The sequence below is a fragment of the Dyadobacter sp. Leaf189 genome (assembly GCF_001424405.1).
In the GTDB taxonomy this organism is placed as follows: domain Bacteria; phylum Bacteroidota; class Bacteroidia; order Cytophagales; family Spirosomataceae; genus Dyadobacter.
Map to the genome: position 1 here is coordinate 1,847,985 of NZ_LMPS01000001.1, position 230,686 is coordinate 2,078,670.

At 48.3% G+C, this 230,686-nt stretch carries 194 protein-coding genes, 1 tRNA gene and 1 pseudogene (2 of these 196 only partly in view); 104 read left to right on the forward strand and 92 right to left on the reverse strand.

The annotated features are described in order from the left end of the window. The 5 genes from ASG33_RS07750 to ASG33_RS07770 form a co-directional block, all read left to right on the forward strand. A protein-coding gene (locus ASG33_RS07750; protein ID WP_056282146.1) for a TonB-dependent receptor crosses the window boundary here: on the forward strand, positions 1–1,910 show its 3' portion. It extends 1,243 nt beyond the left edge of the window; 1,910 of the gene's 3,153 nt are visible here — the last part of the coding sequence; its start codon lies off the left edge, out of view; its stop codon occupies positions 1,908–1,910. An 11-nt stretch (positions 1,911–1,921) separates the two neighbouring features. Beyond that, positions 1,922–3,877, forward strand: a complete 1,956-nt coding sequence (locus ASG33_RS07755) for a RagB/SusD family nutrient uptake outer membrane protein (protein WP_056282149.1) — start codon at positions 1,922–1,924, stop codon at positions 3,875–3,877. Between the two features lie 231 nt (positions 3,878–4,108). Then, positions 4,109–6,052 (forward strand): sialate O-acetylesterase, encoded by a 1,944-nt coding sequence (locus ASG33_RS07760; protein WP_056282152.1) that lies wholly within the window; start codon positions 4,109–4,111, stop codon positions 6,050–6,052. A 9-nt stretch (positions 6,053–6,061) separates the two neighbouring features. Then, complete coding sequence (locus ASG33_RS07765) at positions 6,062–8,194, forward strand: alpha-glucuronidase family glycosyl hydrolase (RefSeq protein WP_082489110.1); 2,133 nt, start codon at positions 6,062–6,064, stop codon at positions 8,192–8,194. 39 nt (positions 8,195–8,233) lie between these two features. After that, positions 8,234–9,850: a sodium:solute symporter family transporter gene (locus ASG33_RS07770; protein ID WP_056282155.1), complete on the forward strand. Its 1,617-nt coding sequence runs from the start codon at positions 8,234–8,236 to the stop codon at positions 9,848–9,850. Positions 9,851–9,921: 71 nt separating this feature from the next. On the opposite strand, the gene ASG33_RS07775 is transcribed toward ASG33_RS07770, so the two are convergent. The 6 genes from ASG33_RS07775 to ASG33_RS07800 all read right to left on the reverse strand — a co-directional run bounded on the left by ASG33_RS07775 (position 9,922) and on the right by ASG33_RS07800 (position 16,172). Then, complete coding sequence (locus ASG33_RS07775; protein WP_056282158.1) at positions 9,922–10,560, reverse strand: hypothetical protein; 639 nt, start codon at positions 10,558–10,560, stop codon at positions 9,922–9,924. A gap of 57 nt (positions 10,561–10,617) precedes the next feature. After that, complete coding sequence (locus tag ASG33_RS07780; RefSeq protein WP_056282160.1) at positions 10,618–12,954, reverse strand: TonB-dependent receptor domain-containing protein; 2,337 nt, start codon at positions 12,952–12,954, stop codon at positions 10,618–10,620. After that, on the reverse strand, positions 12,951–13,889 hold the full coding sequence (locus ASG33_RS07785) for a DUF4249 domain-containing protein (RefSeq protein ID WP_162242731.1): 939 nt from the start codon (positions 13,887–13,889) through the stop codon (positions 12,951–12,953). Before ASG33_RS07785 ends, ASG33_RS07780 begins: the two co-directional genes overlap by 4 nt. 123 nt (positions 13,890–14,012) lie before the next feature. Then, on the reverse strand, positions 14,013–14,951 hold the full coding sequence (locus ASG33_RS07790) for a hypothetical protein (protein ID WP_056282165.1): 939 nt from the start codon (positions 14,949–14,951) through the stop codon (positions 14,013–14,015). 348 nt (positions 14,952–15,299) lie between these two features. After that, on the reverse strand, positions 15,300–15,827 hold the full coding sequence (locus tag ASG33_RS07795) for a hypothetical protein (RefSeq protein WP_056282169.1): 528 nt from the start codon (positions 15,825–15,827) through the stop codon (positions 15,300–15,302). Between the two features lie 42 nt (positions 15,828–15,869). Then, positions 15,870–16,172 carry an LPXTG cell wall anchor domain-containing protein gene (locus ASG33_RS07800; protein ID WP_056282171.1) on the reverse strand — a complete coding sequence of 101 codons (303 nt, stop codon included), beginning with the start codon at positions 16,170–16,172 and terminating at the stop codon, positions 15,870–15,872. Positions 16,173–16,256: 84 nt separating this feature from the next. Between ASG33_RS07800 and ASG33_RS07805 the strand changes: the two genes are divergently transcribed. Next, positions 16,257–16,934, forward strand: coding sequence for a DUF421 domain-containing protein (locus tag ASG33_RS07805; RefSeq protein ID WP_056282174.1), 678 nt, complete (start codon positions 16,257–16,259; stop codon positions 16,932–16,934). Positions 16,935–16,985: 51 nt separating this feature from the next. Here the strand turns inward: ASG33_RS07805 and ASG33_RS07810 are convergent, their stop codons facing one another. The 7 genes from ASG33_RS07810 to ASG33_RS07840 all read right to left on the reverse strand — a co-directional run bounded on the left by ASG33_RS07810 (position 16,986) and on the right by ASG33_RS07840 (position 22,658). Next, the gene (locus tag ASG33_RS07810) at positions 16,986–17,822 is read right to left on the reverse strand and encodes a phytoene/squalene synthase family protein (RefSeq protein WP_056282176.1); all 837 of its coding nucleotides are present in this window, start codon (positions 17,820–17,822) and stop codon (positions 16,986–16,988) included. Between the two features lie 34 nt (positions 17,823–17,856). Further along, entirely contained in the window at positions 17,857–18,570 is a 714-nt protein-coding gene (locus tag ASG33_RS07815) for a hypothetical protein (RefSeq protein WP_229238591.1), read from the reverse strand. Between the two features lie 18 nt (positions 18,571–18,588). Next, positions 18,589–19,353, reverse strand: a complete 765-nt coding sequence (locus tag ASG33_RS07820) for a LytTR family DNA-binding domain-containing protein (RefSeq protein ID WP_056282179.1) — start codon at positions 19,351–19,353, stop codon at positions 18,589–18,591. A 45-nt stretch (positions 19,354–19,398) separates the two neighbouring features. After that, positions 19,399–20,442 (reverse strand): sensor histidine kinase, encoded by a 1,044-nt coding sequence (locus ASG33_RS07825; protein WP_056282181.1) that lies wholly within the window; start codon positions 20,440–20,442, stop codon positions 19,399–19,401. A gap of 81 nt (positions 20,443–20,523) precedes the next feature. Then, positions 20,524–21,474 carry a fasciclin domain-containing protein gene (locus tag ASG33_RS07830; protein WP_056282185.1) on the reverse strand — a complete coding sequence of 317 codons (951 nt, stop codon included), beginning with the start codon at positions 21,472–21,474 and terminating at the stop codon, positions 20,524–20,526. Positions 21,475–21,688: 214 nt separating this feature from the next. Then, a complete protein-coding gene (locus ASG33_RS07835; protein ID WP_056282188.1) occupies positions 21,689–22,213 on the reverse strand; it encodes a hypothetical protein in 525 nt (174 codons plus the stop codon). 91 nt (positions 22,214–22,304) lie between these two features. Next, positions 22,305–22,658 (reverse strand): cupin domain-containing protein, encoded by a 354-nt coding sequence (locus ASG33_RS07840; RefSeq protein WP_157474602.1) that lies wholly within the window; start codon positions 22,656–22,658, stop codon positions 22,305–22,307. Between the two features lie 146 nt (positions 22,659–22,804). Here ASG33_RS07840 and ASG33_RS07845 point away from each other — a divergent pair, with 146 nt between their 5' ends. The 3 genes from ASG33_RS07845 to ASG33_RS07855 all read left to right on the forward strand — a co-directional run bounded on the left by ASG33_RS07845 (position 22,805) and on the right by ASG33_RS07855 (position 27,978). Then, positions 22,805–24,133: a S41 family peptidase gene (locus tag ASG33_RS07845; protein ID WP_056282191.1), complete on the forward strand. Its 1,329-nt coding sequence runs from the start codon at positions 22,805–22,807 to the stop codon at positions 24,131–24,133. Positions 24,134–24,192: 59 nt separating this feature from the next. Beyond that, positions 24,193–26,211: a M13 family metallopeptidase gene (locus ASG33_RS07850; protein WP_056282193.1), complete on the forward strand. Its 2,019-nt coding sequence runs from the start codon at positions 24,193–24,195 to the stop codon at positions 26,209–26,211. Between the two features lie 63 nt (positions 26,212–26,274). Next, entirely contained in the window at positions 26,275–27,978 is a 1,704-nt protein-coding gene (locus tag ASG33_RS07855) for a GH39 family glycosyl hydrolase (protein WP_082489111.1), read from the forward strand. A gap of 1 nt (position 27,979) precedes the next feature. Here ASG33_RS07855 and ASG33_RS07860 read toward each other — a convergent pair whose 3' ends face one another. From ASG33_RS07860 to ASG33_RS07875, 4 genes are all read right to left on the reverse strand, one after another. Beyond that, the gene (locus tag ASG33_RS07860) at positions 27,980–28,684 is read right to left on the reverse strand and encodes a porin family protein (RefSeq protein WP_157474604.1); all 705 of its coding nucleotides are present in this window, start codon (positions 28,682–28,684) and stop codon (positions 27,980–27,982) included. Positions 28,685–28,874: 190 nt separating this feature from the next. Continuing rightward, complete coding sequence (locus ASG33_RS07865) at positions 28,875–31,322, reverse strand: ABC transporter permease (protein WP_056282200.1); 2,448 nt, start codon at positions 31,320–31,322, stop codon at positions 28,875–28,877. A gap of 199 nt (positions 31,323–31,521) precedes the next feature. Then, complete coding sequence (locus ASG33_RS07870; protein WP_157474606.1) at positions 31,522–31,977, reverse strand: hypothetical protein; 456 nt, start codon at positions 31,975–31,977, stop codon at positions 31,522–31,524. Between the two features lie 117 nt (positions 31,978–32,094). Next, positions 32,095–32,658 carry a 2'-5' RNA ligase family protein gene (locus ASG33_RS07875; RefSeq protein ID WP_056282206.1) on the reverse strand — a complete coding sequence of 188 codons (564 nt, stop codon included), beginning with the start codon at positions 32,656–32,658 and terminating at the stop codon, positions 32,095–32,097. A gap of 33 nt (positions 32,659–32,691) precedes the next feature. On the opposite strand from ASG33_RS07875, the gene ASG33_RS07880 reads away from it, so the two are divergent. Together ASG33_RS07880 and ASG33_RS07885 are read left to right on the forward strand one after the other, a co-directional pair. Further along, positions 32,692–33,144, forward strand: a complete 453-nt coding sequence (locus ASG33_RS07880) for a ribonuclease inhibitor (RefSeq protein WP_229238592.1) — start codon at positions 32,692–32,694, stop codon at positions 33,142–33,144. Between the two features lie 290 nt (positions 33,145–33,434). Next, entirely contained in the window at positions 33,435–34,682 is a 1,248-nt protein-coding gene (locus ASG33_RS07885) for a hypothetical protein (RefSeq protein WP_056282209.1), read from the forward strand. Between the two features lie 21 nt (positions 34,683–34,703). Here the strand turns inward: ASG33_RS07885 and ASG33_RS07890 are convergent, their stop codons facing one another. The 4 genes from ASG33_RS07890 to ASG33_RS07905 form a co-directional block, all read right to left on the reverse strand. Then, a complete protein-coding gene (locus tag ASG33_RS07890) occupies positions 34,704–35,360 on the reverse strand; it encodes an ATP-binding cassette domain-containing protein (RefSeq protein ID WP_229238593.1) in 657 nt (218 codons plus the stop codon). Further along, positions 35,357–35,677 (reverse strand): hypothetical protein, encoded by a 321-nt coding sequence (locus ASG33_RS07895; RefSeq protein ID WP_157474608.1) that lies wholly within the window; start codon positions 35,675–35,677, stop codon positions 35,357–35,359. The genes ASG33_RS07890 and ASG33_RS07895 overlap by 4 nt, the downstream gene beginning before the upstream one ends. Before the next feature lie 92 nt (positions 35,678–35,769). Further along, positions 35,770–37,554, reverse strand: a complete 1,785-nt coding sequence (locus ASG33_RS07900; protein ID WP_056282217.1) for a serine hydrolase — start codon at positions 37,552–37,554, stop codon at positions 35,770–35,772. Between the two features lie 49 nt (positions 37,555–37,603). Further along, positions 37,604–40,018 (reverse strand): ABC transporter permease, encoded by a 2,415-nt coding sequence (locus tag ASG33_RS07905; protein ID WP_056282219.1) that lies wholly within the window; start codon positions 40,016–40,018, stop codon positions 37,604–37,606. Between the two features lie 276 nt (positions 40,019–40,294). Here ASG33_RS07905 and ASG33_RS07910 point away from each other — a divergent pair, with 276 nt between their 5' ends. Continuing rightward, complete coding sequence (locus tag ASG33_RS07910) at positions 40,295–40,549, forward strand: hypothetical protein (protein WP_056282221.1); 255 nt, start codon at positions 40,295–40,297, stop codon at positions 40,547–40,549. A gap of 38 nt (positions 40,550–40,587) precedes the next feature. Here ASG33_RS07910 and ASG33_RS07915 read toward each other — a convergent pair whose 3' ends face one another. After that, entirely contained in the window at positions 40,588–41,478 is an 891-nt protein-coding gene (locus ASG33_RS07915) for a dienelactone hydrolase family protein (protein WP_056282225.1), read from the reverse strand. A 165-nt stretch (positions 41,479–41,643) separates the two neighbouring features. On the opposite strand from ASG33_RS07915, the gene ASG33_RS07920 reads away from it, so the two are divergent. From ASG33_RS07920 to ASG33_RS07930, 3 genes are all read left to right on the forward strand, one after another. Then, positions 41,644–41,907 (forward strand): hypothetical protein, encoded by a 264-nt coding sequence (locus tag ASG33_RS07920; RefSeq protein ID WP_056282228.1) that lies wholly within the window; start codon positions 41,644–41,646, stop codon positions 41,905–41,907. Positions 41,908–42,022: 115 nt separating this feature from the next. Further along, positions 42,023–43,543 carry an FAD/NAD(P)-binding protein gene (locus ASG33_RS07925; protein WP_056282231.1) on the forward strand — a complete coding sequence of 507 codons (1,521 nt, stop codon included), beginning with the start codon at positions 42,023–42,025 and terminating at the stop codon, positions 43,541–43,543. Next, positions 43,527–44,441 carry an AEC family transporter gene (locus tag ASG33_RS07930; RefSeq protein ID WP_056282234.1) on the forward strand — a complete coding sequence of 305 codons (915 nt, stop codon included), beginning with the start codon at positions 43,527–43,529 and terminating at the stop codon, positions 44,439–44,441. Before ASG33_RS07925 ends, ASG33_RS07930 begins: the two co-directional genes overlap by 17 nt. Here the strand turns inward: ASG33_RS07930 and ASG33_RS07935 are convergent. Both ASG33_RS07935 and ASG33_RS07940 read right to left on the reverse strand, forming a co-directional pair. Next, positions 44,415–44,912 carry a hypothetical protein gene (locus ASG33_RS07935; RefSeq protein WP_056283471.1) on the reverse strand — a complete coding sequence of 166 codons (498 nt, stop codon included), beginning with the start codon at positions 44,910–44,912 and terminating at the stop codon, positions 44,415–44,417. The genes ASG33_RS07930 and ASG33_RS07935 overlap by 27 nt on opposite strands. A gap of 63 nt (positions 44,913–44,975) precedes the next feature. After that, positions 44,976–45,542, reverse strand: coding sequence for a Crp/Fnr family transcriptional regulator (locus ASG33_RS07940; protein WP_056282236.1), 567 nt, complete (start codon positions 45,540–45,542; stop codon positions 44,976–44,978). A gap of 349 nt (positions 45,543–45,891) precedes the next feature. On the opposite strand from ASG33_RS07940, the gene ASG33_RS07945 reads away from it, so the two are divergent. The 36 genes from ASG33_RS07945 to ASG33_RS08130 all read left to right on the forward strand — a co-directional run bounded on the left by ASG33_RS07945 (position 45,892) and on the right by ASG33_RS08130 (position 79,127). Then, the gene (locus ASG33_RS07945) at positions 45,892–46,122 is read left to right on the forward strand and encodes a hypothetical protein (RefSeq protein ID WP_056282239.1); all 231 of its coding nucleotides are present in this window, start codon (positions 45,892–45,894) and stop codon (positions 46,120–46,122) included. A 101-nt stretch (positions 46,123–46,223) separates the two neighbouring features. Next, positions 46,224–46,622 carry a hypothetical protein gene (locus ASG33_RS07950; RefSeq protein ID WP_056282241.1) on the forward strand — a complete coding sequence of 133 codons (399 nt, stop codon included), beginning with the start codon at positions 46,224–46,226 and terminating at the stop codon, positions 46,620–46,622. A 25-nt stretch (positions 46,623–46,647) separates the two neighbouring features. Then, positions 46,648–47,502 (forward strand): phosphoadenosine phosphosulfate reductase family protein, encoded by an 855-nt coding sequence (locus ASG33_RS07955; protein WP_056282244.1) that lies wholly within the window; start codon positions 46,648–46,650, stop codon positions 47,500–47,502. A gap of 112 nt (positions 47,503–47,614) precedes the next feature. After that, a complete protein-coding gene (locus ASG33_RS07960; protein ID WP_056282247.1) occupies positions 47,615–47,794 on the forward strand; it encodes a hypothetical protein in 180 nt (59 codons plus the stop codon). Between the two features lie 144 nt (positions 47,795–47,938). Next, complete coding sequence (locus tag ASG33_RS07965; RefSeq protein WP_056282249.1) at positions 47,939–48,541, forward strand: hypothetical protein; 603 nt, start codon at positions 47,939–47,941, stop codon at positions 48,539–48,541. 32 nt (positions 48,542–48,573) lie between these two features. Next, positions 48,574–48,876: a hypothetical protein gene (locus ASG33_RS07970; protein WP_056282251.1), complete on the forward strand. Its 303-nt coding sequence runs from the start codon at positions 48,574–48,576 to the stop codon at positions 48,874–48,876. Then, complete coding sequence (locus ASG33_RS26245) at positions 48,854–49,129, forward strand: HNH endonuclease signature motif containing protein (RefSeq protein ID WP_056282254.1); 276 nt, start codon at positions 48,854–48,856, stop codon at positions 49,127–49,129. The genes ASG33_RS07970 and ASG33_RS26245 overlap by 23 nt, the downstream gene beginning before the upstream one ends. Positions 49,130–49,146: 17 nt before the next feature. Beyond that, positions 49,147–49,335, forward strand: coding sequence for a hypothetical protein (locus ASG33_RS07980; RefSeq protein WP_056282257.1), 189 nt, complete (start codon positions 49,147–49,149; stop codon positions 49,333–49,335). Between the two features lie 9 nt (positions 49,336–49,344). After that, positions 49,345–49,701, forward strand: a complete 357-nt coding sequence (locus ASG33_RS26250) for a DUF3307 domain-containing protein (RefSeq protein WP_056282260.1) — start codon at positions 49,345–49,347, stop codon at positions 49,699–49,701. A gap of 645 nt (positions 49,702–50,346) precedes the next feature. After that, positions 50,347–50,832 carry a phage terminase small subunit P27 family gene (locus ASG33_RS07995; protein ID WP_056282267.1) on the forward strand — a complete coding sequence of 162 codons (486 nt, stop codon included), beginning with the start codon at positions 50,347–50,349 and terminating at the stop codon, positions 50,830–50,832. Further along, the gene (locus ASG33_RS08000; RefSeq protein ID WP_056282271.1) at positions 50,825–52,561 is read left to right on the forward strand and encodes a terminase large subunit; all 1,737 of its coding nucleotides are present in this window, start codon (positions 50,825–50,827) and stop codon (positions 52,559–52,561) included. Before ASG33_RS07995 ends, ASG33_RS08000 begins: the two co-directional genes overlap by 8 nt. 389 nt (positions 52,562–52,950) lie before the next feature. Next, positions 52,951–54,144, forward strand: coding sequence for a phage portal protein (locus ASG33_RS08005; RefSeq protein ID WP_255356481.1), 1,194 nt, complete (start codon positions 52,951–52,953; stop codon positions 54,142–54,144). Continuing rightward, positions 54,086–54,688, forward strand: coding sequence for an HK97 family phage prohead protease (locus ASG33_RS08010; RefSeq protein ID WP_082489114.1), 603 nt, complete (start codon positions 54,086–54,088; stop codon positions 54,686–54,688). Before ASG33_RS08005 ends, ASG33_RS08010 begins: the two co-directional genes overlap by 59 nt. Before the next feature lie 32 nt (positions 54,689–54,720). Continuing rightward, positions 54,721–56,037 carry a phage major capsid protein gene (locus tag ASG33_RS08015; RefSeq protein WP_056282282.1) on the forward strand — a complete coding sequence of 439 codons (1,317 nt, stop codon included), beginning with the start codon at positions 54,721–54,723 and terminating at the stop codon, positions 56,035–56,037. A gap of 4 nt (positions 56,038–56,041) precedes the next feature. Beyond that, entirely contained in the window at positions 56,042–56,449 is a 408-nt protein-coding gene (locus ASG33_RS08020) for a hypothetical protein (RefSeq protein ID WP_056282287.1), read from the forward strand. After that, the gene (locus ASG33_RS08025; protein ID WP_082489115.1) at positions 56,446–56,991 is read left to right on the forward strand and encodes a hypothetical protein; all 546 of its coding nucleotides are present in this window, start codon (positions 56,446–56,448) and stop codon (positions 56,989–56,991) included. The genes ASG33_RS08020 and ASG33_RS08025 overlap by 4 nt, the downstream gene beginning before the upstream one ends. After that, complete coding sequence (locus tag ASG33_RS08030) at positions 56,975–57,331, forward strand: head-tail adaptor protein (protein WP_056282294.1); 357 nt, start codon at positions 56,975–56,977, stop codon at positions 57,329–57,331. The genes ASG33_RS08025 and ASG33_RS08030 overlap by 17 nt, the downstream gene beginning before the upstream one ends. Next, positions 57,328–57,819, forward strand: coding sequence for a hypothetical protein (locus ASG33_RS08035; RefSeq protein WP_056282297.1), 492 nt, complete (start codon positions 57,328–57,330; stop codon positions 57,817–57,819). Before ASG33_RS08030 ends, ASG33_RS08035 begins: the two co-directional genes overlap by 4 nt. 44 nt (positions 57,820–57,863) lie before the next feature. Next, positions 57,864–58,205: a hypothetical protein gene (locus ASG33_RS08040; protein WP_162242732.1), complete on the forward strand. Its 342-nt coding sequence runs from the start codon at positions 57,864–57,866 to the stop codon at positions 58,203–58,205. Between the two features lie 29 nt (positions 58,206–58,234). Then, complete coding sequence (locus tag ASG33_RS08045) at positions 58,235–58,684, forward strand: hypothetical protein (RefSeq protein WP_056282303.1); 450 nt, start codon at positions 58,235–58,237, stop codon at positions 58,682–58,684. A gap of 58 nt (positions 58,685–58,742) precedes the next feature. Then, a complete protein-coding gene (locus ASG33_RS08050; RefSeq protein WP_056282306.1) occupies positions 58,743–59,129 on the forward strand; it encodes a hypothetical protein in 387 nt (128 codons plus the stop codon). Positions 59,130–59,164: 35 nt separating this feature from the next. Further along, the gene (locus ASG33_RS08055; RefSeq protein ID WP_157474612.1) at positions 59,165–59,455 is read left to right on the forward strand and encodes a hypothetical protein; all 291 of its coding nucleotides are present in this window, start codon (positions 59,165–59,167) and stop codon (positions 59,453–59,455) included. Beyond that, positions 59,455–61,833, forward strand: a complete 2,379-nt coding sequence (locus tag ASG33_RS08060; protein WP_056282312.1) for a tape measure protein — start codon at positions 59,455–59,457, stop codon at positions 61,831–61,833. Before ASG33_RS08055 ends, ASG33_RS08060 begins: the two co-directional genes overlap by 1 nt. Further along, entirely contained in the window at positions 61,833–67,511 is a 5,679-nt protein-coding gene (locus ASG33_RS08065) for a hypothetical protein (protein WP_056282316.1), read from the forward strand. The genes ASG33_RS08060 and ASG33_RS08065 overlap by 1 nt, the downstream gene beginning before the upstream one ends. Positions 67,512–67,542: 31 nt before the next feature. After that, positions 67,543–67,956, forward strand: coding sequence for a hypothetical protein (locus ASG33_RS08070; protein WP_056282320.1), 414 nt, complete (start codon positions 67,543–67,545; stop codon positions 67,954–67,956). A gap of 22 nt (positions 67,957–67,978) precedes the next feature. After that, a complete protein-coding gene (locus ASG33_RS08075) occupies positions 67,979–71,323 on the forward strand; it encodes an SGNH/GDSL hydrolase family protein (RefSeq protein ID WP_056282323.1) in 3,345 nt (1,114 codons plus the stop codon). Positions 71,324–71,340: 17 nt separating this feature from the next. Then, entirely contained in the window at positions 71,341–71,601 is a 261-nt protein-coding gene (locus ASG33_RS08080; protein ID WP_056282326.1) for a hypothetical protein, read from the forward strand. Between the two features lie 32 nt (positions 71,602–71,633). After that, the gene (locus ASG33_RS08085; RefSeq protein WP_056282329.1) at positions 71,634–73,511 is read left to right on the forward strand and encodes a hypothetical protein; all 1,878 of its coding nucleotides are present in this window, start codon (positions 71,634–71,636) and stop codon (positions 73,509–73,511) included. Between the two features lie 106 nt (positions 73,512–73,617). Beyond that, complete coding sequence (locus tag ASG33_RS08090; protein WP_056282332.1) at positions 73,618–74,043, forward strand: hypothetical protein; 426 nt, start codon at positions 73,618–73,620, stop codon at positions 74,041–74,043. Further along, positions 74,040–74,495 (forward strand): hypothetical protein, encoded by a 456-nt coding sequence (locus ASG33_RS08095; RefSeq protein ID WP_157474614.1) that lies wholly within the window; start codon positions 74,040–74,042, stop codon positions 74,493–74,495. Before ASG33_RS08090 ends, ASG33_RS08095 begins: the two co-directional genes overlap by 4 nt. Before the next feature lie 10 nt (positions 74,496–74,505). After that, positions 74,506–74,958 (forward strand): DUF5675 family protein, encoded by a 453-nt coding sequence (locus ASG33_RS08100; protein WP_056282339.1) that lies wholly within the window; start codon positions 74,506–74,508, stop codon positions 74,956–74,958. 1 nt (position 74,959) lies between these two features. Further along, complete coding sequence (locus ASG33_RS08105) at positions 74,960–75,985, forward strand: patatin-like phospholipase family protein (RefSeq protein WP_056282343.1); 1,026 nt, start codon at positions 74,960–74,962, stop codon at positions 75,983–75,985. A 1,318-nt stretch (positions 75,986–77,303) separates the two neighbouring features. After that, a complete protein-coding gene (locus ASG33_RS08115) occupies positions 77,304–77,489 on the forward strand; it encodes a hypothetical protein (RefSeq protein WP_056282350.1) in 186 nt (61 codons plus the stop codon). A 1-nt stretch (position 77,490) separates the two neighbouring features. Next, positions 77,491–78,015 carry a hypothetical protein gene (locus tag ASG33_RS08120; RefSeq protein WP_056282353.1) on the forward strand — a complete coding sequence of 175 codons (525 nt, stop codon included), beginning with the start codon at positions 77,491–77,493 and terminating at the stop codon, positions 78,013–78,015. A 29-nt stretch (positions 78,016–78,044) separates the two neighbouring features. Next, on the forward strand, positions 78,045–78,287 hold the full coding sequence (locus ASG33_RS08125) for a hypothetical protein (RefSeq protein ID WP_056282356.1): 243 nt from the start codon (positions 78,045–78,047) through the stop codon (positions 78,285–78,287). Positions 78,288–78,290: 3 nt separating this feature from the next. After that, the gene (locus tag ASG33_RS08130; RefSeq protein WP_056282360.1) at positions 78,291–79,127 is read left to right on the forward strand and encodes an SOS response-associated peptidase; all 837 of its coding nucleotides are present in this window, start codon (positions 78,291–78,293) and stop codon (positions 79,125–79,127) included. Here the strand turns inward: ASG33_RS08130 and ASG33_RS25740 are convergent. The 27 genes from ASG33_RS25740 to ASG33_RS08275 all read right to left on the reverse strand — a co-directional run bounded on the left by ASG33_RS25740 (position 79,124) and on the right by ASG33_RS08275 (position 98,884). Then, the gene (locus ASG33_RS25740) at positions 79,124–79,342 is read right to left on the reverse strand and encodes a hypothetical protein (RefSeq protein WP_157474617.1); all 219 of its coding nucleotides are present in this window, start codon (positions 79,340–79,342) and stop codon (positions 79,124–79,126) included. The genes ASG33_RS08130 and ASG33_RS25740 overlap by 4 nt on opposite strands. Before the next feature lie 234 nt (positions 79,343–79,576). After that, a complete protein-coding gene (locus ASG33_RS25875; protein ID WP_162242733.1) occupies positions 79,577–79,909 on the reverse strand; it encodes a dATP/dGTP pyrophosphohydrolase domain-containing protein in 333 nt (110 codons plus the stop codon). Positions 79,910–80,168: 259 nt separating this feature from the next. Next, positions 80,169–80,663 (reverse strand): DUF1643 domain-containing protein, encoded by a 495-nt coding sequence (locus tag ASG33_RS08145; RefSeq protein WP_056282369.1) that lies wholly within the window; start codon positions 80,661–80,663, stop codon positions 80,169–80,171. Further along, positions 80,660–82,330, reverse strand: coding sequence for a DEAD/DEAH box helicase (locus tag ASG33_RS08150; RefSeq protein WP_082489116.1), 1,671 nt, complete (start codon positions 82,328–82,330; stop codon positions 80,660–80,662). Before ASG33_RS08150 ends, ASG33_RS08145 begins: the two co-directional genes overlap by 4 nt. Next, entirely contained in the window at positions 82,321–82,677 is a 357-nt protein-coding gene (locus tag ASG33_RS08155) for a hypothetical protein (protein WP_056282371.1), read from the reverse strand. Before ASG33_RS08155 ends, ASG33_RS08150 begins: the two co-directional genes overlap by 10 nt. Beyond that, on the reverse strand, positions 82,650–83,204 hold the full coding sequence (locus ASG33_RS08160; protein ID WP_056282375.1) for a 3'-5' exonuclease: 555 nt from the start codon (positions 83,202–83,204) through the stop codon (positions 82,650–82,652). The genes ASG33_RS08155 and ASG33_RS08160 overlap by 28 nt, the downstream gene beginning before the upstream one ends. Further along, a complete protein-coding gene (locus tag ASG33_RS08165; RefSeq protein WP_056282377.1) occupies positions 83,191–83,445 on the reverse strand; it encodes a hypothetical protein in 255 nt (84 codons plus the stop codon). Before ASG33_RS08165 ends, ASG33_RS08160 begins: the two co-directional genes overlap by 14 nt. A gap of 72 nt (positions 83,446–83,517) precedes the next feature. Further along, complete coding sequence (gene dnaN / locus ASG33_RS08170) at positions 83,518–84,711, reverse strand: DNA polymerase III subunit beta (protein ID WP_056282380.1); 1,194 nt, start codon at positions 84,709–84,711, stop codon at positions 83,518–83,520. An 11-nt stretch (positions 84,712–84,722) separates the two neighbouring features. Then, positions 84,723–85,082, reverse strand: a complete 360-nt coding sequence (locus ASG33_RS08175) for a hypothetical protein (RefSeq protein WP_157474619.1) — start codon at positions 85,080–85,082, stop codon at positions 84,723–84,725. Between the two features lie 10 nt (positions 85,083–85,092). After that, positions 85,093–85,593 carry a DUF4494 domain-containing protein gene (locus tag ASG33_RS08180; protein WP_056282389.1) on the reverse strand — a complete coding sequence of 167 codons (501 nt, stop codon included), beginning with the start codon at positions 85,591–85,593 and terminating at the stop codon, positions 85,093–85,095. 1 nt (position 85,594) lies between these two features. Next, positions 85,595–86,077 carry a hypothetical protein gene (locus ASG33_RS08185; protein ID WP_056282394.1) on the reverse strand — a complete coding sequence of 161 codons (483 nt, stop codon included), beginning with the start codon at positions 86,075–86,077 and terminating at the stop codon, positions 85,595–85,597. Between the two features lie 10 nt (positions 86,078–86,087). Next, positions 86,088–88,598 carry a DNA methyltransferase gene (locus tag ASG33_RS08190; RefSeq protein ID WP_056282397.1) on the reverse strand — a complete coding sequence of 837 codons (2,511 nt, stop codon included), beginning with the start codon at positions 88,596–88,598 and terminating at the stop codon, positions 86,088–86,090. Positions 88,599–88,622: 24 nt separating this feature from the next. Beyond that, positions 88,623–89,030 (reverse strand): hypothetical protein, encoded by a 408-nt coding sequence (locus ASG33_RS08195; RefSeq protein WP_157474621.1) that lies wholly within the window; start codon positions 89,028–89,030, stop codon positions 88,623–88,625. A gap of 68 nt (positions 89,031–89,098) precedes the next feature. Then, positions 89,099–89,614 carry a hypothetical protein gene (locus ASG33_RS08200; protein WP_056282402.1) on the reverse strand — a complete coding sequence of 172 codons (516 nt, stop codon included), beginning with the start codon at positions 89,612–89,614 and terminating at the stop codon, positions 89,099–89,101. After that, on the reverse strand, positions 89,611–90,426 hold the full coding sequence (locus ASG33_RS08205; protein WP_056282405.1) for a hypothetical protein: 816 nt from the start codon (positions 90,424–90,426) through the stop codon (positions 89,611–89,613). The genes ASG33_RS08200 and ASG33_RS08205 overlap by 4 nt, the downstream gene beginning before the upstream one ends. Continuing rightward, on the reverse strand, positions 90,410–91,366 hold the full coding sequence (locus ASG33_RS08210) for a DUF4373 domain-containing protein (protein WP_056282408.1): 957 nt from the start codon (positions 91,364–91,366) through the stop codon (positions 90,410–90,412). The genes ASG33_RS08205 and ASG33_RS08210 overlap by 17 nt, the downstream gene beginning before the upstream one ends. Positions 91,367–91,732: 366 nt before the next feature. Continuing rightward, positions 91,733–91,876, reverse strand: a complete 144-nt coding sequence (locus ASG33_RS25745) for a hypothetical protein (RefSeq protein ID WP_157474623.1) — start codon at positions 91,874–91,876, stop codon at positions 91,733–91,735. A 20-nt stretch (positions 91,877–91,896) separates the two neighbouring features. After that, positions 91,897–93,264: a DNA cytosine methyltransferase gene (locus ASG33_RS08220; protein WP_162242734.1), complete on the reverse strand. Its 1,368-nt coding sequence runs from the start codon at positions 93,262–93,264 to the stop codon at positions 91,897–91,899. Further along, the gene (locus ASG33_RS08225; protein ID WP_056282419.1) at positions 93,261–93,572 is read right to left on the reverse strand and encodes a hypothetical protein; all 312 of its coding nucleotides are present in this window, start codon (positions 93,570–93,572) and stop codon (positions 93,261–93,263) included. The genes ASG33_RS08220 and ASG33_RS08225 overlap by 4 nt, the downstream gene beginning before the upstream one ends. After that, on the reverse strand, positions 93,529–94,518 hold the full coding sequence (locus ASG33_RS08230) for an RNA-directed DNA polymerase (protein WP_056282423.1): 990 nt from the start codon (positions 94,516–94,518) through the stop codon (positions 93,529–93,531). Before ASG33_RS08230 ends, ASG33_RS08225 begins: the two co-directional genes overlap by 44 nt. 215 nt (positions 94,519–94,733) lie before the next feature. Next, positions 94,734–95,231 (reverse strand): hypothetical protein, encoded by a 498-nt coding sequence (locus ASG33_RS08235; protein ID WP_157474625.1) that lies wholly within the window; start codon positions 95,229–95,231, stop codon positions 94,734–94,736. 331 nt (positions 95,232–95,562) lie between these two features. Next, a complete protein-coding gene (locus tag ASG33_RS08240; RefSeq protein WP_157474627.1) occupies positions 95,563–96,264 on the reverse strand; it encodes a hypothetical protein in 702 nt (233 codons plus the stop codon). Positions 96,265–96,320: 56 nt separating this feature from the next. Continuing rightward, positions 96,321–96,638 carry a hypothetical protein gene (locus ASG33_RS08245; RefSeq protein WP_056282432.1) on the reverse strand — a complete coding sequence of 106 codons (318 nt, stop codon included), beginning with the start codon at positions 96,636–96,638 and terminating at the stop codon, positions 96,321–96,323. Between the two features lie 233 nt (positions 96,639–96,871). Beyond that, positions 96,872–97,120, reverse strand: a complete 249-nt coding sequence (locus ASG33_RS08255) for a hypothetical protein (RefSeq protein ID WP_056282437.1) — start codon at positions 97,118–97,120, stop codon at positions 96,872–96,874. Positions 97,121–97,367: 247 nt separating this feature from the next. Next, positions 97,368–98,144 carry a phage antirepressor KilAC domain-containing protein gene (locus tag ASG33_RS08265; protein WP_056282443.1) on the reverse strand — a complete coding sequence of 259 codons (777 nt, stop codon included), beginning with the start codon at positions 98,142–98,144 and terminating at the stop codon, positions 97,368–97,370. A gap of 242 nt (positions 98,145–98,386) precedes the next feature. Next, positions 98,387–98,458 (reverse strand) — tRNA-Gln (locus ASG33_RS08270). Between the two features lie 6 nt (positions 98,459–98,464). Continuing rightward, positions 98,465–98,884 carry a hypothetical protein gene (locus ASG33_RS08275; RefSeq protein ID WP_056282444.1) on the reverse strand — a complete coding sequence of 140 codons (420 nt, stop codon included), beginning with the start codon at positions 98,882–98,884 and terminating at the stop codon, positions 98,465–98,467. 132 nt (positions 98,885–99,016) lie between these two features. Between ASG33_RS08275 and ASG33_RS08280 the strand changes: the two genes are divergently transcribed. The 4 genes from ASG33_RS08280 to ASG33_RS08300 all read left to right on the forward strand — a co-directional run bounded on the left by ASG33_RS08280 (position 99,017) and on the right by ASG33_RS08300 (position 101,785). Further along, positions 99,017–99,787, forward strand: a complete 771-nt coding sequence (locus tag ASG33_RS08280; protein ID WP_056282448.1) for a helix-turn-helix domain-containing protein — start codon at positions 99,017–99,019, stop codon at positions 99,785–99,787. Positions 99,788–99,813: 26 nt separating this feature from the next. Next, positions 99,814–100,311 carry a hypothetical protein gene (locus tag ASG33_RS08285; protein WP_056282450.1) on the forward strand — a complete coding sequence of 166 codons (498 nt, stop codon included), beginning with the start codon at positions 99,814–99,816 and terminating at the stop codon, positions 100,309–100,311. 66 nt (positions 100,312–100,377) lie between these two features. After that, positions 100,378–101,238 carry a hypothetical protein gene (locus tag ASG33_RS08290; protein WP_056282452.1) on the forward strand — a complete coding sequence of 287 codons (861 nt, stop codon included), beginning with the start codon at positions 100,378–100,380 and terminating at the stop codon, positions 101,236–101,238. A 325-nt stretch (positions 101,239–101,563) separates the two neighbouring features. Further along, complete coding sequence (locus ASG33_RS08300; protein ID WP_056282458.1) at positions 101,564–101,785, forward strand: hypothetical protein; 222 nt, start codon at positions 101,564–101,566, stop codon at positions 101,783–101,785. 11 nt (positions 101,786–101,796) lie between these two features. On the opposite strand, the gene ASG33_RS08305 is transcribed toward ASG33_RS08300, so the two are convergent. After that, positions 101,797–103,041, reverse strand: coding sequence for a phage integrase SAM-like domain-containing protein (locus tag ASG33_RS08305; RefSeq protein WP_056282459.1), 1,245 nt, complete (start codon positions 103,039–103,041; stop codon positions 101,797–101,799). A 353-nt stretch (positions 103,042–103,394) separates the two neighbouring features. Here ASG33_RS08305 and ASG33_RS08310 point away from each other — a divergent pair, with 353 nt between their 5' ends. The 5 genes from ASG33_RS08310 to ASG33_RS08330 all read left to right on the forward strand — a co-directional run bounded on the left by ASG33_RS08310 (position 103,395) and on the right by ASG33_RS08330 (position 112,389). Beyond that, on the forward strand, positions 103,395–106,526 hold the full coding sequence (locus tag ASG33_RS08310) for a TonB-dependent receptor (RefSeq protein WP_082489118.1): 3,132 nt from the start codon (positions 103,395–103,397) through the stop codon (positions 106,524–106,526). An 11-nt stretch (positions 106,527–106,537) separates the two neighbouring features. Next, the gene (locus ASG33_RS08315) at positions 106,538–108,433 is read left to right on the forward strand and encodes a RagB/SusD family nutrient uptake outer membrane protein (protein WP_056282462.1); all 1,896 of its coding nucleotides are present in this window, start codon (positions 106,538–106,540) and stop codon (positions 108,431–108,433) included. Between the two features lie 128 nt (positions 108,434–108,561). After that, the gene (locus ASG33_RS08320) at positions 108,562–109,242 is read left to right on the forward strand and encodes a DUF3823 domain-containing protein (RefSeq protein WP_056282465.1); all 681 of its coding nucleotides are present in this window, start codon (positions 108,562–108,564) and stop codon (positions 109,240–109,242) included. A 208-nt stretch (positions 109,243–109,450) separates the two neighbouring features. Next, positions 109,451–110,755 (forward strand): glycoside hydrolase family 71/99-like protein, encoded by a 1,305-nt coding sequence (locus ASG33_RS08325; RefSeq protein WP_056282468.1) that lies wholly within the window; start codon positions 109,451–109,453, stop codon positions 110,753–110,755. Between the two features lie 68 nt (positions 110,756–110,823). Then, positions 110,824–112,389, forward strand: a complete 1,566-nt coding sequence (locus ASG33_RS08330; protein WP_056282472.1) for a glycoside hydrolase family 43 protein — start codon at positions 110,824–110,826, stop codon at positions 112,387–112,389. On the opposite strand, the gene ASG33_RS08335 is transcribed toward ASG33_RS08330, so the two are convergent. Then, positions 112,386–114,938, reverse strand: a complete 2,553-nt coding sequence (locus ASG33_RS08335; RefSeq protein ID WP_056283477.1) for a hypothetical protein — start codon at positions 114,936–114,938, stop codon at positions 112,386–112,388. The genes ASG33_RS08330 and ASG33_RS08335 overlap by 4 nt on opposite strands. Positions 114,939–115,140: 202 nt before the next feature. Between ASG33_RS08335 and ASG33_RS08340 the strand changes: the two genes are divergently transcribed. Further along, a complete protein-coding gene (locus ASG33_RS08340; RefSeq protein WP_082489119.1) occupies positions 115,141–117,372 on the forward strand; it encodes a GH92 family glycosyl hydrolase in 2,232 nt (743 codons plus the stop codon). On the opposite strand, the gene ASG33_RS08345 is transcribed toward ASG33_RS08340, so the two are convergent. Next, positions 117,373–120,477, reverse strand: coding sequence for a zinc-dependent metalloprotease (locus ASG33_RS08345; RefSeq protein WP_056282476.1), 3,105 nt, complete (start codon positions 120,475–120,477; stop codon positions 117,373–117,375). An 89-nt stretch (positions 120,478–120,566) separates the two neighbouring features. Beyond that, a complete protein-coding gene (locus ASG33_RS08350; RefSeq protein ID WP_056283482.1) occupies positions 120,567–121,256 on the reverse strand; it encodes an HAD family hydrolase in 690 nt (229 codons plus the stop codon). A gap of 80 nt (positions 121,257–121,336) precedes the next feature. Between ASG33_RS08350 and ASG33_RS08355 the strand changes: the two genes are divergently transcribed. The 3 genes from ASG33_RS08355 to dgoD are packed head-to-tail and all read left to right on the forward strand — an operon-like array spanning position 121,337 to position 124,867. Continuing rightward, positions 121,337–121,900 carry a Crp/Fnr family transcriptional regulator gene (locus ASG33_RS08355; protein ID WP_056282481.1) on the forward strand — a complete coding sequence of 188 codons (564 nt, stop codon included), beginning with the start codon at positions 121,337–121,339 and terminating at the stop codon, positions 121,898–121,900. Between the two features lie 59 nt (positions 121,901–121,959). Further along, positions 121,960–123,663, forward strand: a complete 1,704-nt coding sequence (locus ASG33_RS08360; RefSeq protein ID WP_229238594.1) for a PQQ-dependent sugar dehydrogenase — start codon at positions 121,960–121,962, stop codon at positions 123,661–123,663. A 55-nt stretch (positions 123,664–123,718) separates the two neighbouring features. Beyond that, complete coding sequence (gene dgoD, locus ASG33_RS08365) at positions 123,719–124,867, forward strand: galactonate dehydratase (RefSeq protein WP_056282484.1); 1,149 nt, start codon at positions 123,719–123,721, stop codon at positions 124,865–124,867. Positions 124,868–124,896: 29 nt separating this feature from the next. Here the strand turns inward: dgoD and ASG33_RS08370 are convergent, their stop codons facing one another. Beyond that, positions 124,897–125,352, reverse strand: coding sequence for a YdeI/OmpD-associated family protein (locus ASG33_RS08370; protein WP_200942729.1), 456 nt, complete (start codon positions 125,350–125,352; stop codon positions 124,897–124,899). 182 nt (positions 125,353–125,534) lie between these two features. On the opposite strand from ASG33_RS08370, the gene ASG33_RS08375 reads away from it, so the two are divergent. After that, positions 125,535–125,813 (forward strand): type II toxin-antitoxin system RelE/ParE family toxin, encoded by a 279-nt coding sequence (locus ASG33_RS08375; RefSeq protein WP_056283490.1) that lies wholly within the window; start codon positions 125,535–125,537, stop codon positions 125,811–125,813. A 20-nt stretch (positions 125,814–125,833) separates the two neighbouring features. Continuing rightward, on the forward strand, positions 125,834–126,145 hold the full coding sequence (locus tag ASG33_RS08380; RefSeq protein WP_056282487.1) for a HigA family addiction module antitoxin: 312 nt from the start codon (positions 125,834–125,836) through the stop codon (positions 126,143–126,145). 96 nt (positions 126,146–126,241) lie between these two features. Here the strand turns inward: ASG33_RS08380 and ASG33_RS08385 are convergent, their stop codons facing one another. Continuing rightward, positions 126,242–126,487: a hypothetical protein gene (locus ASG33_RS08385; RefSeq protein WP_056282490.1), complete on the reverse strand. Its 246-nt coding sequence runs from the start codon at positions 126,485–126,487 to the stop codon at positions 126,242–126,244. Between the two features lie 116 nt (positions 126,488–126,603). Between ASG33_RS08385 and ASG33_RS08390 the strand changes: the two genes are divergently transcribed. Then, positions 126,604–126,798, forward strand: coding sequence for a hypothetical protein (locus tag ASG33_RS08390; RefSeq protein WP_157474629.1), 195 nt, complete (start codon positions 126,604–126,606; stop codon positions 126,796–126,798). 13 nt (positions 126,799–126,811) lie between these two features. Here the strand turns inward: ASG33_RS08390 and ASG33_RS08395 are convergent, their stop codons facing one another. Next, a complete protein-coding gene (locus ASG33_RS08395) occupies positions 126,812–128,107 on the reverse strand; it encodes a S9 family peptidase (protein WP_056282497.1) in 1,296 nt (431 codons plus the stop codon). 232 nt (positions 128,108–128,339) lie between these two features. Here ASG33_RS08395 and ASG33_RS08400 point away from each other — a divergent pair, with 232 nt between their 5' ends. The 3 genes from ASG33_RS08400 to ASG33_RS08410 are packed head-to-tail and all read left to right on the forward strand — an operon-like array spanning position 128,340 to position 132,873. Next, a complete protein-coding gene (locus ASG33_RS08400; RefSeq protein ID WP_056283493.1) occupies positions 128,340–130,745 on the forward strand; it encodes a GAF domain-containing protein in 2,406 nt (801 codons plus the stop codon). Positions 130,746–130,787: 42 nt separating this feature from the next. After that, positions 130,788–132,002, forward strand: coding sequence for a Pycsar system effector family protein (locus ASG33_RS08405; protein WP_056282500.1), 1,215 nt, complete (start codon positions 130,788–130,790; stop codon positions 132,000–132,002). A gap of 4 nt (positions 132,003–132,006) precedes the next feature. Continuing rightward, a complete protein-coding gene (locus ASG33_RS08410; protein WP_056282503.1) occupies positions 132,007–132,873 on the forward strand; it encodes an SdiA-regulated domain-containing protein in 867 nt (288 codons plus the stop codon). On the opposite strand, the gene ASG33_RS08415 is transcribed toward ASG33_RS08410, so the two are convergent. From ASG33_RS08415 to ASG33_RS08430, 4 genes are all read right to left on the reverse strand, one after another. Continuing rightward, positions 132,870–134,582, reverse strand: coding sequence for an alpha-amylase family protein (locus ASG33_RS08415; protein ID WP_082489121.1), 1,713 nt, complete (start codon positions 134,580–134,582; stop codon positions 132,870–132,872). The two genes, ASG33_RS08410 and ASG33_RS08415, sit on opposite strands and share 4 nt — an antisense overlap. A gap of 133 nt (positions 134,583–134,715) precedes the next feature. Then, positions 134,716–135,906 carry an efflux RND transporter periplasmic adaptor subunit gene (locus tag ASG33_RS08420; protein WP_229238595.1) on the reverse strand — a complete coding sequence of 397 codons (1,191 nt, stop codon included), beginning with the start codon at positions 135,904–135,906 and terminating at the stop codon, positions 134,716–134,718. A gap of 41 nt (positions 135,907–135,947) precedes the next feature. Beyond that, a complete protein-coding gene (locus tag ASG33_RS08425) occupies positions 135,948–140,324 on the reverse strand; it encodes a CusA/CzcA family heavy metal efflux RND transporter (RefSeq protein WP_056282506.1) in 4,377 nt (1,458 codons plus the stop codon). 81 nt (positions 140,325–140,405) lie between these two features. Further along, on the reverse strand, positions 140,406–140,726 hold the full coding sequence (locus ASG33_RS08430) for a DUF6660 family protein (protein ID WP_056282509.1): 321 nt from the start codon (positions 140,724–140,726) through the stop codon (positions 140,406–140,408). A gap of 158 nt (positions 140,727–140,884) precedes the next feature. On the opposite strand from ASG33_RS08430, the gene ASG33_RS08435 reads away from it, so the two are divergent. Together ASG33_RS08435 and ASG33_RS08440 are read left to right on the forward strand one after the other, a co-directional pair. Then, positions 140,885–142,354 carry a hypothetical protein gene (locus tag ASG33_RS08435; RefSeq protein WP_056282512.1) on the forward strand — a complete coding sequence of 490 codons (1,470 nt, stop codon included), beginning with the start codon at positions 140,885–140,887 and terminating at the stop codon, positions 142,352–142,354. A gap of 64 nt (positions 142,355–142,418) precedes the next feature. Further along, positions 142,419–144,203, forward strand: a complete 1,785-nt coding sequence (locus tag ASG33_RS08440) for a cytochrome-c peroxidase (protein ID WP_056282514.1) — start codon at positions 142,419–142,421, stop codon at positions 144,201–144,203. Here the strand turns inward: ASG33_RS08440 and ASG33_RS08445 are convergent. The 3 genes from ASG33_RS08445 to ASG33_RS08455 form a co-directional block, all read right to left on the reverse strand. Continuing rightward, complete coding sequence (locus tag ASG33_RS08445; RefSeq protein WP_056282519.1) at positions 144,184–145,005, reverse strand: MOSC domain-containing protein; 822 nt, start codon at positions 145,003–145,005, stop codon at positions 144,184–144,186. The genes ASG33_RS08440 and ASG33_RS08445 overlap by 20 nt on opposite strands. After that, positions 145,002–146,726 carry an FAD/NAD(P)-binding protein gene (locus tag ASG33_RS08450; protein ID WP_056282522.1) on the reverse strand — a complete coding sequence of 575 codons (1,725 nt, stop codon included), beginning with the start codon at positions 146,724–146,726 and terminating at the stop codon, positions 145,002–145,004. Before ASG33_RS08450 ends, ASG33_RS08445 begins: the two co-directional genes overlap by 4 nt. 74 nt (positions 146,727–146,800) lie before the next feature. Then, on the reverse strand, positions 146,801–147,655 hold the full coding sequence (locus ASG33_RS08455) for a helix-turn-helix domain-containing protein (protein ID WP_056282524.1): 855 nt from the start codon (positions 147,653–147,655) through the stop codon (positions 146,801–146,803). A 104-nt stretch (positions 147,656–147,759) separates the two neighbouring features. Between ASG33_RS08455 and ASG33_RS08460 the strand changes: the two genes are divergently transcribed. Then, the gene (locus ASG33_RS08460; protein WP_056282528.1) at positions 147,760–148,638 is read left to right on the forward strand and encodes an SDR family oxidoreductase; all 879 of its coding nucleotides are present in this window, start codon (positions 147,760–147,762) and stop codon (positions 148,636–148,638) included. A gap of 91 nt (positions 148,639–148,729) precedes the next feature. Next, positions 148,730–149,599, forward strand: coding sequence for an NmrA family NAD(P)-binding protein (locus tag ASG33_RS08465; RefSeq protein ID WP_056283501.1), 870 nt, complete (start codon positions 148,730–148,732; stop codon positions 149,597–149,599). Here the strand turns inward: ASG33_RS08465 and ASG33_RS08470 are convergent. Next, a complete protein-coding gene (locus ASG33_RS08470; protein ID WP_056282530.1) occupies positions 149,596–150,936 on the reverse strand; it encodes a hypothetical protein in 1,341 nt (446 codons plus the stop codon). The genes ASG33_RS08465 and ASG33_RS08470 overlap by 4 nt on opposite strands. 177 nt (positions 150,937–151,113) lie before the next feature. On the opposite strand from ASG33_RS08470, the gene ASG33_RS08475 reads away from it, so the two are divergent. The 10 genes from ASG33_RS08475 to ASG33_RS08520 all read left to right on the forward strand — a co-directional run bounded on the left by ASG33_RS08475 (position 151,114) and on the right by ASG33_RS08520 (position 167,024). Further along, positions 151,114–154,173 carry a TonB-dependent receptor gene (locus ASG33_RS08475; RefSeq protein ID WP_056282532.1) on the forward strand — a complete coding sequence of 1,020 codons (3,060 nt, stop codon included), beginning with the start codon at positions 151,114–151,116 and terminating at the stop codon, positions 154,171–154,173. 21 nt (positions 154,174–154,194) lie between these two features. Then, positions 154,195–155,871 (forward strand): RagB/SusD family nutrient uptake outer membrane protein, encoded by a 1,677-nt coding sequence (locus ASG33_RS08480; RefSeq protein ID WP_056282535.1) that lies wholly within the window; start codon positions 154,195–154,197, stop codon positions 155,869–155,871. Positions 155,872–155,912: 41 nt separating this feature from the next. Beyond that, entirely contained in the window at positions 155,913–158,390 is a 2,478-nt protein-coding gene (locus tag ASG33_RS08485; RefSeq protein ID WP_056283503.1) for a hypothetical protein, read from the forward strand. A 312-nt stretch (positions 158,391–158,702) separates the two neighbouring features. Continuing rightward, positions 158,703–161,720: a SusC/RagA family TonB-linked outer membrane protein gene (locus tag ASG33_RS08490; protein WP_056282537.1), complete on the forward strand. Its 3,018-nt coding sequence runs from the start codon at positions 158,703–158,705 to the stop codon at positions 161,718–161,720. Between the two features lie 12 nt (positions 161,721–161,732). Then, positions 161,733–163,232: a RagB/SusD family nutrient uptake outer membrane protein gene (locus ASG33_RS08495; RefSeq protein ID WP_056282540.1), complete on the forward strand. Its 1,500-nt coding sequence runs from the start codon at positions 161,733–161,735 to the stop codon at positions 163,230–163,232. Positions 163,233–163,371: 139 nt separating this feature from the next. After that, complete coding sequence (locus tag ASG33_RS08500; RefSeq protein ID WP_056282543.1) at positions 163,372–163,824, forward strand: carboxymuconolactone decarboxylase family protein; 453 nt, start codon at positions 163,372–163,374, stop codon at positions 163,822–163,824. Positions 163,825–163,890: 66 nt separating this feature from the next. Then, positions 163,891–164,232 carry a YciI family protein gene (locus ASG33_RS08505; RefSeq protein WP_056282546.1) on the forward strand — a complete coding sequence of 114 codons (342 nt, stop codon included), beginning with the start codon at positions 163,891–163,893 and terminating at the stop codon, positions 164,230–164,232. Position 164,233: 1 nt separating this feature from the next. After that, positions 164,234–165,454 carry an RNA polymerase sigma factor gene (locus ASG33_RS08510; protein ID WP_056282548.1) on the forward strand — a complete coding sequence of 407 codons (1,221 nt, stop codon included), beginning with the start codon at positions 164,234–164,236 and terminating at the stop codon, positions 165,452–165,454. Between the two features lies 1 nt (position 165,455). Further along, complete coding sequence (locus ASG33_RS08515) at positions 165,456–165,953, forward strand: GNAT family N-acetyltransferase (RefSeq protein WP_056282550.1); 498 nt, start codon at positions 165,456–165,458, stop codon at positions 165,951–165,953. A gap of 399 nt (positions 165,954–166,352) precedes the next feature. After that, complete coding sequence (locus tag ASG33_RS08520) at positions 166,353–167,024, forward strand: DNA-binding response regulator (RefSeq protein ID WP_056282552.1); 672 nt, start codon at positions 166,353–166,355, stop codon at positions 167,022–167,024. 31 nt (positions 167,025–167,055) lie between these two features. On the opposite strand, the gene ASG33_RS08525 is transcribed toward ASG33_RS08520, so the two are convergent. Further along, the gene (locus ASG33_RS08525; protein WP_056283508.1) at positions 167,056–168,330 is read right to left on the reverse strand and encodes a chloride channel protein; all 1,275 of its coding nucleotides are present in this window, start codon (positions 168,328–168,330) and stop codon (positions 167,056–167,058) included. Positions 168,331–168,341: 11 nt separating this feature from the next. Next, positions 168,342–168,923, reverse strand: a complete 582-nt coding sequence (locus ASG33_RS08530; protein WP_310589183.1) for an HPP family protein — start codon at positions 168,921–168,923, stop codon at positions 168,342–168,344. A 209-nt stretch (positions 168,924–169,132) separates the two neighbouring features. Here ASG33_RS08530 and ASG33_RS08535 point away from each other — a divergent pair, with 209 nt between their 5' ends. From ASG33_RS08535 to ASG33_RS08560, 6 genes are read left to right on the forward strand one after another with little or no spacing between them, the layout of a single operon-like run. Next, the gene (locus tag ASG33_RS08535) at positions 169,133–170,827 is read left to right on the forward strand and encodes a hypothetical protein (protein WP_056282559.1); all 1,695 of its coding nucleotides are present in this window, start codon (positions 169,133–169,135) and stop codon (positions 170,825–170,827) included. Then, on the forward strand, positions 170,787–176,663 hold the full coding sequence (locus ASG33_RS08540; protein WP_157474631.1) for a hypothetical protein: 5,877 nt from the start codon (positions 170,787–170,789) through the stop codon (positions 176,661–176,663). The genes ASG33_RS08535 and ASG33_RS08540 overlap by 41 nt, the downstream gene beginning before the upstream one ends. 22 nt (positions 176,664–176,685) lie before the next feature. After that, entirely contained in the window at positions 176,686–177,690 is a 1,005-nt protein-coding gene (locus ASG33_RS08545) for a hypothetical protein (RefSeq protein ID WP_056282564.1), read from the forward strand. Between the two features lie 4 nt (positions 177,691–177,694). Next, the gene (locus ASG33_RS08550) at positions 177,695–179,818 is read left to right on the forward strand and encodes a hypothetical protein (RefSeq protein ID WP_056282567.1); all 2,124 of its coding nucleotides are present in this window, start codon (positions 177,695–177,697) and stop codon (positions 179,816–179,818) included. Beyond that, positions 179,815–181,836, forward strand: coding sequence for a fibronectin type III domain-containing protein (locus ASG33_RS08555; RefSeq protein WP_056282569.1), 2,022 nt, complete (start codon positions 179,815–179,817; stop codon positions 181,834–181,836). Before ASG33_RS08550 ends, ASG33_RS08555 begins: the two co-directional genes overlap by 4 nt. A gap of 10 nt (positions 181,837–181,846) precedes the next feature. Next, positions 181,847–182,287, forward strand: coding sequence for a hypothetical protein (locus ASG33_RS08560; RefSeq protein ID WP_056283510.1), 441 nt, complete (start codon positions 181,847–181,849; stop codon positions 182,285–182,287). Positions 182,288–182,293: 6 nt separating this feature from the next. Here ASG33_RS08560 and ASG33_RS08565 read toward each other — a convergent pair whose 3' ends face one another. From ASG33_RS08565 to ASG33_RS08585, 5 genes are all read right to left on the reverse strand, one after another. Then, positions 182,294–182,689, reverse strand: coding sequence for a hypothetical protein (locus ASG33_RS08565; RefSeq protein ID WP_056282571.1), 396 nt, complete (start codon positions 182,687–182,689; stop codon positions 182,294–182,296). A gap of 1 nt (position 182,690) precedes the next feature. Further along, positions 182,691–182,873: a hypothetical protein gene (locus ASG33_RS08570; RefSeq protein ID WP_056282574.1), complete on the reverse strand. Its 183-nt coding sequence runs from the start codon at positions 182,871–182,873 to the stop codon at positions 182,691–182,693. 108 nt (positions 182,874–182,981) lie between these two features. Continuing rightward, positions 182,982–185,078, reverse strand: coding sequence for a HAMP domain-containing sensor histidine kinase (locus ASG33_RS08575; RefSeq protein WP_056282577.1), 2,097 nt, complete (start codon positions 185,076–185,078; stop codon positions 182,982–182,984). 3 nt (positions 185,079–185,081) lie between these two features. Beyond that, positions 185,082–185,801: a LytTR family DNA-binding domain-containing protein gene (locus ASG33_RS08580; RefSeq protein WP_056282582.1), complete on the reverse strand. Its 720-nt coding sequence runs from the start codon at positions 185,799–185,801 to the stop codon at positions 185,082–185,084. Positions 185,802–185,902: 101 nt separating this feature from the next. Next, the gene (locus ASG33_RS08585; protein WP_056282585.1) at positions 185,903–187,021 is read right to left on the reverse strand and encodes a transglutaminase domain-containing protein; all 1,119 of its coding nucleotides are present in this window, start codon (positions 187,019–187,021) and stop codon (positions 185,903–185,905) included. 165 nt (positions 187,022–187,186) lie between these two features. Between ASG33_RS08585 and ASG33_RS08590 the strand changes: the two genes are divergently transcribed. The 4 genes and pseudogenes from ASG33_RS08590 (at position 187,187) to ASG33_RS08605 (ending at position 194,150) form a co-directional block, all read left to right on the forward strand. Beyond that, positions 187,187–187,828, forward strand: a complete 642-nt coding sequence (locus ASG33_RS08590; RefSeq protein WP_056282588.1) for a (2Fe-2S)-binding protein — start codon at positions 187,187–187,189, stop codon at positions 187,826–187,828. Further along, positions 187,825–188,823 (forward strand): xanthine dehydrogenase family protein subunit M, encoded by a 999-nt coding sequence (locus ASG33_RS08595; protein WP_056282591.1) that lies wholly within the window; start codon positions 187,825–187,827, stop codon positions 188,821–188,823. Before ASG33_RS08590 ends, ASG33_RS08595 begins: the two co-directional genes overlap by 4 nt. 119 nt (positions 188,824–188,942) lie before the next feature. Next, positions 188,943–191,056, forward strand: a pseudogene (locus tag ASG33_RS26255) (molybdopterin cofactor-binding domain-containing protein); the annotation flags it as partial. A 106-nt stretch (positions 191,057–191,162) separates the two neighbouring features. After that, positions 191,163–194,150, forward strand: a complete 2,988-nt coding sequence (locus ASG33_RS08605) for an ATP-binding protein (protein ID WP_056282599.1) — start codon at positions 191,163–191,165, stop codon at positions 194,148–194,150. A 36-nt stretch (positions 194,151–194,186) separates the two neighbouring features. Here the strand turns inward: ASG33_RS08605 and ASG33_RS08610 are convergent, their stop codons facing one another. The 5 genes from ASG33_RS08610 to ASG33_RS08630 all read right to left on the reverse strand — a co-directional run bounded on the left by ASG33_RS08610 (position 194,187) and on the right by ASG33_RS08630 (position 202,677). Further along, on the reverse strand, positions 194,187–195,338 hold the full coding sequence (locus ASG33_RS08610; protein ID WP_056282606.1) for an efflux RND transporter periplasmic adaptor subunit: 1,152 nt from the start codon (positions 195,336–195,338) through the stop codon (positions 194,187–194,189). A 9-nt stretch (positions 195,339–195,347) separates the two neighbouring features. Further along, the gene (locus ASG33_RS08615) at positions 195,348–199,706 is read right to left on the reverse strand and encodes a CusA/CzcA family heavy metal efflux RND transporter (RefSeq protein ID WP_056282611.1); all 4,359 of its coding nucleotides are present in this window, start codon (positions 199,704–199,706) and stop codon (positions 195,348–195,350) included. Between the two features lie 100 nt (positions 199,707–199,806). Beyond that, the gene (locus tag ASG33_RS08620; RefSeq protein ID WP_229238596.1) at positions 199,807–200,160 is read right to left on the reverse strand and encodes a hypothetical protein; all 354 of its coding nucleotides are present in this window, start codon (positions 200,158–200,160) and stop codon (positions 199,807–199,809) included. Positions 200,161–200,260: 100 nt separating this feature from the next. Further along, a complete protein-coding gene (locus tag ASG33_RS08625) occupies positions 200,261–201,685 on the reverse strand; it encodes a TlpA disulfide reductase family protein (RefSeq protein ID WP_056282627.1) in 1,425 nt (474 codons plus the stop codon). A gap of 110 nt (positions 201,686–201,795) precedes the next feature. Beyond that, on the reverse strand, positions 201,796–202,677 hold the full coding sequence (locus ASG33_RS08630) for a response regulator (RefSeq protein WP_157474633.1): 882 nt from the start codon (positions 202,675–202,677) through the stop codon (positions 201,796–201,798). A 222-nt stretch (positions 202,678–202,899) separates the two neighbouring features. Here ASG33_RS08630 and ASG33_RS08635 point away from each other — a divergent pair, with 222 nt between their 5' ends. Next, positions 202,900–203,301, forward strand: a complete 402-nt coding sequence (locus tag ASG33_RS08635; RefSeq protein ID WP_056283513.1) for a VOC family protein — start codon at positions 202,900–202,902, stop codon at positions 203,299–203,301. A gap of 13 nt (positions 203,302–203,314) precedes the next feature. Here ASG33_RS08635 and ASG33_RS08640 read toward each other — a convergent pair whose 3' ends face one another. Next, positions 203,315–203,782: a nuclear transport factor 2 family protein gene (locus ASG33_RS08640; RefSeq protein ID WP_056282633.1), complete on the reverse strand. Its 468-nt coding sequence runs from the start codon at positions 203,780–203,782 to the stop codon at positions 203,315–203,317. A 118-nt stretch (positions 203,783–203,900) separates the two neighbouring features. On the opposite strand from ASG33_RS08640, the gene ASG33_RS08645 reads away from it, so the two are divergent. From ASG33_RS08645 to ASG33_RS08660, 4 genes are all read left to right on the forward strand, one after another. Next, positions 203,901–204,704 carry a hypothetical protein gene (locus ASG33_RS08645; protein WP_157474635.1) on the forward strand — a complete coding sequence of 268 codons (804 nt, stop codon included), beginning with the start codon at positions 203,901–203,903 and terminating at the stop codon, positions 204,702–204,704. Between the two features lie 90 nt (positions 204,705–204,794). Next, complete coding sequence (locus tag ASG33_RS08650; protein ID WP_056282638.1) at positions 204,795–206,318, forward strand: alkaline phosphatase family protein; 1,524 nt, start codon at positions 204,795–204,797, stop codon at positions 206,316–206,318. Positions 206,319–206,342: 24 nt separating this feature from the next. Further along, the gene (locus ASG33_RS08655) at positions 206,343–206,693 is read left to right on the forward strand and encodes an iron chaperone (RefSeq protein ID WP_056282643.1); all 351 of its coding nucleotides are present in this window, start codon (positions 206,343–206,345) and stop codon (positions 206,691–206,693) included. A gap of 99 nt (positions 206,694–206,792) precedes the next feature. Beyond that, positions 206,793–209,684, forward strand: a complete 2,892-nt coding sequence (locus ASG33_RS08660) for a PVC-type heme-binding CxxCH protein (protein ID WP_056282646.1) — start codon at positions 206,793–206,795, stop codon at positions 209,682–209,684. Between the two features lie 80 nt (positions 209,685–209,764). Here ASG33_RS08660 and ASG33_RS08665 read toward each other — a convergent pair whose 3' ends face one another. Further along, entirely contained in the window at positions 209,765–210,961 is a 1,197-nt protein-coding gene (locus ASG33_RS08665) for a DUF748 domain-containing protein (RefSeq protein WP_056282649.1), read from the reverse strand. Positions 210,962–211,095: 134 nt separating this feature from the next. Between ASG33_RS08665 and ASG33_RS08670 the strand changes: the two genes are divergently transcribed. Together ASG33_RS08670 and ASG33_RS08675 are read left to right on the forward strand one after the other, a co-directional pair. Next, positions 211,096–211,467 (forward strand): hypothetical protein, encoded by a 372-nt coding sequence (locus ASG33_RS08670; protein WP_056282653.1) that lies wholly within the window; start codon positions 211,096–211,098, stop codon positions 211,465–211,467. Positions 211,468–211,503: 36 nt separating this feature from the next. Further along, positions 211,504–211,971 carry a GNAT family N-acetyltransferase gene (locus ASG33_RS08675; RefSeq protein ID WP_056282656.1) on the forward strand — a complete coding sequence of 156 codons (468 nt, stop codon included), beginning with the start codon at positions 211,504–211,506 and terminating at the stop codon, positions 211,969–211,971. 65 nt (positions 211,972–212,036) lie between these two features. On the opposite strand, the gene ASG33_RS08680 is transcribed toward ASG33_RS08675, so the two are convergent. Together ASG33_RS08680 and ASG33_RS08685 are read right to left on the reverse strand one after the other, a co-directional pair. Continuing rightward, positions 212,037–212,429, reverse strand: a complete 393-nt coding sequence (locus ASG33_RS08680) for a hypothetical protein (protein WP_056282659.1) — start codon at positions 212,427–212,429, stop codon at positions 212,037–212,039. A gap of 157 nt (positions 212,430–212,586) precedes the next feature. Beyond that, positions 212,587–213,327, reverse strand: a complete 741-nt coding sequence (locus tag ASG33_RS08685; RefSeq protein ID WP_056282662.1) for a 1-acyl-sn-glycerol-3-phosphate acyltransferase — start codon at positions 213,325–213,327, stop codon at positions 212,587–212,589. A 142-nt stretch (positions 213,328–213,469) separates the two neighbouring features. Here ASG33_RS08685 and ASG33_RS08690 point away from each other — a divergent pair, with 142 nt between their 5' ends. Continuing rightward, entirely contained in the window at positions 213,470–214,456 is a 987-nt protein-coding gene (locus ASG33_RS08690) for an acyl-ACP desaturase (RefSeq protein ID WP_056282664.1), read from the forward strand. Positions 214,457–214,506: 50 nt separating this feature from the next. On the opposite strand, the gene ASG33_RS08695 is transcribed toward ASG33_RS08690, so the two are convergent. From ASG33_RS08695 to iolB, 10 genes are all read right to left on the reverse strand, one after another. Beyond that, positions 214,507–216,498: a gliding motility-associated C-terminal domain-containing protein gene (locus tag ASG33_RS08695; protein WP_056282666.1), complete on the reverse strand. Its 1,992-nt coding sequence runs from the start codon at positions 216,496–216,498 to the stop codon at positions 214,507–214,509. A 163-nt stretch (positions 216,499–216,661) separates the two neighbouring features. After that, positions 216,662–218,095, reverse strand: coding sequence for a S41 family peptidase (locus tag ASG33_RS08700; protein WP_229238597.1), 1,434 nt, complete (start codon positions 218,093–218,095; stop codon positions 216,662–216,664). Positions 218,096–218,277: 182 nt separating this feature from the next. Beyond that, positions 218,278–219,180 (reverse strand): myo-inosose-2 dehydratase, encoded by a 903-nt coding sequence (iolE, locus tag ASG33_RS08705; RefSeq protein ID WP_056282672.1) that lies wholly within the window; start codon positions 219,178–219,180, stop codon positions 218,278–218,280. A 153-nt stretch (positions 219,181–219,333) separates the two neighbouring features. Next, positions 219,334–221,199 (reverse strand): 3D-(3,5/4)-trihydroxycyclohexane-1,2-dione acylhydrolase (decyclizing), encoded by a 1,866-nt coding sequence (gene iolD / locus ASG33_RS08710; protein ID WP_056282674.1) that lies wholly within the window; start codon positions 221,197–221,199, stop codon positions 219,334–219,336. Positions 221,200–221,224: 25 nt separating this feature from the next. Continuing rightward, entirely contained in the window at positions 221,225–222,175 is a 951-nt protein-coding gene (locus ASG33_RS08715) for a class II fructose-bisphosphate aldolase (protein WP_056282676.1), read from the reverse strand. Positions 222,176–222,370: 195 nt separating this feature from the next. Beyond that, positions 222,371–223,984, reverse strand: a complete 1,614-nt coding sequence (locus tag ASG33_RS08720) for a sodium:solute symporter family transporter (RefSeq protein ID WP_056282679.1) — start codon at positions 223,982–223,984, stop codon at positions 222,371–222,373. A gap of 147 nt (positions 223,985–224,131) precedes the next feature. Continuing rightward, the gene (iolG, locus tag ASG33_RS08725; protein WP_056282682.1) at positions 224,132–225,169 is read right to left on the reverse strand and encodes an inositol 2-dehydrogenase; all 1,038 of its coding nucleotides are present in this window, start codon (positions 225,167–225,169) and stop codon (positions 224,132–224,134) included. Between the two features lie 66 nt (positions 225,170–225,235). Beyond that, positions 225,236–226,702 carry a CoA-acylating methylmalonate-semialdehyde dehydrogenase gene (locus tag ASG33_RS08730; protein ID WP_056282683.1) on the reverse strand — a complete coding sequence of 489 codons (1,467 nt, stop codon included), beginning with the start codon at positions 226,700–226,702 and terminating at the stop codon, positions 225,236–225,238. A 118-nt stretch (positions 226,703–226,820) separates the two neighbouring features. Beyond that, positions 226,821–227,825 (reverse strand): 5-dehydro-2-deoxygluconokinase, encoded by a 1,005-nt coding sequence (gene iolC / locus ASG33_RS08735; protein ID WP_056282685.1) that lies wholly within the window; start codon positions 227,823–227,825, stop codon positions 226,821–226,823. 143 nt (positions 227,826–227,968) lie between these two features. Next, on the reverse strand, positions 227,969–228,829 hold the full coding sequence (gene iolB, locus ASG33_RS08740) for a 5-deoxy-glucuronate isomerase (protein ID WP_056282689.1): 861 nt from the start codon (positions 228,827–228,829) through the stop codon (positions 227,969–227,971). 125 nt (positions 228,830–228,954) lie between these two features. On the opposite strand from iolB, the gene ASG33_RS08745 reads away from it, so the two are divergent. Both ASG33_RS08745 and ASG33_RS08750 read left to right on the forward strand, forming a co-directional pair. Continuing rightward, positions 228,955–229,986 (forward strand): LacI family DNA-binding transcriptional regulator, encoded by a 1,032-nt coding sequence (locus tag ASG33_RS08745; RefSeq protein ID WP_056282691.1) that lies wholly within the window; start codon positions 228,955–228,957, stop codon positions 229,984–229,986. Between the two features lie 34 nt (positions 229,987–230,020). Further along, positions 230,021–230,686 carry the start of a DUF3857 domain-containing protein gene (locus ASG33_RS08750; RefSeq protein WP_056282694.1) on the forward strand. 2,007 nt of this gene lie beyond the right edge of the window, so only the first 666 of its 2,673 coding nucleotides appear in the window; the start codon lies at positions 230,021–230,023; its stop codon lies beyond the right edge, outside the window.

The window sequence follows — 230,686 nt, forward strand, 5'->3', positions numbered from 1 at the left end:
ACGGCAGCATGAAAACCATTGTGCAGGAGCAAACTTCCGGTCCGCAATGGGTGCCTTCGCGCGAGCGGTTCAACAGCCTGGGCGATGCTTACATTGATCAGACCAAATCGTACGGTTCTTATAATACGGTCTTTGCAGAAGTACGCGTTCCAGGCATTACGGGATTAAAATACCGTGCAAATCTAGGTCTCAACTTCCGCCAAAGCAGCAACGGAAACTATACCGGGCAAGGTGTGTTCGCCGGTAATGTGCAAAATGTGTCAACCGCAGGTATCAGCAATACGCTGACGACCAACTGGGCCATTGAAAACATATTGAGCTACGACAAGAACTTCGGCAAACACATGATCAATGCGGTGGGGCTTTACTCAGCGCAACAAAACACGACCAATAACTCGTCTGTCGGGGCGCGTGATATTCCTTCGGATGCATTCCAGTTCTATAACCTGGGACGCGCGGACGGTATCATTACGGTAAATCCTGCCAATCAGGGTTACAATCAATGGGGGCTTCTCTCGTATATGGGCCGCGTGATGTATTCCTACGACGACCGCTATATGCTCAGCGTCACCTATCGCGGTGACGGATCTTCACGTCTTGCATCTGGCTATCAATGGAATGCCTATCCCGCCGTATCTATAGGCTGGAACATCTCGAAAGAGAATTTCATGAGCTCGGTGACACAGGTTAATCTTCTGAAACTAAGAGCGGGCTACGGACAAACTTCCAACCAGGCGGTGAACCCGTACGAAACGCTCGGCTTGCTGGCCACGCGGCCTTATAACTTTGGCGACGACGTGTATTCAACAGGATTCTACGTGTCCAATGCGCCTAACCCGCGTCTGGGCTGGGAATTTTCGAATACACTGAACTTTGGTGTCGATTTCAAAATGTTCAACAATCGCCTGTCAGGTACGGTTGAGTATTATGAGCAGCAAACCAAGAACGTACTGCTGGGCGTAGGGCTTCCGCCCACCTCAGGGGTAGGGGGCTACACTGCCAATATTGGTCAGACACAGAACAAAGGCATCGAACTGAATCTGAATGGTACGATCCTCGAAAATCTAAATGGCTGGACCTGGGACATCGGTTTCAACATCTACGCAAACCGAAATAAACTGGTATCACTCGCCTCTGGACAGCAGCGCGACGAAGGAAACTGGTGGTTTGTAGGGCATCCGATCAATTCGATTTATGATTACGAAAAAGTAGGACTCTGGCAGGCTGACGACCAGTACCGTGATATTCTGGAACCGGGTGGCAATGCAGGAATGATTAAGGTGAAATACACCGGCGACTATAACAGCGACGGAACACCTACACGACCTATCAATGGCAACGACCGGCAGATCATCAGCATGCAACCAGATTTCCAGGGCGGATTTAACACGCACGTGGCTTACAAAGGATTTGATCTCGGTATCGTAGGTGCATTCAAAAGCGGCGGGTTGCTCAATAGCATGATTTACAGTTCAAATGGATACCTCAATAACCTGAATGCACGGGCCGGCAATAACGTGCGGGTCGATTACTGGACTCCGGAAAATACGGATGCGAAATATCCGGCTCCGGGCGGCATTGGCGGTGACAATCCAAAATATGGAACTACGCTGGGTTATTTCGACGCTTCTTATCTGAAAATCAGGACGATGACGCTGGGATATAACCTTAACGCAAAGCAACTTGAACGGCTGGGTATAACCAGGCTGCGCGTTTACTTTACCGCTCAAAATCCTTTCGTCATGTTCTCGCCTTATAACAGGGAGTCGGGTATGGACCCCGAAACGAACTCTTTCGGAAACGAAAATGCGGCGGTTCCACTGTCGGGTGCACTCAGACGTATACTTACGATCGGTACCAATACACCCTCTACCCGCAACTATCTGGTGGGCGTTAATCTGACATTTTAAACAGTTTGAACATGAAACTCATTCAATCTACAAGTCTGCGCGGCCTCATGCTGCTGGTGCTGTTCTCGGTGGGGTGTACCGATATCCTGGAAGAAAAGCCAAGGGCGATCTATACGCCTGAATATTTCAAAACAGAAAAGGGCGTTTACGGTGGTTTGACCGGAATGTACGCGCACCTCAGATGGATTTTCGGAAACGCTTACTATTACAATTCCTGCGTAACCGGAACCGATGAAGCGACCTGGGGCGCGAGTGGCGGCGGAAGTAATTTCCAGATCCACGACCTTTCGGGCGGCGGATTGATTATGGCCAACAACAGCGACGCGAGCAATGTGTGGTTCAATGCATTCCCCAATATCAACACAGCGAATGGCGTAATCGAAAATGCAACAGCCGTGGGCATTTCGCCGGCGCTCATCGCGGAGGCGCGTTTTTTCCGTGCATTCGATTACTTCTTGCTGGTACAGGCTTTCGGCGGCGTGCCGCTGGATCTCGGCTCGGGAGAACTGGCATTCAACATTTCGACACTCAGAACTTCGACCCGCAATACCGTACCGGAAGTTTACACAAAAGCTATCTTTCCGGATTTGGTGGCAGCAGTGAATGATCTGCCTGAAACCGGACGTGTAAAAGGCGGAGTGACCAAGACTTTGGCCCGTTTGTATCTTTCAAAAGCCTATCTGACCTACGGCTGGTGGCTGGAGAATCCGAAAAACATCCCAACCTATCCCGAAACGTCACGTACCGATCCGGATGGACACAATGCACAATGGTATTTCCAGAAGGCTTACGACATTGCGACAGAAGCGATTGCCAATCCGGGTCCTTTCAAATTGCAGGATACCTACTATGATGTGAATTTGGGTTCAAATGACCGCAACAGCGAATTGTTGCTTTACGCAGATCATACCGAAACGAGCGAGCTGTATAACGGATCTAGCCTGACCTATGCAGGCGGCGGCGATGCGGATAACTTTGCGGTATGGATGCTGACATGGAACTACACCGCCATTACCAGCTCGAAAACCAACTGGACAGCCCCGCAGACCGTCAATTCCGTGCAGCGCGAAGCCGACCAGTCACTGGGTCGCCCGTGGGTGAGAATGGCGCCGCCGCATGAAGTATTCAAAAATACATTTGCCGACAAAACCAACGATTCGCGCTACGACGGCACATTCACCACCGCCTATCGCGGCAACTGGCCAAAGGCAGGCGTAACCAATGAGTTTTTGTACAATGCAAACAATTTGCAGGTACACCCGGGCGAAGCGATCCTGACATTCCTGAACGAAGATCCGGCGCAGACGATTGACTACTCCAACACCGTTTACAAGAGCGGAATGGGGCTTGGCGTGCTGCCTGGCAGAGCCGATTACGTAATGGCTCCAAGCGCAATCAGCAGATTGGTATATCCCGGCTTGTGGAAAATGGGCACGTACCGTACCGACAATGGAACTGGCCTCGGTCAGCCGAATGCAGCCAACACGCGTCCGTTTAATATTGCCAAGTTCTCGGAGCTGTATTTCATTGCTGCCGAAGCAGCTGTCAAAGGTGCTGCTCCACAGGCAGGAAAAACCGCCCGCGACCTGATCAATGTGATCCGCGCCCGCGCAGGCAAATGGCGCTGGAACAACCAGGGTAACGTGGCGAAAGTCGCAGATAACAGCGCTGCCATGGTCGCCGCTACCCCTGCCACGATCACGATCAACTACCTCCTGGCAGAACGTTCCCGTGAATATTACGGTGAAGGTTACCGCTGGTACGACCTCGTGCGCACCCAAACCTGGAAAGAACTCGCCGCCAGCTATACCATCTGCGGGCCCGGTGTAGGCGATCACACGCCGGTGACGTACAAAAGGACGATAGAGAATTATCACTATCTGAGACCAATCCCACAGGGGCAGCTGGATAACCTGGATATCAGTGCAGCGGAAAAGGCGGCTTATCAGAACCCGGGGTATATGTAATTAGAAAAGGTGGATCAGCCACCTTTGTCATGCTGAGCGCAAAGCCTGTCCAAGCGCAAGGTCTGTGTTACCTTTGTCACCCTGAGCGCACCGGGCCGCCGGGCGGTCGAAGGGCACCTCCGGAGGCGTGCTTCGACTGCGCTCAGCATGACAAAAAAGGCATAACAAAAATGGACTAGTATTAACAATCCAACCCTAACTACTTTTAAAAGAAAAAGTTGCCCCTAATAAATGAACATCTTTCGAATTGCCATCCTTATTTTTCTGCCTCATTTGCTGCAAGCCCAAGTCCGCCTGCCCCACCTGGTCTCGGACAATATGGTTCTGCAACGCGATGAGCCGATAACAATATGGGGATGGGCGGCGCCGAAGGAGAAGGTGACTGTGACTTTGAAGAATAAAACGTATCGTGCCATTGCCAATGCAGACAGCAGCTGGAAAATGCAGCTGCCCGCGCAGCCTGCCGGGACAGGGTTTGATATGGTGGTTAAAGGTAAAAATCAGATTCGCATTCGAAATATTGCATTTGGTGACGTGTGGCTGTGCAGCGGCCAGAGCAATATGGTGATCAACATGGAGCGCGTCAAGGAGCGGTTTCCCGAGGACATTGCTTCTGCCAATTATCCCGACATCCGTAACTTTTTTATCCCTACTAAAACAGACCTGAATGGTCCGAAGCAGGATTTGCCGACATCTCAATGGAAAGCAGCCACCGCGGCCGACATTCTCAGTTTTGGTGCGGTTTCCTATTTTTTCGCGCGGGATTTGTACGAGCAATATCATGTCCCGATCGGCATTATCAACAGCTCGGTAGGAGGGACACCGATCGAAGCCTGGATCAGCGAGCAGGGTTATCAAAATTTTGGTGACATTCAAAAGGTAATCAGCCAGAATAAGGATACGAGCTATGTGAATGCGCATACATTCAGACCACCGACTTCGAAATCTCCCAAACCGGAAAACAAGGATGCCGGACTGGCGGAACACTGGGAGCGGGAGGATTACAGACCAAAAGGCTGGCGGAATTTTAACATTCCCGGGTATTGGGAAGATCAGGGATTGAGGGAGTTGGACGGCGTGGTTTGGTTCAGAAGGGAATTTGAGGTGCCTGCCAGCTGGGCCGCAAAGCCGGTGAAGCTTTTTATGGGGCGCATTGTGGATGCAGATGAAATGTATGTGAATGGTAAAAGAATCGGCGGGACGACTTATCAGTATCCGCCGCGCAGATACCAGATTCCGGAAGGACTTTTGAAAGCAGGTAAAAACACTTTCGTGATCCGGGTTACTAATCAGGCAGGCAAAGGCGGTTTTGTGCCTGACAAACCTTATTTCATGGCATTGGGCGAAGAGCAGATTGATCTCAAAGGAACCTGGCAGTACAAGGTTGGCAGGGTGGATGAGCCAATGAAAATCTCGGAAGGAAACAAACCGCTGGTGGCTCAAAACCAACCCACTGCCTTGTATAATGCTATGATTGCGCCTGCATTGCCGATGAAATTGAAAGGGTTTGTGTGGTATCAGGGAGAATCGAATGTGGGCAATGCAAAGGATTATTACCGTTTAATGCCTGCATTGATCAACAATTGGCGCGGACTTTGGAAAAATGTAAACCTGCCGTTTCTGGTGGTGCAGCTGCCCAATTTTCAGGATATTAGCTACCGACCTGTCGAAAGTGACCTGGCCGTGCTCCGGGAAGCACAAAACAAGGCGCTCACAGTAAAAAACACGGCTGTGACTGTCACATTGGACCTCGGCGAGTGGAACGACATTCACCCGCTCAATAAAAAAGACATTGGAAAAAGACTGGCGCTTTCGGCCAGAAATCTGGCGTACAATGAAAAAAATGTAGTGTACAGCGGCCCGCGTTTTACCTCGCAAAGCATTAATGGCGACAAAATCATACTCATATTCAGTGACGTAGCGGACGGAATTAAGTCGGCGGATGAAGAGGATTTGCGCTGGTTTGCGATCGCGGGCGAGGACAAACATTTCGTGTGGGCAAAAGCCAGGATTATAGGTAAAGACCAGATTGAGCTGTCCAGCGAGGCGGTGAAAAATCCGAAATATGTACGCTATGCCTGGCAGGATAATCCGGAGGGGATCAATTTTTACAATTCCGCCGGTCTGCCTGCCTCACCTTTCCGGACGGACGGAGAAATTTTGAATGATAATTAATCTTGAATGATGTTTAGAATATTACTGTCAATCCTTTTCAGCTTCCTGCTCACCTGCGCAGCGACACTCGCGAGCAGCCCCATCGCGTCGGATGGTGACGATGGTTACCGGCTGTGGCTTAAATACGAACCGGTGACGAGCAGCGCCGCAAAAGCGGAGTATCTGAAATATGCTTCATTCATAGCGAACGCTGAAAAAGGTGAAATCACAGGCAGTGCATTGAAAGAGCTGCAAAAAGGCTTGAAGCAGCTTATTGGTAAGAATGTTCCGGCAGTTACTATGGCTGGGAGCCGAACCGGCGGGATAGTATTTTCGCTGAAACCTGCCACTGGCGATGGTACTACACAGGAGGGTTATCAGATTCAGTTGGCTTCCGGAAATATTGTGATCAGCGCGCAGTCGGAGCGCGGCATTTTGTACGGCACTTTTGCGCTGCTCCGGCATTTGCAAATGCAGCAGCCGATGAAAAATCTCAGCGTTTCCAGCGCACCTAAAATCCGCTATCGGATGCTCAACCATTGGGATAATACTGACGGAACGATCGAGCGCGGTTATGCAGGCGGTTCGCTTTGGAAATGGTATGAACTACCCGAGCGCGTGGATCCCCGCTATGAGGATTATGCCCGCGCCAATGCTTCGCTGGGAATTAATGGCACTGTCCTGAACAATGTGAATGCCAGCGCACGGTTTATGTCGCAGGAATACATCGGCAAGGTCGCGGCGATTGCTAATGTGCTGCGGAAATATGGAATTAAGACGTATTTGTCAGTTTATTTTGCTGCGCCCAAAACGCTCGGCGGACTGACTACCTCTGATCCGCTGGACCCGAAAGTGCGTGCCTGGTGGGCGGATAAGGTTGCGGAGATTTATAAAACAATTCCTGATTTCGGCGGATTTTTGGTCAAAGCGAATTCTGAGGGAGAGCCGGGACCGCAGGATTACGGGCGTACGCATGCAGATGGTGCCAATATGCTGGCCGAAGCTTTTAAACCGTACGAGGGCATTGTGGTATGGCGTGCATTTGTATATAAAGCCGATCCGAATGCCGATCGTTTCAAAGCTGCTTATGAAGAATTTGTGCCGCTCGACGGCCAGTTTGATCCCAAAGTGATTGTACAGGTAAAGAATGGTCCGATTGATTTCCAGCCGCGCGAGCCATTTTCGCCTTTGTTCGGCAATATGCCCAAAACGCCGCTGGGAATGGAATTTCAGATTACGCAGGAATACCTCGGTTTTGCCACGCATGCGGTGTACGAGGCACCGATTTTCAAAGAATGTCTGGATGCGGATACCTGGGTCAATGGGCAGGGATCGACGGTTGCGAAGGTCATCGACGGGAGTTTGCACAATTATGAACGCACCTTAATGGCTGGCGTAGCTAATACCGGCAGCGATAGAAACTGGACCGGTCACCCGCTGGCGCAGGCCAACTGGTATGCATTCGGCCGCCTCGCTTGGAATCACCAGCTTAGTTCTGAACAGATTGCCTCTGAATGGACGCAGCTCACATTAACGCGCAATCCGAAATCAAGCGAACACATTACCAAAATGATGCTTCGTTCCCGCGAAATTTATGTTGATTATAACACGCCCCTCGGCTTGTCGCGCCCCTGGATGGGCGTGCATTTTGCCCCCGAACCCTGGCAGAGCCGTGGCGCCCGCCCGGACTGGACTGCCACTTACTACCACCGCGCCGACTCTGCCGGGTTAGGCTTCGACCGCACAGCATCCGGGAGCAATGCATTAGCCCAATACAGGCCGCAGGTGCAGGCACAATGGCAGAATCCCGACCAAACTCCGCTGCCTTATCTGCTTTGGTTTCACCACGTAAGCTGGAACAAAAAGCTTAGCAGCGGCCGCACGCTCTGGGACGAGCTCTGTCATCGTTTGTACTCAGGTGCAGACTCGGTATCGTGGATGCAGCAGCAATGGGACCTGGCGAAAAAAGACCTTAATCCAATGGTGTACGCCGACGTAGCCGGGCGGTTGCAAGTGCAGCGCCGGGAGGCGATCTGGTGGCGCGATGCGTGGCTTTTGTATCTCCAAACCTTCTCCCGGCAGCCCGTTCCCAAAGGTCTGACGCCGCCTGGGCGGACTTTGGAAGAGGTGAAGAAATCGGTGAGTATCTACCTGATGCGGTAGGAGTGTAATCCCCTTTTTATTTTTACAAACAACTTATCGATGAAACAGTTACAGTCGCTGGATTACATTATTTTCTTTATCTATTTCATCATTGTGGCCGTGTACGGTTACTGGATTTACAACCGGAAGAAAAGCGCAGCCGCCTCTACCAAAGACTTTTTCCTGGCCGAAGGGTCGCTGACGTGGTGGGCTATCGGGGCGTCGCTGATCGCATCCAATATCTCTGCCGAGCAGTTTATCGGAATGTCGGGAAATGGATTTTCGATGGGCCTTGCGATTTCCAGTTATGAATGGATGGCGGCGGCGACGCTGGTGATCGTCGCTCTGTTTTTCATGCCGATCTATTTGAAAAACAACATTTTCACGATGCCACAATTCCTCAGTCAGCGGTACAATCCCACGGTGAGTCTGATCATGGCGATTTTTTGGCTGGGATTATATATACTGGTCAATCTGACGTCGATCCTGTATCTCGGCGCGCTCGCGGTATCGGGTATCTCAGGGCTTGATTTCGATCTGTGTATGTGGGGGCTGGCCATTTTCTCCATTGTTATCACGGTCGGAGGCATGAAGGTAATCGGTTTTACAGACGTGATTCAAGTCTTTTTCCTGATCATCGGCGGACTTGCCACGAGCTACATTGCCATTAACCTGGTCTCTGACAATTTCGATACAACCGGTCTGATGAATGGACTGAAAATGATGCGCGAGAATCATGGCGACCACTTTAAAATGATCCTCGGCAAAGACAACCCGCATTACATGGAGCTGCCCGGACTCACGGTTTTGCTCGGCGGGATGTGGATCGTGAACCTGAATTATTGGGGCTGCAACCAGTATATTACCCAGCGCGCACTCGGCGCAGACTTGAAAACCGCCCGGAACGGACTGCTTTTTGCGGCTTTTCTCAAACTGCTGATGCCGGTGATCGTAGTGCTGCCGGGAATCGCTGCCTACACATTGTATAACCAGGGACTTTTCCAGCAGGAAATGACCGAAAATGGCGTGATCGTTGCCGATAAAGCTTATCCGGTGCTACTGAATCTGTTACCCGCGGGGCTGAAAGGACTTTCCTTCGCCGCATTAACCGCCGCGATCGTGGCTTCTTTGGCAGGAAAAGCGAACAGTATTTCGACCATTTTTACGCTGGATATTTTCAAAATATACATTGGGAAAAACAAGTCGGAAGCGCAGCTCGTCGGCATTGGCCGGATCGTGATCGTAGTTTCGATGATCCTCGCGATTGTGGTTTCGCCTTATATGGGGATTGATAAAGCGGGAGGTTTTCAGTTTATACAGCAAATGACAGGCTTGCTTTCACCGGGTATTTTCGCCTCGTTTATCATGGGCTTTTTCTGGAAACGCAGCAACTCAGCGGGTGCCTTGTTCGCAATCGTAGGAGGTTTCCTGATTGCGCTGGGTATGCACAACAACTGGCTTCCGTTTGTGGACTGGACGCAAGTGCCGTTCCTGGACAGAATGGGTTGGGTTTTCGTGATCTGCGTGGTCGGAATGTTTATCCTGAGCTATGTTTTGCCTGACGAGAAAAAGGGATTGGAAGTGGATGCTTCCATGTTCAGGGCGCATAAAGGCTTTGTACTAGGCGCCGCGGTGATTCTGGTGCTGCTGGTTTTGTTGTATAGCTATTTCTGGTAGAAGTTGTTGCACGAAGTTAAGGTTTTGTGAAAGAGTAGTGACTGCATTCAGGGACGAGACGGGCGGAAAACTCAATGAAGAGAAACAGATACGCCCAGCCTGTATGTAAGACCCTCATTCGCGTCAATAATTTGGGATTTGTTGTCGAAACGGGTATTGTAAAGGGCCTCTAAGCCAATACGTCTGCTAAGCCGTAAGTTCAGCCCAAACGCACCTGATAACGTTGGGTTCTGGGAACTGACAGTGTTATGAACACCATCAGTGAACTCTTTGCCCCATTGGAGATTATAACCGGAAGCAAGCTGCACAAATGGCTTTAACCTGAACCTCGCAATATAATAGCGCAAATAGATTTCCGGTAAAGCAGAATGTAATTGATATTCGGGGATCACAATAGTAACCGACTTTCCGGACTTAACCTTCTGGTAACGTTTTCCCATCGAAAATTGTAACCCGACAACAAGGCGATCGGCTATCAGATATCCTATTTGAGGCGTAATTGACCAGGTTCTGGTTAAAGACTGAAAATCGTTAGCCGCCGAAGCCGAGCCATTTAACGTTGCAATGAAGCTGCCCTTTTCCAACATCTCAGAGGACTCGTCTGAAACTTCGGTAGGTTCGGTGTTTACTGAATTTCCTTGTGCATATGTACGGTTAATCGGTGCAAGGAACAAAAAGCAAATAATGAGGGTGTAGTGTAGTTGTTTCATTGAATGTTGATTTAGATAAATAGCGGGCAAGTCCGTTCATTTTGTAATACAATACAGCTAAAATTTCAGTGTGTAACCTATATAAGGCAGGATTGGCAAAAAAGAAACCTGCTTAATGGAAATTGCAGTCGGCTTGAAATCACTATTACTACGCTGAACTTTCAAATCAAGGTATAAAGGATTGTTTCTGTTGTAGACATTGTAAACCCCAATGCTCAGCTCGGCATTTCGTTTTCGGGAAGTGATTAAGGATTTGACAGCGCCAATATCCAATCTATGAAAGCTAGGCATTCGTCCGTTATTCCGATTGTCGTATATGAACTTGGGATCGGAATTATTTTCAGTAAGTGTCGCGGCGACGGGTAGTGTGACTGCGTGCCCTGTTTGATATACAAATGTGCTGTTGAGCTTCCATTTTTTGCCAATCCCATATCCTGCTGTAATGGACAGATTGTGTCTTCTGTCGTATTTCATCGGAAACCAGGTGTTGTCGTTTATTCCTGTAAATCTTCTTTCAGATTTAGACAGGGTGTACGATAGCGATCCCGTTAATTTACCAGTGTTTCGGGCTGCCATAAATTCCACCCCCTTCCCCCTTCCGATCCCGTTTTTGACAACAATTGCATCCCAGGAATCGGCCAGCAAGCCGGTAAAATTGGTTCCGTCAGGATAGTCAATCAGGTTTTTCATTCTTTTGGTGTATGCTTCGACCGATAATTCCCAGCCTGAGTTGAAGGTTTTGTATAACCCTAATGACAATTGATTTGCCCTTGAAGGCGCCACCTTATCCGTAGAAGGAACCCAGGCATCATAGCCAAATCCAAAGCCGTTGTTGGTTAATTGATGAAGGTATTGGTTCATCACTGAGTAGCCGGCTTTCATTGTCCAGTTGTTCAAAACGGACCAGCTTAGCCCAAGTCGTGGTTCCGGATTGTGGAATGTGCGGCCGCTCACTTTGTAAATACTATAACGTAAACCGGTATTGAACCGGATCCCCGGTGTTACAGCAATATCCCCGTCAACATACAAGTCTGTCTGATATGCCGGAATTCGTCCTTCTCTGGTATTATCGAACAAACCATTATAATTACTCTTTGTAACAAAAGGGCTAAATGAGTGCCTTGTTGCATCGATGCCGAATTTAACGGCTAATTGATTTGCAGGAAAATAGTCAAATTGTATTTTGCCGCCCCAATCGCTTACGCCGGCATTGGTGTTCCGGTAAAAATTCACAGGTTGCTCATCTATATTCTTATCCTCGAAATTATTCGTGAATTCACTGACATATTTTGAATAGAGTAAGGCAAATCTGGCGAAGAGTTTTTGAGAAACAACTTTGCTGTATCTGAGTGTCGCTGTGGTGTTGCCCCAATTATTCCCCACAGCTGTTTCTGTCTCTTTGTCATTACCGCTGGCACTCCATTCGGTGTACTTAAACCGGTCAAAGCCATTGTAAACACTTACATATATCTGATCCGTTTTATTGATCTGATAGTTGAATTTTGCATTCAGGTCATAAAAACGATAAACACGATCCTCTCCTGTCCCGGAGCTGGGTTTCTTTCGTAAACTGAGCAAGGAAGTAAGACCTAATGTGGAGACCCGTCCGGATATGATAAACGAAGCTTTATTTTTAATGATTGGCCCCTCCACTGTAAGTTTCTGGTTGAGCAGGCCTATTCCCAGCTCTCCACCAAATTTTTTATTATTCCCGTCTTTCATCGTAAGGTCGATTACGGACGCAAGCCTGCCACCGTACCGTGCGGGGAATGCCCCTTTGTAGAGATCCACGGATTTCAAAGAAGCTAGATTGAAAACTGAAAAAAAACCACCCAAATGCATGACGTTGTAAACAGGTACTTCATCCAACAAAATCAGGTTTTGATCTGGCGTCCCACCACGAATATACAGACCTGCACTTCCCTCAGTACCCGTGGAAACGCCGGGTGTGTAGCTCAACGCTTTTAAAACATCAACTTCACCGAGTAATGCAGGCAGTGCTCTGATTTTATCCATAGGAATTGACAATTTCCCGATAGGAGCACTGGGAATATTATTTTCCCTGATACTTATTTCGTTGAGAAGAGTACCCTGAGTCAATTTTATTTCAACAGGGAAACTAATCCTGGAAATGTTTTTAATATATACCGGCAGATAACCAACATAGCTTACTTTAAGATGGTGATCCGACGAGGGAATTTCAAAGCTGAAAAAGCCATATGAATTGGTTTGCACGCCCATCCCTGAAATGCTATCGCTTACAGAAGCGCCAATTAGCAGTTCGCCACTGGCAGCATCACGAACCGTCCCGCTTACGGTGAATTTCTGAGAAAAAGCGTCGTGCTTAATTAAAATAAACGACAGGATGAATAGAAATACAAATGGCTTGGTCATGGTAATTCTATGGTCTTTTCGTTCGACGCAAAAATAAGTCCATAGCCATTTTTGACATTGGTCAATGCCTTCTGCGGGGGAAGTACCAGATGATCAACACCCTCTGGTTGCTTGTTTTCTATTTTCGCATATTCAAAGAAATCTCGTGAAACAACCCCGACACGTACTATTACTTTCAAGGCGCGGATGGTAGCGTTCAGATCAGTTCCGTTTTCCACATAAAATTTGACCGGAACGGCAGGGGCAGGTAAGCACTGATTGGACATCAGGAAAACACGGCTTTGAGGATAAACAATAGCCTTTAAATTGTCATTGTATTTAGGCTTCTCTACTTCTATGCCCCAGGTATGGCAATCTTCTTCATTGGCGGGTATATTATCTGCCGAAGCATAGGGATAGCTGGAAAGTGTGTCGTTTTCATAGTAATTAGTTAGTTTGATACTGAAGTACTTGTCGAGCAAGGCATCTTCTTTTGTAAAATATAAGCTTATCAGATCTTGGGGGGTTTGATGATTAATTTGCGGAACAACATTTTTTGTTCGTATTGCAGTCATCCCCGATAACTCGACCGGGACGGTCACAACAGCCGATTCAGCCGTAGGTAACGAAGGAGCTGAAACTTGTACAAAATAGCTGGCACCCGCCTGAATCAAGCTGTCGGATGTATAAAACCCAGGCTCTTTCCCGGTATGCGAAAGAGTCAGGTACGTTTTTCCATTTTTATATAATACGACGGTGGCATTATTCACTGTGACATCTTTTGGAATATCTCCGACCGGGTTGAATGTTTTTGTGACTTGTAATTTGAATGTAGCATTTGCCTGAAGTTTGCCCCACAAAACGAGTTTGTCGCCGGAGTATGGCACATTCATATTAAGGTCTTGTTCTCTGCAGCCTACAAAGAGTATCAGTGTGAGAAAAAGGAAGCGTTTCATATTCATAGTAAGATCAATATGCTCAAAACCAAACCATATACATAAAGCATGTATATGGTTTGGTTTTTAATACTCGGATTTACATACTGTATAGCCTGGGTATGTAAATCAACTGAACTATACTTACTCGGGATAGAAATTGACATTATATAATTTGGAAGACGTCACTTGGCAATACATGTTGGCTCGTGTACCGACAAGCCAGGACAGACCGGCAGGTCCGTAGACTTCGCTAACGAACAGACTAATTTCTTCCACATTGTTTTCGCTTACTGATCCGGAAAAAGGAAATCTGGAAATAAAGCCTGCCTCGTTTTTCTCATAAGTACCTGAGGTCGTAAAACTAAGATGATTTGCTGCTGTACCACTCCATCCAATTACGTTTTTCTTTTTGTAGCTTACTTTAACAACGAGCGAGCTGTAGAATGGAGCTACGTGACGCTTGAATTCACCAATAATCCGACGATTTCCGTCAGTATTTTGATAATCCTGTACACGGGCATTTTCTAGTTGTTCATTGATAATTTTAGTATACTTTACCCCTGGCATGTTATGATTTGCCAGGAATTCTTTTAATACACCGCTATCCCGGCCAACTTTGATTGCACTTGCCTTATCGATTCCAAGGTGATAAGCTGTGTCAGAGATCATTATGTATCCTTTATCATTCAAAACTGCTGCTAACCTTGGATCATCAACTATCTTCTCCAATATCTGGTTTTCTCCGCTTCCTCTGAATACCAGAAGGTCAGAAAGTTCACCAAACTCCCCAGTTTCAGCGATTTTGTCATATTGTGCTGTGGTGATGACACTTTGCCTTTTCAATAATGATGTGAAACCAGGTTTGGTATACCAGTTAGTCATATCCTTTTGATCGGCAATGTCTTTAACTACATTACTTAGATGAGCTCTGGAAGAGAATTTCAGTACTCCGTCGACAAGTTCGACATCACTGACTGAGGACGTCTGCCCGGCGTCAGTAGACGGATTGATCCTGCCTTCTTTGCTGTCACAGGACAGGAAAAAAACACCTCCGCATAATAATAGCAACAATTTCTTCATACTTTTACTACGGTTTAAATTGTGAAAAATGGTTTGAACTGCGTTTCAACTCACCCTCCGACCGCAAAATCTGGGGTGAGTTTTTTTATTAAAACTGGTGGGAAAAGCTCGAGACGTAAAGCCGAACGATTGGCAACAAACACTTATATTAATAGGAACGAGTAAATGTAATCGTGGCGACTGGTTCATATTTAGTTATACTTACCTGGGACAGTTGTCACCATTACGACAGGTCAAGTTTACTTTAACTGCTCTGAATGAAATAAAAAATTCGTCAAGTGCAATTAGTTCTTCGACGAACCATGGCAAATCATAGACAAGTGCCTCAGCTCATTCCGCAGGGCATCATCAAATACGCTCCACTTGACCCAGCAATTTCTGTATTCTGAGGCGGTTGTATTGCTGTAAGAGAATGGGATACACATTGTAGATGATGTTCCAAAAAGTAATGAGCAATGCCATTTGGAGTTTTCCTGCCGGTATGGCGCTGACCGCGCTGAGGGTGAAGAAGACGAAACAACTATAATGGTATCTTTCCTGGATGGCGATTTTGCCCAGGTACGAACGGGCGCTCTGCCGGCTGCTGATTACCTTGTGTTTTTTGCCCAGCTTTTGCTGTATCCGGTTAACAAGCATCCCGTCCTGAACCAGCCAGCGCATTGCTCTGATGCCCGCCAGTTCATAAGTGCGGGTTTTTGTACTCAGGTTTAAGTTCGATATCCATTTTGCAGGAATATTGAATGAGAATACGCTGATAACCAAGATAATATACAGCATCCAAAGAGATTGTTTCTCCGAAAAGAATTCACCCCAATACCACCCGACTAAGCTGAATGAGACAATCGTCCAGAATACATTGATCAGTTGATTGAGCATCGAATAGTAAAGGGTAAATCGTTTCCTCAAACACCGTAAAAGCTACTTCATATTCCGGCTCTGCGCTACCAGGTAAGAGACCACAACAACCATATTGACCGAAATAAAACAGGCGACGATGATGATAATGGTTTCGTCCGGAAGATTAGCAAGAACGTAGCCAAATACGACAAAGCAGATTCCGATCAGAACCAGATAGCTGCCACCCAGCCGGGCCGCTTTATCCTTATCTATAAGGCGCGCTCCTTTGGGCACATTATTTAAAAGATTTACCCGCTTGAAGCGCCATATATAGCCTCCAAATCCAATAATTATCAGGCCGATTAAGGTTAAAGTCCAGTCCATTGCGCCATTATTTACTGATAATCAACATGATTGGTATGATTCTTTGCTATCCCCCAAATCTACGAAACTTTAACGCTCTGAAATTTGGACTGGCAAGCATTGTTTATCAACGATCTGGATTGGGAATTTGCAATCGAAATTGTAATCCGGACCCTCATCATGTTTGCCGCGATTTTGATCTTTCTCCGGACCTCAGGAAAGAAAGGGGTCAAGCAGCTTTCTATATTCGAGGTCGCCATTATCATAGGTTTAGGTTCGGCAGCAGGTGATCCCATGTTGAACAAACAAAATGCCATTATTCCCGCGCTGATTGTTTTCATCACCATACTGGCGTTCTACCGACTGATTACCTGGTTTGCCATGAAGAACGAGAAATTTGAGAAAGTACTGGAAGGTACCCCCGTTTACCTCATTGAAGATGGCATTTTCAATTTAGAATCGGGGGATGAAACCTACGCTAAAGACGAGTTTTTTTCCGAGATGCGCCAGCAAAGCATTGAACATTTAGGACAGGTCCGTACGGCGATCTTGGAACCCAATGGAAATATCAGTTTCCTGTTTTATGAAGATGAGGAAGTGAAGCCCGGACTGCCTGTTATGCCGAAGCTTTATAGTCAGAAAACCAAGAATGTAACACAGGAGGGCAGGTACGCCTGCTATGTTTGCGGCAACATTGAGCACATTGACAATGGACATAAAAAGTGTAAAAGGTGCGGAACGGACGACTGGGTGAAGGCCATTCACACCAAACGCCTCTCCTGATCTCATCAATTGACCTGCGCCGCTTCTTACAAGCGGGAATCCGCTCTCAGCTCACATGATATTGAACTGATGCCTGATCAGTGAGTGCATCATCAGCCAGACCTTTTCGTGATTGGGAATCCTGATCCTGGCATCCATTACTTTCTCGGCCGGTGTCTCTCTGATCCGCATGAAAAGCTTCTGGTAGTAATAGTAGGCGAGGTATACGCCGCGTCTGGACGAGCCGGGCAGTTTTTTGATACCTATCAGAGCCTGCTCAAAATCATCCTGGATCTGACGCTGAATGAGTTCTTTGTTTTCGGTTGAAAAGCGGGTAAAGTTGACATCGGGAAAATAACTCCGGCCCAGGTCTTCGTAATCTGCTTTGAGATCACGTAGAAAATTAACTTTCTGAAATGCAGCCCCGAGCTTCATCGCATAATAACGCAGGTCGTTGTACTGGGCGGTGTTTCCTTCGGTGAATACGCGCAGGCACATTAAGCCCACCACCTCCGCCGAGCCGAGCACATAATCCTGGAAGCTGTCCTGGTTATACTGCTTTTGGCCCAGGTCCATTTCCATGCTTTTCAGGAACGTATCGATCAGCGACCATTCAATGGCATATTGATTCACAACATGCTGAAAGCTGTTCAGGATCGGATTGATGCTGATACCCGTCGTAATCGCATCCTCAGTATCCTGTCTGATTTTGGCCATTAATGCGTGCTTGTCGTATCCGTGAAAGCTGTCCACGATCTCGTCGGCCAAGCGGACAAAACCGTAGATACTGTAAATCGGATCGTGGAATTTGGGTTGCAGAAAGTGGATCCCCAGTGAGAAAGAAGTGCTGTACAGCTGCGTGGTTTTTTTGCTGCAAGAGACCGACAGTTGGTCATATAAGGCCTTCATGACAAATCAGTTTTAAATAGCCTGTAATATTTGGTCAAAAAGAAAAACCTGCCCGTAAGGTAAGCCGGTTAAAATCTTCCAGCTTTTCTACCCCGGTCTGGGTAACGGACGATCGCTGAAAACGGTACCCAGCGCCAATCACGAAGCCGGTATTCCCATTGAAAAGCAGCTTCAATCCCAGGCCCGCCGAAAGAGTGGCGCCTCCGCCGAAACGCACACTGTCCACATCGTTGGAAGTTGCATTGAAACCATATCCGCCTTCGAGAAAGTAAAAGGGGATCTTGGATCCTTTGCTGGTCATATCGCCGCGTAAGCTGAGCACCACGGGAACGAAAGTCTGCACTGCATACAAGTCTGCGCCTACGCCCAAACCTGTGTAAATCCATTGATTGAATTTATAACCATTCGTAGTCTGGAAAGAGAATGCGGATGTGGTTACACCATTGGAAGCCCGGTTGCTCATCGCGAGGGGGCCGAGTTCTGTGTAATGCACAAATCCTTTTTTCTTATATAGTATGTTCGGGTTAATGCTTTTCTCGGTCATAAGCGTATCTACTTCTTCCTTCTGAAAAAGCCACACGCTCTTGTCGTAGGTTTCCAGCCGGTAAGCAGGCTCTGCTTCGAGCAACGTGCCGCGGATCACAGAACCGTTTTTCAGGTGTACGCTTACTTGTTTTGATTTTTGTGCAAATGCCTGCGGGGAACCGGTCGCAAGGAGGATAAAGGATAGGAAAATAATAAATCTCATAAAGTGAAGGATCGTTTTCTAATTGTCAAGCCAGTTTTTGAAATCCTGACTTCTGTATTTGCTTATAAAAATCTCCTGTTCGAAAGGAGGCTTTAAAAACACCTGCAAACGGTAGCTGAGCAGGGTTTTTACTTTTTGAATGGAGTCGATCCGGGCGATCACTTTACGGTTCATCCTGAAAAACTGCGCCGGGTCCAGCACTTCTTCAAGGCTTTCCAGCTTGCTATCCATCAGGTATTTCCTGCCGTCCGTGCTTACCATAAAAACTACTTTGTCGTCAGCATAGAAATAAGCGACTTCATCTACATTCTTGAAATGAATGGTATCCGCATACCTGACCAGAAAACGGGTTTTGTATTTTTTGGTCAGCTGCTGTATGGTCGACCGCAGCTTGTCAATGTCCGAAACCGTAATGTTCCTGTGCTGGCGGTTCAGGCTGTGGTATTTGTCCAGTGCCCGATTTAAATCCGTTTGGTCCAGCGGTTTGAGCAGGTAGTCAATGCTGTTGATTTTAAATGCCTGCAAGGTATACTGGTCGTAAGCAGTTGTGAAAATGACCGGGCTCTGCACGGTAACATGCTCAAAAAGGTCAAAGCACAGTCCGTCGGCCAGGTGGATATCGAGCAGCAGCAGGTCGGGTTCCGGGTTTTGGGTAAACCAGCTGGTTGCTTCTTCCACCGAATCGAGGATATCCAGCACCTGGATTTCCGGATCATATTCGGTCAAAAGCTGGGAAGCTCTTTTCGCCGAAAGCGCCTCGTCTTCTAAAATAAGTACATTCATAATTGGTGGGTAAGGGTCGTCGGTCTGCGTATTGCGCTATCTTGTTTATGAATTTTGTGAGTCTGGTTTAAGGTGTATCAATGGGATTGTTACACTGAATGAATGCGCGTCCGTTTCCACGCTGATTCCCTGATGTCCCAGAAAATCGTATCGCCTCGCAATGTTGGTCAGACCGAGGTGGGTAGACTGGTCTTCGCTTACCTTCTTCTTTTGCAGATTATTCCTGACCGTAATAGAATCATTATCCAGGCACAGAATCTCAATGTGCAGCGGCTTGCTTTTGGAAACAATGTTGTGCTTTACTGCATTTTCTACAAGCATTTGCAATGACACCGGGAGAATGTAGGCCGAAAGGCAACCTTCGGAAATGTTGATATCAATGCTTAAACCGGAATCGAAACGCGTTTTGAGCAGATACAGATAGGAATTGATAAAGCCGATCTCGTCGCGCAAATGCGTCAGCTCGCTTTCATCACTTTTCAGAATGTATCGGTAAACGTTGGAAAACTGCTTAACAAATTCAATCGAAGCATTGGTATCCTGCCCGATCAGCGCCGTGAGTACACTCAGGTTATTGAATAAAAAATGTGGGTTGACCTGATTTCTTAAAGATTGAAGCTGGGCCTGGCTACTGATCCGCTTGTAGGTTTCCAGCTGCTGGTGACTGGATTCCAGCTGCTGCATATAGAGAAAAATGACGTGTATCGTGTTCAGGAACAAATTGATCCGGAAACAGAACATCAGCAGCAGCTTCATCGGCAGCACCCATTCCTGCCAGTTTGGTGACAAAGCATAATAGGCGGTAGGAATACCGGTTACCAATGCCGCAACTGCTGTGATAACCAGACTTCCCGCAAAGTTATACACAATCCGCACCCAGAACGGTTTGATCTCCTGCCTGGAAACCCAATTGTCCCACAGCCGGTTACCCTCCCAAATGGCGGCAGTAACAACCAGAAATAGCAGGAAAATCACCCATTTGTCAGCCCCGACATGGTAATAATCAAAAGTTTCGATCAGCAGCGTATTCAGAAACGAATACCCGCCAAGCAGAAACATGAAAACGTACCGGTACCTGAGCTGGAACATAATCCTGGGGATGATCAATAAAAAACGAAGATTGGCAAGTTAGCGGAGTACGCCAGTTTGCCAATCTTTCGTAAGACTTTATTAAGGCATTAACACCTTGTCAATTACATGTATCACGCCGTTTGTCGCGAGAATATTGGCAGCCGTGATGTTGGATGCGCCACTTGTTTTTCCTACCACTTTTGCTCCGCCTGAGAGGTCAAAGGTTAGCGTACCGGTTGTATTTGCCGTTTGTACCGGCGCTGTTACGTTAGGCAGGTCGGTAGAAAACACGCGGTTTGGAATCACGTGGTAAAGCAGTACGCTGGTCAGCAGCGCGCGGTTGGCAGGTGCCAGCAGGGTTGCTTTCGGAGCGGTTTTGTACAGCTCACGGAAAGCCGCGTTGGTAGGTGCAAACACAGTTAACCCGCTCGCAGCCGACGAAAGTGCCGTCGCAACCGCCGGGTCGGCTGCCAGTACCAATGAAACCAGCTCAGTGAAATTCGTATCTGCCTGAGCGATTTCCACCAAGGATCTGGTAGGAGGCACGATCACATTGTCGATCACGTGGATCACCCCGTTTGAAGCGGGCACGTCGGTAGCAATGACCTTGATGTTACCATTGATAAAAACACCGTCTGCATTCTTGGACAGATAGATGTCATTGTTTGTATTGACCGTTTCCACAGTGCCGCTTTTCACATCAGCAGCCTTCACTGATCCGTTGATCACATGGGAAGTGAGGATAGGAGTGAGGGCGTCTTTGGTCAATGTGGTAAGGCTGCTGATACCGGCTTTTGTAAATGCATTGTTATTGGGCGCAAATACCGTGAACGGACCTGCTCCCTGCAGGGTGCTCACCAGTTCCGCTTTTGTAAGTGCGGCTACAAGCGTTGAAAACTGAGGGTCGGCCGAGGCCACTGCGGGAATATTCCCTGTCGCCGGGTTCACTGGCTGATCATCGTCGTCGTCATTGCAGGACGCGAGCGAAAAAGCCATTAAAGCCGCCACCATACACGTTTTCAGGGTTTGGTTTCTAAGCATTGTTTTCATGTTTTTAAATGTTGAAAGTTGTGAAAGATGAATAAACATTCACCTAAGCAACCTGAGAACAAACTGAATCTGTTCCGTCCCAGGAGCCAACAGTCAACCTCAGAGCGTGAAGTGGTAAATAATGGAAGTGAATGGGAGATTTTTCTTCCTCAAAACCACAAAAAAAACCCCGGTCGTTTCGGGCCGGGGTTTGAGTACTTGCTTTGCTTTCTGACTAGTTCTGATCGGAAGTGCCTTTTTTGTCTTTGCGCTTCTTTTTAGAACGGTCATCGGACATGTCCGACTTGCCCGTTGTTCCGTTACCAGAGCTTTCGTTCAGGTTACTTTTTGTTGAATCCATTTCGCTGGTCGTAGTTGAGCTGCCGTTGAACGGACTTCCGTTTCGCTGTCCTGTAGGATTGATCGCGTTGTTGGTTGTGCTGTTATTCCGCGTTGCCGGATTCGAGTTATCCTGCATGTTGCTGTTGTTCTGCGTTGCGGGAATGCTACTCTCATTCGTATTACGCTGTCCGGTAGGATTGATCGCGTTGTTCGTCGTGCTGTTGTTCTGCGTTCCGAAAGCGGATGATCCCTGCTGGGTAGTAGTGTTCGTGCCTTGCTGGGTTGTAGTGCTGGTTCCCTGCTGGGTTGTTGTGCTTGTTCCCTGTTTTGGGGTAGTTTGGTTGGTCGTGCTTTGAGCGTAAAGCGTTCCGCCTGCTAACAGCATAAGAGCGGCGATCCCGGTTGTTAATTTTTTCATGATAATAACTTATTGTTGATGAATACGGGATGCTTATCAATTTCCGTTCCAGCAACCAAGCCGCATTGAAATAGAGCTTGCTTTTCAAATCTCACTTTTGATCTGATGAAACTATCACCGTTTCCATATCGCGGTGCTCCACGGTAATATTCACGGAGCGTTCGCCTTTTGGGCGGGTGCGATGGATCGTGTTCCTGGGAATTGTCAGCAGCTGGCCTGGTAGTAATTCAATCGTTTCCGCTTCGAGATCGACCAGCAAAATACCTTCGATGGTCATGAAAGTCTCGTCAGAATTTGGGTGGTAATGCCAGTCATAAGTCCCGGTCATCACGCTAAGCCTTACCACGTGGTCATTTACTTCGGACACCGTGAAATTGGCGTAGCTTTCTTCCACCGAACCGGCCAGGATTCCGAGGTTAATTTTTGCGATGGCAGGTACTTTCATTACTTCTGGTCAGATCAAATGTGAGCTAAAAACGGTACTGCCATATTCGCAATTCCTGGCTAATAATGCAATCTTTTTGCTTTCGGGCAGAAGTAAAGCGGCGGTCGGGGTAACTTATGATCTGGAATTAAAATATTAAACAAATCGTGTTCTTCAGGTTTACCGGCAAGTCAAGCTTGCTCTTTTGTCTTTTTTCAGTTCTTCTTTACGGCTGCGGATCCGAATTACAGGATAGTTTATATCAAAAGCTCTGGACTGGAACCGTGAGTGCGCCCGGCCAAAGCATTACACTGCATTTCGCATTTGAAAAACCATTGATCGGAAGTTTGAAATGTCACATTTCCATTCCCGGGCAGCAGATGTTTGAACTACCCGCATCGGATTGCCAGGTTAATGGTGACAGCCTGTTTCTGGAATTTTCCGAAGGAATGAATGCAAAGTTTCGGGGCAAAATAGGCGCGGGGCAAATCTCCGGCAAATGGATGCAGGCCAACCACACTTTCCCGCTCTCATTGGCCAAATCAGACAGGAACTTATACCAGCTTTATGCAGCCAATGCACTTGATATCGCCGAAAAGAACGCGCTCAACAGCAGAAATATAGATTGGAAAATGCTCAGGGACAGTGTTTCAATAATTGCCGGCAACGCGACGAACATCGAAGAATTGATTCCTGCATTACAGACAGTCCTCCGCAGCTTGCAGGATAAACACGGATTTGTGTATTTCAACAACAAAAGCGCAGGTTATAAAAATGATGATCCTGATCGTGTAAGTCCCGCATTGAGAAAGGCGGCTTACGGGAATGACAAGGATATTGTCTCCATTGCGGTCAACGATTCCATTGCCTACCTGCGGATTCCGACAAGCCCGGATTTCCAGTCGGGAAAAGAGGAAGCATACAATCAACAGATCCAGAAACAGGTGTGCGACCTTCTCGACAAAAACATCAGGCACTGGATCATTGATCTGAGGCTGAATTACGGTGGCAGTATGTTTGCCATGCTGGGCGGATTGAACAAGCTGCTGGGCGATGGTACTATCGGCTCTTTTGTAAACCGGGACGGTAAAGATCCGCGAAACTGGATTATGAAAGGGGGCAATTTCTATGATCAGCAGGAACAGCGAACATCCTCGGGCATGCGCTGCAAGTCGCAGACCAGACCCGGGAAAATCGCAGTGCTCACGGGACCAATCACCGCCAGCAGCGGAGAAGCAGTCGCAGTTGCATTCAGAAGCCTGGATAACAGCAGGATTTTCGGAGAACCAACGAAAGGTTTTACAACAGCGTTAAGCGGATTTAACATCGGAAAGGAGCTTATGTTCTTCATCTCAACAGGCTACTATTCGGATGCAAAAGGTCACGTGTACAAACAAGGCGTTGTGCCCGACACGCAAATCGAAGGCGGTGACAATTTCACAGAGATCCTGAAAGATGAAAAGGTAAAGGCTGCTGTCGGCTGGATAGGGAGGTAAGAACCAGTTATTACCGCGGGAACGATGGGTAAAAGAAGTTTTTTACTACTTTCCAGATTATGAAACAGATATACCTGCTCGCGTTTATCCTCCTGGCCGCCGGCGCCTGCCGCCAGAAGTCCGAATCCGGCGAAAGCCGTGTTGTGATCTCCGGAATTGATTCTACCAAGAAGCCGGGAGATGATTTCTTTATCTACGCGAACGGTATCTGGTACGATACGATCCGCATTCCCGACAGCCAGACCGGCGTAGGTTCTTATTCATTTCTCAACTATCCCCAGCGCACGCGCCTGCAGGGTATCCTGGACAGTATTTCGGCAGCTAGTAATGTAGCAGGCAGTGTGGAGCAGAAAGTAGGCGACTTTTATGCCTCGGGCATGGATACCGCAACAATCAACAAGCGTGGGCACCAGCCTCTCCAACCGCTTCTTTCCCGCATTGATGCGATCAGTGATGTACCGTCGCTTTTGAAGCTGGTCGCTGAGGAGCAAAAGGCCGGGAATGGTTCGATAGTTGGATTTTACGTGGGGCCTGATGATAAACAGAGTACCGTTAACATTGCACAGTTTTACCAGACGGGCATTGGTTTGCCGGAACGCGATTATTATTTCAAAAGCGATTCAACTACAACCGGGATCCAGAAAGCATATCTGGCATATCTGACGCGGCTTTTTGAACTGTCGGGCACAGCAGCCGAAGTTGCGCGGAAGAATGCGGCGCTTACCTATGAGATTGAAAAGCAATTCGCTTCTGCGCACAGGACCAACGTTGCGCTCAGGGATGTGAAGGCCAACTATAATAAGCTCGCAGTAGCTGCGCTTTCAAAGAAACATCCGAACCTGAACTGGGCGGGATTATTAAATGTGCTGGGTGCCAAAGTCGATTCCGTCAACGTAGGGCAGCCGGGTTATTATGACAAGCTGAATACTATGTTGAAGTCGGTGCCACTGGCCGACTGGAAGATTTACCTGAAAGCGCATGCATTGAGTAATTATGCCGATTTCCTGAGCCAGCCTTTTGTCGATGCATCTTTTGATTATACCAAAATCCTGACCGGACAGGCGGTCAAGCAAACGCGGGCGGAGGAAATGACGCAGGCGATCGATCAGTCGCTCGGTGATGCACTGGCGCAGTTATATGTCAAAAAGTATTTCCCCGAATCCGCCAAGAAGCGGATGGCAGTATTGGTTGAAAATCTCAAAAAGGCATTTGAAGCCCGCATTGACCGGCTTGACTGGATGAGCGATTCCACCAAGGCAAAAGCGAAAGACAAGCTGCACGCATTCTCGCAAAAAATCGGGTACCCGGATAAATGGAGAGATTACACGCAGGTAACCGTGAAGCGCGGGACATATTTTGAAAACCGCCTTTCGGCTGACAAAAACGAGTATCTGTATAACCTGAACAAGCTCGGCAAGCCTGTGGACCGCACCGAGTGGCACACCACGCCGCCGACTGTAACTGCCTACAACAATCCGCCCCTGAATGAGATCGTGTTCCCGGCAGGTATTTTACAGCCGCCTTATTTTGACGTCAATGCAGACGACGCGCTGAACTACGGCGGGATCGGCATGGTGATCGGTCACGAGATCACGCATTCGTTCGACGACCAGGGTGCGCAGTACGACAAAGCCGGTAATGTTACTGACTGGTGGACCAAAGCCGATTACGCCAAGTTCAAAGCCAGAACGCAGCAGGTAATTGATCAGTACAATGCATTCACGGTGCTGGACTCCATGCACATCAAAGGCGCATTGACAGTTGGTGAAAACACAGCTGATATTGCAGGCGTTGCGATTGCCTACGATGCATTCAAGCTGACCGAGCAGGGAAAGGATACCACCAGGCTGGACGGTTTTACACCCGATCAACGATTCTTTATCTCCATTGCGCGCATCTGGCGCGTGAAAACCCGGGATGCATATATGTCGATGTACGTCAACACCAATCCGCATTCGCCGGCCAAATGGCGGGTGAACGGACCTTTGATGAACTTTACGCCATTTTATAAAGCCTTCAATTTGCAGCCAGGTGACAAGATGTACAAACCAGAAAAAGACCGGATCACAGTCTGGTAGAAGGTACTGTATCTACGTCGCTGCACTCCATTGATGAAAAACTTAGCTGCTAAACCGTTTCAAATGCTTTCAGGTAAAATATTCAGGATTGCGCTGTTTAATGCGGCATTATGGTCAGCGTTCGCCCTTCCTGCATTTAGTCAGGAAACGCCAAATCCAGTCAGGATAGAAGTTGATCTGTCCAGGGTTAAAGCACCTATGCAGCCTATCTGGGCGTTTTTCGGCTACGATGAGCCGAACTATACCTATATGAAGGATGGTAAAAAGCTGCTGACTGAAATTTCACAATTGAGCAAAGTGCCGGTGTATGTCCGCGCCCACAGCTTGCTGGTAACCGGCGACGGTGGGGCAGGACTCAAATGGGGCTCCACAAATGCTTACACGGAAGATGCGCAGGGTAACCCGGTTTACGACTGGAAAATTGTTGACAAGATCTTTGATACCTACATTGAAAGGGGCATGAAGCCCATCGCGCAAATCGGGTTTATGCCGCAGGCGCTTTCCACGAAACCCGAGCCCTACCGCCACCACTGGAAGCCGGGAGACGATTATAACGACATTTACCTGGGCTGGGCCTATCCGCCGAAAGATTATAAAAAATGGGCGGAGCTGGTGTACCAATGGGTGAAACACTCGGTCGCACGATATGGGCAAAAGAAGGTGGAAAGCTGGTACTGGGAGCTTTGGAACGAGCCGAATATCAGCTACTGGAAAGGTACCGTTGATGAATACATCAAATTATACGATTACACGGCAGATGCTGTAAAGCGCGCATTGCCCACTGCGAAAATCGGTGGCCCGGAGGTAACCGGACCAGGTTGGGACAAATCAGAGAAGTTTATGCGGACTTTCCTCGACCACGTGACCAAGGGCAAGAACTATGCAACAGGCAAAACGGGCACACCGATCGACTTCATTACCTATCACGCAAAAGGTGCGCCGAAAATCGTGGACGGACATGTACAGATGAACATGGGTACGCAGCTGCGCGACCTGGATAAGGGTTTTGAAATAGTAGCCTCTTACCCCACCTTGAAAAAGCTTCCCATTATCATCGGTGAGTCAGATCCCGAAGGTTGCGCGGCCTGCTCGGAAGATGTAAGTCCGCAAAATGCTTACCGGAATGGTACCATGTATTCGAGCTACACGGCGGCTTCATTTGCGAGAAAATATGAACTGGCAGAGGCAAGAGGAGTGAACCTGCTGGGCGCGGTAAGCTGGTCTTTCGAGTTTGAAGACCAGGCCTGGTTCCGCGGCTTTCGTGACCTGGCTACCAACGGGGTAGACAAGCCCGTGCTCAATGTATTCCGTATGTTTGGTTTGATGGAAGGAAACCGTGTCGAAGTAAAACAGAACCTCGCCTATAATTTTCTGAAAGTAAGGGACGAGAGTGTCCGCGGTGAGGCTGATATCAATGGTATCGCCTCCAAGGCATCGAATGCAGCCGCTGTTATGGTTTGGAATTACCATGATGATAATGTGCCGGCGGCGGATGCGAATATCCAGGTGGCTGTAAGCGGCCTGCCAGCGCGGGAGGTGCTGATGTACCATTACCGGATTGATAAGGAGAACAGCAATTCGTATGAAGCATGGAAAGCAATGGGATCGCCGAAGCAGCCCACAGCCGAGCAGATCAGGTTACTTGAAAAAGCCGGCCAGCTTTCCCTGCTTACTTCTCCGGAATGGATCAGGCCGAAAGCTGGCCAGGCTATGATAGAAATGCAGCTGCCACGCCAGGGCGTTTCGCTGCTGCATTTCAAATGGTAAATTATTTGCCTACCTGGAAGAGCACACCAATGTGAGCTGACGCGCCGCGGTTATAGAGTTTGGCATCGTCACCGTCTACAGAAGTGGCCAGGTTGCGCAACCCGAGGTGGTAGCGTCCTTCTGCGAAGATTCGAAGTGCCCCCATAGGGTAGGAGAGTCCGGCGCCGCCGACCATTCCAAAGTCGAACTTGCGGCTGTCTTCTCCGAAGCTGTATGTTTCATCCTGGCTCTCGCTGGCTACCAGTTCACCGTCAACATAAGCTTTTGACGTGGATTTTGCCTTTAAATTACCCGCCAGCAAACGTACTTCGGGTCCAATGGAAAAAAGACCTTCCAATTTTCCCAGCTTGGGCCTGTATTGAAAAAGAACAGGTAATTCAATGTAGTTGACTGACAAAGTTCCTTTTACATCAATCTTGAGTTGCTGGCCGTTAATCAGATCCTCGGATTTCATCCTGACCCGCGTGCCGCGTTGTGAAAACCCCGGTTCAAGCTGAATGCTGGTCGAAGGGCCAATCGGGAAGTTGAACAGCACCGCGAAATTCAGTCCTGGTTTAGGTTTGAACGGATAGTTCTCATCATCCTGCACGACAAAATTGGCAAAGTTAGCGCCGGCCCGTAGCCCGACACTCATTTGCGCCCAGGACGCAGACCCGGCGAAAGAACAAAGTACTAATAGCAGGAAAGGACATAGGGATTTTTTCATTTTCACTAGTCATTTAGATTGTTGAGAGAAGTACTTGAAATAATCTTTTAAAGAAAGTAAAGTATGTTAAGATATCTTGTAGAAGATTATTAAATAATATTCGTAAAAGCAGGAGGCTCCGCAGGAGCCGGTAAGAATCTGGTAAGAGACATTTGGCTATAAACAGGAAGCTCCTCTGGAGCTTACGCTACTACTCATTGCGGAGTGTCTGCACAGGGTTCATTAATGCGGCTTTCAGGCTCTGGAAACCTACTGTGAGTACGGCAATGAGAATAACCAGCCCGCCTGCCCCGGCAAACATCCACCACGCTATATCGGTCTGATACGCGAAATCCTGCAGCCATTTTTTCATCAGGTAACCTGCAACGGGACAGGCAATCACGATCGAAATAATGACCAGTCGCAGAAAGTCTTTGGAGACCAGCGCCAGGATCCCGGCAATGCTGGCGCCAAGTACTTTTCTTACACCAATTTCCTTTGTACGCTGCTCCGTCATATAGCTGGCAAGACCAAACAAGCCCAGGCAAGCAATGAAAATAGCCAGCATGGAGGCCAATGCAAATACCTGGCTGTACTGCTTTTCTGTCTGGTACTGCTCATTGTATTTCTGGTCAACAAAATAGTATTCGAACGGATTACCTGGAAATGCAGCTTTGTAGAGGCTTTCCAGTTCTTTAAGCTGCTTTTTCATGTTGGCAGTTGAGACCTGCAATACAAGTCTGCCGCCTGATTTACGGGGCATGAAAATGATCGGGCCAATTGCATTTTGCAGTCCCTGGTGATTGTAATCCTTCACGACGCCCACGATCTCGAAAGGTTGTCCCCAGCTTACAATTCCTCCCACCGCCTTCTGCGGAGACGCAAACCCGAGCTGCCGTGCTGCTGCTTCATTGACCATGAGTTTGCCGCTCTTTTCCCAGGCCAGTTCCGCCTCACGCGAAGTAAAATTGCGACCGGCTACAACGGGTATCTGAAAAACAGTCAGGTAGTGATCATCGATAATGCCCATTGAGTAGCTTTTCTTGGAGTCATCCCATTTGTCGCCCTGCCGGGTAATACCCGATGCATTGAAAGAATAGTAGCTTCCCGGAACAATGCCGGTGTGGCTGTAATTTTTGACGTAAGGCAATGCGGCGATCTGGTCATCGAGCAGTGCAGAGCTGGTGCCAATGCTTTTGTCGTCGCCGATCTGCGGTCCGTTGATCACCAGTCGCTGCTCGGGCCTGAAACCCAGGTCTTTGTTTTGCATGTACTGCAGCTGGTTGTACAAAACGAGCGTTGCGATGATCAGAATAACGGAAACGCTGAACTGGGCAACTACGAGCACTTTCCGGAGCCAGTTGTCTTTACCTGCATTCAATTTCAAACCCGCTGCGCCTTTCAGTATCTGGACGGGCTGCAGGGAAGTCACCGAAAAGGCCACATAGCTTCCCGAAAGAAACGCGCCCGAAACCAGCAGCAAAGCTGCAAGTAGCCAGGAAGGATCGTTGAGCAAGGCAGTCAGCGAAAAATCCTTTTGCGTAAATTCATTAAAATGCGGCTGGACAAAGAATACGAGCAATATGCCGAGGGCAAAACCGAGCAGGTTAAGCAGAAAGGATTCGCCTAAAAACTGATTGATCAGCTGGAACCTGCCAGCGCCGACTACTTTCCTGACACCAACTTCTTTCGCGCGTTTCAGGGATGCAGCCGTGGAAAGGTTAATGTAATTGAACCAGGCAATGACAAGGATCAGAACGGCGATGCCGCTGAGCAGGTACACAAAAGAGAGGCTCCCACTGGTAGGGTAAGCATCGTCCATGGAGGAGCCGAGATGGATATCAGCAAGCGGTTGCAGAACAAATTTGCTTTTATCCTCGGGATTCAGCTTTTGCTTGAATGCATTTACTTTCTTCTCAAATGCGGCCGGATCAGCTTTTTCATGGAGTTGGAAAAAGTTGGTCACAAAGGATCCGTCAAATCTGTCCAGCCGCGCCCATTCATTTCCATTCAGGTTAGCCGGGTTGGCAAGTGTTTGCAGGGAAAGTACGGCATCGAACCGGATATCTGAATTTTCGGGCATATCCTCGTACACTGCAGTTACCGTATACAAGGTTCTTCCGAACTGGTTATTCATGATCAATGTCTTTCCGACAACCTTTTCAGTGCCAAAATACTTCCTGGCGCGCGAAGCAGCCAATGCAACCGTGTTCGTTTCAGAAAGGGCAGACTGCGCATTTCCTTGAAGTAATGGAAATGTAAAAAGGGTAAAAAAGCTAGCGTCGGCATAAGCGAGCGCATCTTCGCGGAAGCTCTGTATATTTCCTTTCGTGCCCTGGCCTTCGATGGAGATTACGCCGTTTGCCGAACCTTCCGCGACCCTGCAATAGGTTTTTACCTCGCTGAACTCCTTTCTGATCAAAGGCGCGATCGCCGGCTTCATTTGCACAAAAACGTCGCCTGTTGGCTGACTGTCAAGCATCCGGTAGATCGAAGGCAGATTTTTGTGGAACTGGTTGACGCTTTTCTCAAAAGCCACATATTCGAATATGAGGACGAAAGCGGCGATGCCCAGACCAAGTCCGGCTACATTGATGATGGAGAACAGCCTGTTCTTGCGCAGACTGCGAATCGCGATTTTGAGGTAGGACTGGAACATGAGTTTGGAACGACAGCTAGGTTTTTGATTGAATCAGCGAAGATTATGCCACTGTTCAAAACCTGTCTGAATCGTTCCAATCGGCTGTTTGTCAATAAGTGCTGTACGATTCCGAACAATTTAATATCGGGTCTGTTCGGTGCTTTCGAAGCATGCAGTAAATATCAAAGAACCTGCCATAAACTGTTTTCAGGATTAATTACTTGCAGTCTGTTTTTTCCAGCTTCACACCCGCATAACGGACATTGGCTTTGTCGGCAAAAACGAATTTTCCATCCTTGAAAATCCTGTCGCCGATTCCTTCTACCAGCAAAGTGTCGTTTCTCAGAAAGGTAACTTCATTGACGAATTCGGAATCGGCAGACATGAAAGTGTAAGTTCCCCAGAGCGTATCGCCGGCCATTTTGCCGAGGAATAGTCCATTGTTCTGGTCCTTTTCATAAAGCTTGTAGCCCAGACTGCCCTTTATACTATCCCCATACATCAATGCATTAAACAGTACGGTATCCTTTTGCACGAATGAGGAATAGCACAGATTGAATGTACTGTCCGATTCAGATTTTTTGGTGTTAAGCGCCGAGTTCTCAGTTGGTCCGGAATTGCAGGCAGTCAGGAACATAGCGCCCAGGAAAAGCAGTGTAATGCAGTTTTTCATTTTGAAGATTTCAGTTTTAAATCGTACGAAGTTCACCTTAAATGCCCGCAAAGCTATCTTTTCCCGGAGCGCCAAAATGTGACGGTAGTAGGCTCAGATTATGAGAATGGTCATGATTTACAACTCAGTCTGCTCAGTAGCCGGGATACTTCCCTGAAAAGGGATGGTGGTCAGAAACTCCCAAGGTCCGCCTTTGTAGCGCCACAAACGGATTCCGCTGACTGCGAAACTGAATGGTTCGAAGCTGCCCGACAGCTCGGCCAGCAGTTTTTTGGCAGCGGCCGGCTCCACCTTGTTTTGAACGGTAATATGAAAATTCCTCTTTTGCCGGTCCTGGTTGGTCAGGTATTGCGACCAGTGTTTTTGCAGCGTCTGATGCAATGCAGGCAGCTCCGGTGCCCCGATCTTGAAAGCGGTACCAAAGCCAAGTGAAACAACCTGCAAGGCAGTAACCGTAAAAGGCGGCTGATCCTGCGCGAGCTTAATAATATCTTCCATAATCCACGGCTCGTCCGGTAATGCGTGAAAAAGGGTCAGATGGGCATTAAGGTAGTTACGCTCAGGCGGGAAATGCATTTGACGGAGCCGATCAAAATAATCCTGGGCAGCAGGCGTGATCAGCAGCGTGGCCACCAGCGGGTCCCGTGCAGGTTCGTCCTGCGAAAAGTGCGTTTGTTCCATCTGATCTTGTTGGTTGACTTACCAGACCATGCAATGATCGTACCTTTGCCGTATTTCGCAACCGTTACCAACTCCCGCACAGCATTGAGCAACAGCAAGCAGATCGTGATCGACGGCAACGCAATCCACGATATACCATCCTTTTATGAAGAGATCAACCGCGTATTTATGAAGGATGAAAACTGGATTTTGGGCGCAAGTCTCGACGCATTCAGTGACTTGCTGTTCGGAGCATTTGGTGAAATAAAAGGAGACGAACCTGTCGAGCTAATCTGGATCAATCAGCGCAGGAGCCGCGAAAAATTAGGTTTTGAAACAACCCTTGCCTACTACACCGAAAAGCTTGCCCCCGATTCTCCATTTAACAAAACCCTTTTTGCAGAAAAAAGAAGGGCACTGGAATGCGGAGAAGGACAAACGTATTTTGAAATCATCCTGGAAATCATTGCTGAACATCCCAATATCACATTAAAAGAAGCATTGTAGTCGCTCTGGCCTGTGCGTTGAAACTACAATTCAGCTTCATTTTGCGCGGGTCGGGCCAGGTAAATATGCATTTCACAAAGTCCCGGGTTGAACGTCGCAGTACCCGCCAGATACCTTTGTTCCGAATCAGCGCCAGCCTCTCACCATCCAGGATAATTTTGTGTCGGGACGATACAACGATCCCGCACTTTCCAGGCCTCTTTAAGCAAGATAAGCAACCCTTTCATAGACCGGAATTGCCGGTAGATCACTGTGGTTCATTCCTTTCATCCTGTTTAAGCCTGCCTGTTATGAGACTTTTCTTCCTTGCTTTTTTGATACTGGCGTCTGCTGCCGGATTCGCTCAGGATACCACCAGCGTTTCCTTTGCCGAGGAGCAGGATACATTGGTCCGGCAGCGGTTTGTCGATCGGTACGAAAACGTTTTCATGACCAAAGTTCCATCGCGTCACATGTTCAAGGTCGGACTGACGTTCCTGCCAAACTATTTGATAAGTGTTGAAAACAGCAGCAATGATGGAACGCAGCTGGATCTCGGATATGAATACAAGGTGCTGCCTTCATGGTCGGTAGGCGCAGACGCCGGTGTGAGCGGGAACTGGGGCTCGAATGTGGGATTTGGAGGGATGTTATCAGCCAAAGTGTATACCCGCTGGTACTATGACATGCGCCGCAGGATCAGGGAAGGAACAAGTGTCAACAATTTCACTGGTAACTTCCTCGCATTGGTCGGCGAGAGGCACTGGGGCAAAGGTGCTGCAAACAACCAGCTTCAAAGACTGGGCATAGAGTTCGGCCTGCAGCGACGGTTTTTCAATCTCGGTCGGATCGAACTGGGTGTCGGTTTGTACTATCAGGATTTTAAACAGAGAGAATCTCCGTTTTTGCTTGCTTATCACCTGAACAAATCGTCGCAATTTGCAATTACCTCGCGCACCAGCATGGGGATCGGGTTCGGGGATTGGAAACGACAAAAGAACCTGCCGATCTGTGAGGTTTTGTTTTGTGAAGATGATGTGCAGCAACAATGGAAATTGTTGTGGCCCAAACTGTACCTTTCTCCCAATTTCGTAAATGGGACAGTCGGCGCGGGTTACGAAAGAAAGATTGCCAAAAGTCCTTTTTCGCTAAATACCCAGGTTACTGCATTTTATATGCGCATTGCTTCAAAGGGATTGTCTTATCCATTAAATCGTGTTTCAGTCAGCAACGATTTTCAGGTCCATTCTTCCATTCAAATGCGGTATTATTTACACCAGCGTCAAAACATCAGGCTTGGGAAGGGCGGCAACAACTTATCCGGACCTTACATAGGTCCGTACGCCGACCATTTATTTTATCACAGCGAGACCATATTTGGCGTTGGTAAAAGTAAAAAGCACGTGGGTTTGGGAGTGGGATTTGGCCAGCAGCAAACCATCTTCAACAAAGCTTATGTTGATCTTTCGGTCGGCGTCAGCCACAATCTTTTGAAAACAGATGCAGATTCGAAGCGTTTCCTGGGCGCAGTTAAGCTTGGCTTCGGGTTGATTTTGTAAAATGTGAAGGGGAGAAGCTGTCTAATAAATATATCCGAAATCGCGCAGCTGCTGCAAGGGTTCCTGCAAGAGAATAGTCCGTCCGCCGTTGTTGAGCAGATATACCTGGTCCGACAATGCCAGTACATCCCGGTAATAATGATCTGAGATAAGAATGCCTTTGGTGGCTTTCAACGCCAAAAGCCACGCCTTGATCCGCTCGACATGCAGCGGCATCAGATTCGAAAACGGTTCATCCAGCATGATAAACTCAGCCGGACAAGAGATAACCATGATGGTCTCGATCAAACGCTGCTCGCCTCCTGATAGCTGATTCAGCCGCTGCGGCAACATTCTTTGCAGCTCAGGGAAGTACGCACCCGCTTCCGAAACGGGGACTTCGTAAAGCCGCAATGCTTCCGAAACTTTGAGGTACCCGGGGACAAACTGCCGCTGAGGCAGGTACGCAGCCGCATTGGGTTGCTGGTAAAGTTTGCTGACGTATTTCTTGTTAATCCTTACAGAGCAGTTTTGAGCTGCCCTGGTTCCGTAAATCACTTCCAGCAAACTCGATTTCCCGCTTCCATTCCGCCCCAGCAGGCCCACAATATTTCCCTTCTCTATTTTCAGGTAAATGTTCTGAAGAATTTTCCTGCGGCCATATTCCAGCAGGATACTGTCGGCTTCGAGCATATTCATCCGAAAATGATGGTCGCTAAAATGATCCATAATGCGAATACGACAAGATCGAGCAGGTAGGCCAGCAAAGCCAGCTTTACCTCCGACAGTCCGAAATGGTGGTAAAAAACAAAGCCTTTCCTGTTTGAGGAACGGAACAGGTACCATATCAGCACCTGGCATGCGCTCCGCAACCAGAGGAAAGCAAGGATAAACGTGGGGAACACCTCAGATGTTAAAGATGGAAAACCCGCAATGCCCCACATCAGCAGGGAAGTGGCTGTGGTTACCGGCCAGATACTTCTATGAAAAACAGACACAACTTGAAGCTTTCGCATTCCCTTTTTTTTGGGGAAGATAGCGTGCTTCAATCAGCAGCGGGAAAATTTAACAACTTTTAACCTGGCTGACCAGCTTCTGAAAAGCGCATTTACTTTCGCACAACATCGCAGTCCGTGACCAGTCCCGCTGCGGTTAAATGGACAAGTACAAACTGGTCTGGTTTATCGGCGAGAAGCCGGTAAGTAACAATTTCACTCACATCACTGCCGTGCCGCTGAATGCCGCGACCCTGTACGTTTTCAGAATGTACAAGCTGGATGGATTTCATTCCAAGCAGGTCGCGGGTTCCCTGTGTGAAAGAGCGGCGGGTTCCGTCCGCTATACCCGGCGTTTCTTCCACCATTTTCCCGCCTTTGCCCATTGCATTCAGCGCAACTTCTATCTGCTTCGTGCGGCCCGGAGTCGGGTCGGAGATGGTTTTTGGGTTTGAAAATAGCGGTCCGATCCGCGGGACTTTGCGTTGGTCATTTCCTGTTTTCCACATAAAGTCGGTTACCTTACCATTTGCATCGGGCGTAAAAATGACGATCGCATCACGGTCGGTGGAGGCGAATTGGGTTGGCGAGAGTGGCACAAATTCCTCGTCCGGCAGGTTGTCGGTTAATGAATAAAGGCGGTTGTTTTCAAATTGGAAGGCGATCATTCTGTTGTTATCCAGCTCATACCTTCCTTCAAAAGCCGCGGTTTGCGACGGAGTGACACTGGCTGCAATCCGTTGAATGGGTTTGCTCACCGGAAAGCCTTCCCAATGGTAATGCGCGGCAACTGCATTCAACACCTGGCCCACCATTCTTGAATTATCATTGGCATTAATCATGATCACCACGCCCTGTCCGGTCTCTGCGCCAGCTGTAATCAAAGCGTCAAATCCTTCGTCACGCCCTCCGTGTCCAAAGCGGAGGTTTTTCCCAGTGCCTTCCACAAACACGCCGAGTCCGTCATTGTTTTTCTGGTCGGTGAGCATTTGCTTGATCATGGATTGAGAGAGTACTGAACCGGCTTTTCCCGCAAGACCATTTTGAATACTGATTGCGAAACGAGCCAGGTCCGACGGTGTGGTCCACAATCCTGCGGCTGCCATTTCGGGGTAAATATGCCAGCGGCCTTCTACCATCGCCCTGTCGCTCGTGTGAGCAGTAGCGGTCAGCCTGGCCTTGTCCGCGGGCAGCGGCTGTGCAAAAGTACTTTCGCGCATGTTGATGGGAGCCAGCACCGTTTCCTGCATAAACGCGGGGAAGGATTTACCGGTGACATCGATGATCATTTGCTGCATTACCGTGTACCCGCCACCGGAATAGCGCCATTGGCTGCCGGGAACAAAGTCGACGCGCACAGGGCCGGTGTTAGCCGGTGGGGTCCCATCAAGTATCTGTACAACAGACGGGATAGATCCGGCTGCCGGATACCCCGGAAATCCGCTGACGGTCAATCCGGTAGTGTGGCTGAGTAAGCCGCGTAATGTAACTTTCTTGTCTTCTAAAAATTCATTTTCAGGTACTTTCCAGGTTTTGAGTTTGTTGTTAACATCTTCGTCAAGCGACAGTTTGCCTTTTTCCACCAAAAACAATGCGCCTGCTGCCGAGACGGATTTGCTGATTGAGCCGGCTAGAAACAAAGTCGATTCCGTCACTGGTACCTTGCCCGTTTTATCTGTAAACCCGTAACCTTTGGCCTTCACTATTTTACCATCCTGAATAACAGCCAGCGAGAGCCCCGGTACCTGCCGCTTTTTCATAATTGACTCAATGAAAATGTCCAGGCTGTCTGCCTTGATTTCTGATTTGACCTGATTACTTACACCAATTTCTGACGCTGAATTTGCCACCTGGCTTTGCAAAGTAATGGCCGCCAGCAGGAGGAATGTATATTTCATTCTGGGTAATGGTTTCGTGTAAATGATTAAAGTAAACAGGCGAAATCTCCTAGTCTGCGCGGAGCGCCTTTACCGGGTTCTCTAAAGCAGCTTTCAATGCCTGGAAACTTACGGTCGCAATCGTGAGTAAAAGTGCAGCCAGTCCCGGGCCCGCAAATATCCACCACGACATTTCTGAGCGGTAAGGGTATTTTGATAACATTTGGGCAAGAAAGTAGTAGCTGACAGGCGCGGCAATGCAAATCGCGACCAATGTAAGGTATACAAAATCCCGTGCGATCATGGCCCAGATACCCGCAACGGATGCACCCAGAACCTTCCGGATGCCAATCTCGCCCCGCCTTTGTTCGGCAGTGAAAGCTGCCAGCCCGAACAAGCCCAGACAGGATATACAGATCGCAACAGCAGCAAAAATAAAAGTAAGCTGGCCGATGCGGTTTTCGGCACTGAACTTTGATCCGTATTGCATTTCGGCAAACTGGAAATCGAACACGGCGCCGGGTATGTGCCTGTCAAACAGCGGGCGGATTTTGGTGAGCGCAGTGGCTGTCTCGACATCTTTATTCAGCTTGACAAACAGGTAATTAGGTGCGTAAGTCATGAAGTAAATCGTCCGCTTCACAGGTTCGTAGGGCGACTGCATTACCATATCCTGCACAACGCCCACAATGTGGTATTCAGCGTCTACGAAAGTCCCGTCTTTCCAGCGCACCGTCGTTCCCACAGGGTCAGTAAGTCCCATGTATTTGGCGGCAGACTGGTTGATGATGATCGCAGAAGAATCGGCGATGAAGTCTTTTGAAAAATCCCTTCCCTGCATCACCTTCCAGCCGACAGTCTTCCCATAGCTGTGCGAGGCTGCTATCACTGCAAATTGATCCTCGTCAGTTCCCGCTTTGCCTTTCCAGGAAAACCCGCGGGCATTGGAAAGTACATCCGTAACAGGACCGGAAGATTGCGCCACAGATGATACCACCCCTGATTGCAGCAGATCGTTTTTCAATGCTTCCAGCTGCGCATTGCCGCGCGGTATCTTCACATTCAGCAAACCCTTCTGATCATAGCCGGTATCCCTGTTTTGCCCAAACTGAACCTGGCGGAATACACCTACGGTACCGATAATAAGGGAAACGGAAATGGTAAATTGCAGTACAACCAGCACCTTCCGCGGTACCGAGGCGAACCTGCCGGAATTACCCGCGCCAGATTTCAAGATGTTCACTGGCTTAAAAGACGAGAGATACAAGGCCGGATATCCGCCCGCCGCGAGGCTCACCGGCGCACAGAAGGCAATGGCGATCCAAAGGAAATAGGGATTTTGAAAAGGTCCGTTCTGGCCAAAAAAATCAATGTGCTTGTCCGTAATTGCATTAAACTGAGGCAAAGCGACCTGCACAACGAGCAGAGCGGCCGCAAACGAAAACGCAACCATAAGAGACGATTCACAGATAAACTGAAAAACAAGCTGTGCGCGCATGGAACCGACAGCTTTGCGCACACCAACTTCCCTCGCACGTTGCGCGGACCGGGCTGTGCTCAGGTTCATGAAATTGATGCAGGCCAGCAGGAGAATGAAAATCGCAATTCCGGTGAAGAGTTTGACATAGTAGATCTGTCCGCCTGTATTAACACCATTTTCCCAGTCAGCATACAAATGCCACCTGTCCATCGGATGCAGTGAAATGAGTGAGGCGCCCGACCCGGCTTTATTTTGAAGGTGTTGGGAAGGTATGTTCTTTATCTTTTCCGAGGCGGCTGCTATCGTGGTGCTTTTCCGGGTTTGCACCAGGATTTCGAATGTATTTACCTCCCAATTATCCTTTATTTCATCTACCCACCGCCGGCTTTTAGCCGAGGTGAAGAGCTTCCACGGAGCAATGAACGCCAGGTTATAGTAGTCTGAATTGGACGGAAAATCCTTGTATACACCTGCTACAATCCCTTTCAGCTCGTTGTCAATGGTCAGGATCCGTCCATTCGCCTCCTTCGTGCCGAAAATCGAAGCAGCGGCAGATTCCGAAAGCAGCAGGTTTGTAGGGCCTTCCAATGCGGCATCACTGCCGCTGAGCATTTGCAGCGACAGGATTTTGGCCCCGTCAGGTTCCATGAACCGGCCCTTTTTCCTGAATTTGTGCTCGCCTGACATCAGGTTATAATCTTCCGTATCCCACGAAACAGCAACGTGTTCAAAGTCCCCAGCGAAATCCTCCCTCAATGTAGCAGCGAGCGGAAACGGCATATTGGGCGAGCTGACGATTTCTCCGTTTTGAGTGCGGTGCGCCATTAACCTTGCTACGTGCCGATGGTTTTCAGCGGCTTTATTGAAATTCCACTCGTCCCATACCCATACAAAAATCAGCATGGCCACGCCCATACCTAGCGTGAGGCCCGACAGGTTGATCAGGGTGTAGCCCTTGTTTTTGTAAAAACCTCTGAATGCGATTTTAAAGTAGTTTTTGAGCATGTAGGGAAGTCGGATAGGGTAGCCGGGATCAGGTTTTTTAGGCTCTTTGTGCTATGTCACTACTTGTAAGATAAATATAGTGCCATGTTGATAATTAGCTGGTCAGTCTGTTTTTCCATGCATTCATGTTCGTATTCGGACACTTTTTCCAACGTTTTCGGACAGCATCCCAGCGTTTGCAGAAACAGATTTTTGCAGCGGCACAATGTTTGAGACGCACAGGACTGTACGCAACATCAAAAGGTATTTACCAGTAATCCCTGCAAGACTGCATTTATGAAAAAGAAAGACAGTTTGAAAAAAAGCTATATGAAAATGCTCGAATGGTACCAGTACCGGGCAGAAGAAAATACAGGATCATTGAAAAAGCTGCAAAAGCTGCTGGCCGAACTGGACAGGGAATCGGAAGCGAGTGAAGCTTATGAAAAAGACGTGGACGATCTGGAATCGCTCAAATTCATTTATGAAACCGGTATCCGCAATTTTGAAAGCCAGGTGGAGAAGTACAAAGCAATGATCGCCGAAATGTAAACGGGAGAGCACAATACACTGCATTGTGCTCTCATTTATTATGATTTTAGCTTCGCATTGAAAAAATCGATCGTGCGTTTCCAGGCAAGCTCGGCAGCTGCTTTGTCGTACCGCGGCGTGGTATCGTTGTGAAAACCGTGGTTTACCTCGGGATAGATGTAGGCTTCATATTCCTTGTTGTTGGCGGTTAATGCAGCCTGATAGGCAGGCCAGCCTTCATTCACGCGGGTATCGAGCCCGGCATAGTGGAGTAGCAGCGGCGCTTTAATTTTCGGCACATCTTCCGTCGCAGGCTGACCTCCGTAAAATGGTACAGCAGCTGCCAGTTCAGGCACGCGTACTGCCATCATATTGGCAATGCCGCCGCCGAAACAAAATCCGACCACGCCGATTTTCCCATTGCAGTCAGGATGATTTTTGAGGTAGTCAAATGCACCGATGAAATCCTCCTGCATTTCATTCCTGTCGCGCTTGCTTTGCATGGTGCGGCCTTCGTCGTCATTACCGGGATAGCCGCCAAGCGGGGTAAGTGCGTCGGGAGCGACGGAAAGAAAGCCCGCCAGTGCGGCCCGCCTGCCCACATCCTCGATGTGCGGGTTCAGGCCGCGGTTTTCGTGAACAACAATCACTCCGCCCAGCTTTCCTTTCGCATCAGCCGGTTTGGAAAGCAAAGCTTTGATCTTGCCGCCGCCTTTTGGAGAATCATACGTGATATAGTCGGATTTCAGCCTTGGATCGCCTGCATGTACCTGGATCGCGCCGTGGTAATCGGGCATAAGAAAGCTCATCAACGAAGCTACTGTAATCCCGCCAACCGCGTAAGCAGACAGTTTTTGCATAAAATCCCGCCTTTCCACCCGGTTGTGCGCGTAGTCGTCGTAGAGGTCAAACACTTCCTGTTTGATATCTTCTTTCCTGATTTCTGACATATATCATTTTGGGTTGATGTGATATGTAAATATATAGATTTGACCCGATATCCCTGCTTATGTATGCTTCACCCGAACTTATTACCGGTAACAAAATAATTTCGACCGATTACTAGCGTTTTTGGCACAAAACGGATAATTTATGTGGCAAAAATGCATTCATCCATGAATTCAAATCTAGAAGAGAAACGGAGGGAGTTGTTTGAACTTCATAAAGCGAAACTGGGCACTGACGCCCCGCTGATGAGAAGGCCGGTTGCTGCGCCCGCGGTGGCACAGAAAGTAAGCGCGACTAAAATGAGAGAAGCGGAACCCAGAGCGCCGCTCACCGCCAGAAGCAAGATCACGTATGTTATCATCGGCATTACTGCGCTGATCGTCGTAGCCGAGCTCGTATTCCTCGCTAGTCAGGCAGGTTGGCTCGGATAATCAAAGCTTTTTACGAATACCTGTCTCATTTTACATGGTTGTATAGCACGATTGTTTTAGTACACGCCTGAGCCGGAAAGTTGGTTTCGGTGTGTGTCGAAAGCAAACGTTAAAAATGAGTTCAGTAAATATTACAATCATCGGAGGAGGAGCGTGCGGAATTTCTGCTTTTACTGAGCTTTTTCTCCAACTCAGGATCGCGAACCTTCACCGGAAAGTTGGGATCACAATCATCGAAGAGAATGAGGAAGTTGGGAAGGGGCTGGCTTTTGGCACCAAACAGCCCGGCCACATTCTCAATACCCAGGCGGACCTGATGGGTATCCACCTGACCGAACCTGAACATTTCAGCGAGTGGCTGATCAGGCACCAGGAACGGATCGGGGAGGAGATTGTTGACAACCAAGGGCAGGACGAAGCTTTTACAACCCGCCGCCTCTACGGCGACTACCTGAAAGAGCAGTTTGAGCATTACTTTTCATTAGCCAAAGAAGAAGGAATGCAGGCGGAAGTGGTACATGCAAGTGCCACGAACGTCAAAAAGGAAGAAAATGGCTTTAACGTCTTCCTCTCCAATCAGCAAACACATGCATGCAATTACCTGGTGCTGGCGCCGGGTACCCCCGTGGCTAACAATTATCCGCATCTAGAAGGCAAGAAAAACTATTTCGGATCGCCCTGGCCTTCGTCAGACATTCTCGAAAATGTGCCCAGAGATGCAGATGTAGGCATTTTGGGTTCAAGCCTGAGCGCCATAGATGCACTGATGACGCTAGCCGACAATGAGCACCAGGGTAAAATCACTTTTTACTCGCTCGACGGTTTGCTGCCGCGGGTCCAGGTTGAAAAACCGGAACCTTACCAGCGGAAATACCTCATCATCAAAAATCTCCACCGCATTCAAAGAGAAAAGCTGCGCAACCCGACTGTTGTTGAGGTTTTCAGGCTTTTCATGAAAGAAGCTGAAAGTTATGCGGGTGGAAAAATTGACTGGAAAGCCACCAAACGTGACGGAAAATCTGCCGCTGAACTGTTACGGGAGGATATAGAAACTGCCCGCGCAGGCGGCGACGCATTGATGAACATTCCCTACTCGTTGCGTTACGATAGCTCCGAAATGTGGAAGGCGCTCGACGAAAGCGAGCGGATCAAATTCAAAAAATGGCTCGGCGGTTACTGGGCAACCAACCGGCACGGAATGCCGCTGGTCAATGCGGAGCGGGTTTGTAAATTATTTGATAACCAGCAGCTAAGTGTCGAGTCGGATCTGGAAGAGGTGAAATATATCGATGAAAAAGAAGGTTTCGAATTGCGTTTCGGTGATCAGGTGAACTTTACAAAGTACCTGATCAATGCAACCGGCCCTGCTTCGGCAGTGAAAGCAATGAAATCGGATCTTGTGAAAAATCTGGCAGAAGGAAAGCTCATCGAGCCAGAACCTGTCGGCGGGATCCGGATGGATACCCAAACCATGCAGGTAGTTACTTCCGGCAAGCCTGTCCCTCACTTTTACGTACTCGGCCACCTTTGTAACGGACTTTTACTCGACGTGAATGCGGTATGGTTCAATGTACGTACAATTGGCAGTTTGAGCCAGCACATTCTTAAAACCATTGTCAGTGAAAATCCTGCTTAAACTTTACGGCGAGCTGCTCCCGGTGATGGCATTTATCCCCATCGGATACTGGGTAAAGAAGAAATTCAATGTACAGGCCAAGTACATCAGCGGACCGCTGATCAAAGTACTGCTCCCGCTTGTCGTGTTTTTCAATGTACTGGACGCGGAAGCGCAGAAGCTTTATATTCTGCCGGTGATTACTTTCATCCTCGCATTGTCGATGAACCCGGTGGCGAATTTTGCCCACAAGAAATTCGCAAATGACATGGAGCCGCTGCTGCTGCGCAGCTCTTTTTCATTTTTTAACATCGCCTTTTTCGGCATTCCTACTATAACCGCATTGTTCGGCGAAAAGGATGTGAGCACATTGATCTGCATTTACCTGGGTTCCGCATTGTACGGGGATACCATCGGGTATTTTCAGGTTGCCAAAACCAAACTTTCCCGATCAGAAGCGATCAAAAAAGTACTGCAAATTCCGTTTCTGTACGTTTTTGTAGCAGCGATGATTTGCAAGGTACTGGAAGTGGAAACGCCCGAATTCATGAAAGCGCCCATTAAGGTAATCAGCTTCTGCGTGTCATCTGCAGGTATGCTCATCGTCGGTTTACAGCTCGCTGACGTGGATTTCAAAGAGCTCAAAGGCAAGCTTTACGCCAAACTTTTTGCATTAAGAACAGTCGCGGCCGCTCTGATCGTCGGTGCATTGATCCTGGCAGAATACCTGATCTTGAACCAGCTGGAAGATAAAGATTATAAAATGCTGGCGCTGGTACCGCTGTTTCCGGTGGCCGCCAATGTAACCGTGTTTGCATCCTTCCTGAAAACGGGCGAGTCGCAATCTGTGCTGCTTGTTTTCCTGTCGACAATCCTGTCGCTGGTGCTTGTTTCACTTGCGGTACTGTTCCTCTTCTAGGCGCCGCCGCTGCATGATCGTACGCGGCCGGATCGCAGAAAAGTAAACCCATGCGATAAAGAACAGCTGCAAAGGCATCCTGAACCACAGGTATCCCGGCCCGCTGCCGTCGTAAGTGGCTGTTTGCAGGTTAATGTGGTGCATTGCGCCGTAAATATTGGCCGGAAGTATCATTACAAAAAACACAATCAGCAGCCAGCCGGTTAACCTGGTGAATTTTGGTAAAAGCAGTCCGGCTGCGGCGGCAAGTTCCAGCACGCCCGTGATCCATACGAGCTCCCGCTTGAATGGCAGAAAGTCCGGCAGCATCATTTCCATTCCTTTTGTAAATCCGAAATGTGCGAGCCCGGTCACGATCAGCATCGCCGCCATCCCGATCTGCCCGGCGAGTGAGGGATCATAGTACCCGCGGGTTTTTCTCAAAATCAATAATGAAATTGTAAATACGACGATCAGAACTATCTCAGGCATATCGGTCCACGTTTTGTTTCCGTAAAGTTGCACCGCTGTGAAGTGCGATGAAATGAACCTGGGTTAAGAAATGCGTTTCCTGATGCGGCTGAGCGCCTGCGGGGTGATACCGATGTAGGAAGCCAGGTACTTACCCGGAATTTCCTGAATGAGCTTGGGCTGGTTGTCGAGTAAATGCAGGTACCGCTCTTCCGCAGTTTGTGTCAGGAATGCGAGTTCGCGTTCCGTTTTCTTTAAAAAAAGCTGCTCAGCCGCAAACCGCCCTATCCGGTTACCTGCGCTGGTACGTTCATAAACTTCCTGTAAATCGGGGTGACTAATGCGCCAAAGCACTGTTTTTGTCAACGCCTGTATGTGAAAACCTGCCGGCTTGCGGGTAATAAACGAACTGTACCCGCTCATAAAATCGCCTGCGAACGCGAAGTCAAATGTGAGCTCTTCTTCATTTTTGTCAAGAAAAAACCGCACAATCCCCGACTCGATAAACGAAAGGTAATGCTCCACCTTTCCTGCTTTCAGCACCAACTCCTTTTTTGCAAATTCCTGTCTCACCAATCCCGACGAAAATGCCTCCCATTCCAAGTCGGAGAGCGTTGTAATCTGTTCAAAATAGTTGCGGATCGCCTGCATTGGGGTAGGTAGCTTTTTTAAATGAAAGATAAGCTGCGAAGCGGGTTAATGGCCGTTTTCTTTCAATTTGTCTATTTTTTATACAGATAATTAAAAAATTAATGGCTTTTCGGGGGCTGTTAATGATTTATTAACGCTTTTTCCTGAAAATATTTGTCTATGTATCTGTGATAGTGTGAATTAACTTCATGCTCCAAAATTCGGGGTATGTTGAGGGGATTGCTTTAAAAGTAGTCGATAATCGAAAATAATTCGTGCAAATAATTTTTATTGATACATCCCCTTCCAGTACTTCGTGATTCTTGATTACCTGTATACGGTATTACTTCATCACAAACTTAACATTCAAATGGATCAAAAGACATTAGGAGAATCGCGGGTGCGCACATCCTTCAATCCTACACAAGACGGCACGGTCGATCAGATCAAACAAAAGTCAGCTGAGCTCATCAACATTTGCCAGGATCTCAAAGGAGATGGGCAAGCAACAATTGCCGGCGAGAAAGCGAGACTGATCAGTTTGGCTCAAACAGCCTACGAAGAAGCTGCTATGTGGGCGGTGAAAGCTGCAACATATTAAAGATCCAGCTGCGGGCAATCAATACTTAGTATTGAGCGAGCCGGTCGTTCGAATCGACGCGCAGCGCAAAACCATTCTTTCATCAACAAAGCCAAATCGAAATGGAGCAATCAATTACTGACCGGGTAAAATCGTACGAAGATGCTTGTGCTATCAAAGGTATCGAGCCACTTACGATTGAGGCATTCGGATTTTTGCCGGAAAATCAAAGAGAGTATCAGTTCTGCGTTCATAAGTACGATGTGATCAATGAGGTGCTCAATGAAGGGTGGTCACCTGATTGGATGAACTGGGATGAGAGAAAATATTTCCCCTACTTCTATTGGGATAAAGATAAGGCCGCGGGTGGTTCCGGGTTCTCGTTCGGCGTTTTCAGCTACGACTACTCGGGCGCGACTGTCGGTTCCCGCCTCGTTTTTCGAAACGCCGAACTCGCGCGGTACGCGGCTAAACAGTTTCTTGACATCTGCGAGGTGATTTATTCTCCGAGACAGTCATAGCCCAATACGCCCGACAATCATCTATATGAAATGTGTTGTACAGTTTTCTGGTGGTAAAGATTCGCTTGCAACTCTGCTATGGGCGGTCGAGCATTTCGGCAAGAATGTGATTGCTGTGTTCTGCGACACCAAATGGGAGCATGATCTAACTTATCAGCATGTTAAGGAGGTGATCGAAAAATTGGGAGTCGAGCTTGTCACACTTACGGGAAAGCAGTCGTTTGTGGGTTTAGCTAAGGCGAAGAAAAGATTTCCGTCAACAAAAGCCAGATTTTGTACCGAAGAGTTGAAGGTAAAACCATTCATTGACTGGGTTCTTGACCAAAAGGACAATCTGTTAATATGTCAAGGTATCAGGAAAGATGAAAGCCTCGCACGGTCTAAAATGCAAGACAGTTGTACTTTTTTCAGGTATTATTTTGAACCATACAAAATTGATAAAGCGGGTAGAAAGAGATATCACACTTACCGGAAGAAGGAAGTTGTTGAGTTTTGTTCGAAATGGGCACAAGATATCATTCGACCGATTTTCGAATGGACTGCTAAGCAAGTTTTTGATTATATCAAGAAACAAGGATTCGAGCCTAATCCGTTGTACATGCTTGGGTTTAAACGAGTCGGTTGCTTCCCTTGTATAATGTGTACCCATGGAGAATTGAAAGAAATTGCTCAATCGTTTCCAGAAACATTGCATAAGCTAAAAGATGCGGAGGTTGAGGTAGGTAGATCATTCTTTCCACCGGGCTATATTCCTAAGAGAAGTTGTTCAAATCGACAATTCCCAACTGTTCCAGAGGCTGTGAATTATGTAGACCATGATAGGTCGTTGTCGATTTTTGAGCCTGAGACTTGTAAATCATTTTACTCGCTTTGCGAATAACGAGATTATGGATGGTAAGCCGGGAATCTAAGCTGAATAAAGTAAGCCTGATCCAGCAACGCAAAGGAAGGATCCTGTTGCGAAACCCCGGCACATTTAAATCTACGGTTGTATGTCGAACAAATCCGGATCAGTGAAGAAGGGAGAAATTTTACAGATTCTGGAAAATTATACCGGAAACCATTATGACGACATCAATCTGATCAATGCAGCTATCGAGATCTACGATCTTATTTATACGGCACAACATGAAACGATTCAACAAAGCAGTCATTCCCTTGCCAAGTGCTGAGGATGCTCCGAGCAAAAGCTTTACCCGAATGAGTTGCAAGGCTTGCCAAGCAGCGAAACACGGTGTAAGGTCGAGAGTTTCCATTCCACACACATGCGGAGTTCCATCCGACAAAAAGTAAGTAACCTCTATCAGACGTTGAAAATGAAGCCTGACTTCACGCCTTTTGAATTTGCCGTTTGCCAGCCTCCGAGCTTGGTGAATTCATTCCACGGAGAACTTTGGAAGAGGATTTACTATGTGGGATTTAGCCGGCAGCCAGAATATTATATTTCAAGCTTCGGGCGTCTTGCTTCTAAGTCTGGTATTCTCGCCGGCAGCGTCATCAATGGATACCGCAGCTTGAATGTCCGTATCCCTACCGATGGGAAAGATTATAAGCTGGCCTCCGTGGTATTTTATGTTCATAAGCTAGTAGCCGCGTATTTCGTGCCGAGGCTTGATCCAGATCAGAACTGCGTCATACATCTGGATTTTGACAAGTTCAATAACCTGCACACGAACCTAAATCATGCTACAAGAGTCGAATCAATTGAACACAACCGGTATAACCCGGCATGCATAAAGAGGGTTGGCAGGAGAAGGATTGGGAACTATAAGCTTACTGAGTCGAAGGTCCGGATAATTAAAACACTTCTTAAAAACGACAACATCCGGCTGAACATGATTGCTCGGCAATTTGGAATAACACACACCCAGCTCAACCGGATCCGCTCAGGCGAAAACTGGAAGCATGTAACGATTTAACAATTCTCTTCATCAACAAGCTAAATAGTAAAATGAAAATTGACGTTAATACCACTTATGGCCATCATTCTGTTGATGTTGAGGAGAATTCTCTTTGTCAGGTTGAAAAGCAATCTCGCATGATCCAAGCCAAAGACCAGATGGTTTCTTTGCTTGTTAACTGCCGACAAGGTGAGCGTCTTATTATCACCTTGGAACCACTATCCGAGAGCGATGACGTTTGTGTTTCCTGTTCAATGGTAGTTAAAGATGGACCAGGTAAACAGGTGTTCACAGATCACCCATTTAAGATCGTAGCAGTCGCTGTACATGATGCAACCAAGGTCGAAAGCTGAGGTTCGCAAAATTAGGGATAGTCGGGCTTGGCGTGATCGAGTGCGGCCAGCCCAGCTGGTTAGGTTTCCTTACTGCCAAGAATGCGAAGTAAAAGATATCCTCACTGAGGCTGTTGAGGTTGACCATAAGATTCCGCTCGAAATTGGTGGGGAACCATTCGACGAATCCAACCTGCAAAGTCTATGTAAGCGATGTCATGTGATAAAAAGTGCTGAGGAAGCAAGAGTAAGGTACAAATCTCATCAACGTTAAATCATTAACGTATACTCATGGACGAACTTGTTTTGCAGCTGGTTGAAGAGCTCATAAGGAACCGGAAGGATCGTGGTATTGCACCTGCTCACGCCACGTTTGTTGAACTGGTTACAGAAGTTCGACAATCATTAAATCGCTTGCATATTAAAGGGAAGATAAAGGTCGGCAACACTATCAACGACAAGTACATTGACATCAACTGACAACTCAATATGATTCTCAACGAGTTTATTATCCTGTCTATTTTGGCTGTGCATTACCTAGCTGACTTCGTAATGCAGACTGACATGCAAGCACGGAACAAATCATCAAACAATCGGTATTTAGCTGACCACGTGTTAGTATACTCCTTCGTGTGGTTTGTTTTCACTGTACCTATTTTAGAATGGAGTGCATTTACCTTTTTTGTTGTCACTTTCATTTGCCACTTCTGTACCGATTACGTTACTAGCAGAATGGTAAAGAAGTACTTCGCGACCGGGAATACGCATGGAGGGTTTAATGTAATTGGTTTAGACCAAATACTTCATTACGTGCAGCTTTATATGACTTTCAGGTTCTTACTATAATTAAACATTCAAACCGTAGCGAAAAGTTGAACGGATCATTCGCACTCGACAAGGTACTGTCCATAGCTCCTGGTAAGCTGGCTAAAACAGCTTACGTATCAGTGGATGATGTGGTGCTTGCCTGTAAGGATCCAATGTCCATCGGTGATGTACAGTTGAAATATGAGATCGTAAAGCAGAATGCTCCGAAGCAACTGTTCCCATGTCCGACTGGCCATTACAGAGAAGATGGCAGGTTCGTGATTGTTGACGGCCGTCACACATACCTAGCATTATTAATGAATGGGTTCACCCATATCCTTGTGAGTTGGGAGGAATGAGAGTATCAAAAAGGCCGTTTACAGCCTATAAAGGCACTTTTTTGTCAAAAAGGCCGTGTCTGGCCTCATGAACGCGTAGTAGTAATTCGACATGTCGACCCCCGAGGGGTAGGTCAAAAGTCTAAACCTATTTTTTTGGCAACCGCCCCTGCCGTCAGGCGCACACCGTGTCAAAATTCAAGGGAGGGGGTACCGCGGCGGCTCAAAAAACTGCCACTTCCAAAATTGACCTTAGAATATTCAAAAAAGCAAATTTGACCCCATTGTCAATAAGTCGAAACCGAAAATATGAACTGAAAAAGTATTCAATTTTTATCTAAAAAAAATGTCAGCAGGAAGGCCTACAAAACCAACAGCTTTAAAAAAGTTGGAGGGGACTTATCGTAAGGATCGCGCGATTGGCGCCGAGATGATGCCGAGCAACATTGATCATCCGCCCTCCGCGCCCAGCTTTCTCTCCAAGGAAGCGAAAAAAGAATGGAAGAGCGTCTGCATTGAATTGATCCAGCTGCAAATGCTGCATCGCGTAGATCTAGGACTACTTGCCGCATACTGCTCGGAAATGGCCAACTACATCGAAGCCGTCAAAGCACTCAAAGCTGATGGCCAAGTCAAGACAATCACCCGCGACGACGGTAGCTCTTATTCAATGCCCTCGCCCTGGGTTTCAATAAAAAATTCCTATCTCAAAAATGCGCAGGCGATTGCCGGTCAGTTTGGGTTTACCCCATCTGCCCGAACCAAAATAAATGGGAGCAAGAAAGGTGAAGGTGATCCTTTCGATGATATGATGAACCTCGACAATGAATAAACTTGAAACAGCTCTGCAATATGCTGAGGATGTTCGAGATGGAAAGATTGTAGTAAATAAATATGTCAAGCTTGCTATTGATCGACATTTTCAGGACCTGGCCAACGCCGAAGCGAAGGGTTGGTATTTCTCTGATAAGTCCGCTCAAAAAGCACTAATGTTCTTTGATTTTCTTGTTTTAAGTAAAGGTGTTACCAAAGCAAATGTCCCAAAAGAACAGATAAACCGCGACGGAACGATCCGGTTTCAGTTGGCTGCGTGGCAAGCTTTCATGGTAGCTTCTATTTTCGGATGGAAGAAGACGGTAAATAACAAGAGGCGGTTTACCGAGGCTTACATTGAAATTCCAAAGAAGAACGGTAAGTCGACCCTCGCATCAGGAATTGCTAATTACATGCTGATTGCCGATAAAGAAGCGGGTCCCGAGGTTTACTTTGGAGCTTACACCCGGGATCAGGCTGGAATTTGTTTTGAAGAAGCTACCGCTCAAATCAAGGATAGCCGAGACTTAAAAAAGCGTGTGACGATACTTAAAAATTCGGTCACCGTCTCGTCGACACGCGCAAAAATGGCAGCCGTTTCTCATGACGCGGACAACACCGAGGGTAAAAACGGTCACTGCGTCGTCATCGATGAGTATCACGTACACAAGTCAGACAAAGTAAAGGACTCCCTTGGAACTGGACAGTCTGCTCGCGAGCAGCCCATGATGTTTGTTATTACGACCGCGGGTTATAACAAACAGGGCCCGTGCTACAAGCATAGGGACGTCTGCATTGGAATGCTTGAAGGCAAGTATGACCTAGACAACGTTTTTACGCTCATTTATGGGATTGATGAAGATGATGACTGGAAGGATGAGAGTATGTGGGTTAAGGCAAACCCGACAATGGGCGTTACTACCAAAATCGAGAAGCTCAGAGAAGAATTTGCAATGGCTCTGCGGTCAGGAAGTAAGGAAGTGGATTTTAAAACCAAGCGTTTAAACCTGTGGGTAGACGCAGCGGTCACCTGGATTCCTTCCGAAATCTGGGCCAAGCAAGCGGATCCGGACTTTATTCCGCCGGCTGATTCGATTTGTTACGGAGGCATTGACTTGGGGCGTTCGAATGACATCTCATCTTTTGCTCTGTACTTCCCAGCTTACAAATATTTGAAAGTGTATCATTATGTAGCCTCAGATGCGGCTGAGTATGCAGCACGTGGAGGTATCGATTACAGAGACTGGATTGCGGCCGGACACCTACATGCTACGCCCGGTAAAACAACCAATTACGAATTTATTGAAAACCGGGTATTCGAAGCAGCCTCCCAATGGGATTTGAAATTCATAGGCATTGACCCTTACGGATCTCAAATGTTCAAAGATCATCTGATAAATGAACTCGGCAGTGTATATGCACCTACTAAGAATGACGCAGGGGAAATTAAGTGGGGCTACCACTCGGTGGTGCAAACCTACCGGCAGGGGTTCTTATCACTCGGTCCGCCGACAGCCCTTTTTGAAGAAATGGCAATCAATGAAGTGATTAAACACGACGGAAATCCGGTAACTGCCTGGATGCTTGGAAATGTAGTCCTGGATACGGATGCTGCCGGAAACATCAAGCCAGCAAAAGATAAGTCTAAAGATAAAATAGATGGCATTGTCGCCACAGTAATGGCCTTAGGCGAATTCTCAGAATGGCACAACCTACTAACAACAAATCAAGGAGTAGCAGTATGGTAGAGATATCGACAATGAGTTTGCAATTGACCAAAGAGGCATATCTGTCGCTCGCTGAGCGGTTTTTAAAACAAGGCAAGAGTTTGTACGAAGCCTATCAATCAGTTGAGGATATTACCAGTTCAAAAGGTTATGCATCTCGATATTCAAGCTTCGACTCCTTCAAGAATGCTCATCTGAGAAAAAACAGAAGACGTTGAAAAAAGGGAGCATTGCTACCTTTTTTGACCATATCTATTTCTCAAATTCGTAAAATTTAATTCCACTTGGCAAATTGGTTCACAAATCTATTCAGATTCGGGTCTACTGAATCGAGGTCGGCTTATACCACTTCGACAGATCCGTTTGCCCCGTTGTACGAGCAATTAGGGCTTGACGGGATTACGGCAAATGTGAGTGCCAGAACAGCAATGGGAATATCAACGTTCTTTGGGTGTGTTCGGCTAATATCAAATTTAACTGCTTCCACACCATATGCTGTATACAAGGAGCTTGAAGGTGGCGGATCTAAGCGGGCTAAAACCCATCCCTTAGATTATTTGCTTACGGTGCGGTCAAATGACCAAATGGCGCCGATCATCGCGATGAGAACAATGGTTCTGAACTGTATTGTGCATGGGTTTTCTATTGCACGTATAGACAAGAACGGTAGAAATCAGCCCGTATCTTATTTCCCGTACCCATCTCAGAATGTAGGGATTTTGGAAGACCCTAAATCCGGTCGCGTTTTCTTCCAGGTGGTGGACAATGGTGATCTGAAATATTTTGCTGAGGATGAGGTCATATACCTTAAAGATCTAAGTTTTAACGGGATAAAAGGTGGATCTGTTATAAAGTGGCAGGATGCAACCGTCAAACTGGACCTTCTGACTGGCAGTTTCGTACAACGATACTATGAGAAAGGGACTTTCATAGGGGGTTTCTTAGAGACTCCGATCCCCGCTAATGATGCCGAATCAGCCAAAATAACCAAGGAGCGGGTAGTTGAGTCACTTGAAGGTTCTAAAAATGGCGGTTTTGGATTTGCCGTTTTAGGGCCAGGAATCAAATGGCATCCAGTATCAAGGACACCTGTTGAATCAGAATTGATTAAGATTTTCGATAAATCTGATCGCGACATCGCAAAAGTGTTTGGAGTGCCACTTTCACTGATCGGGGATACTGAAAAAACCACCAGCTGGGGAACCGGAGTCGAGCAAATGTTCATTGGATTGACCCGCTCGGTCATAATTCCGATCGCTACCCAGATTGAGCAAGAGATAAATTACAAATGCTTCCGGAGAGATGAACTTCAAGCTGGTTTCTATACAAAATTTAATTTCAGAGCACTTCTCCGTGGCGATTCCAAAGCCTACGGTGAGTTCGTTGCAAGAATGATTCAGATCGGTGTGTACTCGCCAGATGAAGTAAGAGCACTAGATGAAATGAGTCCAATTCCCGGCGGTTGGGGCGCCAAACACTACATGCAAGGTGCAATGGTTCCCATGGATAAGCTTGGAGAATTCCATATTAATAAAAAACCAGATAATGATACAGGAGAGACGATATCTGCCTCAGACGACGGCGGAAGTTCGAGCGATCACTGACGACAACGGCGTTGATCACATATATGGAAGGGGCATTGTCTTTAACCAGTGGTCAAGGAAACTTGGTTGGTTTAAAGAGCGGATAGATCCTTCTGCACTAGACTATGCTAACATGGAGGAAATGAAATCATTTTTCAACCATGATCCGAACTACACGCTGGCAAGTCTTCGGAATAAAACGGTATCAATCAGCATAACTGAATCATCATGCGACTACGATATCATCGCGCCGGACAATCAAACCATAAAAGATGTGGTTTTGGCTCCGATCAAGCGCGGAGATGTGACTGGTAGCTCTTTCATGTTCGATATCGCCGAGGATGGTGATGAGTGGGAACGCGGACCTGACGGGATTTATCTGAGGACAGTATTTAAAATCGAAGTGGTGTATGAGCAAGGGCCGGTGTCGATGCCAGCATACTTGCAATCCTCAACGAGCACTGTCAGCAGATCACTGGATGAGGTCATCGCAATGACCAGAAAAACTGAATCCAATTACCGCAGACAACGTGCTCTCATGCACGTGATCATGCTTCAAAAATAAAAATCTTCATCAACAAACATAATTAATAACTAATGGGAAAGCTTAAAGACTTGCGCGACAAACGCGCAGTGAAATTTGAAGAAATGCAAACTGCGTCGAAAGTCGGTGAGGCTGAAAAGCGAGATCTGACGGATGATGAGTTCAATGCATTTAAAGCTTTAAAGCAGGAAGTGGTTGATCTTGATGCTCAGATCGCTAGGCAAGAAGAACTTGAAAATCTTCCATTAGCCCGTGCAGTGGATGCAGGGAAAGTAGCTGGCTCAGGCGCTGACAATGCAACTTACTCCGAAGGAGATAAAAAAGATCTTCGTGGTTTCAACCTGATGCGTGCCATTCAACGCAAAGCCCAAAAGCAAACCATCGACGGTATCGAAGGTGAAGTATTGAAACTGGGTGAAGCTAATGCCCGTCTGAATGCGATTGAGCCAAGTGAAGAAGCATTCTATGTTCCTGCTGAGTTCATGCAAAAACGTGGTCAAACTGTCACACTGCAAACCACTAGCCCAGGTGATCAGGGAGGAATCTTGGTTCCAACTGAAATCATGCCATTGCTTGATATGTTGTGGTCGCAAACCTGGCTTAAAGAGTCTGGTGCGAGATTTCTGACTGGCCTTACAGGCAATCCTCGTTTCCCGGTTCAGACTACCAAGCCAACTGTTCAGGAGTTGACCGAGATCGAGGAAATGGGATATACTGAGATCCTTTTCAGTGACTTCGGTATGACTCCAAAGCGTCGCGGCGTAACAATCCCAATCTCTAAGCAGTCAATTTTGCAATCCTCGATTGACATTCAAGAGCTTGTGATGGAAAACATTTCGATGGCTCTGGCTCAGTATATGAACGTTGAGGCGATTGGTATTTTGTTGGGTGCTATTACAGCTCCAAACGGCAACTTGCTTGCTTTGGGCACAAATGGCGCAAAACCCACTTACGAGAATTTGGTTGATTTGGAGGCATTGATTGAAACAAAAGATGCTCTGAGAAATACTCCTAAGTACTTGACCAATGCCAAGATGAAAGCAGTCTTTAAAAAGACGCAGGTTTTCACTGGCACAAGCGGAGAACCTGTCTGGGGAAAAGGGAACATCTTGAACGATTATCCAACAATCGTATCTAACTTGGTTCCCTCCAACTTGACAAAAGGATCCGCAACTGCGATTGCATCAGCAATCATTTTCGGAAACTTCAATGACCTGTATGTCGGTCTTTGGGGTGGTGTTGAATTCATTGTCGATCCTTTCTCTGCCAAGAAAAAGGCTCAGACTGAAATCACTGCCAATACTTTCTATGACATTAAAGTTGCTCGTACTCAATCATTCGCTGGTATTAAAGATGCTCTGGTAGCGTAATCAAATGAAGAAAGTTCAAATCACAAAATTCCATCCGCTTGTGTCTCATGACGTTGACGATATCGTTGAGTTTGAAGACGCATTTGCCCAACAACACATTGAGGCTGGATATGCGGTAGCTGTCAAGGACAGTAAGGCTGCAAAGAAAAATGAAGACGGCAGTCAAGTTGTTAATGCTAACAATGATATTAACGACATTAACGAAGCCGAAGATCATCTTTCTGAAGAGAATCGTGGCCCTATAAAGGGTGCGGAAACACAGGATCATGACGGAAATGTCATCGAGACGAAGATTGTAGATGGAAAACATGTCGAGGCGGAGTCGGATAGTTCCATTCCAACTGTCGGCAGCCTTGCTGGCACAAAGGTGAGTGACAAAAAAGCAGCTGACGCGAAAACTGCAAATAAGTGAACTATCCGTCCATCACTCAAAAGTACACAGCCTTGCCAGTGCCGCTTGAAAAAGCACTGGCTTGGCTGCGTATTCCTGAGTTTTACATGGGCGATAATGACCTTGTTGAGGATTTGATTAAGAGTGCAGCCGACTATATTGAAGAGAGGTGTAACTTATCACTCGGCATATCAACCTACGAATGGGAAGCAGACTGTCTACCTGGCGTTATACCAGACACTTTTTATGTGCAAGAAGTTTTAAGCATAAGCGGGTTAAATTCATCCGGAAGTACTCTGGTCGAAAATACTAATTACCGCTTGGTAAGGACAGGAAAGCGAGGCAGGATGATCAAGTGGGCTGAGGGATACAGAAGTACATACTCTGGTTTCACCGTAACGTTCACAGCTGGCTTTAAAGAGGATGAAATTCCGCCCAGATTACTGATGGCCATGCGAGCTTTGATCTCGGAATGGTATGACAATCGCGGGAATCTCACCCAGGAGAAGAAGACATTTGTTGACAATCTTTTAGCACTCGACACCATTGGCTACGCAGGATAAGAGACGTGCAGGAAAGTATGATCGTCGCATCCAGTTTTTGGAGCCGATCGAAATCGTTGATGATTTTAACGAGCAGGATATCGAGTATGTCGTAAAGTTCGACAATTTCCCTGCATGCAAGGTGGCGAAGACCACCACTGATGGAGAAGACAACATCAGCAATCAGATTCAATCATCCCTGCAGGTGAATTGGATTATCCGGTTTCTACCAGGCTTGAATATTAATACAAAGTGCAGAATTAAAGACTTATATGATGGAAGAGTTTACAAAATAGTGGCACCTCTTGATGAGGTGGGGAGAATGTTTGAGTACTTGATAAAAACAGAATTTGTGGAGTGATACAAATCAATGCAGACGAGCTCTTGAAACTTGCTACCGGTCTTGATCAGTACAAGTCCATTATGCCAAAATCTGTATCAACCCAAGCACTTAGAAATGCAGTTCGTCCGATGTTTCGATCTGCTCAACGTTTAGCCCCATCCGGTAGGGTTGTTTCCAAGAGTGGATGGGGTAAAAATAAAGGGCCTGAATTTGCAAGGGGCGGAGCTACACGTCGCGACATTCGGATAAAGTTGGTGCCAGCAAGAGGTCAAGAAACCGCCAGAGTGATCGTCGGCGTATCAAAGAAATCCGGAAAAGTTGGTTGGCGTACACACTTTATTACTCGTGGATTTACGGATCGCGGCGGAAGGTTCCACCGGCCAGACAACTTTTTACAGAATGCATACGATTACACTATTGAAATCGTGCGGACTAGTTTTCAAAAGGAAGTTTTACTGTCTTTCCGTAAGTGGGCAAGGCGCAATCTGCCAAAGGGGCGATTTTAATGATTACAAAAGCTTTCATACAGAAATTGCTAGCTACTCCAACCGTGAACTCATTAGTCGAGGACAGGGTGCAGCCGAATATAATCAAGGCGGGAACCCATTACCCGGCTGTCTACGTGTTCACTGACCGGATGACAAAACTTGGTTGTTACGGACCCGGCGAAACAAGAATGGGAATTGTTGAAATCGGGGTTTTTGCCGAATCATACGGACAGGCATATAACCTCATGAAAGCGATACGCGAAGCTTTGGATGATTTTTCCGGGATCGTGAATAATGTAGGAATTACGATCATGCGAGGTGAAGAAGTAGCTGATCAGTTCGATGAGAAGTCGGAAACGCACATAAAGGTGATTGAGTACGAAGCGATTGCAGAGCCTAAATAATATTCATCAACAACTAAAAATTCAAAATAATGGCAGAAAGAACCGTTTCGACCGTGAGGGGGATTGAAACAACCCTTGCGGTCGATAAGGAGGATGACGGCACGTTCGTAATCATCAAATGCGCCACGGAGATCAACATGTCAGCCGACAGGGAGATGCTCGATGCTAATTGCTACGGCGGAACCGAGCAGGTCCCCTCCGGCAATGACCCTAAGTATAGTTTCACGATCAGCGGTATTACAAAAGAATATCCATCAGATGAGGACGGAGCAAATGTATCAGGAAATGAAATCGAAGATTGGTTTCTATCCGGGGAGCTGAAAAAGTTTAAACACGCCCGTCCATTTTCCGGTGATCGCGTCAGATCATTCAGCGGTTTTGTAACTGCATTTGGTGAAGCAGGTGTGGTCAATGGGCTGCAAACCTACAATGCAACAGTCACTCCTCAGAAAGTACCTGTTATTACCGCACAGGCTTAACACTTCACCAACAAAATAGCAGCCCTGCAAGTCAGGGCTGCGTTTATCCAAATCGATTATGACTAAGGCCAAAAAGTCACCAGAAATTATTGAGTCAGAAACCACATTTAACCTGACACTTGGAGGGAAGGTTTATACTCTCAGGTTCGGCACTGCTACTTTCATTCGCATCAAAGCTGCGCGTCCAAGCTTGTCAACGGCATTTCACGTATCAGAAGAGATTCCGCCGTACGAAGCAATTCCATTCCTGATTGATTGTGCTATTAAGCCTGAGGATAAGGATTGGTCCTGCTTTGAGCAGTTCGTTGATCTTTACGACGAATGTGAGGATCCTGCCATTTCAAAGGTGATCCCAGGGTATTTAGCTGCTGCTGGCACAGTCGCAAAAAAGTTAGAACCCGCTCTAAGAGCAGTGGAAAAACTTCTCCCCGAAAGCGGAAATTAAAGTTTGACCCAAGAAACTGGTACAGGGATGCCGGGATGATGGGAATCCAGTTGTCTGAGCTAGAAAACATTACCCCTTACCAGTTCAACCTTTTGCGGGAAGGTTATGCGCTTGATCAGGAAAGCCAATGGAGGCGCGCGCGCCATCAAGCTTATTGGACCTACGTGATGGCTGGAAAAACGGTTGAAAATCCGATTTCCATCGAAGAGTTTTTACCGCTGACAGCAGAAGATCTCAAAGCCCCTAAAACAAAGGCTTTCCAGATACCGGAATACACTCCAGAACAGGAGGAAGAAATATTTAAATTGTTTAACCCCGACAAATAATGGCTACGGAAGTAGGCGCTGCAAATATACGAGTTGGAGCCACGATTGCAGGGCTGTTGGACGGCATGCGGCAGGCATCTGCTGCGGTACGATCTGCTGCCTTGGGCATGAATAACCAACTCTCGGACGCATACAAACGGGCTGCTCGGGAGCAATCGGTATTTAGGAGCGGTCTTACAAAACTCGGCGATGATCTCACTGCCATTGGAACCAAGCTGTCACTATTTGGCTCTTTACCTACACTATTTGCTGCTGGTAAGGCCTTCAAAGACTACGCAGAAGTTCAGAAGTTGGAGAAAGGCCTTATACGCTATGGAGAGTCCTTAGAAAAAGTAAGGGAGATTGCCAAACTTCCCAATATTGGAATCTTCGATGGCGCGAAATCGCTGATCAGCTTGAAAGCAATGAAGCTGAATAGCGACCTTGCTACACGCTCAATCAAAGCTTTTGCGAACGCGATTACCGACGCGGGAGGGTCCGCCATAGACTTAGAACCCGCATTGGTCAACCTTCGGCAGTTTGTAGCAACCAAACACATTAATCAGGTTGACTTACGCCAGCTGGCCGGACGTATGCCGCAAACATACGATGCAATGGAGGCGGCTTTCGGCACCCAGGATGTTGAAAAGCTAAACCAGAAGATGAAGGCGATGGGGGTTGAGGCCTTCATTGACAAGTTTGTTTCTGAATTGGAAAAAATCCCGAAGGCTGGCGGGGGCGCATCGACGGCAATGGAGCAGCTGGGGGATAGCTTCACTTTCTTTTCGGCCTCGATTGGAGAGGGTGCAGATAAAGCATTTGATTTGACCGGTAAGATCGCTGCGTTGGGCGGTATCTTGGACAATCTTTCGACCAATTTTCGAAGCCTGACCCCAGAAGCTCAAAAATCCCTTTTCACGATCGGCGCGATTGCTGTCGTTGTTCCAACTTTGGTTACTGCAATAGGCGGTTTGGTGAAATTGATTCCATTGATTGCAACCGGCTTCGGTGCAGTCTCCGGGCCGATTGTTGCAACTATCGCGGTTGTGGGTCTTGCAGCTGCTGCCATTATCAATAACTGGGAGTCGGTGAAGAACTTTCTAACTGACTCTACCTGGTGGACCACTATTGTGGGAATCGCGAAGGGAACACTTGGGTTGGTAATGGAGGCCTTCAAAGTCATACTGAACCTTATTCAAGGCGATTGGTCGAACATGTGGAAGGCGATTGTCAACATCGGCAAGAATGCGGCAAACCTGGTAGTGGATACGCTCGGAGGTATGATCAAGGGTGCAATGGGTCTTGTCGGTACATTCAGCGAAGCCTTAGGATTAGACGCAGTCGGGCGAGATATCAGCAAGTCGGTAAAATGGATCGATGGATTAACCCAGCGGTTCAGGTTTGATGTCCCCGATTCCTTCGCAATTGCGGGCAAAGCCGTTGATTCTGTTTCGAAGGCATTTAACAGCCTGGGAGGTGGAGGCAAAGCTGGAAAACCACCTGTTGCGGAAGCTGTCGAGTATTTTGAAAAAGTTTCAGAGGCGGCCAGGCAGATGAACCTGATCGACCTCTCGATGAAATGGCAGCAGGAGCAGGACGCTTTAAATGCCAAAATCAAGTCATACAAGGAGCTATTTGGTGTTGTAGCTGCACTGAATGTTGAATATGTCAAGGGTACTAACCAGAGTCGTGTCTACCTTGGAGATGACTCAGGCAAATTCAATCAAGATCTTGCAAAAAATAAAGCTAATGACGTTTTTTCAAAACTGGGGCAAGAAATTAAGCCACCGAAAGGACTCTCTAAAACTGTAAAGGAGTACAGTTCGGCTGTGTCAGCTATCGATCAGCTTAACCAAGAGATGGCCGCATCCGTTGATAATATGCGGATGAGTGTATTTGATTCGTTAGGCGAAGGACTAGGAGATTTAATGTCTGGTCAAAAAGACTGGGCTAAAAATCTTGGGAAAAATATCCTTGGGATATTCTCAACAGTTTTGTCTCAGCTCGGAAAAGCAATGATCACCTACGGCGTCACTCTTACTGCGGCAAAGAAGGCAATGACTTCATTGAATGCCTATGTTGCGATCGCGGCGGGTGTTGCGGCAGTTGCAGCTGGCACTCTGTTGAAGAACACGATGAATAAAACACCACGTTTTGCGAAGGGTGGTTTTGCTTATGAAGAAATGACCGCGATTGTTGGAGATAACCCAAACGCGCGATCTGACCCTGAAATGATAGCTCCTTATTCGAAGGTTGATGAGTCAATTAAGCGCAGCGTTAAGCAAAGCGGCGCAGCTGGCAGCAGCATATTTATTCCCGAGTTGAGACTTCGCGGAGAAGATCTCTATGTCGCATTCAAAAGAGTTGAATCACGTAACAAGGCAATTTTCGGCAGGTAATGGGTTTAAAGTACTTTTCACAATACACAGATACTGACGGAAATAATAAAGAGGTGCGGTTTATCAAGCCGGACTATGATGGCCCTGCTATTGAATGGAAGAATAGTTACGGCGCTGTGACATTTGTGTCTGGCTCTTCGGATTCTTTCTTTTCCAACAATTTCATTGTTACTACCCAGGCTGAAATCGGCTTTATATTCGAGCAGCGTTATGATCTCCGGGAATTCGTTTACGATCGGAAAACCTTCATTTGTGAAGTACACGACTTAGACAATAATCGAATAGAGTTTTCGGGCTGGGTCGAGCCTTGGGATGCTGCTCATTCCTACCAGCGACCGCCGTTCCAGGTGAGTTTAACCGCGAGTTGTGGATTGGCTCATATGGCTAAAAAAAGGTATAAAAACCTTGGCACTACTTTCAAGAAGACTGGTTTAGCTCTAATCCAAGATTGCTTACAGATCATTGACTCGGATTTGAACCTGCGACTTTCTACCCATATGGTAGAAAACAGCTTTACGGAAGATTCCAGGCTCGGTCTAAAATCGTTCGAAATCAATACCGCCAGGTTCTATAATGAGAATGGCGAGGCAATGTTTTGTGCGGAGATCGCCAATGATATCCTGCAACACTTCAACGCTGAGCTCATTCAATGGGATAACAGATGGGTGATCAGGGCAATCGTAGACAATTCAACCGGCCTAGCTGGCGACTACATGGATGTGGGAGATGTTGGTTTGCCCCTGGCGTGGCCCACTGCATTTTTTGTAAATGGTACGAAATCGGTCAGCCTTGATGGCGGTGAGATGCGCGTACTTCCTCCTATAACCAAGTACAGGGTCGAGGTCGATCTAGGTACCCAGATGCCATTTTTCGAGAATGGCAACATGATACTCTGGAATGAAAACGGACTTGTAGGCTGGGATTTCACCCACATGGACAAAGGAAATCCTGGTTGGGAGCAATTCGCAATTGTTGGTTCTGAAACATTAAATGCACTTAAGATAAACGGCAAGTCGCCTCCACCTTACAGGAAAAAGAAAAAGAAGAAGTTTGGGCAAATACTACTACCTATCGTCACCGGGATGGTCGGTGCTCTGCTAAAAAGAACTTGGCTCGATGTTGAGCCTTTGCAGTATATAGAATCACCCGCCGGTACAATAGGCAAAGGCGATAAGAGTGTAACCATTTCTTTTGAATACGAGACAGAAGCGTTTTCTTCGGATATTCTTATCTCGATACGCATCCCTCTTACAGTCAATGGTAAGACAAAGCAGTTCTGGGTGGATCCTTCACTGGAACCCGCATTATCGGGCGCAGATAAGTCGATGGCTGGCGCCTCCGAACAATATTGTTTGATTCGCGTACCGCCACTTGATCGAGGGTCGCTAACAAATAAAGGGGATCTCAACGTTTCTGGAAATCCGAATTACCCCGCTGCCAATTTTTCAACGGGTAGCCGTGATCAAAATTGGACTTGGACAGTTACGGGCGTGCCTGCTGGCGAATACCGTCGTATCGGTGGAGTGACCGGGGTGTTAGTTGAGAATGGCGACCTTATTATTGCCAGAGTACCGAATGGTGGAGGAACACAACAGCAAGTCGGCGGGGATTGGGAAGTTGTAAGCATCCGAAACAATACTAAGAGGGGCACCTTTTCGATCGGGGTAGCTCTGAATACTCTGTTCCTTTCTGAACCTTTTCCGGAGGAAATTTACGTCCGCTTCTATAAGATGGCAGATGACGCTGGCAAGCCTGGCGATTGGTATAAAATATTCAATTTGAATGGTGCTCTTGAAGGCTTTATTGCCAACGAGGAGGCAGGAAGGTATGCAACAACCTTGGAACGGGGCAATGTCACCGAGGAAGAAGCCGAAACAATCAACCTGATATCAGGGGATTATAACCCATGGTATGCGGGATCCTGGACAAAACCGAATTCTAACGAGATTACCAAATCTTGGAGAAGGCGGCCGGATCTGAATGAAGGTATGAGTATTTACAGGGCGATGATGAAAGACCGCCTGAATATGACGAGCCGTCCGCTCGACGTATTCGAGGGTAAGATCAAACTGCGCCCTGGCACTTTGAAATTCTCCTACCTTCATTCTTTGATTTTCGAAGACCAGGGCAACAAGAAGTTTCGCATTGTTCGGTATGCCTTCAATGATTACCTGCGTGAAGCTGATATAACCGCTATTGAGGTCAAATATGAGGAAATCCCGGATTCGGAACTAAGACAAGATTCATACATCCCCGGATCAAGGCAGCTGAATACTGTTCCAGGGCAAGGCGATGGAATTTACCCATCTAAGGAAGATAGTACTAATGGCAGGCTAAGTGCAGAAGACTTGCCTCTTACAGAGGACGAGCTTATTGAAAAAATTGAAGCAGGAAGCCGACTGTCGGCACTGTTTGAAGGTGTTCCCCCATTGGTCTTTGTTGCGGGTGAGCTTAGCACTGATTCTGTCGATCTTTCCAAGTACCTATCCGAGGCGGTACTTTACAATAACGAGAACCAGGAAGAAGAAGATCAGTTTGATTTTAATACGCTTGCGTGGGAAACGCTCAAAAAACCCTCATGGGTAACCGCGCAAAGCATCGTTTTCCTCAATGCATCAGTCACGGGCAAGCCGATATATCCGGGAAGTGAATCAATTACTTTCAAAGTTGGGGAGAAGCCTGTTGAACCGACCGAAGAAGAATTAGCAGAACGGGAAGAATTGGAAGAGGAAGCTGCGGAACAGGGTTATACACTGCCTCCGGATCCTCCTGCTTTCTACATTGAGGTGACCATTCCTATAATGGTTTACCCAAAGACGGTAGTTACGTATCAACTGCTTGACACATCAGGTGAAGCTCCGCAACTTGTCGGCCCGCTCCCTGGCGTCTATCCTGTTCCGGGCAAAAGTGAGCTGCGGGTGAAGATCAACGGCCAGCACGACAGGTACCAGATCTCAATCTTTGGAGGTGGAGACACTGGAGACAATCCGGCAATTACTGTTAGCGAGGCAGTATTCCTAACCAATTTGGGGACTTACGACATGTTCGCCGAATCGGGCGGCCGGCTATTGCCCGCAGGGAACTACCGGGCCTTTGTTACTACGTTCATCGGTGAAACAATTGTCGGGAGGAACAACATTGTCTTCACGCTTTACGATGAAGAATTTCTGAACCTGTTGAAGTTCTTCTTCACCAAAGGTGGTGAGCAGCTTGCCCCAATTTCTTATGACGGCACAACCAAGCTGATCAACCCCGGGCCGGCTAACATTCAAACCGTTGTAGATGATACCCAGCACGACAAGGTTGTAATTGTCTTGGACAAAATGCCTGATGAGGCAGAACTAACCAGGGTAGAACACACGCTTAATAACCCAGCAACGGCCGGTAGTTATAATCTGTATCCGAATGACCAGGAATTCACGCCGGGAGCTTACAGGGCCACAGTTTATGTATACCTGAATGGTGCCGAAGTTTTGGTCAGGTATGTACATTTCACTGTAAACAAGAAATCCCCTGTCCCGGTTGGAGGCGAATTGAAGCTTGTTCAAAAAGCTTCTGCGGGAACCAGCAATTACAAAGCGGTCGCAACACTGCCTGAAACCGGCGGATTGTACGATCTCCCTGAGCCAGCATTTAATGTGCTCTCTGACTCGGTTACGCCCGAATTTGACTGGGAGGGACACACCTACGAGCAAAAGCGTGGGGATAAGCTGGTTCTCGTCGACTCTGGATCTACCAACTATCCGGCTCCGATCATTCAATCTGAATACTACATTTTCGGCCCCGCCGGCAGCGTAGCTATTAAAGGCGTGCATGTTACCCCGTCCAGTCAGCGGGTAGTTGTTACCCGGAAACTTGGAGGCGAAGACGGCGAGGTTGTCGCCCTGATGAAGTCGGATTTCTCCTTTGGAATTTTGGAGGATCTGGAAGATGTGGAAACCGGCGAGCCAGGGGGAGGAATGACAGACTACAAAGCGCGTGACGGCGTGGGAGAAGAGGTAATCGACTACGTAAAGTACTTTGATGTGCTTTACGACGGTGAAACAATCGGGCTGAATGCAGACAATGAGCTAGAAGTCATTGAGGACGGTATCCTCTTCAAGCACATACAGCCGATCGGGCCAATGTCTTTGATTGGGAACCTCACAGCCGGCACGATCAATCCATATGCTGTTCTTGTTAAGGACATCTTTGAAGAAGCGGAGATCGGTGATTTAGTTACCCCGATCGCTATTCACAACCACATGGTTGAATATGTAACCGAGCAACTTGAAAACAGCATAACAGGAACGCCGGGTTACTTTCCGATTTATGATACCGCCCATACTTTTGAGGACAGCATTGTTCGGCAGATTGCTGGCAAGATTGGAATAGGTGTAAATCCTTCCGAGGAATTGCATGTTTTGGGTGATATTCTGGCAACTGGACAATTAATGTCGACTATTGCACCAGGCGTCGCTCCGCTGGTTGTCTCGTCCTCGACCTTGGTAACCAATCTGAACTCGGACTTGCTTGATGGTCAGCACGGACCTTATTACCTGGATTGGAATAATTTCACCAATTACAAGTTGGTTGTTGCTGGTGCGGGTTTGATCAATGGCGGTTCTCTCAGTAATAATGTGACCCTGGACATGGGGACGCCATCAACGATATCCAATAATACAACAAACTCCACCTCTGCCGACAGTCATACGCACGCTATTGCAACCGGCAGTTTGGTACAAGGGGCGAATATAGTATTGACCGGCGATCTGGCGGACAGATTGGTCGGGATCGGCAATGTAACCATTGCGGCGACCGCTATCCCGTGGAGCATCGTGTATAATCGTCCAACTACCTTGGAGGGTTATGGGATTATTGATAGTGTGAAGTACACGGATTTCGTAAACGGTCTCAACGAGAAAGAAAATAATTTCTCAAAAGGGGACTTGGTTGCGGGTGTTGGTATCTCCCTTACCGGGTCTTTGATTGACCGGTTGGTTGGTTCATTGGATGCGGTAATCTCACTTTCAACAACCGGCGTTTCAGTTGGGACTTACCGATCAGTGAGCGTTGACGCATATGGCCGCGTTCTTGGCGGATCTAACCCGACCACGATTGCAGGGTATGGATTAACTGACGTATATAGTATTGCGGATATAAACAATATGCTGATTGGATATGTGCCAACCACTCGCATAATTACCATTAATGGCGTATCTTTGGATCTATCTCAGAACAGGACATTTACAATTTCATCAGGGGTTTCCGGGACAACTGGATACATCCCTGTTTTTACGAGCTCAAACAGCATCGGGAACAGTCCTATTAGGGATACCGGATCAGAAATAAATATTGCGGATTCAAGATCATTTGGAGTAGAGGGACCGGCAGCGATGCGTGATTATCTGCACGTTTGGGGTTATGCGTCTTTCGGGACAGCAAGTAACCATGGTTCACTGGTAATACACAATACGGCGAGTGCGACCGCCGCGCCCAGCGCAGCATTAGAGATCAGAAGTACGGTTAAAGGTTTTCTTCTCCCGAGAATGACCTATGCACAACGGCATGCCATTGCCTCTCCGGAGGTTGGTCTTATGGTTTTTCAAACAAATGGAAGCGCAAGCACCGCAGTAGGCTCATACCAATATTTTCCTACTGGATGGTACCCTGTTTCATACGGAGGAACCCCGGATTAAGATTCATCAACAATAAAAATCAAATCGAAGAATGAAAACAAGTATTAAGCGCATCCAGGAGTTCTACAATGCTTCTTCACAGTACCTGAAAGAACACAAGGAGGATACCAAGTTTAAATATGCACTTGAAAAAGTACTCAGCCGCATATCTCCCTGCTTTCAGGAATATCAGGATTTGAAAGAGGATATCGAGTTGGAGCATGCCAATGTGGATGCCAACGGCTCTGTGCTTTTCACCCACAATTCAAAAGGTCAAAGGGAGTACCAGTTTAAGAAAGAGGACATCAAAAAGGTTAGAGCGGAGCTGAAAGCTCTATTTACCGAAGAGCGGTTCGAGATTAAAGGTCATATCTGCAATGAAGTACCCAGCAATGTAGATGAGAGCTTTCTGCCGATTTTCCAGGGTTTTGTGATTACGGGTAAAGGGGAACAAATAACTGCATAATAAAACCAATTTCATCAACAACATGAAGCGCTTAATATTTCTGATTGCCTGGCTTTATGCCTACATGGCAGCTGCCCAGACCAGCAACCTGCCGTCCAGTATGGGCACGTTCACCGTGTTCAAGGAAGCGCCGTTACCTGTTACGATTATCATGCCAGAAGGGTATGACATTCAATCACCTATCGTTGAAATCTGGAACAACAACAAAAAGCTGTCGGATTCTACTCAGGTTCTCGTGTCTGGTGACACCCTAAAGTTCACACTGGCAAAGCAACAGCTCGCACCATTAAGCAGGAATCCTTATTTCTTTATAAAGTTGAAAGGGGATTATGTTTTGGGGGCGTTACTAAACCCAACAATAGGGATAGGAGTTCCCACCAATGTAACCAAGTCTGTTTCGCTTCCCTCAACGGGCACTGTCCGTGTTAGTGTGGTAGGAGATGCCGCAGCAGCTATGCAAGCCGCTAGTCAGGTTAAAACTGAGCTTCTTTCACTCCAACAGTTAGTTTCCCAAGGATTCAGGGTAAAGGGAAATTGGGACGTACCGGCAAACAACCCAAACTTATCATCTATATCCAAGGTCTCAGGAGATGCATACGTTGTATCTGTCCCGGGCTCAACGTCAATAACTGGCACATCAGTTTCGGCATCCAAAGGGGATGTATTCAACTGGAACGGAACACAGTGGATTTACCGGGCGAGCGCATTAGTGCCGGCAGAGGGAACTGTCTCTTATGACAAGACCGATATGTTCACATCAGGGCGTAACCTGTTTAATATAAATGATCCTTCCAATATTATTGGTAGCTATATCCACGATGTTACCGGATCTCAAATATCGAGTGCGAACCACAACACGACACACTTTATTCCGATGTCTGCAGGGCAAACGTTTATCGTGTCCTCAACAATCACCGGTAATATTCGAATCCTTTATTACAACTCTTCGAATGCCTTTTTGAGCGGGTATGTTGGCCCAGCAGTTGCGAGGGTAGCTCCGGCTAATACCGCCTTTATCAGGGTTTCAGTTAATACTTCTGATACGCCATGGGCTAAGCTGCAAGTAGAATTTGGAGCGACCAAAAATGATTGGAGAAAATTTCAAAAAATCCTCGCTACAAGTAAGGATATCCCAATTGTTGCAAGCGAGGCCTTGGTAGCAGAGAAAGCTGGCGAGGCAAGTACGCTTGCCCCTGCGGCTCGTTTGTCCGCTGATCAAATCAACTATACGAAGTCGAAGAACCTTTTCAACATTTCCGACGCAGGTAATTTAATTGGTAGTTATATCAATAATGCAACAGGTGGGGTTGTCGCGAGCGTCAACCATAACACCACGCACGCTATCCCCATAACTGCCGGACAAAGCTTTGTTGTCTCATCCACAACGATGGGGAATGTCAGGATTATCTACTACAATGCCTCCAATGCTTTTCTGAGTGGATATATAGGCACTTCAATGCCGCAGATTGCTCCCGCAAATACAGCGTACCTGAAAGTGTCAATTAATATTACCGATGCGTCCTGGGAGAAGCTCCAGGTGGAATTGGGTTCAGCGAAAACGGACTATGAGCCACACGGCTGGTACGTTACACCCATATCCGGTTCGCCAGTTATTTCAAAATCCATCGACCCCAAGTCTGTCTTAACGTCTGGAAACTTGTCATACTCTCGGTCAAAGAACCTGTTCAATCCCTCGGATCCAGATGTTGCATTGCTGTTCTACGTAAACTCTTTGACAGGGAATTTAGTATCAAGCCCGCTTTATAATACAACAGGATTCATCCCTGTGAAGCCGAGTACCGCCTATACCATGACCTACAAAAATCAAATTGCATGGTATACTGCATCGAAAGTTTATATTTCGGGAAGCACGAATGCCGACCAGAATAAAACACAGACTTCTCCGGCGAATGCGGCCTACATAAGAACAATGGTATCTTTGGCAGAATGGGATCGGTACCAATTTGAGGAGGGTACAGCTTCTACTGAGTATAACCCATACGGCTTCATACTCGATAAGATAGAGGGGCTTCCTGTTTGGTCAAAAAGAAAGGTTCCTGATCCGGTTGTCGTTGTAGAAGGCCCTACATACACCGCGCCAGTCCTGGCTCCGAAATATTACTTACCACGCCAGAAGGAATTATCTATTTACACAGAGAATATTCATAAGAATTATACGGTAGACGGAGTTGGGAAAACGGATATTAACCTACCGAGCATTACAAGCTTAACTCAGATCAACCGCCGAGGACGTGGGATGAAATTCAAGCAGACATCAAGCTCTGCTTCTCTGTCATCGATTGCGGGCGCTGCCACCGTTTACAATGATGATTATGTTCAGGTTAACAGTGTAAGCTTTACTGTTCAACCGGTTGATCAAAACCTCAACACAAGCAAGAAAGTAATCAATTTCGGGGATAGCTACACGCTCCGGTCAACGTTTGCAGATCAGATCGTAGCGAGCCCTGCTGGGTCTGGATTAACGTTCATCGGTATGAGGAACGCAACTGCAAGTACTCCGTCGCGCAAGTCGGAAGGAAGAGGTGGATGGACAATGAGTAGCTACCATACACTGAAAACAGACATTTTTGCACCATTCATGCAACCACAAGCGCCCTATAAGTACTATGGGAATACAGACTATTGGATAAATGCAGTTACCAACCCTAACATATCCGGTCTTACAAATTATGACTGGGGAAATGTTGATCCTGCTATTAGGGCGCTCTACAACGGAACCACGGGCCTACTTATCTCTCCCGCGACGAATGATGTGATGTATATAAATGCGGAGTCAGTTTTTAAGAGATGGGATGGATCTGCGTGGGTAACCGTCACCGGACTTACGTTCACGTTCAACTTCGCCAAGTACAGAACCTTGTATTCTTTGGATATGCCTGACATTGTTCATATCCTAATGGGTACGAACGATTTTACCAACGCTACTCCGGCAAATTTTGATGGACTTTGGAGCACTTACAAATCCCAAATGGATGCCACGATTGCCTCTATTAAGGCCGATAACCCATCAGTAAAAATAATCATCGGCGTTCCTGTGAGTTCCGGAAAGCAAGGGGGTATCGGCACCTACGAAACAGAGCGAAAGAAAAGAGGGTACTGGCTTTTGGCAAAGTCCATTATATCGACATACTCGAACCGGGAGGCAGAGGGGCTGATCATTGCAGATTATCACTCAACTGTGGATCGAGAATATGGATATGACGCAACAGATGTTGTCCCCTTTGATGGTTATACTGGAAGCGCAAGAGAAAGATTCATGGAAGATTTCGTGCATTTGGGAGCGGATGGGTTCATTAGTCAAATGGGGACTATTTATTACGGGGCCATTCAGAAGGCAAGAGAGTAAGACAAAACAACTACGATATGATAAACCAACTCAAAATCAACCACATCGGTATCAGCGTCCACGTGAACTATGCCGATATTAGCGGCGCAGAGCCAACAACTCACAATTTTAATGATTCTGTTTCTCTGAACTTCCAGGATGAAGCGGATCTCGACCGGGCTTTGAAGGAAAAGCCACACTTTGCGGCGGTCCTGCCGAAGCTGATCAAAAGGTTGATCAACTCGCACGACCCGGAGAATAAGGACGCTAAGAAGTTATTAAAAGACCTGGGGATTTAACCCCAAAGCGCGATTCATCAACAAACAAATTCATGAAAAAACTACTTTCGTTATGGCTATTTGCCATACTGCCGCTATGCGCGCTGTCGCAGAAAATCCAAGTTTCCGGAACAGTTGATCTTTCAAATTATTACACGAAGGCTCAGACCGACAGCATAATCAGTAAGCTGGCCATGAAGCCAACCGATCCGGCAGGACCCGTAACGAATCCGCCTGTTGGGCTTCCCGTTTGCAAGCGAGGGCCGCGTCCTGATCGGGTTTTTAACATCACCTCGACGCATGCAGATGTGCTATGGGATGGTGACGAAGTCTTTGGGTGGGATTATTCAATCTACCGTGGCACCGAGCGCGTCGCGTTTGGATCAGTCAAGCCAGTCAGCAATACTGAGCAAATTACTTATGCTGGTTTGCGTCCTGGTACTTATACCCTGAGCCTTTCAGGAAATACCTGCCGTAGCGACGTGTATAGTATTCCGTTTGACGTGCCTGACGTGAATTCGGGTACAGGGGGAGGGGTTAGTCCGCCTCCTGTTGGTATCACAGGTAAGAAGCATATCTACATGGGGCTTACCGGCTATGGTTGGAATGAAAACGATCCGGACGGGCTTTCTCCTGAATGGAAGGAATCAATTGAAAGCTTCCTGAACCTTGAATACAACGGAACCAGGTTTAAGGGCATCGATGGCATCAGGGTTAACATCAAGTGGTTTGAGTATGAGCCAACAAAGGGGAAATTCAATGACGGGATACTAAAAAGGATCGCTAACTATTGCAATGCAAGGGGCTTGATATTAAACGTGGCTTTTCTTCCTTACAGGAGGGAATTCGAGATTGTCAATGGGAAGAAGGTGTATGACACTATGATCCCGGATGATCACAAGGCAACATTGGCAAGCGGAAAAAGATGGTATGCAGAAGGATCTATTCAGGAGCTAACGACCTACCTAACGTACTGCCCATCAATGCACAGTAAAGTGGCTCAGTTTGAGTTTAAGAGAGCAGCTAAGCACATGGCACAGTTCTTGAAAGCTAATTGCAATGCTGATTATATGGCGACTGTTACTGCCCTCACGGAAGAGTTCCAGTTGGTGCACGACGAAAGTCCGACTATAACTACTGGATATAGCAACGCGGATTTAGAGGCCTGGCGAAGTTATAGCGGAGGCCAGCCGCCCGTTTATCAACCTCTTGTTTGGGGGGAACCCGATGAAAGGGGTAACCGTAAAGTAATATCAACCGACATATGGGAATTCGCAGATATACTTAAATCTCCTGTTGGTAAGCTGTGGGGTGATTTTCAAACCCAGGGACTGCGAGATTTTCACACAGCGTTTGTCCAGGGGGTCAGAGAGGGTGGTATGAGGTCATCAACAATGTACGCCGGCGTCGGGGCGCCGTCAGGGGTATTCAATTTTAGCACAAAGCTGGACAAGATTTTCTCGGCAGGCAGTGCGGATCAGCCTGATATCATTTACAGCAGCGAGGGAGATGCCGGATCTCAGGACTCTAAACTCATGGCGACCGATTTAAATATCGGAACTTTCTCTGGATCGGACACGGCAATTGAATTTGATCCCGATGATATTTCCGCTAGCCAACAGAGAAACCCGCCTCTTGAAACAGATTTGAATGGCAACATACTATATACTTTTGGGCGATCTTTCTTTATACGGGGTGGCGACATTATACACTTTGCAATGAAGTACTACCCTCCGAAAATACACCAATTGTCCGAGGCTTTGTTTAAGCTTAGAACAGAGTTCTTGGATAGTAATTCCGGTATGACTGGAATTGAGCAGGGTAGTCCCGTCGTGCATACGGTGACTGAGTACGGCATGCAGGAGTTCCGCTGGAAATGGTCTAATAGCGGAGGAGGATTAACTAAGCAGGTGAAAATAATCCTGAAATGAATTCAAAAACACAGTTGAGGATTGAGCAGGCTTTAACTGTGATCGGGCTTGCTGCGGAATGCTGGCAGCTTTACGTGCTCTGGAAAATGTAACCCACTCGGCAAAGATGGAGAATAAGGAGGACAAGTTGGTTGACTTGGCTGATAAGAAGCCCGGTCTTGCACTGGTGTACGGAATGGCAGTAGTAATAGTCGTGTTGGCGGGCGTAATCCCTATTCTTTATTACACCCTGCGGGGCGCTGAAAAGGAAGCACGGCAGGAGCTGGCACAGGTCAAAAAAGACTGCCAGGATCGCGAGGATAAGATAACAGCAGAGGCGAAGACGGACGCCTATAAGCTCTATGAAAAGCTGATTGATCAGTACGAAAAAAAGAGCCAGAAGGACGATGAAGCAATCCTCGGATTTAGTAAAAAATTCGATGCTATCGACAAAAAGGCTAGTGTGGTAAACAGTAAACTCTCAACCGTTGAAAAGAAATTTGATAGTGTGTCAGGAACAAACCAAAAGATCCAAGAGGTCATACAACGATGAAAACACGTATCATGAGCACAATGCTGTCGCTGACGTTGATCGTAATAATAATGAGCGCGAAGCAATCGGCATCACAGCAAAAAAATGCCGATGCCAAGGCGGACACTGTCCCATCGCAAAAGGTCGATCAAACACCGGAGCCAGTACCAACGTCCATACTTGAAGACAAGAAGCCCACTTCTAATGATAGTTTGATCGAGGCGACAAATGCCAAGGCTGGAAAAGTTGAGCAGAAGTTCGACAAGCTCGCTGAAAAAGGTGATCGTATCGAAGGTAAGATCGAAATTTTGAAGATGCGCCAAAATTGGATTCTTCGGAAACTTACTCCCGTTGAAATCGATGTAAGCTTCCTCTTGCCTGCACCTGTGAAGCCGATCCAAGTAAATACAGATTCCTTACAAATAAAGCCTATTAAGGTAGAAAAACGCAGCTGGTGGAAACGCCGGTTTTAGATAACGGTAAATGGAAATTGTAATCATTCGTAAGTGGAAGGGTGTAAACTCTACCCTGTCCATGCTGTTCATTGATGGAAAGTTTCTCGGCTACTTGGTTGAGGATACCGATAGGGGACTCAGCCAAAGCATGCCATTAAGTGAAATTTTGTCGGTAAAGGTTAAAACCCGCACAGCAATACCAGTAGGAAGGTACAAGGTTGCGGTAACCCATTCAACCAGGTTTAAGAAGCTACTCCCGCTGCTTTTGCATGTGCCAGGGTTCTCCGGCATCCGGATACACACTGGTAATACGCACATGAACACGGAAGGGTGTTTGCTACCTGGCAAGCAGTATTTGTTTTCAGCCGGTGACTATCGTGTCACGCAGAGCCGGGATTTATTCAACTCATTCTTTCCACAGATACAGGCTGCGCTACGTGCCAAGTCTGAGGTGTGGTGTACAATCAAAACTGAATATTGAAATGTTTACAGACTTATTAAACCCTGAGGACGACCGGGAGACGGTTGTAGTGCTTAGTGGAGGAGGAGCGCGCGGAATTTGGCAGTGGACCGTGCTGATGGAGCTGGCTAAACGCTTCAAAATCTCTATGGTTTGCGGAACGAGTGCGGGAACCCTGAACGCTTATGCATTTTCAAAAGGTCTTTTCGATTACACCTCACACCTTTATGCGGAGGTTTACAGCCAGAATGCAGTACAGATCACGAAGCCAGGTCTCGCAAAGCTGGAAAATGGCAGGCTCAGGCCAGATGTGGATACGATCAAGAAGGTGTTATTAAAAGGTATTAATGTATTTGACTTGCCGAAGCTTCTTTTTAAAAGTGGGCAAAAAAAGGTGCTTGATCAACTGCTTCAAAACTTCCTTGGCGCGCCGGCACTGATGGACAATGCACCCTTATTTGAGACTGTCGGAAAGCTGCAAAAGCTCAACCCCGGCTTTGATATTCCATGCTTGATTAATGTCGTGGATATGAAAACCGGACAGCCGCTATCTGTTGATGTTGCTGAGTTTGCCGGTGATTTGGAAAAAGAACGCCGCTATGTTGTTGCGTCGACTACAATCCCGATTCTTTGGCCTTTGGTGCTTGGACATCTTGGAGACGGCGGCATGAGAGAAGGAACGCCCGTAAATGCGATTTGGACAAGGCTTGACCCAAATAAGAAGTACCGGATCATTGCGGTAATGTGCAGCAAGGAAACCATGCAGGACTCGGCCGACCTGAGTAATCCTTTGAAGATAGGAGGTCAGGCATTCTCAATTATGATGAATGAGGCTGTATTAAATGATTTGGCTCGCCTTGAAGACAGGAACGAAGAGGCAAGAAAATACGGGGAGGCTCCCGGCCGGCGCCTGGTGCCGCTGGAAAAGATTATCTATTCAGGATACCGTGATCCGCTTGATTTCAGTCACGAAAGCTATGTAGAGCAAATAGGGGATGGCTTCAAGGACGTCGGTAAGTTTTTCAATGACTTTAACAAGGCTGCATGATAAAGTTCGATTTGGTGAGTTGCATAAAAAAGGGGCTTTTGGCCCCTGATTTATTAAATCTGCATATCTCTTAACGTCGGATAAGTAAATCTAAACATTTTAACCATCATACGCTCTTTACTCGGTACATCCTCACATCTGCGATTAATTAAAGAGTACGAGGATGCTGCTTCATATTCGAAGTGCTCAAAAGTAACCCGTCCGATTAATTTCGAGGCTATATATCTGTAAATTTTGAATCTTTGCGTGGGGACTTTATTTTCTATTGTTTTTGACCTTTTGTCATAGGACGGAGCTCCCAGGAAAACAAAAGACGCATCTGGAAATAATGCCAGTATTTCTTCGACGGCAGATAGGCATGTTGCCATAATATTGCCTAAATCTCCCTTATTCGTTGTTATGGAATACTTATAATCGTGGCTACTGTGTTTTTGACAATAAAATTTTATCGCAAATGTTTCCAATTCGTAGTGCTCGACACGCATTATATATTTGTATCCAGTAACTGGCGAGAAGAATTTGTAAATAAAAGTAGAGAGATGCCCACCGCACTCATTTCGGCAAACATCTCTCTGTATAAACTTGATCTTATATCCCGGAAAATCAAAATTCAAGGGATACGATGATTAGTGCGATTGTTAGAATTCCTTCTTAGGTCATCATCAGATAGCCTTTTTCCAACAAGTATCTCACTTGTAGGTCTAGCTAGCGTGAAGGATGAAACAGGCGCCCATTTCATTCTGTCGCCTTTTGTTGTACTCCTACTTTTCATAACAGGCTGATTCATGATAGTATTGGTCTGAGGTAATTGCCTCTAATTTAACGCAAATTTTTACAATAAAATTTACAATGTTTTAAATAAACAACTGGCTACCAGTCTGTTAACTAACGGTTCGTTTGAGCTATAAAGATGTTAACCTCCTGAATATCTGACAAGTATCCGCGTAAACGTATAATGGTCAAAAGTTTTAAGTATTTGTAAAAAATATTGACTATTTGTAAAATCTCTATACGCTTCGATCAAATGCTATTCCCTTTCCTGTTAGCGATGGGAACGCCTTTACGCACCGAAACACAGCTAAAAATTGTACTTTTCCGTTGTAGGTACACTCGCTATGGCAATGTATTACATACATTGCCATAGCGAGTGTACCTGATATAAAAAATCTAATATTTCTTCTTAAATCGTCTCAGCTGTGAGTAGGCTATACGTACTGAATAAAAAATAAATCTTCCATTCTCCTTGCGCAAAGTAAGCAGAGACCATATTTTTGATATAAATAAGATCATTTTACAGATACTTAAAATATCATTAACAATGGAAACTCATGAGATACAGCGGTTCTTTCTCGCAGGAGCGATCGACTATCTGAACCAATTAAGTCCCAATACAAAGAAGTACGGACCTAGCTACCTAAACGGATTAAATGGAGCAACCTATGTTGTAACGTTTAAGTACACTACTAAGTGGGAGATCAACTCGTGTGTTAAATGGATGAGGTAAGATGGCACATTGGGAAGACCGCGACAGGCCTTATCTGGCCATTACAAATGTGATTTACCTGGAAGCCGGTACAATAGTCGAATGCTTGAACTTCCCTGATCGCTTTCTTGACACCAAAAATCCCTATTCTAAACGGATGATTTTACAACAAGTTACGGTTGGAGAGGTTTACAGGAAGGTTGATCAATCTGATATTATGCGTAAGCATATGGCGAATAGCATTGAGCAGAGTTTTAAAGCTTTGAATCTGTCGCTGGACAAAGGCATTATGCAGCGGTTCATTAACCATCAAATTCCACAGGCAGAATTTCAGGAAGAAACATTCGTTGTCCCGCCTGGCCTTTACATTGTTGCAGATATTGTTCCATTAAGGCGAGGGCAAGAAAATGTGCTGCACACCTACAAGCCTGGACCTGACCGGCCTAAACTGATACTTCGATTTCGATCCGGGGTATATCATCCAACCAACATCAACCAAGTAACGATTGTTAGAAATCCAGGCGAATTCGGGAAGAGTAGCGAGTAATTTTCTACTTTAGGTATAAAAATTTCTAAATGCTGTTTATTCCAGATGACTTTGAACTTGACTTTGAAGGCATGATCCTTCAAATAAAAGTACATACGATCAGTAACCGGAAAGTTTTTGAAATTAAGTTTCCGGATGGACGTAAAAACCTGATGATTTCACGCTCGAAAGTGATCGATGGTCGCAAAGTTTGGATGTCAATACCCGAAGGAAGGCAACCGGAAGCGCTACCCATCGGAGCTAAAATCGTTGAGTACTTCAAAAAGCAATGAGCTATGTGCTATTACAATGGACAAAAAGTAACCAGAGCTGAGTACATCACCTTAATGGAGCTGGAAAAGTCAATCAAAAATTATGAATTTCTAAACAGGCCTGTGATTTCCGCCTTTGAATACGGCGGTGTTGCGGTGTTGAAGCCGAACGATGTAAGAAACAACTTCGATATAGTACAGATGGAGTGGGGCTTTATTCCTTCCTATTTGAAGACTCGCGCCGACGTTAAAAAGATGCGAAGTGGATACAAGGATGCATCAGGTAAGTTTCACCCGCCGTTGACTACACAGAATGCAAAAGGTGAAGAGCTCCTTTTGCCAGGTAAAATGTACCGGAAAGCAGCATTGAAAAACAGGTGCCTGATTCTTTCATCGGGATTCTTCGAATGGCGGCACGTTCATCCCATCAACAAGAAAACAGGAGAGCCGAAAAAGACTGCTGATAAATACCCGCATTACATAGGGGTAAAAGAGCAGCCTTACTTTTACATTGCCGGCATTTGGCAGCCGTGGACAGACCAAGAGACTGGCGAGACAGTAGACACATTGAGCCTGGTTACAACAGCGGCAAATCCGCTTATGGCGAAGATCCATAATTCGAAAGAGCGCATGCCGGACATTCTTACTGACGAGCTCGCCTGGGAGTGGATGATGGATGATCTAACCGAAGATCGGATTACAGAGATTGCAACTTATCAGTTTCCAGCCGAGCAGATGGAAGCATGTACCGTGGAGAAGGAGTTTTTGAAATCTGCTGATCCAACAGTTCCGTTCATTTATGATGACCTGGTTGCGCTGGATATGCCGACCTCGCCAGCACAGACTTCGCTATTTGGCTAATCATCTGAATCTTCGCCTTTTTCAAGCTTTTCAAACTCGCCAACGGGATAGAAGAAGTTGTCATTTTCTAGCGAGGAAATGCCGACTATCTTCCCGTCGGCGAGTTTCACTTTTATCAGAGATCCTTCCATTTCTCGGGTGGTATGCACGCGGACAGCCTGAAAGCATTTCACGATAAACAGCCCTACGAAGTCGGAGCTGTCTGAGTTAGGCATGGAGCAGAATAGTTGGGGTCCTCCAAAGATCAAGTATTCGTCACCAACTTTTACCTCCATTGACGCGGATAGCGCTGGCGTTCCTAGTGCCGCTGTTAATAGCGAATCATCTAAAAGGTGGATTTCAAAATCAATTATTTCCCCTATCTGGGTAAGTGCATTGCTTTCCATTATCGTAGTTGAGTTTTATTCAAAATCACAACCACAAAATAATCTTGCCTACTGAACAATCATTTAATCCTTAACGTGCGAATAACTATCATCCGGATTCTTGCGCCACTTTCGAAGCTTATTTTTGTCCAGTTTTATTTCAAATGCGGATAAGATCTCTGCTACTGTAATACCATCTCTTCCGGCACTGTCTAAAAGGCACATCATTGCGTCCGCGTATTCTTCGGGATCTTTAATTCCACCCTCGATATTCTTCTCGATCTCGGCAATCTCTGATTCCAGCTTGCGAAGGCTGCTAATGGGTGTTGCGTCCGCAAAAGTCTTCAAGCTCCACGCCAACCGCTCCGTTTCCATATCGGCAAGGTGTTTGGTTCCGATGCGTGTTGATTGCTTCATTCGCTGATTTTTCAATCGTGTCACTACGCCTTTTAGGCTCCGAATTACATTGTCACGAGATTCTAATGTTTTTTGCTGATCCCGATTTGCCTTTTTGTAGTAATCGAGATCCCGTTGCATCTGGACATAGTTTGAGGACATGGACTCAACTGCATCAGCAATTCTGACCAAAGCGGAAGCCGAAACTTTTTGATCAGTAAGCTCGTATGGTTCCGGTTGAACTACTCCTATTGATAAGTTCTTGAATGGTTTGCTCATGTTAAAATGGAATTGGTTTTAAGTTTGCTTTCAAGTAGAGCGGATGCCCTGGATTTCCAGACTTGGTTAATTTTAGATAATGCCATTTGGCGACGTGTTGCCACCTTCCCGGATTTACCACGGGATTGCCGTGCGCTAACAGATGAAAGTCACACAAAGCAATCATCTCGTTAATTGCTAGGCAATTTTCATGTGGTATAAGCTCTTCAATGTTGATTCCCTTTAAAATATCTGGATTGGTTTCTCGATATGGAAAAAGGTTGCCAACATAAAATCCCCCGAATCCCCAACGCTTGGAAAAATCTGTAACCCTATTAATTGTAGGATCGTCGGATACTGAGTCAGCTTTCGAAGGGTTATGCATTATCCACAAAATCAGTGGTTTTCTTTTGTCCCATATCCTCCAAAGCTTATAGCGATACTGACCACATTCAGAGATTTCAGCACCAGCTTCTACAATTGATGTGTCTTCAAAAATCGATAGTTGGCCTGTCATGTATTTTCCTTGATACGGAGATAGTGCTGAGCAAGAACTTTCATCCGGCTATCATCAGAGAACTGCTCACCTGGGATGCTTAAAGGGTCAACAATTCCGTTGCTCTGGGAAGCCTTCAAGCCGAGTAGGTTTATGATGACGGGATCTGATCCGGAATCACTTACCAAGAAGTGAGCTGTGACCTGGGTAGCTTGACCATCGCGATCTATACGGCCAATAACCTGATCATGAACCTTTGGTGACCAATCCAGTTCCCCAAAGACAATGTTATTACAAACATGTTGAAGGCCGTCTAAACCTGCTCCTGATCTCAGGGATATGATAAACAGCTTTGTTTCGCCTTTCATAAAGGCCTGTTTTGCTCTTTCCTTTTGTGCACCAGACTCGCTGCCCGTATACATTACGGGATTATATTCTTTAAGTTCTTCGAGCCATATCTCATACACATCTCGATGCCATCCAGCCAATACAACAGGCTCGTCGTTTTCAAGAAGGATTTTGACATACTCAGCAACATACCGTGCTTTGGATACACCCGTATTATGCCTTGCTAACATATCCAACTCCCGGGCAGCTTCTCCTCTCTCCGTGAAAGATGCATTTAATACCCGCATGGCCAGACTTTTGGCGATTGTCTCAAAATGCTTCACCTTTTCGTGATCATAATCGACAGTATGGATGATTTTGTTGACACTTGGAAGCTCTCTTCCCACATCAGACCTAGTCCTTCTCAGAAACAAGAAACGGTCGCGGAGATAACTTCCCAATGCTTTTGGATCCTTAACCTTATAATGCATCCCATGGGACACGCACCACTCTCTAAGAAAGTCGTCCCTGCTGCCCAGTGCGTCTGGATGGATGAGGTTGATCACGTTGTAAATCTCATCTCCAAAATTATAAATCGGCGTCGCCGATAATCCAAGTGAAAACTCGACTGAATGAGAAAGTGCCTTGCCAGCCTTGTATTTCTCGCTTGCATCCCTTCTGAACTCCTGACATTCATCGAATATTGCAGACTTGAACACCCCTCCTGAGAAGGTATTAACCCAGCCTACCAAGCAAGAGTACTTTAAAATATAAACGTCTGATTCCGGCAATGAATAGGGCTTTGTACCCTTAATGATATGTGCTTTGAGATTGGTGAATTTTTCTATCCCTTCTTTCCTCCATTGTTCGGTCATATGAGTTTGGACGACGACAACGGCCGGCAGTGTTTCGGGGTTCAGAAAGGACAGAATTCCTGAAAGTGTTTTACCCAGCCCCAAATCATCACCAATTAGCAGCCTTTTTACTTTCAGGTAAGTTTCGCTGGCCCGCACCTGATAGTCCCTTGCCTGGAATCCACCATTCAACAGCACCACGGGCGGTGTATATTCCGGCATATGGATCCGCTCGACATCATTGATGTCCTGAATATGCTTTTCCTTACCTTTTTGAATCCGTTCCAAAGTAGTGTCTGAGACAAAAAGCGGGTAGCGCTGCATGAACCAGTCGAGGTCAGCACATATCTCCGGAGAATTTTTGAAGTGAAACGGTACTGATGCTGAAATAGGGATTTTTGGGAAAAGCTGTTTAAGTTTAATGCACACATGCGGTTCCGCTTTGGTAATGGAGAACCTCTTTTCGCCATAGTCGTAAAAGATCTCTCCGTAAGTTTTTAAAGCCATGCTCTTCCTAAATTAATGACGCAAGTCGGTTTATTGTTGATTTGATGAGGTAGTGTAATTGCTTTGTTGGTGACGAGTATAAAGGTTTGGACCGCATCGTGCTCGCAGTAGCGACAGCACTGGCGATAAATGCTCTTGGCGGCTCCGGAAATCTTCACCTCTATTCCGACTTCGTTGATCATAAAGTCAATGATGTCGCCCTCGATTAACTCGACCTCGCGAGTGTGTTCGATGCCTTTCCTTGCTAGCAGATCCGAAATCTGAGCTTGAAGGATTTTTTCGTTTTGCAAGTCAAACCTGGCTGAACCGAGTATTGAGCCTATGAGCTGCATTTGATTGATCTCCATATCGCCGAGCAGTATTGAATTTGATAATGGCAATCATCAAGTGCGTTGTGCCTTGTGCCGGAGAATGACACCTGAGCTTTAATGGCGGGATTGATACTTACGAGCGTTCTTACGTCACGTTCATCCCTATAAGTCCACGGCGCCGTAAGTCCGGTTGCTTCGTAAGCGTCCAGAAGAATGCCAAGATCAAACCTTGCTGAATTGCCCCAAACTATCTGATCCTTCCCGCAAGAAGATATGAAGTCAGACAATTGCAAAAGGCTTTCGTAAAGACTTTGGCCATCAGGTTTAGCAATGGCCATACGTGCTTCTTCGTTTTGCTGCAACCACCAGATTACTGTATCGGCATCCAATTCTAATCCAGCCCGTAAACTGGAATCCAGTGAAACATTAGTGTGAAAAGCTCGGCGTGTCATACCATTTTTTACATTAAATTCCACCGCTGCGATGGCGATGATTGCAGATCGGGATCCTGTGCCCATCGTTTCAATGTCGACCATGATATGTCCAAATTCAAACACCTGCATCAGCTTTGTACTTTATAGCTTGAATTGTTGACCCTGGGTATCGCTGCTGCATTTGCTCCAATGTCAGCTTAGAGTATATCTGGAAGGACACATGGCCGGACCCGCTCACCCCAAATTTGTTCTTGCCGGCATACGATCGGTTGATAGGTCCTGAATAAACCTCATTTGAATTAACAAGATTTTGTTTCTGTTTTCCTCTTTTTGGAGCAGCTTCTTTACTTTTAACTGTACCTCTCTTCATTGTTGTTGATGAATTTTGATTGTAACGTAGATGGGTATACTGCGGGCCTAAGTTCATGCCCGCAGTAATAACTTATATCATGACTGGCATTATCAGCAATTCGACTTCCGGCTCATCTTCCGGGTAGATCAGGATTGCCCGGTTATTTTCTCCAAGCTTCATCGTGATATCGCCGCTGACATGTTTGGCTAAAATCTTAGTCAGATAAACGGGATTGATGCCGATCTTAATGGGCGGGCCTGACAGGGAGCTTATTGCTACTGATTCTGATGCATCGTTATTGAAGTTTGAATCATAGATCTCAATCTCAATCGACTCATCAGTGATGTTCAGCGATGTTTTTGCATTCTCGTTGGCAAGAATATTTATCCTGTTCATTGATGCTTTTAACGGCGCCAGTGGAATAATGCATTCTGATATGTGAGATTTAGGGATCGCCAAGTTGTAATCGGGGAATCTCTCATCAATCAGCAGTGTAAATACCTTGGTAGTTTCGTTGGAAAACTGCACACCATTATTAGTTATCCGGAGCTCGATTGTTTCACCTGTAAGTTCGCTGATAATCTCAGCAGGCTTGGTCGGGATGGTGAATGATATCTCTGCCTCGATTTCTTCTTCCAAATCAGCGACATACTTTGTCAGAATGTGCCGGTTCGTTGAAACCACTTCAAGAGAGCTGCCGAGGGCTTTAAAGAAAATCCCTTGGATTGAAGGCCTGTCTTTATCTTCGCTGACCGACTGTTTGCAGAAGAAAATACCTTTACTGACGGCCTCGGTCTTGAAGGTTGTAACGGGAGAGATTGAGCAATCTGGCACATTTACGAAGTCTTTTGCTGCGAAGGTTTCGAACCTGTAAGTATTGCCTGCGTACCCGATCTCAATCGCGTCGGCTGTGGTTGGATTTCCGACTGAGTCTGTTGTTTGAAATGTTAAATGGGTAATCTCAACCGGCACGTCGGGGATTGATTTAAGAAGCTTCATTCCCAAGTCCGCCGGGAATAAAAAACGTGCGCTTACAAAAAGTTCATTGTGCTCAATCTCAGTGACGATCGTCTGGTTGAGGTTTGTACCGGTAAATTTGAGCTTGCCATCTTCAAGCTGGACCAAAATGTTTGCGATCGCTGGAACAATTGAATTTGGATTGATCGCCCGGTATGCAGTCTCGCAAGCTCTGAGAAATCTTTTTGAGTTTACTGTGATTTTGGAGGTCACACTGCCTCCTTTGAACTTTTTGCTTTTAGGAATTTCTTCTAGTATTTCTGACATGTTGATGAATTTTAGTCTTTTAGAATTTCATTCAGTAGGATTTCTGCGGCTAGTTCCAGCTGTTCAATACACTCTCCAAAATCGCTTTCGGTTTCTTCGGTATATTCAGTTGGAATTTCAAGTGCTTGTATGATTTCATTTGCCTGTCTAATTGAAGCAAACGGCTGAAAGTTGTGATCTGGAATTTTCGTAAGATCCCCGAATCGGTAAACCTCCATTTCCTCATCTTCCAGAAATTCAGTGGCCCTGTCAATCGCCTTACGGCACTCAGTAAGTGGGCCGGTATTCTCTTCATCACAGACTTCCAGAGAATATATCGCTGTTTCTATGAGGTCATAAATTCCCTCTAATTTTTCTCCTGGTAGCGGCATGGGAAGGACGTTAGAGTGACTGATCATGTTTGCGTTCTGCCAGTACATCCGCAAGCGGCCTCATATTGTCAGGAACCTGGTCCGGTTCAGAATTGTAGGGGAACACATCTACAATTGGAGTCAATACTATATCCGTCGTTTCGTATGGGATGAGGAAGTTGCGCATGCTTTCGTTGATCCTGTCGAGAGCCTGCTGAATACCATCGGCATTCACAAGCATATAATTCACAACCTTTTTCTCCTTGCCGCTCTTTTCATCGACCGAGAAGTAAATCACCTTTGCTTTAAACCACTGCTCACCTTCTTCGTAAGTAAAAATATCAGCAAGCCTCATTCTTGTGATGCTCAACACGCTGAAATCGCTCGCGCCTGTCACAATGCTACTGTAAGCTCTTGCTTCCGCCTCCGTGAAAGAAACCGCGTCAAACAGGAACGCTTCGTTGATAGTCCGAAGAGAGCCTGCCTCATCTTCTTTTTGATATCTGATTTTTGATAAATACCAGCTGGCCATATTAGTTTTTGAGGATTATGTTGTAGATGTCTATGAACTGTTTGCCGGCGTAGGTCGCGAGTTCCGACGTCCGAAAAACGAGGCGGGAACCGACAGTCGTGTACGAGCCGTCGTAGATGCAATCGTCGAACGAGAACCCGGAACCACCCGCGGGCTTAAACCAAGGATAGTATTTGGCTTGGGTGCTATCGTTCCAATTCGGCTGCCATCCTTCATTAAGTACTCTTGCGATTGTCACCAGCTTGTGCGATGCAAAGTGGTACTCCCTGTCTTGTTCCGGAAATGGTTTAAAATTGTCAATGGTCATCGGGTTGATCCCCACGATTGCACATGCATCTTCATACGAACCAACTCGGTCAGTGATGTCGCCATCAAAGTTATGATCAGGGAACAAGTCCCTTAAAAATGCTTTCTGTTTGGCCGTGCCATTTTTGAAAGCGACATACGCGTTTTGAACGCTGATTTTCAGTTCTGCTGTTTGCATGATGAAGTGTTTAAAAAAGTGATAAAGTAATTTGTTTTGATTCAAGTGACCGAAGGTGCCTGGTTCCGTCTTGCCAGTATTCCGAGTTCAATTCCGTTGCGAAACCTTTTCGCCCCATTTTGACTGCCTGGTAGGGGACTGACCCGATCCCACCAAAAGGATCCGCTACCAGCTCGCCCGGGTTTGAATATCTCTCGATGAGCCTTTCGATGATATCCAGCTGCAACGGGCAGATATGCTTCACAAGATTCTTCTTTGCCTGTGTGGAGTTTAGTGTATTCATCCGGTTGATGTCGCCCCATACGTCCGGATGTGTCGATTGAGGAGGAACGGCCATGAAAGTAGATGGCAGTTTTTTCAGATCGTCGAGCATTTCATTAAGCTTTATATGTCGATCATAGTTGTATGGTTCGGAAGTATCCCAAGCTTTCCAGGCTTTAAGTACATCTGATAGACCGAGCCGACGTAATGTTTCCGAATCCAAAAGCCTTTCTCCGGCACTCTTCCAATATGCATGTGCATCAGCCTGCCACCTGCCACGTGAATATTCAGTCTTGCTATGCTTTACCGGTACGTCTGCATAGCCATTTGCCGAATCTGATGGAGGTTTTCTGAATACAAGGATGTACTCTGGTAAGCCATTGCCCATTTTACTCATGTCCTTGCAAGCTTCCGACCATCCCAACCGGTATGTTTGTGCATTTTCCTGCACGACGTCGGTAGTCACTGTGATTCTGGTCAGTAGGTGAAAACCATGTTTCCTGAATGAAGCAGACGTATCATCCGAGAATGGATCCTGAGACGTGAAGCCCGTGCCGTTCATATAAGAATACCGAATGCGGTCTTTTACGTGTATAGCTGCAATTCTCCCCGGCTTTAAAGTTCGGTAAAGGTGAGGCACGAGGAAGTCCATCTGTTTGAAGAAATCCTCGTTGGTTTCATTATGTCCGAAACAGTTGAAGTTCTCACTATATTCATAATGATTTCCGAATGGAATAGAGCTAACGATGAGGTCTATACTGCAGTCATCTCTCTTGCTAAAATCTTCAACACAATCATCGTTCACAAAAGTCCAATCTTGTCCAGATAGCTCTTTCCTGCCAGTGAACATCTCACGTTTCAATTCTGAGGAGTACAAATCTGAATTTAGTCCATGTTCTTTGATAATCTCAGTCATTCTTGATTGTAGGTTATTGTGATTGTGCCATTTTTGTTCAAGCGTTTTTAGGATCTGCTCCTCGGCATCAGTGTAGATAATGTGGATTTCAACCTGCTTTGTCTGACCGAACCGATAGATCCTGTGAACCGCTTGTATGAAGTCATTGAACTTGTAGTCAATTCCGACGAAAATTGCTTTGCAGCAGAAATATTGAAGGTTGCAGCCCGACCCGGCGATCTTGGGCTTTGTAGACAGATATTTGAATTCCCCCTTGGAAAATCCGATCAACCTGTTTTCTCGTTGGTCCAAGTCTTGGGACCCATACACTGACTTGCATTCATCAGATCCGAGTGCCTTTGCTATTTCATGTCGCTCAACTTCTTGATGATGCCACAGAATGTAATGGCTATCCGGATCCGAATTGATGATTTCCGTAACCTTGGCAACTCTGTGGGTGACTGAGACGGCTTTTTCTTTTGCTGCCTCAACGAGGCTTTTGGAGGAATCTGCAATGAAAGTGGACTGATTAGTTCGTTTGTCTACATTCAGCCCTCTTTCGAAGTTTACTCGGTGCCGGTGTATCTTGATAGGTGGAAGGTCGTACCCTTCATCTGAATACCCCAAGTCAGAGGGCTTCGTTATAAACACTGCCCAACTTGACATCCAATACCAAAACTCCTTTTCTCTCTTCGGTAATAGCGTGAGGTTGCCGGCAGTTGTGGAGTCCCGCTGGAAGAACCTGGTCAGGGCCTGTCCGCGATCCATAATACCAAGAAACTCCGCATAATTGATAAGCTCTAAATATCTGTTCGGCGAAGGCGTTGCGGTGCAAACAAATCGGTATCTGATCTTCGAAAACAGCTTCATAATTGTGTCTGCTGTTTCTGTGGCCAATCCTCGCAGGACAGATGCCTCGTCAAAAGTCACGGCAATGAACTTTTCTGGGTTGATGTCGCCCATACGAACCCGTTCATAATTGGTGATGTACCACGAATGGCCATCTTCAATCTCGTCTGTGGAGGTGATGTATTTGATCTGATTAATGCCTAGGGATGCTGCATTTTCTTCTATCTCTAATTTTAGTAGATCTTGATTGAATTCATGCTTAACTCCAAGAGGACAAACGATTAACACATTACCACCAACAACCCGAATGATCTGACGTAATATTTCGAGCTGCTGCAACGTCTTTCCAAGTCCAAAACTCTCGAATAGAGCTCGGCGCCCACCTGCAAGTGCCCATATCACGCAGTCTGCTTGGTGAGGTTTTAAAATAGGGTGTAGATCGGCACGACTGACTGTTATCCCTGTTTTTTCGGCAATACGAATCTTTGCTTCAAGAAAGCTCTTGTAGGTTGTCATTTTCAATTTATTGATGAAGTGTATTTAAAACAAAGCCCGCTGATTTGATATCAGCACAATAAATAGTGCATCTCGAACCTCGTCGTTGATTCTTGATTTAATGCCGGTATTCTCTTCAATGAACTTACGGCCAGTAACGGTCCACGATCCGTCTCTTTTCAGCACACCTTTCACGAGCGGCTTAATTTCTTTGACAATAAATCCCTGCTTTTCCAACATTCTCATTAGAAGCTGGCCTGATGCTTGGTTTTGACCAACCTTGCGGGATATTGCTTCTGAGACTCTCCGGCCGGCCGTTTTTCGGTAGTTGGATTTCTTATTTAGCCAACCCGCCTCCAAAAGAATCAGAGCTGAGGAAGGATCGCAGATTTTTAGAATTTCATCTATCAAATCTTCGTTTGCAAATGCTTTCCAAAGAACCCAGCGTTTCATCTCCCGGTCCCAGATCGCTACACCTGACTTGCTGATGTCTGGATCAATTCCGATTACGAATCTATGCATCAAAACTGGGGACTTATCTGGTAAAACATATTGAGAAACCGGCCTTTTGCTTCGTCCTGAGACCAAGATCTGAACTTCAAAAAATGCTGCTTTTCCAGCATCAGATACTCCCACTCCGCGTGTAGCATACTTTCATCAACAATCTTGACGTCGGGATGCAAAGGGTAGTCGAATCCAAACTTCTTAGCAATAACTTTCATCAACCTATCTTCCAGCTGCTTGTAATTCGCAAGCCCCGATTTAACGGGCGATGGTATATCGACCAGATAAGCTTCGCTGGCGTCATGCAAAAGTGCTGCAAGTTGATGTACCTCGCTTACTTCTTCACAGCAGTGCACTGAATGTTGAGCAACTGAATAGAACTTAGGTAAGTGCCCGCCGAACCTGCATTGCATTGACAGAGCATGCGCGATGTCTTCAATTCGGATCATTTCCTCGGTTGGCTCAAAAACATTCATGTAAAGCCTGCTGAATGTCCTGATGCAATTTGGCGTGTATAAACTCTCCGTAATCATTTTCTTCTAGATTTAGCTGTTGCTGGGAACTCAATTACATTGCACATCTCTTTCAGGCGATCTGCTACCCTTTTGCCGTAGACTTCCTGCAAATCCTCCATTACTAAGTTGGTGGTGAAGTGCGTCATGTGATGAGGATGGAACTTGTACCTGTTTAGGATAATCTGCTCCATCACATTCTTTTCATTTCCGTAATGGCGTGCACTGCTTTCCGCTCCAAGATCATCGAAGAACCGTCCGTAAAACTCATGTCCCATTGTTCTGGATACGTCAGGGCTTCTGCTGTTTTCGGAATAATACTGAATGACATTCTCGCCCCCTTGATCGCCAGGTAAAGTGTATTCGCCGGCCACCTCAATGCAATCGTGTCTTGCGTAGCAAAGCTTCGGGTTTTTACTGCAAAGTTCCATCAGCTGTGTTTTGCCACATCCCACGTCTCCGACCAGCATAATGCCTTTGTTTAAAGAAAAACCCGCATTGAAAGCCGAGAACTTTGGACTATTCGTGAAATAATGAGCAAGCGACTTCACGATTACCCGATTATTCTCATCGAGCTGAAACTCTTGGGGCCACCCGCGCTCTTGCGATCTTAAAACGCCAAGTTCTACGATGAACTTCTGGAATTCGGCAGGGGTAAGCTCAGGGAATACCTTCTCTTCCGTCACCGATACAGCATATAGCTGCTTGTATCGGTTAAACCCCTTTTCCTTTTCTGCTTCCAGAATCGCGACACGAATCGCGACCTCGGTTACTGCGGTCTTTTCTTCTTCGGTCAGTGGGATTGGACTTGGCCCGTTAATCTTCCACATCATTAAGAACTGCTCCTCCTCGGTACTCAGAGACCCCTTTGGCCGTAGGACGTAGTTTCTGTGATCCTCCTCTCTGATTTGCTGAATTGAATTCATTTCCTTTCCATGTTGCGAGCCTGCCAGGTATGTCGAAGGCTCCGTTCTTTTTATCTAATTCATTTCGCCATTTCGGCTTTCCGTTCGCCGTTGGGGTTGACCAGTGGACAAGGAATTTCTTGTACATCGACTCAGGGTAGAGAGTGGGATTTTTGTTTCTGTATTCCACTAGCATCTCCCGCAGCACCATGCATCGAGTGATCCCTAGTTCGTCCTTCACAAGGTCAAACTTCTTGACTTGGTCAGGGGGGGGCGGCGCAACCGGGGGGGCTTTTTTTTCTTCCGGTTTTTGAGTGGTAATTACACCACTTCTAAGACTTGAATTTTGAGTGCCGCCGATAGGCGAATCAGCCTCGCGTTTACTCTCATTTACTATACTTTTATTTACTTTACTTTCCTTTACTTTACTTTGTGTACTTAATGCGGAATTTGCGGTAGTTTCTGCTGCAATAACTCGAGTTTTTACTGCAATAACCTCGAATCTTTCATCAATAATCCCGCCTCTTTTCGCTTTCAGGTATCGCTGTTGGATTCCTGATGAGGTAAGTATTTGCACATGCTGCATACAGTAAAAATCAAAAAGATTTATCTCAACACAGGTAGTGATTATCCCTCTTACATCTTCTTCAGTCACGCCGTTTTTAAGGAAGTCTGAGACATCGAAAGCGAGCTCGGAATCGTACTTGATGTAGTAGCCCCGGTCTCCGTAAATCAGGCAAAGCAGATACTCATACACTATAATACCCTTCAGCCCCCAGGTTGCCATCAGCCGTCTTATCTTCCGTTCTCCGTACATGTTGGAATCTTTCGGAAAGTATTCCAATCCTGGCTTATAAGGTCTTGCCATTATTTGAGTTGGGTTACTTAAACTCTCTTTATTCTGAGGCCTCGTTTAATTGCCTCTGCTAGGCTCATCTCGTCGTGAATGACCTTGTGACATTTTCGACAGACTGCCATCCATGTCGCTATTTCCAGCAAATAGAATCCTCTTCCGCGGCGATGGTGAACATCCGTACTCTTCCCTGTGCATCCTGGCAGTTTTGCCTGACAAAATTTATTTTCTCCCAAGAAAACAGGGGTCAGTGAATAGTAGACCTTCAAACGAGCGGCCTGTTTGTCGCTTACCTTTTTAATCGGCTTGATCTTATTGGCCAAATATTGATGGAAGAGGCAGTACAACTTGGAGAACACCGGGTTTCGACATCCTGGATGTTTACACAGTTTTGCCATCCTTTTGAACTATGTTTCCGTTGGCATCAATTTCAATCGCCTTTTTCAGTTCCTGCGCGATTTTGATTGCAAACCAGAACATACCAACTGCAATGGTGGTCAACAGACCGTAGAGTGCATTTTCCATAATATTGATTGATGAAGTGTTTACTGAAAATGTTTTCTGAGAAGATCCAAGAAGGCTATTTCGGCAGTTTGCTCGACCACTGAATTGCCAATGGCACGGTGAAGATCTTCGACAAATCCGTACCCATCAACTGTATACTCCACGCTGGATTCAATCGCTTTTTTGATGTTACGGTCAGTTTCTGTCCATACTTCCTTTCCCACAACTTTTTCAAAATGCGACCGGCTTTGACGCCACAGCTTTCGTATAGTATTTGGCAGGCGATTTGTCGATCCAAACGTCCTTGGGGGTTCCCAGTCGAACTGGTATTCTCCTTGGCCTGCCGGAAATCTGTCATGGTGCCGCGAACTACCGAATCCCTGAGATTTGAGAAGCTGCTCCGTCCGGGTCTGATCTCCATCATTTCCCTGAGAATTGCCTTGTCTGTTTTCGGTGCTATCTGATCCATTGTTGTCGGTGTCGGCCAATGTTGAACTGATCCGCTCAATTTCAAGGCTTTTGACCCGTTCGCTTGGTTCTGATAGTCGCCTCTGGACGTTGTTGGTGTCGGCCAGTTCATTACCTGATCCTCGATCCGGCTTGCCGAGACTTCGCGGAGGCTGCCGGTCATCCCATTCGTGCTCACTCGCGGAGTTCCCCAGTTTTGATGAACAACTTGGTTCGTTAATCGATCCATCCTTGATTTTCCGTCCTTCCGAGTCAATGAATCTTTCGAGACTGCCCCTTTCCATAGGTTCGTATCCGGTGTTGACCAATTCTTTGCCTGTTCTGAAAGCTTTTCTGAAAAGTCCTCCCTCGTTGTCCCACCATGATCTGTCGCCATAGGTGTCCTCCAATATTGCAAGGATAAAGAGCCGCTTTCTTTCTTGTGGTGCGCCCACTTCCTCCGCAGTATAGATTCCGCACTCAACTTTGTAACCAAGATCTCGTAAGCCTTTGTAAACCTGATCATATCCCATGCTGAGGTGTCCTGAGACGTTTTCGAAGAAGCAGAAAACAGGTCGAGTTGATCGGATAATCTGGTATATATACGGCCAAAGGTGTCTTGGGTCTTCGGTTCCCTTACGGTTACCGGCCAGTGAAAACGGTTGACATGGATATCCTCCAATGATTCCGTGAATTCTGTTTCGAAATGGGTTCGAGTTGAAGGTTTTAAGGTTCGTCCAGACAGGTGCCGGAGCCACCATACCCGCTTCCATTGCTGACAAAAGGTTTTCCACGATAAAGGCTTCGATTTCCACATAAGCGACGGTTCGGAGCCTTGGAAATATTCTTTCAAGTCCTCGTTCGATTCCGCGTATCCCCGGGCAAATTGAGAGGATAGCGGGTGATTGATGGGTAAAATCCACATTGGTAGCTTTTGTTGATGAAGTGTAATGTTGTTTCAAGTGAATTCGAATCGTCGGTTCTCTTTTACTATGGTAGTTGCGAATGGGAAATCATCCTTGGAAACTCGCTGGATTTCGTCTTGAAGGACTTTTGATCCCGAGAAGAGAACATGCTTGTTATCACCTATCGTTATCTGCATGTACAGGCATTTTGCATTGCCTTTCTCCGGGTACTTTGAATTTTCGATCCGGTAATCGTGAACCGTTATCTCGCGATTCAATATCCGATCCATGCTGATCTTGTCACCTTCAAAGCCTTTACTTTCAGGTTGTATTCCTAACTCTTTGAACTTTTTGATTGCTTTCATGGGAGAGTACTTTAATTAGGTTGAGGCAGTTAGCGTGCTTCGCCCATCCGGTGTAAGCGGCAATAGATTCTTTCCCTTTTCCTTTGGCCACTGCCCGGGCAAAGCTCTGCTTGATAGATTTCCTTAATAGCGTATGGGTGTGGTACATCTTGTAGCCGACAAAGTCGATGCCCCGATCGGATACAGGAAACACCTGGTAATTGTCCTTTACCTTCAATTTTAACTTTGAGGCGAGATAATCTTTAATGCTTGCCAGGATCTCGTGCAGGTACGGCTTGCTTCCGGATAGTATTACAAGATCATCGCAGTAGCGGAAATAATACTTTACACGGAGATGTTCTTTCAACCAGTGGTCAAAGTATGTAAGGTAAAGGTTGGCCATGTACTGGCTGAGGTAGTTTCCGATGGGTAGGCCGGCGGCACTGTCAATAATCGAATCCAACAGCCACAGTAAGTCAACATCTTTGATCTTCTTACGGATGATCACTTTCATGATGCTGTGATCAATGCTAGGATAGAATTTGCTTATGTCAAGTTTCAGGCAATACATGGTTTCAGGCGCGTTCTTCAAAGCCTTTTGAACATTCTTTGCGGCTTTGTGCACACCGCGACCTTTAATGCAGCTGTAAGTATCGGCCGTGAATAACGACATCCAGATAGGCTCCAAAATGTTCATAACCGCATGATGAACAATCCGATCAGGATAGTACGGTAGCCGGTATATCTCGCGCTGTTTAGGCTCAAATATAATGAAGGTCTTATACTCGGATGTTTCAAACGATTTGTTGATCAGCATTTCGTGAAGGGCAAGGATGTTCTCTTCCCTGTTTTGGTCATGCTGTTTTATCCCGATCTGTTTCGATTTTCCTCTTCTGGCTTTTTGATCAGCAAGGTTGAGGTTTTCAATACTGCAAATACTTCGGTATAAGTTGTTAATCCGTCTCATCAGGCCTATGTTTTGAAGTTCATTTTTTCCACACGGGTGGATACCGATGCACTTAAATTATAGAAGTCGTTTTTTGGCGTGTTGCCATGGTTTGCGCTGCCAAAGTCTTATCTGGCATATGTGGGAACCGACATTCGTGTTCGAGTTGTCGTAGTTGTAATCGTTGAACGAGAACCTGGAACTACCTGCGGTCAAGCAGCGCACAACCAGTTTCTTTATTCAATCACCATCCACTCCCGGTAAATTTCGAGGAACTGCGTTCCTGCGTACCGCGCGAGTTCGTCGGTTCGAAAAACGAGGCGGGAACCGACAGTCGCGAACGAGCTGACGCAGTAGGAATCGTAGAACGAGAACCCGGAACCACCCGCGGATTTTGATCTCATATCAAACCAGGGATAGTACTTATACTGATTATTATTGTCCCAATCAGGCTCCCAACCCTCATTCAATGCCTTTGCAATGACACACAATCGGTGGAAAGCATAGGTTGGCGCTCTGAACTCTCTTGGGACTACTGTAAATTCGCTCAGCTGGGCGGGTTTAATTTGTAATAATCTGCATGCATCTTCGTAGGACTTCACACGATCTTTTATATCGATGTTGAAAGTCTCTTCTCCAAGCAGCCCCACTAAGAGCGCTTTGCCAGTCTCGTCGGCGGCTTCAAAGGCACGCTGGGCATTTTCCTTTTTGATCGGAATAATCTCGTCTTTCATTGTTATTTTGATTTGGTGATGAATACACATATCGCCCGCAAAACGGGTCTGGAATAATGTCCAGATGCATGTTTCCTAAACCCTTAACCTTTGGTCTTTACAGGAAAACCCTGCTTTATGTTTGAATCAGATCAAATGCCAAAGACATTTGAGGAACCTCGACACTTCGTTGATGTTACCCGCGAAAACGACTATTGTCGACACGAATGCTATTACGAGTAACAATGCTATAAATTGAATAGCCCACCATAGGTAAACTATTGCTATCCATTCATTTTCTCGACCTTTCACGATTTCTGATGAGGTAGTTATGATAATGAAGTTTGACACGCTAAAATGGGAGGTCGTCGTCGTCATTCGAGGGGTCAAGCTGCAACTGGCTTTCAGGTATTGAGACAGTGGAACTGGTCGTTGCAGTAGTTGATTCCGCCCTAGCAGATGATTTAATAAGTCCATATTCTTTAAGTTCTGCGAACAAGTCATTTGCCACCTGGTCTTCTGATGGGGTCAATCCTCCGCCGAAATTGAAGGTGGGGAAAGTGTTTATTGATTCACCGAATGCCTTTTCGGCATAGCCGGTTACCGAAATCCACTCGCTTTGCTGTTTCTTCTGGCTTTTCCCTACCACTTCTCCCCAAGACAGCAAACCATTACCTTTGATCCTTATACACACCAGTTCCAGGTTGTCTGACATGGCGTAAAAAAGCTTTGTGAAATGCCCGCCATTTGCTTTGACCTCATCTTTAATATCTTTCCATAGGCCCTTTGCAATTGTCGTGTTGTCCGACCAGCGAACGTTCAATTCTTCCTTTGAGGAAAAGCGGATTTCGTTTGAAAAAACCTGCATTTGCGTATTCTTATCAAATCCGCGAACACAAATCCGTTCTCGTATGATGTAGAACTTCCAAGGTAGATTCTCAGAGTATCGCTGCTCTGCGGTGGCATCGTAGAAACAAAATGACTTATCCTCGGATCGCCAATCATAATAGCGCTGCACAGGATTAACAGGAAGGTACTCTTCGTGTCTTGACATAAAATAATGAATGTAAATGTTAAAAATATCGAAAACGGTTTTCTATATACGTAATATCAATATCCAAGTTCGGTCTTTCTCTTGGCAATCAATCTACTAAGGTCCACAGGGCTGAGGAAGGTATATTTCTGCTTGCTAATCCAGTCTATTTCCGAAAGCAGGTACTTATTCGTTGGGCACTTGGCGTTCTTGTGCTCAGTAAGCAGTCCTTCTTTTTTCCAGGCCAGTATGGTAGGTGCCGATGCGTTGAGGATGCGCTGCACCTCGGCGCTGTTGATGTAGACTTCCGGAAGCGGATCCGGATCTTTTGGTGTCTCTTCAATTCGAGAGAGCCTTTTTTGAAAATCAATCAAGATGCTGTTTGTCTCACGCATGTGAAATTCAATTTTATCTAATGGACCCATTTTGTTGATGAAGTGTAGGTTTTACTTTTTGCCAAGTACATGGTATAGCTTCGCTTTTATGCCAGGGGAAAGTATTGCTATTGTGAGCGAAATCGTGATAGCAAAGCTTACGTTTGAGTTCTCCAAGCAAAAATTGGAGAATGACATTATGTACTGGTCAAATGATCCGAAGTACAATATAGCGTAGGTCGTGAGCTTTGTCATTAGTTGATCTGACGAGCCGTTTTCCTCATTAACTTTTCCTCCTCATCTTTCATCCTTCTGATGGTTCGGTAGACTGTTTCAAAAGAATCAATGGGTTCTCCACATATCAATTCGCTATTGATACGGATATGCTCGACCGCCGCTCTGGACTTTACTCCGGATGCCTTCAAACTTTTGTAGGTGTCATAGACCTTGCGGTACTTTTCTTGCTTTCGCTGCTGAAATGGAGATATTACTACTGCTTCCATTAGGTTTAAAGTTGTTGATGAGGTGATTATGATATTCTCTTGACGAGGTCGTATTTGCTTCGGTGCCGTTTCAGGAACCAGCCGTTTTTGGTGTAGAATTCCCCTTGATCATCTTCAAAATCATAGAGGGATCCTGCCGGTAGTTGTCGGATGATTGTTCTGGTGCCAGGCTTATTGGATTTCTGGCAAACGCCTTGATTGCGGACCAAATAAGTACATCCAACTTCCAGTGTAATTTCTGGTAAACTCATGCTTGGGCCTGTTGATTTGGATGAGAGACGTTGAATCCACTCAGATGGGGATTTAGCAGCTGATGGATGAATGCCTTTCCTGATTCAGTCCAAACCAAATAAGTTTTGGTCTTGGTTTGCCCCGTTTCATTGTCAATGAAGTGCCTTGTGCGGTATGCCGCGTAACCTTTGGAGGCGTAACGCTGGTATAAGGCGTACGATCCATCAACACGATACTGTATTTTCTTATCGACAAGAATTTGGTTCAAGCGGATTGCTGACAATCCCAAACTTTTTGCAACCAAAGTTGTAGTTTGATCAGATACTGAGTTTAGGACATTGTCCATGTACTCGGCTTTTGGTTTCAGCTCGGCGTTTTCTTTCAACAAACGCTCTTCTGAGTCCACTTTCTCGGCTAGCATCCGGAGTGCCTCTGAAAATGTTTTTGGCAATTGGTGGGCTGGCGGTGTTGCAATTGTTTTTAGCATCCGCTCGCAGGCAATAAAATACTGACGTGCCTGCTTTCCTCTTTCGTTCCCCTCGACCATGGCCAGTTCTTTTGCCATGTCCAAGGTTAATGCAAAATCAATTACCTCCTGTGATCCTCCGGAGGTTTCGCATTTCTGCGACACCTTTACAAAATCGTGATGCTCTGTAAATCCGTACTTTTTCACTCGTCGTTCTATCCATCTGCCGAGATCTGTCTTAACTTCGAGAAAGCCGTGAAGCTCCCTAGCGGATACCACATCACGTCCGCCTTTACTTTTTTGGATTTGGATAAGTTCTTGCATCATTCTGAAAATTAAATGTGATCTCAGACGGGTTGATTGTTGATGAAGTGTAGATCCGGTGTTGCGGCACACCGGAAAGCCTCTCACGTCGGTTTGGCTTTCGCCTCATCCCAATGCCTTTTACATTTCAAAAGGCGTAAGCAGGTTTAGTTGCCGTCTTCCTACGTAGCGGGGGCTCTTTTTGCTTTTCAGCTACCGGGCATGTTATCCGCTATTTAAACACGAAGCCACCGTGTTGCTCATCGATAAGAAGGTTGGGTTCGAACCAACAGCCTTCTGAACCAAAGTCAGACGCTCTACCATTGAGCTACTCCTCAACAGTGTTATTCTCCGAAGACCATCCACTCCCGGTAAATTTCGAGGAACTGCGTTCCCGCGTACCGCGCGAGTTCGGCGGTACGAAAGACGAGGCGGGAACCGACACCCGTGTACGAGGCGTCGCAGTAGAAATCGTCGAACGAGAACCCGGAACCACCCGCGGCCTTATCAAAGTATGGGTAGTATTTCCTCTCATTCCAGTTAGACCAATCTGGTTTCCACCCTTCGTTGAGAGCCTCTGCAATAATGGCCAGTTTCGCAACGGCATTAATACCTCTCTGGCGGTTCGTTGTAGCTACGGAATATGGCAGTTCTTCGGCTGGATTTAATCCCAGTGCGACACATGCTTCCTCGAATGATTGTACTTTGGTAGATGTTTTCATAAAACTTTTGATGTATCCGTAAAACCATTTAATCAGTTCCATTTGGAAGCTTGGCTGCTTAAATCATATCTTTGTTTTAATGATCTATGCAAATATACTTCTATATGGAAGTACAATGCAAGACTATATGGAAGTATTTCGCTTAAAAATAGTAATTTAGAAAGATTATAAATAATGCAAACAATAGGCGAGAGACTTGAGTATGCTATTAAGCACCAGCATTCAACTAATTATGCGGTATCAAAGCACACTGGAATATCCCAGTCAACCATTGGGCGGATAATCAAAAATGAAGGCAAGACGTACAATAGAAGTACAATTGCTACTATATGCAAGTATTTGCAAATTTCCGAAACTTGGCTTCACTCTGGTGAAGGTGACATGATATTGCCGAGAATTGAAGCTGAAGAAGTAGATATTCCAGATGGTTCAGAAGAAGTTATACGCACTAAAACCGGAAACGAATTTATAGCTACCGAAAAGGGTAGTTCATATATGCTTGTGCCTTTGGTTGGCTACTATGCTTATGCAGGATATCTCTCTGGATGGAGCGATCCTGATTTCATAGAAGACCTTCCTAAACATATGATCAGTGTGGATGTTTACCATAAAGGTACTTACCGTGCCTTTGTTGTTCGTGGTGACAGCATGAATAGCGGCAGGCCAGATGCTCTGCTAGATGGGGATATTGTAACTGGCAGAGTGATTGACCGCCCGCTTTGGAATAGTAAATTTCATCTCAAACAGTACAACAAATTTATAATTGTTCATAAAGATGGCATTTTGGTCAAAAACATAAAGGATCATGATGTTGATAACGGGGTGATCACGGTTGAGTCCATTAATCCAGACAAGCGACTTTACCCGGATCTGACCATCCACCTTGATGAAGTGTACGAGCTGATGAATGTTGTTGATTTGAATCGAAAGACGAAGTTTTTATAATTACATCGCAAACAAACCCTCTACCGATGAAAAAAAATATACTGTTGTGTTTAATGATCCTATTTCAATCTTGCGCACCGACACTCTTGGTGGATAAGGCAGACCTCGCTAAGATCCCGAAAGGATCTACGAAGGTTGTTGCATATAGCCCGTATTCAGCCGATGAAGCCTTCGGGATCGTGTCGAAAAACCTGGCTCAGTACGGCTGTCCTGTAAAATCGAACAAAGAATCCATGCAAGTGATCTGCGACGGCAAATCAGTCGAGGGAGGGACGGTAATCAAAGCTATGGCCTATATTGAACCTGATGGCGATAGTAGCAAGGTGACTTTTTCTGGTGAATGGGGCTTGGACGCACAAGGGCAGGTGATGATGTCAGCCTTCACTGGGGTCAACGGAGTATCAGGATCTAGTAAGATACAGTGGGATGGAATTGCGGGAACAAAACCTTGCATTGCCTACCAAAACTTGATATTGATGGCTAGAACTATTCCCAACAGCCGGGTTAAATACAGTAAAAATTAGGTTCCAAGTAGCCGGAAAATTTCCAGTTAGTTATCATCAATAAACGGATCCCCTACACTAGAATAGATGAATACAGCCAGAGATATCTCAGATCGACTTCTCCGATTATACCCGGTTGCAGTAGTTAAAGAACATTTTAATAAAGCACACCAAGGCCAGGACCACCTCTTGCGAGAAATCGTTGCCGAGAACGCCACATCAGTTATTGATGCCTTTGCACTTGACCAGACAGATAGGACGAAAGAGCATGTTTATATCTATGAGTGCCGGGGAGTTCCTCGCTTTGATTTATCTGAACTCGGGAAAGAAGCGCCAGACAGGACGTCGGAAGTTGCCGGTTTTACGGTGAACAAATATTTATTAGAGGTGGATTCGGAAATATTGGTGAAAGAGAAAAAGGAGTTTGTTACGCTGACAAACAAGTGGCCAGTTTCAATTTACTTCAAAAGGGGGATAGTTATCCTCCGCATTACTATTCTTGACCGTTACATAAAGTATTTTGGTAACGCAAATGTTGTAAATTTAGGACAAGGGTTTTCTGAATCCAGCATCCGCGATGTCGTGGTAAAATCCTTGTTCTCCAACAATTCGAACCCAGTACCTCTTGATATAACCAAGGGCGTGAAAGAGTTGCTTAAAAAGGACCTTATTGATGCTACTAATATAAAATTCAAAAAAGATAAATCCACTTCGACGGAAGCCTTAGACGAGGAGCATACATTGAAAGTGGCAATGCCGGACGTGTATGATGATATGATGGGACGACCGATAGAGAAAACTGTATTTAAGTTTCTCGGGAATCAGGACGATCAGTACCCTAATCACTTTCGTGTTGAACCACAAAAGGGAGAAATTTCGTTTAGCCTTTATGCCACTGATACTGACGCGCACACTGCCGCGATAAAGCTGATACTCGAAAATAATTAATGATGGAAAGCTTCTTGGCTAGGAAGGCCGAATTATTAGAACTTACAGATCCCGACAGAATTTATGTCGAGAACATACGATCTATATTCAACCTGCCGACTAAAATAGCCAAGCTTCTCTGTGAATTGGCTGTTAAAAGTGGCCAATTCGAAAAGCGATATGGTGTAAAGTGTCCTAATTGCAGCAGATTGATAAAGGTCTATAATACCCTTGATGAGATTCCTCAAAATATAAAGTGTTTGTCCTGTGAAGTGCTTGAAGTGGACAGATTTGAATTCAACAGGGCTGAGTTCGATGTGGTGACCTTTTATAGATTGAGACGCTAATGGCCATCACAAAAGATCATCTTAAAATCGTCGAGGTTATTACTCGTGAGGTTGTGAAGGTAGCGCTCGTCTCAGTGGCGGTCTACGCATTTCTGAAACTGTTCGACGAATTTATCAAAGCTACCGGAGATACAAAGCTGATTTATATGGCCGCGGATGGGTTGTTCGGTATAGTTATTCTACGAGTATACTTTCACTACTTCCCGACAACAAAAAGGTAGATGATGTCAATTCATAGCGATTCAGCCGGCTTCTTGAAGAACGCGTGATTCACTAAATCCAGGGCACTTTCTTCGGCGTCGATGTCTTCGTAAATGCTAAATGATGAATCGGAAGTGTGCCCACTAATAAGTTTGATCTTCTCTTTTGGAATTCCAGCCTTCTTCATTGTCCTAATTCCTGAGCGCCTTGCGGAATGCGTGGAAATAGCCTGCCATTTTTCAACGACCTCATCGACTCTTTCTCCTCCTCGCGTATAGGATACTACAACAGGAGTTGTTATCTGGGCAAGCTTCGCAATCTCTTTGATGATCCTGTTGATTGTGTTGTAACCATACATCCTGGGTAACTGTCCGTTTCGCTTTTCTAATATATCTGACACGACCCAGTGAACAGGGGCACTTACGTGCTTCCCGGTCTTTTTCGTTTTCCTAGAAACAACTCCATCGGAGAATGATTCGGGCACCAGTTTTGAGAAATCAGAATAACGCATTGCAGTAAAAGACCCGATGAGGAAAAGATCTCGCACTTCGGCATATGAAGGAAGTTGGCCAGTTAGATCCAATTCGTGAATCCGGATCAGCTCCTCGTAGGAGAATGAAAACTTCTTCACACGCTCACTCTTCGCGCTGAACTCTCGATCCCTGAACATAGAGAACTTGTTTATTCCAGCTTTTCTAGCTTTGTTGAGGATGATGCATAACGCCCGGAAACAAGTAGAAATGGAGTTCTGAGCATAGTCCTTGCTTTCAAGGAATACATTGAAGTTATCCCGGAATGCCAAATCCATATCTTTGAAGTCAAGCTTAACCTTGTTCTTCAAGCTGTATTCAAGCAAGTTGGTGTAGGCCATCTTAACGATACGCCGCTCGGAAGAATTTGCAGCTGCGAGATCCTCAGTGAGCTTTTTCGCGAAGTCTAGGAGTGTTGTCGATGATTGCGCCTTTTTTCGGCCCATATCCTCATCCATTCGACTCCGTAGTGTATTATCATCAATTTCAATCCCTTCTGTCAGCAGCTGCCGGTAGATCGACTTTATAGTTTTGTCCAGTTTCTCTAAAAACGCATTGCGGGTTACGCAATCAGGGATGCTGCGTTTCTCTCTTATCATTTGCTTGTCACCATTCCAATCAGCAGGTAATACTTTGTCTCCCGTCGAATATTTAAGAGGCTTGGAATTTCCATATGCAAAAAACATATTGATGGGTGTCTCCTTAGTACTCTTGGGATCTTTCAGGTAGAAATTAACGGTGGCCATTATGCAATTATTTACTCTTGGTTTTAAATGCGGGGTAAGGTTCGGGGGAAAGCTTACGTACGAATATATATAAAACCATTTTTATTTTAAAGATGGCGATTTGCGCCAAAGGACTCCGTTTGGCCTATTATTAAAGTATTTTTCTTATAAATAAAATGAAATTAACTATTTCATTAATGATTTATTAACCATTTCTTAATAGCACCCGCCTTTCTTTGGACCCAAGGTCAGGCCGACCAATCACCCTTATATTTTAACAATGAAAAGAACCCGGAGACGCACTTTCCCAGGCGGTACAACTGTGCGCAAACCTGTTGATCAGTCAAAAATGAAACTGGAACTAAACGGATAATATGGAAAATCAACTTTTATTAAAACGGGGAATTTTACAGAATTTCCAGAGAATACGCCGGTACTTATGCATTTGTCTGCTCCTCGCACTGCCGGTTCTTGCGGCAGCACAAAGCAGCGAAGTACAGATAGCAGGAGATGTACGCGACGAGAAAAATATGGGAATACCCGGCGCGAGCATTGTTTTGCAGGGTACAACCAAGGGTACTACCACCGATGCAGACGGAAAATTCTCATTTTCGGTGCCCAGGTCAGGTTCAGTCCTGATCGTAAGCTTTCTGGGCTATAAGCGCCAGGAAATTACGGTGGGCAGTCAAACCAGCTTTACCATTAAAATGGAACTCAGCACCGACGAGCTGAACGAAGTGGTCGTGGTCGGTTACGGTACCCAGCGCAAGCAGACATTAACCGGCGCCATTTCCAATATCGTCACCGAGCAGATCAAAACCACCACACATACCAGCCTTGCGCAGAGTTTGCAAGGTAAAGTAGCCGGTGTGCAGATCCGCCAGAACTCGGGCGAGCCGGGCTCATTCAGTACCAATATCAATATCCGTGGCTTTGGCGAGCCGCTGTATGTGGTGGACGGCGTTGCGCGCGACGGCGGGTATGAATTCCAGAAGATCAATCCCGACGACATTGAAAGCATTTCGGTGCTTAAAGATGCTTCTGCGGCTATTTTCGGTATCCGTGCAGGAAATGGGGTTGTGATTGTGACGACTAAAAAAGGCAAGCAGGGCAAGCCGCAGTTCAGCTACAATGCAGTGTACGGAAGGCAAAGCCCAACTGACGTTCCAACAATGACAAACGCGCTGCAATGGGCTGAAATGCGGAATGATGCGGCGAAGAACCTGGGCGAAAATCCGGTGTACTCTCCCGAAGAGATCGAGAAGTTCAGGACAGGCGCGCCGGGTTACGAGAGCACCGACTGGTACAAGGAAGTGCTCAACAAATCGGCCGGCCAGCAGCAGCATTTTATCTCGGCTTCGGGCGGCGAAGGTGCGGCGACCTACTTTGCGAGTTTCGGCTTTCAGAATGAAAACGGCCTGCTGAAAAGCAAGGATATGGGTTATAAAAAGTACACTTTCCGCACCAATGTGGGCATTGATCTGACCAAAAACCTGAAAGCGGATATTATCCTGTCGGGCTTGTTTGATAAACGTGACCAGCCGGGGGATAATTTTTTCAACATTTACAAAGGTACCCGCATTGCCCTCGCAACCGAAAAGCCTTACGCCAATAATAACCCGAGATACCCTTCCCTTTTGAGTGGCGGCTACAACCCGGTCGCACTGGCAAATGGCGATCTTACCGGATATAGCGAGGATGTGAACAAGTTCTTCCAGTCCACATTTGCATTGACTTACACGGTACCATTTGTGCCGGGTTTGCGGGTAAAAGGTTTGGTGGCTTACGATAGCAATAATTACCGGAACAAATCGGTTTCGAAAAGCTATAATCTGTACACCTACGACGCTACGCTGGACAAATACATTCCCCACGCGCAGCGGAACCCGTCGCGGATCGGCAACAATTTCTCTGATAACAACCGCGTCACTTTCCAGGGGCAGCTGTTTTACAATACGGTGATTGCCAAAAATCACAATCTCGGTGCCACGCTCGTGTACGAACAGCAGGAATCGAAAAACCGCTGGGCGGGGCTTGGTCGAGAATACGCATTCTACACTAACGACCAGATTGACCAGGCGGGGCTTAATAACCAGACTACCAGCGGCTCAGAAAGCGAATACGCAAGCCAGTCGTACGTAGGCCGGTTGAATTACGATTTCAAGGAAAAATACCTGCTTGAAGTAGCTGCCCGCTACGACGGTTCTTACCGCTACCACCCCGACCGCCGCTGGGGATTGTTCCCGGTGGTATCTGCGGGCTGGCGCGTGACGGAAGAGGAGTTCATGAAAAAGATCCCATTCATTTCCATGCTGAAACTGAGAGGATCGTACGGTTTGGTGGGTGCTGATGCCGGCGCGCCATTCCAGTATGTACCCGGATTTTCGCTTACAGGCGGAGGAGGTTATGAATTTACCAATGGAAATTATACCACCGGCGCAGCTTCACCGGCGATCGTGAATGAAAAGCTGACCTGGTTCAAATCCAATATCCAGGATGTAGGTATCGATGTAGGTTTGTGGGACAACAAAATCGATTTCACATTTGATGTTTACCAGAGAGACCGCAAAGGCTTGCTGGCCAGGCGCAATGTTTCACTTCCCAATACATTCGGGGGTACTTTGCCGGAAGAAAACCTGAACAGCGACCGGGTGCGCGGGATTGAATTTTCAGCCAGCTACAATGGACAGATCCGCGATTTTAAATATGGCATTTCGGGCAACTTCAACTACGCCCGCACCATGAACCGCTATGTGGAAAGGGGCGATTTTCTGAGCAGTATGGACCGGTGGCGCAACGGCGCTGCCAACCGCTGGAATGACGTGGTTTGGGCGTATCAGCTCGAAGGTCAGTTCCAGAATGCCGACGAGGTCATTTATGCGCCTATCCAGAACGGTGACTTAGGCAATACCCGCGAGTTGCCTGGTGATTTCAGATACAAAGACGTGGACGGAAATGGCGTGATCGACGGAAATGATGCAATGCCGCTTTTCTTCGGTGGCGATCCTAAAATGTACTATGGTGTGACCTTAACCGCAGGCTGGAAAGGCTTTGATTTCACTGCATTGTTCCAGGGGTCGGGTAAATATAGTGTGCGTTTCCGGGAAGTGTATGCAGAGGTATTCGCATTCCGCGGCAACACACCCGAGTACTTCTACGACCGCTGGCATTTGTCGGAAGACAACCAATGGATCCCCGGCACCTGGCCTGCTTCCCGCTTCAATTACAATGTAGGCGCAATGTACGCGGAGAGCTCGGCATGGCGGAAAGATGCTTCCTACCTGCGGTTCAAAAGTGCGCAGCTGGGATACACTTTCAATCTCGGCTGGCTGAAAAAGATCGGGATCCAGGATGTGCGGATTTATGGAAATGCGCACAACATCTTCACCTGGGCTGATCCGTTCGTGAAGCCTTTTGACCCTGAAAAAATCGAAGGGTTGTTTGGCGCGGGACTTACTTACCCGGTGACACGCAGCTACAACTTTGGTATTAATGTTAAATTCTAACAGCGCTAACAATGAAAATGATTAAAAATATAGGGCTTCTGCTGGTCGTCTTTTTCGCATTAAGCTGCGGGAATGTGCTCGACAAGCAGCCGCTCGACAAGTTGCAGGGAGAAAACCTTTTCTCCAATCCTGAGGGTGTGAAGCTGTATATGGCCAACCTATACTATCAGTTGCCGATCGAGGATTTTACATTCTTCCGCCAGGGTTTCAACTGGAACACAGGCGATCCCAACAACGGCGGATTTGCGCCGGCGATGGTGACCGACGAAGCAGTACATACCGAGTTTGGTGACTTTATCGGAAATGATGATTTTCAATGGTGGGACCAGGGTTACAAGCTGATCCGGGACACCAACATCCTCATTGACATTATCCCGACGCTGGATATTACCGATGACGAAAGAAAGGCGCTGATCGGAGAAAGTTCGTTTATCCGTGCTTACGCTTATTTTGGTTTGGTAAAAAGATACGGCGGGGTTCCATTGATCACAGCTGTTCAAAAATATGAGGGCGATGTGGAAGCTTTGAAAGTACCGCGCAGCACAGAAAAGGAAACCTGGGATTTTGTGATGAAAGAATGCGACCTGGCCATTGCTAACCTGGCAGAATCGTGGCCGGGCGGCGAGCGGAGAGCAACCAAGTGGGTGGCTTACGCATTGAAATCACGGGCTGCATTGCACGCTGCATCTTTGGCAAAATACGGGGACAGGTCTCCATTGTCGGGTACTGCGGTGGACCAGAAGCTGGTGGGTCTTGACAAATCTGCGGCGGCTGAATTCTACAAAGCGGCTGCTGATGCTGCTGAGGCGATCATGAATTCGGGTAAATTCTCTTTGTTCCGGGCTAATCCGGCTACTCCCGAAGACGCGGCTAACAACTACCGGTTGCTTTTTGAAGATCCTAACAACGCGCCTGAGGAAGTCATTTTTATCAAAGGTTATGCAAGACCTGGTTCAGGCACGGGCCATAACTACGGGATCTGGTACCAGCCCAATCAAACCGCAAATGGCTGGCCGCACCCGGGCCGTATGAACCCGACCCTGGAACTGATGGACATTTATGAAAGCTACGACAAGCCGGGCGTAAGTGCACCGATCATGACCTCCGAAGCAGGCAACGATCTGACCGACTACAATGGATTCAATGCAGCCAAACAGTACAAGCGTTTTGAGGGGCCGAATGATATTTTCAAAGGGAAAGATGCGCGCATGTGGGCGACGATGATTTTGCCGGGTACCAACTGGAAAGGTCAGAAAATCGTTATCCAGGCAGGTTTTATCAAGCCTGATGGTAGTCCGCAGATCATGGGAGGAGAGCCTTATACAGTCAATGGAAAAACCTATTACACCTACGGAGCCGCCGACCGCACGCAATATTCGGGTTTTGATACCTGGGGTGGCAACAACACGCGTACCGGGGTAAGCTTCAAGAAGTTTTTGAATGAAGGCGTGAATGTGCCCCCTGGCTGGAACCAGAGCACTACTGATTTCGCCGATTTCAGGTATGCCGAAATCCTCCTGAACTACGCAGAGGCAATAGTGGAAAGTGGTACAGGCGATAAAGTGAAAGGTGCCAAAGCCCTCAACGATATCCGCCACCGCGCAGGCCACAAAACGGATATTCCGCTTACGATCGAGAATGTCATCCGGGAGAGAAGGGTAGAGCTGGCGTTTGAAAACAAACGTTTCTGGGATTTGATCAGAAGAAGGGAGTACCACACGACATTCAACAATACGATGCGTCACTCCATCCTGCCCGTACTCGACCTGCGTGCTACGCCTGCAAAATACATTTTCATCCGCACCAACGTAGCCAGAAGCAACCCATCAACCTTCGACTACAAGCAGTACTACCGCTACATTCCTGGGATCGGAGCAAATGGACTGGTGCAGAATCCGCAGTATTGAGTTAGCTGTTAGCCTTTAGCTATTAGCTCTTGGCTTTTAGTAATCCAAATTATTATAGATACTGTTTTTTAATAACCCTATGAGCCAACAGCTAATAGCTAACAGCCAATGGCCAAAAGCAAAAACAAATGAAAAATCTAGCATTTTATTTCATCTCCCTGCTGCTGCTCGCTTCTTGCAGCATCGACAACTATCCTGCGCCGGATGCGCAGTTGTTTGGGACTATTCTGGATATTGACACCAATGAGCCGGTGGAGCAGGATATCATTCGCGGCAGCGCCATTGAGTACATTGAGCACGGATATGCCTCGCAGACGAAGCAATTGATGATATTTAAGAACGATGGTTCGTACCGCAACAATCTGATTTTTTCAAATACCTACACCATTGCGCCGGTGCGCGGCAACTTTGTGCCGCTTACCCCGCAAGAGGTAACTGTGAATGGCGAAACGAAGCTGGATTTCAAGGTACAGCCTTACATTCGGGTGAAGGACGCTAAAATTGAGAAGGTGGGATCCAAAGTAATAGCCAGCTTCAAATTGCAGCAAACCGTGATCAACAATGTGCGCAAGATCGGCTTGTACGCACATCCTGAACCCTCAGTAGGAGAGCCAATGCGCACTGCGCTGGTTGAGCAGGAAATCAACGGAGCAGTAGATGCGAACAAGGTCTACACCCTCGAACTCGATGTCGCCGCCAACAGCAATGTCCTGAAAACAGGCAACCAATACTTCTTCCGCATCGGAGCCATCATAGACGCGCCCGAGTCGAAGTTCAATTACGCCAAGGCCGTGCGGCTGGGGTTGTGAGGCTGGCTTTGTCACCCTGAGTACGCCCCCTTTTTGTGCCTGAGCGGCTCCCGCCTTTGTCACCCTGAGCGGACCGGGCCGCCGGGCGGTCGAAGGGAAGTAGCGCAGTGCCCGCCCTTCGACTCCGCTCAGGGTGACAAAGCAGGAGGTGCTGCTCAGGCAAAATCAAACCAAAAATTCAAAAATTAACAGAATAAACCAGTAACAAATGAGACTATTCCTAATCCCTTTTTTACTCTTAACGCTTGGCTGTGCGGCCAGTAATGATGATGGGCCCGGCACACCGCCGGCTCCCGTTGAAGAAGTCAAATACGACACGACCGGCGTTCTTTTTAAAAGCTACAAAGGACTTGTGATGGCGGGGTATCAGGGCTGGTTTACGGCTGAGGGTGACGGGGCCGGGCGGGGGTGGCACCATTATCAGAAAAACGGCAGGTTTGAGCCGGGATTTGCTTCCATTGATTTCTGGCCGGATGTGACTGACTATTCCAAAACCTATAACACTGCATTCAAATACGCGAACGGGGAAGCTGCAAAAGTGTACAGCCCCTACGATGAAGAAAGTGTCGATTTGCACTTTAAATGGATGAAAGAGCACGATATCGACGGGGTGTACATGCAGCGGTTTGTGAGTGAGGTAAAAGGAGAAAGCGGCAAAAAGCACTTTAACAAAGTCCTCGCCAACGCATTGAAAGCTTCTAAAAAGTACGGCCGCGCGATCAGCATCATGTATGATCTCAGCGGCTCTGTTTCGGCGGATATGGATTTCATAGTGAAGGATTGGGAGGAGCTGCAAAAGCTGTTCAACCTGTTTGACAACAAACAAAATCCGACTTACCTGCGCCACAACGACCGGCCACTCGTCGCAATCTGGGGCGTAGGGTTCAATGATGGCAGGAAATATACCATTGCCGATATTCAGAAGCTTGTTGAAAAAATAAAAGGTCCGACCAGGAAAGCGTCGATCCTGCTGGGAGTACCTTACTTCTGGCGCACGCTGGGAAATGATACCGAGAACTCGCAGCTGCTGCACACGGTCATTAAAAGCGCCGACGTGATCATGCCCTGGGCGGTAGGCAGGTACAATGCGGCTTCCTACACGCAGGTGGCAGGTACGCAGCTGCCGGCGGATATTACCTGGTGCAAAACCAACAACATTGACTACGCGCCGCTTGTTTTTCCGGGGTTCAGCTGGGGTAATCTTAAAAACGATAAATCACTTTACAACCAGATCCCGCGCGCCAAAGGAGCGTTTTTATGGCAGCAGATCGCCGGTGCAAAAATGTCCGGTGCGGAGGCTTTGTATGTCGCCATGTTCGACGAGGTAGACGAGGGTACCGCCATTTTCAAAACCAAAAAAGAAGGCGAAACCCCGCTGAATGCAGACGGTAAATTTGTGGGCATAGAAGCCGATCTGGCGACGGATTACTACCTCTGGCTCACCGGTCAGGGAGCCAAATGGTTTCATGGCGCAGGCGGATACAATGCCAGCAAGCCCGAACGCAAACCCTAGCAAGCGCATTTTCACTTCTGAATTCTGGATAAAATTCTTTTTCTTAGGTCAACCATTCTAATGAAAAGATGAGATTTCAGCTGCTTGCATTTGCATTGATCCTGTTTTTAAACCATCATATAACAGCCCAGAAAGCGCCGCCTAGCCGGGTGATTACTTACCGTAACCCCGTGATCGCCGGCGACTTTGCTGATCCTTCGGTGATCAGGGTGGGGGATACCTATTATGCAGCCGGTACCTCATCCGAATGGGGGCCGGCTTATCCTGTTTACAGTTCCAAAAACCTGGTCGACTGGGAGTATGTGGGGCCTGTTTTTGATGAACTTCCTGCATGGACAATGGGCAGCTACTGGGCGCCCGAGCTCTTTTTCCGGAACGGGACCTTCTACGTTTACTATACAGCCCGGCGCAAGTCCGATCAGAAATCTTTCATCGGCGTAGCGACTACAAAGGATTTGAAGAAAGGTTTTAAAGACCACGGCTTGCTGCTTGAATGGACCAACGAGGCAATCGACGCATTTATCGTGGAAGACAAAGGCCAGCTTTATCTGACCTGGAAAGCCTACGGGCTCGACAAGGACAGGGGCATTGAGATCCTCGGTGCCGAACTTTCGGCGGACGGATTGAAGGTGACCGGTAAGGAATTCAGCCTGATCAAAGCCGATCCTACTGGCTGGGAAAGCGGCGGAGCCGAGGGTCAGGCGATTTTTAAACGAGGCAATTACTGGTATATGCTCTACTCGGGCAATGCATGCTGCGGCGAGAAATGCGACTATCAGGTCGGTTTTGCGCGGGCTGAAAACCTCAAAGGGCCCTGGGTGAAATACCCCGGAAATCCTGCCCTTTTTGGTGATGAAACCTGGAAATGTCCCGGTCACGGAACGGTGGTGGTCACGCCCGATAACCGCTACTTTTACCTGCACCACGCCTACAATGGCGTCGACTTTACTTTCGCGGGCCGGCAGGGTGTGTTAAGCGAACTGGTGTTTGACGAGGCTTCCAAATGGCCGGCTTTCCGGTATGGAAAAACAACGCCCGCTCAGGCAGAAGCGCCTTCCTCGGCCACTGTGATCCTCAATCCGAGCTTCTCGCTGGACTATGAACGCGATACTTTGCAGGCGCCGTGGGCGTATGATGTGCATTTCCCAAAACCAGCCTACGCCGTGGAGCGCGGCGCATTGCGCATTGATAATACCAACAAAGGAGCAGCAGGCAACTTCCTCGGAATGGTCCTGAAAAAAGGCAGCTATACCTTTTCGGCGGAGGTAGGGCTCAATGAACTGATGCAGCACATCGTGTTGTACGGCGATGCTGAGAATGCGATCGGGCTGGGCGCACGGGACGAGATGCTGGAAGTGTGGCAGATCCGTGACGGCAAGCGCCAGGTGATCAAGTCGCAGGCTATTCCCGAGCGGTTCAAGTACATCGACCTGAAACTCAACAGCCGGTTCGGAAGGTTTTATGAGTTCAGCTGGGAGATCAAGGGCCAGAAAATCGACTCACTGACCAGTACCGTTACCATGGAAGCACCCTGGCTGCCGCGCTGGGACCGCGCGCCGCGTGTGGGGGTAAGTGTGTCGGGTACAAGTCCGGGAAAAAGCGAGATCAAGGCGATCCGGATGAAATACGATTAAGAATGCAATACTTCGGGCATATCCTTGCTGAACTCCTCGCCGTAAATCCTGCTGTACTCGCGGGCGAAGTTTTCGAGGGTGGTCTTGGCTAGTGAATGTTTGCCCAAATGCGCCAGCGCCTTGCATTTCAGGATCATAGCCTCTTCATTCACGGGATCGAAATAGAAAATGTAGTTGGCGAGCCGGATCAGGAATTCCGGATCGTCGGCCATGTTGACAGACCCGGCATACCGCAGGTAAGCATCGACGATTTCGTTCGATACCTCCGATTTGAAGCTGTCCAGCCACTCATATTCCAGGTTGGAAAGGAAGCTTCCGCGCTTCGTAATGTTTGCCAGCCGGGTAATTTCGTGTTTGTTCAAAATGCGCTTTCCCGATACCAGGGCAAGGTATTCGGCGTAATCTACGCGTGTGATATCGTAATCTACATTCAGCCGCCAGTAGCCCGTTTCTTTCGAGATCACGGCACTTTTCAGCTTTTCCAGTACTGCTTTCAGCTTGGCGATATTCACAGACCGGTTGTTCCGCGCGCTGTCCGCTGACTTATCAAACCATAACAATTCCTTCAATTTCTCTGAACTGATCCCTTCCCGGCGTGTAGAGTAAAGCAGGAGAACCAGAAACAGCTCTTTCAGCAAAGGCGTAAAAAGCTTGGTGATTTCCCTACCGTCTTCATCAAAAAGTTGCAGGTTACCAAACAGGAAAATGCTGTTTTGAAGCGGAATGGGGCTGAATTCCTGAGTAGGCGCGACTTCAATCTCAGGAACAGAATCAACAGTAACAGCATGATCGGCATTCGCCGGGATAGCCGGCTGTATACGCTTTTTGTTTTTGAAATAAATGAATGCAAGAACCAGAGCAATAGCGCCGGCTAGCAGGGCGAGCAGACCAGCGCCGGAAAAACCCGGCGACTTTTCGCCAGCCTCCTGGATTGTAGGACCGCTGCCTGGCAATGGCGGCGAGTAAAGCGAGTAAATGGAAGCCACAGTCTGGTTCCGGTCGTTTTTGTGAAGCGTAACTGCTACAAAACGGCAGGTATGTTTATCATAAAAAAGATCTGCATAAGAACCTGTGTCCAGAAACTGAAACGGGATTTTGGAACCCACAGCTTCGTAATCCGGCGTTTTGAGCGAGCCCCGGATCAGCTGCATTTCGGTCTGAAATTTGTCTTTCGGGAAGATCAATGCATAGTAACTATCCTCTTTTTCATTGATCACCATAGAATTGGCAAACACAAAATCCTCGCCCGGCGTGGGGAGCTGGTAAATCTGCCTGAACGATTGATCGCGCACATTGAAATAGAGCAAATCATACCAGTTACGCGGATTGAGTACCTGCTTGCCGGTAGTGCTGCCGTAGCCGCCGATCAGGTAAGCTCCGCCTTCCGTACGCCCCAAAGCAGCCAGGTACCTTGGATTAAATACGGTATCTCTCTTCGTGAGATCGGCCCAGCTGCTGCTTTTCAGATCATACTTCTGAATGTTGGCTTTGTATTCAAGATGCCCGTAGCCGCCCAGCATATAAATGGACGAATCCAGCGGGTTGAAAAACTTGTTGGCGTGAAGAAAATGCGTTTTCTGTGACGAATCAGCCACATTCCGGTTCCAGGTACCTGTTTTAAGGTCAAATGCAGTGACCTGTTTTTCATTGATAAACAGGTTGAAAATCTGGTTTTTCGATTTATCAAAAAGTACCTGGTTATCCATAAAAAACGACTGTGCTGGATAGGAGCGGTAGCTAACCGCATCTGTGGCCACCCGGTAGCTGACGAGCGTATCTTCACCCACCACAAACACCGTCCCCGATTCCTGGTCGCAGGTAACCCTGGCGGGACCCTGCAATGTGAAAGTGCGCAGCGGCTGCCAGTCGTAATGCATTTTCTTGATCCACAACGGGTTGGTAGCCAGTCCGTCCTTGTGGCTGACTATTTCACCCGCCTTGCTTTCCTTCATTTCGTCCAGCGGCCAGTGGTATTTGAGCGCTCCATTGTCGGTCAGCTGCACGTTCCGGATTTTCATCGGGGGCACGTCCGTCGTGTTGAAATTCTTGTACCGCGTGGCGCCGAAAAGTATTTTGAAGCAGGAGGTAGGATTGACAGTCAAAGCGTGCCTGAAAGTCCTCGTTCCGGAGATCAGCCTGATTTCCTTTTGACTGCTGCTGTAAATCAAACGGATCCGGTTCCATTTTTGAAAAAGGTCCTGCTCGGGAATATCAAATGCGATGGTGGAAAAGCGGTCGCCTGTAACCACTTTGAAATGCTGCGTTACGGCGTCCGAGTTATCGTAAAGAATGTCGATGTTACGGTTGTTATCGTCGATCAGCCTGACAATGTAGCCAAAGTAGTTTTTCTTGTCGGGCAGGAATGAGAGTTCAAATGAAAGCTCGAAATCTCCCTTGAAACAAAAGTTACTTCCGGGACTCAGGTCCAATCCTGTGCGCTTGTCCTGCACGGACTCGAAACTTTCAAATCCAAGCCCGTAAGCCTGCCCTTGTGCGAAGACTGCCGGATTCGAAATGCAGGTAAGCAGCAGAAAAACGCAGAAAAGCATGGTTCTCCTGCGGGTAATCGAGGTGTGCCTGATGAAGTGGAAAAGGGTTTTCAAATAAATCTCAAAAAGCGGGTTATACAGGAGCTGTTAAGCAAATATTAAGCTTTTTTTAAGTGCGATTTACTTAATTCGCTTCTCAAAAACGCCGTTGCGTTCGTTCCGGAGAACGAATTTGCATTATTATTTAAATTTAAATGAATTTATGCTGATTAAACAGTTTGGCCTTCTCGCTTTTGCGCTGTTACCCTTTTTCCCGCTTCAAGCACAGAAGAAAAATCCGGAAGCAGGAGCCGGCAATCTCCAATATATAGATCCCCGGATTGGTAACGTTGGGCAGCTGCTCGAACCTACACGTCCAACTGTTCAGCTGCCAAACCAGATGATCAGAATGGCGCCGATCCGCGCCAATTACCTCGACGATCAGATTTCCAGCTTTCCATTGACCATTGTGTCCCACCGGCTCGGGGAAGCATTTTCGATAAAACCCATTACAGGCGATGTGAATGCGAAAAGCTGGGATAAAAAGCTGGCTTACGACCATGACCTAGAAGCGATCCGGCCCTGGTTTTACTCGACGTATTTTGTAGATGACGAAGTAACAGTTTCCTATGTGCCCGGCAAAAAGACTGGGATTTTCCGCTTTCAATTTCCGGCCAATGCGACTAAGAGCCTGTTACTTGGCTTGTATAACGGAGCCGGAAGCTGGGAGTTTCTGAATGAACGGGAGGTAGTGGCAACCGAACTGTACCACGGGATGAAAATCCATTTATACGGGGTTTTCAATGAAGCCGGCAATGTGGTTACCGGAATGGGAGACAAGCTGGGCGCCGCCCGGAAGGTGGAAGGGAAGGGTGCACGTGCCGCCATTCATTTCCCGAAAAGCGATAAAGAAATAGAACTGAAATATGCGATCTCGTTCGTGTCTGCCGAGCAGGCGAAGAAGAATTTTGAGAATGAGCTGAAAGCCACTGATTTTGAGACCCTCAAAAAGCAGGGAGAGGGTGCCTGGGAGAAGGTGATCGGACAGATACAGGTTCAAGGCGGCACCGAGGCGCAAAAACGCAGCTTTTATACCGCATTATACCGGACTTACGAGCGGATGGTCGACATTTCGGAAGACGGGAAGTATTATAGCGGGTATGACAACAAGGTACATCACGAGAACCGTACTTTTTACGTAGACGACTGGATGTGGGATACTTACCTGGCGCACCATCCGCTCCGCACCATTCTCAACCCTGCCCAGGAAGAGGATATGCTGCAATCTTTTGTGGATATGTACAAGCAAAGCGGCTGGATACCACAGTTCCCGGTTTTGTTCGGCGATAATCCCTGCATGAATGGGTTCCACTCTTCCATAGTGCTGCTCGACGGCTACAAGAAAGGACTGCGCAATTTTGAAATCGAAAAAGCCTACGAGGGAATGGTGAAGAATGCGAACGAGGGTACCATGCTGCCCTGGGTGAATGGGCCGAAATGCGAGCTGGATGACTTTTACCTTAAAAACGGCTACTATCCTGCGCTTGGAAAAGGCGAAAAGGAAACCGTGAAGCTTGTTACCCCATTTGAAAAGCGCCAGTCGGTAGCTGTGACGCTGGGCGGTGCTTACGACGACTGGGCTGTGGCGGAATTTGCCGCTGCATTGGGCAAGACAAAGGATCAGGCGGTTTTCAGCAAACGCGCTTTGAACTACAAAAACCTTTGGCACAAAGAGCAGATGATGTTTATTCCCAAAGACCGCAAAGGCAATTTTATCAAAATCGATCCCAAGTTCGATGGCGGAATGGGCGGCCGGGAATATTACGACGAAAACAACGGGTATACTTATAAATGGCAGGTACAACATGATATCCCGGGATTGATCAGCCTCATGGGCGGCAAGCAAAAGTTTGAAGCCGAGCTGGATCAGCTGTTCCGTGAAGATCTGGGAAGAAGCAAATACGAGTTCTGGGCCAAGTTTCCCGATGCGACGGGCAATGTGGGCCAGTTTTCAATGGGGAATGAACCGAGCTTTCACATCCCTTATTTATACAACAGTACTTCTCCCTGGAAAACCCAGAAACAGATCCGGTTTTTACTCGATGTATGGTTTAAAGACAATATTTTCGGGATACCCGGCGATGAAGACGGCGGCGGTATGACGGCATTTGTGGTATTCTCGTCTATGGGCTTTTACCCGCTCACGCCCGGCAAGCCGGAGTACACGATCGGTAGTCCCCTTTTTGAGAAAACAACCATTGACCTGCAAAACGGAAAGCAGTTCACGGTGCTCGCTAATGGAGCTTCTGTCGTGAACAAGTACATTCAGAGCGCGAGGTTTAATGGAAAACCTTTGAACAAACCTTCGTTTACACATACCGAATTAATGGCCGGCGGTACCCTCGAACTCGAAATGGGACCGAAACCTAACAAACAATGGGGGCTGGGGGATTAATCATCTCCTGAGTTCGACCGGTCGGCTGATCGTTTCCTTTCCATTGTCAATGCGGATGAAATAACGTCCGCCGGGAAGTGACGATAAGTCGACCGTTTCGGAGGTTTTCAGGAGCTGAACCTCTTTATCGACCAGCTTTTTTCCTTCCATTGTAATAACCGAGATCCGTCCGGGTGTCCCGGTTTGTTCGGGGAGCAAGGTGATGTGTACGGTATTTTGTGTTGGGTTTGGATATAAATAGGGGTCCGCAGCGTCAGGAAAAGTCACTGTTACAATCTTGCTTAATGCAAAATCCTGGTCTGTCTCTACGGATTTGAGGCGGTAATAATTCTTCCCGGCCGCCGGGTACAAGTGCCTGAGCTCGTAGTAAGGCTTCTTGGCAGCTTCCATGCGACCTGCCGGCTCAAATTTCTTTCCGTCGGTGCTGTGTTCTACCACATATTCGAGCATATCCACTTCGTCTTCCACCTGCCATTTCAGCTTCACCGCATGTTCCTCCTTGTCAGCTTCAAAGCTTACCAGCGTCACAGGCAACAAGCCGGAAGTAGCAATGCGTACGACACCGAAAATGGAAGTTAACCAGCAGCTTTCGTATTTATCTACATACATGGCGCCGCTTAGATTTTCATAAGGCATTTCCACCTCCATATTTTCCCAGGCGCCATCTTTAAAGCGATAAATGGAAGATTGGGAACCAGTCTCGAGAACGTAGGGTATCCCGTTTGGCGCGAGTGCCAGGGTGTAGGGGGAGTTGATCGGAGAGTTGTTGCGATCATAAACTGTCCAGCTGCTGCCGTTGTAGCTTGCCACTGAGCTGATTCCGGTATTGCTGTCAAGCTGACGTAGCCATATCGTTCCATTTGTCGCCAACTCCAGCTGATATATGAAATTCTGAATGCCAGGTTGGGTATTGTGGCTGATCGTCTCATAATACGAGGGATTTTCCAGATCAGTTACTACAATCCTGTTGCTACCATCATTTAAGTCAGATATGAGTGTCCAGACCTTTGTTCCCGAAACTTTTACCTGAATAATGTATTCGTTTGGGGCGAAGTACCGGTGCTGCATGACATATCCATTCTTTTCCCAGAAAATCTGCTGCGAACTCCACGCAACTTTTCCATCGGGATCGAAGTCCTGCACATTTTCATAAAACTGGACTACGGTAGATTCCCCCGTCAGGTCCTCATTCACTGGACGCGACCACCTTACCGCATTGTAAGTGCCTCTGCTCATAAACTGGACCATCTGGTTTTTATCCGAATGCACCGAACGCGGCAACATACCCGAGCCGATCAGTCCGTCCGTAGTGTTCCGGTTGAAAATCTGGTAGTCGAGGTTGATGGGGTGCATGCGTATGTACCCTGTGCCCGGTATTTCAAACCAGACATACTTGTTGGATACAGCCATATTCTGCGAAAGGGCACCAAACAATTTGGCGTCGGTTGCAGTCAGGAAGGTGATCTTATCCGGCAACTTCGTGCTTCCGGTTGTGAGTGTCATGACGTAGCTTGTAAGTGGTATTTCAGGGTACATGATCCGGTTATCATTCCATTCTTCCACTTTCAGGTATAAGGTTTGATTGGCAGGAAGATCTTTGAAAAAACCGGTTGGTTCCTGCTCTTTCACCGAAATCGGACTACTGAAATCACTGTTATCATCAATCGTAACCCGAACGTGCGAAATCGGGTCCAGCATCGAATAGAAGTAGGGAAACGAAGTCAGGGTCTGCTGACCGTTCCAGCCAGCGGGAAGGATGAAGCCGTTATAGGGACTTACATTCGGAAGAATGAAGGAATGATCTGACCAGCTCCCTTTTTCGCTCCCATTGACCGCTCTTACCCGCCACCGCATGGGCATTCGGTACGGGATTGTAAAGCTGAAATCCGTCGTAGGGATCGTCTGATTTACGATCGCATTATTAAAACCAAGGTCGAGGGCATGCGAAATCTGGATCTCGTAACCGGAAGCGCCTGCTGCTGCATTGAAAATCAGCTGAACTGAGCTGCCGGTTTCCGTTCGCATGTCACTGCCGAGTGGCGCGGTGATGACGGGCGTGCCGATGTTTTTTGGCGTAATGGATAAAATGGAAGTCGCTGACCAATCGGAAGCCCCGAGCGCATTGACAGCTTTTATCCTGAAATAATACCCGGTACCCGCAACAAGCTGGCTCGTTTCAAATCCATTAAATGGAAGTTCGGTGATCGTTTCGCCTGAAAAATCCGGGTTTTGTGAAATGCTGAGTTGGTAGCTGGTAGCAGATAAAATGGGATCAAAAGTGAAGAAATCCTGCTGCCCTGCATTGTAAGCAGGTTGCAGGCTCACCTGCTCAGGGGCAGATCCAATGCTTGTAAAGTGACCTGCCGCGTGCAGCATCATAATTTCACGGGACAAGGGATGAAATGTATTTTCGCGACTGTTGCAGTAGCTCATAATGGAGCTTACCTGCAACATTTCCAGTGACTTATCGTAGCATCCGTACTCTGGCGCGCTGCAATAGTCGATCGGCCCGCCGGGCCAGTTGCAGCTGTGCGTATGTGGAGAACTGAAATTGTGGCCGAGCTCGTGCGCCAGCACCTGCGGCGAGTATAATGGAGATACGCTCTCCACTCCCGACAGGTATGCGATGCCGCCGAAGCCGTTATTTGGCTTGGTATAAAGGTAAATGTGTTTGTCGAAGCCGACTGCAAGTGGCATTTGGTTGATGCGTGTCAGCCAAACGCCGGAATCGTTGATTCCCCTGAACGGATCCGGTTCATCGGGCTTCCAGATCCTGATCACGCTCACTACCAGCCGGGTATTGATTTCGGCTTCATAGATCTTTGAACACCAGGAAACCATTTTCAATACATCGCGGCGGATTGCGGCAGTATCTCCGGCAAACTCAGCGTAAGTATCCGAGTCGATTTCGACAGCCAGCCGGCAAATGTTCATGTTCGCATTCGCGCGCGCGCGCATCAGCCCGGGCGACTGGCGCATCAGGTTCAGCAGGCTGTCTGTTTCCCTCGAAGTTTCTTCTGTGGTACCGCAGGAAACATCCTTAGTTTGCGCCGTAACCACAATGCTGCTTACCAGGAAAAATGTTGTTAGTAGAATTTTTCGCATAGGGATTTGGAAGTTTCCCATATGACCCTGAAAAGAAATCGCCCGCTGCCTGAGCGGCGCGGGCGATCTGAAATTTAGAATGCGCTGGTTTACAAATGGTCCAATATTTCTCCCAATCTTTCCAGCTGCATGAAATTGGCGTGTTCCAATGTGTGTTCGTAGTGCTCGTGGTGCCAGGTTACGTGAAAAGGAATGTGCGCCGCAAAGCCTCCGAGTTCGAGTACGGGCAGTACGTCCGATTTGATTGAATTTCCCAGCATCAGAAAGTTTTCGGGGCGGCAATCCAGGTGCCTGATCAGCTTGCTGTAATCCTGTACCCGCTTGTCGCTCATGATTTCAATGTGGTGAAAATATTCCAGCAGACCCGATTTCTGTAATTTTCGCTCCTGGTCGAGCAGGTCGCCTTTTGTTGCTACGATGAGCCTGTACCTTCCCTTGAGGGTTTCCAGTACATGCTGCACATCTTCCAGCAGCTCCACGGGTTTGTTGAGCATTTCCTGGCCGAGCGCGATAATGTCCCGGATGATCTCCATACTCGCCGTGCCTCCTGAAACATTGTACGCCGTTTCGATCATGCAAAGCATAAAACATTTGATTCCGTAACCATAAAGCGGCAGGTTTTTGACCTGCATTTTATAGAGTTCCTGTGAAATGGAATGCTGCGGAAGAAAGTCTTCCAGCATCGTGCAGAATTGCTGCTCTGTTTCCTGAAAAAACGGCTCATTAACCCACAAAGTATCGTCAGCGTCGAATGCAATGACCTTGATATGATTCTTCATTGTAATGTTTAAATTTAAGCCGCAAAAATCAGCCGCCATCCCGGCAGGGAAAAGGACATTTGTCCCAATTGACTTAAAAAATGCTGCGTACCAATCTCTCGTTTTTATCGTACATCGAATCCCTTTTCGATAACCCGCAGAACAGGCAACATATCGCTTTGGAGGTATTCCCCAGAAAGGCGGCGATACTCAGCAAGGGAAGTGTTACGAAGAAGGTGTTTTTCGTAAAAAGCGGCGTTACCAAGTGCTTTTTAAGCGAGGAAAACGGGAAAGATTACATTGTCGAATTTTTGGGTGAAGGCGAGATCGTCGGGGAGATCGAGGCGATCAAGGATTCGGTTTGCCTGTGCAACATCGAAGCGATCACGGAGGTACATGCCTATGCATTGACTGTGAGCTACTTTAATGCGCTTTTGGAACAAAATCAAAAATTCAACAGGCTATTACTGGAAGAAATGGCCGAGCGGATCATCAACACGAGCAGCCGGTCGTCGGCGCAGCAGCTTTACACCATGGAGCAAGGCTTGAAAAAGCTGCTTGAATTTCAATCCGGGCAAAAAACAGCGCTCTCCAAAGAAGATATGGCGAGTTACCTCGGTATTACGGTCCGGAGCCTCAACCGCGCATTGAAGTCGCTGCAGTAACTTCTGCGCATTTTTATATTATCTTTCAAAATTCCTTTGCCCGATCCCTAAACCTGAATATGTCCCGCAAGTTCCTTTACCTTATAATGGTTATCGTGCTTTTTACGCGATGTACCCGCACGCAGAAATCCGGCGCCAGCCAGCAGACAGCGGTTTCGCAAACCTCCGGCCAGGCCCTTTTTACTTCCAACTGCGCGTCCTGTCACGCGCTCGAAACCGAGGAAATCGGTCCGCGGCTCGGCGGCATTACAAGTCTGTTGCCGGCCGATCAGCTGACGGCGTTTATCAAAAATCCTGCCGCATTCATTGAAAAAGGCGACAAGCGCGCAATCGCCCTGTCGGCGCGCTACAAGATGGTCATGCCGCCATTTGATTTTTTGAAAGATGACGAGATCAAATCGATACTGACCTACCTGGACCAGGAAAGCAAGTCACGCGACCTGAAACCGCTGGTAGTAGATACCGATGAAATAGCTCCCAAACCGGAGCGACTGGCTGCGCCGATTACGAAATCAAGCCTGAAAGTAGAGCTGGAAGATTTTGTCACCATGCCGTTTTCAAGTGAAAAAATGCCGCGTACCCGCATTGCGACGATGCGTACTTCGCCTGCGGGAGACGGAAGTTTGTATGTGAGTGACCAGCGCGGATTCATTTACCGGATCGCCGGTGGTCAGGTAAGCGAATTCATGAACATCCGTCCGCTGGTTGACAACTTCATCAATGAGCCCGGGTTGGGTACTGGTCTGGGCAGCTTTGCATTTCATCCCGACTATCTTAAAAACGGCCTCATTTACATCACCCACACCGAAGCATTTAAAGGTAAAGTTGCCGACAATGCATACAACGATACTATCAAAGTAACGATGCAATGGGTAATTTCGGAATGGAAGGTGGACAACGTGAAAAGCTCCGTTTTCAATGGAAAAAGGAGGGAACTTTTGCGGATCAATGTGCCGGGGGCTGTTCACGGCGTACAGGATATCGGCTTTGTTCCGGGCGTTGCAAAAAGCAACCCGGAGTACGGACTTTTATATATAGGTATCGGCGACGGTTCGTCCACGATCAGCGGTTACCCGCAGCTTTGTCACACGTTGAAATCGCCGCTCGGCACGATTCTCCGCATTGATCCGCTTGGGAACAATAGCAAAAACGGCAGCTACGGAATTCCGAAGGATAACCCGTTTGTACGAGAAAAAGGGGAAGGTATTTACACTGAAATATACGCTTACGGATTCCGGAACCCGCACAGAATGGCTTGGTACGATGGAAAACTGTTTAGTGCGGAGGTGAGCGAGTCTAATTTTGAGGAGATCAATGTGGTGGTACCCGGCGGGGATTACGGCTGGAATGTCCGCGAAGGTAATTTCGGGATTTCGTTTAAAGATCTGAAAAAAGTATATAAAGTAACGGAGCCCGATACGCTGAAATACATTCGTCCATTTGCGTTGTACGATCACTATGATGGCAGCGCGATCAGCGGCGGTTATGTATATGAAGGCAAGCTGAATGCCTTGAAAGGCAAGTACATATTCGGTGATATTGTGAGTGGGAAACTGTTTTTTGTAAATGTGGATAAAAACCTGAGTGATCCTTCCGTGCACGAACTTTCTGTGACTTACAATGGAAAAGAAACCAGCCTGACTGAACTGACAGGCGCCAAACGTGTGGATGTAAGGATTGAATACGACCGTCAGACTGGTGACATGTATATCATGACCAAGCCCGACGGGAAGATCAGGCGGGTGGTGAATGCAACTTTATAAGTACGCAGCAACTGGTGGGCTGCTATACAAATGATGATTTAAAAAGAACATTGTAATGAAAATCAAAAGCTACGAATTGTTCCAGGTACCGCCGAGGTGGTTGTTTTTGAAAGTAGAAACCGACGAAGGTATCATCGGCTGGGGTGAACCCGTGATAGAAGGAAAAGCGGCAACCGTGAAAGCGGCCGTGATTGAGTTGATGGACACATTGATCGGTAAAAATCCGCTTGACATTGAAGGGCACTGGAATACAATGTACCGCGGCGGTTTTTACCGCGGCGGGCCCATTCTGATGAGCGCCATCGCTGGAATTGATCAGGCACTGTGGGATATCAAAGGTAAATTTTACGACGCGCCTGTGTATGAGCTCCTTGGGGGTAAATGCAGGGATAAGATCAAGGTGTATTCCTGGATTGGCGGCGACAGGCCTGCGGAAGTGGCAAGTGCCGCTCAGGCTGCCTTTGATATTGGCTTCAAAGCGATCAAAATGAATGGGACCGATGAAATGCAGTACATCGATTCATACGAAAAAATCGACCTGGTACTTCGGCGTGTGGCTTCCATTCGCGAGGCAGTTGGCTACGGACTGGATATCGGCGTTGATTTCCACGGCAGGCTGCACAAGCCTATGGCGAAGGTACTGGCCAAAGAGCTGGAACAGTTTCGCCCGATGTTTATCGAAGAGCCCGTATTGCCTGAAAACAATGAGGCGCTACGCGAAATTGCGCAGCATACCTGCATTCCGATCGCTACCGGCGAGCGGATGTTCAGCCGCTGGGACTTCAAAAACCTCCTCATGGACGGATATGCGGATATTATCCAGCCCGACCTGTCGCACGCAGGAGGAATAACCGAATGTAAAAAGATATTGTCCATGGCAGAAGCATTCGATGTAGCCGCTGCGCCGCACTGTCCGCTCGGGCCGATTGCACTGGCTGCCTGTTTGCAGGTAGATGCCACCTGCCATAATGCATTTATCCAGGAGCAAAGTTTGGGAATCCATTATAACCAGGGTAACGATTTGATGGATTACCTGGAAGATAAATCAGTATTTACCTACGAAAATGGTTTTGTAAAAATACCTGCCGGACCGGGCCTGGGCATTCAGATCGATGAAGCGCAGGTACGGAAAATGGCCGAAGTGGGACACAACTGGAAAAATCCATTGTGGACGCACGAAGACGGCAGCGCGGCTGAATGGTAAGATTTTTTGAGGAAAGCGTGGTCTCAGGGTCACGCTTTTTTTTCTTGTTCCAGATCAGCAATTGCCTTTTCAATGCGTTTTTTCCGGGTATCCTCCGCCTTTGCCTGCTCGATGGGAATGGTAAAACGCTTTTTGTTGCTGTTGGAAAGCGTTTCAAAAAATTGCTTTGCAGCAGCATTCGCATTCAATGCAGATTGGAAATCCTCGGGCAATGCAACTTCGCGCACTTCTGTGTCGAGCTCCAAAGTGACTTCCACAGTTTCCCCTGCATTCACACCCGACTTTTCACGAACTTCCGCGCTTACAGGCAGCATAAATACCCCGTCCATCACAGCTACTGTGCTCTGGTAGGTGTAACTATTGATCGTAACCTTTACCGGCGGCTTCTTTCCAGCACCCAACTTTTCCACAATTTCAGCAGGCACCTGCACACCGGTAGCCGTTTTCTTAGCAAGAAGCAAAGTTGTTGTAAAAGAGAGCATCATGTATTTTTTTTGGGATCGAATTGCAGAATAAAGTTGGTAGCGTGGTGATCATACTGAGCGATGGCTATAAAAAAGCTGCTTGCTAAACAATACCTGCCATTGAATAAGATATTCGCGATTGATCGTTGCGAGCAACTAACTTTTCTTTTGTGATGTGTGACATTACACGTTACAAATTTGTTATGATTGTATCGATACGGCATAAAGGCTTATTGCTTTACTATGAACAGGGAAATGGGTCGAAGTTGCCAGCGGCCTATCTGGGTAAGATCAACCGGATTTTTGACCAGCTTGAAGCGGTTACATCAGTCGACGATATAAAGCAAATGGGTTCAGGAATCCACAAGTTGACAGGTGATTTATCAGATTTTTGGTCAATAAAGATTTCGCCGAATTTTCGGATTGTCTTTCGTTTTGATAATGGCAATGTGCTGGATGTCGATTATGTGGACTATCATTGAGTCATTTAAAGAAATATGGTATGTTGAAAAGAGGCTTGCCGCCGGTACATCCCGGTGAAATTTTAAGAGAAGAATATATAAAGGAGCGCGGATTGACCGTGACGCAAGTGGCCAAGGGAATTGGTGTTGCGCGGGAAAACTTATCAGCTGTTGTTAATGGCAGGGCCGGTATCAGTCCTGAACTCGCAGTAAAGCTTTCGGAAGCATTTGGAAACAGCACGCAGTTCTGGGTCGACTTACAAAAGAACTACGAAGTGTGGCATGCAGAAAAAAAGGTAAACCGTTCACAGATCGAGCATTTCGCAGGAAAAGATCTGCAAATTGCGCAATAACAGCATCTTGAAGCCGATCTTCTTGTAAATAACCCTTTCGGGCTACCAGTAATCCATTATCTACAAAAAAGGCTGACATCTCTGCCAGCCTGATACTCAATGTTTTTCTCTCGTCGAATCTGCATTCAGATTGGACTGGTTTGCAGGATAGCCTGGTACTTCATCCTGATTGTCTTCTCCCACACCCATTGCTTTGGTGCTTTCGGCATTGCCGCTGTCCGTTTTCATGGTGGTCGCCGAGCTGTCTGACGAGCCGCCGCTATCGTTTGTGGTTCCGCATGAATAGTTGGTAAAACCGATGGCCAGTGTCGCTAAGACGAAGCCAATTTTGAGCTTTTTCATGATCGTTTGGTTGATGAATAAGCCAGCCTTGTAAAAAAATGATACCACTTTCACCTTATTCCACCCCTAGCACGGATTTTGTCTTGCGTATTACTAAAATGTAAATGGTACTTCACATGAAACAATGCGAATTCAAAACGAAAGATGATGAGTCAGTTACCGTGCGGTTCTCCCTGGAAGATGTGACGGACGTTGTTCCGGATTCAGATATGCGGTACACACTGGTAGTCCTTAAAAACGGCGACAAGCATTTTATTTGCGGTACTAAATTGGAAATCCTTGATCAGCTCGGATTGAACAATGTGAATTAAAATTCACTGGCATTTACAGCAAAAATCGCTGCATATAACTGATCATCAGCTTCCAGTCACCCGGCAAGACGGTGTGGCCGCCGTCGTGCATATAGTAACCAAGATCATTCATTAACAGGGAAGTATCTCCTGCTGCGGGCATAGTTGTCGCGGTAGCAGGAGCTGTCTTGTTGAACAATTTGTAAACCGGCGCAGCTGCCTGGGCGGACAGGAATTCACCTTTCGGGTCGGACCAGTAATCCGTGCTGCCTGTTTGTAAAAGCAGTGGACGTGGCGCCATCAATGCCACCAGCGCGTGCGCATCGAAGGGCATTGTGTTCACCTTATCCGCATAGAAGTGGTAGTTGGGGGCAAACTGGTACAGGTAGCGCGAAGGATCTGTGATGTGGCCGATCGTTTCACCATAATTGCGCCGCGCCAATGCCGCTCCGCCTTCTCCCGAAATGCTGGCAATGACCATCTTGAAGCGCGGATCGTGAATACCGGCCCAAAGTACCGTTTTGCCCAGCCGTGAAGCGCCCTGCAATGCAACCCGCTTACTGTCGATTTGTTTGTCGGATTCAAAATAATCCATAGCCCGGCTGAGTCCCCACGACCACGCTGCTATAGCGCCCCATTCGTCAGGAGCTGTTTCGATTTGCCCTGGTTTGAGATACATCTTCCGGATACCGTAGTTGATACCGTCTTTAAAGTCAGGCTCGATGTCGCCGTAGTAAACAGTAGCGAAGCCGATTCCCGCATCCATAAATTGTGCAATATCCATTTTACCAAAAACACTGGGCTTATCAGCCTTCACCCGTTTGCCTTCCTTGTTCCAGATCGTGCCGACCAGCAGACCCGGATCGTCGATAATCTGGTTGTATGCAGCGAAAGAAATGTTCAGCAGCATTGGAACAGGCTTTTTGGCAGCGGAAGGCAGGTAAATGAGCAGGTTCATCTTATGGTCCGAAGTATCTTTGGTAAAGTAAACCGTTACCTGCTTGCGGATCGCCTTTCCGTTGAAAGCGGGCGTACCTTTATCAAAGACGTGAAATTTCAGGGCAGCGGGTTTCTCCGGCATTTTGCCAAACTGTATTTCTTCAACTAGCTTCAACAGTTCCGGCCGCCGTTTTTGCGTCCAGATTTTCGCATTCGTAACAGCTTGTCCGTTGGCGCATTTCAGCAGATCGGGGAGGGTGTATGTGCCTGTTGAGTCTTCACTGTAATTAACGGGAATTCCCGCGACCAGCGTGGGGCGGTTGGCTGCCTGTTGTGCGTGCGACACCGTGCCGGCGATACTGAGGAGAATCAGCAGTAATAGATGTTTCATGTTCAGGAACAAATGGATTCATCCAGGAAAGGCAGCAATGGAAGACACATACTACCAGCACAGTCGCTCATTTTTGTTTTATGAAAAATAGGCGTAATTCATGCTGTCTTCCATCATTATCAGGAATTGAATTTTCACGTTTATTGTTAAACGGTTACCCAAATAGCGCAATAAGGCACAAACTCACCTTCCAGGCCGCAAATGCCAGCTGCGATAGCCACAAAAAATGTCAATGGAACCTATTACAATCGATGTAACAAACGACGTTCAATACGACGTCATTCCGATAGATTCGTCTATTTCATTTGAAAGCTTCATCCGCTTTCTGGAAGAAAAGGCGAATGAAGAACAATCAATCAAACGTACATTTTTCGAAATGGCGCTGGCGCGCCTGAAAGCGAGGCCTGAATTAAGCGGTACCGTGCCGCTGAAAGACATCGGCCGCTATAAAGATGAAATGGCGCTTGTGTGCAGTCTGCTGATGCCCATGTTCGCCGACGAAAAGCAGGTATGCTGGGCAATGAGCGCGCCCATTAATCCTACTGTATTTTATGGCACGTCGGGTTTTTACAACTTGTTGCTCGACAACAAAACGGGCGGTATCCGTTGCGATATCGTCCTCGATGAGGAGGATAGTACTACCAAGAAGAAAGAAATGGTGTACTCCTTTGTGCTGGAAAAATTTTATGGAATACCTCCGTTGCACCGTCACGAACTCATCATTACAGTCCGCGACGATCACTCGGGATTGCAGAAATTTTACAAACTCAATATTGACACCCGTTTTTGCGAGGTGACCCCGAAAGATGCATTGCCGGACCTGGATCCGGAGTGGCTGGCATTGGTGACCCGGGACGGAATGGACATGCCGAAGATCGTGGAGGCATTACCGCTCTCACTTTTCCGGTTTGTAGGTTTTTCCGTGATCACGCTGGAAGATGTAACTGCCGAGAATGCGGTGGAACAAATCAAAAACACCATCCTCGACCGGTCACTTTTTGATCCGAATGCATATTTCAACCGGGTGGCACATTCACTGAAAATGCTGGCCGGCGATCCGCAGTTTAATTTTGGTACAATGCCCATTCTGCGCGTTAATAACCGGCTGATCTTCAATAAAGGGACTGTGCTGTTCAGCAAGCTGATGAATGCCGCTACCGAGAACAATATGGCGGAGCGAATGTACCTGCAAATGGCCGACGAATACCTGCTCGACCCCAAGCCGCTGCTGATCCGCGAACTCACCGCTGAAGATAGTAACAAGAAGGATTTTGCGCGGCTGTTATACGAAGATGGCGTTCGATCATTCGCTTTGATCCCCGTTTTTCATGATAAAAAGGTGGTCGGGCTGCTGGAAGTGTACTCCGGCCGGGCAGATTCGGTTGATGAGCAGGTGCTGCACAAGCTGGATGCCGCGCTGCCGCTGCTCGCGCAGATCTTCAAAAATTACATTGACGAATTCAGGACTGCGATCGATAATGTGATCCGCGACAAGTTCACCTCCCTACAACCTGCCGTGCAGTGGCGTTTCAGGGAGTCGGCCTGGCATTACCTGCGCGACAAATCGCTTGATCCGCAGACTGCCGTGATCGAAAAGATCAACTTCAAGAATGTTTATCCGCTGTACGGCGCCGTGGATATCAGAAATTCCACTATCGAGCGGAACCTTGCATTGAAACAGGATTTAAACCTTCAATTTGACTTATTGATAGGAACCTTTACTACCCTGAAAGAAAAGCTGGGATTTGGTCTGGCGGACGAAATGATCTTCAAATGCAGAAAATGGATCGAGGAGATCAATGACGATTCGACGGACATTGATGAAATGAAAGTGCGCGATTTTCTGGATAGTGAGGCACATCCGTTTTTGCAGCATTTCAGGGAAGAGAGCGTGGAGCGTTCCGGTGCAAGAAACGCGCGTTTTGATAAAGATGAAGTCGTGCTGCGGGACCAGATTGACCGCTATTTCGGTATGATCGATGAAAATACGGGCACTGCCAATACCAACAGGAAAGCGCTGGAAGCTTCCATGCAGCGGGTTAACAGCTCGGTGAACCTTTACCTGGACTTGTTTCGCCAGGAAATCCAGCAGGCTTACCCGACCTATTTTGAAAAGTTCAGGACGGACGGGATTGAGTACGATATCTACATTGGGCAGTCGATTGAACCGGAAAAGAAATTCAGCGACTTGTACCTCAAAAACATCCGTCTCTGGCAGCTCACTTCCATGGCAGCTATCACGCGGATCACCCACGCGCTGGTACCGCAAATGGAGAAGCCGCTCGAAACCACGCAGCTGATCTTTATCCATTCAACCAGTATAGATATCAGCTTCCGTGACGATGAGCGGCGTTTTGATGTGGAAGGCGCCTATAACATCAGGTACCAGGTGATCAAGAAGCGCATTGACAAAGTGCGGATCAAGAACACAGGCGAGCGATTGACGCAGCCCGGGAAAATCGCACTCGTGTACTTTGCAGGAAAGTCGGCGGAAGAATATGTGGGATATATCAGGTATTTGCAGGAAAAGAATACTTTACTTGATGATCTGGAATTCCTGGATCTGGAAGAATTACAGGGCGTTTCAGGCCTGAAAGCATTGCGGGTAGGTGTAAACCTGAATGTAGACTGGGAATAGCATCATATCAAAATACGGACTCTTCAACCGAAGCACATATATATGAATTATCAGCATCAGCTCGACAAGGTAAGGCACAGTGTTCATCATTTTTTCAAAAATAAAAACCTGTCGCAGCTTTGTTACCACAACCTGGTACATACCGAATCGGTGGTGGCCAATGCTGCCCGGATCGGCGGTCACTATGAGCTGAATGAGCGGGATTTGTTTATTGTACAGACAGCGGCCTGGTACCACGACACGGGTTATGTCAATGGAGAAACAGCCGGACACGAGCAACGCGGCGCCGAGCTCGCGGCTGCATTCCTGCGATCGGAAGGGATAGGAGAGGAGATCGTTGAAAAAGTGCAGCAGTGCATTCTGGCTACGATCTGGCCGCAGAACCCGTCGGACTTATTGGAGCAGATCGTATGCGACGCGGACGTGTACCACCTCGGCACGCCCGAGTTTAGCGACTGGAACAAGCTCGTGCGAAAAGAGGCTGAGCAGAAAGTCGGTCATAAAATCGACAAGGCAAAGTGGCGAGAGAGTACGATCAGGCTTTTTGAAAGCCACCGGTTCCAGACAGATTACTGCCGCGACCTGCTGAACAAGCAAAAAGAGAAAAACCTCGCCAAGCTGAAAGAAAAACAGACAGAGGCGGCTGATACCAGTGAGCCGCCTGCAGCATTGAAGGCTGCGGAAGTGCAGCCGAATGTAGCTGAGGATAAGAAAACAAAGTCGGACCGGCCCGATAAAGGCATCGAAACCATGTTCCGGATCAGTTCCAATAACCATCAGCGACTAAGCGATATGGCCGACAACAAGGCGCATATTATGATCACAACCACATCTATCATCATTTCGGTGCTGCTAAGTGTGCTGATCAGGCGGCTGGAAGATAATACTTACCTGATTTTCCCTACTACCTTGCTGCTCGCTGTTTGCCTCGTGACCATGGTCTTTTCCATTCTGTCGACGCGGCCAACTATCCCGCACGGGACGTTTTCGCAGGAGGATATTGACAACAAAAGTGTGAACCTGCTTTTCTTTGGCAACTTTTACAGAATGTCTTACCAGGATTACGCCGGCGGAATGCAGCGACTGATGAACGACCGAGAGTTCCTTTACGGTTCGCTCACAAAGGACGTGTATTCACAAGGGGTTGTTCTGGGTAAAAAGTATCGCTTACTCCGCATCGGGTACAACGTGTTCATGTTCGGCATCATCGTTTCTGTGATTTCTTTTGTAGTGGCTTCCCTGCTTTTTGAACATTAATCCAATGCAGTTGACCGTTTTTAGCTTTTTACCTTCTTTACTAAAACCCGCAATAATCCTGCTATTGCTCGTCAGCTGCAATGCTTCCGAGAAGAAGGAGGTACGCACCGGCGATTACGATCTGGCAAATCCCGACAGGTTCAATATGCCCGAAAGTTTGTTCGAGATTTCAGGGATTGCATTGCGCAACGGGAGCAGCGACACTGTGTATGCCGTGCAGGATGAAGAAGGAAAAGTGTTCCGGCTGGGCTGGGATGTAAGCCGGCAAGTACATACCAAATTTTCCAAAAAGGGGGATTATGAGGATATTTCCATACTCGGCGACACGATTTTTGTACTCAAAAGCAATGGCGTGATCTACAACTTTCCCATTGCTGAATGCACATTTGAAGAAGCTGAAAATGTGCGGGAGCTGAAAGGCGTGCTGCCGAAAGGAGAGTACGAGGGAATGTTCGCCGATGAGGAGTCGGGCAGGCTCTTCGTTCTCTGTAAGAACTGCCCCGGAGACGACTCCAAAACCGCAGTAACAGGTTATACATTAGATACCCGCAAAAATTTTGCGTCCACCACATTTAGTATTAATGTAAATGAAATTGCCGCAATTCACGGAAAAGTAGCGCGCGGATTTCGGCCTTCTGCACTTGCCCGCAATCCTGTGACCGGTGAGTGGTATATCCTCTCGGCGGTCAATAAGCTGCTGGTAACTACCGATGCAAACTGGAAAGTAAAAGACGCATTTCCGCTCGATGGTAACATTTTCATACAGCCCGAAGGAATCGCATTTGACAAGCAGGGCAGCCTTTACATTTCAAATGAAGGCGACGATCTTTTCAGCGGCAACATCCTCAAATTCAAAAGGATCTCCCATTAACGCATTACATCTCCCGCGCGAAACCATTTGTAGCCGTATCCATCCAGAGACACCGTGTATTTATTCCCTGCCGGTTTCTGATCCTCCAAATTGATCAGGTCGAAAAGAGTGTCTTTGTCTTCCAGAGTAATGGTCAGTTTTTGCGGCTTGTCACTGAAATTGTGCAGTATCACCACCGACTTTCCCTCGTATGTGTACCGGATCGCAAATACATGCGGTGATCCGGTTTCAAGCAGCTGGTAGGTACCTAATGCAATTTCCGGGCACGATTTCCGGAGCCTGATGATCTTCGACGTCCAGCTCAAAAGTGAATTGGGATCACGCTGCTGCTGAGCCACGTTGAGCGTTTGGTAACCATATTCTCCCGAACTGATCACCGGCCTGAATGCCGTATCCGCGCTGGTAAACCCGCCGTTTTTCCCGGCAGTCCATTGCATTGGCGTACGTACCGAAATCCGCTCCTTCAATCTCAGGTCATCGCCCATCCCGATTTCATCCCCATACCTGATCACCGGCGTTCCGGGAAGGGAAAAAAGCAGACTATATGCGAGTTCAAGGTGTTTGCGGTTATTGGAAAGCATCGGAGCAAGCCGGCGACGGATCCCGCGGTCGTACAACTGCATGCTCGTGTCGGGGCCCATTTTGGCATAAACTTCCTGCCGCTGCTTGTCGGTTAGTCTGCCCAGGTCTATTTCATCGTGGTTACGCAGGAAATGCGCCCACTGTGAAGCCTGCGGAATTTGCTGGGTCTGGATGATTGCTTTTTTAAACGGATCCAGGTTTCCTGTCGCCAGTGCGTAAAACAAATGCTGATTGGCAAAGAAGTTGAACATCATGTGCATTCCGCTTCCATTCTCTCCGAAGTAATTTTTTGACTCTTCCGGAACTACATTAGCCTCGCCCAGAATGGCCACATCCGCCTTGCGCGTTTGTGCAAACTGACGGATATCAGTCAGGAACTGGAAATCAAGCTCAGGCTTTTCACTTCCCGTTTTCGGAACTTCAAGAATGAACGGTACCGCATCCAGTCTGAACCCGGAAATGCCCTGATTGAGCCAAAACCCGATGATCTTCTGACTTTCCCGGACTACTTTCGGATTGGCAAAATTCAGGTCAGGCTGAAAATCGTAAAAGCGGTGATAGTAGTACTCACCCGAAGCGTCTTTGGTCCAAACGGCCTTTTGCACACCCGGAAACACCATTCCTTTATCGTAATCTTTCGGCAGCTTGTCCGACCAGATGTACCAGTCGCGGTAAGGCGAGTTCTTGCTCTGGCGGGCGGCTTTAAACCACGGGTGCTGCTCGGAAGTATGGTTTATAACCAGATCCATTATCACCCGGATACCCCGTTTCTGGGCCTGGAACATAAATTCAGCAAAATCGCCCGGCGTACCAAGCTTCTCGTCTACTGCATAGAAATCTGCCACGTCGTACCCGTCGTCCTGGCCCGGTGAAGGCTGGAAAGGAGCCAGCCAGATCGCGTCAACGCCCAATGCGGTAAGGTAATCAAGCTTTTGGATCAGCCCGGTGAAATCGCCGCGTCCGTCGCCGTCACTGTCTTTGAAAACACCGACTTCCAGGTTGTATATCACGCTGTTTTTATACCATAGCTGATCTTTGAGATCGACACTTGCCAGTTTTTTTTGCGAGAAGCAGGCCCCGGAAAAGAGCAAAAATGTGAGTTGTAAAAACGCGTATCTCTTTTTCATCAAGCTGATTTTTTGATTGCACCAAGCGGTCCGTTGGATGTGTTTTTGGACTTCGAACGCGTAGGGGCATCAAAAGATATGCCGGGTACTTCCCGGCGCATTTTTGTTGTGTGAATGCAACAGTGCCGGGTACTTAGTGCCCGTGTGTGTCTTCTTCCGAGTTTTTTAGTTTGGATAAAAGTGAATAAGCGCCTTTAATGACGATCTGCGCATCTTTCAGCTTCGCCGCTGCCGGTGACTTGATCTGCGTGTAGCCATTTTCCGAAGTTCCCTTGCTGATTTCTTCCATTACAAAATGGGCTTCCTGCGCTTCTTTCCCGGTTTGCTGCGCTTCATTTTGCTGTATAAAAACGAAAGATTTACCCTCAAAATCGACGATAGCTTCATTGGGTAAAGCACTTACCGGGTTCGCACCAGTTTCTATTATCGCGCTGACGAAATTTTGCGGCAAAAGGCCGGGATCATCTTTCGACAAATGGCAATGCACGCGCACCGTGCGGTCCTCATTGATCTTCTGGTTGATCAGATAAACTTTCGCAAGATGCGATTTGCCGGGATTATTGCTAACCGTAAACCGCACCAGCTGCCCGATTTTCAATTTCGGAATGTCCTGTTCAAAGACCGATAGCTCCACGTGCAAATGGTCGGTATCCACGATCTCAAACATCACGTCAGTCGGGTTCACATACTTGCCGAGATTCACATTAACCGTCGTCACCGAGCCGCTGATTGGCGCATAAATGGCCGCGCTGTTCACAATGGTCCCTTTTTCCAGAACATGCATATTAATACCAGCGGTTTTCAGCCTTTCTTTCAGTCCGGCCAGGCGCGCTTTCTGCGTTTTTACTTCTGCCGCAGCCAGCTGGAAGGTTTTTTGCGCATTTACATTCTCTTTGCTCAGCGCCGCCTGCCGGGTATAGTCCAGCTCCGCATACTCCAGTTTTCCGGCTGTTTCAAGATAATCCTGCTGCATCTGAATAAAATCGGGGTTTTCAATCGTCGCGAGCAGCTGCCCTTTTTTCACATGCATACCTTGCAACAATTCTGTCTTCCGCACAAATCCCCCAAGCGGGGCAGATATACTTACCAGGTTTTGAGGCGGAATGTCGATCAGTCCGTTCGCATTGATCACCTCGCTCAGGTTGCGCGTGCCGAGTGTACCCAGCTCAATGCCGGCCGTCTGGTACTGAGCCTCGGTAAGCTCCACTACATTGCTTTCTTCTTCGTGGTGCTGTTCTTCCGTTTGGTGGGGCTGATCTTCTTCTTTTTTTGTGCAAAAAGTCAGCGTGCAAATCAGCATAATCAGAATGGCTATATTTTTCAATGTTATATTTTTTGGATTAAAAACCGGGATCAAATAAAAGCTCAGGGTTTGTCGAGCAGGAACTCAATCTGTATCGCCGACTGGTTCAGCGAGTCGACCAGGTCGAGGTAAGTTTCCCTGATCCGGAATGCGCGTGCAATCGCCTGCGAAAATTCTACATACCCGATCTCACCTGCTTCGTAAGCTTTTGCTGCATTGCCCCTGATCACCTCCGCGAGAGGTAGTGACGTTTGTTCATACAGGCTGAGGTTGTCAGCATCGGTCCGGTAAGTGAGTACGGCCTGCTGCAGATTGGCTTCCAGCTGCATGCTCGCAAAGCCCAGCCGGGTGGCCGCAATTTGCTGGTTAATCTCGCCAGCCCTGATCCGCGACTTTGCCGCCCCATTGAAAATAGGGATTCCGATACCTGCCTGAAACCCCTGGAATCGTTTTCCGGCACCGTAATAGATTTCTGTTCCATTTACATTCTGGTTCCCGATGAGCGACTGGTTAAAGTACCCGATGCTGAAATCAGGCAGTAGCGCAGTTCTTTGCAAGGCCACAGACTGACGCTCCACTGCCACTTCCTGTTCGAGCAAACGCAGCAGCGGGTTTGTGCTCACAAGTTGTGCGTCAGCTGCAATGGAAGTAAAAGCCGGTCGGCCTACTGAATCTTCTGCAGCTTCTACGGGGGCGGGACTGTTTACGATTAATTGAAGCTGCTTTTGCAGGTTAACCAGCCTGGTTTTATTCTGGGCCAGCCTCGCCTGGATTTCAGCCACTTCACTTTTTGCCACGGCCTCTTCAAGCTGATTTGTCTCACCTGATTTGAAACGGAGTGTGGCAGCCGCTGCAAAACGGCTCGCCCGTTCATATTCATTCAGGAGCAGCTGCTGCCTGCTCTTCGCCGAGCGTTGCAGGTAGTAAATTTGCTTTACACTTTTGACCAGCTCAGCCCTGGTCACTTCCACGCTGGCGCGGGCTGCATTCACCTGTTCCGCAAACAATGCCTTTCGTCTTTTGCTTACGGCCGGATTGGGTAAGCTCTGAGATAAGGTAAAATGATTATCAAACTTCCTGCTGTTGTACTGCCCGCCCATCCAGGATAGCTCCGTCTTCGGAATTTCGGTCGCGGTACCCGACAATTCTTCCTGGTATCCCACCTGAAACTGCCCGGATTTGATCTCCGGATTCCTGGAAACTGCTTCTTCGATCGCCTGCGGCAGGGTCAGCTTTCTGGTGCCCGTATTGTCCTGCGCATTGGTATTGCTGGCTGCAAACACAGGTAACAGCAGAATAATGAGCGGTTTAACAGTAAGCTTATTGCCAAACCGCGATTCAATGATCAGGTAAAGGACCGGCAGCACAAGTAAGGTCAGCAATGTAGCCGAAACGAGCCCGCCGATCACCACTGTGGCAAGCGGACGCTGTACTTCGGCACCTGCGCTGTTTGACAATGCCATCGGAAGAAACCCGAGAGAAGCGACCAGCGCGGTCAGCAGCACCGGCCGCAGACGTGTTTCGGTACCCTGGAAAATGACGGCTTTCAGATCAGAAAGTCCCTGTTTGCGGAGGTAGTTGAACTCCGCGATGAGTACAATCCCATTCAAAACAGCCACACCAAAAAGGGCGATAAACCCTATCCCGGCAGAAATGCTGAAAGGCATACCACGCGCCCAGAGCGCAACTACGCCGCCGATCGCCGACAGCGGAATGGCCGAGAGTATCAGCACACTTTGCCGCACAGACCTGAAACTGAAATACAGCAGCACGAAAATGAGCAGCAGCGCCACAGGTACCGCAATGCCCAGCCTGCGGTTGGCCTCTTTCAGGTTTTGAAACTGTCCGCCATAAGTTGTATAGTAGCCGGCAGGCAGTTTTATTTCCCGGTCAATTTTGGATTGCAATTCGCTGACAACACCCTCCACATCCCGGCCCCTTACGTTGAATGCCACGATAATGCGTCGCCTGGTATCCTCGCGCTGGATCTGGTTAGCGCCGGTTACCATTTCAACGGCAGCCACCTGGCTGAGCGGAATTTGTTCTCCGTGTGGTGTGGTGATAAAAAGGGCTTTTACATCGTCGAGCGTCTGGCGGTTCTTGCTGGCAAGCCGCACTACCAGGTCAAAGCGTTTTTCACCTTCATAAACCAGTCCGGCGCTGCTTCCTGCAAATGCGGTGCTGATCGTGCGGTTGGCGTCTTCAACATTCACTCCGAACTGCGCCATTTTATCCCTGTCAAAGTTCACCACGATCTGCGGCAACCCGCTTACTTCCTCCACATACAAATCCTCGGCACCTTCCACACCGGCCGCCAGCTTGCCGATTTTCCTTGCTTCCCGCGCGAGTACCGCCAGGTCTTCTCCAAAAATCTTGACAGCTACATCCTGTTTCACCCCGGATATAAGTTCATTGAAACGCATCTGGATCGGCTGCTGAAACCCGAATGTGACGCCCGGGATTGTCTCCGTGAGGAGTTCCTGCATTTTGCCCGCGAGCTCCTCCCGACCGGCCGCTTTTGTCCATTCCGATTTTTCTTTCAAAATCACCATCACGTCGCCAGCTTCCACGGGCATAGGATCTGTGGGTATCTCCGAAGAGCCTATTTTGCCGACCACTTCCACCACTTCATCGGGAAAATGCTTTTTAAGCAATCCCGCTGCCTTTTGACTCGCATCCACGGTCTCTGACAGTGAGCTGCCGGTCAGCACACGCATTTCAATGGCAAAATCACCTTCGTCAAGCTGCGGGATAAACTCGCCGCCCATTTTCAGAAAAAGCCAGAGCGCAACACCAAACAGCAGCACGGAGCCTGCTATAATACCCAGCCTGTTTTTCAATGCGAATGCGAGCGCAGGCAGGTACCTGCGGTGAAAAAATGCCGTGATCCGGTCGGAAATGTTAAGGGAATGCCGGTTTTCCTTACTTAGAAAAAGGGCTGAAATCATGGGTACATAGGTGAGTGATAAAATGAATGCGCCCAGAATGGCGAAGCTGACAGTCTGCGCCATTGGCTTGAACATCTTGCCTTCAATGCCGGCCAGTGCGAGGATCGGCAGGTAAACGATGAGGATAATAATTTCTCCGAATGCGGCCGAATTGCGGATCTTGGAGGCTGATGCATATACTTCCGCGTCCATTTCGTCCTGCGTAAGTCTGCCGGTCAGTTTTCTGGCCGCCATGTGGTGGAGGGTCGCTTCCACGATGATCACAGCGCCGTCGACGATCAACCCGAAATCAATTGCCCCGAGGCTCATCAGGTTGCCCGATACACCGAAGATGTTCATCATCGTCACGGCAAAAAGCATTGAAAGCGGGATTACCGAAGCTACTATCAGCCCGGCCCGCAGGTTTCCCAGCAACAGGATCAGGACAAAAATGACGATCAATGCGCCCTCGATCAGGTTACGCGAAACCGTACTGATTGCCTTGTTCACCAGCTTGGTGCGGTCCAGAAAAGGCTCTATTACGACTCCTTCGGGCAGCGATTTGCTGATTTGCGCAATCCTCTCCTTTACATTCCCGATCACTTTGGATGCATTCGCGCCTTTGAGCATCAGTACCAGTCCGCCCACTACTTCGCCCTCGTCATTACGCGTCATTGCACCATAGCGCACTGCCGCGCCGAACTGTACCTTCGCGATGTCCCTCATGCGGAGCGGAAGTCCGTTTTCAAGTTCTTTCACCCGGATCCTTTCAATGTCAGCCAGACTGCCGATGAGCCCTTCGCTGCGGATAAAGTAGGCATTTGGTTTTTTATCAATGTAAGCCCCGCCGGTATTCTGGTTATTCTTTTCCAAGGCGGTAAAAACGTCGACCATGGTCACCTGCGCACTTCTCAGTTTAACCGGATCAATGGCGATTTCATATTGTTTCAAAAAACCGCCGAAGCTGCTCACTTCGGCTACGCCCTCGGTACCGAGCAGCTGCCTGCGCACCAGCCAGTCCTGAATGCTGCGCAGTTCCATGGGCGGGTACTGTTTTTCAAATCCCGGCCTGGTATGCAGCACATACTGGTATATCTCGCCGAGTCCGGTCGTGACAGGCGCGAGTTCGGGCGTGCCGGTACCGGGCGGTATTTGTTCTGCGGCACTTTGCAGCCGCTCCGAAACCTGCTGCCGGGCCCAGTAAACGTCAACCTGGTCTTTGAACACGATCGTAACCACCGACAGTCCGAACCGGGATATCGACCTGATTTCTTCGGTATTCGGAATGGTGGCCATGGCCGTTTCCACCGGGAAAGTAACAAGCCGCTCTACTTCCTGGGCGGCCAGCGACGGACTTGTGGTAATGATCTGAACCTGGTTATTGGTAATGTCAGGTACGGCGTCAATGGGGAGTTGGGTAAGTGAATAAATGCCTCCCGCAACCAGGGCAAGCATAAATATCCCGATCACAAGCTTGTTGTGAATGGAGAAATGGATGATTTTATCCAGCATTTTAAATGGGATTGCGTGTACGGATGCGCTTCTGCCGTCGCGAAAGCTCCGGCATTTGCAAAAAACAACAAACGGTGTACACTAAGCCCTGGGCGGCTGCCAGATGCTGTTCAGGTTTTCACTGTGGCCGGGCGTGGTATAAGTATCAAACCGGTCCTGGAAAATGAGGGAAGAAGATGCTTCGGGTAAGGCTGCGGGCACTTGCTGTAAAGTGATTCCCGCACAGCACGCACAAATGCAAAAGGGTGAGCAAAGGTCCACCGCTGCGTGCGCATCGGCAGGCTGATCGGCGCGGATACTTGCTGCGTATACCTCACTGACCGGTTCCAGTGCTTCATCCTGGCAGGGTATGCAGGAAAGCAGGATCGTGTACAGCGATAATATGTAGTAAAGCAGCTTCATGTGGCGGCAAATATAAGGTGATAAGATGTGCAACAGGGAGTCAGGTTGGGTTTGTTTTTGATGATTTTCAAAGACCCGCAGAATAGGATCACAATTGCTTAACACTGGCTTAACTGCCAGGTATTGTTGGCGGGATAGCTTTGTGAAAACAACTCACCATGACCAGACATCTTACTTTCTCCAAGGCTGCAGGCGCAGCTTCCATCATTCTGGCGTCCATGACGTTTTCAGGATGCGCATTGCAGGACCATACCAACCAGCCCGTCGATCCCGACAAGCTTGTAAACCGCTCGGTAAACCCCGCATTGATCCAGTCGCTGCCCGGATTTGAAGACCTGAAAATCACGACACTGATCAGTTCAGACGACCAGCTTCCCGAATCACCGGATTTTATTTACGGCGCACAGCCGGACGGAGGTGCATTCATGAAAAACCCGAATGGCGAAGGATTTGTGATGATCAACAACCACGAGATCCTGTTTTCTGTATCGCGCGTTTACCTGGATAAAGAACTGAAACCGGTAAAAGGCGAGTATATCGTAGATGCGGAAGGTGGACAATGGAGACTTTGCTCTGCTACCATGGCAACGCCAGAAGAGCACGGTTTCGGGCCGTTATTCCTGACTGCCGGAGAATCCAACTCCGAATCGATGACACACGCGATCGATCCTTTCGCTCCGGCTGACAAGAAAAACAAGACGCGTACTGTGGCTGCATTCGGTAAATGGAATGCAGAAAACGCGGTACCACTTCCGAAAGATGCATTTCCCGGAAAAACGGTGATCATCATCGGTGAAGATGATACAAACGGGCAGCTGGTAGCTTATGTATCCGATGTAGTAGGTGATTTGAACAATGGTAAACTATATGCACTGCGCCGTACCAACCAGGAAAGCGTGGAGACGGATATGGTAAAGGGACAGAGCTACGATGTAGAATTCGTGCCTTTTGACAATGTAAAAACGAGCACAGGTACAGAATTGCAGGCGCAAACCGTGGACAAGAAAATGATCCAGTTTGCCCGGGTTGAGGATATCGACTACGTAAAAGGCGGCAATGGCGCCGGACGCGAGATCTACTTCACCGCTACAGGTGTGAGCCAGCCGGATAAAGTAACGCCGGTAGCAGGCAAGAACATGTGGGGCCGGGTGTACCACCTTGAATTTGAAAAAACCAACCCGCTGAAAGGAAAGCTGAACATCATTATGGACGGTGCCGATAAACCTGGCAGCTTCATCGTGAACCCTGACAATATCTGCGTCACAAAAAACTACGTGTATGTACAGGAAGACGGTGATTCATTCTACCGCGACAATGACCACGATGGTACGATCTGGCAGTATAACATTGCGACCAAGGAGAGCAAGGCAATGCTCCGCATGAACCACCGCCGCAACGATCCGACATTCAATGCGAAATACAACTCCGTGGGTAACAACAGTCTGAGTACCTGGGAATACGGCGCGATGATCGATATTTCAGAAGTAACAGGTATTCCTGAAACTTTCATGATCAACCTGCACCCGCACACGTGGCAGGATGAAAAATACAAAGGCGCTGACGGAAGCGGCATTTCTACCAACAAAGAAGGCGGACAAACCGTGATCGTAAGGGGTATCAGAAAATAATTGATCACAACATCATGCATCGGGAAGGTTCCGCTACGGAGCCTTCCTTTGTACTTATATATGTATGAAAAGATTTTTGGTATTAATGGGCTGCTTGTCGGCCTGGCTGGTGGTCGGCTGTACCGGCGGGCGGGACGCAAGCGAGAAAGTTTACGCGCAGTTTCTGGAAGATCTGAACACGCTCATTGCGAGGAATGAAGACTTCCTCGGTTATGTACGTACCAGCTCCGACAAAACTGAATTGCAGGAGAAGTTTCTCGAACTCAGGCTGCATTACAAGAAAACGGAGGCTTTTGCCGAGTACTTTTTTCCTACCACCGTCAGGCTTGTAAATGGCGCGCCGCTGGATGAGGTGGAGGATGAGGAAAATGCCGTTTTTGAGCCGGGCGGCTTACAAGTGATCGAGGAGCTGATTTATACAGACGAGCCGCTGGATCGTGAAGAGCTGATCCGCCACGTTCGGAAGTTGCAGGTGAACAGCAAGCGGATGAAAATGTTATGGGCTGATATCAGGATCACGGACTCGCATGTGCTGGACGCGATCCGGCTGGAAATGTTCAGGCTGATTTCGCTCGGTATCTCCGGTTTTGACACACCGGCATCGGGCAATGCGATCGCCGAAAGCAGAGTGGTGCTCCTCGCTGCGGAAGACTATCTCGGCTTTTATAAAAATACATTGCCGGAAGTTGACCAGCTGCATGAGCGTATTGAGAATGCTGTCAGGTTTTTAGATCAGAGTGAAAATTTCAACAGTTTTGACCGGGCGGCATTTATCACCGAACACATCAATCCTTTTTGCGAAGCCCTGCATGAAAACCAGGTGCTGGCATCTATTCCGTTCAGTAAAGACCGCAAGTTGCTGCGCAGCGATGCGGCGACCCTTTTTGAGAAAAATGCATTTGATCCAGAAGCAATGGTCTCGGTGAGCCGCTTCAGTGCTACCGCAGACCGTGTCGCACTGGGAAGAAAACTCTTTTTTGACGCACGCATATCGGGCAATGGGAAAACAAACTGCGGCTCCTGCCACAATCCGGCGCTCGCTTATACTGACGGACTGAAAACAAGCAACGGCGCGACCGACAATCCGATCCTGCGCAATGCACCCACAGTAATGTATGCGGCTTTGCAGCAAAATTTGTTCTACGATTTACGTTCACCTTCCCTGGAAGACCAGGCTGCGGACGTGATCCACAATACCGACGAAATGCGCGGGTCTTTGAAGGAATTTACGCGCTTACTCACTGCTGACAAGGAATATCGCACGCTCTTTGAAAGAGCTTATCCCGAGCTTGACAGTATCCGTCCGGTTTTTGTCCAGAATGCGCTTGCCACTTTTGTCCGCTCGCTCAGCCCGTTCAATTCTCCTTTCGACAGGTATATGCGCGGCGAGAAAAAAGCGTTGACTGACAGTCAGGTGGCGGGTTTCAATGTATTTATGGGCAAAGCCAAATGCGGTACCTGCCACTTTGTGCCGCTGTTTAACGGAACCGTGCCTCCGGATTACCAGCGCACGGAATCGGAAGTGCTCGGTGTCACCAGCAATGCGGATTTTGTACACCCGGTGATGGACACGGACAAGGGCAGGGGCAAGTACAACCGTTTTCCGCAGTGGCAGCACGCATTTAAGACAAGTACGCTCAGGAATATTGCGAAAACCGCGCCTTACATGCACAATGGCGCTTATGCGACTTTGCAGCAGGTTATGGAATTTTATAACGAAGGGGGAGGAGCAGGATTGAAAATCAGCGTACCTAACCAGACGCTGGCTGCTGATAAGCTGAATCTGACGCCGAAAGAGATAGCGCAGGTGATTGATTTTCTTGAAAGTCTTACCGATCAGCCTCAATAACCAACACGGAATCTCCTGTGCTGACGGTACCCGTTCCCAGCCCGATCACATTTTGACCAAACCGGATTTTCTTGTCAGACCTGCGGTAGCCGGCCAGCGTTTTAAGCGGTTCGGGACTGCGGTGGCCGGTTTGCTGGTCAACCGTCACTACCACGCACCTTTCGCAGGGAGATACTACTTCGAAATTAATGCCACCGATCGAGATGTTTTTCCATGAATCTTCTTCAAAAGGCAAAGTGCCGGCGACTACAAAATTCGGACGAAAACGGTCCATGGTTACCGGGTGAACGAGCCTGCTGTTCAGATCGGCAAGGGAGGCTTCGGAGATGAGGAGAAATGGGAAATCATCGGCAAAGCTGACCCGCTTTTGTTCACTTCCGAGTCCGGGCGGCGAAAGGCGCGAGGAGGATTCCGGGAGTTTCACAAGCTGTACTTTCCTTTGCAGCTGTGCGGAGAGCCATTTATCGGCCTCGTCAGATACCGTGCAGGCGGTTAACCTGTCTTTCCAGATCTTGATGCTTTTCTCCTGATCAGTAACAGGATCAAATGGTACCTGAATGCAGTTCTGCGGATTGTTTTTATCAAAAATCTCCAAACCTCCGGCATGTACCGCCACACCGATCAGTGCCATTCTGTTGTGCTCGCGCTGGGTCAGGAAAATGCCGTTTTCATCAACAATCAGCCAGTTGCGGTCCCATTGCAGCCCACGCTCTTCCACCTGTGCCGCATTTAGTTTTACCCCGCCAAGCGACTTTACCGGATAAATCCATATTTCAGAAAGAGTGGCAGGGGTATCTGTCATAGGCTTGTCTCGGCGATCTTTTCAGCGATGAATTCAGATGCCTGCTCGCAGAAGTCCAGCCCTGAATAATCGGGATTATGACCGCCGATATAGGGTACCGCCATGATATATACGCGCTCATTGGGCGCACCGTATTCATTGACGATCTGGAAGCAATCATTGATTGCCACGCCGGGTACTTTCAGGAAATAGTCGCCCACTGCATTGCGGACAATCCTTTTATCGCCTTCTTCCAGCATTTTGAACGCAACTTCTTGTGACTGGAACCGCTGATGCGCCTCACTCACCGACTTTTTCATCAGCAAACCTTTAAATGGGAATTCTTCAAATGGAAAGGCTTTCTGTCCGGAACAATCGACGAATGTGCGGAACGTCTTGCGGTACGTTTTTCCATCCTCACCCGTGTATTTGTAAATGATCCCGCCTGATTTCTGCGGTATGGTTTCGCCGTCGTGACCTACTGATATGATATCCAGCTTTCCTGCTTCATGCAATGCAAATAACTCGTCGCAGGAGCTTTGCGGCACAAATGCGATCACTGTGGCAATGAGCGGTTTTAAAACCGTTTCCAGTCGCAACATATCTTCGGCAGAGAAGTATTTCGCAGGGTAGTTGAGCAGGAAGCTCAGTTCGGCCAGCATTTCTTTCCAGTAAATGGACTCGCGCTGTTCAATGGACTTCAGAGCTTCATTATATTCTTCCCTGAAAAGCTCGAATGGCGGTTTCCCTTCGCGCATATCCATGGCCATTTTCACGAATTCCTCCATCGTCAGGTTCTTGATTTTGCGATAGATTTCGGGATGTCCATCGCGGAAACCTTCCTTAAAGTTCTTTTCAAAAACATAATCCAGCGGCAGGAATCCATTATTTTCCTTCCTTTTCTTGATAACCTCTTCCTCGGTGAGCAGGGATTTGCCAGTTACCTGCGGCTCTTCCAGGTGGAACCTGATCGCAGGCAGCAGCCCGTTCCTGGAATGCATCATGATCTTGAAACGTGAACTTTGCTTGTCGCCTTCGTAAACGAGCTTGTTTTGTTCGTCGCAGTAAAAGCGGCCGTTCTGCCTCGCCAGCGTCCTGATCGCGTCTATCGCTGTCAGCGAAGCTCCCTTGATGGCGACGGTGTGGTTCAGTTTCAGTTCCAGTTTTGAAGGAGGATAGGGAGAGTCGAAGTATCCTTCAATCTTCCCTTCGTGCCTGGCCGGCCATTTGTGCCCGGTGCTGATCACCACCGCGTCAAATTCCTTCGGCTCGCTTCCTTGGGTTTCAATGAGGACCGTCTGTTGCGTGGGGTAATCGGTGATATCCGAAACCTGGCTGTTATAATGTACATTGGTCTTTATTCCTTTCTTATCGGCTTCTGCTTTCAGGAGCTGGAACTGGTCAGACAGATACTCGCCAAAAAGCAGTCTAGGCAGAACGTGGTACTTGTTGAATTTAGTAGGATCAATGCTGAACTGAGAGAGCCGGCTTTCGGGAACCGTTTTCATCCATTCCTGGATGGTCGTGACGAGTTCGGGAATTTCGTTACCTGACACGTTTGTGATATGTTCACGATTGGCGCCCTGTTTGCTGTACGGCATGCCGGCGCCGAGGGTTTCTGTTTTTTCAAAAATATCGATATCGTAGCGGGTCTTCGATCTGACCAACTTTTTATACATAAAAAGGCCGCTTGGTCCGCCTCCGATAATCGCAATGCGCCTCCGCGCTTTTCTCAGGGTCATAAAGTTTTTGATAGAGTCAGTTGTGTTCCATTGTATGTATATAAAAATTGATCCAGGAGTAAACTAACCGCGAATCAGCCCTTGCTGACACAGAATTCTTTGCCCAGGAAATCCTGCACAAACTTTCGGGGAGTTGTGGAAAGGTAATGGCGGAAGTCGCGGATCAGGTGGCTTTGATCGTGATAGCCAAACTGGTCGACGACGGAAAGCCAGTCAACCGAGCTCCCGTCCTGCTGAATGAATGCAATAACCTGTTTGAAGCGCAGGAAACGGGCGAGCTCCTTAGTCGAGAACCCCATATATTTTTGGAAACGCATCTGGATCGTACGCGTTGAAAGATCCGCGTCAATGGCAATTGCCTTGGAGGGCTGCGCATTGCCGGATCCCGGTTGCTGCGAATCACCAAGCAACAACTGCGCTTCTGCATCGGGCTCTCGTATGAAGATATTGCCATAGTCGATCAGTACATTCATGCGGCTTTCCAGCGTATGAAGTGGCTTCAATATCTCCCAAAGTTCCCTAAATCCGCCGATACCCAACATTACATCCGGGTTCCTGATCACCTCACTTTCCATGGTATCCACCGGAACCTGGAAGAGCCTGTAAAATCCATTGGGCCTGAATACAACGACCATCAGATCAGCTTTTGGCAGCAGCTCATAGTTCATCATTTTACGCAATGGTCCCGCTACGGCGACCTGTTCGAGCATTTGGCTTTCCGCCGCTTTGTCCCCGAACGAAACCTTGACCGGCTCGCTAAAATTGAAAATCAGCATCATTTCCAGGCTGGGTGACAAATGCTGCGTCATCGTAGCAAAGTCTTCCGGCGTGCGGATACAGTATACGTGCTTGATCACGTCGGACAATTCACCTGCCACTTCAAAATGCCTGCCAATTGGCTGCGGAGGTACATTGCCGGTATCTTTCATGCGTTTTTATAGTTGGCGTGCGTTTCGTTTTCTTACAATTTCCGCAGCAAGCAGGCTCCTAATTTTGGTAAAAAATAAATCAAAACCATAAACTTTTACCACAAATGGAAACTGCAAAATCACCCAAAATCCTGATCACCGGCGCAACCGGAAACATTGGCAAGGAACTTACGCAATACCTGTCCGGCAAAGGCACCCCGTTCCGTGCAATGGTGCGTTCACTGGATAAAGTGAATGCCGAATACCAACTGAATGCAGAATATGTAACAGGCGATTTCAACGACGCGCTGTCGCTTCAAAGTAGCCTCACCGGTATCGAAAAAGCATTTCTCCTCACAAACTCTTCCGAACTCGCAGAAGCCCAGCAGCTGCGTTTTGTAGAGCTGGCAGTGAAAGCGGGTGTAAAACACATTGTCAAACTCTCGCAATGGGCCGCAGACCTGCATTCGCCGGTTAGGTTTTTACGCTACCACGCCGCAGTGGAGCAGGCCATTATTGAATCCGGGGTGAAGTACACATTCCTGCGCCCGAACTTGTTCATGCAGGGACTGCTGGAATTCAGGGATACCATTCGTTATCAGGACCAGTTCTTCGGAGCGATCGGGGAGGCCAAAGTGAGCGTGGTGGATACCAGGGACATTGCCGCTGCTGCGGGTGAAGCCTTGACAAGCGCGGCGCACGAAAACAGGATTTACAACCTGACCGGCCCGGAAGCTTTGTCGCACTACGAAATGGCCGCGCAATTATCGGAAGCTGCCGGAAGAAACATTCGTTTTGTCGACATACCGTCAGAAGCGCTGCGCGATATGTTGCGGCACGTCGGCCTTCCCGATTGGCAGGCAGAAGGATTGATCGAAGATTATGCACATTATAAAAGGGGAGAGGCGGCTTCGATTGAAACCGGCGTGCGGGAAGCAACAGGCCAGGAGCCCCGCAGCTTTAATGCATTCGCGGCAGATTATACGGCTCTTTTTGCAAAATGAAAAAATGGCAATCCCGAAGTGCCAGCGTGCCGGGAATAGTATTTGCTGTTTTGCTGAGAAATCAGGGGTTTTTCACATAACTGAAAACGATATGCATATCATACTGGGAGGTACCGGTCACGTAGGTTCAGCTGTTGCCAATGCATTGCTCAGCAAAGGGGAGCCGGTGACCATTGTAACGCGAAATGCGGAAAATGCATCAGCTTTCACCAACAAAGGAGCGCAGGTAGCAATCGCTGATGTTTTTAATAGTGAAGATTTGAAGCGTGTTTTTGCAAAAGGTAAAACACTTTTCCTGCTCAATCCGCCCGCATTGCCACATACTGATACGGTAGAAGAGGAGAGAAGGAGCTTAACCTCCATTTTTAAAGCGATGGACGGTTCCGGGTTGGCGCGCATTGTGGCGCTGTCAACTTACGGGGCGCAGCCTGGCGAACACATCGGCGACCTGGGTACATTATACGAAATGGAGCAGGCGCTGGGGCGGCAAACCATTCCCTACGCCGTTATCCGCGCAGCCTATTATATGAGCAACTGGGATATGTACATTGACCTGGCTAATCAGACAGGCGAACTCCAGAGTTTATATCCAGCTGATTTCAAGATCCCGATGGTCGCGCCCGAAGATATCGGTGCGCTCGCGGCTGAGCTGCTTACAGGTTTTGACAAGAATGCAGAAATGCATTATGTTGAAGGTCCTGAGAATTACAGTTCTGGCGATGTAGCAGCCGCTTTTTCTCAAAAACTGCAAAAAACAATAACTCCGGTAGAGGTACCTCAACAGGATTGGCGAGGGTTTCTGAATGGCGCAGGTTTCTCGGAACCGGCAGCTGAATCACTTGCAAATATGAGTGCGATTACATTGAGCAGATCGTACGAAGTGACGTTGGAGCCGCACCGTGGCAGGATTACTTTGCACGAATATATCGGTAAACTTATGCCTTCGCAGGTGACTTTTTAAAAGTTGCCTGCGAATTCTTTTCCAGATTTAATGTCTGTCAGCGAAACTGCATTGATGCTGCCAATGCCAGAGAATGAAATGCTGACGCCATAAATGCGGTGCAGCGGGCGCTGGTAACCGCCTTCGTACACAAGTTTATCGTTGATGTACAGCCTGGCGCGCTTATTTTCGATCCGCAGCTGCAACTTCCCGCCTGCACGAAAATCTGCGCCGAGGAAGTCCAGTCCGTTCTGCTTGCCGTCTTTGGTGATCTCCGAAAGTTGCAGTTTGGTCCAATGCAGGCAGCCCGGCTTCATCACATCCACCACGTGCCGCGCAGACTCTCCGAAAATCGTCAGCTGTACCTGTGAGCAACGCACACCTGCGCGATCGGCTGAGGTTTGTATGCTGGTTACAAGATTGAAATTGTCGCCATCGATCTCCGTGGGCTGGCTGTTGATGAAATCGACAAAGAAAGTACGGTTTGTATCTACACCAGCACGCGCCACTTCTCCGGCGCTCACAAAATTCTTCCCGCCTTTAAACAGCCCGGGTATCTCAACAGGATATACGCGCGTGGTATCATGCATCATATCTGCCGTAGCGGTCCACCCATTTGAGTGCAGATACACGACCGAGGAGTCAAGTACCTGTTTGTTGAGTTTGAGAAATGCATAGTACCTGCCCGGACGTTCGTAGTAATGCGTTACAACGCTATCGGCCTGCGACAATGCAGCTTTCCTTCCGTCGCCGAATTCCAGGTAGATCCGGTCGGACGAATCTTCATACTGGCCGGCCCCGGCAATGGAAAATACGGCCGAATGCGGATTGCCTCCCACGGGATTGCGGCAGACCAGGCGGGCTGCCTCCACCGGCGTTCCGTACCGTGCCGCATAATACTCCGCAGCGCTGATCAGCACGATAAGAAAGATCAGGCCAAGCACGATTTTGAGCGCATATCTTCTGGAAACCGGCTTTTTTGCTAATTGTTTTTGCTCCCGGTTTCCATGAACAGGCACTTCGGTCACCATCGCGGCGGGGATCGAAACGGGTTGTGACGAAATTGGTTTTGCCTGCGTAAAACTCTCCCAGTCGCGATAGCCGATGTAGCTGGCCAATGCGTCGCGGGTTGCCTTTTGCGGATAGTAGCGGTCTCCGGTTTTGATTTTGCCGAAAATGCGTTTCAGCGTATTGGGACTGATCTGTACGTGCGTCTTCTTGTAAAGGATACTGCTCAGCCGAATGTAGTCGCTGTTTGTCCATTCCGGAATATCAGGCTTGCCATAGATCTCGCTGATCAGCTGACACCCGTAGTCGAGGTGGTCTAACTGGCTGGTCTGACCTTGTCCATTCTCCATAATGCTTTTACTCTAAACTCCTGATATGTAAAGGTTTGTCTTGTCCATAATTTTGTACACCCAGCTGGTCAAGCGCTTTTTCGGATCACCGTATTATGCAAAATTATATTTGCTAACTCAAATTTCTCATTTCTACCAGGTTCGCGGATCTGGCCTAAACCTAAATATCAGAAAAATATGCGACAAAAAACTCTACTAGGTTTTGTCATGTTGCTCTTTGGAATTTCACCATTAATGGCGCAAACCAGGGAGATAACCGGCAAAGTTACAGACGAGGCTGCAAAGGAGTTACCCGGTGTGAGCATCGTTATTAAAGGAACCCAGCGCGGTACCGCTACCGACGCCAACGGGTTATACAAGCTGACTATTCCTGACCAGGGCCCGGTCACGATCACCTTTTCATTTGTAGGCTACCAAAGCCAGGACGTTTCACCAGCGGGACAATCCGCGCTGGACATTACTATGAAGCCGGAAGATAATGCTTTATCGGAAGTAGTGGTGGTAGGTTACGGTACGCAAAGGAAGAAGGATCTGACCGGCGCCATTTCATCCATCGGTTCCAAAGAGGTAGCCGGCCGGCAGACTATCCAGGTTTCCGAAGCATTGCAGGGAAGCATAGCCGGTGTGTCGGTAACACGCAGCAGCGGTGCGCCGGGTGCAGGTTCCAATATCCTGATCCGGGGTATCACCACTATCGGTACCAATAATCCGCTCGTGATCGTCGACGGTGTTCCGGTGAGCAGCATTGACAATGTAAACCCGGGCGATGTGGAGAATATTACCGTTTTGAAAGACGCGGCTTCTGCGGCTATTTACGGTTCGAGGGGCGCAGCGGGGGTTATTCTGGTGACAACCAAACGCGCTAAAAATGGGCAGGGCAGTCTGGAATACACTTACGAATATGGCGTGCAGCGTGCTACTGCGATGCCCGAATATGTAGGCGTGCAGGATTATATGCGGTATTTCAATGAGCAAACCACCAATGACGGCGCAAGTACAGGGCCGTTTGCACAGGCTTTTATTGATTCATACCTGGAAAATAACCGGGCAAATCCCGACGAGTTCCCGAATACGGACTGGCAGCGTGCATTGATCACCCGTAAGAATGCGCCGCGCCAGCGTCACGATCTTGTGTTTACAATGGGAACCGCCAAGATCAAAACCAAAGCTTCGCTGGGCTATTCCAGCTCGGGCGCCTTCTACGACAACCGTTCTTACGATCGCTATCTGTTCCGGGTCAATAACGACTTGCAGGTCAATGATAAAATTGGTGTAAACCTGGATGTTTTTTACAAAAGGACAAACAACAGGGGTAATGCCAATGAACTGCCCAACAGTGACTTCAATCCGATTTATGAGAGCCGGATCATGCCGCCGATTTACGACGATGTGTATTCGGACGGAAGACTGGCATTCGGAAAAGACGGCAGAAACCCGCTGGCCAAGCTGCGTGACGGCGGATTCACACGTTCGCTTTCCAATCAGATAGGAGGGCGGATCTCATTCAACTACAAGCCGGTTGAAGGGCTGACGGTCACTGCATTGGTAGCGCCCGTTTTTGATCTTGATAAAAACAAATACTTCTCCAAGCAGATCCGTTACACCAATCCCGACGGTACACCGAGTACAATTGTGAACCAGGCGCGCACCGTACTTACCGAAGGCCGCTCGGAGGCGATGAGTATCAACGGACAGCTGCTTGCCAACTACGTGAAGGAGATCAATGGCGCACATACCATCGATATACTGGCAGGTTTTGAAGAAAATTACCGCTCACTGGAAGAGCTCACCGCGTCGAGAAGCGGGTTTGCATTGACCAGTTTTCCTTACCTGAATTCAGGTTCCACGGAGCTGCGCGACAACTCGGGCAGGGCCAATGAATCAGGATTACATTCGTTTTTCGGAAGAGTGCAGTACAATTATAAAAGCAAGTATTTCCTGCAAGGGAACCTGCGTTCCGATCTTTCATCGAGGTTTGCAGCTGCTTACCGTAAAGCGGTTTACCCGTCAGTATCAGCAGGGTGGACAATTTCCGAAGAGAATTTCATGAAGGGCAGCAACTGGCTTTCATTCCTGAAACTGAGAGGCTCCTGGGGAGAAGCGGGCAATGAGCGGCTGCTCGACAAAGACAATAATCCGGCTTACTATCCTTACCTCGCCACTATTGATTTCAGTACCGCACTTTTTTACCAGAATGGCAGCGTAGTGCCGCTGACGGGCGGCGGGCAGCAAGTTTATGCGGTTGAAAATATCTCCTGGGAAACCAGCCGTACCCTTGATTTCGGTCTGGATGCAGCGTTCCTGAACGACAGGCTGACCATTGCCGCAGACTATTACAGGAAAACAACCACCGACATTCTGCTGCCGCTCGATATTCCATTGTACCTCGGTTTCGACAAACCCAACCAGAATGCAGGTACATTAAAGGTACAAGGCTGGGAACTGGAAGCAGCCTGGCGCGACCGCATTGGTAAGATCGGCTATTCGGTAGCAGCTAATTTATCAGATGCGAAATCGACCGTCGGAGACCTGAAAGGCACGGAGTTCCGCGGTGACCAGATTATCCGTAATGGAAGCGAATACAACGAATGGTTTGGGTATTTGTCCAACGGACTTTTCCAGACGCCGGATGAAATTACCGGAGCGCCGGTACTGAATGTAACCACCAAGCCTGGCGACGTCCGGTATGTGGATGTGAACAAGGACGGAAAGATCACCACCGACGACAAAGTGCTCCTCGGCGGCGCATTGCCCCGCTATTTGTATGGAGGTAACCTGCGCGCGGACTATGGCGGATTTGATTTCGGGGTGAGTTTTCAAGGGGTTGCTAAAAAGCTGTCGCGCCTGAACAGTGACGCGGTACAGCCTTTTGCAGAAGCGTTCGGTAATATGCCGACGGAGATGGTGGGCAAGTTCTGGAGTGCAAACAATTCGCCTGAACAGAACCTGCGGGCGACTTACCCGAGACTTTCGCGTACTTCCAATGCGGCCAATTATACCCTTTCGGATTACTGGCTGATCAATGGCGGCTATTTCCGGGTGAAGAACATCACGCTGGGCTACACTTTGCCGCAGGACCTGATCAAAAAAGCGGGTGTGCAGAGCTTGCGGTTGTATATGTCGGCGAATGATGTTTTCTCGCTGAGCAAATTTCCAAAGTACCTCGATCCGGAATCGGCCAGCTACTCTTACCCGATCGTTACCACGCTCATGGCAGGCGCAACCATTCGTTTCTAAACCCAACCCGGCATTTACCTCATGAAAAAAATAGCATTTACTTTTCTCGTGGCGACGGCACTATCGGGCTGTCACACACTCGATCTCAATCCTTTATCGGAAGCTTCAACCGGGACATTTTACGCCAACCAGACGGAGCTTGAACTGGCAGTGAACGACCTGTACCGCACTGCATTCTGGTCGAATGACAATGAGCTTTTCAGCGACAATGAGTGGCACCGCGGTCAGCTGACCAATGCAGTAATCGGCGGCACGATGAATGCCGATGATGCGGCTGTGCAGACATTCTGGCTTAATGCATACAAGGCGATTGCACGCGCCAACTCGTTTATTGCCAACAAGGAACGCGCCGCTGCCAACACCCCGGCTTCCATCCTGGTCCGCCTTGAAGCTGAAATGCGCCTGATCCGCGCTTACCAGTACTCGCGCCTGATCACGCATTTCGGCGATGTGCCTTTGCTCACCGAGCCGCTCCTGCTGGAAGAATCGTATACGGTAGCGCGGACGAACAAAGATGAGATCCTTGCATTTGTTTTCTCCGAGCTTGATTTTGCAGCCGAAAACCTGCCAGTAACCTATGCGACAGCGGAGACAAAAAGGCTGACAAAAGGGGCAGCGCTCGCCATTAAGTCGCGTACTGCCTTGTATTTGGGCAAATGGGCGATTGCACGCGATGCGGCAAAAGCAATTATGGACTTAGGAGCGGGTTACGAGCTGCATCCGAACTACGCGCCGCTTTTTACCCGGGCCGGTGAAACAAGCCGCGAGCTGATCATCAGTATTCCGCGGGATGAAAAACAGCAGGTTTTCAGTCCGGCAATTTACGTCCAGGATAATATTTCAAGAAATGCAGGCGGCTTCGGCGCGCAGCTTCCTACAAGGGATATAGTGGATGCCTATGAATGTATTGACGGCAAACCGATAGACGAATCGCCGCTTTACGACCCGAAAGCCCCGTTTAAAAACCGCGATCCACGCCTCACAGCCACGGTAGTTGAGTTCAATACCCAGTGGCTGGGCTACAATTACACGCCGCACCCGGACTCTTTGCAGGTTTTCAGTTCGAAGGAAAACAGGAAGGTACCTAACAAAGACACACGTGCAGTGGCTGCATTTGCGAGTTTCACCGGGTTTTTATGGAAAAAAGGCATTGACCAAACCTGGCCTGATCGGCTTGTGGAAGACAATGACGCAATCATTATCCGCTATGCGGAAGTACTGCTGACATACGCCGAGGCGAAGATCGAGCTTGGGGAAATTGATGCGACCGTTTTGACGGCAATCAACCAGGTAAGGGCGCGCGCTTACGGGGTGGGCGTGGAAGAAACCAAATCGTATCCTGCTGTGGCAGCTGCCAATGCGAATGTACTGAGGCAGCTGGTACGCCGGGAGCGGCGTGTGGAATTTCCGCGAGAGGGCTTGCGCTACATGGACCTGATCCGCTGGAAGCTCGCCGAAAAAGTACTTACCCGCCCGGTAATCGGTTTGCCTGATCCCGCAGCGCAAAACCGCGCCAAATGGCCATTCCCCGGCGTGACGCCACTTGATGACGATGGTATTGCCGATTATTCAGGATTTGGTACCGACGTAAAAGTGCTCGCGCAGCGGAGTTTTGACAAAAGCCGCCAGTACCTGTGGCCGATCCCGGCTGTGGAACGCAGGGTGAATACCAATATCACGCAGAACCCTGGTTACTAGTTTTCATTTTCCCATTTATAATAAGCTTAATGATTGTTTTAATGAAAAGATATTCACTCCTGACCCTGTTGCTGGGTTGGTTGGTACTCTGCGGGCATGCTGCCAAGGCGCAGCTCAAAGGCAAACCATCGTTTAGCGGGATATACCCGCACCTGGCGATGTACAACAATGAAGGCGAATGTGGCACGGGGGCAGTGGTACCCTGGGCAGGCAAGCTTTGGGTTATCACTTACGGCCCGCATTTGCCTTTTGGCTCTTCTGATAAATTGTACGAGATCAGCGCGGACCTGAAACAAACTGTTTTCCCGGGCAGCATCGGCGGTACTCCTGCCAACCGCATGATCCATCATGAAAGCAAACAGCTTTTCATCGGACCTTATGCGATTGATGAAAAGGCCAATGTGCGTGTGATACCTTACAAGGAGATGCCCGGCAGGCACACAGGCAATGCGAGGCATTTGACCGACCCTAAGAACAAAATCCTGTACGGGACTATGGAAGAAGGGGTTTATGAAGTTGATGTTGCTACGCTGAAACCGACCATGCTTTACGAAGACGGGAATGTAGACCGCGCCAAAGCGGCCGATAAAGCGACCTACCAGTTTAAAGGGTTGCTGCCTGGAACGCATGGAAAGGGTTTTTACTCGGGCCAGGGTGTGGTGGTTTATTCCAATAACGGCGAACCGGGAAAACGTGCCGAGATCGACTTCGATATCGAGTCGGGTGTGCTGGCGGAATGGGATGGGAAAGACTGGAAAGTGGTGCGCCGCAACCAGTTTGTGGAAGTAACAGGCCCCGGAGGAATTTACGGAAACAAAAACGCAGAAACAGACCCGATCTGGGCGACGGGCTGGGACCATAAGTCGGTGTTGCTGGGTGTGCGCGACAATGGGAAATGGAGCTTTTACAGGTTACCGAAAGCAAGTCACGCTTACGATGGCGCCCACGGCTGGAACACCGAGTGGCCGCGTATCCGGGACGTGGGAACGGCCGCAAAGCCCGACTATCTGATGACCATGCACGGTATGTTCTGGCAGTTTCCAGGTGCTTTCACTTCGGGAAATGCTGCCGGAATACGTCCGCGCTCGGCTTATCTGAAAGTGATCGGCGACTATACCCGCTGGAATGATCAGCTTGTATTCGGCTGCGATGATTCGGCACAACGGGAGTTTTTGAACAAAAGAAAAGCGAAAGGCGGCATTGAAGGTCCGGGACAATCCAACTCCAACCTGTGGTTTACCCCGCTTGACCAGCCCGATAAACTCGGCCCGAACACCGCAGAAGGTTCGGTTTGGTTGAAGGAGAATGTCAAAGCAGGGGAAACTTCCGAGCCATTTTTATTTGCAGGCTGGCCTCAAAGGTCTGTTTGGGTGCAAAATAACGGAGACAGTGAAGTGAGCTTTGCCATGGAAGTTGATAAGAACGGAAAAGGAAGCTGGTCTGCATTGAAATCCATTTCGGTACCTGCAAAAGGCGCCAAACGCATTGATTTTACAAATGCTGAAACAGGCGAGTGGATCAGGTTGAAAGCGGCAACTGCCACGAACGTGACGGCGCACTTTTACTACTCGGACACTGACCAGCGTACTGCTACGCACGATGCTATTTTCAATGGTCTGACCCTGGCTTCCAATGCCAAAACCACGGGAGGATTGATCTATGGCCTGGGCGAAAACCGTCGCACAATGGCATTGGCCGCCATGGATTACAGCGGAAGCGCACCGAAAGAGACGGGCTATTATGAGCTGGATGCCGATATGAAACTGATACGAAAAGACGATGCGAAAACGCTGGATTTTGTAAAAACCAAATTTGCGATCCCGCAGAAAGTGGTCACTGTGGATGCAGCTTCGGTGCTGGTCGTGGATGATAAGGGAAGGCGCTGGCGGCTGCCACTGGGGAACGACGCTTTTACCGGCTTAACAAACGACGGCGCATTGCGGATTTGTCGCGAGGTAGCCACCGAGCGCGACCTTTTCAATTGCCACGGGACGTTTTACGAGCTGCCTGCCGAGAATGCAGACGGTTACGCGAAGATCCGCCCAGTTGCTTCGCACAACTTCCGGATCAACGACTACGCTTCGTACCGCGGCTTGCTGGTGATGACCGGCCTTGATGCCGACAAAGCCTCCAAAAACAACCACATCATCGTTTCGAATGACAAAAAAGCGGCTGTGTGGGCAGGTGCGATCGACGACCTTTGGAAGCTGGGCAAACCAACCGGCCACGGCGGTCCGTGGAAAGACACGAAAGTGAAAGCAGGCGAATCTTCCGATCCTTACCTGATCAGTTTTTATGACAAAAAGAAACTGTCGCTCTCACATCATGCAACGGCGGCTGTTACATTTACCCTTGAAGCGGATCCGGTTGGAAACGGTCCCTGGATGGAGTACAAAACCTTCACGGTAAAGCCGGGCGAGACACTCCATTTCGATTTTCCAAAAGAGTTTGCATCCCGCTGGATCCGGTTCCGGACCAACGCCGATTGCCAGGCAACTACATGGCTCGACTATAAGTAGGACAACCTTTATACGGTCTTTATACAAAAAGTGTGCACGTGCACACTTTTTGTATTTACGGCATGTTCAATAGTAATTTAAATGGAAGTTTTTCGCAGAATGTCAAAATAATATTCTCCAAAAACGAGAATACTTAAAATTTAATTACATTTCGCCGGTTACTTAATTATAAATGCAAAATTAAACTGATTGCCTATGGCGCTATAAAAACTACTCAATGGAAGTTCGCCTCACCTGTGCCCGTTCCGGGATAATGCACCTGTTATTTAGCTAAACTCTTAAAATCTTCACACTCACCAACCCATTTCGGTTATGAAAGATCGATACAAAAATTTATTCAGGATTCCTGTCATTGCAGCATTGTCGCTGTACATGGGACAGGAACCTGCCGAAGCTGCCAATCCTGGCCTGCGCATCGGCAAGCTGGCAGCCACAGCATCAAAACGCGCCGAGTATACGGTGACCGGAAAAGTTACTTCTGCCGAAGGCGAGGCACTGCCCGGTGTCAGCATCGTTGAAAAAGGTACTACCAAAGGTACCACCACCGATATCGATGGCGCATTTAGCATTAATCTCACCAATCCTGGAACTACGCTTACATTCAGCTTCATCGGCTATACCACGAGGGAAGTGGTGGTAGAAGGCGCTACAAACCTTGATGTCGTTCTCGAATCAGACGCAAAAGGGCTGGACGAAGTGGTGGTTGTGGGTTATTCAGCCAAAAAAGTAAGGTACCTGTCGAGCTCGGTATCTACCATCAGCAGTCAGAAGCTGCGCGACGTAACTTCCAACGAACTGCCGAACCTGTTGCAGGGAAAGGCGCCGGGTGTGGTCGTTTCCACCAACTCAGGTGACCCGACCAGTCCTGCGAGGGTGGTAATCCGCGGGTCGGGAACAATCTCGGCCAGCAGCTCGCCGCTTTACGTGGTCGACGGGAACATTGACGGTAGCTATAACCCGGTGGACGTGGAGAATGTAACCGTTCTGAAAGACGTGGCGGCTACCGGTTTATACGGTTCACGTGCTGCAAATGGCGTTATTATCGTCAATACGAAAATGGGGAAGGCAGGAAAGACCGAGATCAACTTTAACAATACATTCGGCTGGTCAGAGGCAACAACAGGGAATTTCCGCCTGATGGACGCGCAGGAATTGTACGATTTCCAAAGTACTTTCAACCCGCGTGACCCGTCAGTTCTGAAAAACAACACGAACTGGTGGAATGAAGCATTCCGCACCGCTTTTGTGAACAACCACAATGTCTCGCTGTCGGGAGGTTCGGATAAAACAACTTTCTATGTGTCTGGTAACTACTACAAAGAGCAGGGCACAGTGATTGAAAATGATAAAACGGGCTATAACTTCCGTACAAACCTTCGCTCGCAGCTCACGAACAAGCTGACTGCTGCGGTGCTATTCAATGCACAGTACACCAGGGACAACTATCAGAACAGCAATACCTTGTACGATGCGTACACCAACCTGCCGTTTGACCCGGCGTATGAAAACGGCGCTCCGACAGACGGACGCTCGTATCCGAACTGGCTGGGCCGCGACCGTGAGAACTTCCTGCATTCGATCCAGTACAACTTTGCAAAAGCAAAGAGCCTGAGAACGAGTCTTGATGTTAACCTCGATTACGATCTGACTGACAAAATCACATTGTCCAGCTACAACCGAGCGAACTTCGGAAACGGCTCCGGCGCCACTTATTACGACCGCCGTACCAAGCAGGGAGGCGCCAATGGAGGTGAGCTTTACAACAATAACAACAACAACTACCGCCTGCTGACGTCTAACCGCATTCGTTACTCAGAGGAATTCGGGAAGCACAATCTCACTTTGCTGGGAGTAGCCGAAGCGGAAACTTCTTTTGCAGAATACAATACGGTATCGGGCAAGGGTTTGCCGGCAGGGCAGGATGTACTTTCGGTAGCGACGGACATTCTCGTTTCGCCGACCAGCTACAATGAACAGGTTGCATTCCGCAAGTTCCTGGGTCAGGCCGATTACAACTACGATAATCGCTACTTCCTGGTTGGATCGCTGGTGAATGAGTTTTCTTCTTTGTTTGGTAAAAACAATTCATCTGCCAACTTCTTCCAGCTGGGCGCTTCGTGGGTTTTGAGCAATGAGAATTTCCTCAAAAACAACAAGGTGCTTTCTTTCGCAAAACTTCGTCTGAGCCACGGAACAGTAGGTAATGCAGCTATCCCGAACTTTGCATCTTTGGGACTTTACACCATTTCCCAATCTGCCAGCTATGCCGGTGTGCCAGGCGCACAGCCTTTTCAAAAGGGTAATCCCGACCTGACCTGGGAGAAAATCCGTGCGTCCAACCTCGGTTTTGACATTAGTCTGTTCAACCGCATTGACCTGACGGTTGATCTCTATAACAAAAAATCCGAAGACCTGCTTTACCAAAAGCCACTGACTGCTACGACGGGTTACAGCTATGTTTGGGTCAATGCAGGTTCTGTACGCAACAGGGGAGTTGAATTCAGCCTGACTTCCAATAACCTGAGCGGCAAGGAGCTTACGTGGGAAACGAACTTCAATATGGCATTGAACCGCAACAAGATCCTTGAACTGAGCGGTGGTGCAGCGACTTTCCGTCCGGGTAACCGTTTACCACTGGCAGCAGGCCACGATATGGGAGAGTTTAATCTGCCGGTTTGGGCAGGTGTGAACCCTGAAAACGGCGATCCGCAATGGGAGAAAATTGTAACGGATGCAAATGGTAATGTGACGAAAGAACTTACCAATTCATACAGTTCCGTGCAAACAGCGCAGTCGCGCCAGTTTACAGGTAAGTCTACAAACCCGAAATTTACCGGCGGTTTGACCAACACATTGGGTTACAAAGGATTTACATTCTCTGCATTCTTCAACTTCGTGTATGGTAACTGGGTGTATAATGAAAGCCGCGCCTACTTTGACAACGATGGTTTGTATGAAAGCTACAACCAGATGATTCTGGCGAAAGGCTGGTCACGCTGGGAGAAACCGGGGGATGTTGCCACACACCCGAAACCGATCGTAGGTGGTAACAAGGATTCCAACCAGTCTTCAACACGCTACCTGGAAGACGGAAGCTACATCCGCCTGCGGAACGTTCGTGTAGGTTACAATATCCCTGTTGACGCAATCAAGCGCATCGGATTTGCACGTGCCAACATTTTCGTGAGCGCGGATAACCTTTGGACAGGTACCAAATTCACCGGTCCGGACCCTGAGGCTTCCTTCTCTTTTGAGGATACCCCGGGTAACTCCAGCATTAAATACCCGATCAGCCGCAAGCTGCTCTTCGGTGTCAATTTCACATTGTAAAATTCAGCAGATATGAAATTTATAAAATCAAAACTGGTACTGGCACTCGGATTGGTGTCGATGCTATCCTGCGAACAATATTTTGATCCTACCACCAACATTGATGAAACAACTGCGCTGGCCAACGAGTCGGACGTGCAGACTGTGACGATTGGTACCTATGCATTTTTGAACAAATCAAACTATGTATACAGCGGCCACATTATGATGGAGTACCCGAGCGACGAAATCGCCCAGGGACAGATTTCCGGAAATGATTTTACCCGCGTGTACCGGTATACCCACATCAATACGTCGACGCACGCAACCAACTACTGGAGTCAGTGTTACAAGATCATCGCGGCTACCAACAAGGTAATCGGCTTTGTCTCAAATGACGCTTCTACCGAGCTGAAGCAGCTCAAAGGTGAAAACCTTTACCTGCGTGCGATGGCGCATTTCAATATGGTGCGGATGTTTGGACGACCTTATCCGCAGGAGAGTGGAAATAACCCGGGTATCCCCATTCTGCGCGACGGCCTGAGCGATGAGGAAGCTACCAAACTGCCGAGATCTTCGGTGAAGGAAGTATACGATTTCGTGATCAGCGATTTGCTTGCAGCGGCTGACCTGATGACGGTGAAGAAGTCGAATATTTACGCGTCAAAGGAAGTTGCTTACGCATTGCTGTCGAAGGTGTATCTGTTTAAAGGCGACAATGCAAATGCTTTAAAATACGCGAACCTGGTGATTGACAGCGGCCGGTATTCATTGCTTTCTTCGTCCAATTACCCCAGCTATTTCAAGGTTGTTCCAGAAAATAACACGGAGACGATCTTCGCAGTGCGCCATACCAGCGTTCAGATCGCGGAGATCAGCAGTATGTATATCAGCTCCGACCGGTCGGGCGCTCCGCTTGCGCAGGGTGTGAGCGGCTGGGCAGAGTTGTATGCTTCTCAGAAATACATTGACTTCCTGGCGCAGCATCCCGAGGATCTTAGAAAATCGTTTATCACCCCTTATGTATTGAACGGACAGCTGCAAACCAACAAAAAGCTGACTCCCGCCACGCCGATGTACTACATTAACAAGTACACTTTGCAGGACAATGTGATCAATGCATCGTCGCCGGTATACCTGCGTCTGGCAGATATTTACCTGGTGCGCGCAGAGGCAAATGCGAAGCTGGGTAACACTGCTGCTGCACTAGCCGATGTAAACCTGATCCGTACCCGCGCGGGGCTGTCGGGAACTTCATTGTATACCACTGCGAATGTGGCTTCTGCTGGTAAGACCATCCTGGACGTGGTTTTGGAAGAGCGTTTCCTGGAACTTGCATTTGAAGGTCACCGGATCTACGACCTGTTCCGCAACGGACGCCCGATGATACGTAACTATCCGGGTACCCACTCACAGAACAATACACCTACCACGGATGTAAGGCAGACCATCCAGCCGACAGATCCGAGGGTTGTGTTTTTCATTCCTCAGAACGAAATCGATCAGAACAAAAACCTGATCCAAAACCCATAACCCATTATATTCTGTTTAAGTAGTGTGGACAGCAGGCAGGATTTCTGTCTGCTGTTTTTTTGTGCAAAAATTTTTTTACAGACTTGTCCAATTCTGAAAAGCCGGTTGTCATTGGTTTTTAAACATTCAAACTTTACAAATGGAACCAAGACTTAATTTTCAGGAAAAAGGAAAAAATGCGGCGAAGGTGCTTTTTGGTATGGGCAGCTACTTGCATAAGTCGGCAATAGAATTGCCTTTGCGGGAACTGGTGGTGTTCCGCGTATCGCAGATCAACCAGTGCGCATACTGCCTGGATATGCATTACAAAGATGCGCGGGCCAAAGGCGAGACCGAACAGCGGCTCTACGGACTGAGCGCGTGGCGTGAAGCGCCTTACTATACTGAGCGCGAAAGAGCCGCATTCGCGTGGGCAGAGGCAGTTACCAGATGCGAAGTGCCCGATGCGCTTTATGCAGACGTGAAGCAGCAGTTCTCGGACGAGGAGCTCATCGACCTGACTATGGTGGTGACAAGCATCAACACCTGGAACCGCATTAATATTGCATTTCCGAGCACGCCCGGCAGTTACCAGGTCGGGCAGTTTGGTTGATAAATGCACTTAATTGCAGCTTTTTAAACATTCCAGATCATTCAAAATATTCAAATAGAAACCAAGATGAACGAATTTCTGATCGCAATTCACCGTGACCTGAAAAGCAAGGACGCGAGTCCGTCACCAGAGCAAATGCAAGCCGCTATCAAACCGTTTCAGGATTGGATCGGCAGCATTGCCGCCCAGAATAAGCTGGTAGCTCCTCCAAAGCGCTGGGACCTTGACGGGCGGGTAGTTACCAAAAACAGCACGGTTACAAACGGGCCTTACGCCGAGATCAAAGAATCGATCGGCGGTCTGTTCCTGATCCGTGCAGAGAATTATGAAGAAGCAGTAGAGATAGCCAAAGGCTGCCCGATCCTTGAATGGGGGGCGTCAGTGGAAGTCAGGATGGCGCTGGGGTAATATGCTGCTTCCAAACCTCTTCCGCACAGAGTACCGCAACATTGTTGGGGTACTCTGTTATTTGTTCGGGATTGAGCACGTAGAGATTGCGGAGGATATTGTGAGTGATACTTTTCTGGCGGCTACGGAGCACTGGAGTTTGCACGGCGTGCCCGATAACCCGACAGGCTGGCTTTATACCGTGGCTAAGAACAAGACCAGGAATTATCTCAAACGGAATGCATTGTTTGAGAAAAAGCTGGCACCCGAGATCAGGTATACCTCGGAAATTTCAGAAGAGATCGAGATTGATCTGTCGGGAAAGAACATTTCCGATAGCCAGCTGGCTATGATCTTCGCGGTTTGTAACCCTGCAATTTCCACAGAATCGCAGGTATCGCTGGCGCTGAGCCTGCTGTGCGGTTTTGGTGTACAGGAAATCGCTGACGCTTTTTTAACGAACAAAACAGTAGTTTACAAAAGACTAAACCGCGCTAAAGAGAAGCTGAAAGAAGCCCGGATACGCATTGAGCAGCCTACTCTGTCGGAAATCAACAACCGCCTTGATCCCGTACTCACGACTTTGTATTTGCTTTTTTCGGAGGGTTACTATTCCGAAAGCCAGGACACGGTGCTCAGGAAAGACCTGTGCGCCGAGGCAATGCGGCTGGCCTCTCTGCTGCTTGGCAATGAGGCCACCAACAAGCCGGCTGTTAATGCGCTGCTATCGATGATGTGTTTTCACGCGTCCCGTTTTGATGCCCGTGTCGGAGATAATGGTGAAATGGTGTTGTATGAAGATCAGGACGAGGCGCGCTGGGACCAGGAGCTGATCAGTCTGGGCAAGGATTTCCTGATCAAAGCGTCGACAGGCGAGGAAGTTTCCAGGTACCATCTGGAAGCCGGCATTGCATTCTGGCATACTCAAAAGGAAGATACCAGTGAGAAGTGGGAGCGTATCCTGCAACTTTATAACAACTTGCTGATCCTCGAATATTCGCCCGTTGCAGCATTAAACCGGACATTTGCGGTGTCGAAAGCAAGAGGCAAGGAGCAGGCAATTGCAGAGGCAGAAAAGCTTGGACTCACCGGCAGTCATTTCTACTATTCGTTACTCGGCCACCTATATACTGGCCTGGATAATGAAAAAGCGCTGGCCCATTTTCAAAAAGCACTTGAAATGGCTGTTTCCACGTCGGATCAGCAAGTTATTGAAAAGAATATTGAAAAACTTTTTCTATAAAATGGTACGTCTGGAATCCGAACGTTTGAGTTACGAGAAATTTACACAGGAACATTTTGCCGATTATTTCCGACTGGTTTCGGAGCAGGATGTAATGCAATATATCACGGGTGCCGCGCTCAATGAAGAGCAGGCGAAAGCACGTTTTCAGGTCGCGCTGAATGCGGACCGTGGTCTGCATCACTTTGGTTTCCTGGCTGTTTTCGAGAAGGAAACGGGCACTTTCACCGGTCTGGCCAAAATTGTTCCTTTTGAAACAAACCTTTGCGAAATAGGGTACGCGCTCTTTCCTGCATTCTGGGGAAAAGGGTATGCAACGGAAATTACGCGCACAATGGTCAGCTATGCAAAGCAGCTGGGCAATGTGCCGGAATTGATCGCGCTGGTGAGCCCTGAAAATCACTCTTCCGTGAAGGTACTTACCAAACAGGGTTTCGTATTCTTCCGGGAGATTGTTGATGCCGGCGGTACCCGCCACGATTATATCCTTCGCATTTGAAGTGAACGATAGCAAGGAGAAAAATGCCCCGGAAAGCTGATTTGCTGCTTCCGGGGCATTTTTTGATTTATAGCCAAACCACCTTTTGCTCTGAAAGCTTGGGTGAGTTTTTCAGGTGTTAATGTCCATAGGCTATGATCCTGATAGTCGAAAGTGAGAACACGAAATAAGTTTTCAAAAGCCGGAATTTGCTGAGATGGTAATCCAATCTGAGCTGTTGATCGTAAATGTTTGGATAAGTATGAAAGTAGCAATGTTAAGTTTGCCACCAGGCAGCACAAAAAGCAGGTTTATGCCTTACTTTACACACGCGCAAAACCAATGAAACGCGTATTTTAACGAGCTCCTTTTACAGAACTGTTCACACAGCCCGGCACGGATGTTGCGAAGTGGTTATTTATGATTGACAAAGTGAAGATTTTGATTTTAGAAGATCACCCTGTAACTGCCAGGGGATTGAAGTTTTTTTTAGAAAAGAGCTTAGGTACAGAACAACCCGCCACAGCAGAAATATGGTACCCCGAACAAAAGCCGGCAACGCGGCGAGAGCCTGCGGATGTATTTATCCTTTCTGTCAATCCGCGATCTGCATTTCCGGGTATTTTCGAAAAGTTGCAGCGGGAATATTCGATTGATCCCAAACAACTTGTCATTTTCTGCGACAGTTCCGAGTTTCGCACCGGTCTTGAATACCTGTACAAAGGGGCTGCGGGCTTTGTTTTCAAGGAAACGGACCTGCTGGAACTGGTACGATGCGTAGAAAGTGTTGCGAACGGGCAGCCGTATATCTGCCAGGAAGCAGTGCAGAAGATACTCTGGCACTTCATGCCGGGATCCGAAATAACCCTGAACCTGAAATCGGAAGAATTCCCGCTCACAGCCAAGGAATTCGAGATTGCGCGTGAACTGTCGCGCGGGCTCAGGGTGACCGAAATCGCACGCCGCTTCAACATTACGCCGGGGCGTGTAAGTATCTGTAAATCTTCCATTTTTCGCAAACTCAACATCAAAGACCGCCGTGAATTGTCGGCAAGGCTCTTTGAACTTTCGGCAAACCGCAAGGTTGTGTAGGCTTGGTGCGCTTTACGTATGTGCCTGAAAGTTATTTAATGATTTGCATCCCCGGCTGGTAGGTATAAACAGAATAGGGGATCAAACGCGCGGCTACCCAACGGGCCACAAGGCAGGCGACGACAATCGGAAGAAACAGGACGTAGCTCTCTGAAATGGCGCAGGCGAGGAAAATGGCAGTAAATGGTGCATGAATGCTGCCGCTGAGCACCGCCGCCATTCCTATCACAACAAAATTGACCGGGATCAATCCCAATCCGAAGTAATGGTTCAATGCATTACAGACCAGCAATCCAAGGAATGCACCTATGAACAGGCTTGGGGCAAAAACGCCACCATCGCCGCCTGCACCCAGTGTAACCGAAGTCGCAACCGGTTTGAGGAGCAGCACGATCAGAAGCGGCAGCAGCAAAGCCAGCGAATGCTGAGGGGCCGCTGCAATCGCCTGTTTTATTCCGGAGTAACCTTCTCCGTAAAGACTGGGGAACATGAAAATAAGGGCAGAAATCACCAGCGAACCCAGTACGATCCGAAGTATATCGTGCTCAATGGAAGCAAAAAGCTTTTTGGCCAGAAGCACGCATTTGGTCAGATAAGCTGCGCTGAATCCTGCGAGTACCGCCAGTAACAGCATATAAGGAATCGCTTTCAGCTGCCAGCCAGTGATTTTGAAGTCAAACAGAGGCTTGTAAAACCAAAAATGCGTGAGCAGCCAGGCGGTAAGTATCGCGGTCGCCACACTCAGGTGGTGCAGCTTGCTCCTTCGTTTGGTGAAGACTTCGTATGCAAACAAAAAACCTGCAAATGGTGCATTGAAAAGGGCAGTCAACCCCGCTGCCAAGCCGGCGCAGATCAGGTCTGTCCGGTACTTTTTCAAAAACCTCGCTTTCCTTGAAGAGAGTGCGCCGATGGCTGCTGTGGAAACGACGGTAGAGACTTCAATCCCGGTAGAACCGCCGAAAATGACTGTGAGAAATCCATTGAAATAATGGGAAGGGATCTTGTAAGAAGGCAGCATGTGCGCATCCTTGTTGATCGTGTCCATTACTTCTTTGATCCCCTTATTGGTTTTGTTGCGGAACAAAAACCGTCTCAGTATATAAATTGTCGCCAGACCTGCGAAAGGCAGGATCAGGATCAGCAATTTGTTGTGAACAATGCTTTCGAGGAAAAGCTCTTCGTAATGTTCTGTGATTACTTTCAGCGTGTCGGCTACGAGAGCGGAAAGCAGCCCGGTTACCGCTGCTGCGAGGATTACTGCCGATACGCGGCGGACTTTTTTGTTTTGATATGCACTTAGTTTCATAACAGTGGTGTTCACCGGTACCTCCGTTTCCAGATCTTGTACCAATGTTTGTTTTTGGGATAGTGGCGGTTTGGCGCCATATTATTGACAAAAATCGCCACCAGCAAAAGGATCAGCACACCCGAAAGAACAGGGCTGAGCACATATTTATAGCCCAGTGACGTAATTTTTTCGGAGCCGATGTTGGCGATTAACGCAGTAGCTCCTCCGGGCGGGTGCAGCGTGCGGGTAATTTGCATAAACACAATCGAGACCGACACAGCAAATGCAGATGCAAGCCAGATGTTCCCGGGGATGAGCTTGTGCACGGTAACCCCCACCAATGCGCAGATCAGGTGGCCGCCGATCACATTCCGCGGCTGTGCGAGCGGACTGTTGACAATACCGTAGATCAAAACCGAGGATGCGCCGAAAGATCCGATGAGGAAAACGCTGTCGGAAGCGCTAAACATGTTATTGTTGAAAAAACCGATCAGCGCGATACCGCTGAATGATCCCAGAAATGTCCAGAAATGGTCTTTGAAATCGACCAGCGTCTCCTTGTAAATCACGTAGCGCGCCATGCGCATGTGCTTTCTTAAATGCTTTCTCAATGTTTGTTCCTGATTGAACTACTAAATTATAATGTTAATGTGAACTATACGGTTCCCGGCTGCCAGGAAAATCTCCGCCGGGCTGCGGAGTTTGAGTAAGCGGCTTGCAATTTACGTTCACCGATTATCAGCCTCCATTCATCGATTAGCTGTCATTTCAGGTAAGCAACAGATCTATTTTCGACATACACAAATAATTGCTGTGTGCGATGATGGAAAAACGTTACCTGCTGTTTTTATTGGTACTGTCAATTTCGACAAATGCGCTGGCGCAGACAGAGGCAAAAAAGCCCGGCCTGGTAAAGGTATCCGGCGGTCTGAATGCCTACGCGGGCTTTTACACGCCGAACGGTATCGCGGCCCGCAACCAGGCTACCCCTTTCGGCCTGAGCGGCGCTGTGACAGTTACATTGCCTGGCGGTGTCAGTCTGCCTTTCTCGGCCGTGCTGGGTAACCAGGGTGCAAGCTTCCGGCAACCTTTCAACCAGTTTGGGGTAAGCCCCACTTACAAATGGGCCACGATCCACGCAGGATACCGGAACGTCAGCTTTTCGCCTTTTACATTGGCCGGACATACTTTTCTGGGTGGCGGCGTGGAGCTGAACCCGGGTATGCTGCGGTTTGGGGCTGTTTACGGGCGGTTCAACCGGGCCAGCTCGACGGATATCGCCGATCCTGACGCCATTCCCTCATTCAAGAGAACCGGCTACGCTTTCAAGCTTGGCTATGGGAAACCCAACAATTTTGTAGACCTGGTTGTGCTGCGTGCCCAGGACGACACGACTTCCATTCCTGGCATTCAAACAACACCTGAAAAACAGATCGTCCCTGCGGAGAACCTTGTGGTAGGGGTTACTTCGAGGTTGTTGCTGGTCAAACACATTACCGTTGAGCTGGACGTTGCGGCGAGTTCCTACACACGGGATATGTACGCCACCGAAGTGCAGGCAGAAGGGAAGAACCCGCTCGTCCGCATCTTCGGGAAAATGATCACACCGCGGCTTTCCACCCAGCTCACGCAGGCAGCGCAGGCCGGGCTGGGGTATCAGGATAAATGGGGATCAGTGAAGTTTCAGTACAAGCGCATTGATCCGAATTTCCAAACAATGGGCGCTTACTATTTCCAGAGTGATATCGAAAGCTATACGGTCAACGCGGCGCTCAATTTACTGAAAGGAAAGGCGCGGATCGCGGGCAGCTATGGTACGCAGTTCGATAATCTTGCCAAAAACAAGAATGCAGGTACCGGCAGGTCTGTCGGCTCATTCATGGCGTCCTTTAATCCCGACCCGGTATTTGGACTGGATATATCGCTGTCCAACTACGGGCTAAGTCAGAAAGCGGGATTGAGACCGCTGATCGACACCTTGCGGATAGCGCAGAACAACCTGTCGGCTACACTAAATACACGCTACTCCATTTTCAACAAGGACCTTTCACACGTTTTTACATTTACAGTCGCCCACCAGCAGCTTTCGGACCTGAATGAAGCCACTTCAAACCAGACCGAAAACAATAATCAGAACCTGAACCTCAGCTATTTCTTTCAACAGAATCAAAGTGGCTTTGGTGCAAACCTGATGCTCTCCTACACGCAAACCAGCCTGCCTGCCCTGTTACCCGCAGATGGAAACCAGAAGGTGAAATTCTATGGGCCGACACTAGGTACCAATTATGCTTTTTTGAAAAAGAAGCTGACTACCTCAGCCAATTTCTCTTACCTCATCAACCAGCAGCTTGGGCAAACCGGAAAGGTACTCACAGCCTCGGCGAATGCAGGTTACCAGCTCGCCAGGAAGCAAAGCCTGAGCCTGATGTTCAATTACCTGAACTCCAATACGGGCATTCAAACGGAAAAATTCAATGAATTCAGAGGAAATATCGGATATGGAATTTCATTCTAACACTGGCAGATTTCGTAAAGGCGTTTCGATAATGGCCCTGAGCGTGGCTATGCTGCTGTTTACGTTCGCGGCATCCGCGCAAAATCTGGTTCGTATCACCACCAGCGTACTGCCGCCGTACAGTCCCTACATTCAGGACTACCCCGGAACCGGCAACCGCGTGCAGATCTTCATTTCCAACTTGTCGAGAACTCCGCTCAATGTGCGCCTGCTTGGCAAGCTGGAAGGCGATAACGGGGTAGTGATCCGGACTTCTGCCAACTACCGGCCCGTTCGCCCGTTGCAACTCCTGCCCACAGACGTGAACCGCGCATTGACCCGCGCCGAGCTGGAAGGCTTGTTTGACCTGAACCAGATCGAGGTACAGGGAATGGACAAGAACCTGCTGTACCGCGGACTGCCTCTGCCGGAAGGGAATTACCAGCTTTGTGTGCAGGCCTTTGATAATGCTACCACGCGCCCGTTATCCGCTGAGTTTCCGATGGGATGCAGCGGACTTATCCCGATCCGCGTGATCGAGCCGCCTATCCTCATTGCGCCGATGGCAGATGCGGAGGTAAACAGCAATACCCCGCAAACCCAGCTTTTTACCTGGACACCGCCGGTGGGTATCCTGCCCAATCAGGTGGAATATACCCTGCGGATCATCGAGCTGCCCCAAACCGGCGCAGACCCTAATGTTTTCATTGATGCCGTGGTTTTACCAAAATCGGGTATTGAGGTGAAAAACCTGAAAACAACCACATTCCTGTATGGTCCGCAGCATCCGCCTTTGCAGGTGGGAAAACGGTATGCGTGGCAGGTACAGGCTGTGCCGCTCAATACGCGCTTCAATATCCTGAATGAGGGGAAAAGTCCGGTGCAGGCTTTCACGTACGGTAAACTTCCGATCGGGAGCATACCGGGCATTGAGGTAGCCCAGACTCCTTTTTCGACCATACCCGGGCTGGGCGATGCAATGGACACCACGAGCGGCAAGAAGACGATGTACGCTTACAAAATGCCCGCGAATTGTGCCTGCAAAGTGCCTGTTAATGAAAATGATCAGGTAGATAACAGCCAGGCATTGAAATCCAGGAAGGCGACCATAGCGGGTTTTCAAATGGAGCTGCTGGCCAATGTGAAGGAACAGGACGGCAAGCTGTCGGGGACAGGCATGATACCTGTGCCGATGATCAACAACAGCTACGTCAAGCTGCGTGTCAACCTTTTCGATGTGCAATGCAATGCGGGCGGACAAGTGATCGGCGGGTTCGTGCGGGCTATTTATAAAGATGGAGCGCCCGGCTTTACACCAGATTTCGATAAGCCAGAAATGCCCGCTTTGGAAATGTCGCCCGCTACCATGCAGAACCTCAGTAACTTTTTCGCAACTGCCAAAGATCAGCTGGTATCCTCCCTCAGCAACTCTGCCAAAAGTATAGGCTTTGAACTGCCGCTGGGCATTGATAAAAGCTTCGGGCCGGTCAATACCGTGATCGCCATTACCAATATGACCTTTATGCCGCACCAGGCATTTTTCGATGCGAATACCTGGGTGAAAACGGCCAACGCGATGGTGTCGGGCATTCCGCTGAGCGGCTACAATATGTGCTTTACACCCGAGAAGCCCTGCGGAGAGGGTATCCTCTACCTTGCCGACAAGATGCAGCTTTCTCCATTCCTTGCATTAAAAGGAGCGGAAGGCGCCCCTATGCAGGGCCCGTTTGCCGGACCGGATACCACCGTAGTGACACATGTGGTTTTTGATGAAAACGGGTTTAAACAAATGCGCGTGCACGGTTTGCTGACCCCGCCGGGGCTGGTAGACGCGCAAACAAACGGACAGGCAGAGATTAGCGTCAATGCAGGATTGGTGAATTTCCAGAACTGGACTGCGCAACTTTCCTTTCCTAAATTCTACGTGGCCGGGTTATCGGACTTCAAATTTTCAATGCAGCCGGGCAAACCCGCCATTTACGACCATTCCGAAACAAATACCCCGGCCGTTTTGCCGGAAGGCTACCTGTCGCCCGCCGAGGTAAACATCTGGCAGGGATTGTATTTCCCCGAAATAGATCTTGAACTGCCCCCTTTTGTGAAGCGCGCGGACGGGCAGCAGCTTACGGTCGGCGTAAAGAATATGATCTCCGACAACAACGGGTTTTCAGGTAAAGCTTTTGTCAAAAACATACTGGATCTGGGCGATGGTTCGTTGGCGAGCTGGTATTATTCAATCGATGAATTATCTGTCAGCTTCCTGAAAAGTGCCTTTCAGAGTTCAGCGATGTACGGCAAATTAGTGCTTCCGGTCTTCAATGATTCGTCTGGCGCAGCAACGCAGCTTCCCTACGAATGTACCCTGTCCAAAGATGAACAGGCTGGGGGGATTTCCGTTCAGTTGGTGGCAAAGCCGACAGACCAGATGAATGTGGATATTTGGCGGGCGAAACTAAATTTGTCAACCAGCTCAATCATTGCTACTTACAATGCGAGCCAGGGCGTAGAGGCGCGGGCGCAGCTCAGCGGAAGTATGGACATTGACGCCACCTATTTTACCATTCCCGCTGCCAAGTTTGAAGGAATGGTACTGAGTACCAAAGCGCCTTATTTTGACGTAAAAGATTTCAAGCTGGGCTTTGCTTCCCCTCAGAAAATGGTCGATGATTTTCCATTGACACTGGAATCCGGCGGGATCGTAACCGATCCTTCCGATCCGCTGCGGTTTGGTTTCAAGTTCATGGGAGGTATCGACCTGACAAGCCAGCCCGGCGCACCGCTGACTGCCAGCGCTGCGGCTACGGTTTTCTTCAAAACGGGCCTGGCCGGTGGGCGCCCCAACTGGGCTTTCGATAAAGTGCTGGCAGATTCTGTGGCCATTGATGCCGTACTTGGTCCGGTGGGTGTAAAAGGCAGGCTCGCGTTTTACGAGAATCAGAGTATTTACGGGAACGGACTTGCCGGGGATGTGGAAATGACGGTTACGGGCTTGCTGGGCGGGAAAGTGGCAGCCCGCTTCGGAAAAACGCTCCCGGGTTCAGGCGGGTTCAGGTACTGGTATGTAGGCGGGAAAATCACGATCGGCGGGGCAGGTATCCCGCTTGCGCCGCCACTCCCGCTGTCGCTGCGCAGCTTTGGGGGAGGGTTGTATTCCAATGCAGCCAGGCAGGTCGCCAAAGACGGAACAGTTACCTATGTGCCTGATGATGCAACAGAGTTTGGCTTTGAAGCATTAATGGGCGTCGGCCTGACTGCGCCCGATGTACTTACCATGGAAGGTACAATCGGGTTGGAGATCACCGAAGGCGGCGGAATGGGAAGTCTTTCTTACCACGTTGATGCCTGGCTTTTGGGGCATACCAAAGAGGCTTCTTTCGCGAAAGGTACCGGTGATATGAGCTTCGATTTCCAGAACAAGGTTTTTGATGCGCAACTCAGTCTGGGTGCCAGCTATAACCTGCCCGGCGTAAGCATTTCGGCGGCGGCAGAATCTACCCGCCTGTATGTGGATGGAAATTCGGGCAATTGGTTTGTGACAATGGGCGTTCCGGGCGACAGGGTAGACCTGACGATAGATATCGCAAGTCTTGCCAAGTTTACCTTCGGCTCCTATTTCATGCTGGGTAACTACAATCCGACAGGTACCCAGCTGCCTCCTGCACCTTACGGGTTTCACAACCGGCCCGGTATCCTCTCCGAACTGGGCTACAAAGGAACAGCCAGCCAGGTTTTCAAAACCAATGCACCTATGGTTGCATTCGGCTCGGGATACAGCATGGATGCGGACTTCGGTGTGGGGCCTTTTCACCTGCGCTATGACGGAGCGGTAGGTTATGATCTTGCATTGACCCAAACAAACGAGCAATGCAACGGCGTGACGCCTGGCTTAAACGGCTGGTACGCAATGGGACAGATTTATGCTTACATGCACTTCGCACTCGATCTCGACATTGATACCTGGGTATATGAAGGCACGTTTACGGTTGTGGAGCTGGAAGCGGCGGCATTGCTGCGGGGCGGAATGGTGAACCCGATCTGGCTCAACGGGCACGTGCTGCTGCGTTACCGGGTGCTGGGTGGTTTGGTCAAAGGTAGGGTCAACCTGGATTTCTGGTACAACAAGGGACAACGATGCGAGCCGACTTTTGCACCGCCAAACCCTTTTGCGGGGCAGCCGCTCATCGCGTCGCTAGGGCCGTCGGGAACAGATGAAGAGGTTTCTATCCTCTCGCCATACTATGCCGAGTTTAACTACCCTGTAGAAAGCGACCTGATCATTGATATCGAAATTCCGGAGGGACAGCAAGTGGAGGCGGGAACACAGGGAACGGTAACGAAAGGCACACAAAACCAGTCTATCCTGCACCGTGAGTTCCAGCTGGTGTACCTCAACGGATTCAGCACCAAAGCCACCAAGGTCGACCCGCAATACGCGGCCTGCGTGGCGGACAATTCAGGGCGGCTCAGCTACGGTCGAAATGAGGACGGCGATCCCAACTATAATGCGACTTATTACCGCCATAACGCACTGCTGCCCAATTCGACATACGAAATATCGCTTGACTTGCAGGTACATATCAGGGACAAGGGGAAAATGGTGCCTTATGTATTCAAAAGCCAGCATGTGGAGCAAAAGGAGACAGTCACATTCAAAACAGGGCCTTGCATTTCGGTTTTATCAAAAGGCAGCGGTACCGACGACGCGATCACCACATCTTATCCTTACGAGGGACAGCGCTATTTCATGAAAGGGGAGAATGCGCCCACGTTCATCAAGCTGAAAACCAATATGAGCTGCTGCATGAGCAACCTCAATTCGGACGAAAACTTCGACCTCAAAGCCCGTTTCACACCTCTGGAAGGTACCAGCTTTGCGGATAACAACACAGCAGCAGTACTGCTCACCGACGCTGTTTTCAAAGGGGACAGGGTGGATTACAATTTGCCCGCGGGGATCAAAAACAGGATGCTTTACAGGTTTGAGCTCGTACGGATACCGAAGCCGAATTTTGTAAAAACGCAGTTTGCTGCTGTGCAAAAGGCGAAAGAAACTGCGAAAAAGATCGTGTCTGCCAACATCTACAAAGCAGTGAATTCACAGGTATTCAAGGCGGCTGAACAACAGCTTCTAAAAGCAAATTACAAGGCCGAAATACCGGGCGCAGGTAGTCCGGACGGTTTTGCAGTAAACTCGAAATACGACAATCATTATGATCAGTACACCGAGATATCCGAGGATGCATACGAGGCAATAGCCAACACGTACGGCACTTCTTACAAGATCAATACTGCTACCGAGAAGCTATATAATACAGGAAGTTTCAGCATCAAGGAAGATCCCAATGTGGTGAAAAAGCAAAAGGAGGAGGCTGCATTCGGGAAAAGTCTGGAAATGAAAATGTACAGATACTACTTCAAGACAAGCCAGTTCAACACGCTTGCAGAAAAGCTGGCCGCATCTAGCTTCCCGCAAAGTGAATCGTCGCCCTGGGCCAAAATGGTGGATGCATTGACCACGAAAATGGTCTCGCCGGAAGGATATGACAGCTACGAACTGTCCACGGAATACCTGGGCGGGGACAATGTGCGGCCGCCGCTGCTGCTGCTGAAAGCAGACCCGTCGAGCTTCTGGTTCAAGGATATTGCTGTGCCCGTTGCTGAGCTGATCGGATTGATGCCAGGGTATTTTTATGATGAAGCAGGCAAGTCAAAACCATTCCCGGCAGCAACTGATGCGATCAGTACATTCCAGCGATCCATGGCAAGTTTCAATAACGAGTACGAAGACATTCAGAAGCCCTATAAAAACGAAGATATCATGAAACTGATCCCTTCTGAGAAAAAGAAGAATAAATAGTCGCGCTATAACCAAGCTGATCATGAACATATTGAACATCGTTAGAAAATTTAGCCTCATAATCTGCATACTTTGTTTCCAGCAGGTATTTGCACAGGTAAAGTTTGATACAAAGGCCGCAAATGCACCTGGCAAGCTTGTGGCAAAGCAGGTGAACACAAGTAATGCGGTAAATCTAACAGTGGAAGAAATGACTTCTCTCGCCAATTTACCCACTGATTTTGAACAGTCAAATTCCTTCTCTGTTGCCAACCAGAAGCCCGTTGGTAACGGAAAATCGGTGGCTTTGGACAACCATGCAGAGGAGAAACTGGACATGGAAATTTACGGAAGCGGCTCACCCCGGGAATATGGAGTAACCTATATGTCCCGGCCGGTGCGGATAGCTTACGATAACTACATCGCGCCCTATGTTCCGACCTTCCTGGAACTGAATGATGAGATTTATGAAGGAAAGGCGTTCCGCAACATCATCGCCATGCAGATCGCCAATCAGCTGGTGCTGATATCAGAGAATATGGATGCATTCAAAGCTAAGGGAGCGCGCGACATGCTCAGACTGGAAGTACTGGCCCAGCTTGCCAATGAAACATACCCGCCGGAAAGCGAAACGCAGGACTATTGGGAAGAGCACCTCGCCCAGATTGCAAAGAGGGTTGCGCCTCACCTGGATTTCGGGGATTTTCACAAATCGCTCTCCATGCTGTCCAGCTTTGCTGCCAGATGTAACTGCGCGCTGTCTGTGATCATTGCAAACAGCAAGATCAACACGATAAAAAATGAGAGCAAGCTGACCAGCCTCCTATGGAGTGCCAAAAGCAATTTCCTGTACCAGCCACTTACTGAATACAGGAATCGCGAAGCGGTTTTTCACATCTATGTGATGAAAGTGGCAGGCCTGCAAGCTGCTACCCAAGACAACAGCCTCTACAAATTTTACGACAAAGACAATCAATGCCCGTCGGGCCTTGCATACAGTTTCATTTTTGCCAACAAGCTGCGGTCTGCCTCAGTTTTTAACAAATGAATCAATGGAAAAGCATTATAAAAGTTGTTTTCAGATCCTCGCGCTGAGCCTGCTGCTTACGCTGCTTCATTTAGCAGGTTTTGCCCAAAAGAAAAATACAACCAAAGCTGTAGCGGCCAAACCAGCATCGGCGGACACGACCATGCCGCGACGCTACCGGGTGGGTTTAATGGCGAAAGCTTTCGGCGATTCGGTGGTGATCCGCTGGGCACCTAACCACGCTGCATTGTTCCGCCAGGCATTGAAAAGCGGTTATCTGCTCACAAGACGCAGTTTTAATGAGAATAAGAAGTTGCAGCTTGACTGGCAGGTGACGGTTCAGCCGTGGACTTCGGCGGAGTGGCAGCAGCATGCGGGTAAAAACGATACGCTTGCGGCCGCCTGCTCGCAGCTGGTCAATGGTACCAACACGCCGATTGGCGCAAATGAGGTGATTACACTCGACAAAATCCTGGATCAGCAAAATCAGAATGACTTGCGGATGATGCTCTCGCTGATCCTGGCAGATGTAACTCCACGCAATGCACGCGGAATGGCGTTGGGGTGGGTGGACAAAAAAGTGGTGAAAGGCGCGAGCTACATTTACTATATCGTCCCATTAACCGACCAACGGCTTTATCCCGTAGATCCCGCCGGTACGACGGTAATGAATGAGAGAAGTAACGAGCAGGCGCGCATGCTGCCCGTCAAAACGTCGTCAGGCGAGCATATCGTGCATTTGAAGTGGAACCGGAAAATGGCTGAAAATGCATTCTCGTCCTACTTTGTTGAACGGTCTGACGATGGCGGCAAGAAATTCCGCAGGCTGACCAAACGCCCGTGGATGCAGGCGCCTACCTCTTCGCTGGACGACGCGATACAGTATTCCGATTCGGTTCCGCAGAATTACCGTCCTTACAAATACCGCATTTTGGGGATAACCCCATTTGGAGAGCTGGTACCTTCGGAAATCATCACGGCCTCTTCGCTGGACAGGACACCTCCGCCGACAGTCGCAAAGCTCCATGCGAAACATGTGCAGGGAACTCTGGTCAAGGTAAGCTGGGATTATCCGGAGCAGCCGAAAGACCTGGGCGGGTTTGTGGTTGCCAAGGGAATGAGTATGGACGGGCCATTTACACCACTGACCACCAGGCCGCTGACCAGCAATGCACGCGAATTCCTCGATACAACCGCGCTGCCGCATTTACCAAATTACTACCGGGTTGTGGCGATTGACACAGCTCGCAATGCAGGGGTCGGACTGCCGGTTTACTGCCTGATCAAGGATCTGAAAGGGCCGTCGAAACCACAAGGATTACAGGGATACATTGATACAACAGGCTTTGTACGCATTGTTTGGGATAAAAATCCTGAGCCGGACATTTATGGATACCGGGTAATTGCTGCCAATGCACCCGACCATGTTTTTACGGGAAAAACGAATGGATACCTCGCGTTGCCCGCATTTAACGACACAACTACACTGAATGCGCTCACACCGAAAAAGTACTTCCGCGTGATCGCTTACGACAAAAGCTACAATCCCAGCGAACCTTCTGAAATCCTCGAATTGAAGCGGCCCGACGTGATCAGGCCGGTTGCGCCTGTGCTGCGCAACTATGTGGTCAGCGATACAGCAGTGCTGATTTCCTGGGTGCCCAGCAGCAGCGTAGATGTTTCGGAGCAAATTGTGCTGCGCCGTGGAAAAGCTACCGAGCGATGGACGGAGGTGGCGCGGCTGGATAAAAATGCGGCTTCCTATGCGGATCAGTCAATCAAGGGCCGATCGGATTACGGCTATGCGCTGGTGGCAATTGACGACAGCGGGCTGCGATCTGATATCTCGTTTCCGCTCAATATCAAAACCCCGAAGGTAACGCCGGCTGCGGTGGACGGGCTAAAAGCTTTTGTAAATCCCGATAAGAGTGTCTCGCTCTACTGGACCTATGGCGTGCCGAACTGCCGGTTTGTGATCTACAAGGCAGGTTCAGCGGACGATATTGCGAGCTATGATTCGGTGTATGATACCAGTGAGTACCGCGACAAACGTCCGCAGAAAGGGCGAGCGCAATATATGGTGCGTGTGATTTACCAGGATGGAATGGAGTCCGGATTGTCAAAACCTGTTGAAGTTGAGATCAAATGAAAAAGCTGAGATACTTTCTGTACATCGCGTTGACATTGCCTGGTTTGCTGCTGGACTTCACGGTTTCCAAAGCGCAGGTTCTGTTGCAGGCGCCTACCGAGCTTAAAGCTGAGGGCGTGGCTTACAACAGGGTTAATCTTTCCTGGAAAGATAATTCAGGGGATCAGGAATCAGGTTTCGAGATTTACCGCGATCCGGGTTTAGGTACCAATTTTACATTGCTTGCGACCGTAGACAGGAATGTGACAAGCTATGAAGACAGGTCTGTTTCGCCACTTTCGACCTATAATTATCGTGTACGGGCTATAAGTCGGGGCCAGCAGTCGCGCTACTCCAATGATGCGTCGGCAAGTACGCCGGAAGCGCCGCCCCAATCACCGGGTGATTTAATTGCGCGCGTAAACGGTTTGAATGTAAACCTGACGTGGAATGGAAACAACGGCGGCGGCACCAGGTTTATACTTGAAAGAGCAAATATGACAGAGGGTACTGCATTCAGGCAAATTGCCGTCGTGGAATATAGCCGCTCGCTTGCCTATGAAGACCGCAGCCTGTCGCCTGCCACCACTTACTGCTACCGGGTTATGGCGGTAAACAACAGCGGGACTTCGGGTTATTCCAATACTGCCTGCGCGGATATTGCATCGCTCGTGCCGACTGCCCCGGCCAGGTTAAATGCGGTAGCTGTATCCGAAAGCAGCATTGAACTGACCTGGGCTGATATTTCTGATAATGAAACCGGGTTCGAGTTGCAGCGGTCTGCCGACGGATCTGCATTCAGCAAACTCACGGACATTGGCAGTGGTAAGTCGTCGTATCAGGACAATGGATTGGCAAAACGCACCAGGTATTGGTACCGGATTCGTGCATTCAATGCGAATGGAAGTTCCGGTTTTTCAAACGTGGCGGAAGCTACAACCCTGGACGTTCCGCCTGCAAAACCTGCTGACCTCACCGCCACGACCATTTCGAGTAACCAGATCAACCTTCAATGGAAGGATCAGTCAGATAACGAAACCGGCTTTGAACTGGAACGCTCCGGCAATGGCTCCGATTTTCAGAAGATCGCAGACCTGAATGAAAATGCGACAACTTTTGAAAACAGGGACTTGCAACCTGCTACCAAATACTGGTACCGCGTTCGTTCCAGGAACAACTCGGGCATTTCCGGATTTTCCAATGTAGCCAGCGCAACAACCCCGGACGTAGTGCCCGTGACTCCGGGCCGGTTAAATGCGACGGCGGTAAGCTACCAGCAGATAGATCTGACCTGGGAGGATTTGTCGGGTAATGAAAAGGGCTTTCAGCTCGAATGGTCGGACAATGGAACCAGCTTTACCAAACTCGCCGATCTGGGTGAGAATGTAAAAAATTACCAGCATAAGGGTTTGAAATCCGAGACGCGATACTATTACCGCATTCGTGCAGTGAATGCAGTCGGCGCTTCGGGGTACAGCAATGTGGCGGAGGCTGTAACGGGCAAAGCGCCTATCCCTGACAAACCGGAGAACCTGACTGCGGTACCGCTTGATTTTGATCTGGTGCAGCTGCGGTGGTCGCCACTGTCGGCAAACGCAACTGAGGTAATAATCGAACGTTCACAAAAACCAGGGAGCGAGTTCAGGCAGATTGGCCGGCAGGCTGCTTCCAATATCCAGTTTGCCGACAGGGAAATTCTCGACGTAAAGGATTATTACTACCGCATCAAGGCGATCAATGCGGCTGGTAGCTCGGGTTACAGCAATGTGGCCAAAATATTCGCATCATCTATTATCACCGCAGTGGAACCGTCCAGCGAGGAGCTGATCTATGTTTTTGAAAAAACGCTGTTTGTAAGTTCCGCGAAATCAGCGCATGCTATGGTGACGATTTATGATTTGCAGGGAAAATCAAGGGCCAGGTTTCTTGCTGCTTCCAACTCCCGGACTGATCTGAGCGGGTTTTCCACGGGCGTTTATATCCTGGTGGTTGAGTTAAATGAAAAGAAGACCGTCAGGCAAAAAATTGTAATGCATTAAAATGAAAGTTATGAGAAAATACGCTGCATTGATCGTTTGGGCACTTTTTGTATTGTGCTGGTCTTGTCAACCCAAGAAAGTTGAGCCGGCGAATGTGGGGAAGATATGGAAAGTCCGTACTGTAAAGGAAAATGGAAGGCTGGTTTACACCGAGGGGGCAACAGGTAATGTGAGGCCGAGCTATGCACTTTTCAGGCTTGACCTGACTGCCGCTGATCAGGTGATTTTTACGGATCTGGACGGGAGAAGGCTGACTGGTACCTGGACACTTTCAACAGACAACAGCCGCCTCATTCTGGAAAATCTAACACCTCCACCAAGCGTCACAAGTGGCAATATCGAGTTTTATGTTTCAGCACCGCCAACAGATAATCAGCTGCTTCTAAAACGAACAAACGAAAGCCGCAAGACCGGGAATACCGTCAACGAATACGAATTGGTACCGGAGTAATGTTAATCAGATAATCTTCTTCGTTTTAATCAGCCGCTTATAATCAGGTTTGACTGATTGCAACTTTTCAATATTACTTTCAAAACGCATTTTAGGATACCGTCGCAATTCGTCTTCTATCTCTTTTTTTCTGTCAGTTTCACAGCAACATGATTTTTCATTTTCCAGCATTTTGATCTGATCTGCGAGATTTGACTCGAAGACTTTTTGCTGATTTCTTAGTTTGATGCTGTCCGACTTGTCATTGATGAGCATTGCAGCATAGAATGCAAGAGCAGGCGATACCAACAGACCGAATGACCTGAGTGGAATACCCAGCACAAAAAAATTGATTAATGTTACTAGTGCGGCTGATAATAAAACTTCCAGGTCCGGCTTGCCGCGCGACTTGGCGACTTCCATATCAGGAAACCGTCTCCATTAATTTGCGCAAATCCTCATTGCTGCCCAAATCATTTACTTTAACCCATTTGTCACTGTTTTTCAGCTTGACAAGGTATGAGCCTGATTTGCCAAAGAATTTGTAAAAGATCGTGATCAGTGAAAGGATTGTCGGGATCAACGCTATGATAATTTCGAAAACCATAAACAGTTTAGTTTGGTGTGTTTAAAGATGACTTTCTATCAAGCGGAACGTTGTTCACAAACTTACATATTGCTCTCTGAATTTCGTCAATTTTCAACCAACCGTTTTTCAAACGGTAATAACCGCTCTTGTCAGTTCTCTTTTCGGGTTTTCGAAATGAATTTGTAAGCCGATTTTGGAGGATAGCTCGTCGATCAGGCGGAGGCCCAGCCCGTTTAAACCCTGTCCGTTTTCACTTTGCGAAATGATTGAAAGGTATGCTTCCTGGCTGAATGGAGTTCCGGAATTTTCAATCGACAGGGACTTAGATAATAGATTATCAGTCCATTCAATCCGGATCGTACTGTTTTCATCAGAAGCTTTAATGGCATTTTGCAGCAGGTTACGCAATATCGCCTGCAGGTAATATGGGTCCGTATCAAGTATCGTTTTTTCAGGAACGAGGTTTTGGACCGAGAGTTGCTTTGCTTCAATATTCAGCTGCAAGAGCCGGACACATTGCTGCGTAAGCTGTGCCAGATCAACCGGTTGAGTGTCCGCTCTGAACTGGTTCATCTGCGTTTTTGACCATAACAACAGATCTTCCATGGTTTCCAGCAGCGACCCGGTGGCAGTCTGGATCTTTTCGCTCAGTTCCGCCTTCTGTGTTTCGTTCAGAAGGTTCGGATTAAGCTGCTGCAACTTCAAAAACTGGTAAACCTGACTGATCGGCGATCGCAGATCGTGGCTGATGATGCTGAAAAGCTTGGCTTTTGTCCTGTTGGCTTCTTCCAGGTCTTCAATGAGCTTGTTAAGCTGTTGATTTTTAGTGTCCAGCAACTCCGCATTCTTTTTCTTGTTCCTGTAAATAATGCCAAGTAAAGCCAGCGAAAGCGCCATTAATGCAATTCCGGCTGTCAGCCAGATGCGCTGTTTTCTGGCATCATCTATCTGTATGTTTTTGATCTCTATCTGCTGCTGCTTTTCCTGGTTCTGATACTGCGCCTCGGCATCTGCAATGCTCTTTTTAGCTGATTCAATGTAAAGGGAATCGCGGAGCGGGGCGTATTTTTCGTAGGAAGTGTAAGCCTTTTGCCACTGACCGGTTGCCGCATAGCAACGGGCAAGTGCCTGCAACAATCCTGCATATACGTCGCGGCCGGATTCCTGACAAAGCGGCTCGGAGGCTTCCAGCAATGGAAGTGCTTTGGTATATTCTCTCCTGGCCAGATAGGCGGTGCCCGTGATATAATCAACCTGCGATTTGAGGAACTCAGAAGCCCATTTGGGCGCCAGCTCATTGGCTTCGCGCACATAGCGCATGGCGCTGTCGGGTTGGTTGTTGCCAAGGTAGTAATCTGCGAAAGCAAGGTCGGCTGCAATGACATTACTCCTCCTGGTGGCGACGGTGTTGCCGGCCAGCATGGAGGTAAGGCTGTCAAAATAGATTTGCGCGTTGGCCGGCTGTTTGAGCAGCAGGTACGCGTCAGTCATATCTTTGTAATAATGGTTTCGGTAGTGGTGTGTAACTGTGATGTAATTGCGTGCTTCTTTGGAATACATAACCCCTTTTTCGCCCTGCGACATACCAATGTAAAGTTCTGCCAGGTTCATCAGGTCAATTACTACCGCCTCCCTGTCTTTGATCCGTCCATTGGCGATCAGTTTTTTCTTGATCACAATGGCTTTCAGCAAGTACTTAATCTGCGTTTCGTACGCGCCTTGCATGCTGTAATAGTTGCCAATGGTCGCTGCAAGGCTGGCTTTCACAAGTTCGTCGCTGGTGGAGTCCATGACGGTCAGCATTTCTTTAAAAATCGCGTCGCTTTGTCTTTTCTTGCCTGCGGTATTGGTATAGTTGAAGAGCAGTCTTTCAAGGGAAATATTGATCCTGCGGGCGTGATTGGCCTTTCTGGCATATTCCAGCGATTTTTCGTGGAAGTAAAAACTGGAATCGGAGTTCGACGACTCCCACGCAATGCCCAGATTGAAGTTAAAGAGCGACAAGTAATACCAGTTTTTAGCCGGTACCATTTTCAATGCATAACCGGCAATGACCTTTTCCCGCTCAAACCCTTCTGTCCGGTTCAGCGAGTCGCAGATATCCGCCAGTGCTTCAAGCTTCTGCGTTGTTGTTTTGTACCTGCTCAGGTCGGGGAGGTCCTGCGCCCGGAGCGTGAAAGTGGAGAATACCAGAAAAATAACGGCGCGTAGCAGTATCTTCATAGGTTATAATTTAAGTCTGGCAACTGTCGAACGGTACGTTTTTCCCACCGGGATAATGGCGTCGCTGCACACCAGCTCGGAGTAGCGCAGCTCTTTGATCTGCCCTACGGAAACCGCGTAGCTCCGGTGTACCCGCATAAAACGGTCGGAAGGAAGCTGTTCCATGAAGTAGGAGAGGGACGAAAGCGTCATGTAATTCTTCCTGGACGTCACTATTTTGGTGTAATCCTGCATGGCTTCCAGGTAGATAATATCCTGTTGCGCCAGCCGGATCTGGTTGTAGCCCTCCTTGATCGTAAGCATATCTTTTTCAAACATCACCTCGTAAGCCTGCGACTTCTGCTTCATTTCCCAATATTCCAGCACCTTCCGTGCAGTTGCAGCAAAACGCTCTTCGGTAAGTGGTTTCAGGATATAGTCCAGGGCAGAAAGTTCGAAACCTTCGAGGGCAAACTCAGGGTGGGAGGTAATGAAAACGGCCATTGTGACCTCAGAGCGGATTTTTCGCAGCATATCAATGCCTGAGAATCCCGGCATTTCAATATCCAGGAAAATCAGGTCGGGCTTAATGTACTGCTGCGCCTCATAGCCTTCCAACACATTTGAAAAAGTCCCGCAATTGTCCAAAAACGCGTGGGTACGTGCAAACTCGGTAAGAAAAAGAAGGTCAAGCGGATTGTCATCAATGGCAATAAACTTGATTCGAGGGAGCGAAGGTACCATTAAGATGTTTACATTTTTAACCCAATATATGCAAAAGGATTATCTGCCGGTACCAAAACTTATTTACCTGCATGTTAAAGCTTTGCAGTCTGATGCAGGTTTTACTTCAATTTATAAAAATGCTGCATTCGCATCGGCTTCCACGTCGCCAGGTACTTTTTGATGAAAATGGCTTCTTTGTCGGCGGCTTCCGTGATCTCTGCAACCTGCTTTTTTAATTGCAGCTGATATTGCGCATTCCGGAAGTCACCTGGCGAAACAGCCGACAACGCACGGTTTGCAGAATCGAGATATACCTTCATTTTCCCTGAAAACGATTCCAGCATCTCGTCTGTCCAGCGCGGACTTTTAAACTGATTGTTTTTTGAAAAAATGTATTCGTTATAGGCACTCGTAGCATTGCTGAGCAATTGATGCGTATTGTTCAGTACATGGTAATCGCCTGCATTACTGATGTAACGATCGCCCCCTGCCAGGTACTTTTCTACAACCGAGTTAGGAATGCCCATGGATCTGGTGCGTGCAAGACTTGCCCTGATCCGTCTGAATTCGTCCATTTTAACCGATACATTAATAGAATCCTGGTAACTGAAACTGGTGAGAGCCGCATTTTCAAAGACACCATCCCGGATTTGCGCGTGCGTGAGCGGCGGGTTAAGCAGCTGCCAGATCGGGTCAAATGGAATATGCGTTTCTATAAACCGGAGCGGCGGAACTTTATACCAATCAGGATTGAAGCTTTTCACAAAAACAGACCTTTGAAGGTAACCCGCTGCCCAGGTCGGATCGTAAAAATACCAGGTGCCGCCCGATTTAACCGCATTCCAGACATGTCCAAACGGGTCATCGCCTGCACCCTGCCGGGTATACCCCTCCACCACGTAGCTCTCATACCCGGCCCTTCTCAGCAATGCATTGAACAAGGTGGCATAATGCTCGCAAACTCCTTTCCTGCGATTGATTGCCTCACGAACAATGTTCTGGCTGGTACTACCATAAGCAGTACCGCCGCTCACCAGGAGCAGGCGCGTGGGATCATATTCCAGCGTGCTGGTAACCCATTTGAATATCGAAAAGATGGAGTCTTTCTTGTACTCGATCTTACGCAGGATTGAATCCAGCTCGGCCTGCTGCGCGTGGCCACAGGAGGGAACCAAAAAGAAGGCGATGATCAAGCGTAATTTTCCCGAAAACACCCGCTTGTGAGCAGTACTTTTCATTTGATAACAGCAGCTTAAAGACATTGTAACCCAGATGCAATTTAATGTTTTTTGGCAGTTGAAAAGCTTCATCAGACAGGCTTTACAGAAAGATTAGCCGGCTCCTTGGAGTAACCCGGTAAGTGGCAAGTCTTTCCTTTTTTGGAAGCATGAACCCGGAATCTGATGAATAATGAGAGAATAGTGCGCGGCGAGGAGCTGGAAAATGAAGCTGATTTCAGCGAAGAGCGACGCTTTTTTCTGAAACAATCCGTAGCAATGGCCGGACTCTCTTTCCTGCCTGTGCCTTTTGTGACAGCGGCCGGCGGAGGAGATAGCTCCCCTGGGAATCCCGAACCCGTCAAAGTGACCCTTACCGTGAACGGTACCAGACACCGGCTCGCCATTGATGTGAGAACTACTTTGCTCGACCTGCTGCGCGAGCAGCTTGCCTTGACTGGAACCAAAAAAGGCTGCGACTTCGGGCAATGTGGCGCGTGCACCGTGCATGTGGACGGACAAAGGACACTTGCCTGCCTGTCTTTCGCGATCATGCAACAAAGCAAAAAGGTACATACCATTGAAAGTCTGGCCAAAAACGGCTCGCTCCATCCATTGCAGCAGGCTTTTATCAAGCACGACGGTTTTCAATGCGGCTACTGCACGCCGGGACAGATCATGTCGGGTGTGAGCTGCATTCGTGAAAAAAAGGCCGGGAGTGCAGAAGAAATACAGGAATATATGAGTGGTAATCTGTGCCGCTGCGGGGCATATCCCAACATTGTGAATGCGATTATGGAGGTTAAAAACAGCGGTAGTCAGGTATGAAAGCATTCCAGTACCTGCGCCCTTCGAAAGTTCAGGACGCAATCCGTGCAGTTGGCTCCGATCCGGGTGCGCGGTTTATTGCCGGAGGTACCAATCTGATCGACCTGATGAAAAGGGGCATTGTTTCGCCAGACAAACTGGTGGATATCAATCATCTTCCTCTTAAAAAGATAAGTTACCAATCGGGCAGGCTGAAAATCGGCGCACTCGCGCTGAACAGCGAAGTGGCTGCTCATCCGGCGGTGCTGCAAAAGCAGCCGCTCCTCGCACAGGCGCTTCATTCCGGCGCTTCGGGCCAGCTCCGCAATATGGCGACCATGGGAGGCAATGCGCTGCAGCGAACTCGCTGCCCTTACTTCTACGATACTGCATTTCCCTGCAACAAACGCAAGCCCGGCAGTGGCTGCGCGGCAGTAGAGGGGATCAACAGAATGCATTCGATTTTTGGTGTTGAAAAGGCAAATGCAACCCAGTCGTGCATTGCGGTGCATCCGAGTGATATGAGCGTGGCGCTGGCGGCGCTGGACGCAGAGGTAATTATTCAGGGTCAAGGCGGCGAGCGCAGGATTGCCTTTACCGACCTGCACCGGCTGCCTGGCAACCAGCCCGAGCTCGATACTACTTTGGAAAGAAATGAGCTGATCACAGGCTTTGAGATCCCTGATAACGATTTCGGAATGCACGCGCATTACCTAAAAGTACGGGACCGCGCTTCTTTCGCTTTTGCAATCGTGTCGGTTGCGGCTGCGCTGGACGTGAAAGAAGGCAAGATCAACGCGGCGCGACTGGCGATGGGCGGGGTGGCGCACAAGCCGTGGCGGCTCTTCGAAGCCGAACGACATTTGCTCGGCAAGCCGGTTTCAGAAGCCTTGTTCAGGCAGGCAGCAGCGCTGGGTATGCGGGACGCGGTAAGTTTTGGACAAAATGATTACAAGTTGAGAATGGCCCCTAATGCAGTTGTTCAGGCGCTGCTCCATGCTGCCGCAATCGAATAAAAAGAAAAATCATGACCGATAAAGAGTCGCTGGATAGGGTAGACGGCCCGGAAAAAGTGGCAGGTACAGCTACTTACTCTGCTGAATACCGTTTTAAAAACCTCGCACATGCCGTCCTGGTGACGAGTACCATTGCCAAGGGAGAAATTACCAGCATGGAAACCCGCAAGGCAGAAAGAGCGCCGGGCGTACTTACTGTGCTCACACATCTGAATGCCCCCGAAATTCCGGGTAACCCAAAAGCAGTCCAGCCGGCGGGCCGTGCCGCAGTAGGTACTGCATTCCGCCTTTTTCATGACCGTTACATTTACTTTGATGGCCAGCCTGTCGCATTGGTAGTTGCTGAAACAGCTGAAAAGGCGAAGTACGCGGCTTCATTGATTCAGGTAACCTATCAAACCGAAAAGCACGCCACCGACTTTGAGGCCAATAGCAGGCATGCGGCTTTGCCCGTGAATATCCAACGCAGCCAGAATTCACCTTTTAAAGATTACGAGCGGGGTAATCCCGGCGCGGTTGTCCAGGCAGAAGTAAAAATAGAAGCTACTTACACAATCCCAACACAACACCACCAGCCGCTCGAACCCCACGCTACCATTGCAGTCTGGGAAGGCGACGACAAGCTTACAGTTTATGACAAAAACCAGGTGTCAAATCTGCACAGGGAAACCTCGCGCAGGCATTTAAATTAAAAAGGGAGCATGTAAAAGTGGTTTCAAAATACATTGGAGGCGCTTTTGGTTCCGGTATCCGTGTTTGGCCGCATACAGTAGCGGCTGTCCTGGCGGCGAAGCACTTGAAGCGCCCCGTAAAGCTTGTACTTGGCCGCGAGCAAATGTTCACGTCTGTGGGGTACCGGCCTTATACCGTGCAGAAACTTGCGATAGGCGCCGACAGGAATGGAAAGCTGGTGGCAATGGTGCACGAAGGTACCGGGCAGACTTCGCAGTATGAAGAGCACCTGGAACGTACCATTCTGGCAACCAGGGCGCTGTACGCTTGTCCCAATGTAGTTACGAAATACCGCCTGCTGAACCTGGATGTAAATACGCCTACCTGGATGCGCGGCCCCGGCGATGCTACGGGTATGTTCGCTCTGGAGTCGGCGCTCGATGAGCTGAGTTATGCCGCTGGCATTGACCCGCTTGAACTAAGACTAAGGAACTACGCAGAACTGGATCCTGAACGCAACTTGCCGTGGTCGGCGAAGTCGCTCAGGAAATGCTATGAAACAGCCGCAGATGCATTTGGCTGGAAAAACAGGGCTGCCCAGCCCGGTTCCATGAAGAACAAAGGCATGCTGACAGGCTTCGGAATGGCGTCGAGCCTGTACGGATTTCACCGGCACCCTTCCCAGGCGAAGGCGATTTTGAACCGCGACGGTACGCTGGTTGTACAAAGCGCCACAATGGATATTGGTCCGGGAACAGGTACCGCAATGACGCGCATTGCCGCTGAGCGACTGGGTATCAGCAGCAGCAAGGTCAGGTTTGATCTGGGCAGTTCAGACCTGCCCGATGCGCCGGGGCAGAATGGTTCTTCCACGGTCCCGAGTGTGGGCTCGGCGGTATATGCAGCTTGTGAGTCGCTGAAAACCAAGCTGCTTACGCTTGCCGGGCAAATGCCAGGCTCTCCTTTTCAGCACGTTGGTGCGGAGCAGGTTTTGTTTAAAAACGGGCAAATGCTTTTGGAAAAGGAAGCTGGTACCGCCATTTCTTTCAGTAAAATTCTCGAACATCACAACTTACAGCAGGTTGAGGCGCAGGAAGAGTCGAGGTCGGGTGCGGAGCGGGACAGGTATTCGATGTATTCTTTTGGCTGCCACTTTGTTGAAGTACAGGTAAATCCGTTCACAGGCGAAGTGCGCGTCACGCGTGCAGTTACCTGTGCGGACGTGGGTAAAATTATCAACCATAAAACAGCACGCAGCCAGGCAATCGGCGGACTGGTGGGCGGCATTGGCATGGCGCTCATGGAGGCTTCGGTGATGGACCACCGTTTCGGCAGGTACGTGACCAGCGATTTGGCCACCTACCATATTCCTGTTCATGCCGATATTCCACAAATGGACGTGTTTTTTATAGACGAGGCTGATCAGTATGTAAATGCGATCGGTGCCAAAGGGCTGGGTGAAATTGCGATCGTGGGTGTGGCGGCGGCGGTTGCCAATGCAGTTTTCCATGCGACGGGCAAGCGTATCCGGGAGCTGCCGATCACACCCGACAAGCTGGTTTGATCATGTTCAGAAGACTTTAAAGCGTAAAAACAGGCAACACACAAGCTTGGCACAGATTTTCTTAGCAAATCTTAACAAGTTACAAAACGCACGACTCGCCATAATGAGCCAAACTGTTAACAAAACGCTTGAATTTCTTGTAGGAGGTGGTGAAATGGGGGAGAGGATACGGCAATTTGCCTGGGAGCAGTCACCGCTGGGACTTCCCGAAGCATGGCCGCAAAGCCTGAAAACCTGCATCCGCATTATGCTGAGCTCGAAGCAACCGATCTGGATCGGATGGGGCGAGCACCTGATCAAGTTTTATAATGACGCTTATATCGATATCGTCCGAGGGAAACACCCCGGTGCCTTAGGCCAGCCTGCATCTGTGGTTTGGAAGGATATTTGGCGGGATATCGAGCCTTTGCTCGAAAGGTCCATGCATAAGGACGAAGGTACTTATGTGGAATCACAGCTCCTGATCATGGAGCGAAGCGGTTTTCCCGAGGAAACTTACTACACGTTTTCATATACACCGGTACTGGGCGAAGATGGCCGGCCCGCTGGTATCATTTGCTACAATACTGCTGATACCGACAGGATTATCAATGAACGCTCGCTGCGTACCATGCAGCAGCTGGATACATTGGCTCAAAAGAAATCAGAAGAAGAAGTATACGCGCAGGCTGCCCGCGCGCTGGTGAGCAATGCGCTGGATTTTCCGTTTGCAGTGATCTACAAGATTTCAGATGAAGGGAAAAGGGCTGAGATTGCTGCATTGTCCGGCATTGCTCTGGAAGATTTTAATACATCTCATTCCATTGACCTGAGTAGCGGCAGTGCAGATTACGAAGCGATCGCCGAAGCTGTGCATGCGCAGCGGATTGTGGAATCCGTTGTCAATACCCGTTGGAAAATGCTCCCCAAGGGTGCCTGGGATGTTTGTCCGCGCCAGTTCGTAGATGTTCCCATTAAATCAACCAACAAAAAATTTCCGATCGCCATTCTGACCGTGGGGCTAAACCCTTACCGCAAATTTGACGACGCATACCGCAACTTCATCCAGCTCATCGCCGACCAGATCTCACTGGGGATCAGCAATGCGCAGGCTTATGAGGAGGAAAGAAAGCGGGCTAAGATGCTGGAAGAGATTGACAAGGCGAAAACGCTGTTTTTTACCAATATCAGTCACGAATTCCGCACGCCGCTGATGCTGATGCTTAGCCCGTTGGAAGAGCTTTTGAATAAACCGCAGATCGGGCTGGACGAAAGTGAAAAGCATCACCTGGAAGTAACCCACCGGAATGCGATAAGGCTGCTCAAACTTGTTAATACCCTGCTTGATTTCAGCCGCATCGAAAGTGGCCGGAATATGGCCAGCTTCGTGCTGACCGACATTGCTGCTTATACCAGAAATCTGGCTGCCAACTTCCGGTCCGTTATTGAAAAGGCTGATCTGCAGCTGATCGTCAAAACGGAGCCTGTTGCAAATCAGGTGTTCGTGGATAAGCAAATGTGGGAAAAGATCGTTTTTAATCTCTTATCCAATGCGTTCAAATTCACATTTGAAGGAACGATTACGGTAACCGTCGCACCTGGCGATCGTGGCGTGGTGCTCACGGTGGAGGATACCGGAGTGGGTATCTCGCAGCAGGAGCTTCCGCGGATGTTTGAGCGGTTTCACCGGATACAAAATAGCGGCGGACGGACCTTTGAAGGCACAGGGATCGGCTTGTCGCTGATCAGGGAACTGATCCTGCTGCACCACGGCGATATCCGGGTTGAAAGTGAACCTGGGAAGGGAAGCCGCTTTATTGTGACCATACCGTACGGAAAAGACCACCTGGACCCGACGCGTGTATTCCTGACTGATCCGGGTTTCGACGACGTGACACCCAGCCTGTACGTGGAAGAAGCTGCTACCTTGCTGCAACCTGCCGCCGGACCAAATGCAGCAGACAATGCTACTACCGCTACTGATACAATCCTGGTGGTGGACGATAATACCGATATGCGGCAGCACGTACAATCGCTTCTGGAAAAGCATTACCGGACAATTCCCGCTGAAAATGGCGTTGACGCGCTTCAAAAGATCGCCGAGGAACAGCCTTCGCTCATTCTGAGCGACATTATGATGCCCGAAATGGACGGAATTGAGTTGCTCCGTCACGTAAAAGACAATCCTGGCAGCGCGCAGATCCCCGTTGTGCTGATCACAGCGCGGGCGGGGGAGGAGTCAAAGCTGGAAGGAATTGAGACCGGAGCGGATGATTACCTTGTGAAGCCATTCTCGTCCAATGAGCTGCTGGCGCGGATCAAGTCGCAGCTGAAAATTTCGAAAACGCGCCGCCAGTTTACCGATGAGTTGGAAAGAGCAGTTAAGCTCCGGACAGAGGAACTGATCAAAGCGAACAAAGAGCTGGAATCGTTCAGCTACATTGCCAGCCACGACTTGCAGGAGCCGCTCCGCAAAATTCAGACCTTTATCCACCTGATTGACAAGAATAAGGATAATCCGGAGGCTACACAGAAGTACTACGACAAGATCAACTCTTCTGCGCAGCGGATGAGCGAGCTGATCCAGTCGGTGCTTACTTACAGCCGGCTTTCAGGAACGGGACAGGATCTGGTGAAAGTTGACCTGAACAGTGTGATCAATGATATCAAGATCGATTTTGAACTGCTGATCTCGGAAAAAGAAGCGACGATTGTGACAGAAAACCTGCCGGTAATTCAGGCAAATAAATTTCAGATGAACCAGCTGTTCTCGAACCTGATCAGCAATTCTTTGAAGTTTTCCCAAAAAAATCCACGCATTACGATCCGGTCTGAATATGTGCAGGGCAGCTCCATTACCGCTTTTCCTATGTTAAATCCCGAAAAGCTTTTTGCCCACATAACCTTCGCCGATAATGGAATAGGGTTTGAACAGGAATTTAGCGAGCGTATTTTCAGCTTGTTCCAGCGCCTGCACGGAAAGCAGGAATATTCCGGAACAGGCATTGGATTAAGTATTGTAAAAAAGATCGTAGAGCAGCATAACGGTTATGTTTCTGCCGAATCACAGCCGGGAGAAGGCGCGACATTCCATATCTGGCTGCCGGTGTAAGTTTACCGGCAATCCCGGAACGTCGCGCCTATGCCATTAACCTTCCTCGTCTGTATTCTTGATCTTCATCAAAAGCGCATAAGCATTTTTGACAACCATCCTGGTGCCGGTACTGATGCCATTTCCTTCAATCTGCTGGCGGCCTTCATGTACAAGTCCGGGTGTTATTTTGACCATTTCAAATTGCCCGCTGCCGCTGTCTGTGAATACGTAAGAGTTGTTTTCCCAGCGCACGACCGCGTCCTCAGGCACGGTAAGTACCTTTTTGTTGCTGATAGCCACCTCGCCATTTACAAACATGCCCGGCACGAGCGTGGGACTGTACTTTTCAAAATGACAATGCACTTCGGCCATTCTGTCCTGATCCAGGTTCTTGCTGATCAGGATGATTTCAGCGGCGAATTTTTTGTCGGGATCGCTGTTCGTGTAGGCAGTAACGCGCTGCCCGATCGAGAGCGATTGCAGGTCTTTCTCAAAAACATTCAATGCAAGGTGGATATCTTTCGGATCCACCAGCTCGAAAAGCATATCGGTCGGAGAAGTGTATTTACCCACATTTACATTCACCTGTGACACAAACCCATTGATAGGGGATACAATCGGTACGGACTTTGAAATATTGTCCGCCTTCAACCCGGAGGGATTAATACCGATCACTTCCAGCTTTCTGGCTAGCGCATTCATCAGGATACGCTGGGTTTCCATTTCTGCCCGCGCCTGTTGAAAAACTTTGTCACTTGCCGCCTTGGTTGCATTCAGGTCGCGCTGGCGCGCAAACTCACTTTCTGCCAATGTAAATTTCTCCCGCGCAGTCAGGTAATCCTGCTGGAGCTGGATGAACTGCATATCTTCCAGTTCAGCGAGTACCTGACCTTTTCTGACGTGCATGCCCGGCAGCATTCGGGTCGATTTCAGGTAGCCGCCGAGCGGGAAGCTGAGGCTCACGGTACTCTGCGGAGGTACGTCGATCTTGCCGTGCAGGTTGAGCGTACCACTGATGTTTTCAAATTCAGGTGTCCCTACTTCAATGCCCACCCGCTGCATTTGCTGTGTACTGAAAGATACCAGCTGTTTCGAAGACGGAGTTACAGCGGTATCTGCCGCAGGGTTGTTATCCGGCGTTTCTGTGCGGCCGCCGCAGGCTGAAAGCAGGCAGGCGAACAGGCCGGTATAAAGATATGTTTTCATGGTAAATGCCTAGTTGTTAGTGAGTTTTAGTAATTGTATGACGGCCTGGTTATAGCTGTTCAGCGCCTGGATGTAATCTGTTCTGATCGTGATAGACTGGTTAACCAGGAAAGTCCATTGCATAAAATCGATCTCGCCCGCCTGGAACTGCTGGTCGGCCGTGGCGATTATCGCCCCCGCATTGCGCAGCCCCTGCTTATCGAAGTAATCGAGACTCTGACGGAATTTCACGACAGTCGCCTGTGCATTGCCCAGCTCGGTTTGCAGCTGTGCGCGCAGGTATCCGGTCTCTTTTTGTGTTCTTTCAAAATCAGTTTTGGCAGCAGCTATCTTCGCCGATTGTGCCTTGAAAAACAGAGGGATACCAATTCCTGCATTGACATAGTGAAACCTGTTTTTGCTGCGATACGTGATCTCCTGTCCATCCACGAGCTGGGAGCCATTTATACTCAGGTTATTGTAACCAATGGTCAGGTCGGGCAGGAGCCTGGCTTTTTCGTTTTTCCAACGAAACTCCGAAGCTTGTTCCTGACTTCTTGCCACATCCAACAGCGGAAACTGACTGGCGACGGAATCCTGCATGGTCAGCAGGTTTTCAATGCGCGGGCTTTCTGCCTGCGGAACGTACCGGACACTGTCCTGCAAAAACAAATTGAAAGAACGCACCGTGATAGCAAGGTCACTGTCTAGCAGGTTGAGCTGGTTCGTAATCTGCTGGCGCTGCGATTCTGCGGCTGTTTTTTCGAGAATGTTGGCTTCTCCTTTTTCAAACCGCATATTAGATTTTGATTCAAAAAGGGTGTAAATGCTGTCTGCGTACATCAGCAGCTTCCTGCGCTCGGTGAGATGGATGTATTCGTAAAACAGCTGGCGCACCTGCGTCTTTAATTCCAGCTCGGTCAGCCTCGTCTGCGCCTGCGCGGATTGGAAATTAGCTTCCAGTACCTTTCGCTGGCTGTTATATACCGCCGGAAAGCTGAAAGTCTGGCTGATCCCGAACCGCGTATCCGTATTGACGCTGTTGAACTTGCCCACATCTGCATTGATGCTGGTTTTGTTAAGGTCAAACGCGCTGGACTGCAATTGCCTGCTGCTTTCTTCGCTGAGCCTGGCGCTTTGTACTCTGAGGTTTTTTTGCTGGGCAATGGAGATCGCGGTTGGAAGATCAACCGGTTTCAGAGCCTGCGCATTTGTGTTTTTTGGAATAAAAACAAAAAGGAGCAGGATCAATGCAGCAGCAGCGGGCGGCAGTTTCTTTTTACCCTCAAACAAAAGGTACAATGCTGGTAACACGAACAACGTGAGCAGGGTAGCGGTAATCAACCCGCCGATCACGACCGTGGCGAGCGGCCGCTGTACCTCGGCTCCCGCGCCATTGCTGAGCGCCATAGGCAGGAACCCGAGCGAGGCGACAGCGGCGGTCATCAAAACAGGACGCAGCCTGTTGCGGGTACCCGTGAGTACCAGGTCTAGCGGATCGGTAATGGAACCCTCCGCTTTGATCCTGTTGAACTCCGAAATCAATACGATCCCGTTCAGAACGGCTACACCAAAGAGCGCGATAAATCCTACGCCGGCGGAGATACTAAAGGGCATATCCCGCAAAGCCAGCGCAAAAACGCCACCAATCGCGGAAAGCGGAATGGCAGTGTAAATCAATGCGCCTTCGCGTACCGACGAGAATGCAAAATACAGCATCAGGAAAATGAGGAGCAATGCGACCGGCACCGCCACGCTCAGGCGGGCTTTGGCTTGCTGCAGGTTTTCAAATGCGCCGCCGTAAGTCACACTGTAACCCGGGTCAAAGCGGATTTTAGCGTCTACTTTCTGTTGCAGCTCTTCTACGATCGACTGCACATCCCGGCCTCTCACGTTAAACCCGACGATGATCCGCCGTCTTGTATTTTCACGCTGTATCTGGTTCGGGCCTTCCACCTCTGCAATGCGGGCTACCTGGTAAAGCGGCACCTGAATGCCCGACGGCGTGGATATGGGCAGGTTTTGAACATCGGTTATATTTTTCCGGCCTTCGCTGCCGACACGTACCACGAGATCAAACTTCTTTTCACCTTCGTAAATCTGCCCGGCGGCTGCTCCGGCGAATGCAGCGTTGATCGTGCGGTTGATATCTTCGATGTTGAGCCCGTAGCGCGCGATCTCGCTCCGGTTAAAATCGATCACGATCTGCGGCATGCCGGTTACTTTTTCGACATACCAGTCTGCGGTACCTTCCACTGTTTTGGAAATGTCGCCGAGTTGCTCCGCGTAAGTAGCCAGTTTGTTCAGGTCTTCACCGAAGATCTTGCAAACAACATCCTGCTTGGCTCCCGTCATCAACTCGTTAAAACGCATTTGAACCGGGTACTGAAAGCCGGTGGTAATGCCCGGAACTACCTCCTGTGCAGTTTTGGCCATTTTGTCTGCCAGCTCGGGGAAGGTAGCGGCGCTGGTCCATTCTGATTTGTCTTTCAAAACGATGATCATATCGCCGCCCTCTATTGGCATAGGGTCGGTAGGTATTTCTGCGCTGCCGATGCGGGAGACTATTTTCTCTACCTCGGGATAGGCATTTTTCAAACTCTCCGAAACGCGGTTGATCGCGTCGATCGTGGTACTCAGGTTCGTCCCTACCAGCAGCCGGGTTTCAGTGGCAAAATCACCTTCTTCCAGTTGGGGGATAAACTCTCCGCCCATTTGTGAAAATGTAAAAACAGCCACACCAAACAATGCGAATGCGGCAATTACAAGCGCTTTTTTGAAACCCAATGCGCGGATCAGCAGCTTCTGATAACCAGCTTCAAGTCGTGCCATGATGCGGTCCGACCAGTTAGGCTCACGGGCTATATTCCGGCTGATGAAAACCGCGCTGATCATCGGTACATAAGTAATGGAAAGTATAAATGCGCCGAGGATAGCGAATGCTACGGTTTGCGCCATGGGCTTGAACATTTTACCCTCAATACCCGAAAGGGAGAGGATAGGCAGGTAAACAATAAGGATGATAATTTGTCCGAAAACAGCGGCGTTCATCATCCGAGAGGCCGAGCCTGTTACTTCACGGTCCATTTGCTCCCGCGAAATTACCTGCACGCCTGCGTACTGGCGCGATGAATGCAGATGGTGCAATATCGCCTCCACGATAATTACTGCGCCGTCGACGATCAGACCGAAGTCCAGCGCGCCAAGGCTCATCAGGTTTCCGCTTACACCGAAAGTATTCATCATGGCGATCGCAAAAAGCATGGAAAGCGGGATCACCGAAGCGACGATAAGTCCGGCGCGCAGGTTACCGAGGAAGAGTACCAATACCAGCACCACGATCAATGCACCCTCCGACAGGTTTTTTTCGACGGTACCAATCGCATTATTCACCATTTTGGTCCGGTCGAGGAAAGATTCGATTTCCAGACCTTCGGGTAATGTTTTCTGAATTTCGGCAATGCGGTTTTTGACATTCTTGATCACATCTGACGAATTGCCGCCTTTCAGCATCATCACGATCCCGCCCGAAAGTTCACCTTTGCCCGCCATGGTCAATGCGCCGTAACGGATTGCTGATCCGAGCCTCACTTCGGCAATATCGCGCACCAGCACAGGCGTGCCGTTTGCATTGTTTTTGACCACGATATGCTGTATATCCTCCATGGAACCAGCCAGACCCACACTCCGGATGTAAAGTACGGTCGGGCCTTTTTCAATGTAGGCGCCGCCGGTGTTCTGGTTGTTTTTGCCCAAAGCAGTAAATACATCACTGATGGTCAGGTTCAGAGATTTGAGCTGTACGGGATTGACGGCCACTTCGTATTGTTTCAGCTCTCCGCCGAAAGTGGATACATCGGCTACGCCTGGTGTACCCAGCAGCTGACGCTTGACAATCCAGTCCTGCGTTGTGCGCAGGTCGGCCAGCGAGTACTTTTTCTCGAAGCCAGGCTTGGGTTTGATTACATACTGATAAATCTCACCCAGGCCCGTTGTCACTGGCGCAAGTTCCGGTGTTTCTGCATTCTCATCGATCTCGACCTGGGCCAGCCGCTCGGTTACCTGCTGTCTGGCCCAGTAAATATCTGAGCCGTCTTCAAAAACAATGGTAATTAGCGAAAGTCCGAAGCGCGAGAGGCTGCGGCTTTCTTTGAGGCCGGGAATGTTGCTGGTCGCCTGCTCAATGGGAAATGTAATCAGGCGTTCCACGTCTTCGGCGCCCAGCGAAGGCGCGGAAGTAATTACCTGTACCTGGTTGTTGGTGATATCGGGAACTGCATCTATAGGTAGCTGCGTCACTTCATAAATCCCGTAGGAAACCCACAGGAACATGAAGAGCGCAATCATCAGTTTGTTATGAACTGAAAATTGAATGATCTTATGAAGCATAAAGATTGGAGTATAAATACATAGCAAACATGCTATGGGCCCGACTGGAAGTGAGCGCATAGTGCCGACAGGACAGGCTTATCCTGTTGTATGTAGGTATTTAAACTCGCGGCGGGCGGAAAAGCGAGCCCAGCGCAGCATTGTAATGCCCCTGCGGTTTGTCGGGGCCGTAATCTGCCTTTACAGGCCAGTAGGTATTTTTGAAAGTAAATGTGTTTGAAAAGGGAACGAAAAGGAAGCTGGTATGCTGGATCTCAAACTTCTTGAATGGAAGCTGCATATCCTTTTCATCATCATTATCATCCATGTCGTCGCCCCAGTAATGCATGGAAAGGAAGTCTAAAAAGCTGATTTCCTGGTTCAAAGCTTTGTGCTCCACAAAGTGCCGGATCAGGGAAGGCACCTTGAAAACCTGGTACAACGAAGTAGTGTCCAGGATCAAAATTGTGAGCATCAAATGTAAAATCAGCTTTTTCACGACTCTAAAATAGACCCGGATAGTTGCTTATGCAAGAATTTGCATGAATTGCAGTCGAATATGTCTCCCGCAGGTACTACAGATCCGCATACGCAGACACGAATGCGATCCAGTCAGATCCGAACGGGACAGTCAGGTATTTGCCTTGCGGTGTAATGAGGATTTTGGTCGGATAGCCTGGAACCGGATAGGTTTTCTCGATCTGCTTGTCGGACATCGCAACCGGGAACGACAGCTTCTTTTCGTCCATATAAGCGGCCACTTTGGCGTCAGTGTCGCGGCAGGCGATTGTTAGCAGGGAAATCGTATCCGGTTTTTTCAGGATGGTATTCTGGTAGAACTTCTGCATATCTGGATGTTCTTCCCGGCAAGGCCCGCACCAGGTTCCCCAGAAGTCGATCAACACCCATTTGCCTTTGGCTTTTTCGGTTGAGAAGACCGATTTGTCTCTCATTTCAAGCGCAAATGCAGGTGCATTGCTGGCCCGTTCATTGATATGATGGAGCCAGTAGGTGTTGAAATCAGTCTTGTCGCTGCTTGCAATCGCAAACAGTTCTTTCAGATCATTTTTATATCCTGGTTCATCGAGCGCCATCTGCAGTAGTACCTGCAATGCCAGCTTCTCGTTTCCTTTCTGACTTCGCAGGTATTGATAGTAATCATTCTGAAATCCATTTTTGAAACTTCCGAAAAGAAGTACGCTATCGTAAAAGTATGCGGCAGTCCGGTTTCTGTCGGCCAGATCGGGACTGAATTCGTACGCCATTTGCAGGTGTCGTTGCTTTTCCAAACCTTCTGTTCTCTCCGATGCAAGGTAATTGACTGACGCCAGCATAAACCGGTGCCACGAGCTGTAGTTACTTTGTACAGATGCGGAGCCGGTGGAAGGGGCGGCTAGCTGGCTTGTCAATTTTGTGTTGATTGCATTAAGCAGCTGGGAGGCGAGTGGCTGCAGCATTGTGTTTTGGTTAACAATCCGGTAGATCTGCAAGCCGTATCGCGCAGCCCTGTACTTGTAAACATCTCCCGAAAGTTCGGTCTCTATAAATTCCTTGGTGAGCCTGCGCAAAGCGGCAGAATCTCGGCTCGCATCCTGAATCTGGCTGTATTTGTAGAGCGGTGCCATGTTGCGGCTCAGGAGCTTGCTGGTATCCTGTGCCAGCTGGGCGAGCAGCTGCTTTGTAAACGGCAGCCTCTTCCGTTGCGCATTCGCTCGCGCTGTATCTGTGTTGTCAACAGGATCAACGAGGCCCTGAGCTAAATGGTTATGGATAACGTCAGTGAGAAGGGGAATGAAAAGCGTATCTGATGCGAGTAGATTTACAAAATGCCGGGCGGAATCAATGTTGGGCTTTGCCTGCGTGAATCGCATGAACTGATTGAACGCATTGAATGCAGCCTCACCTTTTTCGACAGACTGGGCGCGCACCGGGGTCCATATCAAACCGATCAGCAATATAAGTGCCCCAAGCGGCACGGAATGAAGGTGTACTTTTCTCATGGCAACGCCGGTTAAGTTTTGATACCAAACCTAAGTACGCACTAACTTTACTGCTTGTGGCTGAGATACAGATACTTTTGTGTAAAATAAAATAGAGATAGCTGGCGGGGTTAACCCTGTTTGTCATTCTTTTCAGGAAACCAAACTGTGTTCCACCAGAAGTTATGCAGGTTCTGGAACTCGCTTTCCCATTTGGATTTGGAACTGCCTTTGATCATATATCCATTTGCCTTGTTAATATAGCTCTCCTGTATATCCTTCGGATCGTCGGAATAGCTGAAAACGATCAGCGGAATAGCGAGCAGCCGCTGAGAGATCAGGGCTTCGCGGATATTGGTAAGCAATTCGATGCCCTTATTCCGGGTGGGGAAGTAGAGGTCCAGCAGCACTAAATGGGGTTTTTGCTGCATCGTCGGCAATTCGTGCCTGAAAAAGTGCAATACCTGTTCTTCCAGTCCCAGCTCAATCACTTCCACTTCCGGCATCGTCTGCTGTATCGCCGAACGCACAAAAACCATATTATCCAGATCGTCTTCGATCACTACTATGCTGGTATCGCGCAGATTAGGCTTGGCAATAGGCTCCGTCATACCGTGATATGCATGGAGAAAACAAACATCAATGGATTGTGCGAGGTGGGTGTATTCCAGCTCTGTGACCGGCTTCACAATGTAGGCGTTGATGCCGGCCTCGTAGGCTCTCGTCACGAGCGCGTCGGTGGACGTGGTAGACATCATCAGTACCGGGATATGTTGTGCCCGCACGTCGGCTTTCAGCAGCGGAATGGTTTCCAATCCGTTCATACGGGGCATATTCATGTCCATCAGGATCAGGACGGGGTCGTCGAAATTTTTTCTGGAAGTAATCAGCTGCACCAGCTTTTCACCGTCGCTTACCTCGATCACATGTACATCGCTGATGACGCGTTCAATAGCGTCCCGGATCAACATCCGGTCGTCCTCATCGTCGTCAGCTAAATATATCGTTTTCAATGTACAGTCATCAATGTTCTAACCCATAATACCGTTCGTGATGGTATAAAAACAATGCCAGTCGGTCACATTTTATGACGCTTTCACCCCCCATTTAAGCCGGAAATACACCCGCTTGCCAGGCAGTGTGTTTTTTATTTTTGTGTATTGAAAAACAAATAGTTACAAATGAGCCTGACAGCGGCCTTTTGTTGCAGAAGCGAAAACAAATGCAGGAAAAAGATGGCGGTATATCCCTACCTGACCTTTAATGGAAATTGTGGTGAGGCCATGCAATTTTATCAGGCTTGCTTCGGTGGCGTGCTGCAGTTACGGTACCTTGGAGAATCGCCTCAGGGCAGTACAATGCCGCTTGCGATGCAGCAGCTTATTGTGCAGGCAAGCCTGATTTCCGAGCACATCCGCCTTTTTGCGTCTGACCTCGGCCATGAGGAGGGGCATTATGCAGGCAATAGCATTTCGCTGCTGATCGGTATGTCGCGCAGCGAAATGCTCGGTGAAATATTTAATAAACTGGCATTCGAAGGGGAAGTTACAGCTCCCTTGTCGCCGGGGCTCAAAAAAGGCCAGTGGGCTACACTCACAGACCGTTACGCAGTTCAATGGATTTTCGAAGTGCAGTAATTGTAATGAAGTCTCAGGGCTGGGAATTATCGTAGTAAGTAAAATCCTTGGAGATTAACCCGTTTTCAATAGTAAATATGGTGCAGATCGGCAGGCGGAAAGTTGATTTATCCGGCGCCGTGCCGGTTGATACGAACTCGACAACGATGTGGTTTTCACCCGAAGGATATACATTCACAACTTCGTCTTTCAGGTCTGAGATCATTTGCGCCATTTCCGAATATTTCTTCTCGGTTTGCGCCCTGGTTTGCTTTACGGTTTCTGTACCCAGTGAAGGATCCTTGAACTCGGCCGTTTCGGTGTACATAGCGGCCATTTTGTCGAATTCGTGCTTGTTGAAATGTTCGAAATACTGTCTCACGAGCTTCTCATTTGCGGTAACTGTGCCGGCGTTTTCCTGTTCGGGGGTTTCAGCCTTTTGGGGATTGTTGCAGCCGGAAATGGCGGAGATTAGCAGGGCACTGAGCAGTAAGTTCTTCATGAAACAGAAATGGTTGGGTGAGAGATTTGTTTTTGGGATAATGGCCGAAAGTAAACAATAACACCCACTTAATGAGTAAGAGGAGCAGTCGGCTACTTTTGTCAGACAATGTGATCTTATGAAAATGAACATTTACAAACGATTTTTATTCCTGTTACCCCTGCTCGGAACGCCTGTGTTGAAGGCCCAGTCCGTTCGCGAACTTTCCAGTATTCAGGTCAAAGAAGCCAAGCAGGCAGTGGCTGTCGACGGCGGGTTTTTCTACGTAATTAATAACAGTACCATCAGTAAATACAGCAAAAAGAGCAACACGCTTGTTAAAACCTGGGACGGTGAAAAAGACGGGATCAAGCATCTGAACAGCGGCGTGGTGATCAAAGGAAAGCTATATTGTGCCAACACCAACTATCCCGAGATCCCGATGGCGAGTTCCCTTGAAATCTTCGACGTCAATTCAATGGAACACATCGGCAGTCACAGCTTCGGCATTGCACCGCACGGGTCGCTCACCTGGGTGGATCAGAAAGATGGATCATGGTACGCCGGTTTTGCGCATTATGGCGGAAAAGAAGCCAGCGAAGGGCGCGATGTACGCTGGACGTCGCTCGTCAGGTTTGATATGGAATGGCGGGAGCTCGAATCATGGGTTTTTCCTAAGAACCTGATTGCTCTTTTTACTCCTAAAAGTAACTCCGGCGGAGGCTGGGGTGCTGACGGTAACCTGTATTGCACCGGTCACGACCGCGCCGAGCTATATGTGCTGAAATTGCCGAAATCGGGATACACCCTGGAACATGTAGCGACAATCCCGGCACCGATCGAAGGGCAGGGCATCGCATTTGATCATACAGTGAAAGGTACGGTTGTGCTCTACGGCATCAAACGGTCCGAGAATGCGGTAACAGTTTCAGAAATTAAGTGAATGAGGAATGAGTGAATGAGTGAATGAGTGAATGAGTGAATGAGTGAATGACCGGGTCGCCGGTGCGATTAATTAATTAATGAATGAATCATGAAAAAGTTGTTTGTAATACTTACCTACTTGCTTCTTTTACCCGGGTTGACTGTACTGGCGCAGACTAAAAAGCCCGGCGCGAATCCAAAAAACAAAACCCTGATCGTGTTTTTTGACGGGCTCCGGCCGGACTATATCACGGCTGGACAAATGCCAAATCTGTTTGCATTCAAGGAAAAGGCCGCATTCGGTGCAAATCACCACAGCGTTTTTCCTACTGTAACACGCGTCAATTCGGCTTCCTATGCAACGGGTTCTTACCCGGGGACACACGGGTTGCTGGGTAACGCGATTTACATTCCGCAAGTAAACCCAAATGCGGCGATCGGGACTGGCTACGGTGATCTGAGCAAGATTCCGGCTGCTACCCGCGGCGACATCCTGACTGCGCCTTCACTGGGTGAACTGCTTGAGTCGGCAGGAGAGCGCATGATGGTTTTTAGTTCAGGTACCACCGGACAGGCTTTTTTACAAAACAATAAAGTAAGCGGAGGCGCCATTGTAAATCCCGACCTGATCCTGCCGGACGCATTTAAAGCGCAGGTTCTGGCAGAAATGGGGGAAGCGGGTAAGGAGGATTTTGACAGGCATAAATGGGTCACAGACGCTTTGCTCAAATACGGACTTGCTGCAAACGGGCCGCTGGTCAGTGCGATCTGGCTGTCGGACCCGGACGGCGCGGCGCATGAAAACGGAATCGGCTCACCCGAAGCGGTGGAGGCGATCAAATTTGTAGACGAGCAGTTCGGACGCATAATGGATGCGGTTCAGAAGCAAGGACTTTCCGATAAGCTGAACATCATTATCTCGACAGACCACGGCTTTGTTACCCAGATCGGAAGCATCAATCTGACCGAATTCCTGATCCAGGAAGGTTTAAAAAAGGATAAGGAGTCGGATGATGTGATTGTAGCAGAGGGAAGTATTTACGTAAAAGACCACAATCCCGAAACGATACAGAAGATAGTCACTGCATTGCAGGAGGAAGAATGGATTGGTGCCATTTTTACCAAAGCGGCACAGGAGGGAGACGTAAATGGCTGGATACCGGGCACATTCGCGTTTGACGCTGTTCACTTCAACCATCCGCGGGCGGGAGATATCCTGGTTGCTCCGGCCTGGAATGATGTGAAAAATGAAAAGGGCTTTGCGGGTACCGACTACACCAAAGGGAAAGCCGGCCACGGCGGGTCCAGTCCTTACGAGATCCACATTGCGCTTTTTGCAAAAGGTCCCGATTTCAGGAACGGACTGACTACCGAACTTCCTACTTCTAATATAGATATCGTACCTACGATATTACAGATTTACAACATTCCCCAGCCCGCTGGCATGGACGGGCGCCCTGTTTTGGAATTATTGAAAAAACTTTCCAAATCCATTGGGAAGGTGAAAAAGGAGTCGCTCAAAACGGAGGTTAAGCATCCGTGGGGTACTTATTTCCTGACTTTGGAAATGTCGGTATTGGGCAAATACAGGTACTTCGACCACAGCAAAACCGAGCGGGTTTTCAGCAAGTAAGATCACCACTTACATTCATAAACCATGGCAACCGATAAAGTACAAACAATCGACGCGTACATGGCCGGACTTCCGGAAGAAACCGCCAGGAAACTCGAACAGATCAGGAAAACAATCCGGGAAGTAGTGCCGGATGCGCAGGAGATGATTTCTTACCAGATACCTGCTTTCAGGTGGAATGGGCGTTACCTGATTTATTTCGCTGCCTGGAAAAAGCACATTGCATTGTATCCGATCTCGGGCGAGATGGTCCCGGGCCTGAAAGACGAGTTGGCAGGTTATAAAGGCTCCAAAGGTTCCGTTCATTTTCCATTGGACAAGGAAATGCCGCTTGATCTTGTCCGGAAGATTGTTGAATGGAAGCTGAAAAAGTGAAATTTAGCACAGCCGGTTGCAGCAGAAAGCCTATAAGTAAAATAGTAAACGGGGTTTCTTTTCTTTTATCAAAATGAAAGAAATTCTAAATACCACTATATGAAAAGGTTCGGCTTACTTCTGGCTTCTTTGCTGCTATATACTGCAATTCCTGCCAGCACTGCATTTGGTCAAAAAGGCAAAGCAGCAACCGGGAATGCAGCAGCAGCAAAAGCAGATACTGGCAAATACGACCGGGATTATGCGCTGGAAGCTACTATGCTCGGGTTTTTTGCGCCTGATGGTGCCCGCAATCCTACTTTGAAGGCGAAAAAGGGCGAACGGGTCAGGATCAGGATTACGAACGGTGAGTTGATGACCCACGATATTGCACTCGAAAAGCTGGGCATCAAAAGTAAGGTTATCCTCGAAAAAGGATCAAGTACCGCCATTCAATTCGAGGCAAAGGAGAGCGATACCTATTTTTGCTCGGTTCCGGGGCACCGTGCTGCCGGAATGGTGGGCAGCTTTGAGGTAGTGGAAGGCGAGATCAACCAGCAGACCGTGGCCGGGCAGCTTCCTGTACGAAATGGAAAACCGCTGAACCTCAATTTTGAAACGGGAAATCTGACTGACTGGACTGCGCAGGGTGAAGCGTTCTCCAACCCGATCTTCAATGCGGATCCTTCTCCGGTACATGAAAAAGAACTCCACATTGGTTTTGACGGAAAATACTTTCTGAGCAGCGGTGGTAATACCAATGCCAGGCTGACCGGAACACTTACATCCGCACCTTTTAAGATTACCCAGCCTTTTGCCGCATTCAAAGTGTCAGGCGGCGCCTTGCAGGATACGCGTGTAGAGCTGGTGCTGGCGGGGAGTGACAGTATCATTTACCACATTACCGGGCAGGGGAGAGCTACCTTGCAGCCCGCAGTAGTCGATCTTCAAAAATACCTTGGTCAGGAGATTTTCATCCGCATTATTGATAATGAAACAGGCATTTCACAGATACCCTATATTCCAAATGATAAATGGGCGCACATCAACTTTGACGAATTCCTGTTTTATCCAAGCCGGCCCGCGTTTGCAAATGAGTTGAAACCTGCGGATATCATTATCCTGCCGCCTCTTGATCCGGTACTGAATGCAGGGCTTTCGGGGGAAAAGGCAGCAGCGGCAATGACGCCGCCAAAAGGCTTTAAAGTCACACTGGCCGCAGCGGAGCCGGACGTGGTAAAGCCGATCAGTTTTACGATTGATGCAAAAGGCAGGCTCTGGGTTGTGGAAGGACATACTTACCCAGTGCGCGCCCGGGAAGGGCAGGGCAGGGACAGGATCCTGATCCTGGAAGATACAAATGGAGACGGTACCCTGGATAACAAGAAGGTTTTCGCAGAGAACCTGAACCTGATCAGCGGAATAGAAGTGGGAATGGGCGGAGTCTGGCTGGGTTCAGCACCTTACCTTATCTTTATTCCAATTGATCCCAAAACCGATAAACCCGCCGGCCCGGCACAAACGCTGCTCGACGGCTGGGGGCTGGACGATACGCATGAGGTACTCAACAACCTGCGATGGGGACCCGACGGCTGGCTTTATGGTACCCACGGCGTTTTCACCCACTCGAATGTAGGGAAGCCGGGTGCAACAGACGCACAGCGTACAAAGATTAACGCGGGCGTTTGGCGCTACCATCCAACTGCGCAGACGTTTGAGGTTTTTGCAGAAGGTTCAAGTAATCCCTGGGGCATTGATTTTAACGATTATGGTCACCCATTCATTACTGTATGCGTGATCCCGCACATGTACCATGTGATTCAGGGTGCGCGCTACCAGCGGCAGGCGGGCAAGCATTTCAACCCGTATACTTACGACGACATTAAAACGATAGGCGACCACGTGCACTGGCTGGGCGAGCGCGGCCCGCATGCAGGTAACTTCCGGTCAGCAGCAGCAGGAGGCGGGCATGCACACGCCGGTGCGATGATTTATCTCGGACATACCTGGCCGAAAGAGTACCGGAACGAGATCTTCATGAACAACATCAACGGCGCACGGTTGAACATTGACCATTTTGAGAAAAAAGGCTCGGGCTATGTGGCCCAGCACCGTCCCGACTTTATGGCGATGAACGATTCCTGGTCGCAGTGGCTCAATTTCAAATACGATGCAAGTGGTTCTGTGTGGGCGATTGACTGGTATGACAAGAACCAGTGCCACAGCCCCAATCCCGACGTGCACGACAAAACAATGGGCCGCATTTTCAAGATTACCAATGAAAATGACAAATGGGTGAAGGTTGATCTGACGAAAGCTTCGGATATGGAGCTTGTCAACTATCAGCTGAATGAAAACGAATGGTATGTGCGGCAGGCGCGGACGATCTTGCAGGAACGCGGCGCAAACAAGAAAGTACATAAAGCACTCAAAGAAATGCTGACCAAAAATCCGGATGCAACAAGAAAGCTGCGCGCACTCTGGACTTTGCACGTCACGAAAGGTCTTGAAGACAAGGACCTGATGGAACTGCTTTCCAATGACAGCGAATATGTGCGTAGCTGGGCAGTTCAGCTGATGATGGAAGATAAAACAGTATCACCCGAGGCACTGGCGAAGTTTGCAGATATGGCGAAAAACGACCAGTCGGCGGTAGTGCGGCTGTATCTTGCATCTGCCATGACCCGGATCGATCCCGCGCAGCGCTGGGACGTAGTGGATGCATTATCCCAAAGAGCTGAGGATAAAGATGATCATAATCTTCCATTGATGGTCTGGTATGCCGCAGAGCCGCTCGCCGCGATTGATATGAAGCGGGCGTTACAAATGGCTGAAAAATCAAAGCTGCCAAAAATTCTTCCCTACACGATCCAGCGCGTAGCTGCGATTGGTACCGAGGATTCTAAAAAGGCTTTGAAAGAACTCAATGAAAAGCTCGGCCACAGCGGATCTCACGAAAATCACGAAAACCAGCTTTTAATAGGTAAAGTGCTGGAAGGCAGTAGCAAATAAAATTTACAATATCCCACTAAAATAGCGGCGCCTGCATTCGTAATGCAGGCGCCGTTTCAATAAGAGGTAAGAGAGGAACCTCAATCCTTCTTCTTTTTCTTCTCTTTCCGTTCCTCTTTCTTACCCTTTTTATCATCGTCCTTTCCGAATACTTTCTGTAAAAAAGTCTTTTTATCTTCTTTTGGCGCTTTTACTGAGCCTATGGAAATTTCATTGTCAATGGAAGGCTGCAATGCGTGGATGAATGCATTCTGTAAAACAGTAGCTATGGCCAGCCACATATTGGTCTTGGGATCATCAAGCCGGCCTCTAAACGGGATTTTTGTAGCTACCTGATCTTTACGCTGGTTTTCAAAAAGCTCCCCAACTCCGCCGGCAACAGCTTCCCACATTTTACGGAACAAGTTATCTTTCCTGTCTTCCTTACCCAGAATGTCCAGATTCTGAATAACGGGTTTGACATAGCCCGTGAATGCTTCATCCTTCGCGGCAACTTCTGTGTACAAACCGAAAATACCATCGTTGACATCGATTTTTGCGTACGCCTGAAAGAAGTCGTTCATCTTCACAAGGTTGGTGTTTTTCAGCTCCGCACTCATGTCAAATGTCGGGGAATCGGCGAGCGGGTTCAGCTTGGCGTCGGCTCTTAAAGTACCGTCGTACAAGTTGGCCGTCATGTTCACGGATGCGGGTAGCACAGAGCTGGAATCGTAGCTGTTTCGCAGGTTACGCGCTGTCAAATGCAGGTTTGTCATTTCCAGACCCACATTGGGCTTTGTTGTAAAATCGTTATACTGGATTTTCCCGCCATTGATTTCGGCGAAGTTAATGTTAAGCGGCATGAACTTGTCAAGCACTTTCCTGAAATCAGCAGAGTCTTTTACAATTTCTTTGGGCTCCACTTTATCTTTTGTAAAAACCAGATAAGGTTGTTGCAGGAAAACCTGACCTACGATCTCACCTTTGAAAAGCGCTTTCCATTCTACCGCAAGATCAATCGCATTTGCTGCGAAGAATTTCGTCTGCTTGCCTGTGATAGTATCCGATTTGTTGAGGTAAATGCTGTCAATGCGATATGCACCGCGAATGATAGCCAGGTCGATATCGTCAATGTGGCCGTAGTAACCATTGATATTGGCCAGACTTTTATTCGCATAATGAAGTACAACGTAGGGTAAAATAAGCCTGATCACAACCAGCAGCACCACGATGCCGATGAATATGTTCAATGCGCGCCTTTTCCTGCTTTTTCTGTGTGTAGTTGATTCGGGGGCCATATTTTAAAGTTTAAATCTGAAATCAACGTAATGCACTGTGCTTTATAAACAATCGTACCAGCTAACCTTTGTACTTATTACAACTTTCCAACCAGGCTTCGTGTCTATCGGGTAATACTATTCCGTTAGCAACTATGAAAAAAGCATTACCTTTTCTGCTCCTCGCTCTTCTTACCTTTTCCTGTAAAGAAAAAAACGTATCCAAAAATGTTGAAGTGTGTGGGGTGAAGGACCCGATCCGGAATCTCCCGTGGCTGCGCGACCTGGTTGAAAAAGCCAAAGCGAACAAGGAAGACAGCGCAATGACAATCAGCCTGGTTGAGCTTCGCGGTGAGCCGGTTATCAATTATACCTTGTCGTACATGTCGTGTATAGGTTGCCATAATTTCCATTGTGACGGCAGCCGCGTCGATATGAGCAGCTATACGGAGACCGAGATCCAGGAATTTCAGAAGAACATTTGGGATGAGAAGGGCAAGCGAATCGTACTCTGGCCTGAGAAATAGTTCTATTTTTGCTGTTTCAAACACTCAACACTCCTGATGAAGCAGCCGATGATCAATTCAAGTCAACTCCTTATCCGAACCGCGACAGACGAAGACCGCAATGCAGTATACAAAATGATCTGCGGGCTTGAAAATACAACAATCGATCGGCAGGGTTTTGATTTTGTTTTCGATAAAAACTTGAAAAGTAATAACATACGTTACTTTCTGGCATTTTTGGACAACAATCCTGTCGGCATGGTGAGCTGCCATATCCAGCCGCTCCTGCACCACGCGGCGCTGGTATCCGAGATACAGGAAATGTATGTGGAGCCTGAGTACCGGTCTTTACAAATCGGTAAAGCCCTGGTAGAACGCGTGGTGAATTTTGCCAGGAAGCAGGGCGCTATCCAAATGGAAGTTACATCGCGCAATATCCGCGAACAGGCGCACCGCTTCTACCAGCGGGAGGGTTTTGAAAAATCACACGTCAAGCTGGTCAGGTATTTCAAGGATGAAGCATAAAAAAAGCGCCGGATCAGTGACCCGGCGCTTTCCATATTACCCTAAACCTTCAACTGCCATAAATATTAATATCTGTCTCTGCGGTCACGCGCCCAGTGATCGCCCCGTCTGCTGCTCATTCTTCTGGTATCCGCCATCAGGTTTTGCAGATCTTCGCGGATCATACGCGCTTCGCGTGGGGACAATCTGCCGCGGTGACTGAATCTGTGTTCGCGCGCCTCAATCCTTTCATACTGGCTCATCAGCGCATTGGCTTCACGGGACGAAAGCGTTCCGCGCTGCACGCCCATTGCGATTTGCTGGCGAACTTCCCTTTGCAGGTGGTTAATGTCGGAGCCCCGGCCGTTGCGTTCACTATTGTGGTAGTCACCGCGGGTGTCGTAACGGGGACCGTGCTGTGCATTAGCGGAAGAAAACCCAAGAACAAGTACTGCGGCGGCAAAAAGTATCTTTTTCATGACCAATAAATTTTAAAGTTCGTTGGTTAGAGGGCCGCAGGATATGTAGGTTTAAATGGCCATTGTTAACAATTGTTAAGGCAATGAAGCTTGGTGGAAATTGGTTGAGGGAAGTACTTTAAACGGGAGGTAATGCGCTGTTTTTCAGTGCTGTATTCTATTTAGAAATGCGGATAACCTTTCTGATTTCTTCCTGTGCTTCGGCGAGAACTTCCTCGACTTTTCTTCCCGCGGGTTCAATGCCGGGCAAGACTGTCCAGCTCAGCCGGGCGAAGGATTTTAGTGGGAAAACTCCCTTGGGGTTAAATGCGCCTGTCCCGTCGATTGCAACCGGGACGATCAATGCGTCGGGAGCGCGTTTCAGCAAAGTCGCTACGCCTCCCGTCAGAAACGGTCGCATTAATCCGCTGGCTGTGCGGGTACCTTCGGGGAAAATGATAACCGACGATTTCTCTTCCTGGGTCAGCTTGCCCAGACGGGCGATTTCCGTGATAGCCTGCTTCCCATCCTTGCGGTCGATCAATGCGGCACCGCTTTTCCGCAGGTTGTAAGAAATGCTTGGAACGCCATTTGCAAGGTTGATTTTGGATACAAACCGCGGCCTGTACTTTCTCAGGTACCAATAAATGGCGGCGATGTCGTAGCTGCTCTGATGGTTGGCAACAAATATAATGGGACGGTTGTCGGGAAGTGTGGTGCGTTTTTGAAGGGTAATCCGCGCACCTGTGAGGTACAAACCGAATGCGAGACTGAAATTGAGCCAGTCTACGGCAGTCCGGTGCGCTTTTGGACCGAAAACGTTAAAAGCAATTACCTGTACTACGTGAAATACGAGAAGCGTAACACAAAAGTGAAGCAGATATAAGACACTTAACAGATAATCGAGGATTTTTTTCATTCGTATTTTTTCTGCAAAAATAACCTAAAACTGTTTTGTTGTATCCCAAAATCTGGAATTCGAAATGACTCCTGTCATGTAAAACTTACAGATTATTGACGTTATTTGTAAAATATAATTGAGCGTTAAAACGAATTTGACAATGGACATCGCACTTTCAGCAGAGAGGCTTGAAGTCATGAAGCACATAGGAAAGGACCTGGATGCACTGATAGCCGAATATCTAAAGCCAATTGACGAAAACTGGCAACCTTCCGACTTTCTTCCGGATTCAAGGAGAGAAAACTTTGCCGATGAGGTGAAACTTTTACAAGAAAGCTGCCGCGATCTGCCATACGATTACATTGCAGTTCTGATAGGGGATACCATTACGGAAGAAGCATTGCCGACTTATGAATCCTGGTTGGTGGATGTGATTGGTGTTAATCAGGTTGACGAGCCGGAATCGGGCTGGGTGAAATGGGTGAGAGCCTGGACAGCGGAAGAAAACCGCCACGGTGACCTTCTGAACAAATATTTGTACCTGTCTGGCCGCGTGAACATGCGCGCCATGGAGGTATCTACCCAATACCTGATCGCCGACGGTTTTGATATCGGTACCGACAGAGATCCATACAGAAATTTTATCTACACTTCTTTTCAGGAGCTTGCAACAAATGTATCGCACAGACGTACTGCAACCCTGGCAAAAAAATTCGGAAACCCGCATTTGTCAAAAATATGCGGCGTGATCGCGTCTGACGAAGCCCGTCATGCAAAAGCCTATAAAGCATTTGTGACCCGTATCCTGGAAGTGGATCCTTCCGAGTTGGTACTTGCTTTGGAAGATATGATGAGAAAGAAAATCGTAATGCCCGCACACTTTATGAGGGAAACGGGGATGAAGATGGGAGAGACATTCTCGCATTTCTCGGACGCAGCCCAGCGGCTCGGCGTTTACACCACACAAGACTACATTGAAATACTGGACAGCCTGCTCGTGGAGTGGGAAATAGGAGCGGTGAAAGGGATCAACGAAAAAGCTGAAAAAGCGCGTGACTACCTGATGGCGCTGCCCACAAGATTGAGACGAATTGCAGACCGCACGCGGGTTCCAGACCTGAGCTACGAATTCAGCTGGATCAGCTAGTATTCTCAAACGAACTTCAAACGCTCTTCTTTCGGGAAGGGCGTTTTTTGTTAGTGGAGCAGCATCACAGCGCCTTTCTTCTGAATGATCCTGCCTTTTCCGGAGGTACCCTCAATTTCCCAGACGTAAGTTCCGCTTACCGGTTTGGCACCTTTAAAGCGTCCGTCCCAGCCGGTATTCAGCTGGTCGGTTGCAAATACCACTTCTCCCCAGCGGTTGTAGATCCTGAAATATTGAATGGACGTAATATCATTCAGGACAGGCAGCAGTACTTCATTCTTACCGTCTCCATTTGGCGTGAATGCGCCGGGAATGGAAATGCTTTCTGTCCGTTTGATTTTCAGATTAACCTGTCCGCTTCCCTTGCATCCATGTTCGGAAGTAATCTCCACATTGTAAGTCCGATCTTCCTGCAAAATGGTTACCGGGCTCTGGCTTGCCGGATTATTCAGCCCATCGGGCGGCGACCAGGCGAAGGTAGCGCCATTCAGATTCAGGATCTGCGGCGACGACGCACTGAGCTGAAAAGGAACATTGTACTCAATGGTCGCGTCGGGCGTAACGCTCACCTGGATGTTCGGCAGCACCTCCACACGCACCGTATCCGAGATTGTGCAAAAACCTTTTGTGGCAGTTACCACATATTGCGTGCTGCTTTCAGGAGTTGCTGTGGGTGTATTAGATAGAGGATTATCCAACCCTGCATCAGGTGACCATAAGAAACGCTCTCCATTTCCGGTTGCGGATAATGTCACCGACTGGCCTGTGCAAACGACTGTATCGGCATTCACATTCAGGTTAATATCGCTTTTGAAATCCACAGCTATGGTTTTCGCAACGGTGCATTCGTTCTGGTCTTTTACAAACACGCGGTAACTTCCTGTCGGTACTACAAACACAGGATCCGTCTGGTAGTTGACCGAATCGAGCGAGTATTGGTAAGGTTCAACACCTTTGCTTCCATTCAATGTGATTTTGCCGCCGCTACCCGTTTCACAGGTGCCCGACAAGGAAGTAGCTTCCAGGTCCAGCGTGCTGATCACAGCTTGTTTTCGGTTGTAGAGGGAATTTCCGCAGGCATTATTGACAACCGTCAGCGCAACATCTTTTGAACCGCCGCTATCCCAGCTTACCACGTACGGCCCCATTCCTGATCCGGAAATAACCTTGGCATCGCCCCATTCCCAGTTGAAGCTGTAACCTGTTCCCGGTGCCGGAATAATGCCGGTGTAGGTAACTACGATGTTCTTGGGGAAGCCGCAGCTTGGATTTGGTGAAATGGAGAAGTCGGCGTAGGTATTGACATTGGCCACAAAACAAATGTCGCGGTAACTAGCGTCAACATCGGTTTGGGAAAAATACTTGTTGCTGAAAGACAGGTAAGCGAAGTTGGCTGAGCCCGATTCGCAGGATTTAAGCCTGTCGTCGCGGAATATGTAAATGGGCGACCCGGCTTTGCCAACATACCTTTTCTGTGCATCATTATAGGAAGTGAAAAGCGTATTGTTGACATACACATCCATCATTCCCGTTTGCCCGTTCCGCGTGAATGTGAGCAGGTAATAAGTGGATTTGTTGAAAAACGGACAAGCGCCAGCAATGCCCGACGGATAAAAATCAATACAACGGTCTTCGGAACCCGGCGTACTTTTGAAATAAATCCCCTCGTCCAATGCACCATTCGAGAAGTCGATAATGCGCGCCCAGGTAGTACCCCAATCCGTCACCTTAATGTACATCTGAATGGAATAATTGTCGGTGATCGCGCCTTCGTCATTCGGGTAGGAGAGCCCCCAGTTGAGCGTGTTGTGGTATACCGTTCTTTGTACGCCGCAGGGAAGCCGGTCATCCGGATAAGTACCTCCCGTGGTACCAGCCGCACAAGATCCCAAAGCCTGCACAGGCGTAAGTGCCGGTCCGCATTCAGGCTGGGCTACAAGCAGGTCTTTGTAAAAACGGTAAGTATGCCGCACAGACTGTCCAGCCGCAGTATGTATGAAGTAAAGGAAAAAGAGAAGAACAGGTAGAAATTTGAATCTCATAGAACAGCCACAACCAGAAACGATGAACGTGAGCAAACGGTAACAAAATTACTTCAAATGCAGGCAAATCAGTGAGATGCCGGCTCTTTTTGTTTTGTTCAAAATAAAGGGAAGCCTGATAATCAGACCTCCCTTCCCTATAATTTATCAACTTTAAGCCTTATTAATTGAGCAATGCAGGTTTTTCCGTGCGGATCATCAGGTTGCGGGGACCTTGCAGATCGTCGCGAAGCGATTTACGGAAAGAGCTCACCGTTTTGGTTGCACCGACGCGCAGGTTGTTGCTGGCAGGAATTCCCATCACATCCATCGCCTTCCGGAGTAAAGTTTCATTTTCGTCGCCGAATGCAAGATAAGGTACTTTCGAATCCTCGGTCAGGTAATCCGGTGTCATACCATTTACAGTGCCGTAATCCGACTTGTCGTTTGCATTCACAGTCTGGCCGAGCATCAGGTATACCCCCCAGTTCCATCTTTTCTGGTCATCGTTTATCAGCGAACCGAAGAGGTTTTTCCCAGCCGTATTTTCCCCGATCGTGATAACTTCCATATAAGGTTCAAGTCCGTTGATCACGAGCTCACTTGCCGAAGCGGTACCATTAGAGGTAAGTACAAAAACGCGGTTAAGGTTATTCCCGATGTTGTTGGCCTCATTTTGAAATTTATAGTTGAGTGCATCTGCACCTTTCGTGCGTTGCCAGTAGGCATTGTATTTGTCATTCCAAACCTCTTTATAAAAGACTTTGGAGGCGGATATGTTTTTGCCGATCAATGAAGCGAGCGTTTTGGCAGAGCTGATGTACCCGCCTGAATTGAGGCGCAGATCGAGCACCAGTTCGTTCACACCTTTGCTTTTAAAATCTGCGAATATTTGGCGCAGCTCGTTGTCGTACTTCTCTTCATCTGCAGCAGTGCCCGGCACAAACTGGGTGTAAACCAGGTACCCGATCGTTTTACCGTATGCCGGCTTAGAAATCACGGATGAGAATGCAACCGGATCTTCGGTAACCTCCGCTTTTGTGATTGAAACAGTGTTGGTCGTCGCTGTGATGGAGGTACCCTGCAATTGTCCCAATGTAAGTGTGATGGTTTCGCTGGCATTAAGCAGCGCCGCGTAATTGCTGGCTGTGAGCTGGGTACCATTCACTTTTAGAAGAATATCGCCGCGTTTCAGGCCAGCCGCAGCAGCCGGACTGCCTTTTACCACATAATTCAGGAACACACCAATGTTCGAGTTTCCGTTATCAATGTAGGACAGCGAGTAGCTGATCCCGAAAATCTTGCTGATTCCGTCAAACTCATTCTGTAATGAGGTAATATCATTGGTTACACCCGAAAATCGATCGACCGTGGCGCGTTGGTACACAAGCTTCTCAAAGTACTTATAAGGATCAGTATTGGCATCCAGACTTGATTTGGCAGGCATTTCTTTGTACCAGAAGTAGGCATCGTCCATGATCTCATACAGCCAGTTATTGACAGCCACATAGTCGGCACCTGCAGTAGAATCGGCAGCGGTTTGAATATCCGGCGCAACATCCTTCTCCTTGCACCCTGCGGCCAACAGCGCCGGCAGGAGTACATAGAGTAAATTCAATCTTTTAACATTCAGCATATTAGTAGGTTTATATTTTAGGTAAACTACCAGTCCATAAGCACGATCAGATTTAGCGTTACATTAACGAATCTGATCGGTATTACGTATGCTTCCTGTCAAATGTGGCGCACTGCCACTAAAATCATCCGAGTAGGTGCTGCGGAAAGCGGGATTGAAACAAACTAGATCCCTGTTAAGCCTCTGAAAAAGTTTCTGGCGATGATGGCGTATTCCAGGGGGTTTGCTTTTGCGGGGTCTTGCTCGGCTTCGAGTACAATCCAGCCATGGTAATCACTTTCTTTGATGATCGCGAAAAGAGAAGGGAAGTCAATGCAGCCCTCAGGATCGCCCGGAACGGTGAAAACACCGTTTTTTACAGCCGTTAAAAAGCTTAGCCTTTCGTCATGTACCCGCTGTAACACATCCGGACGAACATCTTTCAGGTGAATGTGGGCAGTTCTTCCAATGTATTTAGCCAGCGCCTCCACCGGATTTTCGCCTGCAAAATGGAAGTGACCGCAATCGTAATTCAGGAAAACATTCTCGGGATCTGTCTCGTTGAGCAGCCGGTCTGTTTCTTCGATGGTTTGAATGCACGTTCCCATGTGATGGTGAAATGCTAGCTTCATCCCGCGATCGCGTGCAATCTTTCCCAGTTCGTTCAACCCGAAAGTGAAACTGTCCCATTCTTCTTTGGTTTTCAGCATACCTTTACCTTCCAGGACAGGTACGTCCATTCTTCCCTGACAGCTGTTGCCCGTCTCACCGCCGCCGATCACTTTCGCGCCCATTGCTTCCAGGAAATCAAGGAGCCCGGTGAAGTTTTTTCTGTTTTCTGCAAATGATTTGGTCGTAAGTTCGTAGCTGTTCCATTGGTTGCAAATCTGTAAGCCCCGAAGTTCCAGCGCTTTTCTGAGTACATTAATGTCGCGCGGGAATTTATTGCCGACTTCGCAGCCTGTAAATCCAGCCAGCGCCATTTCGCTTACGCATTGCTCAAAAGTATTCTCACCGCCGAGCTCCGGCATATCGTCGTTAGTCCAGTTAATCGGCGCAACGCCCAGTTTGATGTTCTCGAAGTTCATTTTTTTGTGTGGAGGAAAGGGAGGAAGGAGGAAGGGGAGGATGTATTTTTCCCTGTTCCAATCTTCAATCCTTATCCTATGTTTTTAAATTGTAGTTAATAGATAGTTCTTTTTCCCTCCTTCCCTTCCTCCCTTTCCTCCCTTTCCCCCCTTTCAAAGAAAAACCCGCTGTGTCTTTTTGTTTTCCTGGTAGGTTTCAAATGCCTGCTGTACCTTTTCGGAAGTCGATACTTCTGCTATCGGCACTTCCCACCAGGCGTGGTAGCCTTTTACAGTCCGGTATAAACTGGTTTCAATGTAAATAACAGTTACCCTGTCGCTCGTCTTCGATGCGGCCAGTGCAGCTTCAAGGGAATCCTTGTCAGTCGCCTTGATCACGTTTGCGCCCAGGCTTTCTGCATTTTTGGCAAGATCTACCGGAAGAAAACCGCCGGAAAGCTGGCCCGAGTTTTCTTCCCTGTATTTATACATTGTTCCAAAGCGTTCACTGCCAATGCTTTCAGAAAGTCCTCCGATGCTGGCGAAACCGTTGTTGTTTAGAAGCAGGATCGTAAATCGCACACCTTCCTGGATAGCAGTAACGATCTCATTATTGTTCATCAGGTAGCCTCCATCGCCGCAGATCACGTAGACTTCCCGCGTAGGATCAGCCATTTTTGCGCCCAAACCTGCCGCTATTTCATATCCCATACAGGAGTAACCATATTCGAGATGGAAGTTCTTCGGATCAGTGGCGCGCCACAGTTTATGCAGGTCGCCCGGCGCACTGCCTGACGCATTGATCATCACGTCGCGATCGTCCATAAAGCTGTTGAGCGTTCCGATTACAATCGCCTGGTCGATTGGTGGCGTGGTACTGTTGCCGTCGAGGTAAATCTGAGTAACTTCATCATCCCACGCTTTATTCATATCGGCAACACGCTGGCGGTATTCTGCCGGCACATGATAGTCGCCGATCAGCCCCGAAATCTCTTCCAGAACAACCTTCGCGTCACCGGTAACTGGTAACCCGGCATGCTTGAATGCATCAAATTCGCAGATATTGATATTGATAAATTTAACCTCCGGGTTTTTGAAAATAGACTTGGAAGCCGTTGTGAAATCACTGTACCGAGTTCCGATGCCAATCACAAGGTCGGCTTCGTTCGCGATCTCGATCGCGTACTTGGTGCCCGTCGCACCTAACCCGCCAATGCTGTAAGGCGCGTCATAACGCACTGCGCCTTTACCTGCGAAAGTCTCTCCGACGGGAATGCCGGTTTTGCTGGCAAATTCGTGTAAAGTATCAGTGGCGCCACTATAAATTGTACCACCGCCTGCCACGATCACGGGATTCTTGCTCGCTCTGATCCATTCAGCTGCTTTTTGCACAGTCGAAACATCGGGTCTTGGCCGACCTACATGCCAGACTTTTTTATGAAAAAGGGCTTCCGGGAAATCGTAAGCGTGCGTTTGCACATCCTGCGGCATCGATAATGTAACAGCGCCCATTTCGGCTTGCGAAGTCAGCACACGCATTACCTCGGGTAAAGAGTAAATCAGCTGCTCGGGGCGATTGATGCGGTCCCAGTATTTGGAAACGGGTTTAAAACAATCATTAACTGAAATATCCTGCGTAGAAGCACTTTCAAGCTGCTGTAAAACGGGGTTAGGCTCCCGCGTGGCGAAGATATCGCCGGGTAACAAAAGCACAGGCAGCCGGTTGATCGTCGCCAGCGCAGCGCCGGTGAGCATATTGGTTGCCCCCGGACCAATCGACGTAGTACATACAAATGCGCCCAGCCTGTTTTTTACTTTGGCATAAGCAACTGCGGTATGTACCATGGATTGTTCATTCCTGCACTGGTAATACCGGAAGTCCGGATTTTCCTGCAAAGCCTGTCCCAGACCGGCCACATTCCCGTGACCAAAAATGCCAAAGCAGCCTCCAAAATAGGGGACTTCCACGCCGTCGCGTTCGATGTATTGATTTTTCAGAAATGTAATCGTAGCCTGGGCTACTGTAAGTCTTCTGGTCATAATCCTAAAATTTTCTGAATCTGGTTCAGGAGCTGATGTTCTTAAATTCTCCGGCCTTGCCTGTGCAGCCGAAAAGCGCAAATTTTTTCAGCATAAACTGCTTGTATTCTTCCATAAACAGCTTCCCTGGCGTGGTAGGGGCAAATTCGTCAGGACGGTCCCGGAAAAACTCACGGTTTACCATTGTCCAGAGCAGCCGGGTATCCGTCGCAATGTTGATCTTGCAGATTCCCAGTGGGATAGCCTTTTTTACTTCTTCTTCCTGAACTCCCTTTGCATCGGTTTTAAGCTGGCCGCCCGCCGCATTGATTCGTGCGATCACTTCGGGGATAACATTGGAGCCTCCGTGCAAAACGAGCGGAAAGCCGGGCAATCTTCTCTGGATTTCTTCCAGAATGTGAAACTGCAAACCTTGCCCTCCTGAGAATTTATAAGCGCCATGACTGGTACCCACTGCAATGGCGAGACTGTCACAGTTTGTTGCATTTACAAAATCAACTACTTCCTGGGGGTTTGTGTAAAAAGAATGCGCAGCATCGACTGTCAGATCATCTTCCACACCTGCCAAAACGCCCAATTCAGCTTCTACACTAATGTTTTTAGCATGTGCCCGTTCTACCACCGCCCTGGTCCTGGCTACATTCTCGTCAAAACTATCATGTGAAGCATCGATCATTACGGAAGTGTAGCCGCCTTGATCAATGGCGTCAAAAATGTGCGCTTCGTACCCGTGGTCCATGTGGATCGCATAGGTTACATCCGGGTAGATCCGTGCGGCGGCGCCAATCATTGAGAGTAGCATTTCGGGGTGCGCATAATCTCTTGCAAAAGGCGTCGTCTGAACAATAAACGGTGCCTGAGCTTCCTGCGCCGCCGCAAACAGACCATGGATTTCCTCCATAAAAAACACATTCACCGCCGGAATCGCATAGCGGGAGTAGCATTGGGCGAAGAGTTGTTTCGTGGTTAGGAGCATTTTTTTTATAGCTGTCGGCTTTCGGCTATCGGCTGTCGGCCTTTTTTGATCTGGTAGTGAATGATTATTATTTTTTGGCTTTCGGCTGTCAGCTCCCGGCGGTCGGCTTTTTTCTATTATGGAATAAATGGTACTGAATTACTGGTTGTCTTCTGTGAGTATCTACAAAATCAGCCGACAGCCGACAGCCGAAGTCTACCAAAACACCGCATACAACGCCGCTATTACTCCGCAAATCAATATCGAACCTATTACAAAGCTTTGGCCGGGCATGAACATGGATTTTTCTATTTTCAAGCCTTTCGGATTGTTTCGGCTTTTGGGATCGGCCAGTGTGATTGCAACGATGATCGCGCAGAGTATCAGGAATATGTAGCCCATTCTGTCGAGAAAAGGTACTTCCGGTGCCAGGAATTTTCCGGCGGTTGATAGCGGGATAGTGAGCAATGCGGCTGTAAGCGCGGCTGCGGAAGTTGTTCTTTTCCAGAACATTCCTAAAATGAAGATCGCGAATACACCTGGTGTGATAAAGCTGCTGTATTCCTGGATAAACTGGTAAGCCTGGTCCAGCACACGAAGCTGCGGCGCGATCAGCACGCCGATCGCCATCGCTACATAAATGGTATAGCGACCAATGCGCACCAGCTGTTTTTCAGAAGCATTGGGAGCAATGTATTGTTTGTAAATGTCGAGCGTAAATATGGTCGAGATACTGTTTGCTTTTCCTGCCAGCGAAGCTACTATCGCGGCTGTCAGTGCAGCAAAGGCCATTCCTTTTAATCCCGCCGGCAGCAGGTTGAGCAGCACAGGGTAGGCGTGATCGGGCTTTACAACACCCGCTCCATCGAGCATTTCCTGCTGGAACATCCCGTTTTGATATAAAACAAAAGCAGCGATTCCGGGAATTACCACGATGATCGGGATCAACAATTTAAGTAAAGCAGCAAACAGGATTCCCTTGCGCGCCGTGGGTAAGTCAGCTCCCAGACTGCGTTGAATGATGTATTGATTGCACCCGAAATAAGCCAGGTTATTGATCCACATCGCACCTATGATCACCGTCAGGCCTGGTAAGTCTTTGTAAAAAGGGTTTTCCTTTGGCAGGATCATGTGAAAATGCGAGTCGGCCTGGTCTCTGAGCAGCGCAAGTGCATTAAAGATCCCGGGTTTGTTGAAATGCGTGGAGACGAGGTCTAATGCAAGATATGTAGTAGCCAGCCCACCCAGCACAAGCACAACTACCTGAACCACATCCGTATACCCGATCACTTTCATGCCGCCGATCGTGATGATAACCGCGAAAACCCCCAGTCCGATGATTGCGTAATTGAAGTCCAGCCCGGCTGTAACTTCCAGCGCAAGCGCCCCTAGGTACAAGATCGAAGTAAGGTTTACAAAAACATATAACAACAGCCAGAAAACAGCCATAATCGTTGCGACGGTAGGATTATACCGCTCGCGAAGAAACTGCGGCATCGTATAGATCTTGTTTTTGAGATAAACCGGCAGGATAAAAACCGCCACTACAATCAGCGAAGCCGCCGCCATCCATTCATAGGAGGAAATCGCAAGTCCGATCGCAAACCCCGATCCCGACATGCCGATAAAATGCTCGGCAGAGATGTTGGAAGCGATAATGGAAGCACCTATCGCCCAGAATGTGAGAGAGCCTTCGGCAAGGAAATAATCTGTTGAACTGACTTCTTTTGTGGTTTTCTTCTTGTAAATCCAGTATCCGTAAGCTGAAACGCCTATCAGATAAATAAAGAATACAACGTAATCCAGCGATTGCAATCCGGTAGTGGACATTCGGGTATTAAGGGTTAGGGTAAATTATTGGTCATTGGTCGTCATTTGTTGTCATTTATTGTTTTCGTAAGCTTTTGTTGATTTACGAAAAACAAAAGTGAGTTTAAACAATAAATGACCACACCTGACCATAAATGACAATAAGTGTCAAACTACTCTTGCCTCTGCCATCTCCAACACCTCACTCATTTTCACACTTCTGCCTTCTGTAAGTGACCGCATTGCTGCAATGCCGATCGCAGTTGCCATCAGTCCGTCATGCGCATCGACAGGGGACGGTTTGTCATTCAGCACGCAATCTATAAAAGATTTGAGGCAAACGCGGTAAGCAGTTTCATACCTTTCGAGGAAGAAATGCAGCGGCAATGAGCTGTGGCCGCCATTGCTGTCGAAGTGGATCAACGTATCTGTGGTGTTGTTTTCGGCCTTTGCCATTCCTTTCGAGCCGAAAATTTCCAGTCGCTGGTCGTACCCGTAAACTGCCTTGCGGCTATTGTCAATCACGCCGATTGCGCCGTTTTCAAAGGTCAGAACGATCACGGCAGTATCAATATCTCCAAATTCGCGGATTTCCGGGTGGATTAACGCATCTCCTTTTACAAAAACTTCTTTCACCTCACTGCCCACAATGTAGCGTGCCATATCAAAGTCGTGGATCGACATATCCAGGAAGATCCCGCCGGATATTTTCAGGTATTCAACAGGCGGCGGCGCAGGGTCGCGGCTGGTGATGCGGAGTATGTGCGGTTCTCCTATTTTGTTCGCTTCAACCAGCGTTCTTACATTGTTGAAGTTGGCATCAAAGCGGCGGTTAAAGCCGAGCATAAGCTTTACGCCATTCTCACTTACCGCTTTTTCAGCCGCCTGAATGGCTTCCAATGTCACGTCCAGGGGTTTTTCACAAAAAATATGCTTTTTCTGCTGCGCTGCCGCCACAGTATAAGGAACGTGGAATGGAGTAGGGGAACAAACGATCACAGCTTCCACATCGGGGTGGTTAATCACGTCGTAAGCGTCGGTGGTTACTTCTTTTACGCCCAGGTTTCTTGCAAAGTCGTGCGATGCCTGAGATACGTCCGAGGCAATGATCACCTCTGCGTCGGGCATATGGTGCACGAGGTTGCTCAGGTGGATTTGTCCGATCCGGCCAAGTCCGATCACACCGGTTTTAAGTTTCTTTGTCATTTGAGTATAACCTTGCCGTCGACTTAAGTCGACGGGCATGGATTGAGATGAATGTTTATTTATTTTTTAGAATTTCCTGTTCCATTCTTTTAGCCAGCGCTCGATCACCACTTTGGTTTGGGTGAAGAATTCGACGGCGTGTTTTCCCTGACCGTGCAGGTCGCCATAGAAGCTCTCTTTCCAGCCTGAGAATGGGAATTGCGCGACTGGTGCAGCTACGCCGATGTTGATCCCGATGTTACCGGCCTCGGCTTCGTGGCGGAACTTGCGTGCGCTGGAACCGCTGCTCGTGAAGATGCACGCCATATTCCCGTATTTGCCGGAGTTGATAAAGCGGATCGCTTCGTCAATTGTATTAATATGTACCAGACTGAGAACCGGTCCGAAAATTTCAGTAGAAGCCAGCTCGCCGTCAAGCGGAATATCTTCGATAATGGTCGGATTAATAAAGTTACCCTGCTCGTATCCATTTACTTTCGCATTCCGGCCGTCAACCAGTAAACGTCCGCCTTCATGTACCCCTTTTTCAATGAGTTGCTGTACGCGGTTTTTGCTTTCACTGGTAATTACTGGTCCCATCAATACGTCGTTATCAAGACCAAAACCTGTCTTCCTGTTTCTCGCAGATTCTACCAGGCTTTCGGTAATGTCTTTGTGTTCACCTACTGTGATGATGGTGGAAGCCGCCAGACAACGCTGTCCTGCACAGCCGTAAACGCTGTCTATCACAATTTGCGAGGTCATTTCAATGTCTGCATCCGGCAAAACGATAACAGGATTTTTGGCGCCGCCTTGTGCCTGTACGCGTTTTCCGTTTGCTGCGCCTTTGGAATATACATACCTGGCTACATTCGAAGAGCCTACGAAGCTGATCCCTTTGATAACAGGATGTTCCAGGATCGCGTCCACCGTTTCACGTGCTCCCTGAACCAGGTTCAGTACGCCTTTCGGCAGGTCAAGCTGCTCCATTAAACTCACGATCTTCGTCATCGTAAGTGGTACTTTTTCGGAAGGTTTGATGATATAGCTGTTGCCGCAAGCCAGTGCGTAGGGCAGGAACCAGAAGGTGATCATTCCGGGGAAGTTGAAAGGCGCAATGCAGGCGCAAACGCCCAAAGGCTGCCGGATCATGTATTCATCGATTCCCTTTGCAATATCCTCCGAGAATTCTCCCTGGATCAGAGTAGGCGTACCACAGGCATTCTCCACATTTTCGATCGCGCGCACCATCTCCGCTTTTGCTTCCACGAAGGTTTTGCCCGATTCAAGGGTAATCGTCCTCGCAATGTCGTCCAGGTTGTCTTCCAGCAATGTTTTGAGCTTAAACAGATATTGTACCCGTTTGGAAACAGGTGTACTTCTCCATTCCTGAAATCCCGCCTGCGCAGCTGCGGCAGCATCCGCCACGTCCTGGTAGTTACCATAAGGCACGAGTGCCAGTACTTCCTGCGTAGCCGGGTTGACTACATTTTCAAACTGCCCCGAGTGGCTGTCCACCCATTTCCCATTGATATAATTCTGTAGTTTTTGCATGTGACCTCCTAGTTACCGATGTTGTGTCCCTACGGGACTTTTACTTGTATATGATGTCCCTATGGGACTTTTTACCTTTCGTTTTTCTTCCCTTTCCTCCTTCGTCCCTTTCCTCCTCCTATAATCCTCCGTACGAATCTGTGAACTCCATTACTTCTTCCAGAGTCGGCATGAAGTTGGCGCAGCCTTCGCGGGTTACGATGATCGCGCCGCAGGCGTTGCCCATTCTAACACTTTTGTACAAGTCCCAATCATTTAATAATCCGTAGGAAAAGCCTGCACAAAACGCGTCGCCGGCGCCTAGTACATTCAATACTTCTACCGGGAATCCGAGTACTTTAACTTCTTCCTTGCCTGGCTGAAATATGGATGCACCGTCTTTGCCGCGCTTGACAACCAGCGTTTCTACACCCGAAGCCAGGATCTCCTGAATTCCGTTTTCGATATTCCCCCTGATTTCCGGAGCTGATATCTGCTGGTGCTTGATCAGCAGCTGTTGCTTGTCTGTCAGGAATGTGGCAAGTATCTCTTCTTCCGTACCCACTACGATGTTGAAGCTACCAAGCGCAGCGCGCAGTGTTACGCCAAATGCACGGGGATCAAACCACTGATCAGCACGGAAATCGATATCCAACAAGCGGGTTACATTGTTTTTCTTAGCGAGTTCCAATGCATAAAACATCGCCGTCCGGCTTGGGTCTTTGCTGAATGCAGTTCCTGAAAAGGCAGCTGCTTTGAATTGCTCGAACGGAATGGCAGCAACGTGGTCGATATTCAGGTTGATATCCGCACAGTTTTCGCGGTAGTACACCAGCGGAAAGCGGTCAGGTGGCTCAATTCCCAAAACCACAGCAGAACTGCGCGTCCCTTCAATCACAGGCACCCATTCCGTAGAGATACCTTCCTCTGTCAGGAAATGTTTAATAAAATTGCCCACCTGATCGTCACCAATGCCAGTGAGAATGGCAGTCTTAAGACCAAGCCGCTGACTCCCCGTCGCGATATTCAGCGGGCAGCCGCCTACAAATGCATTAAAAGCTTCGATCTTTTCAAATGGACTGCCCACATTGGCCGAATACAAATCAATAGAAGAACGGCCGAGAGTAAGGAGATCGTAGGTCATTGGATAAAAGTTGTCGGTTATTGGCTGTTAGCTGTTAGCTGTTAGCTGTTAGCTGTTGGCCAAATCGGTATATACAGTGTCGTTCAAGAATTTTTGTTGAAAGCTAAAAGCTAACGGCTAAAAGCTAATAGCCAACAGCTAACCTACCCATTCATCTCCGCCGTCACAATCGGCAATCTTGGGTCTTGTCCTTTCCAGGTTCCGTAAATCCAATCATGGTCGGGGTCGGAGGTGTTGGCGAGGGACTGGTCGCTGCCGGCCAGGAAGTTGAGGTAGTAAACATTGTAACCGTGCCCGGCTACGACGGGGTGATAGCCTTTCGGGACCAGTACCGCTTCATTGTGCCGTACCCTGACGATCTCGTCGAGTGAGCGGTCTTCGGTGTAAACCTGCTGAATGGCGTAACCCTGCGGTTTGTCGATCTTGTAAAAATAGATCTCTTCCAGGTTGGCTTCCAGCAATGTTCCGTCTGCCGCTACCTTTCTTTTATCGTGCTTGTGTGCAGGGAAAGAGCTCCAATTGCCCGAAGGCGTATATACTTCCACGCATACGATCTTGTGACAGTCGAAGCCGGGTTCCAGCAAACTGTTGATCTGCCTGTTCGCATTGTCGCCGCCGCGGTACTCTATCGCTGCTTCTTCCGGACGCTTCATGCGCGGCGGATGGTCTTCGTCCGAGCGGACTTTACAAATGGCGATATCTGTGTTAGCTGCCTGTGCGGTGAGTACGAAAGCGGTGTTGCGGGACAGGTACATCGCGTGGCCAATGCCGCTGAAAACATCTTTTCTGCCATTGCCTGTTTCCCAGGTTTGACCTGCCGCTTCTACCTTGAAATTCCCGCCTAAAAGCACAAAACAATATTCATATTCTCCGGTATTGCCGGTAAATTCTTCATTTACATCCAGTATTTTAGCCTCAAAGTTCAAATAGCTCCACCCAGCCTGCTCCGCTGTCAGCGAATGGTAGGTTTTAGCATTTTCAGGCTTAATCAGTAGGTCACTCATTGCGGTAATCGGATAGATTTGCACAATGATAGTGTTGTATAAATTAAGTACAAAATGTAAATATGTTAATACTGAATGCAAACGTTTGAAAAAATTTTAAAGAATCAATCGCTATAATTCGACAAATGAATTCCTCCCGACCCGTTACCATTAAAGATATTGCACGTCGCTTCCGATGCTCCCCGTCGACTGTTTCAAGGGCCTTGAACGACCATCCGGCGATCAATGAAGACACCCGGAAAAACATCCAGGAATATGCCCGAGAGGTCGGTTACCAGCGAAATGAAGTGTCGCTCAGCCTGTTGAACAAGAAGACCGCCTCGCTCGGTGTGGTAGTGCCGACGATCAGTAACTATTATGAAACCGCGGTGATAGAAGGTCTGCATACGGTGTTACAGCCGCTGGGCTACACGCTCAATATTTGTGTTACCAATGAAAACTACCTGCTGGAAAAGGAATATCTGGCTAAGCTGCTGTCCAACCGCACAGAAGGAATTTTCCTGTCGGTATCCCAGGAAACTTACGATTCCGGCTATTACGAGCATTTGGAAAGTGTGATCCTGCGCAAAACGCCGCTGATTTTTATAGACCGGGAATATGAGGATTTTGAAACCAGTCGGGCGACGGTTGACGACTACCACGGCGCATTTGCGGCGGTGGAGCATTTAATCAATATCGGGTACAAAAAGATCGCCCATTTAAAAGGTCCTAACGGACTTACTGTTTCCGAGCAGCGGTTGAAAGGCTATGTAGACTGTCTGAGAAAATACGAAATGCCGGTGCTCGATGAGCTGATTATCAATACAAACTTCAAAGTTGAAAGCGCTATTCTTCCTACCAAGCGACTGCTCGAAATGCCTGTCCCGCCAGATGCGATATTCGGGGTGAATGACCAGGTGGCGATCGGGGCAATGCGGGTAGTGAAAGACAAAGACCTCAAAATACCACAGGAAGTGGGTTTGGTAGGTTTTGATAACTCGCCCATTTCCGCTTACACATTTCCTTCCTTAACCACCGTCAGCCGCCCGGGCCGCAAAATAGGAATGGAAGCTTCCAGGCTGTTCCTCAACCAGGTAAACGGTTCCGGCGATTTTTCCCACGAAAGCATTGTACTGCCCTCAGAGCTGGTAATCAGAGAATCCACTTTGCGGATTTGACCTTTAATCTAAAAACCTCTATCCTTCATTTCGCTTGATTTTTCACCTTACCTCCGCCAGAGTTTCTCTGCCTGCATTGCTTTGCCTGCTGCTATTTGCTCCCTCCCTGTTTGGTGCGCCGAGAGTCAACATTACGCCCGCGCCAAGTTGGATTGTTCCGGTTACACCTGCGGGAAAACCCGCTTTACCCAAGGAAGTTTCGGGTGGATATTATATCTCATTTTCAGATTATCAGGTGAATCTCGACGAGCAGTCGGACTACACCCGTTTCACCAGGCAAATCATTTCTGAAAGCGGCATTCAGAACGGTTCTGACATCACCGTCGCATTTGATCCTACCTATGAAAAGCTTGAATTTCATCAGGTTACTATCTGGCGGGATGGGAAAAGTATTTCGCAACTGCAACTGGCAGAAATCAAGTTAATGCCGCTGGAAACCGACCGCCAGCGCTTCATCTATAACGGGTATTACACTGCTTCGATCATTCTCAAAGATATCCGCAAGGGAGATCGCATTGAAGTAGCCTATTCACGCAAGGGCTGGAACCCGGTATTTAAAGGTAAGTACTCGGATTTCTTCCATTTCGATTCATTCGATTATACGCAGTACCAGCATGTCGCGATTGTAGCCGATTCAAAAAGGGCTTTGATCTTCAAGGATTTTAATAAGCCTCCGGTCAGAAAAGTCGCTGTCCGGAAT

Bases quoted from the DNA above. Each gene is read 5' to 3' on its own strand.
- ASG33_RS08425 (WP_056282506.1), bottom strand. From the start codon at position 140,324: ATGCTGGATAAAATCATCCATTTCTCCATTCACAACAAGCTTGTGATC.
- ASG33_RS07885 (WP_056282209.1), top strand. From the start codon at position 33,435: ATGAGACTTTTCTTCCTTGCTTTTTTGATACTGGCGTCTGCTGCCGGA.
- ASG33_RS07915 (WP_056282225.1), bottom strand. From the start codon at position 41,478: ATGTCAGAAATCAGGAAAGAAGATATCAAACAGGAAGTGTTTGACCTC.
- ASG33_RS07765 (WP_082489110.1), top strand. From the start codon at position 6,062: ATGTTTAGAATATTACTGTCAATCCTTTTCAGCTTCCTGCTCACCTGC.
- ASG33_RS08495 (WP_056282540.1), top strand. From the start codon at position 161,733: ATGAAATTTATAAAATCAAAACTGGTACTGGCACTCGGATTGGTGTCG.
- ASG33_RS26250 (WP_056282260.1), top strand. From the start codon at position 49,345: ATGATTCTCAACGAGTTTATTATCCTGTCTATTTTGGCTGTGCATTAC.
- ASG33_RS08660 (WP_056282646.1), top strand. From the start codon at position 206,793: ATGAAAAGGTTCGGCTTACTTCTGGCTTCTTTGCTGCTATATACTGCA.
- ASG33_RS08350 (WP_056283482.1), bottom strand. From the start codon at position 121,256: ATGAAGAATCATATCAAGGTCATTGCATTCGACGCTGACGATACTTTG.
- ASG33_RS08300 (WP_056282458.1), top strand. From the start codon at position 101,564: ATGGCCATCACAAAAGATCATCTTAAAATCGTCGAGGTTATTACTCGT.
- ASG33_RS08205 (WP_056282405.1), bottom strand. From the start codon at position 90,426: ATGATGTGGAAGATTAACGGGCCAAGTCCAATCCCACTGACCGAAGAA.
- ASG33_RS07855 (WP_082489111.1), top strand. From the start codon at position 26,275: ATGCTTTCAGGTAAAATATTCAGGATTGCGCTGTTTAATGCGGCATTA.
- ASG33_RS08200 (WP_056282402.1), bottom strand. From the start codon at position 89,614: ATGATTACGGAGAGTTTATACACGCCAAATTGCATCAGGACATTCAGC.
- ASG33_RS08570 (WP_056282574.1), bottom strand. From the start codon at position 182,873: ATGGTTTTCGAAATTATCATAGCGTTGATCCCGACAATCCTTTCACTG.
- ASG33_RS08345 (WP_056282476.1), bottom strand. From the start codon at position 120,477: ATGCGAAAAATTCTACTAACAACATTTTTCCTGGTAAGCAGCATTGTG.
- ASG33_RS08385 (WP_056282490.1), bottom strand. From the start codon at position 126,487: ATGAAAAAGCTCAAAATTGGCTTCGTCTTAGCGACACTGGCCATCGGT.
- ASG33_RS08020 (WP_056282287.1), top strand. From the start codon at position 56,042: ATGAAGAAAGTTCAAATCACAAAATTCCATCCGCTTGTGTCTCATGAC.
- ASG33_RS08615 (WP_056282611.1), bottom strand. From the start codon at position 199,706: ATGCTTCATAAGATCATTCAATTTTCAGTTCATAACAAACTGATGATT.
- ASG33_RS08055 (WP_157474612.1), top strand. From the start codon at position 59,165: ATGATGGGAATCCAGTTGTCTGAGCTAGAAAACATTACCCCTTACCAG.
- ASG33_RS08255 (WP_056282437.1), bottom strand. From the start codon at position 97,120: ATGGAAGCAGTAGTAATATCTCCATTTCAGCAGCGAAAGCAAGAAAAG.
- ASG33_RS08585 (WP_056282585.1), bottom strand. From the start codon at position 187,021: ATGAAAAGTACTGCTCACAAGCGGGTGTTTTCGGGAAAATTACGCTTG.
- ASG33_RS08240 (WP_157474627.1), bottom strand. From the start codon at position 96,264: ATGTCAAGACACGAAGAGTACCTTCCTGTTAATCCTGTGCAGCGCTAT.
- ASG33_RS08080 (WP_056282326.1), top strand. From the start codon at position 71,341: ATGATAAACCAACTCAAAATCAACCACATCGGTATCAGCGTCCACGTG.
- ASG33_RS25740 (WP_157474617.1), bottom strand. From the start codon at position 79,342: ATGCCTAACTCAGACAGCTCCGACTTCGTAGGGCTGTTTATCGTGAAA.
- ASG33_RS08330 (WP_056282472.1), top strand. From the start codon at position 110,824: ATGAGATTTCAGCTGCTTGCATTTGCATTGATCCTGTTTTTAAACCAT.
- ASG33_RS25745 (WP_157474623.1), bottom strand. From the start codon at position 91,876: ATGGAAAATGCACTCTACGGTCTGTTGACCACCATTGCAGTTGGTATG.
- ASG33_RS07935 (WP_056283471.1), bottom strand. From the start codon at position 44,912: ATGCCTGAGATAGTTCTGATCGTCGTATTTACAATTTCATTATTGATT.
- iolG (WP_056282682.1), bottom strand. From the start codon at position 225,169: ATGACAAAGAAACTTAAAACCGGTGTGATCGGACTTGGCCGGATCGGA.
- ASG33_RS08100 (WP_056282339.1), top strand. From the start codon at position 74,506: ATGGAAATTGTAATCATTCGTAAGTGGAAGGGTGTAAACTCTACCCTG.
- ASG33_RS08520 (WP_056282552.1), top strand. From the start codon at position 166,353: ATGATTGACAAAGTGAAGATTTTGATTTTAGAAGATCACCCTGTAACT.
- ASG33_RS08635 (WP_056283513.1), top strand. From the start codon at position 202,900: ATGGCGGTATATCCCTACCTGACCTTTAATGGAAATTGTGGTGAGGCC.
- ASG33_RS08165 (WP_056282377.1), bottom strand. From the start codon at position 83,445: ATGAAGAGAGGTACAGTTAAAAGTAAAGAAGCTGCTCCAAAAAGAGGA.
- ASG33_RS08175 (WP_157474619.1), bottom strand. From the start codon at position 85,082: ATGCCGCTACCAGGAGAAAAATTAGAGGGAATTTATGACCTCATAGAA.
- ASG33_RS08505 (WP_056282546.1), top strand. From the start codon at position 163,891: ATGAACGAATTTCTGATCGCAATTCACCGTGACCTGAAAAGCAAGGAC.
- ASG33_RS08540 (WP_157474631.1), top strand. From the start codon at position 170,787: ATGAATTCAGAGGAAATATCGGATATGGAATTTCATTCTAACACTGGC.
- ASG33_RS08435 (WP_056282512.1), top strand. From the start codon at position 140,885: ATGACCAGACATCTTACTTTCTCCAAGGCTGCAGGCGCAGCTTCCATC.
- ASG33_RS08685 (WP_056282662.1), bottom strand. From the start codon at position 213,327: ATGAAAAAAATCCTCGATTATCTGTTAAGTGTCTTATATCTGCTTCAC.
- ASG33_RS07875 (WP_056282206.1), bottom strand. From the start codon at position 32,658: ATGGAACAAACGCACTTTTCGCAGGACGAACCTGCACGGGACCCGCTG.
- ASG33_RS08010 (WP_082489114.1), top strand. From the start codon at position 54,086: ATGATACAGGAGAGACGATATCTGCCTCAGACGACGGCGGAAGTTCGA.
- ASG33_RS07810 (WP_056282176.1), bottom strand. From the start codon at position 17,822: ATGAAGGCCTTATATGACCAACTGTCGGTCTCTTGCAGCAAAAAAACC.
- ASG33_RS07835 (WP_056282188.1), bottom strand. From the start codon at position 22,213: ATGAAAAAATTAACAACCGGGATCGCCGCTCTTATGCTGTTAGCAGGC.
- ASG33_RS08640 (WP_056282633.1), bottom strand. From the start codon at position 203,782: ATGAAGAACTTACTGCTCAGTGCCCTGCTAATCTCCGCCATTTCCGGC.
- ASG33_RS07840 (WP_157474602.1), bottom strand. From the start codon at position 22,658: ATGAAAGTACCTGCCATCGCAAAAATTAACCTCGGAATCCTGGCCGGT.
- ASG33_RS08465 (WP_056283501.1), top strand. From the start codon at position 148,730: ATGCATATCATACTGGGAGGTACCGGTCACGTAGGTTCAGCTGTTGCC.
- ASG33_RS08340 (WP_082489119.1), top strand. From the start codon at position 115,141: ATGCTGATTAAACAGTTTGGCCTTCTCGCTTTTGCGCTGTTACCCTTT.
- ASG33_RS08665 (WP_056282649.1), bottom strand. From the start codon at position 210,961: ATGGCCCCCGAATCAACTACACACAGAAAAAGCAGGAAAAGGCGCGCA.
- ASG33_RS08440 (WP_056282514.1), top strand. From the start codon at position 142,419: ATGAAAAGATTTTTGGTATTAATGGGCTGCTTGTCGGCCTGGCTGGTG.
- ASG33_RS07825 (WP_056282181.1), bottom strand. From the start codon at position 20,442: ATGTTCCAGCTCAGGTACCGGTACGTTTTCATGTTTCTGCTTGGCGGG.
- ASG33_RS08095 (WP_157474614.1), top strand. From the start codon at position 74,040: ATGAAAACACGTATCATGAGCACAATGCTGTCGCTGACGTTGATCGTA.
- ASG33_RS08515 (WP_056282550.1), top strand. From the start codon at position 165,456: ATGGTACGTCTGGAATCCGAACGTTTGAGTTACGAGAAATTTACACAG.
- ASG33_RS08690 (WP_056282664.1), top strand. From the start codon at position 213,470: ATGGACATCGCACTTTCAGCAGAGAGGCTTGAAGTCATGAAGCACATA.
- ASG33_RS08280 (WP_056282448.1), top strand. From the start codon at position 99,017: ATGCAAACAATAGGCGAGAGACTTGAGTATGCTATTAAGCACCAGCAT.
- ASG33_RS08730 (WP_056282683.1), bottom strand. From the start codon at position 226,702: ATGCAAAAACTACAGAATTATATCAATGGGAAATGGGTGGACAGCCAC.
- ASG33_RS07815 (WP_229238591.1), bottom strand. From the start codon at position 18,570: ATGAGATTTATTATTTTCCTATCCTTTATCCTCCTTGCGACCGGTTCC.
- ASG33_RS08405 (WP_056282500.1), top strand. From the start codon at position 130,788: ATGAATTATCAGCATCAGCTCGACAAGGTAAGGCACAGTGTTCATCAT.
- ASG33_RS08285 (WP_056282450.1), top strand. From the start codon at position 99,814: ATGAAAAAAAATATACTGTTGTGTTTAATGATCCTATTTCAATCTTGC.
- ASG33_RS07755 (WP_056282149.1), top strand. From the start codon at position 1,922: ATGAAACTCATTCAATCTACAAGTCTGCGCGGCCTCATGCTGCTGGTG.
- ASG33_RS08245 (WP_056282432.1), bottom strand. From the start codon at position 96,638: ATGCGTGAGACAAACAGCATCTTGATTGATTTTCAAAAAAGGCTCTCT.
- ASG33_RS08185 (WP_056282394.1), bottom strand. From the start codon at position 86,077: ATGCAAACAGCAGAACTGAAAATCAGCGTTCAAAACGCGTATGTCGCT.
- ASG33_RS07790 (WP_056282165.1), bottom strand. From the start codon at position 14,951: ATGAAGAAATTGTTGCTATTATTATGCGGAGGTGTTTTTTTCCTGTCC.
- ASG33_RS08375 (WP_056283490.1), top strand. From the start codon at position 125,535: ATGATTGTATCGATACGGCATAAAGGCTTATTGCTTTACTATGAACAG.
- ASG33_RS07980 (WP_056282257.1), top strand. From the start codon at position 49,147: ATGGACGAACTTGTTTTGCAGCTGGTTGAAGAGCTCATAAGGAACCGG.
- ASG33_RS08555 (WP_056282569.1), top strand. From the start codon at position 179,815: ATGAAAAAGCTGAGATACTTTCTGTACATCGCGTTGACATTGCCTGGT.
- ASG33_RS07955 (WP_056282244.1), top strand. From the start codon at position 46,648: ATGAAATGTGTTGTACAGTTTTCTGGTGGTAAAGATTCGCTTGCAACT.
- ASG33_RS07860 (WP_157474604.1), bottom strand. From the start codon at position 28,684: ATGAAAAAATCCCTATGTCCTTTCCTGCTATTAGTACTTTGTTCTTTC.
- ASG33_RS08355 (WP_056282481.1), top strand. From the start codon at position 121,337: ATGCTGCGTACCAATCTCTCGTTTTTATCGTACATCGAATCCCTTTTC.
- ASG33_RS08560 (WP_056283510.1), top strand. From the start codon at position 181,847: ATGAGAAAATACGCTGCATTGATCGTTTGGGCACTTTTTGTATTGTGC.
- ASG33_RS08695 (WP_056282666.1), bottom strand. From the start codon at position 216,498: ATGAGATTCAAATTTCTACCTGTTCTTCTCTTTTTCCTTTACTTCATA.
- ASG33_RS08155 (WP_056282371.1), bottom strand. From the start codon at position 82,677: ATGGAGATCAATCAAATGCAGCTCATAGGCTCAATACTCGGTTCAGCC.
- ASG33_RS08680 (WP_056282659.1), bottom strand. From the start codon at position 212,429: ATGAAAAAGATACTTTTTGCCGCCGCAGTACTTGTTCTTGGGTTTTCT.
- ASG33_RS07830 (WP_056282185.1), bottom strand. From the start codon at position 21,474: ATGAAAACAATGCTTAGAAACCAAACCCTGAAAACGTGTATGGTGGCG.
- ASG33_RS08590 (WP_056282588.1), top strand. From the start codon at position 187,187: ATGAATAATGAGAGAATAGTGCGCGGCGAGGAGCTGGAAAATGAAGCT.
- iolD (WP_056282674.1), bottom strand. From the start codon at position 221,199: ATGACCAGAAGACTTACAGTAGCCCAGGCTACGATTACATTTCTGAAA.
- ASG33_RS08460 (WP_056282528.1), top strand. From the start codon at position 147,760: ATGGAAACTGCAAAATCACCCAAAATCCTGATCACCGGCGCAACCGGA.
- ASG33_RS08400 (WP_056283493.1), top strand. From the start codon at position 128,340: ATGGAACCTATTACAATCGATGTAACAAACGACGTTCAATACGACGTC.
- ASG33_RS07785 (WP_162242731.1), bottom strand. From the start codon at position 13,889: ATGAAACGCTTCCTTTTTCTCACACTGATACTCTTTGTAGGCTGCAGA.
- ASG33_RS07970 (WP_056282251.1), top strand. From the start codon at position 48,574: ATGAAAATTGACGTTAATACCACTTATGGCCATCATTCTGTTGATGTT.
- ASG33_RS08645 (WP_157474635.1), top strand. From the start codon at position 203,901: ATGAAAATGAACATTTACAAACGATTTTTATTCCTGTTACCCCTGCTC.
- ASG33_RS08065 (WP_056282316.1), top strand. From the start codon at position 61,833: ATGGGTTTAAAGTACTTTTCACAATACACAGATACTGACGGAAATAAT.
- ASG33_RS07775 (WP_056282158.1), bottom strand. From the start codon at position 10,560: ATGAAACAACTACACTACACCCTCATTATTTGCTTTTTGTTCCTTGCA.
- ASG33_RS08120 (WP_056282353.1), top strand. From the start codon at position 77,491: ATGGCACATTGGGAAGACCGCGACAGGCCTTATCTGGCCATTACAAAT.
- ASG33_RS08310 (WP_082489118.1), top strand. From the start codon at position 103,395: ATGGAAAATCAACTTTTATTAAAACGGGGAATTTTACAGAATTTCCAG.
- ASG33_RS08305 (WP_056282459.1), bottom strand. From the start codon at position 103,041: ATGGCCACCGTTAATTTCTACCTGAAAGATCCCAAGAGTACTAAGGAG.
- ASG33_RS08090 (WP_056282332.1), top strand. From the start codon at position 73,618: ATGGAGAATAAGGAGGACAAGTTGGTTGACTTGGCTGATAAGAAGCCC.
- ASG33_RS08190 (WP_056282397.1), bottom strand. From the start codon at position 88,598: ATGACAACCTACAAGAGCTTTCTTGAAGCAAAGATTCGTATTGCCGAA.
- ASG33_RS07800 (WP_056282171.1), bottom strand. From the start codon at position 16,172: ATGGACTGGACTTTAACCTTAATCGGCCTGATAATTATTGGATTTGGA.
- ASG33_RS08105 (WP_056282343.1), top strand. From the start codon at position 74,960: ATGTTTACAGACTTATTAAACCCTGAGGACGACCGGGAGACGGTTGTA.
- ASG33_RS08000 (WP_056282271.1), top strand. From the start codon at position 50,825: ATGAATAAACTTGAAACAGCTCTGCAATATGCTGAGGATGTTCGAGAT.
- ASG33_RS07920 (WP_056282228.1), top strand. From the start codon at position 41,644: ATGAATTCAAATCTAGAAGAGAAACGGAGGGAGTTGTTTGAACTTCAT.
- ASG33_RS07900 (WP_056282217.1), bottom strand. From the start codon at position 37,554: ATGAAATATACATTCCTCCTGCTGGCGGCCATTACTTTGCAAAGCCAG.
- ASG33_RS07870 (WP_157474606.1), bottom strand. From the start codon at position 31,977: ATGAAAAACTGCATTACACTGCTTTTCCTGGGCGCTATGTTCCTGACT.
- ASG33_RS08235 (WP_157474625.1), bottom strand. From the start codon at position 95,231: ATGAAAGACGAGATTATTCCGATCAAAAAGGAAAATGCCCAGCGTGCC.
- ASG33_RS08410 (WP_056282503.1), top strand. From the start codon at position 132,007: ATGCAGTTGACCGTTTTTAGCTTTTTACCTTCTTTACTAAAACCCGCA.
- ASG33_RS08150 (WP_082489116.1), bottom strand. From the start codon at position 82,330: ATGGCTTTAAAAACTTACGGAGAGATCTTTTACGACTATGGCGAAAAG.
- ASG33_RS08445 (WP_056282519.1), bottom strand. From the start codon at position 145,005: ATGACAGATACCCCTGCCACTCTTTCTGAAATATGGATTTATCCGGTA.
- ASG33_RS07995 (WP_056282267.1), top strand. From the start codon at position 50,347: ATGTCAGCAGGAAGGCCTACAAAACCAACAGCTTTAAAAAAGTTGGAG.
- ASG33_RS08720 (WP_056282679.1), bottom strand. From the start codon at position 223,984: ATGTCCACTACCGGATTGCAATCGCTGGATTACGTTGTATTCTTTATT.
- ASG33_RS08475 (WP_056282532.1), top strand. From the start codon at position 151,114: ATGCGACAAAAAACTCTACTAGGTTTTGTCATGTTGCTCTTTGGAATT.
- ASG33_RS08075 (WP_056282323.1), top strand. From the start codon at position 67,979: ATGAAGCGCTTAATATTTCTGATTGCCTGGCTTTATGCCTACATGGCA.
- ASG33_RS07950 (WP_056282241.1), top strand. From the start codon at position 46,224: ATGGAGCAATCAATTACTGACCGGGTAAAATCGTACGAAGATGCTTGT.
- ASG33_RS08500 (WP_056282543.1), top strand. From the start codon at position 163,372: ATGGAACCAAGACTTAATTTTCAGGAAAAAGGAAAAAATGCGGCGAAG.
- ASG33_RS08130 (WP_056282360.1), top strand. From the start codon at position 78,291: ATGTGCTATTACAATGGACAAAAAGTAACCAGAGCTGAGTACATCACC.
- ASG33_RS08390 (WP_157474629.1), top strand. From the start codon at position 126,604: ATGAAACAATGCGAATTCAAAACGAAAGATGATGAGTCAGTTACCGTG.
- ASG33_RS07880 (WP_229238592.1), top strand. From the start codon at position 32,692: ATGATCGTACCTTTGCCGTATTTCGCAACCGTTACCAACTCCCGCACA.
- ASG33_RS08580 (WP_056282582.1), bottom strand. From the start codon at position 185,801: ATGGTACCTTCGCTCCCTCGAATCAAGTTTATTGCCATTGATGACAAT.
- ASG33_RS08745 (WP_056282691.1), top strand. From the start codon at position 228,955: ATGAATTCCTCCCGACCCGTTACCATTAAAGATATTGCACGTCGCTTC.
- ASG33_RS08395 (WP_056282497.1), bottom strand. From the start codon at position 128,107: ATGAAACATCTATTACTGCTGATTCTCCTCAGTATCGCCGGCACGGTG.
- ASG33_RS08610 (WP_056282606.1), bottom strand. From the start codon at position 195,338: ATGAAAACATATCTTTATACCGGCCTGTTCGCCTGCCTGCTTTCAGCC.
- ASG33_RS08045 (WP_056282303.1), top strand. From the start codon at position 58,235: ATGGCAGAAAGAACCGTTTCGACCGTGAGGGGGATTGAAACAACCCTT.
- ASG33_RS08230 (WP_056282423.1), bottom strand. From the start codon at position 94,518: ATGAGACGGATTAACAACTTATACCGAAGTATTTGCAGTATTGAAAAC.
- iolE (WP_056282672.1), bottom strand. From the start codon at position 219,180: ATGAACTTCGAGAACATCAAACTGGGCGTTGCGCCGATTAACTGGACT.
- ASG33_RS08060 (WP_056282312.1), top strand. From the start codon at position 59,455: ATGGCTACGGAAGTAGGCGCTGCAAATATACGAGTTGGAGCCACGATT.
- ASG33_RS08290 (WP_056282452.1), top strand. From the start codon at position 100,378: ATGAATACAGCCAGAGATATCTCAGATCGACTTCTCCGATTATACCCG.
- ASG33_RS07795 (WP_056282169.1), bottom strand. From the start codon at position 15,827: ATGCTCAATCAACTGATCAATGTATTCTGGACGATTGTCTCATTCAGC.
- ASG33_RS08525 (WP_056283508.1), bottom strand. From the start codon at position 168,330: ATGAAACTAAGTGCATATCAAAACAAAAAAGTCCGCCGCGTATCGGCA.
- ASG33_RS08360 (WP_229238594.1), top strand. From the start codon at position 121,960: ATGTCCCGCAAGTTCCTTTACCTTATAATGGTTATCGTGCTTTTTACG.
- ASG33_RS08485 (WP_056283503.1), top strand. From the start codon at position 155,913: ATGAAAAGATATTCACTCCTGACCCTGTTGCTGGGTTGGTTGGTACTC.
- ASG33_RS08380 (WP_056282487.1), top strand. From the start codon at position 125,834: ATGTTGAAAAGAGGCTTGCCGCCGGTACATCCCGGTGAAATTTTAAGA.
- ASG33_RS07940 (WP_056282236.1), bottom strand. From the start codon at position 45,542: ATGCAGGCGATCCGCAACTATTTTGAACAGATTACAACGCTCTCCGAC.
- iolC (WP_056282685.1), bottom strand. From the start codon at position 227,825: ATGACCTACGATCTCCTTACTCTCGGCCGTTCTTCTATTGATTTGTAT.
- ASG33_RS07925 (WP_056282231.1), top strand. From the start codon at position 42,023: ATGAGTTCAGTAAATATTACAATCATCGGAGGAGGAGCGTGCGGAATT.
- ASG33_RS08535 (WP_056282559.1), top strand. From the start codon at position 169,133: ATGATGGAAAAACGTTACCTGCTGTTTTTATTGGTACTGTCAATTTCG.
- ASG33_RS08265 (WP_056282443.1), bottom strand. From the start codon at position 98,144: ATGATGCAAGAACTTATCCAAATCCAAAAAAGTAAAGGCGGACGTGAT.
- ASG33_RS07910 (WP_056282221.1), top strand. From the start codon at position 40,295: ATGAAAAAGAAAGACAGTTTGAAAAAAAGCTATATGAAAATGCTCGAA.
- ASG33_RS07850 (WP_056282193.1), top strand. From the start codon at position 24,193: ATGAAACAGATATACCTGCTCGCGTTTATCCTCCTGGCCGCCGGCGCC.
- ASG33_RS08670 (WP_056282653.1), top strand. From the start codon at position 211,096: ATGAAAAAAGCATTACCTTTTCTGCTCCTCGCTCTTCTTACCTTTTCC.
- ASG33_RS08070 (WP_056282320.1), top strand. From the start codon at position 67,543: ATGAAAACAAGTATTAAGCGCATCCAGGAGTTCTACAATGCTTCTTCA.
- ASG33_RS08145 (WP_056282369.1), bottom strand. From the start codon at position 80,663: ATGACAGGCCAACTATCGATTTTTGAAGACACATCAATTGTAGAAGCT.
- ASG33_RS08595 (WP_056282591.1), top strand. From the start codon at position 187,825: ATGAAAGCATTCCAGTACCTGCGCCCTTCGAAAGTTCAGGACGCAATC.
- ASG33_RS08225 (WP_056282419.1), bottom strand. From the start codon at position 93,572: ATGAAAGCAATCAAAAAGTTCAAAGAGTTAGGAATACAACCTGAAAGT.
- ASG33_RS08655 (WP_056282643.1), top strand. From the start codon at position 206,343: ATGGCAACCGATAAAGTACAAACAATCGACGCGTACATGGCCGGACTT.
- ASG33_RS08510 (WP_056282548.1), top strand. From the start codon at position 164,234: ATGCTGCTTCCAAACCTCTTCCGCACAGAGTACCGCAACATTGTTGGG.
- ASG33_RS08490 (WP_056282537.1), top strand. From the start codon at position 158,703: ATGAAAGATCGATACAAAAATTTATTCAGGATTCCTGTCATTGCAGCA.
- ASG33_RS08320 (WP_056282465.1), top strand. From the start codon at position 108,562: ATGAAAAATCTAGCATTTTATTTCATCTCCCTGCTGCTGCTCGCTTCT.
- ASG33_RS07895 (WP_157474608.1), bottom strand. From the start codon at position 35,677: ATGCGAAAGCTTCAAGTTGTGTCTGTTTTTCATAGAAGTATCTGGCCG.
- ASG33_RS07820 (WP_056282179.1), bottom strand. From the start codon at position 19,353: ATGAATGTACTTATTTTAGAAGACGAGGCGCTTTCGGCGAAAAGAGCT.
- ASG33_RS08605 (WP_056282599.1), top strand. From the start codon at position 191,163: ATGAGCCAAACTGTTAACAAAACGCTTGAATTTCTTGTAGGAGGTGGT.
- ASG33_RS08125 (WP_056282356.1), top strand. From the start codon at position 78,045: ATGCTGTTTATTCCAGATGACTTTGAACTTGACTTTGAAGGCATGATC.
- ASG33_RS07945 (WP_056282239.1), top strand. From the start codon at position 45,892: ATGGATCAAAAGACATTAGGAGAATCGCGGGTGCGCACATCCTTCAAT.
- ASG33_RS08160 (WP_056282375.1), bottom strand. From the start codon at position 83,204: ATGCAGGTGTTTGAATTTGGACATATCATGGTCGACATTGAAACGATG.
- ASG33_RS07760 (WP_056282152.1), top strand. From the start codon at position 4,109: ATGAACATCTTTCGAATTGCCATCCTTATTTTTCTGCCTCATTTGCTG.
- ASG33_RS08675 (WP_056282656.1), top strand. From the start codon at position 211,504: ATGAAGCAGCCGATGATCAATTCAAGTCAACTCCTTATCCGAACCGCG.
- ASG33_RS08275 (WP_056282444.1), bottom strand. From the start codon at position 98,884: ATGGAACTGATTAAATGGTTTTACGGATACATCAAAAGTTTTATGAAA.
- ASG33_RS08115 (WP_056282350.1), top strand. From the start codon at position 77,304: ATGGAAACTCATGAGATACAGCGGTTCTTTCTCGCAGGAGCGATCGAC.
- ASG33_RS08625 (WP_056282627.1), bottom strand. From the start codon at position 201,685: ATGAGAAAAGTACACCTTCATTCCGTGCCGCTTGGGGCACTTATATTG.
- ASG33_RS07890 (WP_229238593.1), bottom strand. From the start codon at position 35,360: ATGAATATGCTCGAAGCCGACAGTATCCTGCTGGAATATGGCCGCAGG.
- ASG33_RS08575 (WP_056282577.1), bottom strand. From the start codon at position 185,078: ATGAAGATACTGCTACGCGCCGTTATTTTTCTGGTATTCTCCACTTTC.
- ASG33_RS08210 (WP_056282408.1), bottom strand. From the start codon at position 91,366: ATGGCAAGACCTTATAAGCCAGGATTGGAATACTTTCCGAAAGATTCC.
- iolB (WP_056282689.1), bottom strand. From the start codon at position 228,829: ATGAGTGACCTACTGATTAAGCCTGAAAATGCTAAAACCTACCATTCG.
- ASG33_RS26245 (WP_056282254.1), top strand. From the start codon at position 48,854: ATGCAACCAAGGTCGAAAGCTGAGGTTCGCAAAATTAGGGATAGTCGG.
- ASG33_RS07780 (WP_056282160.1), bottom strand. From the start codon at position 12,954: ATGACCAAGCCATTTGTATTTCTATTCATCCTGTCGTTTATTTTAATT.
- ASG33_RS08450 (WP_056282522.1), bottom strand. From the start codon at position 146,726: ATGACCCTGAGAAAAGCGCGGAGGCGCATTGCGATTATCGGAGGCGGA.
- dgoD (WP_056282484.1), top strand. From the start codon at position 123,719: ATGAAAATCAAAAGCTACGAATTGTTCCAGGTACCGCCGAGGTGGTTG.
- ASG33_RS08015 (WP_056282282.1), top strand. From the start codon at position 54,721: ATGGGAAAGCTTAAAGACTTGCGCGACAAACGCGCAGTGAAATTTGAA.
- ASG33_RS08195 (WP_157474621.1), bottom strand. From the start codon at position 89,030: ATGAAACGCTGGGTTCTTTGGAAAGCATTTGCAAACGAAGATTTGATA.
- ASG33_RS08565 (WP_056282571.1), bottom strand. From the start codon at position 182,689: ATGGAAGTCGCCAAGTCGCGCGGCAAGCCGGACCTGGAAGTTTTATTA.
- ASG33_RS08050 (WP_056282306.1), top strand. From the start codon at position 58,743: ATGACTAAGGCCAAAAAGTCACCAGAAATTATTGAGTCAGAAACCACA.
- ASG33_RS08430 (WP_056282509.1), bottom strand. From the start codon at position 140,726: ATGAAGCTGCTTTACTACATATTATCGCTGTACACGATCCTGCTTTCC.
- ASG33_RS08370 (WP_200942729.1), bottom strand. From the start codon at position 125,352: ATGATGCTCTCTTTTACAACAACTTTGCTTCTTGCTAAGAAAACGGCT.
- ASG33_RS08650 (WP_056282638.1), top strand. From the start codon at position 204,795: ATGAAAAAGTTGTTTGTAATACTTACCTACTTGCTTCTTTTACCCGGG.
- ASG33_RS07770 (WP_056282155.1), top strand. From the start codon at position 8,234: ATGAAACAGTTACAGTCGCTGGATTACATTATTTTCTTTATCTATTTC.
- ASG33_RS08415 (WP_082489121.1), bottom strand. From the start codon at position 134,582: ATGAAAAAGAGATACGCGTTTTTACAACTCACATTTTTGCTCTTTTCC.
- dnaN (WP_056282380.1), bottom strand. From the start codon at position 84,711: ATGTCAGAAATACTAGAAGAAATTCCTAAAAGCAAAAAGTTCAAAGGA.
- ASG33_RS08620 (WP_229238596.1), bottom strand. From the start codon at position 200,160: ATGCTCACAATTTTGATCCTGGACACTACTTCGTTGTACCAGGTTTTC.
- ASG33_RS08085 (WP_056282329.1), top strand. From the start codon at position 71,634: ATGAAAAAACTACTTTCGTTATGGCTATTTGCCATACTGCCGCTATGC.
- ASG33_RS07960 (WP_056282247.1), top strand. From the start codon at position 47,615: ATGTCGAACAAATCCGGATCAGTGAAGAAGGGAGAAATTTTACAGATT.
- ASG33_RS08325 (WP_056282468.1), top strand. From the start codon at position 109,451: ATGAGACTATTCCTAATCCCTTTTTTACTCTTAACGCTTGGCTGTGCG.
- ASG33_RS08480 (WP_056282535.1), top strand. From the start codon at position 154,195: ATGAAAAAAATAGCATTTACTTTTCTCGTGGCGACGGCACTATCGGGC.
- ASG33_RS08335 (WP_056283477.1), bottom strand. From the start codon at position 114,938: ATGCTTTTCTGCGTTTTTCTGCTGCTTACCTGCATTTCGAATCCGGCA.
- ASG33_RS08315 (WP_056282462.1), top strand. From the start codon at position 106,538: ATGAAAATGATTAAAAATATAGGGCTTCTGCTGGTCGTCTTTTTCGCA.
- ASG33_RS07965 (WP_056282249.1), top strand. From the start codon at position 47,939: ATGAAGCCTGACTTCACGCCTTTTGAATTTGCCGTTTGCCAGCCTCCG.
- ASG33_RS08470 (WP_056282530.1), bottom strand. From the start codon at position 150,936: ATGGAGAATGGACAAGGTCAGACCAGCCAGTTAGACCACCTCGACTAC.
- ASG33_RS08180 (WP_056282389.1), bottom strand. From the start codon at position 85,593: ATGGCCAGCTGGTATTTATCAAAAATCAGATATCAAAAAGAAGATGAG.
- ASG33_RS25875 (WP_162242733.1), bottom strand. From the start codon at position 79,909: ATGAAGCAATCAACACGCATCGGAACCAAACACCTTGCCGATATGGAA.
- ASG33_RS08455 (WP_056282524.1), bottom strand. From the start codon at position 147,655: ATGAAAGATACCGGCAATGTACCTCCGCAGCCAATTGGCAGGCATTTT.
- ASG33_RS08545 (WP_056282564.1), top strand. From the start codon at position 176,686: ATGAACATATTGAACATCGTTAGAAAATTTAGCCTCATAATCTGCATA.
- ASG33_RS08550 (WP_056282567.1), top strand. From the start codon at position 177,695: ATGGAAAAGCATTATAAAAGTTGTTTTCAGATCCTCGCGCTGAGCCTG.
- ASG33_RS08715 (WP_056282676.1), bottom strand. From the start codon at position 222,175: ATGCTCCTAACCACGAAACAACTCTTCGCCCAATGCTACTCCCGCTAT.
- ASG33_RS07905 (WP_056282219.1), bottom strand. From the start codon at position 40,018: ATGCTCAAAAACTACTTTAAAATCGCATTCAGAGGTTTTTACAAAAAC.
- ASG33_RS07865 (WP_056282200.1), bottom strand. From the start codon at position 31,322: ATGTTCCAGTCCTACCTCAAAATCGCGATTCGCAGTCTGCGCAAGAAC.